Source organism: Streptomyces chryseus, from assembly GCF_014650755.1.
Taxonomy (GTDB): domain Bacteria; phylum Actinomycetota; class Actinomycetes; order Streptomycetales; family Streptomycetaceae; genus Streptomyces; species Streptomyces chryseus.
In genome coordinates this window covers 1-229,987 of record NZ_BMVO01000005.1, presented here as the reverse complement: position 1 = coordinate 229,987, position 229,987 = coordinate 1, and the positions used below count along the sequence as shown (strand labels likewise).

The window sequence follows — 229,987 nt, the reverse complement described above, 5'->3', positions numbered from 1 at the left end:
GGCTACTTCGAGGTGACGGACGACGTCACCGGCTTCACCCGCGCGAACTTCCTCGGCGAGGTGGGCAAGCGCACCGAGACGTTCATCCGCTTCTCCACCGTCGCGGACAACCTCGGCGGCGCGGACGCGGTCCGCGACCCGCGCGGTTTCGCGCTGAAGTTCTACACCGAAGAGGGCAACTACGACCTCGTCGGCAACAACACCCCGGTGTTCTTCATCAAGGACCCGATCAAGTTCCCCGACTTCATCCACTCCCAGAAGCGCGACCCCTTCACGGGCAAGCAGGAGCCGGACAACGTCTGGGACTTCTGGGCGCACGCCCCCGAGGCGACGCACCAGATCACCTGGCTGATGGGCGACCGCGGCATCCCCGCGTCGTACCGCCACATGAACGGCTACGGCTCGCACACCTACCAGTGGACGAACGCCGCGGGCGAGGCCTTCTTCGTCAAGTACCACTTCAAGACGAACCAGGGCATCCGCTCGCTGTCGTCCGAGCAGGCCGCCGAGCTCGTCGGCAAGGACGCCAACTCGCACCAGACGGACCTGCTCCAGGCCATCGAGCGCGGCGTCAACCCGTCCTGGACGCTGTACGTCCAGATCATGCCGGCGGCCGAGGCCCCGGACTACCGCTTCAACCCGTTCGACCTCACCAAGGTGTGGCCGCACGCGGACTACCCGCTCCAGCGGGTCGGCCGGCTGGTCCTCGACCGGAACCCGGACAACGTCTTCGCCGAGGTCGAGCAGGCCGCGTTCTCCCCGAACAACTTCGTTCCGGGCATCGGCCCCTCGCCCGACAAGATGCTCCAGGGCCGCCTCTTCGCCTACGCGGACGCCCACCGCTACCGCCTCGGTGTCAACCACACCCAGCTGCCGGTGAACGCCCCGAAGGCGACCTCGGCCGACAACTACGGCCGGGACGGCGCCATGGCGACCCGCTACGGCTCGCGCCACGACAAGAACTACGAGCCCAACTCGTACGACGGTCCCGCGCAGACCGACGCGGCGCTCTCCGCCCCGCTGGCGCTGGCCGGCTGGACCGGAACGCACGCGGCCGCCGTCCACGTCAAGGACGACGACTTCTTCCAGGCCGGTGAGCTCTACCGCCTGATGTCGGCCGAGGAGAAGTCCCGTCTGGTCGCGAACATCGCCGGCGGCCTGTCGCAGGTCACCCGCGACGACGTGATCGAGAAGAACCTCGCCCACTTCCACGCCGCGGACGCGGACTACGGCAAGCGCGTCGAGGAAGCGGTCCGCGCCCTGCGCGAGGACTAGTCACCCAGACCGCGCGGCGGGCCCGACGGGAGGTCAGGCCGACCGCGCAGTCCGTACCACCGGCCCGGATGAGGGGTGGCCGGCGATACGGACGGAAGGTGCCGCGGCGGCGAGCGAGCCAGTGCGGTGGTCAAGGCTCAAGGAACGCCCTCCTCGACCTGAGGGGAGGACGCCCGAAAGCTCATCGCCCACCGCCGCGGAACCCCTTCCCCCGAACTCCGCCCGGCGGTGCGAACGTCCTGTCGCGCCAGCCTCGTTCCGCCGGGCGGCATCAGCTTCCCTGCCAGGGCGCGGGGTGCGTACGGACGGTCCCGTACGCACCCCGCGCCCTTCAGGTTTCCCGGCCGGTCAGCCGACCGGCACCGCCGCCGCCTCGGCCACGGGCGCGGCGACCGCGTGGACACCGGCCGGGGACGCGCCCACCCACCGGCCGATGGCGGTCTCGGCCGTGATGCCGGGGCCGAACCCGGCGACGAGACCGCCGGCCCCGTGCTTCACGGTTCCCTCGTCGAACAGCCGCGCCAGGGCGTCGAAGACCACCGAACTGGCGATGTTCCCGCGCTCGGTGAGCGTGGCCCGGCTGAACCGGAACATCTCCGGCGGCAGGTCGAGGTAGAAGCACAGGTCGTCGAGGATGCGCGGGCCGCCCGCGTGAACGATGAAGAAGTCCATCCGCGCGACCTCCCAGCTGTGCTGGGCGACCAGTGACTTGAGCGCCGGGGCGAGCATCTCCATGGTGCCGGGCACCCGCTTGTCGAGCATGAAGTGGAACCCGGTGTCCCGTACGGCGTAGGAGATCCAGTCCTCCGTGTTGGGCACGAGGTGCGAGCCGTTGCGCTCGATGCGCATGCCGACGCCGCCCTCGCCGCGGACGACGGCCGCCGAGATCGCGTCGCCGAACAGCCCGTTGGAGAGCAGCGAGCCCACTCCCAGGTCGGTCGGCTGGTAGCACAGCGAGCAGAACTCGCAGGACACGATCAGCACGTTGGCCTTCGGATACGCCGTGCAGAAGTCGTGCGCCCGATTGATCGCCGCACCACCGGCGGCGCAGCCGAGCTGGGCGATGGGCAGCTGTCTGGTCTCCGGCCGGAAGCCCATGGAGTTGATCAGCCAGGCCGTCAGGGACGGCATCATGAAGCCGGTGCAGGAGACGTAGACGATCAGGTCGATCTCGCCGGGCTCCACCTCGGCGTGGGCGAGCGCCTGGCGTACGACGCCGGGGACGCGCTCCTTGGCCTCGGCCTCGTACAACCGGTTGCGGGCCTCGAAACCGGGGTGGCGCAGGGTGTCCTCGATCGGCTGGACGAGGTGGCGGGTGCGGACACCCGTGTTCTCGATGAGGCGCAGGACGAGGCCGCGCTGCGGATGGTCCGCGTGCGTCTCGCGGGCCAGTTCCAGCGTCTGCTCCATGCTGATGACGTGGTCGGGTACGGCGACGGACGGTCGGCACAGTGTGGCCATGGTTCTTCCTTGTCTCATGCCGGGCAGCGGTACGGCCGGGCTCTCGTCACCACGGGCGGTCGTCACCACGGGCGGTCGTCACACAAGCGGTCGTCGCACGGGCGGTTCTCGCGCGGGCGGTGCTCACCACGCGACGGGCAGGCCGAGCGGGTGGCGCCAGATGGATGTCGTGTTCCACCGCACGTCCGACGGCTCGCCCGCGAGCCGCAACCCGGGAAAGCGGTCGAGGAGCGTGGCGAAGACGACTTCGAGCTCCATCGCCGCGAGAGGCGCGCCGAGGCAGTGGTGCGCCCCCCAGCCGAAGGTCATGTGGGGCACGGTGGGCCGGTTGACGTCCAGCTCGTCGGGCCGGTCGAACTTCCGCTCGTCCCGGTTCGCGGTGAGGTACGAGACATGGACGACGTCCCCGGCCCGGATCAGCACCCCGCCCAGCTCCACGTCCTCGGTGGCGATCCGCGGGATGCCGACGCCCTTGCGGAAGGGGATGAAGCGCAGCAGCTCCTCGATCGCCGCCGGGAGCGCGGAGGGACGCGCACGCAGCGCGCCGAGCACGTCGGGGCGGGTGAGCAGGGTGTACGCGATGTTCCCGATCTCGTACGTCGTGGTGTCCTGGCCCGTGATGAGGAGCACCATCGACATGACCGCGAGCTCGTCGTCGTCGAGCAGCTCCGCGCCCTCGCGGGCGGTGGCCAGCGTACTGATCAGGTCGTCGCCGGGCGACCGGCGCCGCTCGGAGCTGAGCTCGGCGAAGTAGCCGCGCAGGGCCGCCTTGGCGCGGACGGCGGCCTCCCGGTTGCCGGCGCTCACGTTCATCATGGTGAGGGCGTGCGCGCGCAGCCGGGGCCGGTCGTCCTCCGGGATGGCGAGGACCTCGCAGATGGTCATGAGCGGCAGCGGCGCCGCGACGTGTTCGACGAGGTCGGCGGGCGAGCCGAGGTCGGCCATCCGGTCGAGCATCAGGTCGACGACGCTCTGGGTGCGCTGCCGCATCCGCTCGACGTGGCGCGGCGCGAAGCTCTTGGCGACCAGGCTGCGCAGCCGGCTGCTGGCCGGCGGGTCCATGAGGTTGATCGACTCCGACTGCACGATCGGCTCGGGCGTCATCCGGGGGAAGTCGCGGCCCTTGACCGCGCTGCGGCTGAACCGCCGGTCGGTGGTCACCGTCCGCACGTCCTCGTAGCGTGTGACGAGCCAGGCCTCCCCTTCGCCGTACGGCATGCGGATACGGGCCACGGGGTCGGCCTCCAGCATCCGCCGGAGCTGGGGGTCGAACTCGAGGGCCTCCGCGTAGTCGAAGGGGCAGCTCCATACGGTGCCGGTGCTCTCGGTCTCCACGTTGCTCCAGACGGTGTGCGGTCGATGTCCGACACACTTCCCCAATCGGGGGGACGGTCATGTCCTCAAGCGGGTTGTTCAACCGATTAGAGGGAAATTCGGACTTCAGCGCGGGCACTTCGGCAGCGCCGCCCGGGACAGCGGCGGCGTGTGTGCCGGGCGGGCCGGGCGGGACATCGGCGGGCCGGACGTCCGCAGCGGCTGGAAGTAGTGGCCGAGCGCCCAGTCCCCGATGCGGTTGCCGGCGTGGCAGCCTGCGAGGTCCGCGCTGCGGAAGTGGATGCCGCCCCACACCCGCGCGTCGACCATGTCCTGGTTGAACCGGTCGGCGTGCGCGTAGTGCCGGGTCGTGGAGGTGGCCTCGGAGCGGACGTACAGGTCGAGGCGCGCGGTGCCGAGGACACCGGCGGCGGTCCGCAGCACGGCCGCGGCGACCGCGGCGTGGCCGCTGACGTAGTCGGGGTGCGGGGGCGTCACGAGCAGCGGCTGCCACCCCGGGACGGCATCGGTGGCGGGGTTGCCGTCCGTGTCGGCCAGCTGGACGGCGCTGATGGGCCGCCAGAAACCGTAGTGGAGCTTGGAGTCCCAGGAGGCGATCACCGCGTCGGCCGCCGAGGTGTTCACCGCGGCGAACAGCCGCGCCGTGTCGGCGATGCCGAGACGGTGCCGGGCGGCGTGGTCCCGGAAGGCCGTCTGGAACTGCACCAGCAGGTTGCCGCCGAAGAAGAGGGCGGTCTCGGTCTGGTGCGCGGTCCTGCCCGAACCGCCCTTCACGCCCATGGTCTTCACCTCGTTGACGTCCCGGGCGTAGCGGGCCGAGGTCAGGGCCGGCGGCGGGCCGGGGCGGACCTGGTCCGGGGACGTGAGCAGCAGCGGGCGCACGGTGCCGAGCCAGACGTCGAGGTACGGCTGGTGGGCGGGCGGCGTCGGCCGCCAGACGCCGGGCTCGGGCGCGGCGGTGTACTCGACCGGCTCGAACCGGCCGTCTCCTTCCCGGAGCCTGACGATGTGTTCGGCGGCCCGCTCCCCGTAGGCGATGCCCTGGCGCTCGGCCGCGCCGTCGGGGATCCGGGCCAGGGAGGCGGTGTACTCGGCGTCGAGCCGGGTCTGGGACGCGGGGAACCAGGCCACCAGCGTGCGGTGCGCGGCGGTCACCGCGGCGGCCTCGGGCGACGCGGTGGCGGGGCCCCTGGCCTTCCACTTGTAGAGGGCGTACCGCCCCTCGATGCCGGCCACGGCGTTGTGCACGGCGGCGGAGACGAGGCCGTGCCAGAGCGCCACCTGTCCCGAGGGGTGCATGGCGCCGAGGCTCGCGCTGATCGTCTGCGTGGCGACGGCGTTCCAGTGGCGGACCGCCGAGGCGTCGGCGGCGGGCGCCCGGCGGTCGTCGGCGACGGCGGTGGGTCCGGCCGCGGCGGGTACGGCGACGAGTGCGAGCGTCGCGAGGATGCCGACGGCGGCTCGTGCCCCCGGACGGGACAAGCGGGACGGCACAGGACGGTTGAGGCGCACTGGTGGCACTCCCTCGAAGCGGTGGGGCCGGACGGGCACCGGATGCGGGTGCCGGTTCAAGAGCAGCCGCTGTGTCCGGACCGCGCAAGCCGGAGGACTCCATGGGGTGTACGGGGTACGCCGGACGGCCCGAGGCCCGGACTGCGGAAGCAGTCCGGGCCTCGGGACGGGCGGGGCGGGGCGGGAGCGGGGTCCGTCAGACGAGCGGACGGATCGCCGTGGGGGCGTGGCCCGGCTCGGTGGCCAGCTCTTCCCACTCGTTGACGCCGTCGATCTGGACACCCATGGAGATGTTGGTGACGCGCTCCAGGATCGCCTCGACGACGACCGGGACCCGGTACTCGGCGGCGAGCTTCTTCGCCTCCTCGAAGGCCGGCAGCAGCTGGTCCGGCTCGGTGACACGGATGGCCTTGCAGCCGAGGCCCTCGGCGACCTTGACGTGGTCCACGCCGTAGACGCCCAGCTCGGGGGAGTTGATGTTCTCGAACTCCAGGTTGACCTGGAAGTTGATGTCGAGGTTGCGCTGGGCCTGGCGGATCAGGCCGAGGTACGCGTTGTTCACCAGGACGTGGACGTACGGGATGTTGTGCTGCGCGCCGACGGCCAGCTCTTCGAGCATGAACTGGAAGTCGTAGTCGCCGGAGAGCGCGACGACCGGGGTCTCGGGGTCGGCGGTGGCGACGCCGAGCGCGGCCGGGATCGTCCAGCCGAGCGGGCCCGCCTGGCCGCAGTTGATCCAGTGGCGCGGCCGGTAGACGTGCAGCATCTGCGCGCCGGCGATCTGCGAGAGGCCGATGGTGGTGACGTACCGGGTCTCGGGGCCGAAGGCGCGGTTCATCTCCTCGTACACGCGCTGCGGCTTCATCGGCACGTTGTCGAAGTGGGTGCGCCGCTGGAGGGTCGCCTTGCGCTCCTGCGCGGAGGCGGCCCACGCGGAGCGGTCCGGCAGCTCGCCGGCGGCCTTGAGCTCCTTGGCCACCTCGACGAAGAGCTCCAGCGCGGCCTTGGCGTCGGACGCGATCGCGTAGTCCGGGGCGAAGATCTTGCCGAGCTGGGTGGGCTCGATGTCGACGTGGACGAACGTGCGGCCCTTGGTGTAGACGTCCAGGCCGCCGGTGTGGCGGTTGGCCCAGCGGTTGCCGATGCCGAGGACGAAGTCCGACTCCAGGAACGTGGCGTTGCCATAGCGGTGCGAGGTCTGGAGGCCGACCATGCCGGCGTTCAGCTCGTGGTCGTCGGCGAGGATGCCCCAGCCCATCAGGGTCGGGACGACCGGGACGCCGGTCACCTCGGCGAACTCGACCAGCAGCTCGGACGCGTCGGCGTTGATGATGCCGCCGCCCGCGACGATGAGGGGGCGCTCGGACGCGACGAGCATCCGGACGGCCTTCTCGACCTGCTTGCGGGTGGCCGCGGGCTTGTAGACCGGCAGCGGCTCGTAGGTCTCGGGGTCGAACTCGATCTCGGTGAGCTGGACGTCGATCGGCAGGTCGATGAGGACCGGGCCCGGCCGGCCGGAGCGCATCAGGTGGAACGCCTGCTGGAACACGCCGGGGACCTGCGCGGCCTCCAGGACGGTGGTCGCCCACTTGGTGACCGGCTTGGCGATCGACGCGATGTCGACGGCCTGGAAGTCCTCCTTGTGGATCACCGCGGTCGGCGCCTGGCCGGTGATGCACAGGATCGGGATGGAGTCACCGATCGCGGAGTACAGGCCGGTGATCATGTCGGTGCCGGCGGGGCCGGACGTACCGATGCAGACACCGATGTTGCCCGCCTTGGTGCGGGTGTAGCCCTCGGCCATGTGGGACGCGCCCTCGACGTGGCGGGCGAGCGTGTGGTCGATGCCACCGCCCGCCTGGAGGGCCTTGTAGAACGGGTTGATCGCCGCGCCCGGCACACCGAACGCGTTCGTGACGCCTTCGCGCTTGAGGATCTCAACTGCGGCTCGGGCTGCGGTCATTCGAGGCATCGCGTACTCCTGCTCGGCCAGTCGGAGTGGCCCACCGCTGCGGGCCGGTGAGCGCCACTCCATAGTTTCCATAATGCGGAATAATGATTCTGCTATACGGAAGCAATCTAGGGTGAGGTCCGTCGCGCGTCAAGAGCGGCATTGGTTGAAGTCCCTCCCCAACCGGTCCCTCTTGGTGGACGATGGGCGGCATACCGCGGTCATGGGCGAACGGCCGCCCGTGCCGCGGTCACCCCACGCACATCCGCACACGCCGACGGTCCGAGGGGGACGGTCATGGGAGAGAACGTGCCGGTGCGCTGCCCGGCATGCCGTCGCCAGCACACCTTCACGCCGCCGGTCTTCCCGTGCGCGTGCGGGGAGCCGGTGGCGCCGCCGCTCTTACGGGGCGCGGCCCCGGAGCGGATCACACACCGCACCTGGACCGACGCGTGGGTGACCGTCCGGTGCGGCTCGTGCGGCCGGCAGGGCCAGTGGCCGCAGCCGGAGCTGGGATGCGCCTGCGGAGTGGTGCTGCGCATTCCGGTACGTCCCGTTCCGCGGCCCGCGCCCGGGACCCGGCCGTCGACGGGCACCCGCGCCGGACGGCCGCCCGCCTCCGCCGCCGGCCACCCGACCCACATCCCGCTGCCGCCGACCGCGGCTCCCCCGCGACCGAAGTTCCGCCCGATGACGATCAGGACCGCGCGGGACGCGGTGACCGCGGCGGCGCTCTACCTCAAGTGGCTCGGGTTCCGCGACATCATGCAGTCCCCCGAGCGGCCGGCCTCGGGCATAGACCTGCGGGCGCCGGGCATGGTCGCCCAGGTCGACCCGACGACCCGCCCCGCCGGACTGCGCGACGTCGAGTGCCTGTGGCTGCACGGCCTCAGCGCGTCGGCGGTGGGCGTGTTCTTCTCCCTCGCCGGGTACGCCGACGACGCCCGCGCCCGCGCGGACACCCTCGGGGTCCCGCTCTTCGTCATGGACCTCACGGGGACACCGCAACCGGTCAACCGCCCGGCCGACGAGCTGATCAGCACCGGCGCGTAAGCGAGACCGGCCCCGTGCCCACTCCCCCGCCGATGCCGTCGCCCCCGCGCATACGGCTCGCCACGCCTGGGGAGCTCCCGCCCTCCAGGCCGTCGAGCGCGCCGCCGGCGAACCCTTCCGCGCCTGGGCATGGCCGCGATCGCCGACGACGAGCCACCCGCCGTCGCGCTGCTGGCCGGCTACCGGCGGGCGGGCCGCGCCTGGGTCGCGGCCGACGCCGCCGACCACCCCGCCGCGTACCTGATCTGGGACGTCGTGGACGGGGCGGCGCACATCGAGCAGGTGTCGGTCCACCCCCGCGCGTCCCGGCAAGGTGTCGGGCGTGCGCTGATCACGCACCTCGCGCACGTGGCCGCCGTGCAGGAGGGCCTCGCCGCCCTCACGCTCACCACCTTCGCCGACGTCCCCTGGAACGCGCCGTACCACGCGCGCACCGGCTTCCGGCCCCTCTCCGAGGCCGAACTGACGGACGGGCTGCGGCGGATCAGACGCGAGGAGGCCGCGCACGGCCTCGACCGCCGGCCGCGCGTGTGCATGCGGCGCGAACTGTGACGGGGCGCCCGCCCTGGTCCCGGTAGCTCTCCCTCAGCCCGACCTTCCTGACCTTGCCGCTGACCGTCATCGGGAAGGAGTCCATGATCCGCAGCCGGCGGGGGATCTTGTAGTGGGCGAGCCGGTCGCGGCAGTACGCCGCCACCTCGTCCAGCGTCGGGGCGTCCCGGAGGTCGCGCGGGACGACGCAGGCTGTCCCTTCCTACGCCGAGACCGTCCCGAACCGTACGTCGCGGGTGGTCGCGCGGGTCGTCGTGGCGAGTACGTACTCGCCCTCCGCCACCAGCGCCGCCCGCTGCTCCCGGCCGAGCGGGCCGAACGGTTGCGCCGTCAGGGTGGCGGTGGATTCCCGGTCGGACTCCTCCAGCCGCCAGATGCCCGCCAGGAAGCCGTCCACCAGGAAGGTGCGGTGGCTCTGGTTGCCCTTCCAGGTCCGCTCCTTGTACTCCGCCGGGACCACCCGCGTGCGGTCCGCGTGGGACAGCAGCAGGTTGTCGAACTCCGGCAGGAAGCGCGGCGGTGCGGGCGTGTCCTCGTCGGGCCGGGGGGCGTCCGGGAGATCGAAGAGTTCGACGCCGCGCACGTCCTGGAAGGTGACCAGACGGGGCCGGAGCCGTTCGAACGCCTCGCGCAGCCGCGTCAGCCCGCACCACGTCTGCATGTCCTTGACCGAGGCCGGGCCGAACGCCGCGAGGTAGCGCAGTACGGTCGCGTCGGGCGCCGGGACCGGCTCGGCCGCCCGTCCGAACCACTGCTCGGCGGTGGTCAGCGCCACCTGCCCGCTCTGCCCCCACAGCCCGCGCGGGGTGACCTGCACCAGCGGCAGCAGGCAGCGCGCCGCGACGCCCAGTGCGAGCGGCTCCGCCTCGGGCCACTCCTTGAGCAGCAGTTCCCGGATCTCCTTCGGCGTCCGGGGGCTCTCCTCCACGAACGCGCGGGCGGTCCGGGCCAGCCGCTCCAGGTCGACGCCCGTGAGCCCCTTGCGGAACAACCCGAGCTCGCGGTCGCGCGCGCCCTGCACGAGGAGGCGCAGGGTGAGGCAGTCGTCCGCGGTGTGCGTGTGGATGGTGGAGCGCAGGGTGACGATGCGGGCGACCTCGCGGGAGGCCATCAGCCCCGACAGCTCCTCCGGGTCGAAGCCGTCGAGGCGCGCGGCGAGCTGGTAGTACGGCGGCTTGGTGTTCTGCGCCTGGAGGCCCACGAGATGCCCGACGGCGTCCTTCGCGGCCATGGCGGTACGCCGGAACAGGAGCTGGCGCGACAGAGTGGCGCGGTTGAGGGCGCGGGGGCTGAGCACGGCCGGCGACGCCGGTCCCTGGTTCGTCTTCTGCGAGGCCATGCTCCGCACGCTATCCGGCATCGCGGACAGGTCCGGTCCGCGATGACAGAACGATGCCGGTGACATATAGGACGTATATCCTGCCCGTGCCCGACGGCGCGCCCGGCCCGCGCGTCCGACCCGACGCGGGAGGTGAGATCCGCGATGACAGAGCGACGCGTCCGTCCCGCGCTGTCCCCGATGAAGCACGCCTGGCGCAGGCAGTCCCCGCCACCGGCCGGTCCTCCCGCCGGACCACCGACGCCCGGCGGCCCGGCCGCGTCCGACGGCGTACCGCGCGACGGCGCCAGTGTCGTGCACGCCGCGCTCTACCGCGACGGGCGCCGCGTCTCCACGCCCGACTCGCTCGCCGAGACGTTCCGCCAGCTGCGCGAGTACCCGTCCGGCATGGCCTGGATCGGACTGCACCGGCCGTCCGAGGGCGAGATCCACTCGCTGGCCGCCGAGTTCGACCTGCACCCGCTCGCCGTGGAGGACGCGCTGGAGGCGCATCAGCGTCCGAAGCTGGAGCGGTACGGCGAGACGCTCTTCGTCGTGCTGCGCGCGGCGCGCTACCTCGACGCCGCGGAGGAGGTCGACTTCGGCGAGCTGCACGTCTTCGTCGGCCAGGACTTCGTGATCACCGTCCGCCACGGCGCCGCGCCCGACCTCTCCGCCGTCCGCCGGCGCATGGAGGCCGCTCCCGAACTGCTGGCGCTGGGGCCGGAGGCGGTGCTGTACGCGATCCTCGACGCCGTGGTCGACGGGTACGCGCCGGTCGTGGAGGGCGTGCAGAACGACATCGACGAGATCGAGACCGAGGTCTTCCGCGGCGACCCCGAGGTGTCGCGCCGCATCTACGAACTCTCCCGCGAGATGGTCGAGTTCCAGCGCGCCACCCGGCCGCTGGTGGGCATGCTGCACGGCCTGATGGCGGGCTTCGCGAAGTACCGCACGGACGAGGAACTCCAGCGCTACCTGCGCGACGTGGCCGACCACGTCACCCACACCAGTGAGCGCGTCGACGGCTTCCGGCAGGCCCTTGCGGACATCCTCACGGTCAACTCGACGCTGGTGACGCAGCAGCAGAACGCGGAGATGCGGGCGCTGGCGGAGGCGGGGTTCGAACAGAACGAGGAGATCAAGAAGATCTCCGCGTGGGCCGCCATCCTGTTCGCTCCGACGCTGGTGGGAACCATCTACGGCATGAACTTCGAGGAGATGCCGGAGCTGCGATGGGCCCTCGGATACCCCTTCGCGGTGGCGCTGATGGGTGCTGTGTGCCTGAGCCTGTATCTGATCTTCAAGCGGCGGAACTGGCTCTAGGGCGGCCGCCTGCGGGGGCCGGGCGCCCTCCCGGTGTGCGATCAACGGCAGCACGCGGGACCGTGGAAGAGCGGGTGCGCCGAAGGGCAGCGTGCGCGTGCCGGTCCGGTGGTGGCGGGCCGCCGAGGCGCCGGCGCCCGTACCAGGCAGTCGCCGAAACGAGGACCGACAAGTCGACCACCCAGAGGGGCAACAAGCACAGGGACGCCTTCGCCGGCGTGCGGCCGGCGGGCGTGCCCCGCGCGTCGTACGGGCCGAGCAGCGCCGACCGGGAGAGGTGACCGTCGATGTGCCGGTGGCTGGCCTACTCGGGGACGCCGCTGCTCCTGGAAACCATCCTGTACAGGCCCGCGCACTCGCTGATCGACCAGAGTCTGCACTCCCGTCTGGGCGTGGAGACGACGAACGGGGACGGCTTCGGCATCGGCTGGTACGCGCGGGAGTCGGACATCACCACTCCCGCCGTCGTCCGCGACGTCGGACCGGCGTGGAACAACCGCAATCTGCGGGAGATCGCCGGGCACGTCAGGTCGCAGCTGTTCTTCGCCCACATCCGCGCGTCGACGGGGACGGCCGTGCAGCAGACGAACAGTCACCCCTTCCGGCACGACCGCTGGATGTGGATGCACAACGGGGCCATCGCCGACTTCCACCTGCTGCGCAGGGAGCTCTGCGTGGCGGTGGATCCCTCCCTGTTCGCCGACATCGAGGGGTCCACGGACTCGGAGGTGATGTTCTACCTCGCCCTCACCTTCGGCCTGGAGGACGATCCCCCCGGCGCGGTCGCCCGGATGGCGGCGACGGTCGAACGCGTGGGCCGCGCGCACGGCATCGACGCCCCGCTCCAGATGACGATCGCGACGACCGACGGCACGGACACGTGGGCGTTCCGCTACGCCAGCGCGGGCACGGCCCGTTCGCTGTTCTACAGCAGCCGGGTGGACTCGCTCAGGGCGCTGCACCCCGACATGTCGTTTCTGCGGGAGCTGTCCGAGGAGACGCGCCTCGTCGTGTCCGAGCCCCTGGGCGACCTGCCGGGGGCCTGGCACGAAGTGCCGGAGCACACGTACGGCGTGGTGCGGGCCGACGGGGCGGACGCACTGCGCCCCTTCGCGCCGGCTTCGTGAGCGGCCCGTTCCCACCTCCACGCACGGCCCGATGAGCGGCCCGTTCCCGCCCCCGTGGCGCTGGCCACGGCCCGGCGGGCGGCGGCGTACGTGCGCGCCGACGTCCCCGTACGGACCGTCCTGTGCGCGCTGGGCGCCGCTGTCTGCGCCGCCGTCTACGCGCTGGTCACCGACCGTTCGCCCGCCGACGTCGCCTCGTCCGGCCAGGCCACGCTGAGCGAGCTGGCCGCCCACCCGCACGCCTGGGGCGTCGGCGCGCTGCTCGCCGTCCTGGTGTGCAAGGGCGTCGCGTACGCACTGTGCCTGGGCAGCCTGCGAGGCGGCCCGATCTTCCCGGCCCTCTTCCTGGGAGCCGCCGCCGGCGTGCTGCTCGCTCCCCTGCCGGGCCTCGGAGTCGTACCCGGGATGGCGGCGGGCATGGCGGCGGCCGCCGGGGCCACGCTGGGCTTCCGGTGAGCAGTGTGGTGCTGGTGGTGCTGCTGCTGGGCAGCTCGGACATGATCCCGGTCGTGATCCTGGCGGCCGTGGTCGCGTTCGTGACCGCCGAACTGCTGCCTGTCCGGCCCGCCCCGGCCGCCCCGGCCGGCACCGACGCCGGCCGGTGACCCGGCGCCGCATCAGCGGCGCCGGGGGGTCACGCGTGGGGCCCGGACGCCTCGCTGCGCTCACCGTCCGCTTCCGGTACGTACGCCGCGCACTCGGGGTTGCGGCACGGAGCCGGGTGCCAGACGGGTACGAAGACCCCGAGGGACTTGTGCCGTTCCATCTCGGACACGACGGGATGCTTGCAGGCCGGACAGACGTGTCGGGCCCGCGTTTCGGTCTCATGCTCGTCGCTGCCCATGTCTCCACGTTGTGCCCGCTTCCGCTAAACCTAGGGGTGCTGCGGGGCGGGAGCCCCGGGATCCTTCCCCAGCAGGCGCGTCACCCAGTCGTGGAACGCCCCGATGTGGTGCTCCGCCGGGACGAGCACCCCGCCCCGCGCGTACGCCCGGGAGGCCATGGCCGGCTGCGTCCGCTCGCAGGCGTCGAAGTCCTGGACGTTCACGCGGTGGAACAGCTCGACGGACTTGTCCAGGTCCGCTCCCGACGCCACGACTCCCGGCGCGTACAGCCAGTCGCACTCCACCACCGTGCGGTCCTCGGCGAGCGGGAACACGCGGTGGACGATCACGTGGTCCGGCACCAGGTTGAGGAAGACCTGCGGCCTGACGGTGACCGCGAAGTAGCGGCGGTCCTGCGCGTCGGTGACGCCCGGCAGCCGCCCGAAGCCGGCGCTGCCGTCGACGGTGAAGCCCTGCGCCTCCTCGGCGAACCCCGCGCCGTGCCCCACGTAGTACTGCGCCGCCAGGCCGTCCGCGAACTCCGGCAGCACGTCGGTGAGCTCGGGATGGATCGTGGCGCAGTGGTAGCACTCCATGAAGTTCTCGACGATCAGCTTCCAGTTGGCCGCGACGTCGTAGCTCACACGCCGCCCCAGGGCCAGCTCCTCGGTCGCGTACCGCTCGATCGCCGCACTGTCGCCGAGCCGCTCCACGACGGCGCCGACGACGGTGTCCTCGAAGGACGGCGGCTCGTCGGCGAGGCAGATCCAGGCGTAGCCGAGCCATTCCCGCAGGGCGACCCGCAGCAGTCCGTACTCCGTACGGTCGACGTCGGGCATCTGCCGGAGGTTGGGGGCGGCGACGAGCGTGCCGTCCAGGCCGTACGTCCAGGCGTGGTACGGGCACTGCAGGGTGCGCCGCACCTGTCCCGCGCTCTCGGTGCACAGCCGCGCGCCGCGGTGGCGGCAGACGTTGAGGAAGGCGCGCAGCTCGCCGGTGCGGGTGCGGGTGACGATGACGTTCTCCCGGCCGGCCTGGACCGTGCGGAAGGCCCCGGGGCGGTCGAGGTCCGCGCTGCGGACGGCGCAGTACCAGAGCGACTCGAAGATCCGCTCCTGCTCGGCGCGGAAGATCGCGGGGTCGGTGTAGAAGTGGCCGGGCAGAGTGGCCAGCAGGCTCGCGGTGGTGGTCATGGCGGTGGCTGCCTCTCGGCTCAGGCGGGGGGCGCGGCGACGGGGGCGGCTGTGGGAGCGGCGGTGAGCCGGCGGGGGTCGAAGAGCTCGATGGGGTGCCCGGTGTCGCCGGTGAGGGCGAGGTCGGCGACGATCTCGCCGACGACGGGCACGAACTTGAAGCCGTGGCCGGAGAACCCGCAGGCGACGGTGACGGAGCCGGGGTGCGCCGGGTGGCGGGCGATCACGAAGTGCTCGTCGGGGGTGTTGGAGTACATGCAGGTCGCGGCCTTGAGGAAGGTGCCGGGCAGCGCCGGGATGTGGCGGGACATGTGGCCGGCCATCGCGGCCACCTCGTCCTCGCGCACGGTGCGCTCGATCGTCTCGGGCGTGCACACGGTTCCCTTGCGGAAGAACGCCACCTTGGCGCCGAGCGACGGTCCGTCGATCGCGGGAAAGCCGTAGACCTGGACGCCCTCGGCGTCCTCCCAGATGTAGATCGGGTGCTTCTCGGGGAGGAAGGGCCGGACGCCGCCGGTGGGCTGGAACCAGTACATGACCTGCCGCTCGACGGTGAACGGCACGCCGAGGTCGGTGAGCAGCCGGGGTGCCCACGCGCCGGGGCAGACGACGAGGTGCCCGGCCGTGTACGTGTCCTCGGCGGTGTGCACCCGCACGCCCCGGCCGCCGCCGAGCGCCTCCCAGCGGGTCATCGGTTCCTCGAAGTGCAGGTCGGCGCCGCCCTGGGTGGCGAGCTGCACGTGCGCGGCGACGGTCTTCTCGGGGCGGACCAGTCCGGCCCGTTCCTCGTGGAGGGCGACTTCGTCGTCGCGGGGGGTGAGGGTGGGGAAGCGCCGGCGGATCTCGGCGGCGTCGAGCACCTCGTGGGGCAGGTCCCACTGCCGGGCGGAGAGCAGCGAGCCCGCGACGGTGCGCGATGCGGGGCGGCCGACCATGAGGCCGCCGCAGAGGGTGACGACGTCGCGGCCGGTGTCGCGTTCGAGCTGTTCGTAGAGTTCGTACGAGCGCAGCAGGAGCGGTACGTACGCCGGGTCCTCGAAGTAGGACTGGCGGGTGATGCGCGAACCGCCGTGGCTGGAGCCCTTGCTGTGGACCGGGCCGAACTTCTCCAGGCCCAGCACCCGGGCGCCGCGCGCGGCGAGATGGTGGGCGGCGGCGCTGCCCATGCCGCCGAGGCCGACGACGATCACGTCATGGGTGGGTGGCATCTGCCGGGACCTCGCTCACTTGAGGATGTGGGTCATCTGCGGGTCGAAGAGCGGCTCTTCGGCGACGGTCGCGGCCGCCTTCTCACCGAACCAGGCGATGTGCACGGGCGTGCCGGGAGCGAGCGGCGGCAGCCAGGCGTAGGCGACGCAGCGGCCCAGGGTGTATCCGTAGCCGGCGCTGGTGACGTAGCCGGCCGGGCGGCCCCCGACGTACACCGGCTCCTTGCCGAGGACCACGGCGGCGGGGTCGTCGAGGGTGAGCGCGGTGAGCCTGCGGACCGGCTCCCCGCGCGCCGCGAGGGCCAGCAGGGCCTCACGGCCGGTGAAGTCGCCCTTGTCCATACGGACGGCGAAGCCGAGGCCCGCTTCGTACGGGGTGTGTTCGGACGTCATGTCGTCGCCCCAGGCCCGGTAGCCCTTCTCCAGGCGCAGGCTGTTGAAGGCGGAGCGGCCGGCCGCGACCACGCCGTGCCGCTGCCCGGCCTCCCAGAGGGTGTCCCAGAGCCGGAGCCCCAGGTCGGCGGTGGTGTAGAGCTCCCAGCCGAGTTCGCCGACGTAACTGAGGCGCATCGCGGTGACCGGGACCTCGCCGATGTGGGTCCGCCGGGCCCTGAAGTAGCCGAGGCCCTGGTGCGAGAGGTCGTCGCGGGTCAGCGGCTGGACGAGGTCGCGGGCGAGCGGGCCCCAGACTCCGACGCAGCAGGTGCCGGCGGTGATGTCGCGGATCCGTACGTCGTCGGGGGCCGCGCGCAGCAGCACGTCGAGGTCGGCGGGCGAGTTCGCGCCGATCTGGAAGTGCTGGTCGGCGAGGCGGGCGACGGTCAGGTCGGAGAGGATGCCCCCGGCCTCGTCGAGGAGGAGGGTGTAGGTGACCGCGCCGGGCTTCTTGGCCACGTTGTTGGTGGTCGTGCGCTGGAGGAGGCCGAGGGCTCCGGGGCCGGTGACTTCGAGGCGCCGCAGCGGTGTCATGTCGTACAGGGCGACCCTCTCGCGGGTCGCCCTCGCCTCGGCGGCGGCGACCGGGGACCAGTGCGCGGCGGACCAGGCGTCGCGCGGGGGCAGGGTGAGGGCGGCGGCGAGCGGGGCGTTGGCCTCGTACCAGTGGGGGCGTTCCCAGCCGCCGCCCTCCAGGAAGTGGGCGCCGAGCTGCGACTGGCGGGCGTGGAAGGGGCTGACGCGCAGCGGGCGGGGCCGCTCGGGGGGCTGGAGCGGGTGGACGATGTCGTACACCTCGACGAACTGCTGGGCCGACCGCTGCTCGACGTAAGCCGGTGAGCGCTGCGCGGCCTCGAAGCGCGTCAGGTCGCACGCGTGTACGTCGAGGGAGGGCCGGCCCTCGGTCATCCACTCGGCGAGCGCCTTGGCGACGCCGGCGGAGTGGGTGACCCAGACGGCTTCGGCGAGCCAGAAGCCGCGCGTCTCGCGGGTCTCGCCGAGCAGGGGCATGCCGTCGGGGGTGAAGGAGAAGACGCCGTTGAAGCCCTCGTCGACGCGCGCGGCCGCGAGGGCGGGCAGGAGCGCCTTGGCATCCGCCCAGCTGGGGGCGAAGTCGTCGGCGGTGAAGGGGTACGAGGACGGCATGACCGGGGCGTCGTCGTAGCGCGGGACGGTGAACGGGTCGACGGGCAGCGGCCGGTGGGCGTACGAGCCGATGCCGATCCGGTCGGCGTGCTCGCGGAAGTACAGGTCGCGGTCCTGGTGACGCAGGATGGGCCGGGTGGCCTCCCGTACGGCGCCCGCGAGGGCGTCGAGCGGGGTGGTGCGCGCGTACTGGTGGGCGAGCGGCAGCAGCGGGACGTCCACGCCGGCCATGCGCCCGATCACCGGCCCCCAGAAGCCTGCGGCGGACACCACGTGGTCGGCGGGGAAGGCGCCCCGGTCGGTGAGGACGCCGGTGACCCGCCCGCCCCGCTGCGTGATGCCGGTGACGGTCGTACGGTCGAGGAACCGCGCGCCGCGCGCGGCGGCCGACTCCCGCTGCGCGCGTGAGGCGGGCAGGGCGCGGGCCAGGCCGTCGCCCGGGGTGTGGAAACCGCCGAGTACGCGCTCACGGTCGAGGAACGGCCACAGTTCGACGCACTTCCCGGGGCCCACGACCTCGCCCTCGATGCCCCAGGAGGCGGCGAGCCCGGCCCGGCAGTGGAGGTCGGCGAGACGGGCGGGGGTGGTGGCGACCTCCAGTCCGCCGACGGCATCGAAGCAGGGCTGCCCGTCGGGCGTGCGCAGTGCGCCGAACTTCTCGACGGTGTAACGGGCCATCTCGGTCAGGCACTTGGCCGGATTGGTGCGGAAGACGAGGCCCGGCGCGTGCGAGGTGGAGCCGCCGGGGGCGGGCAGCGGGCCCTGTTCGAGGACGGTCACGTCGGTCCAGCCCCGGGCGGTGAGTTCGTCGGCGAGCGAGCAGCCGACGATGCCGGCGCCGACGACGACCACGCGGGGGGACGCGCCCCGGCCGCGTACCGCCGTCATCAGAGCACCACCACCGAGCGGAGCACCTCGCCGCGCCGCATCCTGGCGAAGGCCTCCTCGACGTCGTCCAGGCCGATCGTCTCGCTGACGAACGCGCCGAGGTCGAGCTTGCGGCCGAGGTACTGGTCGATGAGGATCGGGAAGTCCCGGCTGGGCAGGCAGTCGCCGTACCAGGACGACTTGAGGGCGCCGCCGCGCGAGAACAGGTCGATCAGCGGGATGTCGAGCCGCGTGTCCGGCTCCGGTACGCCGACCTGGACGAGTACGCCGGCGTGGTCGCGCATGGAGAAGGCCTGGCGGTACGTCTCGGGGCGGCCCACCGCGTCGATCGCGACGTCGACGCCGAAGCCGCCGGTGAGTTCGCGTACGGCCTCGACGGCGTCCGTGCCACGCGAGTTGACGGTGTGGGTGGCGCCGAAGCGGGCGGCGGCGTCGAGTTTGGCGTCGTCGATGTCGACGGCGATGACGCGGCGGGCCCCGGCGAGCGCGGCTCCGGCGACGGCGGCGCACCCGACGCCCCCGCAGCCGATGACGGCGACGGTGTCGCCGCGGCCGACGCCCCCGGTGTTGACGGCGGCTCCGTACCCGGCCATGACGCCGCAGCCGATGAGGGCGGCGGCCTCGGGGCGGGCGGCGGGGCTGACCTTCACGGCCTGGCCGGCGGCGACGAGGGTCTTCTCGGCGAAGGCGCCGATGCCGAGGGCGGGGGTGAGCGGGGTGCCGTCGAGCAGCGTCATGGGGCGGGTCGCGTTGCGGCTGTCGAAGCAGTACCAGGGGCGGCCCCGGCGGCAGGAGCGGCAGTCGCCGCACGGCGCGCGCCAGGCGAGGACGACGTAGTCGCCGGGGGCCAGGTCGGCCACGCCCGCGCCGACGGCTTCGACGGTTCCGGCGGCCTCGTGGCCGAGCAGGAACGGGAAGTCGTCGTTGATCGCGCCCTCCCGGTAGTGCAGGTCGGTGTGGCAGACCCCGCAGGCCTGGACGCCGACCAGGACCTCGCCCGGTCCCGGATCGGGGACGGTGATCGTCTGCAGCTCGACGGGTGCGCCCCTCTTGGTGGCGACGACCGCACGGACCTCATGAGGCACGATCCGACCCCTCTCTTGTTGCGCATTGCACGACTGGTTGCGCGATGAGAGACATACTGGGAATGCGATCGGCGGGCCGTCAAGGGGGCGACGAGGCCCGGCACACCGCCCGCCGGCCCGGACGCGGAACGGGCCGGACACCGCCGTCGTACGGCGGCGTCCGGCCCGTCCACGCGGTGACGGCCGGAACGCGTACGTCCGGCCGGATCGCGCTCTGCGGCCGACGCCCACCCGGTTCCGGCCAGAACGCGACAGCGCGTCAGGTGCGGAAGCCCATGCGGTACGACAGCTCCCCCGCCGCGTCGACCGCCAGTTTCGCCAGCTCCTCCAGGCGCACCTCGTCCATCCGGTAGACCGGTCCCGACACGCTCACCGCGCCGATGACCTGCCCGTCGTGCGACCGCACCGGAGCCGCCACCGCGCTCAGCCCGACCTCCATCTCCTCGGCCACCACGGCGTACCCCTCGGCCGCGATCTCCGTGAGCTGCGCTCGCAGTTCGGCCGCCGACGTCACGGTGTGCTCGGTGAAGCGCGGCAGCCGGCGGGCCAGGAAAGCCTCCCGCGTCGCCGCCGGCAACCCCGCGAGCAGCACCTTGCCGCTGGAGGTGGCGTGCAGCGGCGTGCGCCGCCCGAGCCAGTTCTGCGCGGTGACGGACGCCGCCCCGCGCGCCTGCATGACGTTGACGGCGGCGTCGTCGTCGAGGACGGCGATGTTGACCGTCTCCCCCGCCTCGTCGGCCAGTTCGCGCACCACCGGCGCGCTCTCCTGCGAGATGTCCAGCCGTCCGGCGGCTGCCCCCGCGAGTCTGAGGACCCCGGCGCCCAGGTAGTACTTCCCCCGGTCCTTCGACTGGCCCACCAGACCCCGGTTCTCCAGCACACCGAGCAGCCGGAAGGCGGTCGACTTGTGCACGTCCAGCTCGTCGGCGATCTCGGTGACCCCCGCCTCACCGACTCTCGCCAGAATCTCCAGCACGCTCACCGCGCGGTCCACCGACTGCACGGAACTCGCGCCTCCCTTGGCCCGATTCGCCTCGTCCGGCTCCTCCGTGATGGCCTTGTTGCTCTTGCTCGCCATGTGTCCGCTCTCACCACCTGGCGGCCGGTTGACGGCCGTCTTTCCATGGGGGCCCTTGACGCAGCGGCTCCCGATCCGGATTCTGTTCCGCATCTGTTGCGCACCACGCGCCTCGATGCGCCATCTGGAACAGCATGTTACCGAAGAGCGACACTCTGGGGGCTCTGGTGATTCCTGTCTGCCACCTCGACGACCTGCCCGAGGGCGAGTCCGTACGGCTGTCCACCGAGCCGCCGATCGCCGTGTTCCGCACCGAGGGCGCGCTGTACGCGATCGACGACACCTGCACCCACCAGGACGCCTCGGAGGGCTGGCTGGAGGGCTGCTTCGTCGAATGCCCCCTGCACACCGCCCTGTTCGACCTGCGCACCGGACAGCCCGCCTGCCCGCCCGCCCGCCGCCCGGTCCGCACCCACCGCGTCTCGGTGGACGACAGCGGCTTCGTCCACGTCCAGGTGGCGGCCGACGCCGAAGCGGCCAGGGAAGGCAGCGCCGCGTGAGGACCGTCGCCGTGGTGGGCGCCTCACTGGCCGGACTGTACGCCGCACGTGCCCTGCGCGCGCAGGGGTACGACGGCCGACTGGTGATCGTCGGCGTGGTCGTCGTGGGGATCGGCGCCGTCCCGGCCACCCGCTGGCTGGAGGGCTCCGCGCTCGCCCTCGACGACGGCGTGCTGTGCGACGACGGCGGTGTCACCGCGCTTCCGCAGGTGGTGGCGGCCGTCACGGTGAAGCTCCGCCGGCCGCCGCCCCTCCTCCCGCACTTGCCGGGGGGAGGGGCGGCGGCCTGTACGCACGGGCGGCCTGCGGCTACACGTCGCGCCCGCGTCCGGGCACCCGGTTCTCCGGCGGCATGATCGCCGGGTTGGCGAGCCGGACCAGTTCGAGGGCCTGGGCCGGGAACCAGACGCCGGCCTTCGGGTCGACCCTGCCACGCTCGGGGTCCTGGGGGCCCATGGTGCCGCGCAGGCACTCGCCGTCCGACTCCCCCGGGGTCTTGATCCACAGGTTGGCGTCGTTGAGCGGATCGCCGGTACGGGTGGTGGGACGGGCGCCGAGGCCGCGGGCCGGCGGGTTGCACCAGTCCTGCGCGTCGCGGTACTTGCCGTCGGGCGGGGTCCACGGGCCCTGTCCGTTGCGGCTGGTGTCGGTGACGAAGTGCTTCATCCGGCCCGGGTCGAGGGGCACGTGGCGGTCGAGCCAGCGCCGGGCGTCGGCGCGCCGCCACTTCTGGGTGGGGCAGGCGGACGCCTTGCCGCCCTTGTCGACGTACGCGAGGCAGGACGAGACGAGCCTGCCGTACCAGGCGTTGGCGTCGTCGGTGCTGTAGTTGGAGACGTTCACGGAGAAGCCCGTGGCGTGGGCGACGCCGCCCTTGACCAGCCGGGGCACGATGCTGTCCACGGTGTGCCAGGCCGGGTGCCCGGCGTCGACGTACACCTTCGTGCGGGGCAGCGTGCCGAGGGTGGCGACGGCTTCGCTGACCTGGGTGTAGCGCGCGGCGGTCCTGGTGGCCTTGACGCGCTCGGTGTCCTTGGCGTCCTTGGCGTCCTTGGCGTCCTTGGTGTCCTTCGCGCCGCCGGGGCAGTCGGCCGGCACCAGCGCCAGCGCGTCCGGTTCGACGACGACGACCGCGCGGCCGGCGCCGATGCCCTCCGCCACCGCGCCGACCCAGGCCCGGTACTCGGTGGTGTCCCGCAGGCCGCCGGCCGAGTACAAGGAGCAGTCGCGGCCGGGGACGTTGTAGAGCACCAGGGTGGGCGTCGCCCTGCGGCGGGCGGCGTCGCGCACGACGGCGCGTGTCTCCTTGCGGACCTCGTCCGGCGTGCGGCCCGCCAGCCAGACGGCGTGCGGGGTACGCGCCATGGCCCGCAGCCCGGCGGCCTCGCGCGAGCGCTTCGCGCCCTCCAGCTCGTCGGCCTGGCGGTACGCCTGAGGGTTGGCCTTCGGGGCGTAGAGGCTGGTGGTGAGGGCGTCGACCGGGTCTTCGGTGGCGAGCGCGGGCGGCGAGCCGAGCAGCAGCGCCGACGTCAGGCCGGTGGTCAGGGCGAGGGGGAGGGCGGTACGGAGGATCGGTCGGGTGGTGCGCACAGTTCACTCCTGGATCGCGGGCGGCGGCGACCGGGCGGAGCGGGAGCGCCTTGGGAGCGCTCCTCAGCGGTCCGGGGCGCGGCCTCGTCGAGTGCGAGGGTCCGAACGGGTGGGAGGAACGGGCTCGGTGGGCCGGGCGCGCTGCCCGGGATCCGGCCCGGAGGCGTCCGGGCAGGGCCGCGTCGTCACGCGTGGCGCGGGCCGCCCGGCCGGGGAACCACGGTGCGTATGAGCAGGAAGAGGCCCGCCCCGGCGGCGTACCAGAGCAGATCCGGCGCGTTGAAGGTCGAGCCGAGCACCAGCCGGGCGAGGACGCTGCGTTCGGCGAGGGCGGCGGGTACGCCGGTGAGCTGGGCGCATTCGACCGCCCAGCTCAGGACCAGCGCGACCGCGCCGGCCACCGGCGGCCTGGTCGCGGGCGCGACGAGCACGACGAGCGTGCACAGGAGGACGGTGTAGAGCGCGTCCCCCGCGTATTTCGCCACCTCGCCGTCCGCGACGCTCCGCACGCCCAGCCCCGCGCACAGGGTCAGACCCGCGGCCAGAGCCGCCAGGAGGCGCGTACGGCGAAGATCGCTCACGGCGGACACTGTACGTCCGCACCGCCGTCAGGCGACGGAACCTATCCGGCCGGCCGGGGCCTGAGGACCCTCGTGGTGGATCGGGGTGTGCGCGCCGGTGAGCGACACGCCGCTGCCGCCGCGCCGGGCGGCGACGATCTCCGCGGCGATGGACAGCGCGGTCTCCTCGGGCGTACGGGCGCCGAGGTCGAGGCCGATGGGGCTGCGCAGCCGGGCCAGTTCCATCTCGGTGACGCCGACGTCCCGCAGCCGCCGGTTGCGGTCCTCGTGGGTGCGGCGGGAGCCCATCGCGCCGACGTACGCGACCGGCAGCCGCAGGGCCCGCTCCAGCAGGGGTACGTCGAACTTCGCGTCGTGGGTGAGGACGCAGAGCACGGTCCGGCCGTCGACCCCGGTCGACTCCAGGTAGCGGTGCGGCCAGTCGACGACGATCTCGTCGGCCTCGGGGAAACGTGCGGCGGTGGCGAAGACGGGCCGCGCGTCGCACACGGTCACGTGGTAGTTCAGGAATTTGCCCACGCGCACCAGCGCGGAGGCGAAGTCGATGGCGCCGAAGACGATCATGCGAGGGGCGGGGACGCTCGACTCGACGAGGAGCGTCAGCGGCCGGCCGCAGCGTGAGCCGTCCTCGCCGATGAGAACGGTGCCGGTCCGTCCGGCGTCGAGCATGGCACGGGCCTCGCCCGCCGCCGTGCGGTCCAGCTCGGGGTGCCCGCCGAGGGCGCCCTCGTACGAACCGTCGGGGCGGACGAGGAGGGCGCGGCCCATGACGTCGGCCGGCCCGTCGGTGATCCGCGCGACCGCCGCCGCATCCCCACATGCGGCGGTGGCCAGCGCTGCCGCGAACACCTCCCCGCCGGGAGAGTCCGCGCGTACCGGGGTGACGAGGATGTCGATCACGCCGCCGCAGGTCAGGCCCACGGCGAACGCGTCCTCGTCGCTGTAGCCGAAGCTCTCCAGGACGGTTTCGCCGTCCTGGAGGGCCTGCTGGCACAGGTCGTACACCGCGCCCTCCACACACCCGCCGGAGACGGAGCCGATCGCCGTGCCTTCGGAGTCGACCGCGAGGGCCGCTCCGGGCTGCCGGGGCGAGCTGCCGTGCGTCGCCACGACCGTGGCCACGGCGAACTCACGTCCCTGCTCGACCCACCGGTTGAGCTCTTCGGCGATGTCCAGCATGACTGTCTCCTTACGGGGTGGGGAGGGCTCGGGGCGGTCTAGCCGACGCCCAGCCAGGACTCGATGGGGTGGATCGCGAAGTACACGATGAAGATCGCCGTCAGGCCCCACATGAAGGCGCCCACCTCGCGCGCCTTGCCCTGCGCCACCTTGATGACGACGTAGGAGATGACACCGGCGGCCACACCCGTGGTGATGGTGTAGGTGAAGGGCATCAGGACCACGGTCAGGAACACCGGGATGGCGACGGCGCGGTCGCTCCAGTCCACGTGCCTGGCGTTCTGCATCATCATCGCGCCGATGACCACCAGGGCGGCGGCGGCGACTTCCTGGGGCACGATCGCGGTGAGCGGGGTGAAGAAGAGGCAGGCCGCGAAGAACGCGCCGGTGACCACCGAGGCGAGGCCCGTACGGGCGCCCTCGCCGACGCCGGTCGCGGACTCGACGAAGACGGTCTGGCCGGAGCCGCCGCCCACGCCGCCGATGACACCGCCGGCGCCGTCGATGAACAGCGCCTTGGACAGGCCCGGCATGCGGCCCTTGTCGTCGGCGAGCTTGGCCTCGCTGCCCACACCGATGATGGTGGCCATGGCGTCGAAGAAGCCGGCCAGCACCAGGGTGAAGACGATCATGGTGACGGTGATGTAGCCGACTTCTCCGAAGCCGCTGAACGACACCTCGCCGAACAGCGAGAAGTCGGGCGCCGAGACGGCGCTGCCTTCCAGCTCCGGCGCGCCGGAGAACCAGGCCTTGCCCGGGATGTCGGCGATCGCGTTGAGGATCGCCGCGACGACGGTGCCGGCCACGATGCCGATCAGGATCGCGCCGGGGACGTTGCGCGCCTGGAGGGCGAAGATCAGCAGCAGGGTGACGGCGAAGATCAGGACGGGCCAGCCGGCCAGTTCACCGGCCGGGCCGAGGGACACGGGGCCGCCGCCGAGGGAGGGGTTCTCGTGCACGAAGCCGGCCTTGACCAGGCCGATCAGCGCGATGAACAGGCCGATGCCCATCGTGATGCCGTGCTTGAGGGCGAGCGGGATCGCGTTCATGATCAGCTCGCGCAGACCGGTGACCACCAGGAGGCAGATCACGGCGCCGTAGGCCACGCACATGGCCATGGCCTGCGGCCAGGTCATGACCTGGATGACCTGCGAGGCGAGTACGCCCGACACGCTCAGACCGGCGGCCAGGGCGAGCGGGACCTTGCCCCAGAAGCCCATGAGCAGGGTCGTCGCGGCAGCGGCGAGAGCAGTCGCGGTGATCAGGGCGGGCTGGCTGAGGACATTGCCCGCCACGTCCTTGCCGCCGAGGATCAGCGGGTTGAGCAGGAGGATGTACGCCATCGCCATGAAGGTGGTGATGCCGCCGCGGACCTCCGTCGCAACGGTGGATCCTCTGTCGGTTATGTGGAAGTACCGGTCGAGCCAGGACCGGCCGGCGGGCTGGCGCGTTCCCGCGCCGGCGTCCTCCGCCGTGGTCGTCGGCTCTGTGGACTGCTGGGTCATGATGCCTGTCTCCCAAGGTTCAAAGGGGCACCCGCATGGAGATTGGAAACGCGGGATTTGGGATGCTGCGAGGGCTGCACGACCCGGGGGACGGCCCGAGACGAACGGGGTGGTGACGCTGTGAGCGGATTCTGCGGTTGTTGCCAGGACCGCGAGCGGTGCGGTACTTGGAGACCCCGGGCGGTGGCGGGCGGGGAAGTGTGACGTTCCTTGGAGGCACGGCACCGCCCGGGGAGCTTTCGGCGGAACTCGGGGATCAGGTACCGGTGAGGTGCTCGGGGCGCACCGGCGTCCGGTTGAGTTCCAGACCCGTCGCGTTCCGGATCGCCGCGAGGACGGCCGGGGTCGACGAGAGAGTGGGGGCCTCACCGATGCCACGCAGACCGTAGGGCGCGTGCTCGTCGGCGAGTTCGAGCACGTCGACGGGGATGGTCGGCGTGTCGAGGATGGTGGGGATCAGGTAGTCCGTGAAGGAGGGGTTGCGCACCTTCGCGGTCTTCGGGTCGACGATGATCTCCTCCATGACCGCGACGCCCAGGCCCTGGGTGGTTCCACCCTGGATCTGGCCGACGACGGACAGCGGGTTGAGCGCCTTGCCGACGTCCTGCGCGCAGGCCAGCTCGATGACCTTGACCAGGCCGAGCTCGGTGTCCACCTCGACGACCGCGCGGTGCGCGGCGAACGAGTACTGGACGTGGCCGTTGCCCTGTCCGGTCCGCAGGTCGAACGCCTCGGTGGGCCGGTGGCGCCACTCCAGCTCCAGGTCGACCGACTCGCCTTCGAGTACGTCGACCAGGTCGGCCAGTACCTCGCCGCCGTCGGTGACGACCTTGCCGCCTTCGAGCAGCAGCTCCGCCGTCGCCCAGGCCGGGTGGTACGAGCCGAACTTGGCCCGCCCGATCTCCAGGACCTTCTCGCGGACGTTCTCGCAGGTGTTCTTGACCGCGCCGCCCGTGACGTAGGTCTGGCGGGACGCGGACGTGGAGCCCGCCGAGCCGACCTGGGTGTCCGCCGGGTTGATCGTCACCTGCGTGACGCCGAGCTCGGTGCGGGCGATCTGCGCGTGGACGGTGACACCGCCCTGGCCGACCTCCGCCATCGCGGTGTGCACGGTCGCGACCGGCTCGCCGTTGATGACCTCCATCCGCACGCGGGCGGTGGAGTAGTCGTCGAAGCCCTCGGAGAAGCCGACGTTCTTGATGCCGACCGCGTAGCCGACGCCGCGTACGACGCCTTCGCCGTGCGTGGTGTTCGACAGACCGCCGGGCAGGGCGCGTACGTCGGCCTGCTCGCCGGCCGCCAGCCACTGCTGCTCGGGCGGCAGCGGCATGGCCTTGACGCGGCGCAGCAGCTCGGCGACGGGCGCCGGGGAGTCGCACGGCTGGCCGGTCGGCAGGAGCGTGCCCTGCTCCATGGCGTTGAGCCGGCGGAACTCCACCGGGTCCATGTCGAGCTTCGCCGCGAGCTTGTCCATCTGCGCCTCGTACGCGAAGCACGCCTGGACCGCGCCGAAGCCGCGCATGGCGCCGCAGGGCGGGTTGTTCGTGTAGAGCGCGATCGCCTCGATGTCGACGTCCTCGATGACGTACGGGCCGGCGCTCAGCGACGAGGCGTTGCCGACGACCGCCGGGGAGGCCGACGCGTACGCGCCGCCGTCCAGCACGATCCGGCACTTCATGTGCGTGAGCTTGCCGTCCTTGGTCGCGCCGTGCTCGTACCAGAGCTTCGCCGGGTGGCGGTGCACGTGGCCGAAGAAGGACTCGAACCGGTTGTAGACGATCTTGACCGGCTTGCCGGTGCGCAGGGCGAGCAGGCACGCGTGGATCTGCATCGAGATGTCCTCGCGGCCGCCGAAGGCACCGCCGACGCCGGAGAGCGTCATGCGGACCTTCTCCTCGGGCAGGCCGAGGACGGGGGCGATCTGCTTGAGGTCCGAGTGCAGCCACTGGGTGGCGACGTACAGGTCGACGCCGCCGTCCTCGCCGGGTACGGCCATGCCGGACTCGGGGCCGAGGAACGCCTGGTCCTGCATGCCGAAGACGTACTCGCCGGAGACGATGACGTCGGCGCGCTTGGCGGCCTCGTCGGCGTTGCCGCGGACGATCGGCTGGCGGTGCACGATGTTCGGGTGCGGGACGTGACCGATGTGGTGGTCGTCGCGGCCCTCGTGGATCAGCAGCGCGTCGGGCGCGGTGGCCGACGCCTCGTCGGTGATGACGGGCAGCTCGGCGTAGTCGACCTTGATCTTGGCGGCGGCGCGGCGCGCCGTCTCCGGGTGGTCGGCGGCGACGATGGCGACCGGCTCGCCGTGGTGGCGGACCTTGCCGTGGGCGAGAACCGGGGTGTCCTGGATCTCCAGGCCGTAGTTCTTGACCTCGGTGGGAAGGTCGTCGTACGTGAGCACGGCGTACACGCCGGGCATGGCCAGCGCCTCGGACGTGTCGATCGACCGGATCTCGGCGTGCGCGGTGGTGGACCGGAGCGTGTAGCCCCAGAGCATGTCCTCGTGCCACATGTCCGAGGAGTACGCGAACTCGCCGGTGACCTTCAGGGTGCCGTCGGGGCGGAGCGTGGACTCGCCGATGCCGCCCTTGGTCTTCGAACCCTGCTTGATGCTGGTGGGGGTACCTGTGACGCCCATGGATCAGACCCCGCTTTCCTGGCGGTCCTGGCGAGCGGCCGCGAGGCGCACCGCGTCCAGGATCTTCTCGTAACCGGTGCAGCGGCACAGGTTGCCCGAGAGCGCCTCGCGGATGTCCGCGTCGGACGGCTCGGCGTTGCGCTCGAGGAGCTCGTCGGCCGCGACCAGCAGACCCGGCGTGCAGAAACCGCACTGCACGGCGCCGGCGTCGATGAACGCCTGCTGGATCGGGGCGAGCTCCTCGCCCTCACCGGTCTGCGAGTCCGTTCCCTTGGCCTGCCACTGCTGGGCCGCCTGGAGCGACGTACCGCCGCCACCGCAGGCGCCGGTCGCGCAGCCCTCTTCGCGCTGCTTGGCGAAGTCGGCGAGGCCCTCGACGGTGACGACCTCGCGGCCCTCGACCTGGCCGGCGGCGACCAGACACGCACAGACGGGGACACCGTCGAGGCGGACCGTACAGGAGCCGCACTCGCCCTGCTCGCACGCGTTCTTGGAGCCCGGCAGGCCCATGCGCTCGCGCAGGACGTAGAGCAGGCTCTCGCCCTCCCAGACGTCGTCCGCTTCCTGCTTACGGCCGTTGACCGTGAAATTCACGCGCATTGCTATGCAGCTCCTTCAAGCGTGCGGCCGTTGCCGCGGTACTGCTCCCAGGTCCAGCCCAGCGTGCGGCGGGCCATGATCCCGACCGCGTGGCGGCGGTACTTCGCGGTGCCGCGCACGTCGTCGATCGGGTTGCAGGCGCCGGAGGCGAGCTCCGCGAACTGCTTGGCGATCGAGGGGGTGATGATTTTCCCGCTCTCCCAGAATCCGCCTTCTTCGAGCGCGGCGTTCAGGAAGTCCTCGGCGGCGCGGGCCCGCAGCGGAGTCGGGGCGGCGGAACCGATGCCGGTCTTGACCGTGCGGGTCTCGGGGTGCAGCGCGATACCGAACGCGCAGACCGCGATGACCATGGCGTTACGGGTGCCCACCTTGGAGAACTGCTGCGGCCCGTCGGCCTTCTTGATGTGGACGCGCTTGATCAGCTCGTCCGGCTCCAGCGCGTTGCGCTTCACGCCGGTGTAGAACTCCTCGACCGGGATGAGGCGCGTTCCGCGCACCGACTCGGCCTCGACCTCGGCGCCCGCGGACAGCAGGGCCGGGTGCGAGTCACCGGCCGGCGAAGCGGCGCCGAGGTTTCCGCCGACGGAGCCGCGGTTGCGGATCTGGGGCGATCCGACGGTGTGGGCGGCGAGCGCGAGGCCCGGCAGTTCCGCCCGCAGGTGGTCCATGATCTGGGTGTACGGGACGGAGGCACCGAGCTGTACGGTCTCCTCGCCCACCTCCCACTCGCGCAGTTCGCCGATGCGGTTCAGGTCCAGGAGGTACTCGGGGCGGCGGTGGTCGAAGTTGATCTCGACCATGACATCTGTGCCGCCCGCGATGGGCACAGCCGTGGGGTGCTCGGCCTTGGCGGCGAGCGCCTCCTCCCAGCTGGCGGGGCGAAGGAAGTCCATGAGGCTCTCTTCTTCTCAATCGGGTGGTTCGCGTATCGCTGGGGCTGGAGACGGCCAACCGCCGGCTGTCGACCTGGTCGTTCTAAGCCGTTCGGGTCGCTCTGAGGCGTTCATCTGCTGTTCACGTGGCTTGGCCCAAGTACACCGCCGGGGCTCCGCCTGGTGCAGTCACCGAAACCATGAAGGAGTTGGCTGGTGGCTGCTTACGTCTTGTAGATTCGAACGAAAGGCGAAGCTCGGTGGACCCACCGCTTTCCTCCGGAAACGACGAGCACGCCTTTCCGGACAACATCAAGCACTACTGCTTGAAACCGCGCCCACCCTCCATTCACACCAAGAAACAGATCGGCGGCGACACCCATGCGGCTGCGCGCACTGCTTGAGACCGACGCGCTGGGCCTGCGGCTGCTCGGCGGCGAGGAAGAACTGGACCGCACCGTGCGCGGTGTGATGACCACCGACCTGCGGGACCCCAGCCGGTATCTGTCCGGCGGCGAGCTGGTGCTCACCGGTCTGGCGTGGCGGCGTGACGCGGAGGACTCCGAGCCCTTCGTACGCATCCTGGCGAGCGCGGGCGTCGTCGGGCTCGCGGCGGGCGAGGCGGAGCTCGGCGCGATCCCGGGCGACCTCGTCGAGGCGTGCGTACGCCACCGGCTGCCGCTCTTCGCGGTCAGCGAGGCGGTCGCGTTCGCGACGATCACCGAGCACGTGGTGCGCCAGGTCTCCGGCGAGCGGGCCGGCGACCTGGCGGCGGTCGTCGACCGGCACCGCAGGCTGATGACGTCGGGCCCGACCGGCGGCGGCCCCGAGGTGGTGCTGGACCTGCTGACGTCCGACCTGGACCTGCGGGCCTGGGTGCTCTCGCCCACCGGCCGCCAGATCGCGGGCGCCGGTGACCCGCTGCCGCCGGCCGTGGGGCCCGTACTGGCCGGCGAGCACCTGGCCGCGAGCCGCACGGGGCGCCGGGCGCCGCACCGGGCCGCCGTGCACGGCACGACGTACTCGCTGTTCCCGATCCGCAGCGGCGGCCGCGCCGCGGTGGCCGCTTCCCGCGACGTGCGGGAGAGCGTGCTGTCGGACTGGCTGCTGGCCGTGGAGGCGGACGCGGGCGACTGGCCCGCCGCCCGTCTGGACCTGCTGCAGGGGGTGACGCAGCTGATCGCCGTGGAACGTGACCGGCGTGACGCGGCCCGTACGGTACGCCGCCGGCTCGCCCAGGAAGTCCTGGAGCTGGTGCAGACGGGCGCGGCCCCCGCCGAGATCGCGGCCCGCCTGCGGGTGGCCGCGCCGGTGCTGCTGCCCGGCCTCGGCTCGGCGCCGCACTGGCAGGTGGTCGTGGCCCGGGTCGACTGGCTGGAAGGGGGGCCGGGCGGGGCCGGCGGCCCCGTCGGCTCCGCCGCCGCGATCCAGGCCGGGCCCGTGGCGCAGACGCTGCTGGAGGAGATACTGGTCGACCCGGCGGTGGCCGGTTCCGACTCCTCGGACCGGATCGCGGTGGCGCACGCCGGCGACGAGGCCATCGCGCTCGTCCCCCTGCCGGCGGTGGCGCCGGACGGCGACGGGGCCGGGGAGAGCGACGAGGCGGGCGAGGGCGCGGCGCCTCCGGCCGCCCGTGCGGGCCTGCACGCCGACGTGCTCCTGGAGGCGGTGCGCGAGCCCCTCTCCGGCGGCCTCGCCGACGACGGACGGCTGACACTGGGTGTCAGCGCGGCCGTGCACTCGGCCGAGGGGCTGCGCGGGGCGCTGGAGGAGGCCCGGCACGCCCGCCGGGTGGCGGCGGCGCGCCCCGGCCGGGTCTGCGCGGCCGGTCACCACGAGCTGGCGTCGCACGTGCTGCTGCTGCCGTTCGTGCCGGACGACGTGCGCCGGGCGTTCACCGCGCGGCTGCTGGATCCGCTGCGGGACTACGACCGGCGCCACCGGGCGGAACTCATTCCCACCCTTGAGGCGTTCCTCGACTGCGACGGTTCGTGGACGCGCTGCGCGGCCCGGCTGCATCTGCACGTCAACACCCTGCGCTACCGGGTGGGCAGGATCGAGCAACTGACGGGTCGTGATCTGTCGCGTCTCGAGGACAAGCTGGACTTCTTCCTCGCGCTGAGGATGAGCTGAGGGGGGCCGCCAAGGTCACCCACACGCATGACCGGTCGCGGGCGCCGTTCCCCCGACGGGTGGTCCGCCCGCCCGCGCTTCCCCGGCGGGCGGGCCCGGCCACAGCAGCCGTTACCGGCCGAACGGGCGCCCTGACCGGGTCGATTGTGAATTCGTTCACCTGAACTCTTGGCCCGGGGTGCCATTCCGTGCTGAGATTCGCCCACTGGGCACGAGCGACAATCACCTTTCACCTACTGATCGTTTTCACGGCTCCATCACTCACAGCTCAATGACGTGCTGCTCGGGGAGGGCAATGTGGCGCATACCGCCATGTCTGGTTCCGGAACGACCGCAGGGGACGGAAGCCCACTCCAGACCGCGGTATGGCGGCTGCGCTCGCGCGGCTGCTGGACCGATGCCGCGGCCCTGCTCGAACCACATGGGGGCGACGGCCCGGCGCCCGCGGCCGCACTCCAGCGGGCCTCGCTGCTCGTGGAGCGGTGCCTGTTCACGGAGCGCGGCTGGGCGGAGGCGGAGGACGCCCTGCGCACGGCGGAGGCGGTGGCCAGGACCGACGACGAGCGGGGCGCGGCGGCGTGCGAGCGCGGCCAGCTGGCGTACGCGTCGACCGTGCTCGGCGCCCGCGACCGCGCCGACGAGGCGCGCTCCGCGCTCGGCCGGGCGGCCGCGTTGCTCGCCCCCGACGCGCCGGGCCGCCCGCTCCTGGACTTCCGGCGGGGCCTGGTCGCCGAGCACATCGCCGACTCCCCGCAGTCGGCGCGCGCCGCCTACCGCCGCGCGCACGCGGGCGCGACGGCGCACGGCGAGACGCTGCTGCTGTCGTTCACCTGGCGCCATCTGGCCGGACTGTCCCTGCGCGAGGGCGAGTTGGCGGACGCGCGGCACGGCTTCGCCGAGTCGCTGCGGATACGGGAGGAACTCGGCTACCTGGTCGGCACGGCCCCGGCCCTCGCGGCCCTGGCCGACGCCGAACCGGAACCGGAGGCGACCCGCCTGCGGGCGGAGGCGGGCCGGCTGTTCCGCCTGCTGGACGGCGTACCGACCTGGCTGGCGGCCCAGCTGTCCCCCGACGCGGCGGCGTAGCGGACCGGCGAACGCGCTCGCCGTCCCCCGCGCTCAGCGGTCCGCGCCCGCGAAGTGCTCGCTGACCAGGGACTGCACCACCGTCAGGTCCCGCGCCGCCAGGGCGTCCAGCAGGGCGAGGTGTTCGGCCGCGTCCGCCAGGAGGTCCGCCCGGCGGCCGAGGCGGTCCCCGGTGAGCAGGGGCCACTGGGAGCGGCGGTGCAGGTCGTCGGCGACGGCGACCAGTTGGTGGTTGCCGGCCAGGGAGAGGACCGCGCGGTGGAACGCGCGGTCCGATTCGGCGTACGCCGCCCGGTTGCCCGTCGCCGCGGCGGTCGTGGTGGCTTCCGCCAGCGGCCGCAGCTCGCACCAGCGGGCGGCCGGAACCGTACGGGCCAGCCGGAGCATGACCGGGACCTCGATCAGGGAGCGCACTTCCGCGAGCTCGGCCAGTTCCGTCGCGCTGCGGACCGTGACGCGAAAGCCCCGGTTCGGCACGACCTCCACCGCGCCCTCCAGCGCGAGCTGCTGCATGGCCTCGCGGACCGGGGTCGCGGAGACGCCGAAGCGGGCGCCGAGGCCGGGACCGGAGTAGACCTCGCCGGGCACCAGCTCGCCGCTGACCAGGGCGGCGCGCAGCGCGTCGAGGATCTGGCCGCGGACGGAGTGGCGCTGGACGGGGCGGGGGGCCGGGGGCTCGCTGTGGGTGTGCTCGCCGCGCACCTGCTCCGGGACGCGCGGGGAGGGCGGCGCCTGGGCGGCGGCGGGCACGTGCCCGTACGCCGCTTCGCGCGGTCTGCCCTGCTGCTCCATGCGTTCCTCCGGTGCCGTGTCCCATATGCACGATAGGCGGGTGGGGTCACAGTTCAAACATCGGATTGATCGGGTAAGGTAAGGCTTACCTGCAAACGATCGCGATTCGGTGGTCCCCTGCATGACCGTCCCCGCTCTTCTCCCCGGCGTCGCCGCCTCCCCCGTCTCGGCCTCCTACATCCGCCTCACCGAGGTCTTCGCCGGTCTGCGCGTGGCCGAGCTGGCGGACGGTGAGCAGGCGCCGCACGGAGGCGGCTGGGTCGGGGCCGCGGAGCTCGCGGCCGGCGGAGCCGCCCTCGACGCCTTCCTGGCCTGGGACAACGCCCAGGTCCTGCGGGACTACGGTCAGCAGGCCCGCCCCGACGTCGTCGCGAGTTTCGGTCTCCACCGGTACGCCTGGCCCGCCTGCCTGCTGGTCACCGTGCCGTGGTTCCTGCAGCGGCGGGTGCCGCGCGTGCCCGTCGAGGACGTCGCCTTCCAGCGGACGCTGGGCCGGATGGCCGTGCGCGTGCGGGAGTTCGCCTGCCTGCCGGGCGACCCGGCCGCCCGCCTGCCCGGCGCCCGCGTCGTACCGGACGAGGAGGCCCTGCGCGGCGAGGTGCGGGACGCCGTCGCCGAGCACCTCGGGCCCGTGCTCGACGGCTTCGGCCCGCGCATGCGGCGCGGGAAGCGCGCCCTGTGGGGGATGGCGACGGACGAGATCGTGGAAGGGCTCTGGTACGTCGCGCACCTGCTCGGCGAGGAGCGGCGCGCCATGCGGGAGCTGGAGGAACTGCTGCCGGGCACGGTCAAGCCGTACGCCGGTACGGCCGGCTTCCGCGAGCTGCGCGGCCCGAACGGCGAGACGCTGCCGACCCGCGACCGGGCGAGCTGCTGCCTCTTCTACACGCTGCGCCCCGAGGACACCTGCGTCACGTGTCCCCGTACGTGCGACGCCGAGCGCGTACGGAAGCTGAGCGAGGAAGCCGCCGCCGCGGCCTCGGTCGCCGGCGCCTGACGGCACGCCACCCGATCAGGTGGCATCAATCGAACTCAACACCCCTCATCCGTACGGTGGTTCGACCAGATCGCACCTATTCGCGTGCCCTGGCACTCCCTTGGCGTCCTCTTGCCCCGAAAGCCTCTTCGGGCCACTTGCCTTCCGCCAATATGGCGCCCGAACGCCTACCGCGATGCAAGGGACACCGCAATGAGACTGACCGACATATCGCTGGACTGGCTGCTTCCGGGCGGCGTGATGCTCGCGGGGGTCCTGGCGGCGGTTGCGGTGCTCGCGCGCGGCAAGCGCGCCGGTGGCAAGCCCGCATCCGACGACTCCTGGGAACGCACGGAGGAGCGCCGCAGGCGCAAGGAAGCGATCTACGGGACCGCTTCGTACGTTCTGCTCTTCTGCTGCGCGGCGGTCGCCGCCGCGCTCTCCTTCCACGGCCTGGTCGGCTTCGGCCGGCAAAACCTCAGCCTCTCCGGCGGCTGGGAGTACCTCGTCCCGTTCGGCCTCGACGGCGCCGCCATGTTCTGCTCGGTGCTCGCGGTGCGCGAGGCCAGCCACGGCGACGCGGCGCTCGGATCACGTCTGCTGGTGTGGACGTTCGCGGGAGCCGCCGCCTGGTTCAACTGGGTGCACGCGCCCCGGGGCCTCGGCCACGACGGCGCCCCGCAGTTCTTCGCCGGCATGTCGCTCTCCGCCGCGGTGCTGTTCGACCGGGCGCTGAAGCAGACCCGCAGGGCGGCGCTGCGCGAGCAGGGGCTGGTGCCCCGGCCGCTGCCGCAGATCCGGATCGTACGGTGGCTGAGGGCCCCGCGGGAGACCTTCGGCGCGTGGTCGCTGATGCTCCTGGAGGGCGTGCGCACGCTGGACGAGGCGGTCGAGGAAGTACGGGAGGACAGGCGCGAGAAGGAGCAGAACCGTATCCGCCGACGCGACCACCAGAAGCTGGAACGCGCCCAGTTGAAGGCCATCAACCGGCAGCACCGGGCCTGGGGCCGCGGTCGTGGCGGCCGGCAGGTCGTCGAGGTGTCGGCGCTCGCTCCCGGTTCGGGCTCCGCACCGCCGCAGGCGGTCGCGGAGCCCGCCATAGCGGAACCCGGACAGCTGCCGCATCGACAAAGGCCATCCCTTCAGGCCGTGAGAGGCTCTGAGGCCGTGACGACCGTCGACCTCACCGCCGAGGACGACACCCAGGCCCTGCCACGACTCGACTCGCTCGAACGCAAACTCAAGGATCTTGAGCAGCAGTTCGGCTGAGCGGCGGGGTCGTACGGGCGGCGGCGGACCGGGGAGTCACTCCGGTCCGCCGCCGTCCACGTCGAGTTCGAACCAGACCGATTTCCCTACGCCCTGAGCTCGGACGCCCCAGGCGTCCGCGAGTGCCTGCACCAGCACGAGGCCCCTGCCGTGCGTACCGTCGTCGGCGACCGGTAAGCGCAGCTGCGGGTGGTCGGCGGCGAAGTCCCGTACCTCCACGCGGAGCCTGGAGGCGCCCACGGTGGCCGTGATCTCGGCGTCGTGATCGGTGTGCACGAGGGCATTGGTCACCAACTCGGTGGTCAGCAGCTCGGCGACGTCCGTGCAGGTCTGTTCCGCCCGGTGCCGCAGGAGTTCGCGCAGAGCGCGCCGTATCTCCGGGACCGCTGTGAGATCCGCGTGCCCCAGTCTGCGCCGCAGCTGAATGAATGCCCCCTCGTCGCTCGTCTCCCCCTCCCCCGCCGTTCCCGCCGCCGCCCCGGACGGCCCTCGCGCGGCCGTGCCTCGCCCGCCCGCCTGTTGCCCTGTCATCGCCCCCACCCGCACGCTGAATCGGCCCTTCCTCTCGAACTGGTTCACGGGATGCATGCCCCGAACGCGCAATGGCACTCATGTCCATTAGTCAATTAACCGGTGTTGGGGGAATATCCGGATCTGAGCGGATGCCCGCCGACCGGCCGGGGTCGGCCGGTCCGAGGAGTGCCGGCTGCCGGATCCGCCGTACGCGACGTCCCCCCGCCCGTCCCGGCCTACCGGGCGGGGCGGGGCTCCAGACCCAGTTCGTCGTCCAGGCCGAGCGCGCGGGCGAGGTCGACGTCCAGGTCCGCGCCGGCCTCGAACGTCGCGCCGACGCCGGTCGCGCCGCCCGTACCGGCACCGCCGAACACCGGTGCTCCGAGTCCCGCGTCGATCCGCTCCCCCGCCGCCCCGTCGAACACGAGCCGCCCGCCGATCGCGATGTTCGCGTCCTTCTGCGTGGCGCGCGGCAGGAGCCGGGTCGTGGTGTCGCGCAGTACGCCGAGCCGCGTGCCGGGCCTGCCCCCGCCGACCGTGGCGGTGACGACGTGCGTCCGCAGGTCGACGGTGAAGTCCTTGACGATGACGACGGACCGGTCGCCCTTCGACAGCCGTACGCCGCCGTCGAGGACCACCTTGCCGCCCAGCGGCTTCCCGCCGCCGTGCACGAAGCGGCTGCCCTTACGGGCCGTGAGGGCGACCACGCCCGGGGCCGGCTGGGCCGCGCCGGTGACGGGCGCCACGGCGACGCCGTGCCCCGTCGGCGCGAGCGCCGCGCCGAGTTCCAGCCTCAGCAACCCCGCCCTGACCGGGGTGCCGGGCGCCGGTGCGCCCGCCTCGGCCCGGGGGGCCTTCCCGGCCTCCGGGCCGCCGGTGGCGCCCAGCACCGAGGTGACCGCGTCCGGCAGGCCGGCGATCGCGGCGGGCGTGGCGATGACGACGACGGCCGCGACGGCGGCGGAGATACGGCCGCGGCGGACGCGGCGTGGGAAAGACAAGCGCGGGAACATGCGCGTCACAGGCCCTTTCGGTGGCTGGGGTGATAGCAGTCGCTTGTCGTGAGACCTTCCGCGACACGCCGCGTCCGGCCCGCCCCGGCTCCGCATTCCACTCGTACGGAGCTACGGCCTCGGCACGTTGCGCAGGTTCGAGCGGGCCATCTGGAGCATCCGCCCCACGCCGCCGTCCAGCACGATCCTGCTCGCCGACAGGGCGAAGCCGCTGACCATCTCGGCGCGGATCTTCGGCGGGATCGACAGGGCGTTCGGGTCGGTGACGACGTCCACGAGGGCCGGGCCCTTGCGCTTGAACGCGTCCTTGAGGGCCCCGGCCAGCTGCTTCGGCTTCTCCACCCGTACGCCGTACGCCCCGCAGGCGCGGGCGACCGCCGCGAAGTCCGGGTTCTTGTTCGCCGTACCGAACGACGGCAGGCCGTCCACCAGCATCTCCAGCTCCACCATGCCGAGGGAGGAGTTGTTGAAGACGACGACCTTCACCGGCAGGCCGTGCTGCACGAGGGTGAGGAAGTCGCCCATCAGCATGCTGAAGCCGCCGTCGCCGGACATCGCGATCACCTGGCGGTCCCGGTCGGTGAACTGGGCGCCGATCGCCTGCGGCATGGCGTTGGCCATCGAGCCGTGGGTGAAGGAGCCGATGATGCTGCGGCGCCCGTTGGGGGTGATGTAGCGGGCGGCCCAGACGTTGTTCATGCCGGTGTCGACCGTGAACACGGCGTCGTCGTCGGCCAGTTCGTCCAGGACGGAGGCGACGTACTCGGGGTGGATCGGCACTCGCTTCTCGACCTTGCGGGTGTAGGCCTTCACCACTCCTTCGAGCGCGTCGGCGTGCTTCTTCAGCATCCGGTCGAGGAACTTGCGGTCCGACTTGGCCTTCACGCGCGGCGTCAGACACGTCAGGGTCTCACGTACGTCGCCCCAGACGGCGAGGTCCAGCTTGGAGCGGCGGCCGAGGCGTTCGGGCCGCACGTCGACCTGCACGATCTTCACGTCGCCGTCGTGGGGCAGGAAGTCGTAGTACGGGAAGTCGGTGCCGAGCAGGATCAGCAGGTCGCACTCGTGGGTGGCCTCGTACGCCGCGCCGTAGCCGAGCAGTCCGCTCATCCCGACGTCGTACTGGTTGTCGTACTGGATCCACTGCTTGCCGCGCAGCGCGTGCCCGACGGGGGACTTCACGCGCTCCGCGAACTGCATCACCTGCGCGTGGGCGCCCGCCGTGCCGCTGCCGCAGAAGAGCGTGACGCGCTTGGCCTCGTCGACCATGCGGGCGAGCTTCTCCAGCTCCGCCTCCCCGGGGCGTACGACGGGGCGCGACGCGACGAGCGCGTGCTCGCCCGCGCGTTCCGACACCGTCTCGGACGCGATGTCGCCGGGCAGGGCCACCACGCTGACGCCGCTGCGGCCGACGGCGTTCTGGATGGCGGTCTGGAGCACGCGCGGCATCTGCCGGGGGCTGGAGATCAGCTCGCAGTAGTGGCTGCACTCGCGGAACAGCTGGTCGGGGTGGGTCTCCTGGAAGTATCCGAGGCCGATCTCGCCGGACGGGATGTGCGAGGCGAGGGCGAGGACCGGAGCCATGGAGCGGTGCGCGTCGTACAGGCCGTTGATGAGGTGCAGGTTGCCGGGGCCGCAGGAGCCCGCGCAGGCGGCGAGGCTGCCGGTGATCTGCGCTTCCGCGCCGGCGGCGAAGGCGGCGACCTCCTCGTGCCGGACCTGGATCCAGTCGATGCCGGGGGTGCGGCGGATCGCGTGGACGACGGGGTTGAGGCTGTCGCCGACGACACCGTAGAGGCGTTGCACCCCGGCCTTCACGAGCATGTCGACGAACTGCTCCGCCACCTTCTGCTTGGCCATGGGATGCGCACGCCTTTCGGGAGACGGTCGGCCGGTCGCGCACGGTGCCGCGCCGTGCGGTGCCGAGTCCATCAACCCACGCGGTGCACCGTTACGCCTCCCAGACCGCCACCGCCGTACGGTCGTCGGCGTACCCCTTCACCCTCAGGCAGGTGTCCGCGAGGTACTCGGCGAGGCCGGGCGGTTCGGCTCCGGCCCAGCGTCCGGCCAGTTCCTCGGCGAGCGCGGGCTCGCCGCGCAGCGGATCGGCGAGGCCGCCGCCGCACAGGAGCAGGGTGTCACCCGGGCGGGCGACGGACGCCCGGAAGCGGAAGGGCTCGGCGGGCGGCGGGGCGCTCGCGACGTACGGGGACGGCGGGGTCGGGATGCCGAGGTCCATGGTGAGGCGGTCGCCCTCGGGGGTCTCGGACGGGACCGATCCCAAGCCGCCGGCCGGGTGGGCCGGGGGCGAGCCGAACCCGACGACGGGCGCGCCGGTGACGGCCGCGGGCTCGGGCACGGCGGGCTCGATGTCCTGCCAGACGCCGCCGCGCAGCCGGAACAGGCCGCCGCCGCCGATGCCGAAGAAGACCCGGGTACGGCACTGGGGGTCGGCGGGCAGGAGCAGGCAGCGCAGACTCACCGTGTACTCCTCGGGGTTGAGGCCGAGTTCGGACGCGCGGGCGCGCAGCCTGCCGTAGCCGCGGTCGGTGAGGCGGTGCAGACCGGACTTGAGGTCGCCCCGGCGACCCGCCCTTATGTCGTCGGCGAGGCGTGCCTGGCTGCGGCCGACGGCTTCGCCGATCCATCGGCAGGCGTCGGCGGCGGCCAGGTGCGCGCTCCCGGCGGCGCGGGCCCCGCCGGCCACCGCGACCAGGACGAGCGCGTCCTCGCCGCGGCCGAAGCGGGCGGTGAGCAGGGAGTCGCGGCGGGGTTCGCCGCGGTAGCGGGCGGAGTCGCCGCGCACGGAGGCGGCGCGCAGGGTGTACGTGCCGTACCGGGCGCCGTCGAGCACGGTGTCGGCGACGAGCGCGCCGAGCTCGTGCGGGTCGGCGGCGGGCAGGGCCGTGGGCTCGGCGTCGTAGGTGGGCGGCCGGTCTCCGACGAATCCGACACGCGGCGCCGGCCGGCCACCACGGCCCTCGTCGCCGCCGCTGTCGCCGTCCGCCGTCCTGCCGGTGGACGCGGGGGGCGTGGGGTGCGAGGGCTGGGCCGGCACGGAGCCGGTGGTCCGGGCGCCGCGCCAGGGCGCCCGGGGGAGCTTCGGCCGCCGGGCGGCGGGCGACGCGGGCTCGGACTCGTCCCGGGGCGGCGGCACTTGGGACATGTCGGGAGCCTCCCAGGGGGCACGGTGCGGGGCTTCGGCCGTCGGCCGCACGGGCGGTGGCGGAGGCCGCACGGGCGCGGGCGGAGGCGGCACGGGCGCGGGCGGCGGCGGCACGGGCGCGGGCGGCGGCGGCTCCGGAGCGGTTGCCGGGGATGCGGGGGCGGCGGAGGCGGAAGGTGCCGGGGCGGCGCTCGTGGGCCGGGAATCGGCCGGCCCCGTGGGGGGTTCAGCGGGCGGCGGTGGAGCGTGCCGCGGGGGCTTCGGTGCTGTGGCGGGCAGGTGCGTCACCCACCACGGCGGCGCGTCGGCGGGACCGGGACCGGAGCCCCGGGGTTTCGGTGGGGTGGATGGCGCGGGCGGTGCGGCGCGATCGTCCACCGGGGGCGGGGCGGCCGGCGCCTCCGGGCCCGGCGGCGCGGGGGCCGCGTCGCGCTCGTCCGCCGAGGAGGGAACGGCCGGCGCCGGCGCCGATGCGACCGCTGCCGACTCGAAACGGGCGTCCAGGGTGTCACCGGCGTCGGCGGTGTCGTCTCTCTCGTCGCTGTCGGCCCCCCGCGCGGGGGCCGGTTCCGGGACGGGTTCGTCGTCGTACAGCCGGTTCCACCACTCGTCCTCGCTGGTGGCGCGCCTCTCCCCCTGCTGGCTCATGCCCCTATTGTCCACCCCAAGTGCCGTACGAAAACGGGGCATCGGGAAAAACAAGTCCGCCGGGCGGCCCCACCCCCCACGGGAGGGACGCCCGGCGGACAGTCCGTGGAGGTCGCCGCCCCGACGCCGTGCGCGATCTCGGACGTACCGGCACGGTCCCGAGGAGTACGGCGCAAAAGCCCTTTCCTCGGGAGCTGTTGATACTGCTGTGGCGCCACATTGGCAGAGTGACCCGTGGTGCGGGGATGATGCGTACGGCGGATTTACGCCGTGGCCGCTTCCCGCCACGAGCCAGTGGGCAAGATCGGGGTGCGGATACGGGATCGAAGCGTCCGGGGAGGGGTGTGGAGGGTGCTGGGAGCCGTAGGCCTCGACGAGGCCCAGGAGTCGACGTACCGCGCGCTCGTCGCGCTCGGCGCGGCGGAGGTCCCCGACCTCGCGCACCGCCTGACGCTGCCGGAGGCCGACACCGAACGGGCGCTGCGCCGCCTGGAACAGCAGGGGCTCGCGGCCCAGTCGTCGGCGCGTACGGGGCGCTGGGTGGCCGCGCCGCCGGGGGTCGCGCTCGGTGCGCTGCTGACCCAGCAGCGGCACGAGCTGGAGCAGGCGGAGCTGACGGCTGCGCTGCTGGCGCGGGAGTACCGGGCGGAGGCGGCCGAGCCCGCCGTGCACGACCTGGTCGAGGTGGTGACGGGGGTCAGCGCGGTGGCGCACCGCTTCGCGCAGCTCCAGCTCGGCGCCACGAAGGAGGTGTGCGCGCTGGTCACGGGGCATCCGATCGCGATCAGCGGCATGGACAACGAGGCCGAGGAGCGGGCGGCGACGCGTGGCGTGGCGTACCGGGTGGTGCTCGAACGCGAGGTGCTCACCGCGCCCACGGGACTCGTCGAGCTGTCGGCGGCGCTGGGGCGCGACGAGCAGGTCCGGGTGGCGGAGAGGGTGCCGACCAAGCTCGTGATCGCGGACCGGAGCATGGCGATGGTGCCGCTGACGGCCCGGGGCGCGGAACCGGCGGCCCTCGTCGTGCACGCGAGCGGCCTGCTGGAGTCGCTGACGGGCCTGTTCGAGGCGGTGTGGCGGGACGCGCTCCCGCTGCGGCTCGCGGCGGACGGCACGGTGTCCGAGGAGGGCCTGCCGGGCCCGGACGCCACGGACATCCAGGTGCTGTCGCTGCTGCTGGCCGGGATGACGGACGCGAGCGTGGCGAAGCAGCTGGAGCTGGGTCTGCGGACGGTGCAGCGGCGGGTGAAGGGCCTGATGGAGCTGGCGGGCGTGACGACGCGGCTCCAGCTCGGCTGGCACGCGTACGAACGCGGCTGGGTGTCCAGACGCTGACCGGCGCACACGACAACCGCCTGCCCCCCTGCCCCACGGCGAGGGGCGGCCCACCGGCGCACACCACAACCGCCTGCCCCCGCCCACGGCGAGCGCACCGCCCCCAGCGCCGCGACCCCGCTCGACGCGCCCCCCAGCACGGGAAACGCGGCCGGCACGGCACCACGACGCCACCCGGGCGCGACGCTGCGCCCGTCGGCCTCCGACCTGCGGCCGCAGCGTGAGGCGCGCACCCTGGACAGATGGGCGTGTGGCAGCTCCTTCTGGTCGGCCTCGTCATGCTGCTCGGCCTGCTCGGCGTACTCGTGCCGGGTGTACCGGGGCAGGCGATCGTCTGGGCGGCCGTGCTGTGGTGGGCGCTGGAGGACAAGACGGTGCTCGCCTGGGGTGTCCTGATCGGCGCGACCGGCCTGCTGCTGCTCGACCAAGCGCTCAAACCCCTGCTGCCGGCCCGCCGCCCCCAGGAGTCCGGCGCGCCGCAGCGGACGCTCATGGTGGGCGGGATCGCCGGGATCGCCGGCTTCTTCCTGCTGCCGGTGGTGGGCGCGGTTCTGGGATTCGTCGGGGGCATCTACGGCGTGGAGCGGGCCCGGCTCGGCAGCCACGGCGGTGGCTGGGCCTCCACCCGTACGGTCATGCGCGCCGTCGGCTACCCGGTGCTGGTGCAGCTGTTCGCCTCTCTGCTGGTGACCGGCACCTGGGTGGGCGTGGTGATCTGGGGCTGACGGGGGCTGACGGAGCCGACGCACGGCTCCGGGTCCGGCGGAAGTCCTAGGCCCCCGTACCGATGTGCGGGGAGGGCCGCGCGTGTGAGGGTGGGCGTCATGACCGCATTCAGCGACGCCGAGCGCGCCTACCTCAGGACGCAGCGCCTGGGACGGATGGCGACCGTCGACCCCAAGGGCCGGCCGCAGGCGAACCCGGTCGGCTTCTTCCCGCAGGACGACGGGACGATACTGATCGGCGGATTCGCCCTGGGCACGACGAAGAAGTGGCGCAACCTCCAGACGAACCCGAAGGTCGCCCTGGTCGTCGACGACATCGTGAGCCTGAAGCCGTGGGCGGTGCGCGGGGTGGACATCCGGGGCGAGGCCGAGCTGCTGACCGGGCCGCACGACCTGGGACCGCACTTCAGCGAGGAGCTGATCCGGATCCACCCGCAGAAGATCCACAGCTGGGGTCTGGACGGCGGCTGACCCACAGGGGCGGCGGTCAGCCCGGCGAGACCCGGTCGTACGCCGTCCACAGATGCCGCACGGCGTACGACCTCCAGGGCCGCCACCGCGCCGCGCCGACGGTCTCCTCCTCGCCGCCCGGCGCGACGTCCGGGTCCCCGAGCGCCCGCATCCGGATCAGGGCCGCCGTCCGCGCGGTGACCCCCGGCAGCGCGCGCAGCGCCCGCTCCGTCTCGTCGCGGTCGGCGCCGGGGCCGAGGTGTACGACGCCGTCGGCGAGCGCGACCGCCAGCGCCCGCAGCGCCGGGTCCTCGGCCCCGGTGAGGGCGCCCGGCTCGGGAAAGACGTGCGTCAGCGCGCCGCACGGCTGGTCGAGCAGCTTCCCGTACGCCTCGACGAGCCCGGCCGCCGCCGGGCCGGTCAGGGCCCGTACGGCGAACTCCTCGGGGTCGGCGGCGCCCGGCGAGCGCAGCCCCGGCCGGGCGGCGACCAGGGGCGCCAGCGCCGGATCGGCGGCGAGCCGTTCGTCGACGGCGTACGGGTCGGCGTCCAGGTCGAAGAGCCGGCGCAACCGCTGCACGGCGGTGGTGAGGTCGCGCAGGTCGGTGAGGTGGATGCGGGCGTCGAGCCAGCCGGGGTGCGGCGTCTCGTCGACGGCGGCGATGCCTGTTCCGTACGGCAGACGCAGGGTGCGCCGGTACGTGCGGGCGCCGCGCTCGCCGGCCACCTCCTCGACGCGCGGCACGGCCTCGTCCGCGAGGAGGTCGAAGACCTCGGCGGCGGCGTACGCGCCGCGATGAGCGAGCCGCAGCGGGATGCCGGCGGCGAGGGCGGGCCCCGTACGCGTACGGACCTTCCCGGCCTCGGCGCGCAGGAGGGTGGGGGTGCGGGCGTAGATCCGGCGGATGGTGTCGTTGAACTGCCGCACGCTCGCGAAGCCCGAGGCGAACGCGATCTCGGTCACCGGCAGCCCGGTGGTCTGGAGCAGTACACGGGCGGTGTGGGCGCGCTGGGCGCGGGCGAGGGCGACGGGGCCCGCACCGAGCTCACCGGTGAGCTGGCGCTGGACCTGCCGGGTGCTGTACCCGAGCCGGCCCGCGAGGCCCGGCACGCCTTCGCGGTCGACGATTCCGTCGCCGATCATCCGCATCGCGCGGCCGACGACGTCGGCGCGCGCGTTCCAGTCGGCGGATCCGGGTACGGCGTCGGGGCGGCAGCGGCGGCAGGCCCGGAACCCGTTGCCCTGGGCGGCGGCCGCGGTCGGGTAGAACCGCACGTTCTCCCGCTTGGGGGTGACGGCGGGGCAGCTCGGCCGGCAGTAGATGCCGGTGGTGACCACGGCGAAGAAGAACTCTCCGTCGAAGCGCGCGTCACGGCTGGTCACCGCCTCGTACTTGCTCTCTTCCTCCATCACGCCCCCAGTGTGCGCCGCCCCAGGCACACCCCACTGGCGGCTTTCGGACATGGAGTGGCGCGGCGATCGCGAAGCCCCGGCACGGCACCGACCCCCCGCAGCCCCCGCACTACGGCCAGAACCGATCCCGCCGCGCACCGCCCCCCGGCGGCGACGACCCGGGGCCCCGAGCAGCCGGGGCCCCGGGCAGGCGGAGTGCTATCGGCGCCTGCCGCCGCCCCCGCGCTTGGCCTCCATACTGGCCCGGCCCTGCGCACTGCGCAGCCGCCACTCGCGCCCGATCTCCGCGCGGAGCCTGGCGTCGGTCTTGGCGACGATGCGGCGGTTCTCCCGCAGCAGCTTGCGGTAGCTCTCCAGCCGGCGCTCCGGCAATGCGCCCTCCTCCAGGGCGGCCAGCACGGCGCAGCCCGGTTCCGCCTCGTGGGCGCAGTCGTGGAACCGGCACTGGACCGCCAGCTCCTCGATCTCGGAGAAGACCTGGCCGACACCGGCCTCGGCGTCCCACAGCCCCACGCCCCGCAGCCCGGGTGTGTCGATGAGGACTCCCCCGCCGGGCAGCGCGAGGAGGTTGCGGGTGGTGGTCGTGTGCCGGCCCTTGCCGTCGACGTCACGGATGGCCTGCACCGCCATGACGTCCGCGCCGAGCAGCGCGTTGGCCAGCGTGGACTTTCCCGCACCGGAGACGCCGAGCAGCACGCTCGTACCGCCCGACACGACAGCGGCGAGTACGTCGACGCCGTCCCCCGTCGCGGAGCTGACGGGCAGCACCTGCACGCCGGGCGCCGTGGTCTCCACGTCGTCGACGAGGTAAGAGAGCCCGGTGGCGTCCGGCACGAGGTCGGCCTTGGTGAGGACGACCAACGGCTGCGCGCCCGACTCCCAGGCCAGCGCCAGGAAGCGCTCGATGCGCCCGAGGTCCAGCTCGACGGCGAGCGAGACCGCGATGATCGCGTGGTCCACGTTGGCCGCGAGGATCTGCCCCTCGGACCGGCTGGAGGAGGTGGAGCGTACGAACGCGGTGCGGCGCGGCAGGTACGCCCGTACGAACTGCGGGTCCCCGGCAGGGTCGACGGCGGCCCAGTCACCGGTGCAGACGACCCGCAGCGGATCGTGCGGCGTCACATAGGCGGTGTCGGCGCGTACGACGCCGTCGGCGGTGAGGACGTCGCACTGGCCGCGGTCGACCCGTACGACACGGCCGGGCAGCAGCCCCTGCGCGGCGTACGGAGCGAACTCGGCTTCCCATGCCTCGTCCCAGCCGTAGGGGGCGAGGGGGTGCCGGGCATCAGAAGTGGTGGAAGAGGAGGTGTGGAGCGAAGCGTGGGACAAGGGAAACCCTTCGAAGGGCGGCCCCGGCGGCGCGCAGTGCGCGCGGAAGTACGAGTGGGTGTCAGCCGGAGGCCACAGGGGTGGAAACGATGATGAACTCCTGAATGCGGGCAGCGCCCGTCACCGTGACAGTCATCAATGTCCTCACCTCCTGCTTCTCAACGAACCGACACGTTCCCCGCGGCGGCGCACGGCCGCGTCCGGTGAACGGTCAGAACCATAACTCCACCCCGGAACGCGGCGCCAGCTATTTGTTGCCAACGCCCGCGGCCGGACCGGACATCGTGAACTGGGCTGCAACGGAGCACAGTTGAGACTCGTCCCGGAGCACACTCAGCCGTCCCCGTCCGCGGGGAAGGACTGCTCGGTCCAGATGGTCTTGCCGGAGCGGGTGTAGCGCGTGCCCCAGCGCTGGACGAGCTGGGCGACGATGAACAGGCCCCGGCCGCCCTCGTCGTCATCGCGGCTGTGGCGCAGGTGCGGTGACGTGTGGCCGGTGTCCGCGACCTCGCACAGGAGCGTGCGGTCGCGGATGAGGCGCAGGTGCAGGGGCCCGGCGGCGTACCGCACCGCGTTGGTGACCAGCTCGCTGACGACCAGCTCCGTCGAGAACGACAGGTCCTCCAGCCCCCAGTCCCGCAGTTGCCTGGTGGCGAGCTCACGGGCGTGGCCCGGTGCGACGGGTTCGGCGGGCAGTTCCCATTCGGCGACCTGCGTGGTGCCCAGTTCGCGGGTGCGGACGAGGAGCAGGGCCGTGTCGTCTGCGGTCGTGCCGTCCGGCAGGAGACGCGCCACCGCCCGGTCGCAGAGTTCTTCCAGCGACGCGTCCCGGTCGGCCAGTACCTCCCCGAGCGTCTGGAGGCCGTGGTCGATGTCGCGGTCGCGGGCTTCGACCAGGCCGTCGGTGAACAGGGCCAGCAGGCTGCCCACCGGGAGTTCGATCTCCATGGACTCGAACGGCAGGCCGCCGAGGCCCAGCGGCGGCCCGGCCGGAAGGTCCGGGTAGGTCAGGGCGCCGTCCGGGTGGACGATCGCGGGCGGCAGGTGTCCGGCGCGGGCCATGACGCACCGTCGGGAGACCGGGTCGTACACCGCGTACAGGCAGGTCGCGCCGGTGGTCACGTCCTCGAACGGGCCGCCGGGCGAGCCGAGCTCGCCCCACTGCTCCTCCGCCGACTGCCCCACCAGGTCGTCGAGCCGGGTCAGCAGCTCGTCGGGCGCCAGGTCCATCTGTGCGAACGCGCGTACGGTCGTGCGCAGGCGTCCCATGGTGGCGGCCGCCTGCAGGCCGTGGCCGACCACGTCACCGACGACGAGTCCGACCCGGGTGCCCGACAGCGGGATGACGTCGAACCAGTCTCCGCCGACCCCGGACAGGTCGTCCGTGGGCAGGTAGCGGTGGGCCAGCTCGACCGCCGACTGCTGCGGCACGTGCTGCGGCAGCAGCTGGCGCTGGAGGGCGAGGGCCGCTGTGCGTTCGCGGGTGAAGCGGCGGGCGTTGTCGACGGACACGGCCGTACGGGCGACCAGCTCGTCGGCCAGCGCGATCTCGTCGTCGTCGAAGGCGGCGGCGCCGGGATCCCTGGCGAAGGTGACGAGGCCCAGGGTGCTGTTCCCGGCCCGCAACGGCACGACGAGGGTGGTGTCGTCGCGCACGCGCCCGCCCGAGGCGAGGCTGCGCTCCTGCGGGGACCCCGGCGGGTAGGCCACGGCGGCAGGCGGCCGCGGGCCCTGCGGCCGCGCCCCGTCGGCGGGGCCCGCCGGGTCGCGCTGCCCGGACGCCCCGGCCGACCGGTGGGCGGCGCGTACGAGCTCGGTCGGGGCCGGGCCGCCGGTGGGCGGCGCCTCGCCGTCCAGGACCGCAGTCGCGAGGTCGACCGTGACGGCGCAGGCGAACTCCGGGACCGCCACCTCGGTGATCTTCTCGGCGGTGACCAGCACGTCGAGGGTGGTGCCGATGCCGCGGCCGGCCTCGACGAGCAGGGCAAGCCGCCGCTGGGCCTTGTGGCGTTCGGTGATGTCGAAGGCGTCCTCGCACACCCCGATCACGTGTCCGTCGGCGTCCTGGAGCCGGTAGTAGGAGCAGGACCAGAGGTGCTCCTGCTCCGGGTCGCTCGGAGGCCGGCCGAGGAAGTGCAGGTCGAGGATGGGCTCGCCGGTGTCCAGGACGTGGTGCATGACCGCGTCGAGGGTGCGCGGGTAGCCACGGGTGACGAAGCGTCCCTCGGAGTACAGCTCGTCGGCCCGCATCCCGCCGAAGTCGGCGTACGGCCGCCCGATCTCGCGTTCGTACGCCGTGTTGCACCAGGTCAGACGCAGGTTGGTGTCGTAGATGGCCAGGCCGACGGGGGACTGGGTGGCCAGTCCGTGCAGCAGCGCCAGCCGGGACTCCCACACCCGGAGGTCCTTCAGCTTCGTCGCCACGACGACGCGTTCCGCCGCGCCGGGCCCCGGCAGGTGGCACACCGCCGTGGCGACCAGCAGCTCGTGCCCGTCCCGGTGCCGGGCGACGCGGATCTCGTTGCTCCGGAACGGGTCGCCAAGGGCCGGCGCGGCATCGTCCGGGGCGAGGGGCGGGGAGGGGTTCGGGCGCGGGGGCAGGAAGACCGACAGCGGCTGTCCCACGATCTCGTGCGGCCGGTAGCCGAGGAGTTCCTCGGCCGCGAGGCTCCAGCCGATGACCGTGTCCTGGGCGTCGACGACCGCCGTGGCCGCCCCGGTGACGTCGAGGGGACCACGGAAGTCGGCACTCTGCGCCGCGTTCCACGTACTCATGGCGCCACACCAGCCCGGTTCATCCCCTACAGAATCCGTCGTGCCGGGGGCGGGCACAACCTCGGTGCGCCCGCGCGACAGCCGCGCGACCGCCGGAGGGCGGGCACCGTGCACGGCCGTACGGCGCCTTCTCAGCCCGTACGGCCCACGATCAGCCACTGAGCGGGCAGTTCTATGCGGGTGCCGTCGGCCCGGAACTCCGTCTGCGGAAGCGTCGTACGGCCGTACGCCAGGACGGTGAGCCCGCACGCGCGCAGCAGCTCGGGGACTTCGCCGTCGTCGGACTCCGCCGGTCTGAGTCCGTGCGCGAAGACCCGCGCCAGCTTCGGCGGCGGCCCGCCGGGCTCGCCCATCAGCTCCCGCAGTACGGTCTTCGCCCCGGCGGTCAGCTCCGCCACGAAGGCACGCCCCCGCTCGCCCACCAGCTCCGCGACGGCCGCGGCGACCAGGGGCCGGTCCGGCGGGTCGCTCTGGTGGATGACGGCCCGCATGTACACGTTGCTGTCACCGAGCCGCTCGTGCAGCTCCCGTACGGCACCCGCGTCGGCGGCGTCGAGCTGCCGGAACTCGACCGTCCGCCCGGTGTCCGCCCGGCGCGCGTGGGCTATCCCCGCGTGGGCGACGTCGACGCCCACCGCCCGGGCGAAGTGGCGGGCCAGGTAGCGGGTCTGCGTGCCGTTCCCGCAGCCGATGTCGACCACGGGCCGGGCCCGGTCGGCGTACGGCGCGAACAGCTCCAGGTGGGGCTCGGCGGCCAGCGACGGGTCGCTGTCCCAGATCGCCGCGCCCGGGGCGCCCGGAGTGTCGCCCCAGTAGCTCTCCCAGGCGTGCACGTAACGGCCGGTCGGACTCATCGCATGCCCCCGGTGCGGACGGAAAGACGGAAAGACGGAAGGAAGGGAGGACTTCCGGACGGTGTACGACGCTCCGGAAGACTGAGCGGCGCCGCTGCGCCTCGCACCCGGTTCCCTACCCCGGTACCCCCCTCCCGGACACCCCGGGAAGCGGTCGGCCGCTCCCGGCGCCGCAGTGCGCCCGGGCCGGCAGCGCCTGCTCGAACCAGACCACCTTGCCCGGCCCGGAGTGGCTCGCTCCCCACCGGTGCGCGAGCGTGCTCACCAGCCGCAGCCCGCGCCCCGACTCCTCCTCCGGCCCCGCGTCCCGCATCGCCGGCAGCGTGTGGTCGGCGTCCGACACCTCGCACAGGAGCGTGTCCGCGCGGGCCAGGCGCAGTTCCACGGGCCGCCCGCCGGCGTGCCGTACCGCGTTGGTGACGACCTCGCTGACCAGCAGCCGGGTGGTGTCGGCCAGCTCGGGCAGCCCCCAGCGTGCCAGTTGACCGTCCACCAGCTTCCGCGCCCGGGACACGTCGGCCGCCGTGGGTTCCAGCCGCCACGTCGTCGTGTCCCCGGCCGGCATTCCGTTCAGCCGCGCCATCAGCAGGGCGATGTCGTCGTTGCGGCCGCCGGACCGCTCGGCCGTCGCCCCGGCGAGCGCCCGGACGACGGCGTCGCACGCCTCGTCCAGGGAGGCGGCCGGCTGCGCCGCCGACGCGCAGAGCGCCGCCAGGCCGGTCCCGATGTCCTCGCCGGGCACCTCGACCAGCCCGTCCGTGCACAGCACCAGCCGGTCGCCCGGCGACACCCGGACCCGGGCGGTGGCGAACGGCACGCCCCCGAGGCCGATCAGCGCGCCGCCCGGTACGTCGATCAGCTCGCCGCGCCCGGTCCCGGCCCGTACGAGCACGGGAGGCAGGTGCCCGGCGCTGGAGATCAGCAGCTCGCCGGCGACCGGGTCGTAGACCGCGTACAGGCAGGTGGCGAGATAGTGGTCGCCGAACTCGTGCGCCAGGTCGTCGAGACTGCGCAGCAGTTGCGCCGGAGGGATGTCCAGCGCGGCCATCGTGTGCACCGCCGTGCGGAGCTGGCCCATCATGGCGGCGGCGTTCACCCCGTGCCCCACCACGTCCCCGACGACCAGCGCCGTACGGGAGCCGGGCAGCCGGACGGTGTCGAACCAGTCGCCGCCGACGCGGCCCAGCGCGGTGCCCGGCAGGTAGCGGGTGGCGATGTCGCAGCCGGCCATCCGGGGCTCGACCTGCGGCAGCATGCTCTCCTGCAGTGTCTCGGCCACCTGCTGCTGATGGGTGTACATGCGGGCGTTGTCCAGGACGAGGCCGGCCCGGGCGGCGAGCTCGGCGCCGGTTCTGCGGTCCATGTCGGTGAACGGCTCGCGTCCCGGGCGGCGCATGAGCACCATGAATCCCAGCACCACCGTGCGCGCGGTGAGCGGTACGACCAGCAGCGACCGGCCGCCGATCAGGGGCCGCAGGTCCCGTTCCTCGAACCGGGCGGCGATGCGCTCGCTCAGGGCCGTGTCGATGTGCGGGAGGAGCACCGGCTCGCCGGTCACCATGCACTGGAAGAAGGGGGTCTGCTCGGGGAAGGTCAGCTCCTCCCCCACGGGGACGGTGTCGTCCCAGCGGCCCGGCTCGTCGTTGTGCTCCACCCAGACCCGGCGCCACGCGGTGTTCACGTCCGGCGGGCCGTCGGGGAAGCCCTCGCCGGAGAGCATCCGCACCCGCAGGTGGGTGCCCGCGAAGTCCGCGAAGCGGGGGACGGCGGCGCTGGTGACCTCGCGGATCGTACGGGCCAGGTCGAGCGAGCTGCCGATGCGGCCGCTCACCTCGTTGAGGAACTCCAGCCGCTCACGGACGGCGGCGTGTTCGAGGTCGTCGGCGCGTTCGACGTCAGCGGCCCGGTCGAGGTCAGCGGCGTGTCCGGGGGCAGCGGCCCTGTCGCCCGCCGGCGCCCGCTCCCGGCCGGCGTCCGCGTCCGGCGTCGGCGGTCCTTCGGCCGCCTCGCGGCGCCGGCGGTGTCTCGGCACGCCCCAGTCCGGCGTGACCGGGACGCGCGCGTAGGTGCTCATCTCCAGTACGGGGTAACCGAGTTCGAGCACCTGCGCCACGATCCGGCTCGCCGTGGCCGGACCCATGTGCGGCAGGATGTCAGGCAGCCGGTCGGCGAGGCGGCCCGCTTCCGGGAACTCGGTGTGCAGCGCGAAACCGGGCGCGACCCGCTCGTACGGGCCGCTTTCCTCGCCCAGCCGCGAGGCGTCGGCGGCCAGCACCAGCAGCCGCTCCGGGCCCGGTACGGCCAGCGGGTACGCCCACCACAGCACGTCCAGCGAACCGCGGTCGCCGGGCGGGTACGGGCCGCCTTCCGGCCGGGGGCACTTGGCGCGCCCGGAGGTGAGCTGCCCGGCGAACCCGTCACCGGGCGGCCTGTCGGCACCCGGGGCGAGGACGTCGTACTCGTCGGGCGGGTTCAGGGCGCCCGAGACGGGCAGCAGGTCGGCGGCGACGGCGCCCACGGCGTCCTCCCTGCGGTGGCCGAAGAGCCGCTGCGCACCGGAGCTCCAGTGCGAGACCAGGCCGTCGCCGCCCACCACGACGACCGCGAGCGGAATCCGCCCGGACACGGCTCGCTGCCGTGGAACCACAGCTTCCATGGGGTCGCGTTCCCTTCCGGCGGCAAGATCCTCCGACACGGCCCTCACCGTACGGGCGAGTAGCCACGGGTGCGACGCGTACGCGGGGAAATGCCTCCATCGGGTTGCGCGGCGGGCCGGTCCCGCCCTGCACCGGCCGCCTCCCTATGATCACGGGGAAGGTGCGCGAGGACGACGGAGGGCCGAACGACCATGACGCAACAGCGAGTTGTCATCGTCACAGGGGGCGGTACGGGCATCGGCGCGGCGACGGCCCGGCTGCTGCGGGACGCCGGGCACCAGGTGGTCGTCTCGGGGCGCAGGCCCGAACCGCTGCGGCGGGTCGCCGAGGAGACCGGGGCGCTGGCCCATCCGTCCGACGCCACCGACCCCGATGCCGTCCGGGGGCTCGTGGACCGTACCGTGGCCGCCTACGGGCGGGTGGACGGGCTCGTGCTGAACGCCGGGATCGGACGCCCGGGGTCCGTCGGCGACCTGACGGTCGAGGACTGGGAAGCCGTCATGCGCACCAACCTCACTGGCCCCTTCCTGCTGCTGCGGGCCGCGTTGCCGCATCTGCTGGAGACGCGCGGCGCGGTCGTCGCGGTCGCCTCGGTGTCGGCGCTGCGCAACGGTGTGGGCAACGCCGCGTACGCCACGTCCAAGGCGGCGCTGCTCCAGCTCTGCCGTTCCCTCGCCGTCGACTACGGGCAGTACGGGCTGCGCGCCAACACCGTCTGCCCGAGCTGGGTGCGCACCGAGATGGCCGACCGGCGGATGGCGCGGTTCGCCGAGGAGGCGGGGCTGGGGGACGGCGGCGTGGAAGCGGCGTACGAGGAGGCGACCCGGCTGCTTCCGGGGCGGCGGCCGGGCGAGCCGCGCGAGGTCGCGGAGGCGATCGCGTGGCTGCTGTCGCCCGCCGCGTCGTACGTCAACGGCGCGGTGCTCACGGTCGACGGCGGGGTGACGGCGCTGGACCCGGGGACGGCGGCGTTCGACTTCCGTATCGAGCCGCGCGCACGGGGCTGAGCACCGGCCGTCACAGCCGGGGCGGCGCCGTCGTGGCCGGGTCCGGCACGAGGTGGGGGTGGAAGGCCGCGAGCCCGGCGCCCGCGAGCCACCAGCCCCGGTACACCAGGGCCCGGCACAGGCCCGGGTCGAGGCGGTCGAAGACGGTCGGCACGAGCGCGAGGTCCCGGCCGCCGAACGCGCGGTGCTCGGGGAACGCCTCGCGCCAGCGGCGCAGCGGCGCGGAGCCGTCCGCGGGGAAGTCGGTGGAGAGCCCGACGAGTACGCCGCGCCGGGCACCGGGCGGCACTTCGCCGTCCCCGTCGAAGCCGTGGCCCCGCTGGAAGCGTTCCACGATCGCGCGGGTCCGCAGGGCCGTGCTCTGCCGGTAGAGCAGGGAGTTGGCCCGCGCGAGGTCCCGGAGCACGGGGACGCGGCCGTACACGCCGGGCCGCAGGAGCCCTCCGGCGTTGAGGACGAGCGTGAAGGCGTGCCGGTAGCGTTCGCTGTCGATGGCCTCCAGACCCGTGTTGTCGTACGTTCCGCCGTCCAGCAGGGCCGGTGGGTGTGCGGCGCAGGGGAAGTGCTCCCGGTCCAGCACGACCGGCGGGAAGGCGCCGGGGACGGCGGCGGAGGCGGCCGCGGCGAGGCTCAGTCGCAGCCCGGTGCCCGACGTGGGGGCGAGTCCGGTGGTGTAGTCGCCGAACACGTCGCGCTCGAAGGTGAACCGGGCGCCGGTGGTGAGGTTCGCCGCGTTGAGGATCCAGCGCACCTGCGGGTCCAGGTCCGTCAGCTCGATCCCGTCGAAGAACCACTCGTCCAGCCGCCGTGCCATGAGTTCGGTGCGGGTCGTCGGCCCGATCGTCCGCCACAGGCCCCGCAGGAGGGACCGCTTGAACGACCGGGTGGAGACGCGGGCGACGACCGGGTCGACGACCAGTTCGTCGACCGCCCCGGTGGTGAAGCCGCGCTCCCTGAGGGCGGGCCAGGCCGTCGCGAGGAACCCGTTGGCGATCGAGCCGCCGGACACGGACGAGGCGTACCGCAGGCCGGACAGCAGTCCCGCGTCGGCCAGCAGGCGGACGAAACCCAGGGCGCACAGCGTGGCCCGGAAGCCGCCGCCGGAGAGGGTGACGGCGACCGGGCGCGCCGCGGCGGGCGGTTCGGCGGGGCGCAGCGTGTCGCCGCAGGGCCGGGCCTGAAGGCCCGTGCCCACGGCGGGAGAGTCCACGATCCAGGGATCGGCGGCAGCGTGCCGGGCGGTTGTGCTCATCGCTGATCACCGACTTCCACGACGAGCGCCGGGTCCGTGGGCGGCCGCACGTCGATGTCGAAACTGCGTCTTCTGCGCAGGGTTTTGAGCGCGTCGGTCGCGAAGTCGATCTCGTTGGTGAGGTGGACGACGTACTCGTCGTCCGCGTCCCGGGACTCCACGAGCCAGCGCAGGGTGTCCTCGTGGGGGTGGTGGTGCCGGATGCCGTCGGCGGACACCACGTAGTGGTCGGCGTGCACGCTCTCGAAGAAGTCGGGCTCCACGTTGCGTTCGCTGCCGTGGTGCGGCAGCTTCAGCAGGTCGACGTGGAGCGGGTCCGCGTCGGTGAGCAGGCCGCCGGCCCGCAGCCCGGTGAGGATGCGGTCGCCTCTGGCGTCCCCCGTGAGCAGGGCGGTGCGGCCGTCGTGGCGCAGCAGCAGGACGATGCTGGACAGGTTCGGGACCGAGCCGTCCGTGTACGCGGCCGAGATCACGTCGGGGTCGCCCCGCTGCTTCGCCTGGCGCCACCGCTTCTCCAGTTGCGCGAGGGCCACGTCGTCGGGGGCGACGACCGTGACGTGCAGGTCGTCGAGGGTCGTTTCGGCGCCCTCGGTCAGGGGCCCGTCGAAGAGGGGGTTGCCGGCCAGGCCCAGCGCCGCCGCCTCGTCGCGGATGGCCCTCCCCTGTCCGTAACTCGCCTTGACGGCCCCGCTGTCGGTCAGTGCCCGCTCGACGAGCGGCTGGACGGACGCGCTCAGGCCCGGGGCCCGCCGGTCGACGAGTTCCTCCACCGCGTTGAACCACAGGCGGGTCACCGCGAAGGGCTCGGGCAGCTCCTCCCGCCGTGCGCGCCGTATCTCGGCGAGGAGTCTGAGCAGCCCCGCGGCGTGGTCGTCGTCGACGTGGGACAGGCAGACGACGTCGATCACCGGAACGCCGTCGCCGCCCGGCTCCAGCCGCGTCAACCGGTCGCGCAGCGAGGCCTCGTAGACACCGCCGGGGCCGCCGTCGACGAGCATGACGCGCTCGTCGCGGGGCCCCCAGCGGACGAGGAAGGAGTCGCCGTGCCGGGCGTCGAGGAAATCGAAGGTGAGCATCGTCGCCGCCTTCCTCCTTGCTGCCTGTTCCGGGGGTCTGTTCCGGCCGCCTGTTCCGGTCCTGTCGTGTCAGACGGACTGCATGGCCCGCAGGACGTCGACCAGGCCGTGTCCTTGGAAGTCCCGTTCGCGGGCGAGGTCCGTCGCCGTGGAGCACAGGATCTGCTTCACCCGCTCGGGGCGCCCGAGCAGTTCCCGGTTGCGGGCCAGCAGCATCGCCGCGGCTCCGCTGACGTGGGCGGCCGCCTGGCTCGTCCCGTGCATCGCGGAGATGCCCGCGCCGGGGATGGGGCCGTCGATGTCCTCCCCGGGCGCGAGGAGGTCGGGTTTGGGCCTGCCGTCGCCCGTGGGGCCGCGGCTGGAGAAGTAACTCACGCCGTGCCGGTGCGGGTTGCTGCGGTGGGTCGAGCCGACGGTGATGACCGACTCGGCGTTGCCCGGGTCGGAGATGCTGATGCTGTGGTAGTCGGTGCCCAGCGTGCGCATCGCGCCGCTGAACCCGGCGTTGCCGGCCGCCGCGACGACCACGACGCCCGAGCGCGCCAGGTGGTCGCACTCGATGCAGACGGGCGTCCACCCGGTGGAGTGGGTCGCCACGTCGTGCGGCACGGAGAGGCTGATGTTGACCCCGGCGATGACGAACCGGCCGGCCTGCTCGTTGATGTGCCGGATCGCCTGGAGCGCGGTGACGATGGAGAACTCGTCGCCCTCGCCCCGGTCGTCGAGGACCCGGAAGTCGTACAGCCTGATCCGTGGGCAGATGCCGCGGAACGCGCGGTCGGGCCACGAGGCACCGAGGATGCCGGCGACGTGGGTGCCGTGGTGGTCGCCCGGGGTCGTGTAGGGCATGTCGGTGCGCGTCGCGCGGTTCTGCGGCGCGGGGAGTTCCATCTCGACGTACGGCAGGGCGCGGGACCAGTCGATCAGGCCGTTCTCCAGCGCGTCGGCCGACAGGGTCCCCCGTACGCCGACGAAGTTGAACGCCCGGGCGACCCGCGAGGCGAGCTGCTTCGCCGGGGTGGCGGAGGTGTCCCAGTCGTAGAACGCCGGGTGCCGGGCGTCGATGCCGCTGTCGACGACGGCCCAGCCGATCGAGCCGCAGTCGACGGAGAAGACCTGCTCGGCGGCGTCGGCCTTGATGGTCGACCTGGAGCGGACGACCGCCGGGGCGGCCTGGCGGTTCGTGGTCACCGAGGTGACCGGGTGGCGCTGCCTGCGGTCGATGACGCCTCGGGGCGGTGGGTCCGCCGGCCGGGTCAGGGGCGATTCGAGGGCGACGGCGGCGAGCATGCGGGTCATCAGCCCGGTCGTTCCCGGGGCGTCGGCCGGTGGGCCGCCGGGGTGCGCCTGCGAGGCGGCGATGACCCCGTGCAACAGGTTCAGGAACCATTCGAGGTGTTTGCCGCGCTCCTGGCGCCGTTCGATGTTGTCGTGGACGTCGCTGGTCGGCGGGCTCTTGAAGTGCCCCCGCAGGGCGGCCTCGATGCCCGGCTGCCCCATCTGCTGCGCGACCTCCTTGGCGAGGCGCACGAGGCTGAGCAGGTTGGTCATGGGAAGCACCGCTCGTACGACCTCGCCGAGCGTCAGCCGCGCCGCCACGAAGCTGCCCGCCGCGACCGGCTGGCACTCGGTCATGTCCAGGGCCCCGAAGTGCTGGAGCACGCGCAGTGCGCCGTGCTCCTCGTTGATCGCGAGGATCACGTCCTCGCGGTGCTCCGGCGGGGCCGGCTGGGCGAGTGCCAGCCAGGCGTCGAAACGCACCGGACAGTTGGTGGCCCACGGAACGGGAAACGGCCCCTGCCCGTAGAACGCCGCCTCGAGTTCGTCGCGGTCCATGAGAGCTCCCGGATCCCTGTGCAGCCCGTACGAACGGCTGGGTGTGAAGGGAGGGACGTCGGCGCAACCGGTGGTGCGGGGATGGTCACGGGTGGTGCTTCCCATTGTCCGTCCGCCGCGGGGGCGCCGCAACAACAGGCGCTCAGCGCACGCCCTGTGGGCGGAACTGCACGCTGATGCGCGGCCCGACGGCACGTGACGTCTTGGGGATCGCGTGTTCCCAGGTGCGTTGGCAGCTGCCGCCCATGACGATGAGATCGCCGTGCCCGAGCGGCTTGTGCACGGTGGCCGCGTCGCGCCGGCGCGGCCGCAGCGCCAGTTGCCGGGGCGCGCCCAGCGACATGATGGCGACCATGGTGTCCTCGCTGCTTCCCCGGCCGATGGTGTCCCCGTGCCAGGCGACGCTGTCCCGGCCGTCGCGGTAGAGGCACAGTCCGGCCGTCACGAACGGCTCGCCGAGCTCGGCCGCGTAGTGCGCGTTCAGCGCGGTGCGGGCCTCTTCGAGGCTCGGGTGCGGCAGCGGGTCGTCCACGCCGAAGAAGGACAGCAGGCGCGGGACCTCGACGACCCGCTCGTACATGACGCGCTGCTCGGCGCGCCACTCGACGTCGTGGGCGAGTACGTCGAAGAGCGTGTCGGCCCCGGCGACCCATTGCGGCAGCACGTCGATCCAGGCGCCGTGCCCCAGTTCCGTACGGCGCAGTCCGTCCAGCGGTCCCAGGGCGATCTCGTCCCCCTGGTCGAAGAGCGAGCCCTGGAGGTGTACGGCCATGCCCCCAGAATACCGCCACTCAAACGTATGTGCGAATTACAGCCCGAGCGGTGCGACGTCGCCGCCGAGCGGTGCGAAGAAGCCCTCCACCCGCGCTTCCGTGACCTCCGCGAGGGTGGCCGGGGACCAGCGCGGGGAGCGGTCCTTGTCGATCACCTGGGCGCGGATGCCCTCGACCAGGTCGGGTGAGGACAGCGCCGCGCACGAGACGCGGTACTCCTGCTCCAGCACCCGCGCCAGGGTGGTGAGCTCCGCCGCCCGGCGCATCGCGGCCAGGGTCACCTTGAGGGCGACGGGCGACTTGGCGAGGATCGTCCCGGCCGCCTCCTTCGCGGCCGGTTCGCCGCTGTCGAGGAGCCGGTCGAGGATCTCCTCGACGGTGCCCGCGGCGTAGCAGTGGTCGATCCACGCGCGGTGGGCGGCGAGTTCCCCCTCGGGAGCGGGGCGCTCGTACCGGGGCAGCACGTCCGCCGCCTGCTCCGTCGCGAGGTCCGCGAGCAGGGCGGGCAGCCGCTGCGACGGTACGAAGTGGTCGGCCAGCCCGCACAGCAGCGCGTCGGCCGCGCCGACCGCCGCGCCGGTGAGCGCCAGGTGCGCGCCGAGCTCGCCGGGGGCCCGCGACAGGAGCCAGGTGCCGCCGACGTCGGGTACGAAACCGATGCCCGTCTCCGGCATGGCCACCCGGGAGCGTTCCGTGACGACGCGGACGCTGCCGTGCGCGGAGATCCCGACGCCGCCGCCCATCACGATGCCGTCCATGACGGCGACGTACGGCTTGGAGAAGCGGGCGATGTGCGCGTTCAGCCGGTACTCGTCGCGCCAGAACGCGACCGAGGCGCCGGCGCCGGCCCGGGCGTCCGCGTGGATCGACCGGATGTCCCCGCCGGCGCACAGTCCGCGCTCCCCGGCACCGGTGATCACCACGGTCCTGACCGCCGGGTCGTGCTCCCAGGCCGCGAGGGCGGCGGCGACGCGGTTCACCATGGCGTGGTCGAGGGCGTTGATCGCACGGGGGCGGTTGAGCGTGAGGTGGGCGGCGTGGCCGTCGGTGCGCAGGAGCACGGAGGGGTCGTCGGTCATCGGGCCAGCGTAGGGACGGTGCGTCCGATCGGGTGCACCCGGGCCGCGCGTGAAGCTCCGCTGTTGGCCCGGTTAAGAAATCCTCGATGGACCGCGCGCCGCCGGCGCGACAGATTGGGACACGTTCGCGATCTCCCCCGCCCCCCGCCTGGAGCCGAAGCCATGAAGGCACTTGTCAAGCAGTACGCCGAGCCCGGGCTGTGGCTGATGGACGTGCCGGAGCCGGAGACGGGCCCCGGCGACGTGCTGATCAAGGTGCTCCGTACCGGCATCTGCGGCACGGACCTGCACATCCGGTCCTGGGACGGCTGGGCGCAGCAGGCCGTCTCCACGCCGCTCGTCCTCGGCCACGAGTTCGTGGGCGAGGTCGCGGCCGTCGGCGGCGACGTCCAGGACATCGCGGTCGGGGACCTGGTGAGCGGCGAGGGCCACCTGGTCTGCGGGAAGTGCCGCAACTGTCTGGCGGGACGCCGCCACCTGTGCCGGTCCACCATCGGCCTCGGGGTCGGCCGCGACGGCGCCTTCGCCGAGTACGTGGCGCTGCCGGCCTCCAACGTGTGGGTGCACCGCGCGAAGGTGGACCTGGACGTGGCCGCGATCTTCGACCCGTTCGGCAACGCCGTGCACACCGCGCTCTCCTTCCCGCTGGTCGGCGAGGACGTGCTGATCACCGGCGCGGGCCCTATCGGCATCATGGCGGCGGCCGTCGCCCGGCACGCCGGCGCGCGCAACGTCGTGATCACCGACGTGAGCGAGTCGCGTCTGGAGATCGCCCGCAAGGCCGGTGCGACGCTCGCCCTCAACGTGGCGGAGTCGGACATCGCGGACGCGCAGCGCCAACTCGGCCTCAAGGAGGGCTTCGACATCGGTCTGGAGATGTCGGGCCGGCCGGAGGCGATGCGGGACATGGTCGCGAACATGACGCACGGCGGGCGGATCGCGATGCTCGGTCTGCCGGCGGAGGAGTTCGCGGTCGACTGGTCGAAGATCGTGACGTCGATGATCACCGTCAAGGGGATCTACGGCCGGGAGATGTTCGAGACGTGGTACGCGATGACGGTGCTGCTGGAGGGCGGCCTGGACCTCAGCCCGGTCATCACGGGCAGCTACGCGCACCAGGACTTCGACGCGGCCTTCGACGAGGCGGCGACCGCCCGCAGCGGCAAGATCATCCTCGACTGGACCACGTAACCCCCGGCGGGGACCGGCCACGACCGCAGCCGCACCACCACCCCATGACCGCACCACCGCCAGGAGAGGCCCACCGCATGTTCACCTCCGTCCGCGACGACCTCCGCGCCACCCTCGACGAGATCCGCGCCGCCGGCCTCTACAAGCCCGAGCGCGTCATCGCCACCCCGCAGAGCGCCTCCGTCTCCGTCCCCTCCGGCGACGTACTGAACTTCTGCGCCAACAACTACCTCGGTCTCGCCGACCACCCGGAGGTCGTCGCCGCCGCGAAGGACGCCCTCGACCGCTGGGGCTACGGCATGGCCTCGGTCCGCTTCATCTGCGGCACCCAGGAGATCCACAAGGAGCTGGAGCAGCGCCTCTCCGCCTTCCTCGGCCAGGAGGACACGATCCTGTACTCCTCCTGCTTCGACGCCAACGGCGGCGTCTTCGAGACACTCCTCGGCCCCGAGGACGCGGTCATCTCCGACGCCCTCAACCACGCGTCGATCATCGACGGCATCCGCCTGTCCAAGGCCCGCCGCCACCGCTACGCCAACCGCGACCTCGCCGACCTGGAGCAGCAGCTCAAGGACACACAGGACGCCCGCCGCCGCCTGATCGTCACCGACGGCGTGTTCTCCATGGACGGTTACGTCGCCCCGCTCGCGGAGATCTGCGACCTGGCCGACCGGTACGACGCCATGGTCATGGTCGACGACTCGCACGCCGTCGGCTTCGTCGGCCCCGAGGGCCGCGGCACCCCCGAGCTGCACGGCGTGATGGACCGCGTCGACATCATCACCGGCACGCTCGGCAAGGCGCTCGGCGGCGCGTCCGGCGGTTACGTCGCGGCCCGCGCGGAGATCGTCGAGCTGCTGCGCCAGCGTTCGCGCCCGTACCTCTTCTCCAACTCCCTCGCCCCGGTGATCGCCGCCGCGTCGATCAAGGTCCTCGACCTGCTGGAGTCGGCGGGCGAGCTGCGCGAGCGCCTGACCGCCAACACGAAGCTGTTCCGTACGAAGATGACCGAGGCGGGCTTCGAGATCCTGCCCGGCGACCACGCCATCGCGCCGGTCATGATCGGCGACGCGGCGGAGGCGGGCCGGATGGCCGAGCTGCTGCTGGAGCGGGGCGTGTACGTGATCGGGTTCTCGTACCCGGTGGTCCCGATGGGCGCGGCCCGCATCCGGGTCCAGCTCTCCGCTGCGCACTCGACGGCCGACGTGGAGCGCGCTGTGGCGGCCTTCGTCGACGCGCGAGCGACAATGGCTGGGTGATCGACCCCAGACGACTGCGCATCCTGCGGGCCGTGGCGGACCACCGGACGGTGACCGCCGCGGCGGCCGCGCTGTACCTGACCCCGTCCGCCGTGTCCCAGCAGCTCGCCGCGCTGGAGCAGGAGACGGGCCACACGCTGCTGACCCGCAGCGGCAGAGGGGTACGGCTGACGGCGGCCGGCGACATCCTGCTGGCCCACGCCAACGCGGTGCTGGCGCAGCTGGAGCGGGCGGAGGCCGAGCTGGAGGCGTACGCGGGCGGGGCGGCGGGCGAGGTGCGGGTGGTGGCCTTCGCGACGGGCATCGCGGAGGTGCTGGCCCCGGCGATCAGCCGTCTCGCCGACGGCCACCCGGAGATCCGGGTACGGGTCCGGGACGCCGAGGGCGACGAGAGCCTGCCGCTGGTGCTCGACGGCGAGGCGGACGTGGCCCTGGCGGTCGAGTACCGGGGCGCGCCACGCGAGGACGACCGGCGCCTGGCGCGCGTGCCGCTCTACGCGGAGCCCTTCGACGCTGTGCTGCACGCGTCGCACCCGCTGGGCCAGGGCCCGGCGGTCTCGCTGGCCGAACTGGCCGACAGCGACTGGATCGGCCCGTATCCCGGCAATCCCTGCCACGACGTGATGCTGCTGGCCTGCGAACTCGCCGGCTTCCAGCCGCGCCTCGTGCACTCCTCTGACGACTTCCGCGCGGTGGTGGCGCTGGCCGGGGCGGGCGCGGGGGTGGCGCTGGTGCCGCGTTCGGCGCTGCGCGGGATGGAACTGAAGGACACGGTGGTACGCCCGGTCTCGGGCCCGGCGGCGACCCGGCGGGTGTTCGCGGCGGTGCGCCGGGGCGCGGAGCACCATCCGTTGATCCGGCCGGTGCTGGACGCCCTGGCCGCGTCGGCGGCCGGGCTCTCCACCTCCGGCTGACGACGGCCCGACCGGGGGGCGATGGGCCCATGTCGGCGCGCCGGTACGGCAGTTGGCGGAAGCGTCCAGCGTGTCCGTACGCGGCAGCACCGGCTGCGGGCGAAGGCGGTTGCCGCCGTACCGCTCCGACGATCTCAGTACGGCCTCAGGACCGGGTGACGCCTCCCGCCCGGCCGCCGGCCGCCGGCGGCTGTCCGGGCGCCGGGCCCGGCGCATCGTCCGCGAGTGGCAGCGGCGGTTCGAAGGTCGGCGCCTCTGGGGCCTGCGCTTCGGGGGGTTGCGCCACGGCGGCCCGCGTCTCCGGGGATTTCGGCCCGTCCGGGGTCCGTTCCCCCTCCTGCCCGGGCGGTGGCCCCTGCTGCTGCGCCGCCCGCTCCAGGAACCGCAGCAGTTCCACGGGGAACGGCAGGACCAGGGTCGAGTTCTTCTCGGCCGCCACCGCCACCACGGTCTGGAGCAGGCGCAGTTGCAGCGCCGCCGGCTGGTCGGACATGACGCCCGCCGCCTCCGCCAGCTTCTTCGACGCCTGGAGCTCCGCGTCGGCGTTGATGACCCGCGCCCGCCGCTCACGGTCGGCCTCGGCCTGGCGGGCCATGGACCGCTTCATCGTCTCGGGCAGCGACACGTCCTTGATCTCGACCCGGTCGATCGACACGCCCCACCCGACGGCCGGACTGTCGAGCATCAGCTCCAGCCCCTGGTTGAGCTTCTCCCGGTTCGACAGCAGGTCGTCGAGATCGCTCTTGCCGATGATCGAGCGCAGTGACGTCTGCGCCATCTGCGAGACCGCGAACCGGTAGTCCTCCACCCGCACGACGGCGTCGGCGGCGTCCATCACCTTGAAGTAGATGACCGCGTCCACCCGGACCGTGACGTTGTCGCGGGTGATGCCGTCCTGCGCGGGCACCGGCATCGTCACGATCTGCATGTTCACTTTCCGCAGCTTGTCCACGCCAGGAACGATCATGGTGAACCCGGGGCCCCGGATGTCCTCGCGCAGCCGCCCGAGGCGGAACACCACGCCTCGTTCGTACTGCCGTACCACGCGCGCCGCAGCCGCCACGTACACCACGGCGGCCGCTCCCGTGGCCGCCCCGACTGCCAGAAGCTCGTCGAGCATCACGACCCCCAATGGGTCCGAGCCGCATCTTGATTGTCACGATACGCCCGGCTTCACACCCCGGTCGAGAACCGGGCGGGCGGCGGACCGGGACCGGACCGGGGTGCAAATTGAATATGGGATCCATTTCCATGTAGCGTTCCCGTGTCCGCACCCCGGACCACATCCCAGGAGGACCACCATGGCCGTACCCAAGCGGAAGATGTCCCGCAGCAACACCCGCCACCGGCGCGCACAGTGGAAGGCCACCACGCCGCAGCTCGTCCCCGTCACCGTCGACGGCTCGGTGTACCGCGTGCCGCAGCGGCTGGCCAAGGCGTACGAGCGCGGTCTCCTGCGCCCCGAGGGCTGACCGGCATGAGCGACCCGACCTCCCCCGGCCGGCTGCCCGTCACCGTGCTCTCCGGGTTCCTCGGAGCCGGCAAGACGACCCTGCTCAACCACGTCCTGGGCAACCGGGACGGCCTGCGCGTCGCCGTGATCGTCAACGACATGAGCGAGATCAACATCGACGCCGCGCTCGTACGGGGCGGCGCGGCCGCGCTCTCGCGCACCGAGGAGCGTCTGGTCGAGATGACCAACGGGTGCATCTGCTGCACCCTGCGCGACGATCTGCTCGAAGAGGTCGACCGGCTGGCCAGGGAGGGCCGCTTCGACTACCTGCTGATCGAGTCGAGCGGCATCTCCGAACCCATGCCGGTCGCCGCCACGTTCGCGTTCCCCCGCGACGACGGGGCGACGCTGGGCGACCTGGCCCGCCTCGACACCATGGTCACCGTCGTGGACGCCGCGGGCTTCCTGCCCGAGCTGACCGGCGGGGACGGTCTCGCCGAACGCGGTCTCGACCAGTACGAGGACGACGACCGCACCGTCAGCGATCTGCTGATGGACCAGATCGAGTTCGCCGACGTCATCGTGCTCAACAAGCTCGACCTCGTAGACACCGCGACCGCCCACCGGTTGCGGGCGGCCCTCTCCCGCCTCAACCCGGCGGCCCGGATTCTCACCGCCACCCACGGCCGGGTCTCCCCCGCCGACGTCCTGGGCACCGGACTGTTCGACCTGGAGCGCGCCCAGGAGGCGCCGGGGTGGGTGCGGGAGCTGAACGGCGACCATGTGCCGGAGACCGAGGAGTACGGCATCTCCAGCACGGTGTTCCGCGCCGACCGCCCCTTCCACGCCGGGCGCCTGTGGGACTTCGTCACCGACGGACTCGACAGCGGCGCGTACGGGCAGATCCTGCGGTCGAAGGGCTTCTTCCGGCTGGCCACCCGGCCCCGGGTGACGGGCCTGTGGTCGCAGGCCGGCGCGGTGGCCCGCTTCGAGCCCTCGGGGGTGACCGGCGCGGACACCGCGCAGGGGCAGGAGCTCGTCTTCATCGGTACGGGGCTGCGGGCCGAAGCGCTGCACAGCGCGCTGACGGCCTGCCTCGGATCGGACGGCGAGGACGCCCTGGCGGACGACCCGTTCCCCGCCTGGGAGACGTCCGGCATCGACGACGCGTGCGCGCACGAGCCCGCGCCGACGGGAGTGTGACGGGAAGCGGCCCCGCAGAGCGGTTTCCGTACGCGGGCGGCCGGTGTCCGATTCCTTCAAGATCGGGGGCCGGCAGCCCTCCTACGGTGAACGCATGACTCCACGACTCGACGCCCTGGGCATCGTGGCCGCCGACATGGCCGCCTCGCTCGCCTTCTACCGACTGCTCGGCCTGGCCGTGCCCGCCGAGGCCGACACGGCCCCGCACGCCGAGACGACGCTGCCCGGCGGGCTGCGCGTCCTGTTCGACACCGAGGAGACCGTGCGCTCCTTCGACCCGGACTGGACCGGGCCCCAGGGCGGCGACCGGGTCGGGCTCGCCTTCCGCTGCGACAGCCCGGCCGAGGTCGACGCGGTGTACGACACGCTGATCGCCGCCGGACACCGTGGACACCTCGAACCCTGGGACGCGTTCTGGGGGCAGCGCTACGCGGTGGTGCTGGACCCCGACGGCTGCGGCGTCTCGCTGTTCGCCGACAGGGACGCCGTGTAGGCGCCCAGCGTCGTACCGGCCAGGCCGCGCACCTCGCGCGAGAGGTGCGCCTGGTCGGCGCAGCCGGCGGCGAGGGCCGCCTCGGCGTACGGCACCCCGTCGCGCACCAGCGCCAGCGCGCGCTGCAGCCGCAGGATCCTGGCCAGCGTCTTGGGTCCGTACCCGAAGGCGGCCAGGGAACGGCGGTGCAGGTGCCGGGCGCTGAGCCCGGCCGCCTCGGCGGCCGCCGCGACGGTAGCGCCCGCGTCCAGCCGGCGGGCGACGGCCCGCAGCACCGGGTCGGGCTGCGGCGCGTCCGCCGCGTGCCGCAGCGCCAGGTCCTCCAGGGCGGCGGCCGGATCGGGTGCGCCCCCGACCAGGCCGGCCAGGGCGCGGACCCTGGCGGCGGGCCACAGATCGGCCAGCTCCACGCGCCGGTCGCGCAGCTCGTGCGCGGGTACGCCGAGGAGGGCGGGAGCCGCGCCGGGGGCGAACCGCACTCCGTCGTAGCGGGCGTCCGCGCCGGCGGGCGTCTCGCCGGGCGGGTGGGCGCGGGTGTCGGGGCCGGCGACGTACAGCGTGCCGTCGGTCCACAGCAGGTCCATGCAGCCGTCGGGGAGCACCGGGCGGGCGGGGCCGGGCGCGGTGGGCACGGTGCGGGTCCACACGACGGCGCCGTCGAGCCGGGATGCGCGTTCCGCGTACATGCTCCCCAGGGTAGGGAGCGCCCCGGCCGCGCGAGTCACCGCACAGGCGGCGGGCCCGGGCATCCTCCTACGGGTGCGGCTCCCGGGCCTCGCTCGCGTCCCGCGGCGCCTCCTTGGGCTCCTTCTCGCGGCTCGTGTGCAGGCGGGACTTCACGTCGTCCGGTGGCAGGAAGCGCGACCACCGCTCGGGGAACTCGGACGGCATGTCCGGGTCGGAGTCCTCCCCGTCCTCCCCGTCGCGCGCCGCCGCGCGCGCCGCTTCCGCCCGCGCGATGACCGCCGCCGCCTGGGCCGTGCGTACGCGGTCGTTCGCCTCGCGGGCGGCGGCCGTGGCGACGGAGGGCCAGACCCGGTCGATCGCCGCGTTGACCGCCGCGCCCACCAGGACCGCGAAGGCGCAGATGCAGATCCACAGCAGGACGGCGATGGGGGCGGCCAGGGAGCCGTAGATCGTGGGGCCCTCGACGGTACTGGTGAGGTAGATCCGGAGCAGGAAGCTGCCCAGCACGCACATCGCGAGCGCCATCAGTGCCCCGGGCACGTCCTCGACCCACGGCGAACGCACGGGCACGGACACGTGGTACAGCGTCGTGAGGAAGACGATCGACAGCACCATGACCACGGGCCAGTACAGGACGCTGACGACCTCCGTCCCGAACGGGACGAGGTCCACCACCCGGTCGGGGCCGACCACCATCAGCGGCAGCACCACCGCGCCGATGACCAGCGCGACGACGTACAGCAGGAAGGCGAGCAGCCGGGTCTTCACGATGCCGCGGTGGCCGTCGAGGCCGTACATGACGGTGATCGTGTCGATGAATACGTTGACCGCGCGCGAACCCGACCAGAGCGCGATGGCGAAGCCGATGGAGATGATGTCCGGGCGGGCCCCCTGGGTGACGTCGGCGATGAGCGGCTTCGCGAAGTCGTTGACGCCCCGGTCGGACAGGACCGTCTCAGCGGCGGTCAGGATGTTGCGCTCGATGGACGCGACCGTGTCGGTGTCGGTCCAGGCGTCGACATGACCGAGCAGACCGATCATGCCGAGCAGGAGGGGCGGCAGGGACAGCAGGGTGAAGAACGCCGCCTCGGCGGCGAGACCGAGGATGCGGTACTCGATGCACGAGTTGACGGTGTCCTTCAGCAGCAACCAGACCAACTTGCGCTTGGAAACGTTGCGATAGAGGACTCTCGCCCGGTGGAGCCGGCCCTCGGGCCGTTCGGGTGTTTCTTTTGCTGCCTGCACCTCCTTACCGTAGCGGCATGGCAGCCACCACACACACAGTGACCAACCAGGCTCCGCCCCTGGTGGAGTACGACGTATTCACCGCCGACAGGGCCCTGTCCGAGGGTGTGGAGCGGCACGTCGCGCCCGAACTCGCCGACGAGGTACGGGAGGAACTGGCGGGCCTCGGCCGCTCCGCCGGATCCGCGCAGGCCCAGGAATGGGGCGTGCAGGCCAACGAGAATCCGCCGAAACTGCGGACGCACGACCGCTACGGCCACCGGATCGACGAGGTCGAGTTCCATCCGGCCTGGCACCGGCTGCTGGGCAAGGCCGTCGCGGCGGGGCTCACCGACGCCTGGGGGCGGCCCGCCGGGCACGTGCGCCGGGCCGCCGGGTTCCTGGTGTGGACGCAGGCCGAGGCGGGGCACGGCTGCCCGGTGTCCATGACGCACGCCGCCGTCCCGGCGCTGCGCACCGACCCGGCGCTGGCCGCCGAGTGGGAGCCGCGGCTCACCTCCCATGTGTACGACGAGGGGCTGTCGACGCCGTCGCTGAAGGCCGGCGCGCTCTTCGGGATGGGCATGACCGAGAAGCAGGGCGGCAGCGACGTACGCGCGAACACGACGAACGCCGAGCCGCTCGCCGGGGAGGGCGAGTACCTGCTCACCGGGCACAAGTGGTTCTGCTCGGCGCCGATGTCCGACGGCTTCCTGGTGCTGGCGCAGGCGCCCGGCGGGCTGAGCTGCTTCCTTGTGCCGCGGATCCTGGCGGACGGGACCCGCAACGTGTTCCGGATCCAGCGCCTGAAGGACAAGCTCGGCAACCGCTCGAACGCGTCGAGCGAGGTCGAGTTCGACGGGACGTGGGCGCGGCTGGTCGGTGAGGAGGGGCGCGGGGTGCGCACCATCATCGAGATGGTGGCCGCCACGCGGCTGGACTGTGTGATCGGGTCGGCGGCGCTGATGCGCCAGTCCGTGGCCCAGGCGACGCACCACGCGGCGTACCGCAGTGCCTTCGGCGGCAAGCTGATCGACAAGCCGCTGATGCGCAACGTGCTGGCCGACCTGGCGCTGGAGTCGGAGGCGGCGACGACGCTCGCGCTGCGGCTGGCGGCGGCGTACGACAGCGACTCCGAGCAGGACCGCGCCTTCCTGCGGCTCGCGGTGCCCGCCGCCAAGTACTGGGTGACGAAGCGGTGCACACCGGTCGCGGCGGAGGCGCTGGAGTGCCTGGGCGGCAACGGGTACGTCGAGGAGTCCGGCCTGCCGCGGCTGCTGCGCGAGTCGCCGCTCAACTCGATCTGGGAGGGCTCGGGGAACGTACAGGCGCTCGACGTCCTGCGGGCGCTCCAGCGCGAACCGCTGGCGCTGAACGCCTTCCTCACCGAGATCGGACAGGCGCGCGGCGCCGATCACCGCCTCGACGGGGCGATCAAGGACCTGCTGACCGAGCTCGCCGACCTGGAGGGCATGGAGGGGCGGGCCCGCCGCGTCGTCGAGCGGATGGCGCTCGTGCTCCAGGGCTCGCTGCTGGTGCGGTGGGCGCCGCCGGAGGTCGCGGACGCGTTCTGCGCGTCGCGGCTCGGCGGCGACTGGGGCGCGGCGTTCGGCACCCTGCCGCACAGTCTCGACCTGGCGTCGGTGGTGGAGCGGGCGCGGGCGGAGGTCTGAGCGGCCCTGCCGCCGCCCGACCCGGTCCGCCGCGCCGCCCGGTCCGCCGGGCATGCCGGCGGACCCGGCGGGCCGCCGGGGGAACGACCCGCCGGGAGACGGGAGCCGCCGGGGTGATGCTGCGCCGACACGGCACCACCCCGGCTGAACCCCTCCAGCTTCGTACAGTCGCGCCCCGGCGCGCGAGAGTTGCAGACCGTTGCAATGTTTGTCCCGACTCCTGGGCGCGCCCGCCCCGGGCGGTGCACGATGAGCGAGGAACACCTCACAGCAAGTGACTTTCACGTGAGTTACGGGGGTACGCCCAGTGCAGATCGAACCTCTCGACCCCCACGGCCTTTCCCGCCTGAGCGCCCTGCACAGCGCCGACGCGGCCCGTGTGCTGGCCCGGGTGCGGGACGCCGCCCTCGCCGGCGGGACGCCGCACGTCGCGCCGAGGCCCGTCATCGACGCGTCCTGGCGGCGCGTGATGCGGATCGGGATCGACCCGGACCGGAGCACCAGCAGCGAACTCCTGCCCGCGGGCGAGCTGGAGCACCGGCGCCGGGCGACGGCGCTCGGTGAGCTGCTGCCGTCGGTCAGCCAGGGGCTGATCACGGTCGTGCAGGCGTCGCAGCAGATCATGGTGGTGACCGACGAGGAGGGCCGCGTGCTGTGGCGCGACGGCGACCGCGGGGTGATGCGCAAGGCCGACGGCATCTGTCTGGAGGCGGGCGCGGCGTGGAGCGAGGAGACGACGGGAACGAACGGCATCGGCACCGCGCTGGAGCTGCGCCGGCCCGTCCAGGTGCACTCGGCCGAGCACTTCGTCCGGACGCTCCACGACTGGACGTGCGCGGCGGCGCCCGTGCACGACCCCCGGAACGGGCGGCTCCTCGGCGTCATCGACGTGAGCGGGGCCGAGTCCACGTTCCACCCGGCGACGCTCGCCCTCGTCGAGTCCGTGGCCCGGCTCGCCGAGGCCGAACTGCGCGACCGGCACGTGAGGTCCGTCGAGCGCCTGCGGTCGGTGGCCTCGCCGATTCTGTGCCGGGTCGGCGGCCGGGCACTCGCGGTCGACTCGCACGGCTGGCCGGCGGCGGTGACCGGAATGCCGCCGGTCGACCGGCTGCCGCTGCCCAAGTCCTTCGGGGCGGGGCGCAGATGGCTGCCGTCGCTGGGGATGTGCGCGGTGGAGCCGCTGCCGGGCGGGTGGCTGGTGCGGGTGGAGGAGGCGTCGGGGCCGGGCGAGGGCGCGGTGAGCCGGGTCGTGCTCGACCTGAGCGGCCGGCGGCGTACGTCGGTGACCGTGTCGGGAGCGGCCGGGCAGTGGACGCACGAGCTCAGTCCGCGGCACGCGGAGCTGCTGTACGTGCTGAGCGTGCACCGGGAGGGCCGCAGCGCCGCCGAGCTGGCTGCGGACCTGTTCGGAGACCGGACGCGCACGGTGACGGTACGGGCGGAAGTCTCCCGGCTGCGGCGGCACTTGGCCCAGGTGCTGGCGCACCGCCCGTACCGCTTCGCGGACGAGGTGGAGGTGGAGGTGGTCCCGCCGCCCCACCCGGCGGACCTGCTCCCCCACTCCACGGCTCCGGCGATCACGGCCGCGCGCCGCCTGCCGGCGTAGGCGGTGCACTCCTGGCGGGGCCGTGCCTTTCCGCCGGCACGGCCGTGGCTCGCGGTCAGGCCGGATCAGCGGTCCACGGCCACGAGGCCCCGAGGCCGGCCTCGACGAGGCCGGCCATGCGGAACGCCGCGTCCGTGAGGCCGCCGAAGGTGTGCCGGTGGGGGCCCGTGGGGCCGTGGGCGGGCCGGTACCCCGCCAGGTTCCACGTATGGACCGGGATGTCGGCCGGGACCGGTTCGGTCGGCCCGCCGGGATCGTAGGAGGCGGTCTGCTCGTCGGTGACGATCAGGACCCGGTCGTGTTCCCGGTAGTGCTTGCGCACCGCCTTCGCGGTGTAGGTGCCCCCCAGGCTGCGGAACCGTTTCATCACCTCGAGCACCGGCTCGCCCGGCTCGAACGGCACCTCGGCGCTGCCCCAGCCGAACTCCACCAGATCCGCCTGCTCGGCCCGCATGGCCAGCGCGGTGCCGAACACGGCCGCCGCGTCCGCCCGGGTCAGCCGGGACCGCTCGGAGACGGTGTCCCAGAACATGGAGTCGGACCGGTCCACCAGGATCAGGGTCCGGCCGGGCAGCGCCGGTACGTTGGCCAGGGAGTGGCCCAGGGCCCGTTCCAGCGCGGCCGCCCAGCGCGGCGACGGCGCGTGCTGGTGAGCGGCCAGGTAGCGGAAGGGGAACTGCCGGGAGCGGGCGACCTCGGAGGCGTCCGAGAGCCGAGCCGCGACCCGGGCCGCGACGTCGTCCGAGACCCCCGCCTCGTCGAAGTTCCGCAGGTTCCGCAGGAGCGCCATCGGCGCCATAGTGGGGATCACGGCTTCCCAGACGGCGGCGTCCATCGGTCCGTGGAGCCAGCCCGCCACTGCCTCCCACGTCATGCCCGCCGCGGCCAGCCGCTCGGAGCCGCCCGGCCCGGTCACCACTGCCCGCCGCTCGTCCGCGGGCGTCTCCATCAGCGTCCGGTGGGCGGTCAGCAGGGGGTCGCCGGCCGGCGCCACCGCCCGCTCCGGGTGGTGGCGCCGGTCCAGGGCGTACCGGAAGAGCGCGCCCTGCCAGGGTTTGGCCGGGTCGGGGGAGGCGTGCACCAGGTTGAGCACGTCACCGAAGCGGAAGCCGTGGGAGGCGGTGTCGTACTTGAGCAGGGACCGGGACGTGTACAGCCGGCGTACGCCGTCGGCAACGCCGCGCTTCACGGGCTGCGGCACGTTCCGTCCGTGCACCGAGATCCAGTGGGCGAGCAGCTCGCCGGGCTCGTCGGCGCGCTGGAGCACGGAGTCGATCACGGACCGGTTGGACGGACCTGCGGACACCCCGGCCTTGAGCCGGGCCCGCACGTACGCGGCGGCGCCCACCAGGGACGCCGTGCGCATGTTGCCCTCGCCGCGCAGCCAGCGCAGCAGGCCGGCCGTCCACTCGGGGTCCTGGACGGCGAGTTCACCGACGAGACGGACGTACCGGTCGTCCCGCTCCTGGCCGCTCTCGTAGAAGGTCCGCTGGGAGACGAGGTTGCCGACCGCCAGGAGGTAGAGCTCCTCGCGGGGCTCCCGGACGAAGGCCGGCCCGCCGGCGTGGGTGCGGACATCGGGTGCGCCGGGCCGGTGGCGTACGCCCGGCACGGCGGCGTGGGGGAGCCGTGGCGGGGGCAGGGAGCGGGCAGCGGCCGAGACGTGCGGGGCCACGAGCATCTCGGACCACATCTTGGAGACGCGTGGGGTGTGACGAGGCAGCGAATCCCCCGGATTCAAAGGATGGGCGGCCCGGCCGAGACATCCGACGGGGCGAAACACGCCCGCGCCTGCCGAGATCAAAGGGGCGGCGGCGTCACTTGGTTTCGAAGGAAGTAGCCGCAGCCGGGCGCATCGGAGGCGCGGTCGCGAGGTCAACCTACAAGGCCGCCGGGGCGTACACCAGTGAATAAAGCGGCCCCTTCCGGTCAGGGGCCGGGACGGGCCCGGCCGGGACCAGAAGCCGTCCGGCGCGGCCGGTGCGCGTCGGCCTCCCCCGCCGGCGGGAGGCCGGCGGGGAAAGCGGGTGTGTCAGACGCCCGGGATCTCGCGGGCCCGGAAGGCGTCCCGTACCGCCGTCTCGGCCGCAGCGCCGTACATCGCGCGGGCCGTCGCGATCGTGGTGCGGGCCGCGTCCGAGAAGCTGGTGTCCGGGGCGAAGCCGAACTGGGCGTTCACGATGACGCGGTCCGCCGTGCGCGCGCCGAGCCGCGAGCGGATGTCGAAGAGCGCCCGGGACCAGATCTGGCCGTCGGCGTGCACCTGGCCGACCCGGTCGTCGTACACCTTGTCCCCGTCGACGCGGCGCAGGCAGTGCGGCGCGGCCGAGGAGTAGGAGACCGCGTCCCAGTCCGCGACGCACGCCAGGTCCGCCTTCAGCGGCCAGCCGTACTTCGCCGCCGCGTGCGCGCCGACCGTCACGGCGAGGTAGTCGCCGAACGCCTCACCGATCGCGCCCGCCTCGACCGACGTACCGAAGCCGGGGACCTGCGCGTGGTGCACGGCGTGGCCGTACTCGTGCATGACGACCTCGGCGTCCTCGGCGTCGTCGACGCCGCCCTTGCCGAAGCGGATCTCCGCCTTCTTGTCGGTGAAGAAGGAGTTGTCGGATCCCCACTGGTTGATACGGACCGGCTGCGCCCGGTCGTTGGCTCCGGGCAGTTCGCTGCCGAAGCCGAGGCCCTGGAGGTACTCCTGCGACTCGTTGACCCAGAAGTACGCCATGACCTGCTCGAACTGGTCGTCGTGACGGTCGTACGTCCCGGCGTCCGCGATCTTCGCGGAGGAGCCGGTGTCCGATCTCACGGAGGCCCACCTGCCGGACAGCCCGCCGCTCGCGTCGAGGTTGCGCAGGGCGGCGGTGGCGTAGGCGGACGAGGGGACGGCGGCCGCCGAGTCCTTCGCGTCGGTCAGCGACTGGTCGTTCGAGGACTGGACGGGGTTGACCATGAACAGCCGGGCCTGCGGACCGGCCGAGGCTCCGGCGGGCACGGTCAGAGCCGCCAGGGAGGCGAGGGCCGCGGTGAGGGTGGCCGCGGCGAGCAGGCCGCGGTGTGTGCGACGGGACATGAACATCCTTCTGCCAAGGGATGCGGGGGGTGGCGTGGCGCGGCGAGATCATCCCGTACGCGCCCGGCTTTGGCCAGGGCCCGGGCGCGTGGTTCGCTTGCCGCATGAGCACCGTGACCGTGACCACCTGGTCCCTGGAACAGACCTCCCCCGACGATCTGCGGCCGGCCGCCGAGCCGCCGGGTGACCTCCGGATCGTCCGGGCGGAGGTCCCCTCCCCCGAGTTCAGCCGCTTCCTCTACACGGCGGTGGGCGGCGACATCCGGTGGACCGACCGGCTCGGGCTCACGTACGAGCAGTGGCAGGCGGCCCTGGACCGGCCCGGTGTCGAGACCTGGGTCGCGTACGAGAACGGCACTCCCGCCGGGTACGTCGAGCTGGACCCGCAGGACGAGGGCGTCGTGGAGATCATGTACTTCGGTCTGATCCCGGCGTTCCGGGGGCGGCGGATCGGCGGCCACCTGCTGTCCTACGGGGTCGCGCGGGCGTGGGACCTCGCCGAGCGGTGGCCGCAGCGGCCGCAGACGAAGCGGGTGTGGCTGCACACGTGCAGCAAGGACGGGCCGCACGCCATGGACAACTACCTGCGCCGGGGCTTCCGGCTCTTCGAGACGAAGACCGCCGAGGAGGCGGACGTGGCGAGCCCGGGGCCGTGGCCCGGGGCGCACGCCTGAGTGGCCGGCGAGCCGCGGCCCGGGGCCCGGGGCCCGCGTCCGAGCGGCCGGCCCGGGACCGCGCAGGACCGGCCCGGGACCGTCCTGAGGCCGGCGGGCGGCCCCGGGGAGAGTGACCGGTGACACACCGTCTCGCCATTCGGGACATTGTTGTCCACATTGTGGGCGGTGGTGGACTGGCCGGAGATCCCCGTGACACGCTTCCGTCATGTCTTCAGCTGGAGTTGCCTTGGTGAGTCGGCGGCACGTCGACCTCGGCCGCATGTCCAGCGCCATCTGTCCGGTGGGCTGACAGCACAGCACCGCCGCACTCACTAGCCGTCCCCGCCGTCGCGGACGAGCCGGCCACCCCGATACGCGCGTGATCCCCGCCCACCCGGCGGGGCACTCCGGTCTGCCGTGTCCGACCGTCTTTTCGCTGGTCATGGGGACGGTCGGCGCGATCCGCCACCCCTTGAGCCGCCAGAGAAGGACGAACAACCATGGCCGCCACGCCGGATAAGCCCGCTACCGTCACGCCCCGCCGCAAGGCCGGACGCCACCGTGGCGAGGGTCAGTGGGCCGTAGGTCACTTCACCCCCCTCAATGGCAACGAGCAGTTCAAGAAGGACGACGACGGTCTCAATGTGCGGACACGCATTGAGACGATCTACTCCAAGCGGGGATTCGACTCCATCGACCCCAACGACCTGCGCGGACGCATGCGCTGGTGGGGTCTCTACACCCAGCGCAAGCCCGGGATCGACGGCGGCAAGACCGCGATCCTGGAGCCGGAGGAGCTGGACGACGAGTACTTCATGCTCCGCGTGCGCATCGACGGTGGCCGGCTGACCACCGAGCAGCTGCGCGTCATCGGTGAGATCTCGCAGGAGTTCGCGCGCGGGACGGCCGACCTCACCGACCGGCAGAACGTCCAGTACCACTGGATCCGGATCGAGGACGTACCGGAGATCTGGCGGCGGCTCGAGGAGGTCGGGCTCTCGACGACCGAGGCATGCGGCGACACCCCGCGCGTCATCCTCGGCTCGCCCGTCGCGGGCATCGCCGAGAACGAGATCATCGACGGCACCCCCGCCATCGACGAGATCCAGCGCCGCTTCATCGGCAACCCGGACTTCTCGAACCTGCCCCGCAAGTTCAAGTCCGCGGTGTCCGGATCGCCGCAGCTCGATGTCGCACACGAGATCAACGACATCGCTTTCGTGGGCGTCGACCACCCCGAGCACGGGCCCGGCTTCGACCTGTGGGTCGGCGGCGGCCTGTCCACCAACCCCAAGCTCGGTGTCCGGCTGGGCGCCTGGGTGCCGCTCGACGAGGTCCCGGACGTCTACGGCGGCGTCATCGGCATCTTCCGCGACTACGGCTACCGGCGCCTGCGCACCCGCGCCCGCCTGAAGTTCCTCGTCGCCGACTGGGGTCCGGAGAAGTTCCGCCAGATCCTGGAGGACGAGTACCTCAAGTACAAGCTCGTCGACGGTCCGGCGCCCGAGCAGCCCACCGGCACCTGGCGCGACCACCTCGGCGTGCACCAGCAGAAGGACGGCCGTTTCTACGTCGGCTTCGCCCCGCGCGTCGGCCGCGTGGACGGCGCCACGCTGACGAAGATCGCCGACCTGGCCGGCGCGCACGGCTCGGGCCGGCTGCGGACCACCGCCGAGCAGAAGATGATCGTGCTCGACGTCGAGGAGGCGCAGGTCGAGTCGCTGGTCGCCGGCCTGGAGGCGATGGACCTGCGGGTCACGCCGTCGCCGTTCCGGCGCGGCACGATGGCCTGCACCGGCATCGAGTTCTGCAAGCTGGCGATCGTCGAGACTAAGGCGCGCGGCGCGTCGCTCATCGACGAGCTGGAGCGGCGCATCCCGGAGTTCGACGAGCCCATCACCATCAACATCAACGGCTGCCCCAACGCCTGCGCCCGTATCCAGGTGGCGGACATCGGTCTCAAGGGGCAGCTCGTCCTGGACGACAACGGCGACCAGGTCGAGGGCTTCCAGGTGCACCTGGGCGGCGCGCTGGGTCTTGAGGCCGGTTTCGGCCGCAAGGTCCGCGGGCTGAAGGTCACCTCGGCCGAGCTGCCCGACTACGTCGAGCGCGTCCTGCTGCGCTTCCAGGAGCAGCGCGAAGCCGGTGAGCGCTTCGCGACCTGGGCCGCGCGGGCGAGCGACGGAGACCTGTCATGAGCGAGCGTGCGGCGCCGTTCCACTGCCCGTACTGCGGGGACGAGGACCTGCGGCCCAACGAGACCGGTCACGGCGCGTGGGAATGCGCGGCGTGCAACCGCGCCTTCCAGCTGAAGTTCCTCGGGCTGCTCGCCCGGGGGGTTCGGCGCAACGACGGCGGAGGGGACGAGATATGACAGTGGTTCAGGAAGATCTCAAGTCACTGGCGGAACAAGCCGGGCGGGACCTCGAAGAGGCCTCCGCCCTGGACATCCTCACGTGGGCCGCCGACACCTTCGGTGACCGCTTCTGCGTGACCTCCTCCATGGAGGACGCCGTCGTCGCCCACCTCGCCTCCCGCGCCAGGCCCGGCGTGGACGTCGTGTTCCTCGACACCGGCTACCACTTCCCGGAGACCATCGGGACGCGGGACGCCGTCGAGGCCGTCATGGACGTCAACGTCATCACCCTGCTGCCCTGGCAGTCCGTCGAGGAGCAGGACGCCGAGTACGGGCCCGAGCTGCACGACCGCGACCCCGACCTGTGCTGCGCCCTGCGCAAGGTCAAGCCCCTCGAAGACGGCCTGAAGGGCTACAGCGCCTGGGCGACCGGTCTGCGCCGCGACGAGTCCCCGACCCGGGCGAACACCCCGGTCGTCGGCTGGGACGAGAAGCGGCAGAAGGTCAAGATCTCGCCGATCGCCCGCTGGACGCAGGAGGACGTGGAGGCGTACGTCGCCGAGCACGGTGTCCTCACCAACCCGCTGCTGATGGACGGATACGCGTCCGTGGGCTGTGCGCCCTGCACCCGCAGGGTCGAGGAGGGCGAGGACGCCCGCGCCGGCCGCTGGGCCGGGCGCAACAAGACGGAATGCGGGCTGCACAGCTGATGACGAGCAACGATCAGGAGAAGGACGTGACTGGGGCCACCATCTGGCTCACGGGTCTGCCGAGCGCCGGCAAGACCACCATCGCCTACGAGCTGGCCGCACGGCTGAAGGCCGAGGGCCGCCGTGTCCAGGTGCTGGACGGTGACGAGATCCGCGAGTTCCTCTCGGCGGGTCTCGGCTTCAGCCGCGAGGACCGGCACACCAACGTCCAGCGGATCGGTTACGTCGCCGAACTGCTCGCCCGCAACGGCGTGCTGGCGCTGGCGCCCGTCATCGCGCCGTACGCCGACAGCCGCGAGGCCGTCCGCAAACGCCACCAGAGCGAGGGCACCGCGTACCTGGAGGTGCACGTCGCCACGCCGGTGGACGTGTGCTCCGTACGCGATGTGAAGGGTCTGTACGCCAAGCAGGCGGCCGGCGAGATCTCCGGGCTCACCGGGGTCGACGACCCCTACGAGGCACCCGAGTCGCCCGACCTGCGGATCGAGTCGCACCAGCAGACCGTGCAGGAGTCCGCAGCGGCGCTGCACGCGCTGCTCACCGAAAGGGGCCTGGCCTGATGACGACCACCTCCGCAACCGTCAGCGAGGGTACGGACAGCCCGTACGCGCTCAGCCACCTGGACGCCCTGGAGTCCGAGGCCGTCCACATCTTCCGCGAGGTGGCGGGCGAGTTCGAGCGGCCGGTGATCCTCTTCTCCGGCGGCAAGGACTCGATCGTCATGCTGCACCTGGCGCTCAAGGCGTTCGCGCCCGCGCCGGTCCCCTTCTCGCTGCTGCACGTCGACACCGGGCACAACTTCCCGGAGGTGCTGGAGTACCGCGACCGCACGGTCGCCGAGCACGGGCTGCGGCTGCACGTCGCGTCCGTGCAGGAGTACATCGACGCCGGGAAGCTGCGGGAGCGGCCGGACGGCACGCGCAACCCGCTGCAGACCGTGCCGCTGACCGAGGCCATCCAGCAGCACCGCTTCGACGCGGTGTTCGGCGGCGGGCGGCGCGACGAGGAGAAGGCGCGCGCCAAGGAGCGGGTGTTCTCGCTGCGCGACGAGTTCTCCGCGTGGGACCCGCGCCGCCAGCGCCCCGAGCTGTGGCAGCTCTACAACGGCCGCCACGCGCCGGGCGAGCACGTGCGTGTGTTCCCGCTGTCCAACTGGACCGAGCTGGACGTGTGGCAGTACATCGCCCGCGAGAAGATCGAACTGCCGGACATCTACTACGCCCACGAGCGCGAGGTCTTCCAGCGCTCCGGCATGTGGCTGACGGCGGGCGAGTGGGGCGGCCCGAAGGAGCACGAGCAGGTCGAGACGCGGCTGATCCGCTACCGCACCGTCGGCGACATGTCCTGCACCGGCGCCGTCGACTCCGACGCCACGACGCTCGACGCCGTGATCGCCGAGATCGCCGCCTCCCGGCTCACCGAGCGGGGAGCGACCCGCGCCGACGACAAGATGTCCGAGGCCGCGATGGAAGACCGCAAGCGCGAGGGGTACTTCTAACCATGACCGCACAGCACACTCCCCTGGCTGGGCTGACCGAGCAGTTGTCGGCCACCACCCTGCTGCGTTTCGCGACGGCCGGTTCCGTCGACGACGGCAAGTCCACCCTCGTCGGGCGGCTGCTGCACGACTCCAAGTCGGTCCTCACCGACCAGCTGGAGGCCGTCGAGGCGGCATCCCTCAAGCGCGGTCAGGAGGCGCCCGACCTGGCGCTGCTGACCGACGGCCTGCGCGCCGAGCGCGAGCAGGGCATCACGATCGACGTGGCGTACCGGTACTTCGCCACCGCGCGCCGCCGGTTCATCCTGGCCGACACCCCCGGGCACGTGCAGTACACACGGAACATGGTGACGGGCGCGTCGACGGCCGAGCTGGCCGTCGTGCTGGTCGACGCCCGCAACGGCGTCGTGGAGCAGACCCGCCGGCACGCGGCGGTCGCCGCGCTGCTGCGCGTCCCGCACGTGGTGCTCGCCGTCAACAAGATGGACCTCGTCGCGTACGCCGAGCCCGTCTTCGCCGCCATCGCCGAGGAGTTCACGGCGTACGCCGCCTCGCTGGGCGTCCCGGAGATCACCGCCATCCCGATCTCGGCGCTGGCCGGTGACAACGTCGTGGAGCCCTCCGCGAACATGGACTGGTACGGCGGCCCGACCGTGCTGGAGCACCTGGAGACGGTCCCGGTCAGCCACGACCTGGCGAGCTGCAAGGCCCGCTTCCCGGTCCAGTACGTGATCCGCCCGCAGACCGCCGAGCACCCCGACTACCGGGGTTACGCCGGCCAGATCGCGTCCGGCGCGCTGCGCGTGGGCGAGGCCGTGACGGTGCTTCCGTCGGGCCGTACGTCGACGATCGCCGGCATCGACGCACTGGGCGAGGCGGTCGACATCGCGTGGGCGCCGCAGTCGGTGACGGTCACGCTCGCCGACGACCTGGACATCTCGCGCGGCGACCTGATCGCGCCGAGCGGTTCCGCGCCGCGCACCACGCAGGACGTCGAGGCGACCGTCTGCCACGTGGCGGACCAGCCGCTCACCGTGGGCCAGCGGGTGCTGCTCAAGCACACCACCCGTACGGTCAAGGCGATCGTCAAGGAGATCCCGTCGCGCCTGACGCTGGACGACCTGTCCCAGCATCCGGACCCGGGCCGGCTGGTGGCCAACGACATCGGCCGGGTGAAGGTGCGGACCGCCGAGCCGCTCGCGCTCGACGCGTACCGCGACTCGCGCCGCACCGGATCGTTCCTGCTGATCGACCCGGCGGACGGTACGACGCTGGCGGCCGGCATGGCGGGCGACTCGTTCGCCGCCGAGACGGTGCAGGCCGTGGCGGACGACGAGGGCTGGGACTTCTGATGACGCCCCTCGACATCTACGCGACGTTCGCGAAAGAGGGCGGCCGCGTCGGCAGCGGCACCCTCGGCAGCGGCCAGGGCGGGGTCGGGCGATGTGCCCGATGACGTACGCGCACCGCTTGCGCGCCCTGCCGCACCACCGTCCGCCGTACCGACGAAGACCCGCCGGATTCCCGGGCACACCCCGCTCAGAGCGAGAGGTGTGACGCCGGGCCATCGAGAGGAACGCCTCCCGTGCATGCCCCCCGTACCCCCCTTCGCCGCAGCCTCGCCGCTGCCGCCGCCCTGCCGCTGCTGATCGGCGCGCTGGGCGCCTGCGGCTACGGTTCGAAGGCCGAGAAGGACGACAAGGTCGCCCCCGTCGCCAAGGGCGAGAAGATCGGCGGCGTCGACGAAGTCCGGATCGGGTACTTCGCGAACGTCACCCACGCCACCGCCCTGGTCGGCCTCCAGAAGGGTCTGTTCCAGAAGGAGCTCGGCGGCACCGAGGTCAAGCCGCAGGTCTTCAACGCGGGTCCCTCGGAGATCGAGGCCCTCAACGCCGGGGCCATCGACATCGGCTGGATCGGCCCCTCTCCCGCGATCAACGGCTTCACGAAGTCCCAGGGCCAGAACCTCAAGATCATCTCGGGTTCGGCCTCCGGCGGCGTCTCGCTCGTCGTCAACCCGAAGAAGATCAAGTCCCTGGACGACCTCGAGGGCAAGCGCATCGCGACGCCCCAGCTCGGCAACACGCAGGACGTCGCGCTGCTGAACTACCTGTCGGAGAAGGGCCTGAAGGTCGATCCCAGCACCGGCAAGGGCGACGTCTCCGTCGTCCGTCAGGACAACAAGGAGATCCCCGCCTCCTTCGAGTCCGGCGCGCTGGACGGCGCCTGGGTCCCGGAGCCCACCGCGTCCAAGCTGGTCGCGGGCGGCGGCAAGGTGCTGCTCGACGAGAAGAAGCTGTGGAAGGACGGCAAGTTCGTCATCACGAACGTGATCGTCTCCCAGAAGTTCCTCAAGGAGCACCCGGACGTCGTCGAGGCGGTGCTGCGCGGCTCCGTGAAGAGCAACGCCTGGATCAAGGCCAACCCCGACGAGGCGAAGGCCGCCGTCAACGCCAAGCTCAAGGCGGACTCCGGCAAGGAGCTGCCCGCCGAGGTGCTCGACCCGGCCTTCAAGAACGTCGAGACGACCAACGACCCGCTCGCCTCCACGCTGCGGGAAGAGGCCGGCCACGCGGTGAAGGCCGGTCTCCTCAAGGACCCGGTGCTCGACGGCATCTACGACCTGACGCTCCTCAACAAGGTGCTGAAGGCCGAGAAGCAGCCCGCCGTCGAGGACGCCGGACTCGGCGCCAAGTAACCGTCCCTTCCCGCAACCGGAACGCCCTCAGGAGGTGAGGCTCATGGCCACCACACTCGACCTCAAGCAGTCCGCCGCGCCCGTGGACACGGCTCAGTACGCCGCACGGATCGACCACGTGTCGAAGTCGTTCGGCCGGCCCGGCGCGCAGCAGCTCGTACTGGACGACATCAGCATCGATGTGGCGCCGGGCGAGTTCGTGACCCTGCTGGGGGCTTCCGGCTGCGGCAAGTCGACCCTGCTCAACCTGGTCGCCGGGCTCGACCGGCCGTCCGCGGGCACCATCGACGTGCCCGGCGGACGGCCCGCCCTGATGTTCCAGGAGCACGCGCTCTTCCCGTGGCTGACGGCGGGCAAGAACATCGAACTGGCCCTGAAGATGCGGGGCATGGCGAAGTCCGAGCGGCGCGGCGAGGCCGAGCGGCTGCTGGAGCTCGTACGGCTGAACGGGGCGTACGGGAAGCGGGTGCACGAGCTGTCGGGCGGTATGCGCCAGCGCGTCGCCCTGGCGCGCGCGCTCGCCCAGGACAGCGACCTCCTGCTGATGGACGAGCCGTTCGCGGCGCTGGACGCCATCACCCGCGACGTACTGCACGAGGAACTGACCCGGATCTGGTCCGAGACCAGCGTGTCGGTCCTCTTCGTCACCCACAACGTCCGCGAGGCCGTCCGCCTCGCCGAGCGCGTGGTGCTGCTGTCGTCCCGTCCGGGACGCATCGCGCGCGAGTGGAAGGTCGGCATCCCGCAGCCGCGCCGGATCGAGGATTCCGCGGTCGCCGACCTGTCCGTAGAGATCACTGAGCAGCTGCGGGGGGAGATCCGCCGACATGGCCAGCACTGATACGAGGGACGCGCGTCCCAAGAACGACCTGGCGGGCCTGGAGGCCGGCCTGGACGCACTGGAGACCACGCACTCCGCTGAGCGGGTCGGCCTCGGGCGGGTCCTGCTGGCCAAGGTGGTGCCGCCGCTGGTGGCCATCGCCCTGGTCCTCACCCTGTGGCAGCTCGCCGCCGCCTCGGACCTCAAGCCGGACTACGTCCTGCCGGGCCCGCTCGACGTGTGGCGCTCCGTCGAGCAGATGTGGCTCGACGGCACGCTGCTCGGCTACATCTGGACCAGCGTCTCGCGCGGAGCCCTCGGCTTCGCGGTCTCGGTCGCCATCGGCACGCCGCTCGGCCTGCTGGTCGCGCGGGTGAAGGTGGTGCGGGCTGCGATCGGGCCGATCCTGTCCGGACTCCAGTCGCTGCCGTCGGTGGCCTGGGTGCCCGCCGCGATCATCTGGTTCGGGCTGACCGACGCGACGATCTACGCGGTGGTGCTGCTGGGCGCCGTACCGTCGATCGCCAACGGGCTCGTCGCCGGCGTCGACCAGATCCCGCCGCTGTACCTGCGGGCCGGCCGCACCATCGGGGCCACCGGGATCAACGGCATCCGGCACGTCCTGCTGCCGGCCGCGCTGCCGGGGTACCTGGCCGGCCTGAAGCAGGGCTGGGCGTTCTCGTGGCGCTCGCTGATGGCGGCCGAGCTGATCGCCAACTCGCCGGACCTCGGGACGGGTCTGGGACAGCTGATGGAGAACTTCCGCACCTACAGCGACATGTCGGGTGTGCTGGCCACCATCATCCTGATCCTGGTCGTCGGTATCGGTATCGACCTGCTGTTCTTCTCCCCGCTGGAGCGCCGCGTGCTGCGCAGCCGTGGCCTGCTGACCAAGGGCTGATGACCATGTTCCGTAGCCCGGTTCTCCTCGTCACAGCCCACGGCAGCCGCGATCCGCGGCACGCCGCGACCGTGCACGCGCTCGTGGCGCGCGTGCGGGCGCTGCGGCCCGGACTGCGCGTGGAGACCGCGTTCCTGGACTTCAACGCCCCGGCGGTGCCGCAGGTGCTGGAGGGCCTCACGGCCGAGGGCGTACGGGACGTGGTGGTCCTGCCGCTGCTGCTGACCCGCGCGTTCCACGCGAAGGCCGACATCCCCGCCGTGCTGCACGAGGCGGCGGCGCGGCTGCCTCGGCTGCGGATCCACCAGGCGGAGGTGCTCGGCCCTTCGCCGCTGCTGCTCACCGCGCTGGAGCGGCGGCTGTACGAAGCCGGGCTGACGCCCGGTGACAAGAGCTCGACCGGGGTCGTTCTGGCCTCGGCGGGCTCCTCGGACCCGGAGGCGATCGCAGTGATCGCTGAAATCGCGCGGGAGCTGCGGTACACCGGTTGGTGCGCCGTGCGGCCTGCGTTCGCCTCCGCATCTCTGCCGCGTACGCAGGACGCGGTGCGGGACCTGCGGGCGGCCCGCGGGGTACGGCGGGTCGCCGTCGCCCCGTACGTCGTCGCCCCCGGCTTCCTGCCGGACCGGATCGCGCGCGGGGCGCGGGAGTCGGGCGCGGAGGTGCTGGGCGAGGTCCTGGGCGCGTGCCCGGAGCTGGCCCGGCTGCTGCTGACGCGCTACGACGAGGCCCGGGTGCCGGTCCGCCTGGCGGCGGTCAGCGCGTAGGCGCGCGGGGTGCGCACGCGTCCCTCAGCCCGCGTCCACCAGGGTCGTCAGTCGCGCCGCTGTCAGTGATCCCGGGGCGCGCCGCTCGCGGGCGCAGGTGTTCGCGATGCGCCGCAGCGCCTCGTTCACCGGGGTCGGGACGCCGTGGAGGCGGCCCAGCAGGACGGTCTCCCCGTTCAGGTAGTCCGCCTCGATCGTGCCCGTCCCCCGGCTGAGGCTCTGCCAGGACGACCCGCCGCCCCGCTCGGTCCCGTCGAGCGGTACGAGCGTGGTGCGGCCGTCGCGCGCTTCGGCCTGTTCGGCCGGGGACGCGGCCTCGATGCCCGCCGCCGCGAGGACCGCCTGTCCCTCGGCGAGCGCGCGGCGCACGAGCGCCTTGGCCTCCGGGCTCTCGAGGGGCCCCGAGACGGCCTCGATCGCGTTGGCCAGATTGCTCAGCAGCTTGGCGTACTTCCACCGCATCACGTCCGGCACCACCGGCGCCAGGAACCGCGACTTCTCCAGGTCGGCGGCGATCCGCCGGGCGGTCTCGTCCGTACCGGACGGGTAGCGGCCGAGGTGCAGGATGCCGGACAGCGGCGTACCGGCGGCGGAGACGGAGCCCGGCTCGGTGTGGGTCGCGGGCAGCCAGACGCACAGGGCGTGGACGTGCCGAAAGCGGCGCAGCGCGAGGCGTTCGCTCTCCACGCCGTTCTGCGCGCACACCAGGGGCAGCCGCTCTCCCGCCGTGCCGCCGCCGGCCACCGGCCGCGCGCTCCAGGCGTCGAGGGCCGCCGTGCTGTCCTGGGTCTTGACCGAGAGGACCAGGACGTCGTCGGGGCGGAGCTCCGGTCCCAGGCCGTCCGGCCCTTGCACGACGGGGAGTTGATGGGCGCGCGTTCCTTCCGGGGTCGTCAGGCGCAGCCCTCCGGCGCGCAGGGCCTCGAAGTGCGCCCCGCGCGCGACGAGTACGACGTCGTGCCCCGCTTCGGCCAGCCGCCCGCCGACGGTGCCGCCGACCGCCCCCGCCCCGATGATGATGTAGCGCGTGCGTCGAGACGTCATCGCGTCATCTCCACGAGTTTGGCGACCGTGTTCCAGTTGCGGGTGGTCGCGCTGATCCCTTTGAGGAGGGCGGGCCTGGCGAGCACTTCGGCGAGCTTGGAGCGGCCGAGGCCGTCCGGTGCGTAGAGGTAGAGGGCACGGTCGCCGAGGCGGAACTCCTCGGGGAGGTACGCCGCCGGATCCACGGAGGTGAACCGGTCGGCGGTGACGGGCCGGGAGAAGTACGTGACGTGCAGCTGCTTGCCCTCCAGCTCGGCCGCCGGGAAGGGGCAGGCGTCCGCCACGGCCGCGAGGTAGGCACCGCTGCGGACCAGGCAGTCGACGCTGAATCCGAAGTGCTGCTCGACGGCCCGTTCGAGGGCGGTGGCGAGGGCGTCCTCGGAGTCCTCGGCGTCGGTGGTGAAGACGGCGTTGCCGCTCTGGAGGTACGTGCGGACGTCCCGGTGGCCCAGTGCGGCGAGCAGTTCCCGGAGCTCCGCCATGGGCACCTTCTTGTGCCCGCTCACATTGATTCCGCGCAGCAGAGCGGCGTACGTCATGGTCATGGGCCACACGATAGGCGGCCGCCGCACCCCGTGGGGGAGAGCACGACGACCGCCCGTTCGGTGCTGGGGCCGCGTCCTTACTCGACGACCTTCAGCAGCTTGTTCACGGTGCCCTCGCTCGGGTTGCCGATCCTGTCGGCGGTGGCGCCGTCGGTCAGCGCCTTGGCGACGGCGTCCGGGGCGGCGTCCTTGTGGCCGGCGAGGTAGACCGCGGCGGCGCCGACGACGTGGGGCGTCGCCATGGACGTGCCGGAGATGGTCTTGGTGCCCTCGTCGCTGTCGTTCCACGAGGAGGTGATGTCCGAGCCCGGCGCGTAGATGTCGACCACCGCACCGAAGTTGGAGAAGTCGGACTGGGCGTCGTCCTTGGTGCTGGAGGCGACGGTGATGGCCTCCTTCACCCGGGACGGCGAGCCCTGGCCGGCGTCGCTCGACTCGTTGCCCGCCGCGACGCCGTAGGTGACGCCGGAGGCGATGGACTTGCGTACCGCCTCGTCGAGGGCCTCGTCGGCGCCGCCGCCGAGGCTCATGTTGGCGACGGACGGGCCCTGGTGGTTCTTGGTGACCCAGTCGATGCCGGCGACGACGCCCTCGGTGGTGCCCGAGCCCTGGTCGTCCAGGACGCGGACGGCGACGATCTTCGCCTTCTTGGCCACGCCGTGCGCGGCGCCCGCTATGGTTCCGGCGACGTGCGTGCCGTGGCCGTTGCCGTCGTCGGCGGAGTCGTCGTTGTCCACGGCGTCGAAGCCGTGGCTCGCGCGGCCCTCGAAGTCCTTGTGCGAGATGCGGACACCGGTGTCGATGACGTACGCCGTGACACCCTCGCCCGCGCTGTCCGGGTAGCTGTACTTGCTGTCGCCGGCCGTGTCGGACTGGTCGATGCGGTCGATGCCCCAGGACGGCGGGTTGTCCTGCGTCGCGTTGATCGTGAACTTCTTGTTCTGGACGACCTTGGCGACGGACGGGTCGGCGGCGAGGCGCTTGGCCTCGGTCTCCGAAAGGCCGCTCGCGGAGAAGCCGTTGATGGCGGAGGTGTAGTTCCGCTTGAGCTTGCCGCCGTACTCCTTGGCCAGGTCCTGCTTGTCTGCCTTCTCGTCCAGCATCACGATGTAGCTGCCGGCGACGGCGCCCTTGGCGTCGGCTCCGTAGACGTGGCCCTGGGCGGCGGGCGCCGCCCCGGCGAAGGACGAGCCGAGTACGGTCACTCCGGCCGCCGCCGCTACGGCGGTGATCGCCGCGGTGAGCTTCAGGCGGCTGGAACGCTTGTGAAGTGCCATGAAGAGGGGTCTCCTCGTCAAAATGTGGGGGGATTGGCCTCCGGACCGGAAGATCTCCCGGGGCTGACTCGAAACCCTGACCGATTGACGCGCGCAGATCAAGACCTTCATACGCCTGTTACTTACTCAACAAGGTTTCGTAATAAGAAAACGGTCAGCGCGCGCCAAGTCGGACAGCCCGCCCCAACCCCCTTTGCGCGTAAGGGGCTTGCGTCCCGCCCTTCCCCCTCAGGGGGAGACGGTTCCTCCCCCCAGGGTGGAGACGCGCGGTCCACGGCTCGGCAAGCAGCAGGAGGGAACCTGACGCCCGCGCCCCTGGCTTCGTCAGTGGAGGTGGCGGCGCGGTGCCGCGACCCCTGGAGTACGACGGGGCTGGCCGGTCATGGGGAAGGCAAGGAGCGCGCCGAGGGACACCGCCGCCGGGGGAAGGCCGAACTCCCCGCCGTCCCGGTCGCGCTGGGCATTTTGCTGATCGCGTTCGGCGCGCTCGTCGCCGCGCTGCTGCCGGTCGCACTCGCCATCACCGCCATCCTGGCGGCGATGGGCCTGATGGGCGTGGTGAGCCACGTCCAGCCGATGAACGAGACGGCGAACTCGGTGATGCTGCTGGTCGGACTCGCGGTCGGCGTCGACTACTGCCTGTTCTACCTGCGGCGCGAGCGCGAGGAGCGGGAGGCCGGGCACGATCCGCAGACCGCTCTGCGGATCGCGGCGGCGACCAGCGGGCGGGCCGTCATCGTCTCCGGCGTGACGGTGTGCGTGGCGATGGCGGGGATGCTCTTCACCGGGCTCGCCGAGTTCGAGGCGATGGGCCTGGCCTCGCCGATGGTCGTCGCGGTGGCGATGGCCGGCTCGGTCACCGTACTGCGGGCCGCCTTCTCACCTCCCCGCGGCCGGGTCGCCGTCGCCGAGCGCGACCCACCAGTGACCGTCGTCCTTGACGAGCAGCAGCTCCTGTCGCTGCCCCGTCTTCTCGTACGCCAGGTGCACTTGACTGAAGTAGTCCACCAGTCCTTCGGCGACGGTGGCTTCCACGTGCCCCCGCGCCCCCGCCCCGTACTTCCGGACGAGCGTGCGCGCGTCGGCGTCCGGCCGGTCGTAGTCCGGTCCCGCGAGCCGCGCCAGCCCTTCGGCGTCCCCGGCCTCGAGCCGCTGCACGTACACCCTCAGCAGGCCGTCGACGTCCTCGGCCGTCGCCGCGACGTCGGGGTACCGGGACTTCTCCGCCTTCACCGTGACGTCGGCCGACGGCGTGCCGGCCAGGGCGTACGGCGGCCGGAACCATGTCGTCCATACGCCGGCCGCCACGGCGGTCGCCGTGAGGGCGCCCCCGCAGACCAGCGCGAACCGCTTGAGCTTCACTTTCGTACCCCCGTGCCCGACTCACGTGATCAAGGAGACGCTACCCCGGTCAGGCGACGGGCAGTTCCGCTTCGATGAGGTCGGCGGCGCGGGCGGTGCCTCCCTCGGACGCCATGCCCTCGCGGATCTCCGCGGCCCTGCGGGCCACCTCCGGGTCGTCGAGGAGGCCGAGGACGGCGGCGCGCAGGGCCTCGGCGGTCGCGTCCTCGGTGTCGATCCTGCGGGCGACGCCGAGCGAGACGAGCATGTCGGCGTTGCCGAACTGGTCGACGGCCTGCGGGACGGCCACCATCGGCGTACCGGTGGCGAGGCCCTCCTGGCTGCCGCCGGCTCCCGCGTGGGTGATGAAGGCGTCGGCCTGCTGGAGGACGGCCAGTTGGGGCACCCAGTCGCGCACCTCGACGTTGGCGGGCACCTCGCCGAGTTCCGACGCGTCGACGAACTTGCCGATCTGGAGGACGACGTGCCAGCCCGGCAGGTCACCGAAGGCCCTGACGCACTCCCGGTAGAACTCCGGCACCTTGGTGAACGTCGAACCGAGCGACACCAGCAGGACCTTGTCCGCGCCGGCCGGGCGCTGCCAGCCGCCCCGGTCCGCCCGGTCGCCCTGGCAGGCGCCGACGAAGGAGTGGACCGACTCGTCGACCCGGTCGGCGTGGGGCTGGAGGACCTTGGGGATCAGGACGATGCTGCGGGGCGGGCGGCCCGCGAAGTCGTCGGGGTCCAGCCCTTCCAGGCCGTTCTCCTCCAGCCAGGCGCGGAAGCGCGCGTAGTACGCCCGGCCCCGCTCGGACTGCTTCAGCTCGGCGAACATCGGCGCCGCGACCTCCTCCTCGTACCCCTCCCAGGCGACCAGGTTCGGGGAGAGCGAGACGGCGGGCACGCCCCAGCGGTGGGCGAGGACGCGGGCCGGATAGGAGGTGATGTCGTGGAGGACGAGGTCCGGCTCGTCCCCGTCGAACGCCGCGGCCAGTTGGGGCAGCGCCTGGATCGCGTCGTTCAGGAACGGCTCGATGTTGTCGATCAACTGCGTCCCCCAGGCCTCCGGATTGTCCTCGGTGGGGAGGGTCGAGGTGTAGCGGACCGGGTCGGCTCCCGTGACGGCGACCCGGTCGGCGAAGGACGGCGGGATCGCGTACGAGACGCGGTGGCCCCGGTCGACGAGCTCCCGGATCACTGCGATGCTCGGGTTCACGTGCCCGGGGGCGGCGATGGAGAACATGGCGATGTGGGCACGCTTGCGTGAGGTCATGCCGCCAACATAACGAGACGATACGTCTCGTGCAACCGGTCGTGCCGGCGCCCTTCAGCGCTGGTAGCGGGCGAGGACCAGGTTCCCGTCCTTCACCAGGCGTTTCTCCAGCTCCTTCGCGTCGATCGCACCGCTGTAGTACTCCTGGTAGGCGGGGGTCGCCACCTTGTCCTTCCACTCGGGGTAGCCGCGCACGGACTGCGCGGGCGCCGGGGCCAGGTGCTCGGCGAGCGCGGTGCCGGTCGCCCAGCCGTCCTTCTCCGCGCGCAGGGCGGGGTCCTTCAGGGCGGCGGCGCCGGTCGGCAGCATCCAGTCGCCCTTGGCGAGGCGCGCCATGTTGGGGGGCCGCAGAAAGAAGTCGACGAACTCCATTGCCTCCTTCTTGTACGGGCTGTCCTGGGCGATCGAGAGCGTCTGCGGGCTCACCCCCTGCGTGAGGCCGTCGGCGCCCGCCGGGGCCGGCAGCACCTTCCACGCGAAGCCCTCGGGCGCCTGCTGGACGATCTGCTGCCGGTAGGAGAAGCCGAGCGGCACCATGGCGTACTTGCCGCCGAAGAAGCCGGGCAGGGTGTCGGAGCCGCCCATGCCGAGGGTGGCGGCCGACGCGCTCCGGTCGGCGCCGACCTGGTCGTGGATCGTGCCGGGGACGACGGCGTCCCCCTCGGTGAAGCGCACCTTCACCTTGCCGTCGGCGCCCCGGTGGAAGAGCTGCCCGCCCGCCGAGAGCCCCAGGTTCAAGGTGGCCGAGACCGGGTCCTTGAGGGGCCAGGCGACACCGTACGTCGTGCCGTCGCCACCGCTCAGCTCCTTGGCGACCTGGCGGAACTCGGCCCAGGACCAGGGGTTCTCGACGGTCGGGACGCGCACTCCGGACGCCTTGAGGATCTTCTCGTTCGCGATCAGGACCCTTGGCTCCTGGAGGAACGGCACGCCGTACACCCCCTTGCCGAAGGTCGCCGTCTGCCAGCTGCGCCGCGGGATGTCGTTCTTGAGCCGGGCGGGCAGCAGCTCGCGCAGATCGGCGAGGTAGCCGCCGTACGCGAAGTCGGCGAGGTCGTCCGAGGCGTCGTGGATGATGTCCGGCGCCTCACCGCCCTCGAAGGACGTCAGCAACTGGTCGTGGACGCTGTCCCAGCTGCCCTGGACGTACTCGACGCGGACGCCGGGGTGCGCGGCGTTCCACTCGTCGACGAGTTCCCTGTTGGCGTCGACGGACTCCTTCTGCCAGGCCAGGGACTGGAAGCGCAGGGTGATCCCGCCGTCGGCGTCCTTCTCACGGCCGTCGTCCGAGCAGCCGGTGAGGAGCAGCGCGAGGGCGGCGGCCGCGGCGCCGAGGCGCGTGCGCCGCGGCGTTCTCACGCGTCCGGTGACACGTCGCATCACGCCTTCACCGCCCCGGCCGTCATCCCGCCCGTGATGCGCTTCTGGATGAGGGCGAAGACGACGAGGGAGGGCAGCGTGGCGAGGAAGGCTGCGGCGGCGAGCGGGCCGAGGTCGGCCACGCCCTCGGCGCCGAGGAAGTGGGTGAGGACGACCGGCAACGTCTGCATCGAAGGGGTCTTGAGCAGGACGAGCGCGAAGAAGAACTCGTTCCATGCGGTGATGAACGCGAACAGCGCGGTGGCGACGATGCCGGGGGCCAGCAGCGGGGCGATGACGGAGACGAGCGTCCGGAGCCTGCTCGCGCCGTCGACTGCGGCGGCCTCCTCCAGCTCGCGCGGTACGGCCCTCACGTAACCGACCAGCATCCACAGCGCGAAGGGCAGCGACCACACGACGTACACCATGACCAGGCCCACCAGGGAGTTGATGAGGTGGAGGTTCCTGAGGATCAGGAACAGCGGGATGATCACGAGGACGAAGGGGAACGCCTGGCTGACCACGACCCAGCCGGTGGCGGCGGCGGACAGCCTGGTGCGGTGCCGGGCCATGACGTACGCCATCGGGGTCGCCAGCGCGACGGCGATCAGGGCCGCCGACAGCGCGGCGACGAGGCTGTTGAGCGCCGCTTCCAGCAAGGGCTGCTCGTCGAAGGCCTGGCGGAAGTTGTCGAGGGTCGGGCTGTGCGGGATCCAGGTGGGATGCAGGGAGCCGAGCTCGCGCGGCGGCTTGAAGGCCGTCGAGACGAGCCAGAGGAAGGGGAAGGCGAGAAAGGCCAGGTAGGCGAGGAGCGCGAGGTACTGGCCGACGCGCGCGGACCTGCTGGTGCGGATCGTCACTGGTCGTCGCCTCCCTTCAGGCGGCCCACGAGGTAGAAGGCGAGCAGCACCGAGATCACCGCGACCATGACGCAGCCCATGGCGGCGGCGTAGCCGAACTGGCCGTACCGGAAGGCCTGCTCGTACGCGAAGAGCATGGGGAGGCGGGTGCGGCCGCCGGGGCCGCCGTTGGTCAGGACGTAGACCAGCGCGAAGGAGTTGAAGTTCCAGATGAAGTTGAGCGCGGTGATCGCGAGGGCGACGGGTTTGATGGCGGGCCAGGTGACGGTACGGAAGCGGCGCCACGCCCCCGCGCCGTCGAGGGCGGCCGCCTCGTGCAGCTCGGGCGGGGTGTTCTGGAGGCCGGCGAGCAGGGCGACCGTCGTCTGCGGCATGCCCGCCCAGATGCCGACGAGGATCACGGCGGGCAGGGCGGTGGCGAGGCCGGTCAGCCAGTCGCGCCCGTCGCCCAGGCCGAGGTCCCGGACGGTCTCGTTCAGGATGCCGGCGTCGGGGTTGTAGACCAGGCGCCACATGATGCCGACGACCACTTCGGGCATGGCCCACGGGATGATCGCGAGCGCCCGGGCCAGCCAGCGGAAGCGGAGGCTCTGGTTGAGCAGGAGGGCCAGGCCGAGGGCCAGCAGGAACTGCGGCACGGTCACGCCGACCGCCCACAGCAGGCCGATCCGGAACGAGTCCCAGAACAGCGTGTCGTGCAGCAGGTCCCGGAAGTTCAGCAGCCCGGTCCACTGGGTGGGGGTGGTGCGGCCCGACTGGGAGTCGGTGAAGGCGAGGGCGATGCCGTAGAGCAGCGGGCCGACGCTGAGGACCAGGATGGGGAGGAGCGCGGGCAGCACCAGGAACCAGGCGCCGTGGTCGGCGCCCCTGCGGGTACCTCTGCCGGACCGCGCCTTCGCAGTCGTGGATGTCACGGAATCGACTCCTTCGGGCGGCTCGGCCGTTCGGGACCACGGCCGCCCCGGCGGCCCCCGTCATGGTGCTGACGGGTCGTCGGTTCGTCAACCCCACCTGCGGGAATGCGAGAATCCGTGGTCATGGACGAGACACGAGCACGCGAGGTCCTGGCCGCCGCCGGGCTTCCCGCCACCGCCGACGACGCGAAGCTGCTGGCGCTGGGTGAGAACGCGGTGTTCGCGGCCGGCGCCCTGGTCGTCAAGGTCGGGCGCCGCGACCCGGAGCTGACGGCCCGCGCCGAACGCGAACTGGCCGTGGCGGCCTGGCTCGCCTCCTCGGGCGTCCCCGCCGTACGGGCCGCCGAGCCGGAGCCCCGCGTGGTGGACGGCCATCCGGTGACACTGTGGCACCGGCTGCCCGCGTCCGTACGGCCTGCCGGCGCCCGGGACCTGGCGGAGCTGCTGCGCCTGGTCCATGCCCTGCCCGCCCCTTCCTTCCCCCTCACCCGGCGGGAACTGCTGGGCGGCGTCGAACGGTGGCTGCGGCTCGCGGGAGACGCGATCGACCCGGCCGACGCGGCGTACCTGCGCGAGCGGCGTGACGGCTTCGCTGCGGCGTCGGCCGCGCTCACCCCGCGTCTGCCGCAGGGCCCGATCCACGGCGACGCGCTCCCCCGCAACGTCCACGTCGGTCCCGACGGGCCGGTCCTGGTGGACCTGGAGACCTTCGCCGCCGACTTCCGCGAGCACGACCTGGTGGTCATGGCCCTGTCGCGCGACCGGTACGGCCTGGATCCCGACGCGTACGACGCGTTCACGACGGCGTACGGCTGGGACGTACGCGAATGGTCCGGCTGCGCGGTGCTGCGCGGCGCGCGCGAGACGGCCAGCTGCGCCTGGGTGGCGCAGCACGCCCCTTCCAACCCGGCCGCCGCGGCCGAGTTCCGCAGGCGGGTGGCGTCCCTGCGCGACGGCGACCCGGAGGTCCGCTGGTATCCGTTCTGAGCGTCGGAGTCCGCGCCTCGAAGTCCCGGGCTCGGAGTCCCGGCGTCAGAGTCCGGGCGTCAGAGTCCGGGCGTCACAGGGCGACGGAGGTCAGTTCACGCAGTGGCCACCGGGGATCGATGACCGCGTCCGGGGTGCCCTTCTTGCGGAGGAACTCCTGGAAGCCGGCGGCCCAGTCGGCGTACCACTCGATCTGACGCTCGTGCAGTTCGGCGGGGGCCAGCGCGGCGATCGACGGATGACGCTCGGCTATCGCCCGGGCCACGCCGACGGCCGCCAGGGCGTCCGCCGAGGCTTCGTGGGCTCCGTCCAGCACCACGCCGTACTCGACGCAGACCGCTTCCAGGGTGCGCTTGCCCCTGCGGTAGCGGTCGACGGCGCGGTCGATCGTGTACGGGTCGATGACCGGGCCGATGCCGGCGCCGCCACGCCGCTCACCGAGCGACGGCAGCCCGTGGCGGCGCAACTCGGCGGCCAGCAGGGTCAGATCGAACGCCGCGTTGTAGGCGACGACGGGCACCCCCTGGGCCCAGTACCCCGTCAGCGTCTCGGCGATCTGGTCGGCCACCTCACGGGCCGGCCTGCCCTCCGCGCCGGCCCGCTCGCTGCTGATCCCGTGGATCGCCGACGCCTGCGCCGGAATGCGGATGCCCGGGTCGGCGAGCCACTCGCGCCGCCGGGAGACCCTGCCGTCGTTCACGCCGACGATCGCGGCCGTGACGATGCGGGACTCCAGCGGCTCCGTGCCGGTCGTCTCCAGGTCGAAGCCGACCAGCGGTTCCCCGTGCCATCCCATCGTGGGACCTCCTTCGTGATGCTCCCCCCGGAAGATCCCCGGTGGAGAACCACCCTCGCACGCACCACTGACAACGCCTTCGCGGCCCGGTCGCGGACCGCCGCGCTCCGTTCAGGACACCGGCCGGGAGTCCGCCCACACGGCTTCGAATTCCTCCCGGTACGTCTCGAAAAGGCCGCCTTCCGACTCATGGTTGTCCCGGCCGTCCTGTACGTGCCTGACCACCCCGCGCCCGGCGCCCCGCAGCACCAGGACCGGCGCCTCCATGCCGCGCGCCTTGCGCAGATACGTCTGGACGACGGCGAGCCCGTCGGCGCCGTCCCCGTCCACGAGGTACGCCGTGAAGCGCGGCGTCTCGTCGAACACGTGGATCTCGAACGCCCCCGGGTCCCGGAGCTTCGAGCGCACCCGCCGCATGTGGAGGATGTTCATCTCCACCGAGCGGCTCAGTTCGCCCTTCTTCAGGCCGAGTTCGCGCTCACGCCGCTTGACCGCGCTGCTCGCCGGATTGAGGAACAGCAGGCGTGTGCGGCAGCCTGACTCGGCCAGCCGCACCAGCCGCCTGCCCGAGAAGTTCTGGACGAGGAGGTTCAGCCCTATGCCGATCGCGTCGAGCCGCCGCGCACCGCCGAACAGGTCCTCGGCGGGCAGCTGGCGCTGGAGGCGCACCCGGTCCGGGTGAACGCTGACCACATCGGCGTACCGGTCCCCCACCAGCTCCTCGACGGCGTCCACCCTGAGCCGGCCGGAGGAGTGCGCGCCGGTCCCGCTGCCCAGGATCTCCAGGAGCCGCGCGGACGCCCGTTCCGCCTGGGCGAGCACGGCCTCGGACAGCGCCCGGTTGCGTGAGACGACGTTACGGGTGACCTCCAGCTCGTCCAGGGCCAGTTCGACGTCGCGGCGGTCGTCGAAGTACGGCTCGAAGCACGGCCAGTGCTGGACCATGAGCTCGCGCAGCTGGGGCAGGGTGAGGAAGCTGATGACGTTGTCGTCGGCCGGGTCGAGCAGGTAGCCCTTCCGGCGCGAGACCTCCCGCACCGCGACCGCGCGCTGCACCCACTCCTGGCCCGCAGGCCCGGCGGCCGCCACCACCCAGTCGTCCTCACCGTGCACCGGTTCGTAGATGGGCCGCAGGACGGCGGCGACGACGGCGCGCAGGCGCTGCTCCACGAGGTTCAGCCAGATGTAGGCCCGGCCGGCCCGCTGCGCGCGCGTCCGCACCTCGCTCCAGGCGTCCGCGCCCCAGTCCAGTTCCGCCCCGATCTCCATCGGCCGCGCAAGCGAGACCGCTCCCGGCGGGACGCCTGCGGAACCCCCCTCGTGACCTGCGTCACCGGGGGGCAGTTCCAGCCCTCCCGAGCTCACCCACGCACCGCCTTCAGCTCCTGGAAGCCCCGTCTCCAACGATCAAGGAAGGGTACTCCGGGAGCGGGAGGCGGTGCAGCCGGATCGGCAGGCTCCTTTCCCAACTCCCTTATTCGTAATGCCCGTTCTGTCCAGCGAGATCGGCCGGAGTGAGCGGATTCATAGCGGTTACGTCCCTCGGTGCGAGCTGGAATCCCTGCCAGTGGACCGGCATCGGCTGCTGGTCCTCGTCCCGGGCGATGTGGTGGAAGCCGATGTTGACCCAGGTGATCGGGTTCTTCAGGGCCTCGCCGTTGACCCACTTGTCCACGCTGTCGGGCGCGTTCGCGCTGCCGCAGTCGCGGATGTTGTTGCTGGCGAACTGTTCGCACTTGCGGTAGTTCGTGAAGTACACGTCGTGACGGGTGAAGCTGCGGCCCGGGTGCTTGTTGGAGCTGCCGGGCACGATCTCGTACGAGCGCGGGTGGCCGTCCTTGTTCTTGCCGGTCGCGCTGACGATCCGCCACCACCGCATGCTCTTGGCGTTGCCGGCGAGTTCCTTGGTGATGGGGGTGCGGATGGTCCTGGTGGTGGGCTTGGCGTTGCCCTGCGGCGGGGTGACCTTCGAGTCGTACTGCTCGACGCGGTTCTTCGAGCTGCCGTCGAGGCCGAAGTTCAGCCGCCAGAAGACGTTGTGGCTGTGGCTGGTGGCGTAGTCGCGCGCTCCCTTGCCGATGGGCCAGCCCCGGCCGTCGGTGGCGTCGTAGTCGTCCGGCGCCAGACTGCCGGTGGCGCCGACGTTGGCGGAGACGGTGCCGTCGGAGGAGAAGCGCCACTCGGTGATGTACTCGTACCAGGAGACCTTGTTCACGGTGTAGACCAGCAGGTCCTTGCCCTGGGCCTGCCAGACCTTGGTGCTCTCGTCGCTGGCGAGGCGGTACGCGTGCCCGCGCGCACGCGTGGTCGTGCAGATGCCCTTGACGTCGCCCATGTCGGGGACCCTGACGGTGCGGATCGTGCCGCCGGGGCACTCGGCGGGCTTCAGGTCCTGCAGGCCCGTCCCGAAGCCGTAGCTCGTGAGGTCGTCGTACTCCTCCTTGCCGTTGTCGTACGGCACGTGGACCTGCGCCAGCTTGCCGCTCGTCAGGACGCGGATCGGTTTGGGTTCGCCCTTGGGCTGGTACGTCACCTTTTCCAGGACCAGGCCGGCGTCGCTGTCGTAGTTCCAGCACATGCGCCAGGTGGTGCCGCCGTCGAGCTTCTGCTCGATGCGGTACGCCGCGCTGCAGTCGGCCGGAGCCGGCGCGGCCTCGGGGGCGTTCCCGGCCGCCGCCCTGGGCGTCGCGGAGGCCGCGGAGCCGCCCGCGGCGGCCAGGCTGCCGAGCAGGGCGGCGGCGGCGAGGGTTGCCGCGGCCCGCTTGCGGGCACCAGAAGCTCTGTTGACGTGCATGAGGATGAACTCCCTCGTACGGAAGTGCGGGAAGGGACTGAAGAGGATGAGTCGGTCGAGAGGGTCAGGAGGGCCGGGAGGGTCAGCCGATTCGGCCGACCGTCCTCGCACTCAGGTCGACCACGAGATCGCGCGTGTCGATCCACGGCCCGTTCCTGACCTTGGACGTGACGCGGACACAGCGGTGCGTGCCGCACTCCGCGAGCGCCGCCGGCACGTTCTCCTCCCGGTCCGCCCGGTAGATCCCGCCGTTCACCCACAGCTGGTCCACGGAGGTCAGCGGCTTGCCCATGGCGTCCTGGTAGTCCTGCTTGAGGCCCGCGCCGAGCGGGCTCGCCAGGATCAGCTCCGCAGCCTCGCGGTTCTCCGCGCGGGTCGGCGACGGCTGTACGCCCTTGAGCACGCCGGTCCGCTCCACCTTGCCGGTGGCGAGGTTGACGGTCTTCGTCACCAGCTCGTCGCGCCTGTAGTCGTAGTACGAGACCTCCGCGCGGCGCGGCGGCGCCGCGTCGTCCACCTCGGACGGCTGGATCTCGCCGAGGTTGGTGGCCAGGTGCTGGGGGCCCCGGTCCCCGTCGACGTCCCGGCCGACGGCGAACTGCGACGGCGTCAGCGCCAGCTTCGCGACCCGCTCCAGCTCGGCGTCGGTCAGGGGGTCCCGGCCGATGCCCTGCTCGCCCTCGGCCGGGGCGGCCTCGACCACGCCCGGCTCGGGCGCCTGCCCCGCCGCCGCGCTCCCACCGGCCCGGTCCCCCTGGTCGCCGCGCTCGCCCTGGGCCGTCCCGGTGACGGCCGCGGTCCCGGTCCGCCCGCCGCGCGTGTCGTCGGCGGCGCCGGCCGGACCCGGCAGCGTCACCCCGATCATCACCGCCGTCCCGGTCACCGCTATCGCGGTCCCCGCCAGCATCTTCCCCAGATGCCGGCGCACTGTCCTGTGCACGATGCCCCCTACTCCTCCCGGAGCCCCCCGTCGCCCCGCGCGTCACGCGCGACGGCAACTGGCATACCGGGTATGCGTGGTCACCCGGTAGGACGGTCCGAAGTCCTAGGAGGTTGCCCCACTTTCGGGGAAGATCTGTGCGAAGTGCCCCGCAGCACCCGGATCAGAAGTGGAAGAGTCGATCGCATGCAGGTCTGGCCGGGAGAGGCTTACCCACTCGGCGCCACGTACGACGGCGCCGGAACCAATTTCGCTGTCTATTCGGAGGCCGCCGACCGGATCGAGTTGTGCTTGCTGCACGACGACGGTTCGGAGACGGCGGTGGAACTGCGCGAGTCCGACGCGTTCGTACGTCACGCCTTCCTGCCCGGCATCATGCCGGGCCAGCGCTACGGCTACCGGGTCCACGGCCCGTACGCCCCGCAGGAGGGCAAGCGGTGCAACTCCGCGAAGCTGCTGCTCGACCCGTACGCGCGGGCCATCAGCGGCAAGATCGACTGGGGCGAGGCGGTGTACGGCTACCACTTCGGGAAGCCGGACTCGCGCAACGACCTGGACTCGGCGCCGCACACCATGGCGTCGGTGGTGGTGAACCCGTACTTCGACTGGGGTGACGACCGTCCGCCGCGCACGGACTACCACCGCACGATCCTCTACGAGGCCCATGTGAAGGGCCTCACGATGATGCACCCGGACCTCCCCGACGAGCTCCGGGGGACGTACGCGGCGCTCGCGCATCCGGCGATCATCTCGCACCTGACGGAACTGGGAGTGACGGCTCTCGAGTTGATGCCGGTGCACCAGTTCGTCAACGACCACCGGCTGGCCGACGCCAACCTGAGCAACTACTGGGGCTACAACACCATCGGCTTCTTCGCCCCGCACAACGCGTACGCCTCCTGGGGCGACCGGGGCCAGCAGGTGCTGGAGTTCAAGTCGGCCGTACGGGCGCTGCACCGGGCGGGCATCGAGGTGATCCTCGACGTCGTCTACAACCACACGGCGGAGGGCAACCACCTGGGCCCCACGCTCTCCTTCCGGGGCCTGGACAACGCCTCGTACTACCGTCTCGCCGACGATCCCCGGTACTACATGGACACCACGGGGACCGGGAACTCCCTGCTCATGCGGTCGCCGCACGTCCTCCAGCTGATCATGGACTCGCTGCGGTACTGGGTGACCGAGATGCACGTCGACGGCTTCCGCTTCGATCTGGCGGCGACGCTGGCCAGGCAGTTCCACGAGGTGGACCGGCTGTCGTCCTTCTTCGACCTGGTACAGCAGGACCCGGTGGTCAGCCAGGTGAAGCTGATCGCCGAGCCGTGGGACGTGGGTGAGGGCGGCTACCAGGTGGGGAACTTCCCGCCGCTGTGGACCGAGTGGAACGGCAAGTACCGGGACACCGTCCGGGACCTGTGGCGGGGCGAGCCGCGGACGATCGCCGAGTTCGCCGGACGGCTGACGGGGTCGTCCGACCTCTACCAGGACGACGGGCGCAGGCCGCTCGCGTCCATCAACTTCACCACCTGCCACGACGGCTTCACCCTGGCCGACCTGGTCTCGTACAACGACAAGCACAACGAGGCCAACGGCGAGGGCAACCGGGACGGCGAGAGCCACAACCGGTCCTGGAACTGCGGGGCGGAAGGCGATACGGACGATCCCGCGATCCAGGAGCTGCGCGCCCGCCAGATGCGCAACTTCATCGCGACGCTGATGCTGTCGCAGGGCGTGCCGATGCTGTCGCACGGGGACGAGTTCGCACGGACCCAGGGCGGCAACAACAACGCGTACTGCCAGGACAACGAGCTGTCGTGGGTGCACTGGCCGGACAAGGACGAGGAGGAGGGGTCGCTCCACGCGTTCACCCGCGCGATGGTGTGGCTGCGGCGGGACCATCCGGTCTTCCGGCGCAGGCGCTTCTTCCACGGACGTCCGGTGGAGGGCACGCACGACGACCTGTCGGACATCGCGTGGTTCACGCCGGACGGCAAGGAGATGGCCCAGCGGGACTGGCAGGCGGCGCACGCGAAGGCGCTGACGGTCTTCCTCAACGGGCACGCGATCTCCGAGCCGGGGCCGCGCGGCGAGCGGATCTCCGACGACTCCTTCCTCCTGATGTTCAACGCGAGCGCACAGGAGCTCGATTTCACCATTCCGGTCAACCACGGGAAGCAGTGGCAGGTCGTGGTCGACACGGCGGAGCCCGAAGGCGTGCCGCCCGGGAGCGGTCCCAAGGTGGGAGCGGGCGAGCACGTCACGCTGATCGGGCGCAGTCTGGTGGTGTTGCAGCGGCCGGCCTAGGGGCCGCCGCGGGAGCGGGGCGGGCGGTCCACGCGAGTACGGCGCACAGCGTGGCCGCCGCCACCGCGACGGCGAAGGCGGCGGGCGCGCCGCCGCCCTCCGCGAGACGCCCGGAGACGGCCAGGGCGAGCGCCTGGCCGCCGACGACGCCGCTCGTGAGGAAGGCCATCGACTCGGCGAGTCTGTTCTCGGGAACGATCCGTGTCGTCAGGCCGAAAATGGTGATCAGGTGGGGCGCGTACGCCACCCCGAGGACGATCACGACGGCGTACAGCGCCCCCAGGGACGCCACGAAGAGCAGCGGCACGGAGAGCACGACCAGAGCGGCTGTCGCGAGGCGCCAGCGGGCCGTCAGGGTGACCTTCTGGGGTACGGCGGCCGTCGCGAGACCGGCGGCCGCGCTCATGACGCCCATGGCCGCGTACACGAGCCCGGCCTGCTCGGGGCGGCCGAGCCGCTCGGTGAGCGCCGTGATACCCGCCTGGGAGGCGCCGAACATGGCTCCCTGGAGCACCATCGCCGCACGCAGCGCGTACACCGCGCCGGGCAGGCTCGTCCTCACGGATGACGCCGCGCGGGACGCCGGGCGTATCCGGGACGCCGTCGGATGCAGGGCGAACCAGGTACCGCAGACGGCCAGCAGACCCGCCGCCGCGAGCAGGGCGGCGGCGGGGTGCGCGACGGCCACGGCGAGGCCGACGAGGGCGGGGCCGAGGACGAACGACACCTCGTCGAGCGTTCCCTCGAACGACAGGACGGCGCCGACGAGCCGTTCGTCGGCGCCGTTCCCACGAGCGATCTCGACCGATCTCGTACGCGCCATGGGACCGACCTGGGGAACGCTCGCTCCGGCGAGCGCGCCGACGAGCGCGAGCGGGAGCGTACCGACGTGGTCGAGGGACGCGAACACGAGAGCGGCGACGGCGACCGCGTTGACGAGCGCGGCGACCAGGACGACGGTGCGCTGCCCGTGACGGTCCGCCGCACGGCCGAGCAGCGGCCCGCCGGCCGTCTGGCCCGCCGCGAGGGCGCCGCCGACCAGCCCCGCCGTGGCGAGGCTGCCGCTGGTCTCGGCGACCAGCAGGAGACTGCCGAGCTGGCACATCGCGGTCGGCAGCCTGCCGAGGAACGACACGACAGGTAGCACCGGCCCGGTGAGGGCGACGACTCTGCGATAGGTGTGAAAGGTCCCGGGCATCAGGTGAACGTAATAGCGGGTCATCACACGGACGCATGGGCCGATGACACAGAAGCCCCCAATGCGGGTACGTACGTTCGCATGACGCCCACCGCCACCTATCGTCTGCAGCTCCATTCCGACTTCCCCTTCTCGGCCGCCGAGGAGGCGGTGCCCCATCTGGCCGCACTCGGGGTCTCGCACCTGCACCTGTCACCCGTGCTCGACGCCGTGCCGGGCTCGCAGCACGGGTACGACGTCGTCGACCACGCGCGCGTGCGGGCCGAATTCGGCGGCGAGGAGGGACTGCGCGCGCTGTCCCGCACGGCCCGCGCGCACGGCCTCGGTCTGATCCTGGACATCGTCCCGAACCACATGGCCGTGCCGGCGCCCGAGAGCCTGAACCGGCCCCTGTGGGAGGTGCTGAGAGAGGGGCCCGATTCTCCGTACGCCCGGTGGTTCGACATCGACTGGGAGGGCGGCGGCGGCCAGGTGCTGCTGCCCGTGCTGGCGCACCGGATCGGTGACGAGCTGGACGACCTGACGGTCGACGGCGAGACCCTTCGCTACTACGACCACGCGTTCCCGCTGCGCGCGGGCACGGCGCACCTGCCGATGCCGGAGCTCCTGGACGCCCAGTGGTACCGGCTCGCCTGGTGGCGGCTGGCGCGCACCGAGCTGAACTACCGCCGCTTCTTCACCATCTCGGAGTTGATCGGGGTGCGGGTGGAGGACCCGGAGGTCTTCGCCGCCTCGCACGCGAAGATCCTGGAGCTCGTACGGGACGGGGTCGTGGAAGGACTGCGGATCGACCACCCCGACGGTCTGGCCGACCCGGAGGCCTACCTGCGGCGCCTCCAGGAGGCCGTCGGCGGCTGCTGGACGGTCGTGGAGAAGATCCTGACCGGCCCCGAACGGCTGCCCGCCGAATGGCCGGTCTCGGGAACGACGGGGTACGACGCGCTGTACCGGATCGACGGCCTGTTCACCGATCCGTCCGGCGCCGGGGAACTGATGGCCCACTACCGCGATTTCGCGGGTCCCGCCGGGGACCGCGGCGGTTCCTGGGAAGCGACGGTACGACGGTCGGCGTACAAGGTGCTGACGCACGAGCTCGCGGCGGAGACCCGCTATCTCGTCCGTACGGCCGAGCGGATCTGCGCGGCCGATCCCGCGCTGCGCGACTACGCGCCCTGGGCGTTGCGCGAAGCCGTACGGGAACTGCTGGTGCGCGTTCCCGTGTACCGCCCGTACGTGACGGCGGGCGGGCCGTGTCCCGAGAGCGCCGCGGCGGCCGTTCCGGTGGAGGCGGCGCGACAGGTGAAGGCCGGGTTCGCGGTGCGGGAGGAGGCGGCGGTCGTCGATCTCGTGCGCGACCTGGCGCTGGGGAGGCTGGGCGACGGGCCGGACCGGGCGGCGTTCTGTGCCAGGTTCGCGCAGACGGCGTCGGCGCTGCGGGCCAAGTCGGTGGAGGACACGGCGTTCTACCGCTACACGCCGTTGATCTCGGCCAACGAGGTGGGCGGCGACCCGGGGGCCCCCGGGGTGAGCCCGGCGGAGTTCCACGCCTTCTGCACCCGGCTGGCGCGCGACTGGCCGGCCACCGGCACCGTACTGTCCACGCACGACACCAAGCGCAGCGCGGACGTGCGGGCCCGGATCGCGGTGCTGTCCGAGTGCCCCGAACGGTGGGCCCGGCTCCTCGCGGGCCTGGCCCAGGTGCCCGGCCCCGACGCCCACCTGGCGTGGACGGCCTGGCAGACGGCCCTCGGCTTCGGGGAGCCGGACGCGGAGCGGCTGACGGCCGCGCTGCTGAAGTCGGTGCGGGAGGCGGGGCTGCGCACCAGCTGGACCGAGCAGGACGAGGTGTACGAGCGGGCCGTGGCCGATTTCGTGGCGGCGGGGCCGGCCGGAGCGCCGTTCGAGACGGTGGCGAAGTTCGCGCGGGATCTGGATCCGTACGTACGGGCCAACGTGCTCGGGGCGACGCTGCTGCACCTGACGATGCCCGGCGTGCCGGACCTCTACCAGGGCACCGAGCGGGAGTTCCGCGCACTGGTCGACCCGGACAACCGGCGCCCGGTCGCCTTCGTGTCACCGGCCGCGGGCGACGACGACCTCAGCGCGCAGAAGTACGCCGTCACGGTGGCGGCGCTCGCCCTGCGGCGGGCCCACCCCGAGGTCTTCGGCGAGTCGGGAACGTACACCCCGCTCACCCCCGTGGGCCCGGCCGCCGCCCACTGCGTGGCCTTCTGCCGCTCGGGCCGTGCGGTCACCGCCGTCACGCGCCTGTCGCTGCGCCTCGCGGACGCGGGCGGCTGGCGCGACACACGGCTGCCGCTGCCGGAGGGGCGCTGGACGGACACCCTCTCCCCGTCCCGCACCTTCACGGGTTCGGTACCCCTTGCCGACCTCTTCGGCGACCGCCCGGTGTCGCTGCTCACGCGCGGCCCTGAGGAGACGTAGGAGCACGACGGCGGGCCGGCGATCGCGCGTGGTCTCCCCCGCCGTCGGAGGTCTCACGGCTCGGAAGGGGGCTGCGACCGCGCCGTGACCCTGGCCTCGTGGCCAGGGGCATGGCGGGTGGTCAGGGCGGCGTGGTGAAGGACGGCGCCGTGGCGGTGATCCTCATCCTCGTCGCGGGAGGGCCGGGGCGACGGTGAGCGGGTGGGGCGGCTCGCCGCCGGGCGGTGTCGCCCGGGCGGGCGCGGCGGTCCGGTCGCGGCCCCAGCAGCGGTCGCCGAGGAGCGCCATCGCCGAGGGCAGGATCAGCGCCCGCAGCACGATCGCGTCGAACAGCACCGCCACCGTGAGGCCCACGGCGATCTGCTTCATCTCGATGCGGTCGATGAAGAGGAAGCTGGCGAAGACGGACACCATGATGACCGCGGCGCTGGTGACCACACTCGCGGAGCCGGTGATGCCGTCCACCACGGCCTCCCGGGTCGGCGCGCCGCGCCGCACGGCCTCCCTGATCCGGCTGACCACGAAGATCTGGTAGTCGGTGGAGAGCCCCACCAGGATGGCGAAGACCAGCAACGGGGTGCGGGAGCCGACGAACCCGGTGGATTCGAAGCCGAGGAGCCCCTCGGCCCAGGTGCCCTGGAAGACGAGGGTCAGTACGCCCCAGGAGACCAGCACCGCCGCGAGGTTGAGCAGCACGCTGAGCACGGCCATGACGATCGAGCGGAACGCCGTGTACATGATCGCCAGGGTCGCCAGCGAGACGAAGAGGATCACCCAGGGGAGCCGCTGCTCCTGGTGCGCGGCGTAGTCCGCGCCGTAGGCGATCTCGCCGCTGACGGCGGTCTGCGTGCCCGCGACCTTGCCGACGGTCGCCGGAACGAGCTCGTCGCGCAGCAGCGCCAGGGAGCGGCCCGCCGCTTCGTCGTTCTCGCCGTACGGCACGGGGAGGGCGAGGATCGCCGCGCGGCCGTCCGCGGAGGTGCGCGGTCGCGCCCCGCCGGCGTCCTGGGCGAAGAGCGCGTCGCCCCTGGTCCGCTCGGCGAGCCGGCGCAGGGCTGCCTGCGCCTCGTCGGCGTGGGCGGCGTCCGACCGTACGAGCACGAGGTGCGCGATCCCCTCGGCCGGATAGGCGGCCGTCAGCCGGTCGTACGCCGCCATCGCCGCCACGCTGTCGGGGAACGTGTCCTTGCCCTCGGTGCCGAGCTTCATGCCGAGCGTGGGCAGGGCGAGAGCCGCCGTCGCGGTGAGTCCGGCCAGCAGGGTCACCAGCGGCCTGCGCATGACCGGCCGCAGCAGCGCGGACCACATGCGGCTGTGCTCAGCGCCGCCGGCGGGACGGCCCAGGGCGGCGCGGCGGCGCCCCCTGCGGCCGTCTGTGCGGTCCCCCAGCTTGGCGAGCAGCGCGGGAAGTACGGTCCGCGAGCCGGCCACCGCGACGAGGGTGACCAGGATGGCGCCGGTGGCGATCGACGAGAAGATCACGTCGTCCATCAGGTACAGGCCGCCGAGCGCGAGGGCGACCGCCAGCCCCGAGTCGACGACGGCGCGTCCCGAGGTGGCCGCGGCGAGTTCCACGGCGGCGGCGTGGCTGATCGTGCCGCCCGTGCGCTCGCGCTCCTCCCTGGCCCGCTTGAGGTAGAAGAGCGAGTAGTCGACGCCGACCGCCATGCCCAGCATGAAGATGACGCTCAGCGCCGCACCGCCCGCGTCGGGGGTGATCCAGGAGGCGAGACCGTAGAGGCCCACCGCTCCGGCGAAGGCGAAGAGCGCCAGCAGGACCGGGATGCCGGCGGCGAGGACGGCCCCGAAGACGAAGAACAGGATGACGAAGGTGACCGGCAGGCTGATCGCCTCGGTGCGCTGGAGGTCTTCACGGCGGAGCCGTCCGCGGCGGCCTTCGGCCCGGCCGTCGAGACGACGGCGGGCAGGTCCTCCATCCGCTGCCGTACGTCGCGGGCGGCGTCCCGGGCGGCAGCGGCGTCGAGCTTCCCGCGCTCCGCCGTGATCAGCACCCGCTCGACGGGCGGCGGGGTGAGCCCGCCGTCGGCGGCGATGGACTCGGCGCGGCCGGCCTCACCGATCCAGAAGTCGGAGAACTGCCCCTTGTTCATGCCCGCCGTGCTGCCCGCGCCCACGCACAGGGCGAGGAACAGCAGCCACCCGACTATGGCTCGCCATGGATGTGCCGCACACCCACGCGCGATTCTCACCGTGATCGGCTGACTGCTGCCGGCCATCGTGTTTCCCTCCCGAGGACGCTTTCCGCTTGTTGATCAGCGTCCCGGTCCGGGTCCCTGGAGGTCACTGGTACCAGCGGGCGGACTCCCCTGCGGTTAACCCCACCCCGGCCCCGGCGGGCGGCGTCAGGCCGACGCGGGAAAGACGGGCGGCTTCCTGAGGTAGTCCCGTCAGCGCGCGAGAACTCCGGAGGTGTCCGAGGGTCAGCGGGCGGAGAGCCGGAAGCTCATCCGTCCGAAGCTCACCTGGTCCCCGTCCCGTACCAGGACGGACCCCGTGACCCGCCGCCCGTTCACGGACGTGCCGTTGGTCGATCCGAGGTCGCGCAGGATCCACCCGCCGCCCTGCGCGGACAGCTCGGCGTGCACCCGCGAGACCGTCTCGTGGCTGAGCCGCAGTCCGTTCGCGGGATCGCGCCCGATCCGCAGGGGGTACGGGCCGGGCTCGGGGAAGAGCAGCTTCGGCAGCCGCTCCGACTGCCACGCCCTGCGCAGCCGTACGGAGAACGCGGAAGCCCGCTGCACCGCGCCGAACAACCCCCGCGCCCAGCGGCTCTCGCTCTCCAGGTCGGAGGTGAGGACGGCCAGTTCGTCGGGCCGGCGGGCGACGAGGGCGAGTTCCATCCGGCGCACGAAGGTGTCGTGCGACAGCTTCCCCTGGGCCGCGCCCTCCCTGAGCACTCCGAGCACACGGTCGCGCTCGGCGTCGGACAGCCGGGCGGGATACGTGTGGAACTCGAAGGACGACGTCACAGAGCCGATTGTCGGGCCGACCGGGCGCGGGTGTCCAGAAGAACGGTTCATCCCGTACGACCTGACCTGCGCAGACCGACCACAGGCCCGTTCGGGACACCGTTGTTACTGTCTGCGGACACACACGTCGCAGGGGGACGGCTTGACCGCCATACCGCAGCACCCGGACCTGACCCTACGGCCGCTCGCGGGACCGGAGGAGCTCGCGCTCTTCTGCCGGCTCTCGTACGTCCTCGACCACGAGCTGGCGGACGACCTCGCCACCGGCCGCCGCCGTCCCGAGTGGATGTGGGTGGCGCTGCGCGGCGACCGGGTACTGGCCCGCCTCTCCTGGTGGACGTCACGCGCCGGCGAACCGCCGCAGGCGCTCGACTTCTTCGACCTGGACGACACGCTGGCGCGGCCGGAGCGCGGCGAGATCGGGCTGCGTCTCCTGGAGACGGCGTCGGCCGCTGTCCTCCCGGCCGGTGCGCCCCGTCCCGAGTACGGCCGTTTCATCCCGCCGGACTGGCGCGACGACGCGGTGGTCCGCGACGTGGTCGAGGCCCGCACAGAGGCCCTGGAGCGGACCGGCGCGCGGCTGCTCGTCGAGCGCCTGCGGCTCGAATGGCGCCCCGGCACGCCGGTGGCCGCGCCGACCGGCCGGCTGACGTTTCGTCCGCCGAACGACGAGGAGGAGATCGTCTCGCTGATGACGCTCGTCCTCGAGGGCACACTCGACGCGCACAGCCAGGCCGATCTGGCGACCGGGCTCACGCCGCGCGAGGCCGCCGAGCTCCAGTTCGAGGAGGAGTTCGCGGCATACTCCTCACCGCGTGCGTGGTGGCGGGTCGCGGCACTGCCGGACGGCGGCGGACCGGTCGGGTTCGTGATCCCCGCGCGCAACAACTACCACCACACCATCGCGTACATCGGCGTGGTGCCCGCCCACCGCGGCCAGGGACACATCGACGACATCCTCGCCGAGGGCACGCGCGTCCTGGCCGCTCAGAACGTGCCCCGCATCCGTGCGGCGACGGACCTCGCCAACGTCCCGATGGCCAAGTCCTTCGCGCGCGCCGGGTACGTCAACTTCGAACGCGCGGTCAATATGACGTGGAGCTGACGAATTACCGGCGGATCATGTCCGCCTGACGCACCATGGGTGGCGGCATCGTCGACGAGAGGGGCCGCCAGTGCTGTTCGAGGTGTGGGCACCGAAGGCCGGTCAGGCAGAGCTCCGGCTGGACGGCACAACGCACGCCATGGAACGCGATCCGGCGCGGGACGGGTGGTGGACGGCGGACGCCGAGGCGGGCGAGGGGGCGCGGTACGGCTTCTCGCTGGACGGCGGCCCCGTCCTGCCCGACCCGCGCTCGCGCCGCCAGCCGGACGGCCCGGACGGTCCCAGTGCCGTCGTGGACCACAACGTCCATCAGTGGCGGACGCCTTGGGCCGGCGGCGTCCCGCTGGCGGGCGCGGTCCTCTACGAGCTGCACATCGGTACGTACACCCCCGAGGGCACCTTCGACGCCGCCGCCGCCCGGCTCGGCCATCTGGCGGAGCTGGGCGTCACCCATGTCGAGGTGATGCCCGTCTGCCCGTTCCCGGGAACGCACGGCTGGGGGTACGAGGGTGTGTCGCTGTGGGCCGTGCACGAACCGTACGGCGGCCCGGAAGGGCTCAAGCGCTTCGTCGACGCGGCGCACGCCCTCGGTCTCGGTGTGGTGCTCGACGTCGTCCACAACCACCTCGGCCCCTCCGGCAACTACCTGCCGATGTTCGGCCCGTACTTCACGGACACGCACCACACGCCCTGGGGATCGGCCGTCAACCTCGACGCCCCCGGTTCCGACGAGGTACGCGCGTACCTGCTCGGCAGCGCGCTCGCCTGGCTGCGCGACTACCGCGTCGACGGACTGCGGCTCGACGCGGTCCACGCCCTCGCCGACACCCGCGCGCTGACGTTCCTGGAGGAACTGTCGGCGGCCGTCGACACGCTCTCCGGCGAGGTGGGCAGGGCGCTCTTCCTGATCGCTGAGTCCGACCAGGGGGACCCGCGCACGACCGCTCCGCGCGAGTCGTGGGGGCTGGGTCTGCACGCGCAGTGGAACGACGATTTCCACCACGCCCTGCACACCGCCCTCACCGGCGAGTCCCAGGGGTACTACGCCGACTTCGCCCGCGCCCCGCTCGGCGCGCTCGCCAAGACGCTCACCCAGGTGTTCTTCCACGACGGTACGTTCTCGACGTTCCGGGGACGCGTTCACGGCCGTTCCGTGGACCGCACGAAAACCGCCGCGCACCGCTTCCTCGGTTACTCCCAGACGCACGACCAGGTCGGCAACAGAGCCCTGGGGGACCGGCTTTCCGCCACCCTCTCCCCCGGCCTGCTCGCGTGCGCCGCCACACTCGTCCTCACCGGCCCGTACGTCCCCATGCTGTTCATGGGCGAGGAGTGGGCGGCCCGCACCCCGTGGCAGTTCTTCACCGACCACACCGATCCGGAGCTGGCCCAGGCCGTACGCGAGGGCAGGCGGCGGGAGTTCGCGGCGCACGGATGGGCGGCGGAGGACATCCCGGACCCGCAGGACCCACGCACGAGGGAGCGTTCCTGCCTGGACTGGTCCGAGCCGGCGAACGAGCCGCACGCGCGCGTGCTGGCCTGGTACCGCGAGCTGATCGCCCTGCGCCGCGAACGGCCCGACCTCGCCGATCCGGACCTCGCGGCGGTCAAGGTCGCGTACGACGAGGGCGCGCGCTGGCTGGCGTACCGACGCGGCGACATCCGGGTCGCGGTGAACCTGTCGAAGGGACCCGTCACCATCGGCCTCGGCCGCAACGGCCTCAGCCGGGTCCTCGCGGCCTGGGAGCCGGTCGACGCGCCGGGCACCGACGGGCTGCTGCGCCTCCCGCCGGAGTCCGGCGTCGTACTCGGCCCGGTGGGCTGAACGACCCCGGCCCGGGGGCCGTCGGCCGCAACCGGCGGCCCCCGGGGCGCCTGCAGCGGCGAGGGAGCGGCGGTCAGTCGACGACGGCCAGCTCGCGGGGCGTCGTGTTGAGGCGTCGGCCGCCGTCCTCCGTGACGGTCACGATGTCCTCGATGCGCACGCCGAAGCGCCCCGGCAGGTAGATCCCCGGCTCGACGGAGAAGCACATGCCGGGTACGAGCGGCTGCCGCTCGCCCTCGATCATGTACGGCGGCTCGTGCGTGGTGACGCCGATGCCGTGCCCGGTGCGGTGGATGAAGTACTCGCCGTACCCGGCCTCGGTGATCACCGCGCGCGCCACCCGGTCCACCTCCTGGCAGGCGATCCCGGGCCGCACCGCCTCGAACGCCGCCTGCTGCGCCTCCCGTACGACGTCGTGGACGCGCTGTTCCTCGGCGGTCGGGTCGCCGACGTGGACGGTGCGGGAGGTGTCGGAGCCGTAGCCGTGCTTGAGGCCGCCGAAGTCGAGTACGACCATGTCGCCCCGCTCGATGACGCGCTCGCCCGCCTCGTGGTGCGGGTTGGCGCCGTTCGGGCCGCTGCCGACGACGGTGAAGTCGACCTGCTCGTGGCCGAACCGGGTGAGCAGACGGGCGAGTTCCGCCGCCACCTCGTTCTCCCGCCGCCCGGAGAAGCGGACGTTCAGAATCTCCTCGTACGTGGCGTCCGCCGCCGCGCCGGCCGCCTCCAGGCGCGCCAGTTCGGCCGCGTCCTTCACCGCCCGGAGCATGGGCAGGGCCGATGTCAGCGACACGTACGAGGTGCTCGGCAGGGTCTGCTGGAGGCCGAGCAGATGCAGCGCCCAGGTGTTGTCGCTGACCGCGAAGCGGCCGGCCACGTCGAGGAGCGGCGCGGCGACGGCGTACGGGTCCTTGCCGTCCGTCCAGTCCCGCAGCGTCAGTGCCGGGGCGCCGGGGGCGTGCTCGGCGTCCGGCGCCTCCAGGGTGGGCACGACGAGCACGGGCTCCTGGTCGGCGGACAGCACCAGCAGCGTGAGGCGTTCGGTGGCCGCCGGGGGCTGGTAGCCGGTGAGGTGGACCAGGTCGGGGCCCGGTGCGACGAGTACGCCGTCCAGACCGGCGTCGGCGGCGGCCCGGGCCGCCCGGTCCATCCGGGCGCGGTAGTCCTCGGCGGTGAAGGGCGCGGGGGCGGACGCGGGAGGCGCGGACGCGGGGACCGGCCCTGAGGGCTGCGGGGCGGGGGGCCGGGGGCCGGACGGCTGAGGACCGGAGGGCTGAGCGGCGGGAGGACGAGAGGCGGAGGACATGGCCTCATCCTGCCCGGGGCCCGGTGTCCTCGCGAGCCGGTTTCGAGGCGGTTATCGGGCGAGTGCGACGACGAGGTCGGCGCGGTGCCGTCCGGCCGCGACCAGGCGGGCGTTGGCCTCGTCCGACCGGTGCACGAAACGCTCGGCGGCCGCGCGGGGCTTGCCGAACCGTTCGTGCCGGTCGACGAGACGGCGTACCCGCTCGTCCTGGTCGAGCTCCAGGTACCAGGCCTCGTCGAGCAGGTCCCGTACGCCCGCCCAGGGCCCCTCGTCGAGCAGCAGGTAGTTGCCCTCGGTGACCACGAGGGGTACGTCCGCCGGGCCCGGCACCGCGATGCTGCCGGCCACGGGCTCCTCGATCGCCCGGTCGAAGGCGGGCGCGTAGACGGCGGCGCCCGGCGGCTGCGGGGTGCGCAGCCTGGTCAGCAGGGCGGCGTAGCCGGCCGCGTCGAAGGTGTCGGGGGCGCCCTTGCGCTCCGTACGCCCGAGGCGCTCCAGCTCGGCTCCGGCGAGGTGGAAGCCGTCCATGGGGACGAGTACGGCGAGTCCGTCGAGGCGGTCGACGAGTTGCGCGGCGAGGGTGGACTTGCCCGCCCCGGGCGGCCCCGCGATGCCGAGCACGCGGCGGCGGCCGGGGACGACGAGGCGGCGGGCGCGGTCGACGAGGCGGTGCGGTTCCATGAGGGCATTGTGGCCTCGGGAGACCCGGGTCGGGCGGCGTGCGGTAGGAAGAGGCCATGCAGCACATCACTCTCGTCACCCTCGTCGTCCGTGACTACGACGAAGCCGTCGCCTTCTACACCGGCGCGCTCGGCTTCGACCTGGCCGAGGACTCCGACCGGGGCGACGGCTCCCGCTGGGTCGTCGTCCGCCCGCCCGGCTCCGCCGACGGCACGGGGCTGCTGCTGGCGCGCGCGAAGGACGACGAGCAGCTCGCGCGGGTCGGCGGCCAGACGGGCGGGCGGGTCGGCTTCTTCCTGCACACCGACGACTTCGCGCGCGACCACGCCCGGATGACGGCGGCGGGCGTCCGCTTCCTGGAGGAGCCGCGCCACGAGCCGTACGGCTCGGTCGCGGTCTTCGAGGACCTGTACGGCAACCGCTGGGACCTTCTCCAGCCCGCCTGAGGTTCTGCCCGGCCCGGACGGGCAACAGGGGGCACGGACGCCGGACAGCCGGCCGCGCTGGGTATCACCGAGGTGACCGGCCCGTACGACGTCCGCCGCTTCCACCACCGGAGCCGCCTCATGCATGACGACCGAAGCATCGTCGAACACCGCCTGCGCCGCGTCCTCGCCGAGCGCCTCAAGCCCGCCGTCCGTTCCCGGTCGTTGCCGCTGACCGTCGGGATGTGGGAGGTCCCGGGCGAGCCCGTGCCGGTCGCCGAGGGCCTGTCCGCCGTGTACGGGCCGGCCGCCCCGGGGCAGCCGTGGGGCCCGGCGTGGGGCACCACGTGGTTCCGGGTCGCGGGCCGGGTGCCGGACGAGTGGCGGGGGCGCGCCGTCGAGGCCGTCGTCGACCTGGGTTTCGACCGGCGGATGCCGGGCTTCCAGTGCGAGGGGCTGGTCTACCTCCCGGACGGACAGGCCGTGAAAGGCCTGAACCCGTTCAACGACTGGGTGCCGGTCGCCGACCCGGCCCGGGGCGGCGAGGAGGTGCTGCTGTACGTCGAGGCCGCCGCCAATCCGGTGCTGGCCGGCCAGACGCCGACGTACGAGGGAGACCGGCTGACCTCGTCCGCCGAACCGCTGTACCGCGTCGGGCGGACGGACCTGGTGGTCGTCGAGACCGAGGTCTGGGAGCTGGTGCAGGACCTGGAGGTGTTGGGGTCGCTGATGCCCGAGCTGGCGGAGGGCGACGCGCGGCGCTGGGAGATCCTGCGCGCGGTCGAACGCGCGCTGGACGCCGTCGACCTGGCCGACGTCGCCGGTACGGCCGCCCGCGCCCGCGCGGAGCTGACCGGCGTCCTCGCCTCGCCCGCGAACGCGTCCGCGCATCGCGTCAGCGCGGTCGGGCACGCGCACATCGACTCGGCGTGGCTGTGGCCGCTGCGCGAGACGGTACGGAAGGTGGCCCGTACCTGCTCCAACGTGGTGGCCCTGATGGACACCCACCCGGAGTTCGTCTTCGCGATGTCGCAGGCGCAGCAGCTCGCCTGGATCAAGGATCAGCGGCCCGATGTCTTCGCGAAGGTGAAGAAGAAGGTCGAGGACGGCCAGTTCGTTCCGGTCGGCGGCATGTGGGTGGAGTCGGACACCAACATGGTGGGCGGGGAGGCGATGGCCCGTCAGTTCCTGTACGGGAAGAAGTTCTTCCTGGACGAGTTCGGCGTGGAGACCGAGGAGGTCTGGCTGCCGGACTCCTTCGGCTACACGGCGGCGATGCCGCAGCTCGTCAGGTTGTCGGGCATGAAGTGGTTCCTGACGCAGAAGATCTCGTGGAGCCAGTCCAACACCTTCCCGCACCACACCTTCTGGTGGGAGGGCATCGACGGGACGCGGGTCTTCACTCACTTCCCTCCCGTCGACACGTACAACAGCGATCTCGGCGGCGCGCAGATCGCGCACGCGGCCCGCAACTACCGGGAGAAGGGCCGGGCCTCGCGCTCGCTGGTGCCCTTCGGGTGGGGCGACGGCGGCGGGGGCCCCACGCGCGAGATGCTCGCGCGGGCCGAGCGGCTGCGGGACCTGGAGGGCTCCGCGAGGGTGGTGGTCGAGAAGCCGTCCGCCTTCTTCGCGAAAGCACAGGCCGAGTACCCGGACGCGCCGGTGTGGGCGGGCGAGCCGTACCTGGAGCTGCACCGGGGCACCTACACCTCGCAGGCCAGGACCAAGCAGGGCAACCGGCACAGCGAGTCGCTGCTGCGGGAGGCGGAGCTGTGGTCGGCGACGGCGGCGGTGCGGGTGGCCGGCCACGCCTATCCGTACGAGGACCTGGAGCGGATCTGGAAGACGGTCCTGCTGCACCAGTTCCACGACATCCTGCCGGGCTCGTCGATCGCGTGGGTGCACCGGGAGGCGCGGGAGACGTACGCGCGGGTGCGGGCGGAGCTGGAGGAGCTCATCTCGGCCGCGCAGGAGGCGCTGGCGGGCGCGGGGTCGTCGGAGCTGACCTTCAACGCGGCGCCGCACGAACGCCGCACGGTTCCGGCGGGCGGAGCGGCGGTCGTCCCGCCCCGTACGTCGCCCCCGGTCACGGCGGTGAGCCGCGAGGCCGGCGGGTACGTCCTCACCAACGGCCTGCTGCGGATCGTCGTCGACGCGCGCGGGCTGGTGGTCTCGGCGTACGACATCGGGGCGGGCCGGGAGGCGGTGGCGCCCGGCGGGGCGGCCAACCTGCTCCAGATCCATCCCGACTTCCCGAACAGGTGGGACGCGTGGGACATCGACGCGTTCTACCGCCACACCGTGACCGACCTGGTGGACGCCGACCGTGTCACCCTCACCGAGTCGGGGGACGAGCGGGCGGTGGTGACGGTGGAGCGCTCCTTCGGCGCCTCGACCGCCGTACAGCGCCTCGTCCTGCGGTCGGGCGCGAAGGTGCTGGACATCGAGACGGACATCGACTGGCACGAGACCGAGAAGCTCCTGAAGGCGGCGTTCCCGCTCGACGTGAAGGCCGACAGGTCGGCCGCCGAGACACAGTTCGGGCACGTGTTCCGGGCCACGCACACCAACACGTCGTGGGAGGCGGCCAAGTTCGAGATCTGCGCGCACCGGTGGATCCAGGTGGAGGAGCCGGGGTGGGGGGCGGCGCTCGTCAACGACTCGACGTACGGCCACGACGTGACCCGTACCGTGCGGGAGGACGGCGGCCAGACCACGACCGTCCGCCTCTCCCTCCTGCGCGCACCGCGCTACCCGGATCCGGCCACCGACCAGGGTGCCCACCGGCTGCGGTTCGCGCTGGCGCCGGGGGCGACGGTGGTCGACGCGGTGCGCGAGGGGCACTGGGCCAACCTGCCGGAGCGTACGGTCGCGGGCTCCGGCGCCCCGGTCGAGCCGCTGGTCGTGTCGGGTGACGAGCGGGTGGTCGTGGAGGCGGTGAAGCTGGCGGAGGACCGTGGCGGTGACGTGGTCGTGCGCCTCTACGAGGCGTCCGGCGGGCGCGCGTCGACCACGCTCGCGCTCGGCTTCCCGGTCGCTTCCGTCACGGCGACGGACCTGCTGGAGCGCCCCCTGGCGGACGCGCCGGCGTACGAACCGGGGCCGGACGGCACCCTGGGGCTGACGCTGCGCCCGTTCCAGATCCTGACGCTGCGGATGGTCCGGGGCGTGTAGGGAGCGGCGGGCCGGGGGCGGGCCGGGGCCGGCGGAGCTCCCGGTCCTGCCGTGGCGCCGCCACGGGCCCGCGTCACCCCTGAGCCCCGTCCAGGGCCCCCGTCAGCCGACCCAGGAGCTGCTGGAGGCCGAGGATCTCCTCGACCGAGAGGCCGGTCGCGGCGAGGATCCGGCGGGGCACGGGCAGGGCCCGCTCGCGCAGCTCCGCCCCCTCGTCGGTGAGGTGGACCGTCACCGAGCGTTCGTCCTCGGGGCTGCGCTCGCGTCGCACCAGGCCGGCCGCCTCCAGCCGCTTGAGCAGCGGGGAGAGCGTTCCGGAGTCGAGCCGCAGCTGCTCGCCGATCGCCTTGACAGGCTGCGGGCCGTGCTCCCAGAGCACCAGCATGGCCAGGTACTGGGGGTACGTGAGCCCGAGGTCCTTGAGCGCGTCGCGGTAGACGCCGCCGAAGGCGCGGGAGGCCGCGTGCAGCGAGAAGCAGACCTGGTGGTCGAGGCGGAGCAGCTCCGCGTCGGACACGGAGGGACTGACCGGGCCGGTGGTGGGCGGGGGCGTGGGCGTCATGGGTCCAGCGTACCGCTCGCCCCCTATTCAGTTGTGCACAACTTGATTGTGTGCCACTCTTAGGGCCTCAGTCGAGAGAGAGGCACCCCATGAACGCGCTGTACACCGCTGTCGCCACCGCCAACGGCCGCGAGGGCCGCACCGTCAGCTCCGACGGCCAGATCGACCTCGCCCTCGCCATGCCCCCGGCCCTCGGTGGCAACGGTCAGGGCACCAACCCCGAGCAGCTCTTCGCCGCCGGGTACGCCGCCTGCTTCGCCAGCGCGATGGGCCAGGTCGCCCGCCAGATGAAGGTCGACACCAAGGACGTGTCGGTCACCGCCGAGGTCTCCATCGGCAAGGACGACACCGGTTTCGGCCTCGCCGTCGTGATGCGCGTGGAGCTGCCGGACACCCTGGCGGGCGAGACGGGCCGGCAGCTCGTCGAGGCGACCCACGCCTACTGCCCGTACTCCAAGGCCACCAAGGGCAACATCGAGGTCGAGCTCGTCGTCGAGTAAGGCCTCACCTGATCCGCCCGTGCGCGTACGCTGCGTCAGCGTACGCGCACGTTTTGTGTGCACGGCTCGTGACCGACTGTAATCCTGGACGGGTTGGAGTGCGGTACGGGGCGGGTGCGCGAGAGGCAGGCGAACGTGGTGGACGGCACGGGCGTTGGCGAGGGTACGGGCGGCGGGGAGCCGGAGTGCTCGGACAGCATGAAGACCTTCGGGGCGGTGGTGCAGGCCCTGCGTGAGCACGCGGGGCTCAGCCGGGACGAGTTCGCTCCGCTGGTGCGGTTCTCCAAGCACACGGTGGCGTCGATCGAACTCGGGCGTCGCATGCCGGACCAGGCGTTCGTGGAGCGGGCGGAGGAGGCCCTGGGGAACACCGGTGCGCTGCGGCGGTCCGCGCGGCATCTGTCGCGGCAGCCGGGGCTGGCGGCTTGGTTCCGGCAGTGGGCGCGGCTGGAGGCGGAGGCGATCAGCCTCTACACGTACGAATGCCGGTTGATCCCGGGGCTGCTGCAGACGGAGGCGTACGCGCGGACGTTGTTCGTCAACCAGCTTCCGCCACTCGGTGACGAGCAGATCGAGGCGCAGTTGGCAGCACGAACAGAACGTCAGCGGCTACTGCGGGAGCGGCCGAACACTTCGTACAGCTTCATCCTCGAAGAGCACCTGTTCCTGCGCCGCACCGGTGGGACGGCGGTCACTCTTGAGCTCATCGACCACGTCCTCGACCTTGCCGAGCTGAGGAACATCGAGATCCAGATCATGCCGCAGGTGCGGGAAAGCCACGCGGGTCTGCACGGTCCCATGCGACTGCTGGAGACACCGGACAACAGGTGGTTCGGCTATTCCGAGGGGCAGGAAAGTGGCCAGTTCATCTCCGACGCGAAAGTGGTCAGCACGCTCAAGATGCGGTATGCCAGGATGCGTTCACAGGCTCTCTCCCTGGAGGACTCTCTGAGCCTGTTGCGGCGGACGCGAGGAGCAGCAGCATGAGCACCACTGAACTGGTCTGGTTCAAGAGCAGCTACAGCAGCGGATCCGGCGACGACTGCGTCGAAGTCGCCGCCTGCCCCGGCACCGTCCACGTCCGGGACTCCAAGGACAAGCAGGGCCCCCAGCTCGCCCTCTCCCCCGCCGCCTGGACCGGTTTCGTCTCGTACGCCGCCCAGGACGCCTGGGACGCCTGACCGTTACGCCGACGCCTTCCTTCACGCCGGGCGGGTCAGTCCTCGTCGGGGGTCAGCCTCAGCGAGATCGAGTTGATGCAGTAGCGCTGGTCCGTCGGGGTCGGGTACCCCTCGCCCTCGAAGACGTGGCCGAGGTGCGAGCCGCACCGGGCGCAGCGGACCTCCGTGCGGACCATGCCGTGGGAACTGTCCGCGATCAGCTCGACGGCGTCCGTGTCCTTCGGGTCGTAGAACGACGGCCAGCCGCAGTGCGACTCGAACTTCGTGTCGGAGCGGAACAGTTCCGCCCCGCAGGCACGGCAGGAGTAGACCCCGGTCGTCCTGGTGTCCGTGTACTCACCGACGAAGGCCGGTTCCGTGCCGGCCTGGCGCAGGACGGCGTACTCCGCGGGGGTCAGTTCCGCGCGCCACTGCTCGTCGGGCTTCTCGACGTCGTACGACATGGGGGCTCCCTCAGTTCGACAGGCGGGCCAGGATCTGCGGACCGAGGTCCGTCACGTCGCCCGCGCCCATCGTGAGAACGAGATCACCCTGCTTGGCCATTCCCGCGATCACTTCGGGGACCGTCGCCTTGTCGGCGACCGGCGTCACGTCGGCGCCGGCCGTGCGGGCCGCGTCGATGATCAGGGCGCTGGTGATGCCGGGGATCGGGTCCTCGCGGGCCGGGTAGATGTCGAGGACCACCGAGGCGTCCGCGAGGGCCAGGGCCTGGCCCATCTCGGCGCCCAGCTCCTGCGTGCGGGAGAAGAGGTGCGGCTGGAAGACGACGAGCAGGCGCGCGTCCGCGGCCGCGCCGCGCATCGCTGCGAGGTCGGCGGTCATCTCGGTCGGGTGGTGGGCGTACGAGTCGATGACCTGGACGCCGTTCACCTCGCCCTTGAGCTGGAGGCGGCGCTTGACGCCGGTGTACTTGCCGAGGGCCGACGCGAGGTTGTGCGCCGGGATGCCGAGGGCCACGCCCGCGGCCAGCGCCGCGACGGCGTTGTGGGCGTAGTGGCTGCCGGGGACGGAGACGGTGAAGGTCAGGTAGCGGCCGTCGAGGAGGACGGTGACCTCGCTGGTCAGGCCGCGCGGGGTGATCTTGTGGACGCGTACGTCGGCCGTGGGGGAGTCGCCGTACGTGACGATCTTGAGGGTGGAGAGGTCGCGCAGGCGGGACGTCAGTTCTACGGCGCCGGCCTGGTCCGCGGAGATGACGAGGGTGCCGCCGGGGACGACCTTGCCGACGAACGTCTCGAAGGAGTCGTAGATCTCGTCCATCGAGGCGTAGTTCGCGTGGTGGTCCAGCTCGACGTTGAGGACGATGGCGACCTCGGGGTCGTACTTCTGGAAGCTGCGGTCGCTCTCGTCCGCCTCGGCGACGAAGATGTCCCCCTCGCCGTGGCGGGCGTTCGTGCCCGGGCCCTCCAGGTCGCCGCCGATGGCGTACGACGGGTCGAGGCCGAGCTCGGTCAGGGCCACGGCCAGCATCGAGGTGGTGGTCGTCTTGCCGTGCGTGCCGGCGACGGCGATGGCCCGCAGGCCGCCCATCAGCGAGGCGAGGGCGTCGGAGCGGTGCACGACGGGGACGCCCAGCTCGGCGGCGCGGACCAGCTCGGGGTTGTCGTCGCGGATGGCGCTGGAGACGACGACGCAGGTCGAGTCGTCGGCCAGGTGTGCGGCGGCGTGGCCGATGTGGACCGTGGCGCCCAGCGCGCGCAGGGACTCGGCGGTCGCGGACTCGCGCGAGTCGCTGCCCGCGACCCGCGCGCCGCGCTGGGCGAGGATCTTCGCGATCCCCGACATTCCGGCGCCGCCGATGCCGATGAAGTGCGGTCGGTCCATGGCGGTGGGAAGGCCGGGTGCCATGCGTTGTCTCCCAAGGTGTGACGTCTGAGCGGTGTCCCAGCCTATTCGTTGTGGGCGAAGAGCTTGAGCACCGGTACGCCGACCTTGTGGCGGGCGCGGGACGCCCAGTCCCGGTGGAAGAACTCCTCGACGTAGTGCGGCGCGGTCAGGACGATCACTTCGTCGGCGCCCGTCTCGGACACGACGGACGTGAGGAGGTCCAGCGGGTGGTCCTCGATGACCTGGCCGACGGCCTCGCTGCCGCGCGCCCGCAGCGCCTCCAGGGTCACCTCCAGGCCGCGCTGCGCCAGCGGCTTCGCCTCCTCGCCGCGGGGCTCCTCGCCCTCCCGTACGGCTTCGTCGACCTGGCCGAGCGCCACGTCGTCGATGGCGCGCAGGAGTACGTCCGCCTGGTCGCCGCGGGGCTGCATCAGGACGACGAAGGAGACGCCCTCGTCACCGTGAAGGGTGCTGACGAACTCCACGTCGACGGACGACAGGGGCTTCTCGATCATCAATACGCTCGTGAACACGACGGGCGCCCTTCTCTTCTTCCGTGGGCCGGCGCTTCTGCGTGGCGCCGGCCCCTGCGGAAACCATCCTTCCCCGTGCCCGCACGGGGTCTGCGTGAGACACGTGTGCCCCGCGAAAGCTAAGCGGAACAGTGAATTCCGCTGCCGGTCAGATCCGACGGTACTGGGTGAAAAGGAACCCGGCCTCCTCCAGCACGGACGCCAGTGCGAATTTTTCCGGGACCGTCACGCCGGGCCCGTCGGCGATCCGCTGGGCGCGGCCCGCGGTGAGCACGGGCGACACGGTCAGGCACAGCTCGTCCAGCGCGCCGGCCGTGATGAACTGCGCGAGCAGCCGCGGCCCGCCCTCGGTCAGCAACCGGGTGAGCCCCCGCTCCGCCAGCGCCGCCACCGCCCGCGACGGCTCCACCGCGGCCCCGTCCCCGACGACCAGCACCTGCGCCCCGGCCTCCCGGGCCGCCCGGACGCGCTCGACGGGCGCCGCGGCGCCGGTCAGGACGAGGGTCGGGACGAGGGGCGAGGCAAAGAGCGGAAGAGAGAAGTCCAGGTTCAGGCTCGCGCTGACCACGGCGATCGCCGGGGCCGGGCCCTGGCCCGCCGCCGCCCTGCGCTCCGCGAAGGCCTCGCGCGCGCGGGCCGGACGGTAGCCCTCCAGCCGTACCGTTTCCGCGCCGACGATCACCACGTCGGCCAGCGCCCGCAGCGTGCCGAAGATCCGCATGTCGGTGTCGGAGGAGATCGGCTGCGAGCGGCCCTCGTGCTGGGCGGCCCCGTCGAGGGAGGAGACCATGTTGGCCCGCAGCCACGCTCCCGACGCCCCGCGCTCCTTCGGGTACGCGTAGGCCTCGGCCAGCGCGTCGAGCTCCCACTCGCCGTCGGCGGCGGAGAGTGTTTCTTCGGTCACAGGGAACAGGCGTCGCATGTCGAGCAGTGTGGCACGGCGCCTAGACTTGAGCCCCGTGTCGTCCTCCACCGCCGCTCATGGGTCCGCGCCCATAACCGAAGCGGCCCCCCTGTCCCTGTGCGCACGCGAGCCGCACGTTCCCGCCGACCGTCTGGTCGCCGAGATGGTGCCGCCGCCGCGCTTCGACGCGGTGCGCTTCGATACGTACGTACCGGACCCGAACCAGCCGAGCCAGAGCGAGGCGGTCCGCGTGCTGAGCACCTTCGCGGCCGGTCTCGGCGGGGCGTCGGCGGCCGGCGGGGGCAAGCGGCGCTGGTTCGACTTCGGGAAGAAGCCGGCCGCGCCCGCCGCGCCGCTCGGCGTGTACCTCGACGGCGGGTACGGCGTGGGCAAGACGCACCTGCTCGCGTCCCTCTGGCACGCCACCCCGGCCCCCCGTGAGCTCAAGGCCTTCGGCACCTTCGTGGAGCTGACGAACCTGGTCGGCGCGCTGGGCTTCCAGCAGACCGTGCAGACGCTGAGCGGGCACCGCCTGCTGTGCATCGACGAGTTCGAGCTCGACGACCCGGGCGACACCGTGCTGGTGTCCTCGCTGCTGCGCAGGCTCGTCGAGGCGGGCGTCGCCCTCGCCGCCACCTCCAACACGCTGCCCGGCAAGCTCGGCGAGGGCCGCTTCGCCGCCGTCGACTTCCTGCGCGAGATCCAGGGCCTGTCGGCCCACTTCCGGCCGCTGCGCATCGACGGCGAAGACTACCGCCACCGGGGGCTGCCCGAGGCCCCCGCGCCGTACTCCGACGAGCAGGTCACCAAGGCGGCGTACGCCACCGGTGGCGCCAGCCTCGACGACTTCCCCCACCTGCTCGACCACCTCGCCAAGGTCCACCCGAGCCGCTACGGCGCGCTCACGGACGGGGTCCGGGCCGTCTGCCTCACCGATGTGCGCCCGGTGCCCGACCAGTCGACGGCGCTGCGGCTCGTCGTCCTCGCCGACCGGCTGTACGACCGGGAGGTGCCGGTGCTGGCCTCCGGACTGCCGTTCGACCGGCTGTTCAGTGACGACATGCTGAACGGCGGCTACCGGAAGAAGTACTTCCGGGCGATCTCCCGGCTGACGGCGCTGGCGCGCGACGCGAAGGGGCTTGTCGCGCAGTAGGTTGGCCCTGGATCACCGTCCGCGAGAAGGGCTTCAGACATGGCTGCAACGCGTCAGGCACACACCGTCTGGGAAGGCGACCTGTTCAAGGGCACGGGCACCGTGACCTTCGACTCGTCCGGCATCGGCGAGTACGCCGTCTCCTGGCCGGCCCGTACGGAGGAGGCGAACGGGAAGACCAGCCCGGAGGAGCTGATCGCCGCCGCCCAGTCGAGCTGCTACAACATGGCGTTCTCCAACGTCCTCGCCAAGGCCGGCACCCCTCCGACCCGCCTGAACACCAAGGCCGAGGTCACGTTCGTGCCGGGCGAGGGCATCACCCGGATCCACCTCACCGTGCAGGGCGAGGTGGACGGCATGGACGAGGCGGCGTTCGTCAAGGCGGCCGAGGAGGGCAAGGCGAACTGCCCGGTCAGTCAGGCCCTGGCGGGTACGACGATCACGCTGAGCGCGTCCCTCGTCTGACCTGGGGCGTACGCGTCGGGCTGACGCGCCGCACGAGGTGGTGTGGCCCGCATGGTTCACGTGAGATCACTTGCGTGCTACACACGTGCGGGTCACGTTTCCTGTCCGCCAGCAGGGAGAAACCTCATGTCTGAAACAGCCTCGTCGTCCGCGTCGCGCCGTCAGGTCCTGGCCCGCGCGGGCGCCCTGGGCGTCGGTGTCGCGTTCGCCGGCTCGGTGTCGGAGATCTTCGCCGGAACGGCCGCCGCCCAGGGACTGGGCCGCCGCGGTTACGGCCCGCTCGTGCCCGACCCGGACGGCCTCCTCGATCTGCCCGAGGGCTTCCACTACACGGTCCTCTCCCGGGAGGGCGCCCCCCTGCGCTCGGGCGAGGGAAACGTTCCTTCCAACCCCGATGGCATGGGCGCCTTCCGAGGCCGGCACGGCAGCGTCCACCTCGTCCGCAACCACGAGAACCGCCACAACGCGAAGCGGGGCGTGCCGACGGTGCAGGGCCTGACGTACGACCCGGCCGCGAAGGGCGGCTGTACGGCCATCGCCCTGGACGGGCGCGACAACGTCCTCGGCGAGCGCGTCGCCATCGCCGGTACGGCCGTCAACTGCGCGGGCGGGCCCACCCCGTGGAACACCTGGCTCACCTGCGAGGAGAACGAGGACAGGGCCGGCACCAACGGCTACACCAAGGACCACGGCTTCATCTTCGAGGTCGACCCCGTCGACCCGCGCCGCACGGGCGCCGTCCCGCTCACCGCGATGGGCCGCTTCCAGCACGAGGCGATCGCCGTGGACCCGCGCAGCGGCATCGTGTACGAGACGGAGGACGCGTTCCAAAAGCCCTTCGGCCTCTTCTACCGTTTCCTCCCCGAGAAGCCGCTGGGCGGCACCGGTTCGCTGCGCGCGGGCGGCGCGCTGGAGGCGATGCGGGTGCCGGGCCTGCCCGACCTCTCGGCGGTCCAGGAGACCGGCGCGAGCTTCGGCGGCGTCGAGTGGGTGCCCGTACCCGACCCGCTGGCCCAGGAGACGCCCGTCCGGCTCCAGGACTTCGGCCCCAAGGGCATCACGCACGCGCAGAAGCTGGAGGGCTGCTACTGGGGCGACCGGGCCGTGTACTTCGTCTCCAGCTTCGCCCGCAGCGCGGAGGGCTCGGCGGCCGACCACTTCGGGCAGGTGTGGAAGTACGAGCCGCACCGGCGGCGTCTGACACTGGTCGTCGTCTTCGGCCCGAGCACGGACATCCAGCTGCCGGGCGAGTCGCCCGACAACATCTGCCTGGCCCCGCGCGGTGGCCTGATGGTGTGCGAGGACGGCAACGGCGCGCAGCACGTGTACGGGCTGACGAAGCACGGCGAGGTGTACGCGATGGCGCGCGGCCGGCAGAACATCGGCACACCGGACGCACCGGAGTGGGGCGAGTTCGCGGGCGTCACCTTCTCCCCGGACTGCGGGACGATGTACGTGAACTGCTACACGCCGGGCACGACCTTCGCGGTGAGGGGCCCGTTCCACCGCTGAGTCGCGTACCGGGGGGCGGGCCGCACGGGCCCGCTCCCTGTGCCGGCGCGGGCTACCGGGCGACCGCCCCCGGTCCCAGGATCTGCCGGGTGGAGCCGGAATCGACGACCCGGCCCGCGGACAGGACGAGCAGGTTCTCGGTGCGGCTCGCGACCAGGCGCAGGTCGTGGCTGATGAGGACCAGGGACAGACCGCGGCTCTCCCGCAGGTCTTCGAGCAGGTCCATGACCGCGTCGGCGGTCCGGTCGTCGAGCGCCGAGGTCACCTCGTCGCAGACCAGCACGTCGGGGTCGGCCGCCAGCGCGCGGGCGATGGACGCGCGCTGGCGCTGGCCGCCGGAGAGTTCGTGCGGGTAGCGGTCCGCGAAGCCGGCGGGCAGGCCGACCTGTTCCAGGAGTTCCAGGACGCGCGCGGGGGCCTCGCGGCGGCCGGCGCGCCGGTGCAGGCGCAGCGGGCGGCCGAGCGTCTCGCCCACGGTGCGGCTGGGGTTGAGCGTGCCCAGCGGGTCCTGCGGGACGAGCTGGAGGCGGCGGCGCTGCTCACGGGTGCGGCCGTGGGCGGCGGGGGCCAGGCGTACGCCGTCGAGGGTGACCGCGCCGCCGGTGGGGCGGTGGAGACCGACGACGGCGCGCACGAGGGTGGTCTTGCCCGATCCGGAGGCGCCGACGATGCCGGTACTGGCTCCGGCGGCGACGGTGAGGCCGATGTCGTGGAGGACCGGGACGGCGCGCCCGCGCCGCGCGAACGCCGCGTGCAGGCCGGACACCGTAAGCCTCGGTTCGCCTACGGGCAGCTCGCGGGGCCCGGCCGCGCGGGGGGCGGCCAGGAGCGCGGCGGCCGGTGGCGCGGCCGGGGCCCGGGACAGGTCGGTGACGTCGTCCGCCAGCCGGGCCACCAGGTCCGTGTCGTGGCACGACAGGGCGACGGCCAGCCGGTGGTGGGCGGCCAGGTGCCGCAGCAGTTCGGCGATCTCGTCGCGCAGTCGCGGGTCGAGTCCGGCGGTCGGCTCGTCGAGGAGCAGTACGGCGGGCCGCCTGGCCAGCGCCCTGGCCAGGGCGACGCGGCGCTGCTGACCTCCGGAGAGCTCCGTGGCCCGGCGCCCCATGAACCCGTCGTCCGTGGGCAGTTGTACTTCGGCGAGCAGTGCGCGCACCGCGTCGGGGCTCCGGTCGACGGCGACTTCGGCGAGCAGCCGGCGCACCTTCATGCGCGGGTTGAGGCCGGAGCCGGGGTCCTGGCCGAGGTAGGCGACGCGGTGGCGGCGCAGGGCGCGCAGCGGGGCCGGGGCGAGGGACAGGACGTCCTGCCCGAGGAGCTCCACCCGGCCGCCGGTGCGCCGCGCGCCCGGTGGCAGTACGCCGGCCACGGCCCGCAGCAGCGTCGTCTTGCCGCAGCCGGACGGGCCGGTGAGGGCGGTGACGCGGCCGGGGCGTATCTCCAGGCTGCCGCCGTCCAGGAGCAGACGGCCGTCCGGTGCGGCGACGGTCAGGCCGGTCACCCGCACCGCCTGCCCGGAGCCGGGGACCTGCCCCTCGGGGTACCACTGGGGCATGTGGTTCACAGTGCGGTCACCGCTTTCCTGCCGGGCTGCGGAACGAGCGCCGAGGCCGCGAGGTTGACGCTCATGGCGAGGAGGCCGATGGCGATGCTGGGGGCCAGGACCGCCCAGGGGTTGAGGACGATCCCGCCGGCGTTCTCACGGATCATCAGCGCCCAGTCGGCGGCGGGCGGCTGGGGGCCGACCTGGAGGAATCCCGCGGTGGCGACGATGTAGACGGCGGCGACGAAGCGCAGTCCGAAGAGCGCGAGCAGGGTGGCGCGCAGGTTGGGCAGGACTTCGCGTACGACGAGATGCCACAGCCGTTCGCCGCCGACGGCGGCGGCCTCGACGTAGCCGGAGGCGGCGACGGGGGCCGCCGCGCCGGACACCAGCCGTACCGCGTACGGCACGCCCATGACCACGGCCGCGGCGATCACCGCGTACCGGCCGCCGCCGGGCCAGGACAGCGCGATGAGGAGGATGCCGAGCACGGCGGGCAGCAGCATGAGGACGTCGGCGGCGCGTTCGACCACGCGGCCGACGGCCGGGCGCAGGGCGCCGACCGTGCCGAGCAGCGCGGCGGCGGCGGTGACGAGTACGGCGACGAGGAGCGAGGTCGCGATGAGTTCACGCCCGCCCGCGAGGAGGCGGCTGAGCACGTCGCGGCCGAGCTGGTCGCCGCCCAGCGGGGCCCCGCCGCCCGGTTCGGCGTACGGAGCGGTCACCGGGGCGTCGATGGCGTGCGGGGCGAGCCACGGCCCGACGGCGGCGAGGGCGACGAGCAGCAGCGCGGGCAGGACGCGCGGGACGACCCCCTCGCGGGGCCGCCACCGGGCGGACGCCGCGAGGCGCACGGGCGCCGCTTCGGGCGCCGGGCGGCCGCTGGCAGCGTCGTGAGCCCCCTCTCCCGAGGGGGTGCGGCCGGTCGTGGCCGGTGGTTCGTGGGCGGTCATGTGCGGCCTCCGGACGCCCGGGCGCGTACGAGATCGGCGAGCAGCAGTACCCCGGTGATGACGGCTCCCGTGACGGCGACGACCCCGGCGATGACGGGGCTGTCCCGGTCGGTGACCGCGCCGGCCAGCACCGAGCCGATGCCGGGGTAGTTGAAGATGGTCTCCACCACGACGGCGCCGCCCAAGAGCATGCCGGTCGAGGTGGCGATGCCGGCGGCGATGGTGGGCAGGGCGCCGGGCAGCAGGTGGTGGGTGAAGACGCGGTGGCGGGGCAGTCCGTCGATGACGGCGGTCTCCACGTGCGGGGCCTTGGCCTCGTCGGCCAGGGCGGCGCGCACGATGCGGGTGTTCCAGCCGATCTGCGGGATCGCCAGGGCCAGTACCGGCAGGACGAGCATCTGCCAGGAGGCGGGCGATCCGTCGGCGTCGGTGAGGGTGACGGCGGGCAGCCAGCCGGTCCACAGGGCGAAGACCAGGACGAGCGCCACCGCGACGACGAACTCGGGGAGCGCGAGGACGCCGGTGGCCGTCGCGGAGACCGCCCGGTCCACGCCGCCGCCCGGCTTCAGGGCCGCCCAGCAGCCCAGGGCGACCGAGACGGCGAGGGTGACGAGCAGGGCGAGTCCGCCGAGGAGCAGGGTGTTGGGGAACGGCCGGGAGAGCAGGTCCGCGACGGACTCGCCGCGGGCGGACGTGCCGAGGTCGCCGGAGGGCAGACCGGTCATCCAGTCGGCGAACCGGCCGGCGACCGGGCGGTCCAGGCCCAGCAGTTCGCGCCGCCGCGCCAGGTCGGCCGCGCTCTCCCCGCGCTCGGACGTCGCGTTGGCGGCGTCGCCCGGCAGCAGTTCGACGGCGGCGAAGACGGCGGCGAGCAGTACGGCGAGCAGCAGCGCCCGGCGGGCGAGCAGCGCCAGCAGCCCGCCCAGCCGCCGCGCCCCGGCCGGCACGGCCCGGGCAGGCCGGGGCGGTTTCGCCTCCGGGCCGGCCGCGGGCCGCCGCGTCGCCGTACCGCTCAACGGGCCAGCCATGCCCGCTCGAGCTGTACGCGTCCGTAGCCGGGCAGGGTCGGCAGGCCGCGCACCGGGGCCGCGGCGAGGTCGATGCCGTCGGCCACGCCCCACAGCAGGTATCCGGAGGCGTCGTGCTCGATCCGCTGGAGGTCGCCCAGCGCCTCGGCCCGCGCGGCGGCGTCCTTGGTGGCGGTGACCTTCCGGTACGCCGCGTCGAACTCGGCGTTGTCCCAGGCGGCCTCGTTCTGGGCGGAGTCGGAGACCATCGTCTTGCTGGCGAGGAAGACGACGGAGTCGTTGGTGCCCCAGTACGTCGTGTAGAGGTCGCCCTTGAGCCAGGTCTTGTCCCAGAAGGTGGCGGACTCCTGCTTGACGACCTCGATCCGTACTCCGGCCTCGCGGACCTGGGTGGCGAAGAGCGTGGCGGACTCGGCGAGGCCGGAGATGTCCTCGGTGGTCAGCAGCTTGTACGTCGTGGAGGTGTCGAAGCCGGCCTCCTTCAGCAGCTTCCTGGCCCTGGCCAGATCGCGCTCGCGCTGCGGGATGTCCTTCGCGTAGGCGGGGTCGCCGGTGCCGAGGATGTCGTTGCCGACCTTGCCGTAGCCGGACAGCACCTGCTCGACCATGGCTTCGCGGTCCACGGCCAGCTTCAGCGCCTCGCGCACCTTGGGGTCGGCGAAGGGGCCGGACTCCGTGCGCATGACGATGGGCATCGCCATGTCGTCGGGGCGGCGCACGATCTGGATGTCCTCGCGCTTCTCGGCCGTACGGGCGGCGACCGCGCCGACGTTGGAGGCGACGTCGATCTGCCCGGCGAGCAGGGCGTTGGACATGGCCTGCGGGGACTCGAAGATCTTGACCTCGACGGCGTCGAGGAGGACTTCGCCGCCGTGCCAGTCGCCGTTGCGCACGAGCCGGGCGTTGCCGGAGCGGAACCAGTCCAGCTTGAACGGGCCGGTGCCCGGGGCCTTCGCGATGTCCTTGTCCTTCGTGCCCTTGGGGAGGACGAAGGTGGTCAGGCGCAGGAGCAGGGGCAGTTCGGCGTTGGCGTAGTCGGAGACCAGGACGACGGTGCGGTCGCCCTCGGCCTTGATGCCGGCGGCCTTGATGCCGGGCAGCCGGGAGGGGCCGGACGGGGTGGCGCGCAGCCGGCGCAGCGACCAGACGACGTCCTCGGCGGTGACCGGGGTGCCGTCGTGGAAGGTGGCGCCCTCGGCGAGCGTGAAGCGCCAGGTCTTCAGGTCGTCCGACGCCTTCCAGCCGGTGGCCAGGCGCGGGGCGGTGTTGTCCTTGGCGCCGGGGGCCGTCAGCGTGTCGTGGACGAGCGAGATGACGAGGTAGTCGCTCTCGTTGGCCTGGGTGCCGTGCGGGTCGCGGGTGATGGCCCCGGCCCGGCCGAGGGCGCCGACCCTGAGCGTGCCGCCCTTTCTGGGCTTGGCGTCCGCTCCGGCGGAATCGGTGGACGTACCGCCGGTCCCCGAGCAGGCGGCGAGGAGTGCCGTCGTGACTGTCGCTCCCCCGGCCAACAGCACTTGGCGCCTGTTCATTTCCACGTACGTCCTCGATCCACTCAGACATGAAATGCTCTTAGGCTTGCCTACCCTAATGAGCCATGCCGCCGCAACCCCACCCACCCGCTCAACTGCCTTGTTGGTCACGGGACTTGCAAACTCGATCAGATTGAGCCATGACCGAAAGTAAGGTTTGCCTTACCTTACTTAAGTGCTACGTTCGGGCCGTCCCTGACTCCCACGGAAACGGACGACTTCGTCATGAGCACGGCAGCCGCACCTGTCCGCCAGCTCGACGCCCACTCGGTGGGCGAACTCCACCGGGCCGCGGCGAAAGTCCTCGCCGAATGCGGCACCTCCGCCACCTCCGGCCCCCTGCTGCGGCTGGTGGCCCAGCAGGCCGCCGCGTTCAGCGACACCCTGCGCCACCACTGCCGCCCCGTCGACACCGCCGACGGCCTGTTCGTCCTGCGCGGTCTCGAAGTCGACGACGCGGCGATCGGCCCCACCCCCGCCGACTGGTCGAGCGCCGACGGCAGCGGCGCCCTGCACGACATCGAACTGCTGCTGCTCGCCGCCGTGATGGGCCGCCCCCTCGCCTGGGAGGGCCAGCAGGAGGGCCGGTTCGTCCACAACATCGTGCCCTCCCCCGGCCACGAGACCGAGCAGACCGGCGCCAGCAGCACGGTGCTCCTCAGCCCGCACACCGAGGACGCCTTCCATCCCGGCCGCGCCCACCTGCTGATGCTCGGCTGCATGCGCAACCACGACCGCATCGCCACCACCGCCGCGAGCGTCCGCAGGATCCGCCTGTCCGACGCGGACGTCGACGTCCTGACCCGGCCCGCGCTGCCGATCCTCCCCGACGACGCCTACACCGACGCCCAGGGCTACGCCGCCGAGGCGCCCCCGCCCGTACCGGCCCTCTACGCCTGCGACGAGGGGATGACGCTGCGCTTCGACCCGGCGTACACGCCGCTGGAGAACGCCGACGCCGAGTACCGGGCGGCGTACGGCCGGCTGGAGGAGGAGCTGGCCCGCGTCTCGGTCGCCGTCAGCCTCGCGCCGGGCGAGGTCCTGGTCGTCGACAACGACCTGGTCGTGCACGGCCGCGTGCCGTTCGTGCCCCGCTACGACGGCGCCGACCGGTGGCTCAAGCGCGCCTCCGTCCGCGTCCCGGGCCGCCGCACGCGCCCGCCGGCCGAGGCCCGCGAGCACGGCTACGGACAGGCCGCCGTCGAAGCGCCCGCCGCCTGAACACCCGCCCACGGACCCGAGGGACCACCACCATGACCGGCATACCGACCGTCCCCGACGACAAGCACCTGCGGATCCTGTCCACCAGCGACCTCGCCGGGATCGACATATCCCTGGCCGACGTCGTCGACACGGTGCAGGGCGCCTATCGCACCCTGCACGCCGGGGAGTCCGACAATCCGCGCAAGCTCACCGTCAAGCCGCGCGACGGGCACTCGGTGTCGTACGCGATGCTCGGCCGGGACGGCTCGCGCGACGTCGTCGCCATCAAGACCTCGTACAAGCACGGCCTCGACAAGGACCGCGACGCGCAGCACTACTACACGGCGCTCACCCTGTACGACGACGTCACCGGCCTCCCGCTGGCGATGATGGACTGCTCCCGCATCGGCTCGCTGCGCACCCCGGCCGTCTCCGCCCTGCTGGCACGCGAACTCGCCGCTCCCGGCGCCCGCAGCGCCCTCGTCATCGGTACGGGCACCCAGGGGCGCCTCGCCCTGCCGTTCCTGCTCACCACGCTCCCGGACCTGGACCGGCTGATGCTGTCCGGCACCCACCCCGAGGGCATCGCCGCCGTACGCGAGCGATTGCGCGCCCACTTCCCGGACCGTGACGTGGAGGTCGTCACCGACGTGCGCTCCGCCGCCGCCGAGGCGGACGTCGTCGTCGCCACCGCAGGCCCGCACACGCCGGTGGCGGTCGAGGCCGAGTGGCTGCGGCCCGGCGCGCTGTCCGTGCTCGTCGGGCACGGCCTCGCCCCGTCGACGCTGCACCGGGCCGACCGGGTGATCGCGACGAGCGAGGCGCAGATGAACGTCACCGGTACGGACATGGCCGACGACGACGGCAAACTCCCGCCGGTGGACGCGGAGTTCCCGCCGGTCGTCGCGGGCGCCGCCGTCGGGCGCCGGTCCCCCGGCGAGCGGATCTTCGCGTACAACAGCGGTCTCGTCGTCACCGACATCGCCCTCGGCCACCGCTTCGCGCAGCTCGCCATCGCCCAGGGGCTGGGCACCGAGGTGCCGCTGTGGCAGTGAGCACCACCGACTGGCCCACGCTGCCCGCCCTGCCCGATCCGGCCACGGCGGCGGTGCTCGGCAGCGGTCTCCTGGAGGAACTCTCGTACGCCTTCTCAGGGCCGTTCCACTTTCTGCTGCCCGACGCGTTCGACGCCAATCTGCGGGCGCTGCGGGCGGCGTTCGACGAGACGGGCGTGGACGGGACCGTCTACTTCGCGAAGAAGGCCAACAAGGCCGCGCTGTGGATCGAGCGCTGCGCGCTCACCGGCGCGGGCGTCGACGTCGCCTCGGCGGGAGAGCTGCGCGAGGCGCTGGGCCACGGCGTACGCGGGGAGGACCTCGTCGTCACGGGCCCGGCGAAGGACCCGGGCCTGCTGGGCCTGGCGGTGCGGCACGGCGCGCTGGTCGCCGTCGACGCGCTCGACGAACTCGACGCGCTCGTCGCCACCGTACCGAGCGGCGCCCGGCGCCCGGCCAGGCTGCTGCTGCGCTGCCTGCCGCCGGACCAGCCGCACAGCCGCTTCGGCATGAACGAAGCGGAGCTGGCCGCGGCGACCGACCGGTGCCTGCGGGCGGGCGACGCCGTACGCATGGAGGGCTTCAGCTTCCATCTGTCCGGGTACGCGATCCAGCCGCGCGCCGACCTCGCCGCGCACCTCGTCGGCCTGTGCCTCAAGGCGCGCGTCCAGGGCCTGGAGGCCGGGCGGATCAGCATCGGCGGCGGCCTGCCGGTGAGTTACACCGACGCGGACAGCTGGCACACCTTCCTCAGTGAGCAGAACAGCGGTCACTACCACGCGGGCAAGTCCTTCGGCAGCGGAGACTTCTACCCGTACTTCGCCCCGGCGGCCGGAGCCGACGCGCTGCGCGCCCTGCTGGCCGCCCGCCCCGAAGGGCACGACGGGAGCTTCGCGGGGCTGCTGAAAGAGGCGGGGGTCGCGCTGCTGACGGAGCCCGGGCGCGCGCTGCTGGACCGCGCGGGCGCGACGGTGTTCCGGGTGCAGGGGGTCAAGGAACGGGACGGCTACCGGCTGCTGACCGTCGACGGCAGCAGCCTGAGCCTGTCGGAGCAGTGGTTCAACAGCGAGTACCTGCCCGACCCGTACCTGCTCTCGTACGCCGCGGACGCGCCCGCCGGCACGTGGCCCGCCTGCGTCGGAGCCGCGACCTGCCTGGAATCGGACATGGTCAGCTGGCGGAAGATCCCCTTCCGTCGCCGTCCCGGCATCGGTGACCTGCTGGTCTACCCCAACACGGCCGGCTACCAGATGGACTCCAACGAGTCGCCCTTCCACGATCTGGCCCTCCCGCCGAAGGTCGTCGTCGACCGCACCGAACGCCCGCGCCCGCGCTGGCGGCTGGACCGACACTTCACCTGACAGGAGCTTTCGATGTCCGGAGCACTTCAGCGTCCCGCCGTGGTCTCCCGCGTGTCCGACCTGATCGGCCGCACCCCCCTGCTGGAACTGGCCGCCACCGAGACCGGCAGCCGACTGCTGCTGAAACTGGAGATGTTCAATCCCACCGGTACGGCGAAGATCCGGATGGCGCGGCAGATGGTCCTCGACGCCGAGCGGCGCGGTGAACTGCGGCCCGGCGGCCGGATCGTCGAGTCGACCTCCGGCAACACCGGCCTCGGGCTCGCCGTCGTCGCCGCCGAACGCGGCTACACCTTCACGGCCGTCGTCGACAGCCACGCCTGCGCCGACAAACTGCGCGCGATGAAGGCGCTGGGCACGGAGCTCGTGTACGTCGACGAGGACGGCGCCGGGGAGCTGGCGACGGCGGCGCGCGAGGAGCTCGCCGAGGAGCTGGCCCGGGGCAAGGACAACACCCTCTTCACCGAACAGCACAACAACCCCAGCAACGGCGTCGGCTACCACCCCGTCGCCCACGAGCTCCACGAGGCGCTCGACGGCCGGCTCGACGTCCTGATCGGCGCGGTCGGCACCGGCGGCGCCCTGTGCGGCACCGCACGGGAGCTGCGCGGGCTCATACCCGGCTTCACCACCGTCGGCGTCGAGCCGAAGGGGTCGATCGCGTTCGGCGGCCCCGCCCACGACTACTACCAGTCGGGCACCGGGACCCCCGAAGGGGCGGAGATCGGCGCGCTGGTCGACTTCGACCTGATCGACGAGGGCGTGAAGGTCGGCGATGTCGAGGCGTTCGCCGCCTGCCGTGCCGTCGCCCGTACGGGCCTGCTGATCGGCGGCTCGGCCGGCGGCGTCGTGCACGAGGCCCTGACCCGGCTGCCCGGCCTGCCGCCCGGCACGACTATGGTCGCGCTCGTCAACGACGGCGGGGAGAAGTACATGGACAGCGTCTACGACGACGCGTGGATGCGGGAGCGGGGCCTGCTCGACCCGGCGGCCGAGCGCGAGATCGACGAACTCCTCACCAAACTCCGCGGGAACCGATAACCCTGATGCTCACCACTTTGCTGCGCGACAGCCGCGCGCTCGCCGCCCTCGCCGTCCCGCTCGTCCTCACCCAGCTCGCGCAGGTCGCGCTGACCACCACCGACACGGTGATGATGGGCCTGCTCGGCACGCGGGAACTGGCGGCGGGCGGTCTGGCCCTCGTCATCTTCAACCAGCTGCGCACCATGGGCGTCGGGCTCGTGACCTCCGTCGGCAACCAGATCGCCGCGGCGGCGGCCCGCGCCGAACAGGCGGCGGCGGACGCCGGGGCCGGGGGCGTGCCGGACGCCGCGGTGGAGGGGCGGCGCGAGGACGTGCGGGCCGTCGTGCGCGCGAGCATGGCCGTGGCGACGCTCGCGGGCGTCGCCGGCGCCGTCCTGATGATCCTGATCGGGCAGGTGCTCGTCACACTCGGCCAGGACGCCGCCGTCGTCGAGCTGACCCAGACCATGCTGCTGGCCCTGGCGCCCGGTCTGCTGCCGTGCCTGTGGTTCCAGGCCGTGCGACAGTTCACGGTCGGCATGCGGCGGCCGCAGGCGCTGCTGCGCATCACCCTCGCGTCCATCGCCGTCAACGCGGGCCTGAACTGGGTGCTCATCCACGGCACCTGGGGCCTGCCCCAGCTCGGCCTCACCGGCATCGGCGTCGCCACCTCCACCGTCCACCTGCTGTCCTTCGTCGCCCTGTACGGGTCGGCGAAGCGGGACAGCGAGCTGTCGCCCCTGCTCACACTCAACGCGGCCAAGGCGGATCCGGCCACCGTCAAGCGGCTCGTCGGCCTCGGGGTGCCGATCGCGGCGACGTACGGCTCGGAAGCCGGGTTCTTCTCCGTCACCGCGCTGATGGCGGGAGCCTTCGGGCCCGCCGCCCTCGCCGCGCACACCGCCGTCAACCAGCTCGTCTACATCGTCTTCCAGGTGGCCGTCGGGCTCTCGCACGCCGCGTCGATCAACGTCAGCCGGGAACTCGCCCTCGGCCGTACGGAGGACGCGCGCCGTATCAGGAACACCGCCCTGGCCTGCGCGGCGGCCGTCATGGCGGTGGTCGGCGTCGCCTATCTGAGCGTACCCGGACTCGTCCTGCGCCCCTTCCTGGACTCGGGCTCCGACCAGGCGCTCACGATCGCCACGCAACTGCTCGTCGTCACCGCCTTCCTCCAGTTCTTCGACTGCGCGCAGAACATCGGGGTCGGACTGCTGCGCGGCCTCGACGACACGAAGAGCGGCTTTCGCATCACCCTGATCGGCTACTGGGCGGTCGGGCTCCCGGCGGCCTGGCTGCTCGCCCGGCCGCTGGGGCTCGACACGCTCGGGATCTGGCTCGGGCTGCTCACGGGGCTGGCCACCACCGCCGTACTGCTCCTGCGCCGGTACTCCAGCTCGCTCGCCGCTCGCTCCGACACCCGTTCGGCAGTAGCGCCCGCGTAGCAGCCGGAAGCTTGGCGAATGATCATATAGTTTCCGTCAGTGACCACTTTCGTACGAAGATTGACGACAGTGGCGGTGTTCGGCGCGGCTCTCGCAGGGTGCGGCAGCGGCGGTGGCGAACCACGGGGTTCGCTCGCCGCCCCACCGCCGGCGTCGGCCTCCGTCTCCGCCTCGGCCTCCGCCTCCGCTTCCGCTGCCGGGCAGCCCGCCGCCGCACCCACCCTCGCGGCGGGCCCCGGCGGGCTCACCCCGGTCTTCGAACGCGCCCCCGCCACCCGCGCCAAGACCGTCGCACTGACCTTCGACGCCGACATGACGGCGGACCAGGGCCCGCGCGCAGCGCGCGGCGAGCGCTTCGACAACCCCGCCCTGATCGCGTCGCTGCGCAGGCTGAAGGTCCCGGCGACGGTCTTCATGACGGGCCGCTGGGCCGAGGAGTACCCGGACCAGGCCCGCTCCATCGGCCGTGACCCGCTCTTCGAGATCGCCAACCACTCGTACAGCCACCACGCCTTCACGTCCCCCTGCTACGGCCTGCCGGCCGTCGACCGGCAGGCCATGCGCACCGACGTGGAGCGCGCCTTCACGGCGTTCCGCAAGGCCGGGGCGCGCAACGTCGTGCCGTACTTCCGCTTCCCCGGCGGCTGTTACGACGACGAGGCCCTGCGCGCACTGGCCCCGGCCAAGGTGACGGCGGTCCAGTGGGACGTGGTGAGCGGGGACGCCTTCGCGCGCGACGGGGACGCGGTGGCCGACCAGGTACTGGCCGGGGTGCGGCCGGGGTCGCTGGTGGTCATGCACTGCACGCGCAGCGCGGCGCCGGTGACCGAGCAGGCGGTCCGGCGGATCGTGCCCGAACTGCGCGAGCGCGGCTACCGCTTCGTGAAGGTCTCGGAGCTTCTGAAGAGCTGAGTCTCGTACAGCGTCTCCATGCCGTCCACTTCGTCCCACAGTTCGCCGACCTCGGTGAAGCCGAAGCCGGCGATCGTGGCCAGGGACGCCGCGTTGTCGGGCCGGACCGACGCCCGGACGGTGCTCACGGCGGGCTCGGCGGCGGCCCGGCGCAGCAGCTCGACGAGGGTGGCCCGCGCGTAGCCCCGTCGGCGGAAGGCGGGGTCGACGGCGTAACCGAGCTCGACCATGCCCCGGTCGTCGGGCGGGCCGTGGAACCCGCCGTGCCCGACGACCGCGCCGCCGGGCGCGCACACCGCGATCCGGTGGCACCAGCGCGCGCCCGCCGGGTCGTCGGCGATCTGGCCGAGGCGGTAGCGCCACAGCCACAGCGCGCTGTCGGTCAGGAAGAAGTCGGTCAGGGCGACCCCGGCTCTCGCGCTCGCCCCCGCCCGGTCACCGTCCAGCAGGGCGGCCATGACCGCCCCGTCCAGCTCCACGCAAGTGATCGGCTGCCGCTCGTCTCGTGTCGTCACCGTGCGGATGATCCCGAGCGCCCGGCGGGCTGTCCACCGGATTTCATCCGGAGCAGGCCGTGCGCTGCGCCTCCTGCCACTCGCAGACGGGGCAGTACACGGCGCCCTTGACCGACTCCGGGTGCTCGGTCGGCTTGCGGCACAGCACGCACTCGGCGTACGGCGGGCTCGTCTCGTCCATGCGTACGAGCCTACGCGGGCCCTCCCGGACCCGAGGGGCACGGACCGGGCGGATCAGCTGCTCGCCGCCTTCTCGGGCTTCAGCTCGCTCGGCCGCACGATGACGAAGCCGTCGCCCTGGAGCATCAGCTGCACCGCCTCGCCCGAGCCGCCCCGGATCATGGAACCGACCGACTGGGAGCGGTGCAGCGACGTGTTGAGCTGGGCGCTCCAGCCCACCACCGCGTCGGTGTCGACGTACACCGGCTGCTGCTGCGTCACGGGGATCACGATCGGGTTGCCCTCGCAGATCACGGCGAGCTTGCCGTATCCGGTGAACAGGCTGTTGAAGAGGCCGCCGCCGGTCATACCGGCGCCCTTCACCGTCTTGATCTCGTACGAGAGGGTCGCGTCGAAGCACAGCACGTTGCGGCCGTTGACGGTGAGCGCGTCCCCCTGCTCTATGTCGACGATGAAGACGTTCTGCGCCTCGTGCGCGAACCATGCCTCGCCCTGACCGCGCACGGCCATCAGCGCCAGGCCCTCGCCGGTCACGGCGCGCTTGAGCATGCCGCCGATGCCCTGCCCCTTGCGCTCGAACTGCAGGTTGCCGCGGAAGGCGATCATCGAGCCCTGGCGCGCGTGCATCTCGCCATTGACCGCGTACTTCACCGACTTGGCGTTCTGGAGGGTCATTCCGGGCACAGTGGCCTGCTGCGCCATGTTCTCTGAGGCAAAAAGATCGCTCTTCATGCGGAGCATCCTCGCCCGGAGCCATCGGTTCCGCCAAGCTGCCCGGGGAGGAGGTGAGCGGTGGCCCGGCTGGCAGACTGGGCCGGGTGAGCGACAACGACATCCCCGACAGCCCCGGCAGTCCCTTCCGGCACGAGCGGACGGCGCGCGACGAGGCCCCGCAGTTCGTGCTGCCCCTCGTCGTCCGCATCGAGAAGGACGATCCGCCCGCCCGTACGGACGCCCTGGAGACCGCGGCCCGCGCGGTCCTGGTGATGCTCGCGGACGAGCGGTCGCTGGGCGACGGCGAGTGGGCCGAGGTGATGCGCCTGTGGCAGGACGCCCGGATCCGCAAGGTGGTGCGGCGGGGGCGCGGCGGCGAGTGGCGCAAGGCGTCGGCGCTGCCCGGCATCACGGTGACCGGAGAGGCCGCCGAGGTACGGGTGTTCCCGCCGGTGCCGCTGGACGGCTGGCCCAAGGAGCTGGCCAAGCTCCAGGTCTCGGGCACGGACCTGGACGATCCGCGGCCGCCCGCCCCGGCCCCCGCCGACGGCCCGGTGCTGTGGCTGAGTCCGGATCTCGGCATGTCGGCCGGCAAGGCGATGGCGCAGGCCGGCCACGGGGCCCACCTCGCCTGGTGGGACCTGCCGGAGGGGGAGCGCAAGGCGTGGCAGGCCGCCGGATTCCCGCTCTCGGTCCGTACCGCCGGGGCCGGTCGGTGGCGGGAGCTCACCGCGAGCGGACTGCCGATAGTGCGGGACGCCGGATTCACCGAGATCGCACCCGGCTCGTGCACGGTGGTCGCGGACCACCCGGCGCTGCGCCGCTGAACCGGATTCGCTCCGCGCGCCGCTGAACGCGTCGGCTGCGTCACACGTACCTCTCAATACTTGCAAGTAGGTTGTCCGGCCGCTCGCCAGGCGGTTGGTTCGACGGTGTAACGCATCGGCTCGGGAGACATCTTGTTGCGACGCATCAACGGAACAGCACTCATCATCGCGGCACTTGTCGCCACTATCGGCGCGCTCGCCTTCCCCGTGTGGTCCTACGCGGACCGCTCCGGCACCGGCCAGGCCAATCTGAACGCCGCAACGGTCGCCACCCAGTGGGGCCCGCTCTCCGCCACGGACCGGGACTTCCTGGTCAAGGTGCGGCTGGCCGGCCTGTGGGAGCTTCCCGCCGGCCAGCAGGCGCTCGAACGCGCCCCCAGCGAGGCGATCAAGGAGACCGGCGACCACCTGGTCGTCGGCCACACCGACCTCGACAAGCGGGCCCGCAAGGTGGCCGCTCAGCTCAACGTGCCACTGCCCAACCAGCCCAACGAGCAGCAGCAGGGCTGGCTGCGGGAGCTGTCGGCGGCGAGCGGTCCGGAGTACGAGCGGAAGTTCGCCAACCTGCTGCGCAACGCGCACGGCAAGGTCTTCGCGCTCGTCGCGCAGGTGCGCCACACCACCCGCAACACCCTGATACGGCAGCTCGCCAGCGACGCGAACCAGACCGTGCTCGACCACATCACCATGCTGGAGTCCACCGGCCTGGTCGATTTCGACGCCATGGCGAACGAGGCGGCGGGCAACGCGACCGCGAGCCCCTCGGGGCCGCCGCCGCCCGACAACTCGGTGACGGTGCCTTCCCCGCCGGCCGTCGTGCCCACCGGTGACCAGACCTTCACCTCGCAGCCGTCCGCGCAGCCGGAGGGCGAGATCGGCAGTCCGGCGGTGAACACGAACCGCCCGGAGCCCTCGCCGTAACCTCAAATCAACCTCTGAAGGTCCCCTCCTCTGGATTCACCGGCGCGCGCCGGGGCCATCACCCCTGCACGAAGCAGAGGAGGGGGACTCATGGAACGTCTCGCACGTCTCGGTACGGGGATCGGCTGGCGGCCGGAGATCGCCGAAGCGGTGGAGGCGCTGCCCGGTGTCGACTGGGTGGAGGCGGTGGCGGAGAACCTCTGCCCCGGCCACCTCCCCGAGTCCCTCCTGCGGCTGCGCGCCCGTGGCACGCGGGTGATCCCGCACGGCGTCTCGCTGGGACTGGGCGGCGCGGACCGCCCGGACGCGGGGCGCCTCGCGGACCTGGCGGCGACGGCCGAGGCGCTGGGCTCCCCGCTGGTCACGGAGCACATCGCGTTCGTACGGGCGGGCGGCCCCCTCACGGCGAGTCCGCGCCTGGAGGCCGGGCACCTGCTGCCGGTGCCCCGCACCTGGGACGCGCTCGACGTGCTGTGCGAGAACGTCCGCATCGCGCAGGACTCGCTGCCGGTGCCGCTGGCGCTGGAGAACATCGCCGCGCTGATCAACTGGCCGGACGAGGACATGACGGAGGGCCAGTTCCTGGCGGAGCTGGTGTCCCGGACCGGCGTCCGGCTCCTGATCGACGTGGCCAACCTGCACACGAACCACGTGAACCGGGGCGAGGACCCCTCGGTGGCGCTCGACGAGCTGCCGGTGGAGGCGATCGCGTACGTCCATGTGGCCGGCGGCATCGAGAGGGACGGCGTCTGGCACGACACCCACGCCCACCCCGTGACCCGGCCCGTCCTCGACATCCTGACCGACCTCCGCTCCCGCACGGACCCCCCGGGGGTCCTGCTGGAGCGGGACGACGACTTCCCGCCGCCGCAGACGCTGGCCGCGGAGCTGGACGAGATCCGTGCCGCACTGCACCGCACGCCCCCCGCACCGCGCGGTGCGGCCCGGGCCCCGCGGCCGGCCGCGGCAGCGGGGCCGAAGGGCCCGTCCGGGGAGGGCGCGGGCCCGGGGAACGACGCCCGTACCCGCGTCGCGCTCGCGCAGACCGCGCTGCTCTCGGCGCTCGTCGCCGGGACGCCCGCCCCCGCAGGCTTCGACTCAGCGCGGCTGCGCGTCCAGAGCCGTGCGCTCGCCGGGAAACGGGCCGACGTCGTGGCCAAGGTCGCGCCCGAGCTGCCGGACATCCTGGGGGCCGACTACCGCCGCGCCTTCCTGGCGTACGCGAAGTCCCGCCCCATGACGGCGGGTTACCGGCGCGACGCCCTCGACTTCGCCGAGCACGTGCTGGTCGGCGGTCATCCCGGGGACGAGGCCGCCCGCAGGCGGCTGACCCACTGGTGGCAGGACCGCGCGGCTGCGCGCCCTCCCCGCCGTACGACCCGATTCGTCCGTGCGGCGCGTGCCGCACTCGTCCGGAAGTGACGCACCATGACCGTTCTCGCTGTGCTGATCACGCTCGCCGTGGCCGCGTCCTGCGTCGCTCTGACCCGGGGTGTGTCCGCCCTCCACCGGGGCGCGGGCGGTGGAGACACCGGGGCCCTCGACCTCATGGAGGTCGCGTTCCTGAACGGCGGCCCCTCCCGCGCCGTGGACACCGCGCTCACCACGATGTACTCCGACGGCCGCCTCGCCATCGGCGGTCCCGGCATCGCCTCCGCGCGCAGCGCGGTCGCCCACGACCCGGTGGAGCGAGCCGTGCTCGCCGAACTCGCCGCCGCCCCCAACGGCGCGCTGCACACCCTGCGGCACGCCGTGATGGGCAACGCGGCGGTGCAGGAGATCGGCGACGGCCTGGCGTTCCGCGGCCTGATGGTCCCGCCCGCGGCCGGCCGCAGGTGGCGGGCGGGCGGCACCGTCCTGGCGGTCGTCTGCGTCATCGGGCTGCCGGCCTCCGTCGTGGCGGCGGTCGCCGCGGGCGTCGCCGGGGCGTCCGTCGGCGTGTTCCTCGCCCTGGTGCTGCCCACCCTCATCACGGGGCTGGTGTTCGGCGCCGTCAACGCGGGCAGGGCGGGTGCCCGTGTCACCCCGGCGGGCAGGGCGGCCGCGGCGGCGTACGCCTTCGCGCACCCCGACCGGACCGGCCCGGCCCACCTCGTCGCGGTGCACGGCCTGCGGGCGCTGCCCGACCCCGTGCTCCAGGACCAGCTGCGCACGGCGGCCCGGCTGACACCGGGCCGGCCGCGCCCGTCGTCGCCGAGCGGGGCGAACGACAGCACCTACCTGGCCGGGGCGCTGGTCTGGTGCGCCGGCTCCGCCTCCGGCCACGCGAGCTGCGGCGGCTCGGGCGGCGCGGACTCCGGGTCGGGCGGGTCGGGCGGCTCGGGCTGCGGCAGCGGTGGCGGCGGCGGGTCCAGTTGCAGCAGCAGCAGCGGATCGAGCTGCGGATCGAGCTCCGGTTCCAGCTGCGGCAGCAGCTCCTGACCGGCGGCCACCCCACGCCGCGCGGCCTCACGGAACGGGCCGTCAACCCGGCGCACAGCGGCGGCCGTTGACGGCCACGACCCTACGTTCCGTCACCGCGCCACCGGCCTCCCGCCCGCACGCGCTGTCGACGGTCCGCACCCGCGTGCCGCCCGCGCGACTCGTCGGGGGTCAATGAGCCGACACCGCCCACCGGTGCTTTACTTCGCCAACTCCCCCGCCAAGTATCCCTTTTGTCCTACACCTGTACGAAGGGAACGCGATGAGAGCACTGGCGATGTACGGGACCCTGGCATCCGTCGGCTCCCTGGTCCTGACCGCTCTCGTCGCCGCCCCCGCGGGCAGCGCCGCTCCCCCCGCCTCCGCCGAGGCGCGCGGCACCGCGCTCGCCGCCCAGCGCGCGGCCGCCGCCGGCATCGCCTTCGGCGCCTGTCCCAAGGCGGAGGGCCTGCCCCCGCACGTGAAGTGCGGCACGGTCGAGGTCCCCCTCGACTACGCCGACCCCACCGGCCGCCGGATCTCCCTGACCGTCAGCCGCGCCCGCGCCACCGGGAAGCCGGCCGCCCGCCAGGGCGCGCTGGTCTACAACCCCGGCGGCCCCGGCGCCTCCAGCATGTTCTTCCCCATGGCGGGTGTCCTGCCCGAGTGGAAGAAGACCGGAGCGGCGTACGACCTCGTCGGCTACGCCCCGCGCGGCGTGGGCCGCTCCGCCCCGCTGTCGTGCCAGAAGCCGTCGGAGCTCGTCCAGGCCCCCAGCGAGGCCCCGACGTACCCCTCGTACGCGTACAAGCAGGAGCGGATCGCCCGCGCCAAGGCGTACGCCGACGGCTGCGCCCGCAGGGCGGGCAGCGCGCTGCGCCACTACACGTCGCTCAACAACGCCCGCGACCTGGACGTGCTGCGGGCGGCGCTCGGTGAGAAGAAGCTGACCTTCATGGGCGCGTCGTACGGCACCTACTTCGGCGCGCTGTACGCGACGCTCTTCCCCTCCCACGTCCGCCGCATGGTGTTCGACTCGGCGGTCAACCCGGCCCCCGGGCAGATCTGGTACCGCAACAACCTCGACCAGTCGCTCGCCTTCGAGGGGCGCTGGAAGGACTTCCGCACCTGGATCGCCAAGCACGAGCGGACGTACCACCTGGGCAGCACGCCCGACGAGGTCCTCGCCCGCTACGAGAAAGTGCGGGCCGCACTGGCCCGCGAGCCGGCGGGCGGCAAGGTGGGACCGGGCGAGCTCCAGTCGGCGCTGCTGAGCGCCGGCTACTACGACGACTACTGGGCGATGCGCGCCACAGCGCTGTCGGAGTACCTCAAGGGCAACCCGAAGCCGCTGATCGAGCAGGCGTCACCCAGGCCCGGGTCGGCGCGCGACGACGAGAACAGCAAGGCCGTCTACACCGCCGTCGAGTGCAACGACGCGCCCTGGCCGACCGAGTGGTGGGTGTGGGACCGCGACAACAGCCTGCTCGCGGCGCGCGCGCCCTTCGAGACGTGGGACAACGCGTGGATGAACCTGCCGTGCGCGTACTGGAGCGCTCCGCGCCAGGAACCCCTGGACGTCGGTACGCAGCCGGGTGAGCTGCCCCCGACGCTGATCCTGGCCGCCGAGCGGGACGCGGCGACGCCGTACCCGGGCGCGCTGGAGCTGCGGCGGCGGCTGGCGGGTTCCGTGCTGGTCACCGAACGGGACGCCGGCACGCACGGGATCGGCGGCGGGGCGAACGCGTGCGTCAACGGTCATCTGGAGAGGTACCTCCTGACCGGTCGGACGCCGGTGCGGCGCGCGGACTGCGCGCCGCACCGGGAGCCGAACCCGGTGTCGCTGGACGAGCGGGCCGTGGCGAAGGAGCCGGCGCCCACTGTCTGATCTTCCGGGTCTGGGGTGGCGGGCCGCCGCTCGGGCGGGCCCGCCACCAGGTCTGCGGCCGGCTCGCGCCGGCCGGTGCCGGGGCTCCCGGGGTGCCCCCCCGGGCCCGGCCGAGGGGCGTCAGGCGAGGCCGGCGACCAGGTCCGCGACCGACTTGCGGCGGCCGGTGTAGAACGGCACCTCTTCGCGCACGTGCATGCGGGCCTCGGAGGCGCGCAGGTGACGCATGAGGTCGACGATGCGGTAGAGCTCGTCGGCCTCGAACGCCAGCAGCCACTCGTAGTCGCCGAGCGAGAACGAGGCGACGGTGTTGGCGCGCACGTCCGGGTAGCCGCGCGCCATCTTGCCGTGGTCGGCGAGCATGCGGCGACGGTCCTCGTCGGGCAGCAGGTACCAGTCGTACGAGCGCACGAAGGGGTAGACCGAGACGTAGTTGCGCGGCGTCTCGTCGGCGAGGAACGCCGGGATGTGCGACTTGTTGAACTCGGCGGGGCGGTGCAGCGCCATGTTCGACCAGACCGGCTCCAGCGCGCGGCCCAGCTTCGTGCGGCGGAAGAGGTTGTACGCCTCCTGGAGCTGGTCCGCGGTCTCCGCGTGCCACCAGATCATGACGTCGGCGTCGGCGCGCAGCCCCGACACGTCGTACGTGCCGCGCACGGTGACGTCCTTGGCGGCGAGCTGGTCGAACAGCTCCTGGACCTCGTCGGCGAAGCCGGCACGGTCCTCGGGCAGGACGTCGCGCAGCTTGAAGACGGACCACAGGGTGTAGCGGATGACGTCGTTGAGGTCCTTCGCCTTCTTGCCGGCGTTGGCGCCTCGGGGGGATGTCACAGTCTCCGGAGCATCAGTCATGTCCCTATTCTCCCGCCTCGTGATCCGTGCCTCGCGCCGGGTCCCGGGTGAGCATGATCTCTTCGGCGGCGCGCTGTCCGCTCGCGACGCACGCGGGGATGCCGACCCCGTCGTACGCCGCCCCGCACACCCGCAGCCCGGGCAGCTTCGCCACCTCGGCCCGCACCCGGGCGACCCGGTCGGGGTGGCCGACGGGGTACTGCGGCAGTCCGCCGATCCAGCGGGTGACCTCGGTGGCGACGGGCCGGGCGGCGAGACCGGTGGCGGCCCCGAGGTCGCGCAGGGACACGTCCACCAATTCGTGGTCCTCGCGGTGCAGGTGGTCCTCCTCGCCGTAGCGGCCGATGGAGGTGCGCAGGACGAACAGGTCGGGGGCGGCGGCGTCCACCCACCCCCACTTGCGGGTCGAGAAGGTCGACGCCTTGATCGTCCGCCCGTCCACGGGCGGCACCAGGAACCCCGATCCCGCCGGCAGCGCCGCCACGTCGCTGCGGCGGAACGCCATGGTCACCAGCGCCATCGACGCGTACTCGACGGCGGACAGCTCGGCGGCCGCGGCCGGTGACTCGGCGGACAGGAGCGCGGAGGCCGCCCAGGCGGGGGCCGCGAGGACGACGGAGTCCGCCTCGATCACCCGCTCGTCGGTACGCACCTGCCAGCCGCCCGCGCCACGCGTCAGCCCGATCACCGGGGTGCGGAGCAGGACCTCGCCGCCCCCGGCGCGCACGGCGTCCGCGACGGCGTCGGGGAGCGTGCCGATGCCGCCCTCGATGCCCATGAAGACGGGCCCGGCCGGCTGCTTCGCGGCGGCCCCGCGCTGGATGTCCCGCACCCCGTCGAGGAGCGAGTCGTACGTCCGCGCCGCCTCGAAGAGCTGCGGCACGGAGGCGCGCATCGAGGTGCGGTACACGTCACCGGCGTACACGCCGCCCAGCAGCGGTTCCACCAGCCGGTCGACGACCTCCCGGCCGAGGCGGGCCGCGACGTACGCGCCGAGCGCGATGTCGTCGCCCACCTCGGTGCGCGGGAGCTCGCGCTCGCGCCGCATCCGCGCGAGGCCCTCGGCGGAGAGGATGCCGCCGAGCACCTCCGGGTCGCCGGGCACGCCCATCACGTGCCCCTTGGGCATCGGGGTCAGCGCGCCCCGGTTCCACAGCGACGCGGTGGCGGTGGCGGGCGGCTGAAGGCGGTCCGCGAGCCCCACCGCGCGGGCCAGGGCGACCGCCTCGGGCCGCCGGGCCAGCATCGACTCGGCGCCCAGGTCGACGGGCACGCCCGCGATCTCGCCCGCGAGGAGCTTGCCGCCGAGCTGGTCCGTCGCCTCCAGCAGCGTGACGCGCGCGCCGGCGCCGACCAGCCGGTGGGCGGCGGCCAGTCCGGAGATGCCGCCACCGATGACGACGACACGGCCCGTACGAGATTCCACGTTCATGGGTCCACTCTCTCAAACCGCAAACGAGTCCTGACCGTGACCACTTCGGGACCGGAAAGGGGAAACCCCCTCCCCCGCCCCGCACGTCGAACCGGCAACAGCCACCACGACGTTCCGGGGGGAACCGACATGCGCGCAGCACAGGTGTCCGGGCACCGCTCTTCCAAGGCCCTGGCGGCCGCTCTGCTCACCGCCTCACTCGCGGTCGCCGGCTGCGGGGCGGGTGACAGCGGGGGCGACAGCGCCCACAAGGGCGTCAGCGCGGCCGACGACAAGGGCGGGCAGGCGCAGCGGGCGCCCGGCGGCGGGGCGGACGCCGCTTCGGCGGCCGAGGCGCAGAAGCCCTCCGAGCAGGCCGGGACGAAGAAGCCACCGCTGGCGAGGAACCACGTCATCCGTACCGCGACGCTCTCCGTCGAGGTCCCCAGCGCCACGAAGGCGCTCGCCACGGCCCGTACGGCGGCCGAGAACGCCGGGGGTGTCGTCGGCAACGAGAGCACCGAGCGGATCGACGACAGCCACGTCTACTCCCGCATCGTGCTGCGCATCCCGCAGGAGGAGTACGACGCGGTGCTCAAGGAGCTCGCGGGCACCGGCAGACTGCTCGACCGCAAGGCCGAGGCCAAGGACGTCACCGATCAGGTGGTGGACGTCGAGAGCCGCATCAAGTCGCAGCGCACCAGCGTCGCGCGGGTGCGGGACATGATGGAGCGGGCCACCCGGATCAGCGATGTGGTCATGCTGGAGGGCGAGCTGAACACCCGTCAGACAGAGCTGGAGGCGCTGCTCGCACGGCAGGCGTCGCTGAAGGACCGTACGACGATGGCGACCATCACCCTCGAACTCTCCGAGCCCGAAGCCGCGGAGGCCGGCGACAAGGACGACGACCCGGGCTTCGTGGACGCGCTCGCCGGCGGCTGGGACGCGTTCGTCACGACCTTGAAGTGGGTCGCGATGGCGCTCGGCGCGGTGGCCCCGTTCGCGGCGACGCTCGCCCTGCTGTACATGCTGTGGCGGCTGGTGCGCGGCCGGCTCCCGCAGCGGCGGACGGCCGTGCCCGCGCCCGCCACCGGCATGGGCGCCGTGGCCGCCCCGTTCCCGGCGGCCGGGGCCGGGGAGCCGGCGCAGAAGCCGGGTCCGCGGGAGTAGCCCTTAGCGTGTCCTGCGGAGCACTGATCTACCGAGGGGACACGCATGGCAGCGGCGGCGGAACGACTGGTGGTCATCGGCGGCGACGCGGCGGGCATGTCCGCCGCGTCGCAGGCCCGCAGGCTGAGGGGCCCGGACGAGCTGGAGATCGTCGCCTTCGAACGCGGCCGTTTCACGTCGTACTCGGCCTGCGGCATCCCGTACTGGGTCGGCGGAGCGGTCCCGGACCGGGACGACCTGATCGCACGTACGCCCGAGGAGCACCGCGCGCGCGACATCGGCCTGCGCGTCCGCACGGAGGTCACCGAGATCGACCCGGCGGGCGGCCGGGTCCGCTCCCGGGACCTGGAGACGGGCGCCGCGTCGTGGACCGGCTACGACAAGCTGGTCGTGGCGACCGGCGCCCGGCCCGTGCGCCCGGCCCTGCCCGGCATCGACGCGCCGGGCGTGCACGGGGTGCAGACCCTGGGCGACGGCCAGGCGCTGATCGACACGCTGGAGCGGACGACGGGGCGGCACGCGGTCGTCGTCGGGGCGGGGTACATCGGCGTGGAGATGGCGGAGGCGCTGGTCGGCCGCGGGTTCGAGGTGACCGTGCTGAACCGGGGCGAGCGGCCGATGTCCACCCTGGACCCGGACATGGGCCGGCTCGTCCACGACGCGATGAACGGCATGGGGATCACCACGGTCTCGGGCGCCGAGGTCACCGAGATCCTCACCGGCGACGACGGCCGCGTCCGGGCGGTCGCCGCGGACGGGGAGACCTACCCGGCGGACGTGGTGGTCCTGGGCATCGGCGTGGAGCCCGAGACGGCCCTCGCGCGGGACGCGGGGCTGCCGGTCGGGTCGTACGGCGGGCTGGTCACCGACCTGTCGATGCGCGTGACCGGCCACGAGAACATCTGGGCGGGCGGCGACTGCGTCGAGGTGCTCGACCTCGTCTCGGGCCGGCGGCGCCACATCGCGCTCGGCACGCACGCGAACAAGCACGGCCAGGTGATCGGTTCGAACGTGGGCGGCGGTTACGCGACGTTCCCGGGGGTCGTCGGCACGGCGGTCAGCAAGGTGTGCGACCTGGAGATCGCGCGGACCGGGCTGCGCGAGAAGGACGCGCGGGCCGAGGGGCTCCGGTTCGTGACGGCGACGATCGAGTCCACGAGCCGCGCGGGGTACTACCCCGGCGCGTCGCCGATGACGGTCAAGATGCTCGCGGAGCGGCGTACGGGCCGGCTGCTGGGCGTCCAGATCGTCGGCCGGGAGGGCGCGGGCAAGCGGGTCGACATCGCGGCGGTCGCCCTCACGGCCCGCATGACGGTGGAGCAGATGACGGCCCTGGACCTGGGGTACGCGCCGCCGTTCTCCCCGGTGTGGGACCCGGTCCTGGTCGCGGCCCGCAAGGCGGTGGCGGCGGTACGGGAGGCGGGCGCGTAGGCCACGGCCCCGCGGGGGATCACCCCGCGGGGCGGCCGGGCCGCGCTCAGCGCGCCGTGCGCGTGTGGACGTACTCGGTGAGGCGGGTCAGCGCGTCGGGGTCGGTCGTCGGCAGGACACCGTGGCCCAGGTTGAAGATGTGCCCCTCCAGCCCCGCCGCAGCGTCCAGCACCTCGTCCGTCTTCGCCATGACGGCGTCCGGCGTCGAGAAGAGCACGGCGGGGTCGAGGTTGCCCTGGAGCGCCTTGCCGGGGCCGACGCGCCGCGCCGCCTCGTCGAGCGGGACGCGCCAGTCGACGCCGACGACGTCCGCGCCGGCCTCGCCCATGAGGCCGAGCAGTTCGCCCGTGCCGACGCCGAAGTGGATGCGCGGCACGCCGTACGACGCCACCGCGTCGAAGACCTTCGCCGAGGCGGGCATCACCGAGCGCGTGTAGTCGGCGGGGGCGATCGCGCCGACCCAGGAGTCGAAGAGCTGCACGGCGGACGCGCCGGCCTCGATCTGGACCTTGAGGAACGCGCCGGTGATCTCGGCGAGCCGGTCGAGGAGATCCGCCCACAGCTGCGGGTCGCCGTACATCAGGGCCTTGGTGTGCTCGTGGTTGCGCGAGGGACCGCCCTCCACGAGGTAACTCGCGAGAGTGAAAGGCGCGCCCGCGAATCCGATGAGCGGAGTGGACCCGAGCTCACGCGTGAGCATTCCGATCGCCTCGGTGACGTAGGTGACGTCGTCCGGCGTGAGGTCCCGCAGACGGGCGAGATCGGCGCGGGTGCGGATCGGCTCGGCGATCACCGGACCGACGCCGGGCTTGATGTCGAGGTCGATGCCGATGGCCTTCAGCGGCACCACGATGTCGCTGAAGAAGATGGCCGCGTCGACGCCGTGACGGCGCACGGGCTGCAGCGTGATCTCGGTGACCAGCTCGGGCCGCATGCACGAGTCGAGCATCGGGATGCCCTCGCGCACCTTCAGGTACTCGGGCAGCGAGCGCCCCGCCTGTCGCATGAACCAGACCGGCGTGTGCGGCACCGCCTCGCGCCTGCACGCCTTGAGGAAGGCCGAGTCGTACGTCTGGCTCTGCGGGCTGCCCACGGGGCGGCGGTCATTGGCACTCACGCCCAAATCTTCGCACGCGGGCCGAAGCGGTTGTCGCGGGGCGGGTGTCCTTCCCTGCGCGAAGCCCGCGTTCCGCCTACTCTTCCCCGCATGGCTCCGGCTCAGGGACGACTTTCGGATGATGCTGACGACAGGGGCGGCGCGGAGGGCGACTCCGCCCCGCCCGCGTTCCGTCAGGCGGTCGAAGCCCTGCGCTCGGCGCGCCTGCGCCCCGAGGTGGAGGTGGACCCGACCCGCCCGCCGCAGAGACTGGCGCCGTACGCGTACGCGCTGGAGGCGGCGGTGGTGCACGGCGACGAGGACCTCGCGGACGGGCGGCTGGTGCTGCTGCACGATCCGGCGGGGCACGACGCCTGGCACGGGACGTTCCGGCTGGTGACGCTCGTACGGGCGGAGCTGGAGCCGGAGATGGCCGCCGACCCGCTGCTTCCCGACGTGAGCTGGTCGTGGCTGACCGGCGCGCTGGAGGCGCGCGGTCTGTCGTACGCGGAGGCGAGCGGCACCGTGACGCGCGCCGGTTCGCACTACTTCGGAGGGCTCGCCGAACGCAGGCCCGCGACGCAGATCGAGATCAGGGCGTCGTGGACGCCCCGCGAGGGGCGCGGCGGGGTGCCGGACACGGCGGCGCACCTGGCGGCCTGGTGCGATCTGCTGGCGCAGATCGCCGGGCTGCCGCCGGTGAACGGCCACGGGGCCGGTCCGGTGGACGCCGGTGTGGTGTCGCTGCCTCAGCGGCGGGGTCCGCAGGCGCCGTAGCAGGTGGCACGGAGGGCGCGCCCGTGAGGCGCGCCCTCTTTCGTGTTCTCCGACCGCCTATTCATCACATGATCGAGCGCGCGTCCGAATTGCCCGAATTGTTACTCACCAAATCGTGATCTTTCCCTAAAGGCGAGCGCCACTGCTGCCGAAGAGGTTGATGACCCTTCAGCACGGTTCCCCCCCGGCTTCACCCCGAGCCGGCGAGTTCCGCCACTCCCCCAGGAGGCCTGGTGTCCGTTCTCCTCGAGCAGCCCGCAAGCCTGGTCGCCTACCGCCCTAACAAGCCGACGGCCATGGTCGTCGTGGCCGACCCGCGCGTCCGCTCCACCGTCACCCGCCATCTGTGGGCCCTTGGAGTACGTGACGTCATCGAAGCGTCGTCCATCGCGGAGGCACGCCCCCGCGTCGGCAGTCCGCGCGACATCTGCGTTGCCGACGTCCACCTGCCCGACGGTTCCGGGCTGACCCTGCTGTCCGAAACCCGCGCGGCGGGCTGGCCCAACGGGCTCGCCCTCTCCGCCGCCGACGACATCGGCGCCGTACGCAATGCCCTCGCGGGCGGCGTCAAGGGCTACGTCGTCACCGGTACGCGCAACAACATCGGGCACCCCACCCGCCCCGGCGCCGCCCCCATCGGCGCCGCGGCCGCACGCATGCACCGCCGCCCCCCGGGCGCCCCGAGCCACCCGGGCGGTTACCGCGAGCTCTCCGGCCGCGAGGTCGAGGTGCTCAGACTGGTCGCCGAAGGCCAGTCGAACAAGGCGATCGGCGTCTCGATGGGCCTCTCCGCCCTGACGGTCAAGAGCCACCTCGCCCGCATCGCGCGCAAGCTCGGCACGGGCGACCGTGCCGGGATGGTCGCGGTAGCCCTGCGGACCGGAATCATCCACTGACCTGTTCTTCCCCCTCCCGCGCCCGCCGACGGAACGTTCCCTCGGCGGGCGCGCTCCATTGCGGCGCCCGGAAAGGCCGCATTCGGGCGGCATCGCGGCGGGACTGGTTCTCGCAGGTCACCCGTACCTTCGCGGACGAGTGCAGGTCAGGCGTTCGCTCGTGCGGATACCCTTTACACGTGACCGACGCCCAAGAGACCGCAGCAGAGCCAGACCTGCGAAACCCCGGGGGCGCTCCCCCGGTCGACGTCGAGACGGCGCCGATTCCCTTGCTGGAGCCTCGTGAAGGCATTCCTCCGGTGGCCGCCACCCAGGAGGCGCTCGACGAAGTCGTCGCGGCCTTCGCGCGCGGCACCGGGCCCGTGGCCGTCGACGCCGAGCGGGCGTCCGGCTACCGCTACGGCCAGCGCGCCTACCTCGTGCAGCTGCGCCGCGAGGGCGCGGGCAGCGCGCTGATCGACCCGGTCGGCTGTCCCGACCTCTCCGGCCTGGGGGAAGCCCTCGCCGGCAGCGAGTGGATCCTGCACGCCGCCACGCAGGACCTCCCGTGCCTGCGCGAAATAGGCATGGTGCCCAGCCGGCTCTTCGACACCGAGCTGGCGGGCCGGCTCGCCGGGTTCCCGCGCGTCGGCCTGGGCGCGATGGTCGAGTCCGTCCTCGGGTACGCCCTGGAGAAGGGGCACTCGGCGGTCGACTGGTCGACCCGCCCGCTGCCCGAGCCCTGGCTGCGCTACGCCGCGCTCGACGTGGAGCTGCTCGTCGACCTGCGGGACGCGCTGGAGAAGGAGCTCGACCGGCAGGGGAAGCTGGAGTGGGCCCGCCAGGAGTTCGACGCCATCGCGTCGGCCCCGCCCGCGCCGCCGCGCAAGGACCCGTGGCGCCGTACGTCGGGCATGCACAAGGTGCGCCGCCGGCGGCAGATGGCGATCGTGCGGGAGCTGTGGAACGCCCGGGACCGCATCGCCCAGCGGCGTGACGTGTCGCCCGGCAAGGTGCTGAGCGACACCGCGATCGTCGAGGCGGCCCTGGCCGTGCCGCTGAACGTACAGGCGCTGTCCGCGCTGCCCGGGTTCGGCCACCGCATGGGGCGCCGGCAGCTGGAGCAGTGGCAGGGAGTCGTCGACAATGCCAGGGCACTGCCGGACTCCGAGCTTCCGCAGCCCGGAGCGGCCGTGACCGGCCCGCCCCCGCCGCGTTCCTGGGCCGACAAGGACCCGGCGGCGGCGGCTCGTCTGTCGGCCGCGCGGGCGGCCGTCTCCGCGCTCGCGGAGGAGCTGAACATGCCCCAGGAGAACCTGATCACCCCGGACACGGTGCGCCGGGTCTGCTGGGAGCCGCCGCAGGACGCGACCACGGAGGCCGTGGCGGCCGCCCTGGCGTCGTACGGCGCACGCCAGTGGCAGGTGGAGCTGGTGTCGCCGCTGCTCACCCAGGCGCTGACCGCCACGGCGGCGACCTGACCGCCCCCGCGCCACGCCCCCGGCCGTCGGCGAATTCCAGGGGTTGTCGCAACACGTGATCACTGACGTGTGGCGGCGAGCAGTTTAGACAGGCGCTCGGCTGGGGTCTCCCAGCCGAGCGTTTTGCGTGGTCGGCCGTTGAGCTCGGCGGCGACCGCGTTCAGCCGCTCGCTGCTGTGGGCGGACAGGTCAGTGCCCTTGGGGAAGTACTGCCGCAGCAGGCCGTTGGTGTTCTCGTTGGAACCCCGCTGCCACGGGCTGGCAGGGTTGCAGAAGTAGACCGGGATGTCGGTGGCGATGGTGAATGCCTGGTGAGAGGCCATCTCCGAGCCCTGGTCCCAGGTCAGGGAACGCCGTAGATGGGGCGGGAGCGTCTTCACGCTCTCCACCAGCGCGTCGCGGGTGCTGGCCGCATTGTGGTCGGTGGGAAGGTGGGCGAGCATCACGTAGCGGGTGGTGCGTTCGACGAGCGTGCCGATCGCTGACCTGCCGTCCTTGCCGATGATGAGGTCTCCTTCCCAGTGGCCCGGCACCGCCCTGTCGGCGGCTTCGGCGGGCCGGTCGCTGATCATCACCATGTTCGGGATGCTGCGGGGCTGGCGCTTGTAGGACTGGCGGTGTAGCCGGCGCCGGGCTCGGCCGGTCCGCAGGGCCTTGGTGAGTTCGCGGCGGAGCTCTCCGCGGCCCTGGACGTAGAGGGCCTGGTAGATCGTCTCGTGGACCACGTGCATCTCCGGCCGGTCGGGGAATCGTGCCCGCAGAGCGTGGCAGATCTGTTCCGGACTCCAGCGGAGCGTCAGGCTGTGCTGGATGAACTCGCGCAGTTCAGGGTTCTGCCCGATCTTGCCAGCCTTGGGGCGGGGCCGTCGCTGTTCGGCACGGCGCTGTGCGGCATGAGGCCGGTAGGCCCAGCGGTTGTGGTCGCCGCGCAGGGGCATGCCGTTGCGGCGTATCTCGCGGCTGATGGTGGACGGGCTGCGGCCCAGCTCGGCGGCGATCGTGCGAATGGACGCCTTCTCCCGCAGCCGGTCGGCTATGTAGATGCGGTCCTCTTCGCGGAGGTACCTGGACAGGCCGGAAGCCGAAGCCTCCACATAGATCGGAGGCTTCGGCTTCCCCGTGGGCGGCGAGTGCCAGCCATTGCGCCATCTCTTGCCGGTCCGCAGGTTGATACCAACGACCCGGCAGGCTTCCCTGCTGCTGTAGCCCTGACGCATGAGCTGGAAGTATGCCTCCCGCTCACGCGTCAGACGGCGCCCCTTCCCGTTCCGGTCCTCTCGGATCTTGAAGTCCATCGCATCCCCCGAGCTGGGGTGTTGCAACGACCACTAGAACTCAAGGTCCTCGGCCGGGGGCTTCTTCGTGTGACGTTCGCCGCTCCCGCCGTGGGGGGTGGGCAGCTTGGTTACCCGCAAGTAGCATGGCGGTACGCAGCACGCCCACGCGGCGTGCCACGGACACCCCGAAGTGCAGCAGTGCCACCCGCACCCTGGAGGAGAGCCAATCGTGCCTCGTACCGTCAGGGATGTCGTCTTCGTCGACGGCGTCCGCACCCCGTTCGGCAAGGCGGGCCCGAAGGGCATCTACCACGAGACCCGCGCCGACGATCTCGTCGTGAAGGCCATCCGGGAGCTGCTGCGCCGCAACCCCGGCCTCGACCCCGCGAAGATCGACGAGGTCGCGATCGCCGCGACCACGCAGATCGGTGACCAGGGCCTGACCCTCGGCCGTACGGCGGGCATCCTCGCCGGTCTGCCGCAGTCCGTCCCGGGCTACTCCATCGACCGCATGTGCGCCGGCGCGCTGACGTCCGTGACCTCGCTGGCCGGTTCGATCGCCTTCGGCGCGTACGACGCCGTCATCGCCGGTGGTGTCGAGCACATGGGCCGCCACCCCATGGGCGAGGGCGTCGACCCGAACCCGCGCTTCGTGTCGGAGAAGCTCGTCGACGAGTCCGCCCTGTTCATGGGCATGACCGCCGAGAACCTGCACGACCGCTACCCGAGCATCACGAAGCGGCGCACCGACGAGTACGCCGTGCGCTCGCAGGAGAAGGCCGCCAAGGCGTACGCCGACGGCAAGATCCAGAAGGACCTGGTGCCGGTCTCCGTACGCCGCACCAACGCCGAGGCCGGCGAGACCGGCTGGGGCCTGGTCACGGCCGACGAGCCGATGCGTCCGGGCACCACCCTGGAGTCGCTGGCGAACCTGAAGACGCCGTTCCGCGTCCACGGCAACGTCACCGCGGGCAACGCGGCCGGTCTCAACGACGGCGCCACCGCCTCGATCATCGCCTCCGAGGACTTCGCCCGCGAGCACGACCTCCCGGTGAAGATGCGCCTGGTCTCCTACGCCTTCGCCGGTGTGGAGCCCGAGGTCATGGGCTACGGCCCGATCCCGGCGACCGAGAAGGCGCTGGCCAAGGCCGGTCTGTCGATCGAGGACATCAACCTCTTCGAGATCAACGAGGCCTTCGCCGTCCAGGTCCTCGCGTTCCTGGAGCACTACGGCATCGCCGACGACGACGCCCGCGTCAACCAGTACGGCGGCGCGATCGCCTACGGCCACCCGCTGGCCTCCTCCGGCGTGCGTCTGATGACGCAGCTGGCGCGCCAGTTCGAGGAGCAGCCGGAGGTCCGCTACGGCCTCACCACGATGTGCGTCGGCTTCGGCATGGGCGCCACCGTGATCTGGGAGAACCCGAACCACAAGGACGCCGGAGGCAGCAAGTGAGCACCACCGTTGAGCTTTTGAAGGGTGCGGCCGAGCTGTTCCCGGACGAGGTCGTCACCAGCGCCCACGTACGGCACTTCGAGCTGCCGTCGGGCGCGGGCCGGTTCGCGCTGATCACGCTGGACAACGGCTTCGACCACACCAAGCCGACCACCTTCGGCCCGCAGTCGCTCGCCAACCTGAACACGGCGATCGACCAGGTCGAGAAGGAGGCCGCCGAGGGCTCCATCGTCGGTGTCGGCCTCACCGGCAAGCCGTTCATCTTCGCGGTCGGCGCCGACCTCAAGGGCGTCGAGCTGCTGAAGCGGCACGAGGACGCGCTGGCGATCGGCAAGGGCGGTCACGACGTCTTCCGCCGCCTGTCGGGCCTCGCGGTCCCCACGTTCGCGTACTACAACGGCGCGGCGATGGGCGGCGGCGTCGAGGTCGGCCTGCACTGCACCTACCGCACGGTCTCGGCCGCGCTCCCCGCGTTCTCGCTGCCCGAGGTCTTCCTCGGCCTGGTTCCGGGCTGGGGCGGCTGCGCCCTGCTGCCGAACCTGATCGGCGCGGACCGGGCGGTCTCGGTCATCATCGAGAACTCGCTGAACCAGAACAAGCAGCTCAAGGGCAAGCAGGTCTACGAGCTCGGGATCGCCGACGCGCTCTTCGAGGGCGCGGACTTCCTGGAGCAGTCGCTGATCTGGACGGCGTCCGTGCTGCGCGGCGAGCTCCAGGTCGTACGGCCGGAGATCGACCGCGGTGAGGCCTGGGACCAGGCCGTGGCGCGCGGCAAGGCGATCGCGGACTCCAAGGTGCACGGCGCCGCCCCCGCGGCGTACCGCGCGCTGGAGATCATCGCGGCGGCGAAGGACGGCGACCTGGGCGCCGGCTTCGACGCCGAGGACACCGCGCTGGCCGACCTCATCATGGGCGGCGAGCTGCGCAGCGGCATCTACGCCTTCAACCTGGTCCAGAAGCGCGCGAAGCGTCCCGCCGGTGCGCCGGACAAGTCGCTGGCGCGTCCGGTCACCAAGGTGGGCGTCGTCGGCGCCGGCCTGATGGCCTCGCAGCTCGCGCTGCTGTTCCTGCGCCGCCTTGAGGTGCCGGTCGTCCTGACCGACATCGACCAGGAGCGCGTCGACAAGGGCGTGGGCTACGTCCACGCCGAGATCGACAAGCTGCTCGCCAAGGGCCGCGTCAACCAGGACAAGGCCAACCGCCTCAAGGGCCTGGTCTCCGGTGTGCTGGACAAGGCCGAGGGCTTCTCCGACGCCGACTTCATCATCGAGGCCGTCTTCGAGGAGATGGGCGTCAAGCAGCAGGTGTTCGCGGAGGTCGAGGCGGTCGCCCCGGCGCACGCGATCCTCGCCACCAACACCTCCTCGCTGTCGGTCTCCGAGATGGCGTCGAAGCTGAAGCACCCCGAGCGGGTCGTCGGCTTCCACTTCTTCAACCCGGTCGCGATCCTCCCGCTCCTGGAGATCGTGCGCGGCGAGCAGACCGACGACGCCTCGCTGGCCACGGCCTTCGGCGTCGCGCGCAAGCTCAAGAAGACCGCCGTGCTCTGCAAGGACGCCCCGGCGTTCGTGGTGAACCGCATCCTCACCCGCTTCATGGGCGAGATCCAGAACACCATCGACGAGGGCACCCCGGTCGAGGTCGCCGAGAAGGCCGTCGAGCCGCTCGGTCTGCCGATGTCCCCGCTGGTGCTGCTGGAGCTGGTCGGCCCGGCCATCGGTCTGCACGTCTCGGAGACCCTGAACCGCGCCTTCCCGGAGCGCTTCACCGTGTCCCCGAACCTGGCGGCGGTCGTCAAGGCCGGCAAGCGCGGCTTCTACGTCTACTCCGCCGGGAATGCAGCCAAGCCCGAGCTGGACCCCGAGGTCGCCGCTCTCCTCAAGCAGGGCGACAGCGTCCTGACGGAGGAGCAGGTCCGTACCCGCGTCATGGAGGCCGTGGCGCAGGAGATCGGGCTCATGCTGCAGGAGGGTGTCGTCGCCGAGGCGCAGGACATCGACCTCTGCCTGATCACCGGCGCCGGCTGGCCCTTCCACCTGGGCGGCATCACGCCGTACCTGGACCGTGAGGGCTACTCGGAGCGCGTGAACGGCAAGAAGTTCCTGGCGCAGGGCATCGCGAGCGTCCCCGCGTAACCTCCGCCGCAGGCACGAGTGCCCGGCACACCACCTGGTGTGCCGGGCACTCTTGTGTGTGCGCGGGCTCTCAGACGCGGGTCCAGGCCGCCAGGGCCAGGCCGTCCTCCTCCGGCTTCTGGCGGGCCACGTGCAGGGCCCCGTCCCGGCCGATCACCGCCAGGACCACGCGGCCCGTCGCGTCGACCGCCAGCGCGGGCGCCCCGAGACACTCCTCGCCCGTGGCGGTCCACCACACGCCGTCGCCCTCGGCGTGCGTCACGCACGCCGCGAGCACGGGCCGGCCGTCGCCGCCCCGGTGGGCCAGGACCGTGCAGTCGTGGCCGCCTATCGCGGCGCGCAGCGCGGCGAGGGGGCTGTCCCCGGGCGTGCCGGCGAGGGAGACGGGTTCCTCGCCGGGGCGCAGGGCGGTGATGCCCTTGGCGTCGGCGTCGTTCCCGTAGTACGTGACGCGGTCGTCGGCGGTCTCCAGGCCGGTGACCGTGCCGACCACCGGGACGAGCGGGACGTCCTCGGCCGGTGCGAGATCGCCGCCGGGCTTCTCCTGCGTCCAGCGCAGGGTCCTGCCCTCCGCCGGAACCAGCAGCTCCACCGTGCCGGACGCCGTGGCGACCGCCGTGGGGCCGTCGTGGGTCTTGCTGCCCTTCAGGTCCTTCCAGCCCTCCCACTTGCCGTTGGCGGCCTGGCGGCGCATCTGGATGCCGCGTCCCGCGTTGCGTACGAAGACGTGCACCGAGCCGGCGGCGTTGACGGTGGCGGCCGGGACGCCGACCTTGAGGCCGCGCTCGGCCGTCTTGTAAGGGTTGCCGAGGGAGTGCCAGGCGGTCAGCGGGCGGCCCGTCTGGTACTGGATCGCGTGCACGAGGTCGACGGTGTCGCCCTTGCGGCGGCGGCCGACGAAGTGCACGTATCCGTCGGGTCCCTGGGCGAGGACCAGGTGCTCGATGCCGGGGGCCGGGAAGAACTGGGGGCCCGTCCACCCGGGACCGCCGGGGGCGGTCTCCGTCCAGCGCAGCAGCCCGCCCTCGGTGGGGGCGTAGGCGGTGAGCCGGTCGTCCTTGCCGCGCAGGAGCCAGCGGCTGGTCCCGGGGCCGGTCGCGGGCGGGGGGCCCGACGGGGACGGGGGAATTCGCTCGGTCCTGCGCGTGCTCCGCGGCCTCATGGCGTCAGGGCAACCTTCTGTGCATCGGCTTCTCAGGTCTCCGGAATATCGAACAAGCATAGCGTTTTGGCTGGTGGCGACCGTCCGGCCCCATACGCTCGCGCTAGGAGGATGGTATGAGAACTCTGGTCGTCGTGGACGCCGCCAATGTCGTCGGATCCGTACCCGACGGCTGGTGGCGCGACCGTCGCGGAGCCGCCGAGCGCCTTCGCGACCACCTGCGGACGTACGCCGACGAGGGCCTTCCCGGCCACCCCGGCCCCCTCCGTGTCCTCCTCGTCGTGGAGGGCGCCGCCCGCGGCGTCGCCTCCGTGCCCGGCGTAGAAGTCGACTCCGCACCCGGCAGCGGCGACGACCGTATCGTCGAGCTGGTCGCGGGGGCGACGGGCGGGGGCGCCGCCGTGCTCGTCGTCACCGCCGACCGGGAGCTCAGGCGCCGTGTGGAGGCGTACGGAGCGCGGTGCGCGGGGCCTCGGACCGTACGGCCTCAGCGCGGCGGCTCCGGGGCCGCCGAGGGGGAACGCACGTAGAGCACCGCCCCGTCGACCGTCGTCAGCTCCTCGTACCCGCCCGCCAGCAGCCTGCGCAGCGTCGGCACCCGCTCAGGGGCGAAGGGCTTGCCCCGCGAGTCGTCGACGATCAGGGCCGGGGGCCGCGCCGCCATCTCCGCGCGGAAGACGGGCCAGGCGCCCGCCATCGCGTACTTCTCGCCGACCTGGGGGCCGTTGCGGCCGCCGCTGTAGTTGGTGAGCAGGCCGGCCGTGAGGTACCGGCTGGCGGGGGTCCGGTCCGCCAGCCAGTACGCCTCGGGGTGCATCCCCCAGACCAGGACCCGGTCCCGGGGCTCCGTCCGCGTCTTCACCTCCTGCGCCACCTTCCGTACGTGCGCGAGTTCGGGCCGGGGCGCCAGCAGGCCCCAGGCCAGGAACACCGTGCAGGTGAGCGCCGAGGTGAGGAACGCCCGGGACCTCCACCGCCACGGCAGGACGTGCAGCGCGGCCGTGGCCAGCAGGACGATCGGCGGCACGAGCTGGAGGTAGTAGTGGCCGAAGAAGTGGAAGCCGAGGACCACCGCGCCCGCCGCGCCGAGGAGCCACAGCCACAGATCGGCCGCGCCGGTCCTGGCGACGTGCAGGACCCGCAGGACCGGGGGGATGAGACCGGCGCAGGCGAAGGACAGGATCAGGGTGTTCGCCAGGCCCCGGAAGAGCACGTGGAGTTCGGAGCCGGTGAAGGAGGCGTACGACCCCGAACCGGTGACCGTCCAGAAGAGGAAGCGGTGCGGACCGGTGAGCAGGGCGGCGTACAGCACGGGCAGGCAGAAGCCGAAGGCCGTACGGAACAGGGGGCCGCGGAGCGGTCCGTGTCGCCACAGCAGGAACAGGACCGGGGCGAGGACCGCGCCGCCCGTCTGCTTCGTCAGGAACGCCGCCGCGACCGCGACACCCGCGCCGCACCACCGGCCCCGGTCGGCGCACCACACGGCGGCCACCGTGAACGGCAGTATGAAGACCTCGAACGTCGCCGCCTGGGCGTCCTCCGGGTTGAGCCCGATGGAGACGAACAGGTGGAGGACGCCTGCCGTGCGGCCCGCCGCGTCGCCCCAGCGGCGGCGGGCGATCGAGGCGAGCAGGGCGGCCGTGAGCAGCTGGGCGGCCGCCGCGCAGAGCTGGAGCGGCAGCAGCGACTGGTCGCCGAAGAGCGCGAAGGCCGTTTCGTAGAGCCAGGGCAGCAGGGGCGGCTTGCGGTCCACGACCGTGTCGTAGAGCACCCCTCCGTCGGCCAGTATCCGTGCCTGTACGGCGAGATAGCCCTCGTCCGGGTTCCACAGGGGAAGCCGGAAGGAGGGCAGGCGGGTGACGAGGGCCAGCAGTGCCAGGGCGGGCAGCAGGCTCCGCCAGAAAGGGGGCGCGGCGGGCCGGGCGCCGGCGGGCCGCCTCGGGCGGGGCAGTACCGGCGCGGACACGGGCGAGGGGGGCATCGGCGGCCGCGTGAGCATGCGTGCCAAGCTATCCGGCTCCGCAGTCCGCATCGAAACGGGACATACGGAGCCGGGGCCGTGCCGGAGAAACGACGCCGCCCGGAAGTGGCTTGATGGCGCCTAGTACTTGGCGTTGTCGCCCGTCCGGCCGAGGCGGCTGCGGCCGCGGCTGTACGCGAAGTACACCACGTAGCCCATCGCCATCCAGATGCCGAACCGCAGCCAGGTCTCGGCCGGCAGGTTGAGCATCAGCCAGAACGAGGCGGCCACCGAGAGGATCGGGACCACCGGCACCCACGGGGTGCGGAAGGCGCGGTGCAGGTCGGGCCGGGTCCGGCGCAGGACGATCACGCCGAGAGCGACGACGACGAACGCGAAGAGCGTGCCGATGTTCACCAGCGTCGCGAGCTCCTCGAGGCTGGTGAAGCCGGCGATGATCGCGATCAGCACGCCGAGCAGGATAGTCGGGCGGTACGGGGTGCGGAACTTCGGGTGGGTGACGGAGAAGAAGCGCGGGAGCAGCCCGTCGCGGCTCATCGCGAAGAACACCCGGGTCTGTCCGAGCAGCAGGATCATGCACACCGTGGTGAGGCCGACGGCTGCGCCGAAACTGATGGTGCCGGCGTAGAAGGGGTGTCCGGTGGCCTTGAAGGCGTCGGCGAGCGGGGCGCTCACCGAGAGCTCGCTGTAGTGCTGCATGCCGGTGACCACGAGCGACACGGCGACGTACAGCACGGTGCAGATGAGGAGCGAGCCGAGGATGCCCCGCGGCATGTCCCGCTGCGGGAGCTTGGTCTCCTCGGCGGCGGTGGCGACGACGTCGAAGCCGATGAAGGCGAAGAAGACGACCGAGGCGGCGGTGAAGATGCCCATGACGCCGAAGTTGGTGGGCTCGTAACCGAACATCAGCTGCACCAGGGGCGCGTCCCAGCCCGATCCGGCGGGCGGTGTCACGGCGTCGGGGATGAAGGGCGAGTAGTTGTCGGCCTTGATGAAGAAGGAGCCCGCGATGATGACGATCAGGACGACGGTCACCTTGATCGCGACCACGATCGCGGTGACGCGCGCGGACAGCTTCACGCCGACCACCAGGATGGCCGTCAGGAGCAGCACCAGGACGAACGCCAGCAGGTCGAACCCGAAGCCGTCCGATGCCTCCGGGCCGGACAGCGCTTCGGGCATGTTCCACCCGATGTTGTCCATCAGCGAGCGGACGTAGCCCGACCAGCCGACCGCCACCACCGCCGTGCCCAGCGCGAATTCGAGGACCAGGTCCCAGCCGATGGTCCAGGCGACCACCTCGCCGAGCGAGGCGTACGAGAAGGTGTACGCCGAACCGGCCACCGGGACGGTGGAGGCGAACTCGGCGTAGCAGAGCGCGGCGAGCGCGCAGACGACGCCGGCGGCGACGAAGGCGAGGGCGGTCGCGGGGCCTGCCGTCTCCTTGGCCACCTTGCCCGTGAGGACGAAGATGCCGGTGCCGATGATGACACCGACGCCGAAGACCGTCAGGTCGAGCGCGGAGAGGGACTTCTTGAGCTCGTGCTCCGGCTCCTCGGTGTCACGGATCGACTGTTCGACGGTCTTCGTCCGGAACATGCCCTCTTTGGCTGGTCCTGGATCGTGCTGCGTACTCACCGGCGTACCTCCGACTGTCGGCTGTCGCCCAACCTTGAAGTGAGCGAGTTTCAGTCATGATCGTGAGTGAACCGGTCGGTTCCCACGAGGACCGCCGCCCGGTTTCACCCGATGGGAGGCACGGACCGGTATGCGTACCGGCCCTGCGAGTTGACCCTTTCGGGGGATCGAAACCAAAGGGCCCGCCCGGAGCGTGCTCCGGGCGGGCCCTTTGGGCCGGTGTGGCGGGCCGTCAGTCGCGCGCGGCCTCGGCCGGCGTGTCCTCCAGACGGCCGTCCAGCTTGGCGACCAGCCCCGTCACCTGACGGGCGATGTCCGGCGCCGTCAGCCCGATCTCGGCCATGACCTCCTTGCGGGAGGCGTGGTCGAGGAAGCGCGGCGGGATGCCGAAGTCGCGCAGCGGTACGTCGACGCCCGCGTCCCGCAGCGCCTGGGCGACCGCGGAGCCGACGCCGCCGGCGCGACTGTTGTCCTCGACGGTGACGACGACCCGGTGCTGCTCGGCGAGCGGCGCGAGCGCCTCGTCGACCGGCTTGACCCAGCGCGGGTCGACGACGGTCGTGGTGATGCCCTGCTTGTCGAGGAGGTCGGCGATCTCCAGGCACATCGGCGCGAGCGCGCCGACCGAGACGAGCAGGACGTCCGCCGAGCCCTCGGCCGGCCTGCGCAGGACGTCCATGCCGCCGACCTTGCCCACGGCCCTGACCGCGGGACCGACCGCGCCCTTGGAGAAACGGACGACGGTGGGCGCGTCGTCGACCTCGACGGCCTCGCGCAGCTGGGCGCGGACCTGGTCGGCGTCGCGCGGGGCGGCGATCCGCAGGTTCGGGACGCACTGGAGGATCGACATGTCCCACATGCCGTTGTGCGAGGCGCCGTCGGTGCCGGTGACACCCGCGCGGTCCAGCACGAAGGTGACGCCGCAGTCGTGCAGGGCGACGTCCATCAGGACCTGGTCGAAGGCCCGGTTGAGGAAGGTCGCGTACACGGCGAACACGGGGTGCAGGCCGCCGGTCGCCAGGCCCGCCGCGGAGACCGCGCCGTGCTGCTCGGCGATCCCGACGTCGTACACCCGGTCGGGGAACGCCTTCGCGAACCTGTCGAGGCCGACCGGCTGGAGCATGGCGGCGGTGATCGCGACGATGTCCTCGCGCTCCTTGCCGAGCTTGACCATCTCCTCGCCGAACACCGAGGTCCAGTCGACGCCCGAGGAGGCGATCGGCAGGCCGGTGTCGGGGTGGATCTTGCCGACGGCGTGGAAGCGGTCCGCCTCGTCGGCGAGGGCCGGCTGGTAGCCGCGGCCCTTCTCGGTGAGGCAGTGGACGATGACGGGGCCGCCGAAGCGCTTGGCGCGCTGGAGCGCGGACTCCAGGGCCTCGATGTCGTGTCCGTCGATCGGGCCGACGTACTTCAGGCCGAGGTCCTCGAACATGCCCTGCGGGGCGATGAAGTCCTTGAGGCCCTTCTTCGCGCCGTGCAGCGTCCCGTAGAGCGGCTTCCCGACGACGGGGGTGCGCTCCAGGAGGTCCTTGCCGCGCGCGAGAAACCGCTCGTAACCGTCGGTGGTGCGCAGCGTGGCGAGGTGGTTCGCGAGGCCGCCGATGGTAGGGGCGTACGAACGCTCGTTGTCGTTGACGACGATGACGAGCGGACGGTCCTTGGCCACGGCGATGTTGTTCAGCGCCTCCCAGGCCATGCCGCCCGTGAGGGCCCCGTCACCGATGACGGCGACGACGTGGTGGTCCTCCTTCTTGAGGACCTCGTTGGCCTTGGCGAGGCCGTCGGCCCAGCCGAGGACGGTCGAGGCGTGCGAGTTCTCGATGACGTCGTGCTCGGACTCGGCGCGCGAGGGGTAGCCGGACAGGCCGCCCTTCATCTTCAGCTTCGAGAAGTCCTGGCGGCCGGTGAGCAGCTTGTGCACATAGCTCTGGTGTCCGGTGTCGAAGAGGACCTTGTCCTTCGGCGACTCGAAGACCCTGTGCAGAGCGATCGTCAGCTCGACGACACCGAGGTTGGGCCCCAGGTGTCCGCCGGTCTTGGAGACCTCGTCCACGAGAAACGTCCGGATCTCGGCGGCCAGCCGGTCCAGCTGCTCCGGGGTGAGCCCGTCCAGATCGCGCGGTCCCGTAATGCGGGTCAGCAGCGCCACCCGTGCCTCCTTGCAGTTGAACTGTCTGCTTGCCGGTCTGTCGAGTCTAATGTTCCGCCCGCGGCGTTGGTCATCGGGCGGTGCGTTCTGCGTCACGCGTCGGTTACGGCCGGGCGCGCGCACAGCCGTGCCCGGCACCGGGATCCGGTGCCGGGCACGGCTGGCGAGGTGCGGTCAGGCGCGGCCCGCGGTCTTCTGCGTCTTCCGGGTGACGGAGTCGATCACCACGGTCGCCAGCAGGACACCACCGGTGATCATGTACTGGATCGGCGTGGCGATGCCTTCGAGGGCCAGGCCGTACTGGATCGAGACGATCACCATGACGCCGAGCAGCGCGTTCCAGGTCCGGCCGCGGCCGCCGAACAGGCTGGTGCCGCCGATGACGGCCGCCGCGATGACGTTCATCAGCAGGTCGCCGGCGCCGGCGCTCTGGTTGGCGGCGGCGATCTTGGAGGCCCAGAACAGACCGCCGACGGCGGCGAACGTACCCGCGATCGCGAAGACCGAGATGCGGATCGCGGTGACGTTGATGCCGGCCCGGCGGGACGCCTCGACGCTGCCGCCGAGGGCGAAGATCTTGCGCCCGTATGCCGTGCGGCGGAGCACGAAGTCCGTCACGACCAGGACGACCAGGAAGAGGACGAGTGCCAGCGGCAGGCCCTTGTACTGGTTGAACATGATCGCTGCGGCGAAGGCGACCACGGCGAGCAGCACCGTGCGCAGCACCGTGTCGACGAGCGGCCGGGACGGGATGCCTGCGGCCTCGCGGCGGCGGTTGTCCAGGAAGGACGAGAGGAAGAAGCCCACCACGGCGAGCGCGGCCAGACCGTAGGCGGCGGCCACGTCGGAGAAGTAGTACGTGGTCAGCCGGCCGACCACGCCGTCGCCGTCCAGGTTGATGGTGCCCTGGTCGCCGAGGAGCTGGAGCATGAAGCCGAGCCAGAAGAGCAGGCCGGCCAGGGTGACGGCGAACGCGGGCGCGCCGACCCGGGCGAAGAAGAAGCCGTGCAGCGCGCCCATGGCGGCGCCGCTGACGATCGCGACGAGTACCGCGAGCCACTCGTTCATGCCGTGGGTGACGCTCAGCACGGCGACGATGGCGCCGGACACACCGCTGACCGAGCCGACCGACAGGTCGATCTCGCCGAGCAGCAGCACGAAGATGATGCCGACGGCCATCATGCCGGTGGCGACCATCGTGACGGCGATGTTGCTGAGGTTCTGCGCGGACAGGAAGTTCGAGTTCAGACCCTGGAAGATCACGCAGATCAGGATCAGGCCGATGACGACGGGGATGGACCCCAGGTCACCCGCGTGCAGCTTGCGCTTGAACTCGGACACGTAGCCCGCGAAGCCGCGCTCGCGGACGAGCAGCCGGGGGTCGACGACGGTGACCGCGTCGTGGGCCGCCTCGGGGTTCTCGACGACGGGGCCGCCGCCGGGGGTGGAGGACTTGTCGATGCTCACTTCTGAGCCTCCCCGTTGCGCGCCGCACGGCGGGTCACGGCGTTGTCCGTGGCACCGGTGATGGCGGAGATGATCTCTTCTTGCGAGGTGGTCTTCACGTCGAAGACGCCGTTGTTCCGGCCGAGCCGGAGCACGGCCACCTTGTCCGCGACGGCCTTGACGTCCGCCATGTTGTGGCTGATGAGGATCACGGCGTGGCCGCGCTCGCGCAGCCGCTCGACGAGGTCGAGGACCTGGGCGGTCTGCTCGACGCCGAGGGCGGCGGTGGGCTCGTCGAGGATGACCAGCTTCGGCTCACCGAGCATCGATCGGGCGATGGCCACGGTCTGGCGCTGGCCGCCGGAGAGCGAGGCGATCGGGATGCGCACGCTGGGGATGCGGATCGACAGCGTGGTGAGCAGTTCGAGCGCGCGGCGCTCCATCTCGACCTCGTTGAGGACACCGCGCTTGCGGATCTCCCGGCCGAGGTAGAGGTTGCCGACGACGTCGATGTTGTCGCACAGCGCGAGGTCCTGATAGACGGTCGCGATGCCCAGGTTCTGGGCGTCGTGCGGCCGGTTGATCCGGACGGTGCTGCCTTCCCACTCGATGACACCGTCATCGATGGGGTGCACGCCGGCGATCGTCTTGACCAGCGTGGACTTTCCGGCGCCGTTGTCGCCCACCAGGGCGACCACTTCACCGGCGTGGACCTCAAGCTCTACGTCGGTGAGCGCCTGAACGGCACCGAACCGCTTGGAGACCCCGCGCAACGCCAGCACGGGCGTAGCGGACACGTGAACCATCTCCTTCGCCGCCTGACCGGCGGGATGACGCGCCGGGAGGGGGCGCGACGGTTGAGCAGAAGCGAACAGAGGGGAAGAAGCGTTTCTGTACGGCGCTCCGCCCGATAGCGGGGGCAGAGAGGGGGCGGAGCGCCGTACAGGCTTCAGGAGGCGCGGGCCGTGGGCCCGGGAGCCCTACTTCAGGCCGAGCTTGTCGCAGGCGGCCTTGTACTTCGGGGTGCAGATCTCGGCGACCGTGTAGACGCCGTCCTTGACGACGGTGTCCTTGATGTTGTCCTTGGTCAGCGAGACGACCGGGACCAGCACGGACGGGATGCCCTTGTTCGTCGGGCTGTCCGTCTTCTCCTTGGCGATGGAGTCGAGCTTCTCGCCACGGGCGAGCGCCACGGCCATCTCGGCGGCGGCCGAGGCCTCCGGCGCGTACGGCTTGTAGACGCTCATGAACTGCTCACCCGCGACGATGCGCTGCACACCCGCGAGCTCGGCGTCCTGGCCGGTGACCGGCGGGAGCTTGCTGAAGCCGCCCGACTTGAGGGCGGTGATGATGCCGCCCGCCATGCCGTCGTTGGCGGAGTAGACGCCGATGATCTTGTCCTTGCCGAGGGCCGAGATCGCGGCCTCCATGTTGGCGTTGGCGTTCTCCGGCTTCCACTCCTTGGTGTCGTACGACTTGCCGATGTTCACCTTGCCGTCGAGCTCGGCGAGAGCGCCCTTCTTGAACAGGGCGGCGTTCGGGTCGGTGATCGCGCCGTTCATCATCACGATCTGGCCGTCCTTGGCCTTGTCGCCGAGGGCCTCGAGGAGGGCCTTGCCCTGGACGTGACCGACTTCCTCGTTGTCGAAGGAGGTGTAGGCGTCGATCGGGCCCTCGGCGAGGCGGTCGAAGGCCACGACCGGGATGCCCTGGTCCTTGGCCTTCTTCACGCCGCCGGCGATGGCCTTGGAGTCCACGGCGTCCACGATGAGCGCGTCCACCTTGTTGGTGATCATCGTGTCGATCTGCTGCGTCTGGGTGGTGGCGTCCTGCTTGGCGTTGGCGTAGACGAGCTCCGCCTTGCCGTTGGTCAGCTCGCTGATCTTCTTCTCGATCAGCGGCTTGTCGAACTTCTCGTAGCGCGCGGTCTGGTTCTCCGGCAGGAGCAGGCCGATCTTGAGATCGTCGCCCTTCTTGGCGCCGGTCTCCTTGGCGGAGTCGGCCTCTTCGGCACTGCCACAGGCGGCGAGCGAGACGGCCATTGCGGTGGCGGCCACGGCCACGGCGGCACGACGCATACGCGTGTTCATTTCTTGGAACCTCCCTGACGAGGCCGCGACATTGCGGCCGAGGTGGCTGGAAGTCAACTCGGCCCCGCTGGCAGCGTCAAGGAGTAAATCCTTAACGAGATGACAACGGTGCCATTCGTTATCTAATTGAAGACGGCGCCCGCTCGGGCACCGCACTGTCCAGAAGGGTCGAATCTCCCATTTCGCTCAGCGCGAGGGCGAGTGCGCCCAGGACCTCGGCCCTTCCGCCGAGCGCTCCGGGAGCCACCGCGAGCTGTCTGGCGGCGCTGGGGATGGCGTACCGCGAGACGGACTCACGGATGGGTCCGAGTACTAGCTCTCCAGCCTCCGCCAGGTCGCCGCCCAGCACCACTCGACTGGGGTTGAGGAGGTTGCACAGGCTCGCCACTCCGCTGCCGATGTGGCGGCCGACGTCGCCGATCACCCGACGGCAGCCCGGATCGCCCTCGCGCGCGAGCTGCACGACGCGCTCCATGGTCAGATCGGGGCCGTGGCTGGGCTGGAGCAGGGGCAGGACGTACCGGGCGGCCGTGAAGGTCTCCAGGCAGCCGCGGTTGCCGCAGCGGCAGACCGGGCCGGACTCGTCGAGCGTGATGTGCCCGATCTCGCCCGCCGTGCCGCCGGGCCCCCGGTAGATCTGGCCGCTGATGACGAGGCCGGCGCCGACACCGCTCGCGACCTTGATGTACGCCAGGTCCTTGACCCCGCGCCCGCTGCCCCAGACCAGCTCGCCGAGCGCGCCGAGGTTGGCGTCGTTGTCGACGTACACGGGCACGCCCAGGCGCCCGGAGAGCTCCTCGCTCGGGTTGATGCCCTTCCAGCCCGGCAGGATGGACGTCGAGCCGAGCGTTCCGGACTCCACGTCGATCGGCCCGGGCACGCCGAGGCCGACGCCGATCACCTTGTCCTGGCTGATGCCGCTCGCCGCGACCAGGCGTTTGACCAGCTGTTCCGCCCGGTCGAAGCCCTCGGCGGCGGAGCCGTCCACGTCCAGCGGCTCGGCCTCTTCGGCGAGCACCTGGTGGGCGAGGTTGCCGACGGCGACCCGCAGGTGCGTATGCCCGAAATCGACCCCGATGACGATGCCGGCGTCACCGCTCAGCGAGACGCTGCGCGCCCGGCGGCCGCCCGCGGAGGTCGGGGTGACCTCGACGGTCCCGCCGTCCTTGAGCTCGCGCACGATATTGGAGACCGTGGCTGCCGAGAGCCCTGTGGCCCTGGCGATCTCTGCCTGGGTGAGCGAGCCCGCCATCCGGACGGCCCGTACGACTCGCTCAAGATTGGCCCGGTGCAGTGACGTCTGCGACCCCGGAGTCTCCATTGACTCTCCTCTTTCTCCAACATGTGAACTCTAAGATGAGCCTTTCGGGTTGCCCCCCGTCAAGACCTTGAGCCTGGCGGCAGGGGCTGGAGGAACGCCGAACCGCCCGCCGGCAAGGCGCCGGCGGGCGGTTCGTACGGGCGGGCACGGGCCCTGGGGCGCTACTTCACGGCGCCCGCGGTGAGGCCCTGGACGACCTGGCGCTGGAAGACGATGTACGCCGCGAGGACGGGCAGCATGGCCATCACCAGGCCGGCGAAGAGCCCCGACCAGTCGCCCTTGTAGCCCTGGCTGGTCGCGAGCTCGACCAGGCCCTGGGAGAGCACCCGGTTCTCCGGGTCGTTGTTCAGCACGGTCGGCAGCATGTACTGGTTCCACTGCCCGAGGAAGTTGAAGATGCCGACGCTGATGAGGCCGGGCTTGGCCATCGGCAGCATCACCTGGAAGAAGGTGCGGGTGTGCGAGGCGCCGTCGATCATCGCCGCCTCCGCCACCGAGCTGGGCAGCGTACGGAAGAAGGAGGTGAGGAAGAAGACGGTGAAGGGCAGCGAGTACGCGATGTAGACGAGGATCAGGCCCGGGAGCGTCTCCAGCATCCCCATGTTCTTCAGTACGTAGAACAGCGGCACCAGGGCCAGCATGATCGGGAAGCTCATTCCTCCGACGAAGAGGAAGTAGATGAGGCGGTTCCCGGGGAAGTCGAAGCGCGCGAGGACGTACGCCGCCATGGAGCCCAGCAGCAGCGTGCCGGCGAGCGAGCAACCGACCACGACGACGGTGTTGAAGAAGTAGTCGCTCATGTGCGCCTCGGACCAGGCGCGCGACCAGTTCTCGAAGTGCAGCCGGTCCGGCAGCGAGAACGGCGACTCGAAGATCGACGCGTCGTCCTTGAACGACGTCATCACCGCCCAGAGCAGCGGCATCACGACCATGAAGGCCCACAGGATCAGGATGCCGTGCGAGAAGACGTTGAGCGTGCTGCCGCTGACGTCCTTCTTCGGCTTCGCGGGGGCCTGCGCGCCGGACGTCCTGGTGACGGGCGGGCGGTCCTCGGCGACGCCGGCGGGCGGGGTGTCAGTGGTCTTCATCAGAACTCCAGCCGCTCACGCCGGCCCACGCGCATCACCAGGGCCGCGAGGGCCAGGGTGATGACGAGCAGGGCCACACCGATCGTTGTCGCATAGCCTGCCTGGCCGTCCCGGAACGCCGTCTGGTAGACGTACAGCACCAGGACGGTGGTCGAGTAGTCGGGGCCGCCGGGGCCCACGGTCATGATCTGCACGACCGCGAAGGACTCCGCGCCGAGCGCGAGGATCCCCATGTAGACCCAGCCCGACTGCACGGTGTCCCAGAGCAGCGGGATGGTGATCCTGAAGAACGTGGTGAACCGGCTCGCGCCGTCCAGCAGGGCGGCCTCGTAGAAGTCCTTGGGAATGGACGCCATGCCCGCCGAGAAGAGCACCACGAAGAACCCCACGGTGCTCCAGACGAGCACCGCCATGACGGCCCACAGGGCGGTGTCCGGGTCGCCCAGCCATTGCGGCTGGACGCTGTCGAGACCGATGGCCCTCAGCAGGCCGTTGATGGCGCCCTCGTTCGGGTTGTACGCGAAGGCGAAGAGCACCGCGACGATGGCGATCGAGAGCACCTGGGGGAAGAAGTACGCGATTTTGTAGAAGCCCGAGCCTCGGACTCCCGCGATCGCCGCGCCCTTCCGGCGCCGTCCGCCGACATTGAGCATGAAGGCGAAGAAGAGCGCGAGGCCGAGCGTCACCAGCGGCAGCAGCAGCGCGAAGATCAGGCTGTGCCCCAACGAATCCCAGAAGATCTGGTCTTCCAGCATCCTGCTGTAGTTGTCGAAGCCGACCATCTTGAAGTCCGGGCTCAGGCCGGTCCAGTCCGTGAACGAGTAGTAGATGGACTGGATGAACGGCCAGATGACGAAGATTGCGTACAACGCCAATGGGGCCGCCAAAAAACCCACAATGAACCGGTACTTGCCGTGTTGCATGGTTACCGACCCCGATCTTCCGGCGTGTGCCGCCGCTGGTGACGCTTGCTCACTGGTGCTTGTAGTGCTTGATGGACTGGTCCTTGGCCGCCGCGTCGGCGAAGCCCTGGATCTTCTTGATGGTCTCCGCCGGGGTCGCTCGGCCGGCCATCATCTCGCCCAGACCGGCGACGCCGATCTGCTCCTTCTGGAGCTTCACGTACCAGTCCTGCAGGCGCGGGTTGACCACGTTGTCGCCGGCCTTCTCCAGCGCGGCGGTGGCGGACCTGAGGCCCGGGGTCAGCTCGATGCCGTCGGTGCCGCCGTTGAGGGCGGTCAGGGACTTCACGCTCTGGGTGAAGTTCTTCGACGACGCCTCGCTGAGCATGATGCGCAGCTGCTCCATGCCGCCGTCGGGGTTCTTCGCCGACTTCGGGACGATGAACGGCTCACCGCCGGAGGCCCAGATGGTGCCGAACGGCATCTTGTCCGAGCTGTCGAGGCCGGACGGCGCGCCCACGGCGAGCTTGAAGTCGGCCGGCATCGTCTTGGCGGCCTCGTTCTCCACCCACGAACCGTTCGGGATGAAGAGCGCCTTGCCCTGGGTCCAGGCGGTCTGCGACTGGATGTGGTCGATGCCCGGGGTGCCCTTGAGGATGTAGCCCTTCTTGAAGAGCTCGTAGTACGCCTCGAACGCGGCCTTCACGGCCGGGTCGGACCAGGCGTTGGGCTCCAGATTGTCGATCTTGTCGAGGACCTCACGGCCACCGATCTTGGCGATGAACGGGTAGAGCGAGAACGGCAGGTAGTACGGGTGTTTGCCCGCGTACGTCCAGCCCGCGACGCCCTTCTTCTTCGCCTTGGCGCACAGGGCGAGCATGTCGTCCCAGTTCTCCGGGTACGTCGCGTCCAGCTTCTCCAGCGCCGTCTCGGAGTACCAGACGCCGTAGACCGTGTACGCGTAGTACATGATCCAGACGGGGTCGCCGTCGAACTGGCCCATCTCGACGATGCCGGGCCGCAGCGTGTCGCGGACCTTCCTGCTCGGGTCGTCGATGGACGGGGAGTCCAGCAGCGGGGTGAGGTCGGTGAGCTGCTTCTTGCCGACCAGGACGCCCATGTCCATCTGCTCGGCGCCCGAGTTGTCGATGAGGTCCGGGGGTGTTCCGCCGTTGAACCTCGGCTGGAGCTGCGACCTGATCTTCTGCGTCGACGAAAACTTGATCTTCGCCTTGGGGTACGTCTTCTCGTAGACGGCCTTGGCGTCCTCGGCGTACTTCGTGCCGAAACCACCGTCGAAAATCACGATTTCGAGCGGCGCGCCCTCATTGACACCCAGCGGGTTCTTCTCGGTCTTCTTGCCCTTGTCGACCTTCTCGTCGCCGCCGCTGTCGCCGCTCGCGCAGGCCGACAGGAAGCTCATCGTCGGAACAGCGATCAGGCCGAGTGCGGCCGAACGCTTGATCAGATCGCGACGGCCAAGGCCCTCATTGTTGTGGGCGGAGGTGGATCCCATGCTCAAGTCCTCGCCTTCTCCAGGACTCAGGCGGTGTACCGGTCGCCCGTACTTATCGCCTAGGCGAAGGGCCCCGCCACCGCAGTCAAATGACGCTGGGTCGTGCTGAGTTGCAGTAAGTACGTCGGACACAGCTTTCGGCAGCCGTCACGCGGCTTCCCCCACTGCTCCCCGTCCCCCTGGTCCGCTTCCGCAAAGCTGCGTTGCGGACGCCGACAGGTATAGTCCACTTCCGGTCAACTGAGCAAGATCGAAAGCAAGGTTGGACGGCAAGCTTTCCCGAGTTGAGACCTCGCGGATATCTGGAACGCGCACGTAGTCGTCCGTTCGGCTCCGTAAACACGGCGCGTCCCCTTCGCCTCCCCCGCCCCGTACAACACCCTTGACAGCATCGGCGACTTGGCTCCCTACTGGACCCCGTTGCACCGCTCATGACAACGTTGTCCAAGGGGAGGAAAGCCCGGGATGCAGTACAGACCTCGGTACGCGCAAGGCCCCACCGCGGCCGCCGTCGCGGCGACCGCCCTCCTGCTGGTGGTGACGGCCCCCTCGGCGGCCGTCGCGCGACCCGACCGGCCGGCGCCGCCGGAGCAGACCTTCAGCTCCTCCTTCGAGGCGGACGAACCCCAGCCAGACTGGCGCAATACGGTGGAAGTCACCCCCGGCGGCGAGAAGCGCGCCTCGGGCGTGGACGGCGGGTTCAGCTCCGGGATCCCGGGCAATGTGACCGACCAGGTCGTCGAGCTGCGCGCCAGCGGCGAGAACACCGGCGGCGGCGAGACCAAGGAGAACCTCGTCGACGTCCAGCCCGCCACCAAGTGGCTGGCCTTCGAACCGTCGGCATGGATCGAGTTCGACCTGGACGAACCGGCCAAGCTGGTGACATACGCCCTCACTTCCGCCAACGACCACGCCGAGCGCGACCCGAAGGACTGGATCCTGAAGGGGTCGGCCGACGGCAAGGAGTGGCAGGTCCTCGACTCCCGCGCGGGTCAGACCTTCGCCAAGCGGTTCGAGACGAAGAGCTACGGCTTCACGAACACGACGGCGTACGCGCACTACCGGCTGGAGATCACCCGGAACAACGGCGCGTCCGACGCCACCCAACTGGCGGACGTTCAGTTCTCGAACGGTGACACCGCCACGCCCGCGCCCCAGGACATGCGCAGCCAGGTCGACCGCGGGCCCTCCGGCTCCCCCACCGCGAAGGCGGGCGCGGGGTTCACGGGGAAGCGCGCGCTGCGGTACGCCGGTACGCACAAGGCCGACGGCCGGGCGTACTCGTACAACAAGGTCTTCGACGTCGACACGCGGATCACGCGGGACACCGAGCTGTCGTACCGGGTCTTCCCGTCCCTCCCGGAGACCGACCTCGCGTACCCGGCCACCCACGTGTCGGTGGACCTGGCCTTCACGGACGGCACCTATCTGAGTGACCTGCGCGCCGTCGACCAGCACGGCGCGGTCCTGTCCCCGCAGGGCCAGGGGGCGTCCAAGACGCTGTACGTCAACCAGTGGAACCACAAGGCGTCGCGGATCGGCGCGGTCGCGGCCGGCAAGACCGTCGACCGGGTGCTGGTGGCGTACGACTCGCCCAAGGGGCCCGCGAAGTTCAGCGGCTGGGTGGACGACGTCACCCTTGCCCCCAAGGCCCCGGAGAAGCGCCTGGCGCACTTCTCCGACTACGTCTCGACCACGCGCGGCACCCACTCCAGCGGCGCCTTCTCGCGCGGCAACAACATTCCCGCGACCGCCGTTCCGCACGGGTTCAACTTCTGGACGCCGGTGACGAACGCCGCCTCCACCAGCTGGCTGTACGACTACGCCCGCGGCAACAACAGCGACAACCTGCCCACCCTCCAGGCGTTCAGCGCGAGCCACGAGCCGAGCCCCTGGATGGGCGACCGGCAGACGTTCCAGCTGATGCCGTCCGCCGTGGCGGGCACCCCGGACGCCGGCCGCAAGGCGCGCGCCCTGCCGTTCCGCCACGAGAACGAGACGGCCAAGCCGCACGAGTACGGGGTCACCTTCGAGAACGGCCTCAAGGCCGAGATGACCCCGACCGACCACGCGGCGATGATGCGGTTCACCTATCCGGGCGAGGACGCGAGCGTGATGTTCGACAACGTGTCGAACGACGGCGGTCTCACCCTCGACCCGGCCACCCGCTCCTTCACGGGCTTCTCGGACGTCAAGAGCGGCCTGTCCACCGGCGCCACCAGGCTCTTCGTGTACGGCGTCTTCGACGCGCCGGTCACCGGGAGCGGCAAGCTCAGCGGCGGCGGGGGCGACGACGTCACCGGCTATCTGCGCTTCGAGCCGGGCGCCGACCGTCAGGTGACCCTGCGGCTGGCGACCTCACTCATCAGTGTGGACCAGGCGAAGAAGAACCTCGCCGACGAGATCCCAGCGGGCACCTCATTCGAGCGCGTCAGGGACCGGGCGCGGGACGCCTGGGACGACCTGCTCGGGCGCGTCGAGGTCGAGGGCGCGAGCCGCGACCAGCTGACGACCCTCTACTCCAGCCTCTACCGGCTGTACCTGTATCCGAACTCGGGCTTCGAGAACACCGGCACCAGGGCCCGCCCGAAGCAGCAGTACGCGAGCCCCTTCTCCAAGCAGCCGGGCCCCGACACCCCCACCCACACCGGCGCGAAGATCGTCGACGGCGAGGTGTACGTCAACAACGGCTTCTGGGACACCTACCGGACGACCTGGCCGGCGTACTCCTTCCTCACCCCGAAGAAGGCCGGCAAGCTCGTCGACGGCTTCGTCCAGCAGTACAAGGACGGCGGCTGGATCTCCCGCTGGTCCTCGCCCGGTTACGCCGACCTGATGACCGGCACCAGCTCCGACGTGGCCTTCGCCGACGCGTACGTCAAGGGCGTCGGGTTCGACGCCGAGGCGGCGTACGAGGCGGCGCTCAAGAACGCCACCGTCGTGCCGCCCTCGTCCGGTGTGGGCCGCAAGGGCATGAAGACGTCCCCGTTCCTCGGGTACGCCTCCACCGAGACCCACGAGGGCCTCTCCTGGTCACTGGAGGGCTACCTCAACGACTACGGCCTCGCGAAGATGGGCGAGGCGCTCCACCAGAAGACGAAGAAGGCGCGCTACAAGGAGGAGGCGGCATACTTCCTCAACCGCGCCCGCAACTACGTCAAGCTCTTCGACGACAAGGCCGGCTTCTTCCAGGGCCGCGACCTCAAGGGCGGCTGGCGCGTCCCCTCCGAGAAGTACGACCCGCGCGTCTGGGGATACGACTACACGGAGACCAACGGCTGGGGCTACGCCTTCACCGCGCCCCAGGACTCCCGCGGCCTCGCCAACCTCTACGGCGGCCGGGCCGGCCTCGGCGACAAGCTCGACCGGTACTTCTCCACCCCGGAGACGGCCGCCCCCGAGTTCGCCGGCTCGTACGGCGGCGTCATCCACGAGATGACGGAGGCGCGCGACGTACGGATGGGCATGTACGGGCACAGCAACCAGGTGGCCCACCACGCGACGTACATGTACAACGCGGCGGGCAAGCCCTGGAAGACGCAGGAGAAGGTCCGCGAGGTCCTCTCCCGCCTCTACACCGGCAGTGAGATCGGCCAGGGCTACCACGGCGACGAGGACAACGGCGAGCAGTCCGCCTGGTACCTCTTCTCCGCGCTCGGCTTCTACCCGCTGGTCATGGGCAGCGGCGAGTACGCGATCGGCTCACCGCTCTTCACCAAGGCGACCGTCCACCTGGAGAACGGCCGCGACCTGGTGGTCAGGGCGCCGGAGAACAGCGCGAAGAACATCTACGTCCAGGGCCTGAAGGTCAACGGCAAGCCGTGGAAGTCCACCGCGCTGCCGCACAGCGTGCTCGCGCGCGGCGGGACGCTGGAGTTCGACATGGGCCCCGAGCCGTCGTCGTGGGGCACGGGCAGGAAGGCCGCGCCCGTCTCGATCACCCAGGACGACAAGGTGCCGTCGCCGCGCGCGGACGCGATCACGGCCTCAGGTCCGCTGTCCGACAACTCGTCGGCCACGGACGGGCAGTTCGAGAGTCTCGACCTGCCGGTGAAGCCGGACACCCGCGCCCTCCAGTACACCCTCACGTCCTCGGACCGCGCCAAGGCCCCTCGGGGCTGGGTGCTCCAGGGCTCGCGGGACGGTGAGACGTGGAGGGACCTCGACAGGCGTACGGGAGAGTCCTTCGCCTGGGACCACCAGACCCGCGTCTTCACCGTCGCCGGCGCCCACAGGTACGAGAAGTACCGGCTGGTACCGGACGGACCGGCGACCCTCGCCGAGGTGGAACTCCTGGGGTGACCCGGGCACGGGGAGGACCGGTCCGGCGGCCGGTCCTCCCTGCCCCGCATCCACCACGGCGTTGTAATCGTTCGTGTGCGCAGTGTCACTGCGGGCGGCTACGCTCGGTGTGCGCGGAAGGAGCGTTGCCCATGCCTCAGCCCAAGGACCTCGATCCGTACACCGACCCGAGGTCGTTCTACGGCTCGGAACTGCGCCGCCTGCGCGAAGCCGGTGGCCACTCACAGGAGCAGCTCGGGGAGCAGGTCTTCTGCTCCGGTGCGTACATCGGCCAGTTGGAGGGCGCGACGCGGCGGCCTCAGTTCGATCTGTCGAAGATGCTCGACGGTGTGCTGGGCAGTGGTGAGCACCTTCAGCGCCTGTGCCGCCTCGCACGCAAGTCGAAGGTCGCCGAGTACTTCGCCGACGCGGCGGACTTGCAGCAGCGGGCGACAGCGATCAGCCAGTTCGGGTCCATGCTGGTTCCGGGGCTGTTGCAGACGGAGGGCTACGCGCGGGCACTGACCCGTGGCGCCCACCCGTTCGCCGCGCAGTCGGTGATCGAGGGGCACGTCGGCACCAGGATGGAACGGGCGGAGCTGCTCGACTCGCCCACGGCGCCGGTGTTCTGGGTGATCACCCACGAGGCCATGCTGCGCGTGCCGGTCGGCGGTCCCGCTGTCATGCACGGCCAGCTCATGCACCTGCTCAAGGCGGCGCACACCCGGCCCCATGTCGTGCTCCAGGTCATGCCCTTCAGCGCCGGACCCCATCCGTTCCTCAATACCAACGTGTCGCTGATGGACTTCACCGACGAGCCGCCCGTCGTCTACACCGAAGGCTCCTATACAGACCAGCTCGTCGAAGAACCCGCCCTGGTCGCCCAGTTCCGATCCGCCTACGATCTGGCCAGGGCCGCCGCGCTGTCGCCGGAGGCGTCCCTGGCCCTGATCGAGTCGGCGGCGAAGGACTACACGACACATGATCACCACACCTGACCTGAGCACAGCCGCGTGGCGCAAGTCCTCGTACAGCAACGGCGACGGGGGCGATTGCGTCGAGGTCGCCGACGACTGCCCCGGTGGCTTCATACCTGTCCGCGACAGCAAGACCGCACCCGGGGGCCCCGCGCTCGTGTTCCGGGCCGCGGGCTGGGCGCACTTCGTCACCGCCGTCAGGAACGGCGCGCTCTGACCGCACGGGGATCGCCGAAGGGCCGCACCCCGTCGCTGGGATGCGGCCCCTCGGTCGTCAGGCGGTGACGACTAGTTGCGGATCAGCGACCGCAGCACGTACTGCAGGATGCCGCCGTTGCGGTAGTAGTCGGCCTCGCCCGGCGTGTCGATGCGCAGCTTCGCGTCGAACTCCACCGTCTCGCCGCCGTCCTTGACGGCCTTGACCTTCAGCGTGTCCGGGATGCCGCCGTCGTTCAGGCCGGTGACGCCGGTGATCTCGAAGGTCTCCTCGCCCGTCAGGCCCAGCGAGTCCGCCGAGGCGCCCTCCGGGTACTGGAGCGGAAGGACGCCCATGCCGATGAGGTTCGAGCGGTGGATGCGCTCGTACGACTCGGCGATGACGGCCTTGACGCCGAGCAGTGCGGTGCCCTTGGCGGCCCAGTCGCGCGACGAGCCCGAGCCGTACTCCTTGCCCGCCAGGATGACCAGCGGGGTGCCGGCGGCCTGGTAGTTCTGCGAGGCGTCGTAGATGTAGGACACCGGGGCGTCGGGCTGGGTGAAGTCGCGGGTGAAGCCGCCTTCCGTACCCGGCGCGATCTGGTTGCGCAGACGGATGTTGGCGAACGTGCCGCGGATCATGACCTCGTGGTTGCCACGGCGCGAGCCGTAGGAGTTGAAGTCGCGGCGCTCGACGCCGTGCTCCGTGAGGTACTTGCCGGCCGGGGTGTCGGCCTTGATGGCGCCGGCCGGGGAGATGTGGTCGGTGGTGACCGAGTCGCCCAGCTTGGCCAGCACGCGCGCGCCGGAGATGTCGGCGACCGGGGTCGTCTCCATCGTCATGCCCTCGAAGTACGGGGGCTTGCGCACGTACGTCGACTCGTTGTCCCACTCGAACGTGTTGCCGGTGGGGATCTCCAGCGCCTGCCACTGGGCGTCGCCCGCGAAGACGTCGGCGTAGGACTTGTTGAACATGTCCTCGCCGATGGAGTTGGCGACGACGTCGTTGACCTCGGCCTCGGTGGGCCAGATGTCCGCGAGGTAGACCGGCTTGCCGTCCTGGTCGGTGCCCAGGGCGTCCTTGGTGATGTCCACCTTCATGGAGCCCGCGATGGCGTACGCGACGACCAGCGGCGGGGAGGCCAGGTAGTTCATCTTGACGTCGGGGTTGATGCGGCCCTCGAAGTTGCGGTTGCCCGAGAGGACGGACGTGACCGCGAGGTCGTTGTCGTTGACGGCCTTCGAGACCTCCTCGGGCAGCGGGCCCGAGTTGCCGATGCAGGTGGTGCAGCCGTAGCCGACGAGGTTGAAGCCGACCTTGTCGAGGTAGGGGGTGAGACCCGCCTTGTCGAAGTAGTCGGTGACGACCTTCGAGCCGGGGGCGAGGGTGGTCTTGACCCACGGCTTGCGGGTCAGGCCCTTCTCGACCGCCTTCTTGGCCACGAGCGCGGCGGCGACCATGACGTACGGGTTCGAGGTGTTGGTGCAGGAGGTGATCGCGGCGACGGTGACAGCGCCGTGGTCGATCTCGTACGTCGAGCCGTCGGGTGCGGTCACGGTGACCGGGTTGGACGGGACGGCGGCACCGGTGCCCTCGGCGTGCTGCGGGGCGCCCGCGCCGTTCTCCTGGCTGCCGTAGGCCGGGGCGTCGGAGGCCGGGAAGGACTCGTCGCTCGCCTCGTCCACCGGGGAGGCGGCGGTGCCGGCCCCCACGGTCGGTACCTCGACGTAGTTGAGGACGTCCTTGGCGAACTGCTCGGCGGCGTTGGCGAGGACGATACGGTCCTGCGGACGCTTCGGGCCGGCGATCGACGGGACGACCGTCGACAGGTCGAGCTCCAGCTTCTCGGAGAAGTCGGGCTCGGCGGCCGGGTCGAGCCAGAGGCCCTGCTCCTTGGCGTACGCCTCGACGAGCGCGACCTGCTGCGCGTCGCGGCCGGTCAGGCGCAGGTACTTCAGCGTCTCGTCGTCGATCGGGAAGATCGCGGCGGTGGAGCCGAACTCCGGCGACATGTTGCCGATGGTGGCGCGGTTCGCGAGCGAGGTGGCGGCGACGCCCTCACCGTAGAACTCGACGAACTTGCCGACGACGCCGTGCTTGCGCAGCATCTCGGTGATCGTGAGGACCAGGTCGGTGGCGGTGGTGCCGGCCGGCAGCTCGCCGGTCAGCTTGAAGCCGACGACGCGCGGGATGAGCATGGAGACCGGCTGGCCGAGCATCGCGGCCTCGGCCTCGATGCCGCCGACGCCCCAGCCCAGCACGCCGAGGCCGTTGACCATGGTGGTGTGCGAGTCGGTGCCGACGAGGGTGTCGGGGTACGCCTGGCCACCCCGGACCATGACGGTGCGGGCCAGGTGCTCGATGTTGACCTGGTGGACGATGCCGGTGCCCGGGGGGACGACCTTGAACTCGTCGAAGGCGGTCTGGCCCCAGCGCAGGAACTGGTAGCGCTCCTTGTTGCGGCCGTACTCCAGCTCGACGTTCTGCTGGAAGGCGCCGGCGGTGCCGAACTTGTCGGCGATGACGGAGTGGTCGATGACCAGCTCGGCCGGGGCCAGCGGGTTGATCTTCGCCGGGTCGCCGCCGAGCTCCTTGACGGCCTCACGCATGGTGGCGAGGTCGACGACACAGGGCACGCCGGTGAAGTCCTGCATGATCACGCGCGCGGGCGTGAACTGGATCTCCTGGCTGGGCTGGGCCTGCGAGTCCCAGCCGCCGATCGCCCGGATGTGGTCGGCGGTGATGTTCGCGCCGTCCTCGGTGCGGAGCAGGTTCTCCAGCAGCACCTTCAGGCTGTAAGGGAGGCGAGCGGAGCCCTCGACCTTGTCCAGCTTGAAGATCTCGTACGACTCGTCGCCCACGCGCAGCGTGCTGCGGGCGTCGAAGCTGTTCGCCGACACGACAGTCTCCTTCTTCAATGTGCGCGTTTCTTACCGCATCCTGCCGCCACGACCCCCTGGCCATCCGCTAAGGTAAGACTTAGTTAGGTCACCCTTACCGGTCGGCGGCTGCGGTACGCCTTCGGCAGATATCTCGATGTCGAGATAACTCTAGTACATGACCGCGATTCGGTCATGCCCGGACCTCCGCTGACCGCTGTCATCCAATCGAGGCGTTTGACAGCGAACTCAGTCGTTCCGGCTTCCTTGCCAGCGAACCTAGTCGTACGAGGGGACGTACTGGGGGTGCTGGGTGGCCGTACCGGTCGGGGTGGATCTTGCGGAGCCGTACGTCGAGCTGTCGTACGTGGATGCTGTACGGGAGTGTCGGCGGCGTCCGCTGCTGGACTGTGTGACGGCCCGGTTCGAGGACGTGGCTGCCGTACGACCGTTTCGCTGGTCTCGCGGTGAGCGTCACTTCTCCGGCTGGTACTGGGCGGCGACGACCGGCCAGCACGTCGGTTTCGAGTCGTGGCTGGAGCGGGACCGGCTTTTACTGATGGACTTCGATCCCGAGGTGACGGGGATCGCCTCGCAACCGTTCTGGCTGCACTGGCACGACGGCAAGCGGGAGCGTCGGCACGCTCCGGACTACTTCGTACGCCGCACGGACGGCTCGGCGGTGGTTGTCGACGTCCGCGCCGATGAACGGATCGAGCCGAAGGACGCCGAGGCGTTCGAGGTCACCCGCCTGGCCTGCGGCCAGGCGGGATGGGCCTTCGAGCGGGTCGGGGTGCCGGAGGCGGTGCTACTGGCGAATGTGCGGTGGCTGTCGCGCTACCGGCATCCGCGGTGCCTGCATGGACCGGTTGCGGACCGGCTCCGGGCAACGCTCTCGGCTCCGGTCCCACTGATGGTCGGGGCTGATGCTGCCGGCGACCGGCTTGAGACGCTGCCTGCCTTGTTCCATCTCCTCTGGCTCCAGGAAGTGGCCGCCGCGGGACTGTCGGTCGAGTTGCTGGGGCCGTCCACCATCGTGCGCCTGGCGGACGGAGGTGGACGGTGACGGGGAATGGGCGACGGGTGCCTCCGACGGGCAGGATCGCGGAATTCCCGGAGAGCGCCGCTGATCAGGCCCGCTGGTGGGAGAGGCACATTCTGGAGGTTCTGGACGGCTTGCCGCCGGATGCGCCTGCGGGGACGGCGCCACGGCCGGAGTTCGATCCGGCTCGGAACTCGCTGGCTCAGCGGGAGCGGGCCAAGGCTGCCGAGCTGACGGCGGCCGGGCACGCGATGACGGCCAGCGGCGTCAAGCAGCGGCGCCAGCGCTACCAGCGCGACGGGCTGGTCGGGCTGGCCGATGGCCGGTCGGCGAAACAAATGCCGTCGTTCGGCCGGGTCGACCCGGCGGTGGTCGAGGCGATGCGAGAGGCGATCGAGGAAACCGCCGAGGCGTCGTCGAAGACGATCGGCTTCGTGGTCTGGCGGGCGACACAGATCCTGAACGCACGCGAGGACGCGGAAGGTGTCGAGGTGCCGTCCGAGCGCACGCTCTATCGGCTGTTCGACAGGTTGGCGACCGGCACTCACGCGACGGGCTCGGCGACCACGCGCCGTTCGGTGAACGCGCGTCCGGCCGGTCCGTTCGGGGAGGTGCCCGCCTGCGCGCCGGGCGAATGGATGCAGATCGACTCCACACCGCTGGATGTCCTGGTGCGGCTGGACGACGGTATTGCCGAGAAGGTCGAGTTGACGGCCATGATCGACCTGGCGACCAGGTCGCTGGCCGCTGTGGTGCTGCGGCCGACGACGAAGGCTGCCGACGCTTCTGCTCTCCTGGCCCGGAGCATCACCCCGGAGGAAATGCGTCCTGGCTGGTCGGAGGCCCTTCGGATGTCGAGGTCGGCGATGCCACACCGGCGGCTGCTGGCTTTGGACGAAAGGCTGGAGCACGCGGCTGCTAGGCCGGTGATCGTGCCGGACACGATCGTCTGCGACCACGGGAAGGTCTTCATCTCGAACAACTTCCGCGCCTCTTGCCGCTACCTGGGCATCAGTCTTCAGCCGACTCACAAGGCGTCGCCCTTCGAGAAGGGCGCGATCGAGAAGACGCTGGGGTCGGTGGCGACGCTGTTCGCGCAGTTCGTCGCGGGCTACACCGGCCGGTCGGTGGACCGCCGGGGCCGGGGGCTGGAGAACGGGCCGCTGTGGTCCTTGCCCGAGTTGCAGAGTTTGCTGGAGGAGTGGACCGCCGCCGTCTGGCAGAACCGTCCGCACGATGCACTGCGGGACCCGGACTCTCCGAAGCGGGCCTTCTCGCCGAACGAGAAGTACGCGACGCTGCTGGAGTCGTGCGGTTACGTTCCGGCCCCGCTCAGCGGAGAGGACTACATCGAGTTGCTGCCCGAACGGTGGCAGGCGATCAACGCCTACGGCATCCGGATCAACCACCGCACTTATGACGCTCGCGAGTTGACCCCCATGCGCCGCCAGCACTCCGGGGTGGCGGAGAAGAAGGGGCTATGGGAGATCCACTACGACCCCTACGACGTTTCCCGCATCTGGGTACGCGACCGCCGCAGCGAGCCGGCCCGGTGGATCACGGTGTTCTGGAAGCACCTGCACCGCGTCGGCGTCCCGTTCGGTGAGATGGCCTGGGACCACGCCCGTGAACAGGTGCCCGGCGGGAGCGAGGAACAGATCGCCGATGCTGCCGCTGCCCTTCTACAGCGAGCCCACGACGGCCCCGCAGAGGAGAACGCCCGTCCGGCCAAGACCTCTCGGCGAGACCGCCGCGTCGCTGCCCGCACCCGGGCCACCAGGACCGACCGGTCGAATCCTGACCCGCCGGTCACCGAGGCGACGCCGGAGGGCGATACGGACTCCGGCCTGGCCAAGGTCATCCCGCTGGGCTTGTTCGACCCGCTCGCCAATCCCTGGAGGCGTTCGTGACCACCCCTGAACTAGCGGCCCGACACACCGCGTTGCTGGAGGTCGACGCCGATGCCAACCGACAGCTCACCACGTTGGACGGATGGCGGAGGTTCATCGACAGATCCCCCGCGCCCCCGGTCCTCTTGTCTCCCGGCGACCTGAAGCAGCTCTCTCCCACCGGCCGGGACCTTTACGACGACGATCGGCTCGGCCATCACGCCCGCATGCTCACGGTCGCCACCTCGTTCGTCGAGAAGACGGTGATCTGTGGTCGCAGGTTGGTCCTGCTCAACCGGCACGCGATCAGTGCCCGCCGCGGCCTGATGGTCTCCGGGCTTCCCGGCACGGGCAAGACCAGCGCCATCACCCAGCTCGGACGGTCCCACGAACTCCTCGACCGGGCCCGGCACCCGAACATCGCCGACCGCATCCCGGTTCTCTACATCACCGTCCCGCCTGCGGCCACCGCCCGCATGGTCGCCGCTGAGTTCGCCCGCTTCCTCGGCCTTCCCGTCCGAGGCCGCTCGAACATGACGGACATCATCGAGGCAGTGGTCGGCGTCTGCACCGACACTCGCACCGGCCTCGTGCTCGTCGACGAAATCCACAATGTCTCGCAGGTCACGCGGGCCGGCGGCGAGGTCTCCGACACTCTGAAGTACTTCTCGGAGCGCATCCCCGCAACGTTCGTTTACGCCGGCATCGGCCTGGAGACCAGCGAACTGCTGGCCGGCACGCGGGGCGCCCAGATCGCGGGCCGGTTCACCCTCGTTCCCACCCGGCCTTTTCCTTACGGAGACGAATGGAAGAGGCTGGTCGCAACCTTGGAAGAGACATTGCTCCTGCACGAACACCCGCCGGGAAGCCTGGTCAAGATGGATCGCTATCTCCACAACCGGGCCGACGGCATGATCGGAGCGTTGTCTCACGCGATCCGCGGCGCCGCGATCGACGCAATCCTCAACGGCACCGAGCGTGTGACCAAAGAAGCGATCGACGCGATCCCTCTGGACCACGCCGCGGAAACCGCGACGACGTCCCCGTCCAAGAAGACGGCCCGAAGGTAACCCGCGTGCACACTGACCGCCCTGCCCTGCTTCCCATCCAGGTTCCGCCACGGCTCGGGGAGACAACCGACTCCTACATCCGACGCCTGGCTCGCGCCAACCACCTCAAGCCCAGCTACCTGCACCGTTTCCTCTGCGGCCCACCGTTCTGGTTCGGCAAACCCAGTCTCTCCCGCCTCGCAGCAGTCTCCGGCCGCCCCAGACACTCGCTCGAACGGGCCCTGGCCGACGTCGCATCGCCACGACGACGCAACAAGCCGAACGTCCGCTACCCCAGCACCGTCCCCTTGGCCGACCGCCCGGACCTGGCCCTCCACATCCGCGAGACTGCCCAGTCCGGGACTGCGACCATCCGTGACCTGTCCAGACGCCACCAGCTGCCCTCCCAGACCATCCGCACCATCCTGGAAATGCCAGCGCCGAGCACCTACAGGACCAGGAGAGGTCCCACGACGGGCCAGCCAGCCAGACGGCCGGCCCCCGCGATCAACGACTCAACACGAACCCTGATTGACGCCATGCTCGCCCAACGCCTCGATCTCCGAGAGATCTGGAACCGGCTGATGGACGACCACGACGTTTCCGTGTCCTACTCCTCCATCAACGTCTACTTCCGGTCCCGTCCGCATGTGGAACGTCACGCAATTCCCCATCAGCAGCGTCAGCTTCCCCGCGCAAGCGTTGGCCCCTGAGTCTCTCTCGCGCGCATAGTGACTGAAGCGGCCCTCAGCAACCTCCGTATCTTGGTGCCATGACGGACGAGGATGAACCAAGGCTCTACGTGAACCGCTGGGGCGACACATCAGATCCAGCCCCGGAGTGGCAGGGACCCCGCCAGGACGCGTGCTCGTGCTTCGACCAGTCCAGGCCGCAACCGCGAGCCCGCGTCGGGTTCCACACCGAACGGCAGGACACCTCCGCCCCGGGCTGGCAGCACCTGCTGGAGCTGGTCGATGAGGCGATCGCCGACGGGCGCGAAGAGTTCCGTCCCCTCACCGATCTGAGCCCAGAAGAGCGGCGGCAGGTCATCACCCTGCCCCCGAGCATCGCCAGACTGACGGCGGTCAAACACCTGGTGCTCTACGGCAGCAACTTGGTCCGCATCCCGCCCGAGATCGGATCCATGACCAGCCTGGAGGAGTTCACCCCATACACCTCCTACCGGCTGCACTGGTTCCCCTACGAGATCACCCGATGCCCGAAGCTGACCCGCAGCACAGCGAGCACGCGCGCGTTGTTCGGCAACGAGAAGCTGCGGCCGCCCTTCCCGAGGCTTCAGCCTGCCCAGGGCTCCGTCGCGGACCTCGATCTGGAGAACCTGGATCCCCGGCGATGGGGCGTCACCGTCATCCATCGCTGCAGTGTCTGCAATCATCCGATCGCACAGGGCGGACTCCATCAGGTGTGGATCTCGCTACGCGTGGCCACCGACGTGCTTCCTCTGCTGGTCAGCGCCTGCTCGTCGGCGTGTGTCGCCGACCTCCCCGACGGTGCGAAGGGCTACATCCCCACACCACACACAGGCGGCCGAGTCGATCAGCCGGCGTCCGACTGGGACTGACCAGCCGACGTGACCGCCAACGCCGCGATCGGTCTCACGTGATCGTTTGCCAACCAACTTAGTCGTGGCAGGTCAGCGCGACCCAGGCGACTAACTTCAGTGTCAAAGGACATCCGCCGCCCCCGACGTTTCCCCGCGACCGCACCGGCGCATGCCCCGCGCCACGACTGCCACACCCGTCCCTCGGAATGCGGCATCTCATATCTGAGATAACCTGCCGCCATGGCAGACGACTACCTCGTACGCATCGGCAAGCTCATCCGTGACGCCCGGCAGCACCGGGGCTGGACACAGACACAGCTCGCTGAAGCGCTGGGCACCAGCCAAAGCGCCGTCAACCGCATCGAGCGCGGCAACCAGAACATCAGCCTTGAGATGATCGCGCGGATCGGCGAGGCCCTCGACAGTGAAATCGTCTCGCTGGGGTACGCGGGACCGATGCATCTACGTGTCGTCGGCGGCCGCCGTCTCTCCGGTTCGATCGACGTGAAGACGAGCAAGAACGCCTGCGTGGCGCTGCTCTGCGCCTCACTCCTCAACAAGGGCCGCACCGTCCTGCGGCGCGTCGCGCGCATCGAGGAGGTCTACCGCCTGCTGGAGGTGCTCAACTCCATCGGCGTGCGCACCCGTTGGATCAACGAAGGCAAGGACCTGGAGATCGTCCCGCCGGCCGAGCTGGACATGGACTCCATGGACGCGGAGGCGGCGCGCCGGACCCGGAGCATCATCATGTTCCTCGGCCCGCTGCTGCACCGCATGGACCACTTCAAGCTCCCCTACGCCGGCGGCTGCGACCTCGGCACGCGCACCATCGAGCCGCACATGATCGCGCTGCGCCGCTTCGGCCTCGACATCACCGCGACCGAGGGCATCTACCACGCGGTGGTGGAGCCGTCGGCCGGGCCCGGCCGGCCGATCGTGCTGACCGAGCGCGGCGACACGGTGACGGAGAACGCGCTGCTCGCGGCGGCCCGCCACGACGGCGTGAGCGTCATCCGCAACGCCTCGTCCAACTACATGGTCCAGGACCTGTGCTTCTTCCTGGAGGCGCTCGGCGTACGGGTCGAGGGGGTCGGCACCACCACGCTGACCGTGCACGGCGTACCGAACATCGACGTGGACGTGGACTACTCGCCGTCCGAGGACCCGGTCGAGGCGATGAGCCTGCTCGCGGCAGCCGTGGTGACGGGCTCGGAGCTGACGATCCGCCGGGTGCCGATCGAGTTCCTGGAGATCGAGCTCGCGGTGCTGGAGGAGATGGGCCTCGACCACGACCGCAGCGGCGAGTACGAGGCGGACAACGGGCGTACCCGGCTGGTGGACCTGACCGTACGGCCCTCCAAGCTGGAGGCGCCGATCGACAAGATCCACCCGATGCCGTTCCCCGGGCTGAACATCGACAACGTGCCGTTCTTCGCGGCGATCGCGGCGGTGGCCCAGGGCCAGACCCTGATCCACGACTGGGTGTACGACAACCGGGCGATCTACCTCACGGACCTCAACCGCCTCGGCGGCCGCCTGCAGCTGCTCGACCCGCACCGCGTGCTGGTCGAGGGCCCGACCCGCTGGCGCGCCGCCGAGATGATGTGCCCGCCGGCCCTGCGCCCCGCCGTGGTCGTGCTGCTGGCGATGATGGCGGCCGAGGGCACGTCCGTACTGCGCAACGTCTACGTCATCAACCGTGGTTACGAGGAGCTGGCGGAGCGGCTCAACTCGGTCGGCGCGCAGATCGAGATCTTCCGGGACATCTAGCGCGCGATGGCGGTGAGGGGAGCGGCCGGATCGCGGCCGCTCCCCTCACCTGTGTCAGGGCCCTCCGTCAGGCCGGGTCGTAAGGGCGCAGGCGGGTGCGGGCGTCCTCGTGGCCGCTCGCGCCGGCGCGGATGTGCTGGGCGCGGTCCATCGCGGACCAGCCCGTTCCCTCGTCGGCGTTCACCTGCTCCCGTACGTCCCTGATGCCGTAGTGCGCGAACAGCGTCCGCTCGTCGACCACGGTCAGGACGTCGTCGCCCCCGGTACCGGGGGCCGCCGCGATCGCGGCCGCCGTGAAGGCGACCTCCACGTGGTCGCCGGCCAGGACGGCTTCCCGCAGCGGCACGAAGGCGTCACCGGGGCCGGACGGGCCGCCGCGCACCAGAGCCCACTCGGGGCGGCCGGTGGTGTCGTCGAGCAGGAGGCGTTCCACGTGGCCGATGTCGAGCCCGTCCGCGTCGTGGACGGGACGGCCGGTCAGCCTGCCGAGCTGCTCCTGGGTGATCACTGCTGCTCCTCAATGTCCTGCCGCCGCCTGTCCCCTGCCGTCTTGCCCGTCGTCCCGACGGCAAACGGGCGCGGGCCGGGCGCGGCGGCGGGCTCATAGGCCGGGCATTGTCCCGCCCTTGAGGCGTTCCAGGTCGGACGGGCGTACCTGGATGGCGACGAGCGCGATGATCGCGGCGACGACCGTGAAGGCGGCGGCCACGATGAACGCGGCGGAGACGCCCGAGGTGAGGACCTCGTCGGCCCAGGGCGGCGGGAGCTGACCGGTACGTTCGAAGGCCAGCCGCTGCGCCGGGGTGGCCTGCGCCAGGAAGCCCGGGACCTGGTCCTTCGCCTCGTTGCGGCTCGCCGTGCCGAACACCGTCACCAGGATGGACAGTCCCAGCGAGCCGCCCACCTGCTGCGTGACGTTGAGCAGCCCCGAGGCCGCGCCCGTCTCCTGCGGGGACACCCCCGAAACGGCCATCAGCGTCAGGGCGACGAAGTTCATGCCCATGCCGAGGCTGAAGACCAGCATCGGCCCGAGGATGCTGCCCAGATACGTGGAGTCGATGTCCGTCAGGGTCAGCCACGACAGGCCGGCCGCCGCCAGGATGGACCCCACCACCATGAAGGGTTTCGGCCCGTACTTCGGCAGGAGCTGGGAGGCGAGTCCCGCGCCCACCGCGATGACGGCGCTGACCGGCAGGAAGGCGAGACCGGCGGTGAGCGGGCTGAAGTCCAGGACGCCCTGGACGAACAGCGTGAGGAAGAAGAACATGCCGAAGATCGCGGCGGCGAGGCTGAGCATGATGCCGTACGTGCCCGCCCGGTTGCGGTCGGCGAACATGTGCAACGGCGTGATGGGTTGCTTCGAGCGCCGCTCCACCAGGACGAACGCGCCGAGCAGCACCACCGCGGCGCCGAACGAAGCCAGTGTCAGGCCGTCGGTCCAGCCCTCCTGCGCCGCGCGGATGAAGCCGTAGACCAGACACACCATGCCGAGGGTGGAGGTCAGCGCGCCGGTGACGTCGAAGTGGCCGGGGTGGCGCTCGGACTCCCTGATGACGCGGGGGGTGGCGACGGCGATGAGCACTCCGATCGGCACGTTGACGAAGAACACCCAGCGCCAGTCCAGCCATTCGACGAGCATGCCGCCGGCCAGCAGCCCGATCGCGCCGCCGCCCGCCGAGACCGCGGCGAAGACCCCGAAGGCCCGGTTGCGGGCGGGGCCTTCGGTGAAGGTGGTGGCGATCAGCGCGAGCGACGTCGGCGAGGCGATGGCGCCGCCGACACCCTGCAGGGCGCGGGCGGCGAGGAGTTGGCCGGCGTTCTGCGCGAGCCCGCCGAGCAGGGAGGCCAGTACGAACAGCAGGACGCCGAAGATGAAGACCCGGCGGCGGCCGAGGATGTCACCGGCCCGGCCGCCGAGGAGGAGCAGCCCTCCGAACGTCAGCGTGTAGGCGTTGACCACCCAGGACAGACTCGTCGTGGAGAACTCGAGGTCGCGCTGGATCTGCGGCAGGGCGATGTTCACGATGGTGATGTCGAGGACCACCATCAGCTGGCACGAGGCGATGACCAGCAGGGCGAGGCCGTTCCGCCCTTCCGGTCCCGGAGCGGCGCCCGCTTTCGCCGGTGCCGGTTGTGGAGTCGTCATGGCGTATGGCCCTCACGGAAGGGGCAGTGGGCGGTTTCACCCACCATTCGACCGTAAGCCCCCACTATGGGGGCCACCACTCGATCAGCGGCGTCGCCTCAGGGGCGCGTGAGGCGGCTGGTCAGCGCGTCGCGGGCGGCGGTCCACTCGTCGGCGAGCATCGAGTGGACGACCGTGTCGCGCATGGTTCCGTCCGGCCGGATCCGGTGACCGCGCAGGACACCTTCGCGCCGCGCGCCGAGGCGCTCGACTGCCCGCTGCGAGCACTCGTTGCGGTGGTCGTTGATTCCGGTGCGCTGGAAGCGGCTGCCGAGCCGGGTCGAGCCGAAGTTCCCGGCCACATACCTGGCCGAACAAGGAGGTACCGCCCATCGCGCTTGCGTTCGAGGGCGGTTCACATGGTGGGATGAGCCGATGCCACCCCCCACACGCACAGCCTCACATCCCCCCAATCCCTATGACGAACTGGCCCTCCTGGCCACGCCGGACCCCGATGAAGCCGACCCGCCGGGCCCCGGCGGTGACGACGACCCGCTCGGTCTCGGGCTCGCGCCTCACGGGTCCGGCGCCGACGGCCGTGACGACGACGAGTGGCAGCCGCCCAACCACCGCGGCAAGAGCCGGCTGGCCGCCGTCCCCCTCGTACTGAAGCTGGCCGTCACCGGCCTCGTCTGCGCCTCCCTCCTGCTGGCCTGCGACCGCTTCGCCGTGCTGTACGCACAGGACAAGGCCGAGGAGAAGCTCCAGCAGTCGCTGGGGCTGGCCACCGCGCCCGAAATCGACATCCGCGGCTTCCCCTTCCTCACCCAGGTCGCGCAGCGGCGGCTCGACGAGGTCGAGGTGTCCGTTCCCGACGTGGCCGCCGACCGGGTCTCCCTCGCCGAGGTGCGGGCCACCGCCCGGGACATCCGCGTCGTCGGCAGCCTCCCCACGTCGATCCGGGGCGCGGTCGTCGGCCGTGTGGACGGCGACGTCCTGCTGTCCTTCGACGACCTGGGCCGCGAACTCGGCGCCTCACAGGCGAAATTCACCAAGGACGGCGAGAACCGGGTGCGGGTGGCGGGCTCCCTGCCCGTCGCCGGGCACGAAGTGCGCGTACGGGCCGAGGCGCACATACGCCGCGACGGCGACCGGGCGGTGTCCACGACCGTCGACCACATGCGGCTCGACATCCCGGGCCTCGTCACCTACCGCCCCGGAAAGGACCGCGCGCACTCCGGTCTGCGCCTGCACCCGCGGGCCGCCGCCCGGATCAGCCGGGAAGCGGCCCATGTGAAGGCGCTGCTGGCGGTTCCGGCGGTGGTCGACCGGCTCGGCGTACCGAGGGAGTGGGTCGAGCGGGCGCTGCGGAGCGAGAAGTCCCTGCACGAACTCACCGGGTCGCCCCGTTTCGCCCAGCGGTTGATGAAGCTGAACCTCGTCGACGTGGTCGTGGACCACCCCTGGCTGCTGGAGAAGGCCGGCATCGACCCCGAGCTGGTCGGCGCGCTGCTCAGCCTGCGGCCGCCGGAGCTCTCGGAGCGACTCTCGCTGAACTTCCGGCTGCCCGGCGCCGCCGGGGGGCTACGGCTGCGCGACATCAGCGTGGAGCACGAGGGCGTCCGGGCGGACCTGGCCGGTACGGGCCTGACCTTCGGCGAGGCGGCCGACGGCGACGCGTAGCGCCCGGCGCCCGCCTCCGGCGGCCGGTCCTCACCGGTCCGGCCGCCGGAGGCGGGACCTCACCGCGTCTCGGCGATGAAACCGCGCAGGACCGCCGACAGCTCCTCAGGCCGGTCCTCGGCGATCAGCGTGCAGCTGTCCTCGATCTCGACGAGCCGCCCCTGCGGCAGTACGTCGGCCAGCCTGCGCCCGTGCGCGCGGCATCATCCGGTCCTCCGTCGCCCACACCACGAGCGCCGGCTTGTCGAACTTCCGCAGGCCGTCCACCGCTTCGAGCAGCTCGGTCCTGCGTACGCCCCGGTTGTCCCGGCGGAAGTCGGCACGGATCGCGGGTTCGGTCAGGAGCGGCCGCAGCCAGCCGTCGAGGATCTCGTCGGGTACGGGCCGCTTGGCGACGGAGTCCGGGGTGAGCGGCACGTCCGGGCGCATGGGGATGCGGTGCGCGCCGTACGGCAGGGTCGGAGCGAGGACCCGGTGGTCCGCGCGCAGGTCGGCGACCACCTTGCGCCACACCGTCGCGTCGTGGACCAGACCGTGGAGCAGGACGACGACGGGACCCGGCCCGCCGGTGTCCTCGTACGCGACGGTCCCGGCGGTGAGTTGGATCTCGGGCATGGCCGTGCCTCCCTCTCGGCACGAGGGAGGCTATCGGCACACGGTCGCCCCCGGCGCCGGGTCACGGCAGTACGGCCACCCCGTCGAGTTCGACCAGCGCCCGCTCGTCCCACAGGCGGACCGCGCCGATCACCGCCATGGCGGGGTAGTCGCGGCCCGCCAGCCTGCTCCAGACGCGGCCCAGTTCGGGGGCGTGCGCGCGGTAGTCGGCGACGTCGGTGGCGTAGACGGTGACGCGGGCGAGGTCGGCGGGGGCTCCGCCCGCCGCGTGCAGCGCGGTGAGGAGGTTGCCGAGCGCCTTCTCGAACTGGGCCGGGAGCGTGTCCCCGACGACCTTGCCCTCCGTGTCGAGCGCGGTCTGCCCCGCCAGGAAGACCAGTTGGGACCCGGTGGCGGTGACGGCGTGCGAGAAGCCGGAGGGCGGCGAGAGCTCGGCCGGGTTGACGCGCTGGAGCTGGTGCGGGCGGTGCGAGTGGTGAGGGTGGTGCGTGGTCATCGGTACAGCTCCTTCGCGATGATCGTGCGCTGGACCTCGGTCGCGCCTTCGTAGATACGCGGGGCGCGCACCTCCCGGTAGAGGTGTTCGAGCAGGTGGCCGCGCTGGAGCGCGCGGGCCCCGTGCAACTGGACGGCCGCGTCGACGACGTACTGGGCGGTCTCGGTGGCGAAGAGCTTGGCCATCGCGGCGCTCCGGGGGACGCCGGGGGCGCCCGCGTCGTACGCGGCGGCGGCGGCGTACACGAGCAGCCGCGCGGCCTCCGTGCGGGTCGCCATCTCGGCGACCTGGTGGGCCACCGACTGGAGGTCCTTGAGGAGGCCGCCGAAGGCGGTCCGGTTCGCGGTGTGCGCGAGGGTCGCGTCGAGGGCGGCCTGGGCCATGCCGACGGCGAAGGCGCCGACGCTGGGGCGGAAGAGGTTGAGGGTGTCCATCGCGACGCGGAAGCCTCGGTCCACCTCGCCGATCACATCGGCGCGGGTGACGGGCACGCCCTCGAAGGCCAGCGCGCCGATGGGGTGCGGCGAGAGCATGTCGAGCGCCGTGCCGGTCAGGCCGGGGCGGCCGGCGGGGACCAGGAACGCGGTGACGCCGCGGGCCCCCGCGCCCTCGGTGGTCAGCGCGAACACGGTGTAGAAGTCGGCCTCCGGCGCGTTGGAGATCCAGAGCTTCTCACCGAACAGGCGCCATCCGTCACCCTCCGGTACGGTCTTGAGCGAGAGCGCCGCGGCGTCCGATCCCGCGCCCGGCTCGCTGAGCGCGAAGGCGGCGATCGCCCGCCCCGCGGTCACTTCGGGCAGCCAGCGCGCCCGCTGGGCGTCCGTGCCCGCCCTGGCCACGGGACTGGCGCCGAGCCCCTGGAGGGCGAGGGCGGTCTCGGCCTCGGTGCACGCGCGGGCGAGGGATTCCCGCATCAGGCACAGGTCCAGCGCCCCCGAGTCGAACAGCCGCGCCAGCAGGCCGTGTTCGCCGAGTGCGGCGACCAACGGGCGGTTCACCCGGCCCGGTTCCCCCTTCTCGGCGAGAGGGCGCAGATGGTTCGCAGCCAGGGCGCGAAGCCGCTCGCACCACTCCTGCTGCTGAGGTTCCAGCGCGAATCCCGGCATGTCCTCGCCTCACTCTTATCGCGAACCGTTGACTGTCGTCACCCAAACGATACGCTCAAGAGGCGACAAGGGGGCGATCCCGTCATGGAGCTGAAGACCTCAGCGCACATCGATACCTTTCCCCGCGACCAGCTTCCGCCCGCGCATCAGTGGCCGCAGCTGCTCTTCGACCGTCCGGAGCTGCTCTATCCCGACCGGCTCAACTGCGGGGCGGAGCTCCTGGACCGTACGGTCGAGCGCTTCGGCCCGGACCGGCCGGTCTTCCGCACCGCCGCGGGCGAGGTCTGGACGTACGGTGAACTGCTCGGCCGCGTCGACCGGATCGCGCACGTCCTCACCACCGACCTGGGCGTCGTGCCCGGCAACCGCGTGCTGCTGCGCGGCCCCACCACACCGTGGCTGGCGGCCTGCTGGCTCGCGGTGATGAAGGCGGGCGCGGTGGCGGTGACGGTGCTGGCGCAGCAGCGGGCGTCCGAGCTGGCGATCATGTGCGAGATCGCGCGCGTCGGCCACACCCTGTGCGACGTACGGGCCGTCGACGACCTGGTGAAGGCCGAGGTGCCGGGCCTGCGCGTCACGGCGTACGGCGGTGACGCGCCCGACGACCTGCTGCGGGCGGCGGCCGGCAAGCCGTCGCGGTACGCCGCCGTGGAGACGTCCGCCGACGACGTGGCGCTGATCGCCTTCACCTCGGGTACGACGGGGCGGCCGAAGGGCTGCATGCACTTCCACCGGGACGTGCTGGCCGTCGCCGACGCCTTCTCGCGCCATGTCCTGCGGCCCCGGCCCGACGACGTCTTCGCGGGCAGTCCGCCGCTCGGTTTCACCTTCGGACTCGGTGGTCTGGTGATCTTCCCGATGCGGGCGGGCGCGTCGGCGCTGCTGCTGGAACAGGCGGGGCCGAAGCAGTTGCTGCCCGCCCTGGCCGAGCACCGGGTGTCGGTGCTGTTCACCGCCCCGACGGCGTACCGCTCGATGCTGGAGGGTCTCGACGGGCACGACCTGAGCGCCCTGCGCCGCTGTGTGTCGGCCGGCGAGAACCTGCCCGCCGCGACCTGGCGGGCCTGGCACGAGCGCACCGGGGTGCGCATCATCAACGGCATCGGCGCGACCGAGCTGCTGCACATCTTCATCTCGGCGGCGGACGAGGCGGCCCGGCCGGGGACCACGGGCGTGCCCGTGCCGGGCTGGGAGGCGCGGGTGGTCGACGCGACGGGCACGCCGGTGCCCGACGGCGAGCCCGGCCTGCTGGCGGTGCGCGGGCCGGTGGGCTGCCGCTACCTGGGGGACGACCGCCAGACGGAGTACGCGAGGAACGGCTGGAACGTCACCGGCGACACGTACGTGCGCGAGCCCGACGGCTACTTCCGGTACGTCGCCCGGGCCGACGACATGATCATCTCCGCCGGGTACAACATCGCGGGCCCCGAGGTCGAGGACGCGCTGCTGCGCCATCCGGACGTGGTCGAGGCGGCCGTGGTGGGCCGCGGCGACGAGCGGCGCGGCCAGGTGGTGGTGGCGTACGCCGTGCTGCGCGACGGGGTGGCGCGCGACGGGGCGACCGTGGCGCGGCTGCGCGACTTCGTGAAGGCCGAGCTGGCGCCGTACAAGTGCCCGCGCGGCATCGTCTTCCTGGACGCCCTTCCCCGTACGCCGACCGGCAAGCTCCAGCGCTTCCGGCTGCGGGCGGCCGTAGAGTGATCACGTGGCCGAGCAGCACACCCCTCGTTCCCTGATCGTCTCCCTCTACGGCGCGTACGGACGCACTCCCGGCGGAGGCGGGGCGCCCATGCCGGTCGCCGAGCTGATCCGCCTGCTGGCGGCGGTCGGGGTCGACGCGCCGTCGGTGCGCTCGTCGGTCTCCCGGCTCAAGCGCCGCGGGCTGCTCGTGGCCGCCCGTACGCCGCGGGGCGCGGCCGGGTACGCGCTGTCCGAGGACGCCCACCAGCTCCTGGACGACGGCGACCGGCGCATCTACGACCGCCCCGCGCCGAAGCTCGCCGAGGGCTGGGTGCTGGCGGTCTTCTCGGTGCCGGAGTCGGAGCGGGCCAAACGCCACGTCCTGCGCTCCCGCCTCGCCCGTCTCGGCTTCGGTTCGGCGGCGCCGGGGGTCTGGATCGCCCCGGCGCGGCTGTACGAGGAGACCCGGCACACGATGGAGCGCCTCCAGCTGTCCCCGTACGTAGACCTGTTCCGCGGCGAGCACCTCGGCTTCGCGGCGACGGAGGAGGCGGTGGCGCGCTGGTGGGACCTGGCGGCGATCGCCAAGCAGCACGAACAGTTCCTGGACCTGCACGAGCCGGTGCTGCGGGCCTGGGTGGCGCGGGACAGGCGGCAGGCGGATCCGGAGGCAGGAGGCGGCACCGCCGGCGGCTCGCTGTCCGCCGACCCGGAGCACGCCTACCGGGACTACCTCCTGGCGCTCGACTCCTGGCGCCGCCTGCCGTACGCCGACCCGGGCCTGCCGGCCGAGCTGCTGCCGGCCAACTGGCCGGGGGCGCGCTCGGCGGCGGTCTTCGCGCAGCTGCACGCGCGGTTGCGGGACGCGGGGGCGGAGTTCGTGCGCGGGGGCGGGGACCCGGACGGCGACGGCGGAGGGTGAGAGCGCGGCCGCCGAAAAGCGCGTGACGGTGGTCCGCGCGGCCGGGCACGATGGGGCATGCCCTGGACCTTCACGGACGACCTCGACACCTACCTGGCCACCGCGGGCTCCGTCGTCGCCGCGCGGCCCGTGCGGAACACCCTGCTGCTGACCGTGGCCGACGCACTGCGGCGGCGCGGGAGCGACGCGTACGGCGAAGGCACCCCGCGCTTCGGCTGGTGGCGCGGCGCGGACAGCCGCGTGGCCGGGGCGCTGCTGTGGACGCCACCGCACGCGGTGCTGGTGGGGACCGTGCCGCCGGAGGCGGTGGCGCCGCTGGCCGAGGCGTGCGCGGAGCTCGGCGGCCCCGCGGTCAACGCGGAGCGGGGCACGGCCGAGGCGCTGGCGGCGCGGTGGCGGCGTACCGGCGCGGGAGTCGCGACCGTACAGGAGCAACGCCTCTACCGACTGGGTGAGTTGACCCCGCCGGACCCGGCGCCGCCGGGCCGGGCCCGGGTGGCGACGGCGGCCGACCGGGCGCTGCTGGTCGCGTGGGTGAACGCCTTCCGCCGGGAGGTCGGTCACCCGGTGGCCGGGGCGGGGCGGGCCGTGGACGACCGGATCGCGTACGGCGGCCTGACCGTGTGGGAGCACGACGGCGTGCCGGTGTCGATTGCGGGCGTCACCCGCCCGGCGGCGGGCACGGTGCGAGTGGCGCCGGTCTACACGCCGCCGCGGCGGCGGGGACGGGGGTACGCGGCAGCGGTCACGGCGTCGGTGAGCGGGGCGGCGCGGGCGGCCGGGGCGGGCGAGGTCCTGCTGTTCACCGACCTCGCGAACCCGACGAGCAACAAGGTGTACCAGCGCGTCGGCTACCGCGCGGTGGCGGACCGGGTGGAGATCGCTCCGACGGCCTGACCGCCCGCGGGGCGCGCCCCGCCGCGCTGGGCCGGTCGCCCGCCGCGGCCCCGGCTCAGCCCAGGCTCAGCCGGGGCTTCGGCGCGTCGGTCCGGCCCGTCGCAGGGGCGCGGCTGCCCGCCCGGTACGGCAGGGGCCAGGGCGCGCCCGGTCCCGCGTACCCCTGCTCCGCCGCCGCGTGCAGCGTCCACTGCGGGTCGTAGAGGTGCGGCCGCGCCAGCGCACACAGGTCCGCGCGCCCCGCGAGCAGCAGTGAGTTCACGTCGTCCCAGGAGGAGATCGCCCCGACGGCGACGACCGGCACCCCCAGCGCGTTGCGGATGCGGTCCGCGTACGGCGCCTGGTAGGAACGCCCGTACTCGGGCGCCTCGTCCGCCACGACCTGCCCGGTCGACACATCGATCGCGTCGGCCCCGCGCGCGGCGAATGCCCGCGCGATCTCCACGGCGTCCTCCATCGTCGTACCGCCCTCCACCCAGTCCGTGGCGGAGATGCGGACCGTCATCGGCCGGGACCGCGGCCACGCCTCGCGCACCGCGTCGAAGACCTCCAGCGGGAACCGCAGGCGTCCGGCGAGGGAACCGCCGTAGGCGTCGGTCCGTCGGTTGGTGAGAGGGGAAAGGAAGCCGGACAGCAGGTAGCCGTGCGCGCAGTGCAGTTCGAGGAGGTCGAAGCCGCAGTCGGCCGCCCGCCGCGCCGCCGACACGAACTGCTCGCGGACGCGCGCGAGCCCGTCCGCGTCGAGCGCGCGCGGGACCTGGTTGACTCCCGCCCGGTACGGCAGCGCGGACGCCGCCGCGACCGGCCAGTTGCCGTCGTCCAGCGGCTGGTCGATGCCCTCCCACATCAGCCGGGTCGAGCCCTTGCGCCCGGAGTGGCCGAGCTGGACACCGACCGCCGTACCGGGCGACTGCGCGTGGACGAAATCGGTGATCCGGCGCCAGGCGGCGGCCTGTTCGGCCGTGTAGAGACCGGCGCAGCCCGGCGTGATGCGGCCTTCCGGGCTGACGCACACCATCTCGGTCATCACCAGCCCCGCGCCCCCGAGCGCCCGCGCGCCCAGATGGACGAGGTGGAAGTCGCCGGGGACGCCGTCGACCGCCGAGTACATGTCCATGGGGGACACGACGACCCGGTTGCGCAGGGTCAGGCCGCGCAGCCTGAAGGGCGTGAACATCGGCGGCGTACCGGAAGGGCAGCCGAAGTCCTCTTCCACGGCGCCGGTGAAGCCGGGGTCGCGCAGCCGCAGGTTGTCGTGCGTGACGCGGCGGCTGCGGGTGAGCAGGTTGAAGGCGAACTGCCGTGGCGGCTGGTCGAGGTACGTCGCGAGGTCCTCGAACCAGCGCAGGCTGGCGGCGGCCGCGCGCTGCGTGGACGCGACGACCGGACGCCGCTCGGCCTCGTACGCGGCCAACGCGGCCGGCAGATCGGGCTGCTCCTCGACGCACGCGGCCAGCGCCAGCGCGTCCTCGACGGCGAGCTTGGTGCCCGATCCGATGGAGAAGTGGGCGGTGTGGGCGGCGTCGCCGAGCAGGACCGTGTTGCCGTGGCTCCAGCGGTCGTTGACGACGGTGCGAAAGGCGGTCCACGACGAGTTGTTGCCGCGCAGCGCCCTGCCGCCGAGCGCGTCGGCGAAGTACTTGGCGCAGCGCTCGGTGGACTGCGCCGCGTCGCAGCGGTCGAGGCCGGCGGCCCGCCAGACCTCCTCGCGCATCTCGACGATGACGGTCGACGCGTCCTTGGCGTAGGGGTAGCCGTGCAGCTGCATGACGCCGTGTTCCGTCTCGGCGATCTCGAAGCGGAACGCGTCGAACGCGAAGTCGGCGGCGAGCCAGATGTAGCGGCAGCGGTGAGTGGTGACGCGAGGGGCGAAGACATCGGCGTACGCCGCCCGGGTGAGGCTGTGCACGCCGTCCGCCGCGACGACCAGGTCGTACGCCGCGGAGAGCTCGGCGGCCGGCGGCGCCTCCTCGCGGACGCGCAGGCGGACGCCGAGGGAGCGGCAGCGCGCGTGCAGGATCTCCAGGAGCCGGCGGCGGCCGAGGGCGGCGAACCCGTGGCCGCCGGAGGTCAGGGTGCGGCCGCGGTGGACGATGTCGATGTCGTCCCACCGTACGAACTCGTCCTGGAGCGCGCGGTGGACGACGGGGTCGGCGTGCTGGATGCCGCCGAGGGTCTCGTCGGAGAGGACGACCCCGAACCCGAAGGTGTCGTCGGGGGCGCCGCGCTCCCAGACGGTGACGTCCCGCGCGGGGTCGAGCCGCTTGAGCAGGGCCGCCGCGTACAGCCCTCCGGGCCCCCCGCCCACGACGGCCACCCGCAACGCGCGGCGCATCGTCAGCGCCCCCGCCACTTCGGGGGGCGCTTCTCGGTGAAGGCCGCGTGGAACTCGGCGTAGTCGTCGCCGTTCATCAGCAGCGCCTGGGTCGCCGCGTCCATCTCGACGGCGGCGGCGAGCGGCATGTCCAGCTCGGCGGTGAGCAGTGCTTTCGTCTGCGCGTACGCCAGGGCCGGGCCGTCGGCGAGGCGGCGGGCCAGCTCGGCGGCGCGGGCGTCGGCCTGCCCCTCGTCCGTCATCTCGCTGATCAGACCGATCCGCTCCGCCTCGGGGGCGCGCACCGGCTCCCCCAGCATCAGCAGGCGCGTCGCGTGCCCGAGCCCGACCACGCGCGGCAGCAGGTACGCCGCGCCCATGTCGCCGCCCGAGAGGCCGACCTTGGTGAAGAGGAACGCGAAGCGGGCGGAGGGGTCAGCGACCCGGAAGTCGGCGGCCAGGGCGAGCACGGCGCCGGCGCCCGCCGCCACCCCGTGCACGGCCGCGATCACCGGGAAGGGGCATTCCCGCAGCGCCCGCACGACCTGCCCGGTCATCCGGTTGAAGTCGAGGAGCTGTGCGGTGTCCATGGCGAGCGTGGCGCCGATGATCTCGTCGACATCGCCGCCGGAGCAGAAGCCGCGCCCCTCGCCGCCGAGGACCAGGGCGCGCACGGAGCGCTCGCGGGCCAGCTCGGCGAGGAGGTCGCGCAGGTCGGCGTACGCCCCGAAGGTGAGCGCGTTGAGTTTCTCGGGCCGGGCGAGGGTGACGGTCGCGACGCCGTCCTCTACGGTCACCCGCAGGTGGTGCCACTGCGGGGTGCGCGATGCGGAGCTGGGAAAGGGGCTCATCGGGGCGGGGCCTCCTTCAGCCGTGCGGCTGTCGTCTGCCTCTCGAAGGTATCACCCTTGTGTGACTGTCGTCAGGATGGCGCGATAAAGGGCGAAGGTCACCGCGCGGTGTGGCGTACGTCCCGCACCGGACCGCCGGGCGGCACTTCGCGTGATCTCGTTGAAGTTCGTACGGTTGACAGGACGACCGCCCGCCAGCTCCCCGGAAGGGGCATCACGCCGTGCAGGAAACGGAGAACCCCGACCGCTCCTCCTGGCGCGTCGCACTGCCGCACACCACCGCCGCGGTGCCGGTCGCGCGCGTCCCGTCGAGCTGGCGGTGGAGCTGACCGCGACCGGCTGCCAGGTCGAGGTGCACGACCACGACCCGGCCGCGCCGGGCGGCCTGGACCCAGGCGCGGGCCACGAGCCGCCCGACCCCTGGCAGGAGCACGGCCGCGGGCTGCTGCTCGTGCGTACGCTCAGCTCCGCCTGCGGACACCGCCGCACCGAGCGCGGCCAGGCCGTCTGGTTCACGCCGCGCCCCGCACGGCCCCCGCACCCTGCCGAGCGCGGGGGCCGTGCGGGGCGCGGCGGGCCGGGCTACGCGGCGGCGGCCGGCCCGGCCAGCGTGGCGACCAGCACCGCCTTGATCGTGTGCATACGGTTCTCGGCCTCGTCGAAGACGACCGAGTGCGCCGATTCGAAGACCTCGTCGGTGACCTCCAGCTCGGTGAGGCCGTACTGCGCGTGGATCTCGCGGCCGACCTTGGTGCCCAGGTCGTGGAAGGCCGGCAGGCAGTGCAGGAACTTCACGTCCGGGTTCCCGGTGGCGCGCAGTACGTCCATGGTCACGGCGTACGGACCGAGCAGCTCGATGCGCTCGGCCCAGACCTCCTTGGGCTCCCCCATCGACACCCAGACGTCGGTGGCGACGAAGTCGGCGCCCAGGACGCCCTCGGAGACGTCCTCGGTGAGGGTGATGCGCGCGCCGCTCACCTCGGCCGCCTTGCGGGCCCGCGCGACGACCTCCTCGGCCGGCCAGTACGCCCGGGGCGCGACGATCCGTACGTCCATGCCGAGCAGCGCGCCGGTGACCAGGTAGCTGTTGCCCATGTTGAAGCGCGCGTCGCCCAGGTAGGCGAACGCGATCCGATCCAGCGGCTTGGCGCAGTGCTCGGTCATGGTCAGCACGTCGGCGAGCATCTGCGTGGGGTGCCAGTCGTCGGTCAGCCCGTTGAAGACGGGGACGCCGGCGTACGCCGCCAGCTCCTCGACGGCGGCCTGGCTGTCCCCGCGGTACTCGATGCCGTCGAACATCCGGCCCAGGACACGCGCCGTGTCCTTCACCGACTCCTTGTGCCCCATCTGGGATCCGGAGGGGTCGAGGTACGTCGTCGACGCCCCCTGGTCGGCGGCGGCGACCTCGAACGAGCAGCGCGTGCGGGTCGACGTCTTCTCGAAGATCAGCGCGATGTTCCGGCCGCGCAGCCGCGGCGTCTCCCTGCCGGCCTTCTTGGCGGCCTTGAGCTCGGCGGCCAGGTCGATCAGGCTCCGGAACTCCTCGGCGGTGAAGTCCAGCTCCTTGAGGAAGTGGCGGCCTGCGAGATCTGTCGCCATGGTGGCTGCTCCTGGGTCGGTCGCGGAAGCGGGGTCGATGAAACTATATACAGACGAGCGCATCACTATACAGCCTCGCGTTCGACCGGACAGCTCATGCACCGGGGGCCTCCCCGCCCCCTGCCCAGCTCGCTGCCCCGGATCTCGATGACCTCGATGCCTTCCTTGCGCAGGTGGGTGTTGGTGGTGACGTTGCGCTCGTACGCCACCACGACGCCGGGCTCGACCGCCAGCACGTTGCAGCCGTCGTCCCACTGCTCCCGCTGCGCCGCGTGCACGTCCTGGACGGCGGTCAGCACCCGGATGCCGTCGAGGCCGAGCGCGGCCGCGATGGCCTTGTGCATGTGCTCGGGCGGATGATCGGTCACCTTCAACTCACGTTCCCCGACGCCCGGTTCGATGGTGTACGAGCGGAGCATGCCGAGCCCGGCGTACTGCGTGAAGGTGTCGCCGTCGACCATGGTCATCACGGTGTCGAGGTGCATGAACGCCCGGTGCTTGGGCATGTCGAGCGCCACGATGGTGGTGGCCGAGCCCGCCGCGAAGAGCCCGCGGGCGAGCATTTCCACGGCCTGCGGGGTGGTGCGCTCGCTCATCCCGATCAGTACGGCGCCGTTCCCGATGACCAGGACGTCGCCGCCCTCGATCGTGGAGGGATAGTCGGGCTGGCCCTCCGACCAGTGGTGGAACGCGCCGGCCTCCGGACTGCTGAAGAGCGGATGGTGCTTGTAGATCGCCTCGAAGTGGACGGTCTCGCGCTGGCGGGCCGGCCAGCGCATCGCGTTGATGGACACGCCGTCGTAGATCCACGCCGAGGTGTCGCGGGTGAACAGGTGGTTCGGCAGCGGCTCGATCAGGAAGTCGTCCAGGTCCATGACGTGGAAGCGGACCGAGGTCGGCTCGGGGTGCTCCACCAGGAACTCGCGCTTCGTCATGCCCCCGACGAGCGCCTCGACCAGATCGGCCACGGGCAGGTCGTCGAAGGCCTGGCGCAGGTGCCCGGTGGCCAGCGGCCCGTACTCCTTCTCGTCGAAGACCCGGTCCAGGACGAGGTTCCTGGCCGCCGGGATCTCCAGCGACTCGCGCAGCAGATCACCGAAGAGGTGCACCTCGACGCCCCGGTCGCGCAGGACGTCGGCGAATCCGTCGTGCTCCTGGCGCGCGCGCCGCACCCACAGCACGTCGTCGAAGAGCAGCGCGTCCTTGTTGCCGGGGGTGAGGCGTCTCAGCTCAAGGTCCGGCCGGTGGAGGATGACGCGGCGCAGACGCCCGGTCTCGGAATCGACATGGAATCCCATGGCTCCATCCTGGCCGAGCGCGGGCGCACGCGCGTCCGTATGGCGCCCCCGGTTCGAAGCGATCACGATTTCTCACCGGGGGCGTGGCCGCCGACGGGTCGGCGGCCAACTCCGGGGCCGCACCGCATCACAGCCGGGGGTCGACCGGCTCCGACTCCAGCGCCAGGACGGCGAACACGGCCTCGTGGATCCGCCACAGCGGCTCCCCCTCGGCCAGCCGGTCCAGCGCCTCCAGGCCCAGCGCGTACTCGCGCAGGGCGAGCGAGCGCTTGTGGCCGAGGAAACGGTTGCGCAGCTTCTCCAGCTGCTCCGGGCGCGTGTACTCGGGACCGTAGATGATCCGCAGGTACTCGCGGCCGCGCACCTTGATGCCCGGCTGCACGAGCCGGTTCTTCCCGTCCCGGACCAGTGCCTGGACCGGCTTGACGACCATGCCCTCGCCGCCCCGGCTGGTCATCTCCAGCCACCAGTCGATGCCGGCCCGGACGGACTCCGGGTCGCCGGTGTTGACGATCAGCCTCCGGGTGGTCTGCAGGAGTGCGGTCGGGTCGTGCTCGACCAGCCGGTCCAGCCAGGCCAGCTGCTCGTCGTGCGGCACGCCCGCGAGCGAACGCCCTTCGACGGCGAGCAGCTGGAACGGCGCCAGCCGCACGCCCTCCAGGCCCTCGGTCGGCCAGCAGTAGCGCCGGTAGGCGTCCGTGAACGCGGCCGCGTCGCGGGCCCGTTCGCGCTGCGTCGCCAGCAGCCCCTGGACGTCGACCCCGCGCGCGGCCGCCCCTTCGAGGGCCGCGACCGCTCCGGGGAAGACGGCACGCGCCGCCGCCCCGACGGCGGCGTACTGGTGGCGCAGCAGCCCGGACGCCTTGAGCGACCAGGGCATCAGCTCCGCGTCGAGCAGCAGCCAGTCGGTCCGCAGCTCCTCCCACAGACCGGCCTCTGTCACGGCGGTGCGCAGCCGGCCGAGGATCAGCTCGGTGGTCGTCCCGTCGTCGAAGAACGGGCGGCCGGTGCGGGTGTGGACGACCCCGGTGGGACCGTCCGCACCGAACCGCTCGCGCGCCACGTCCGCGTCCCGGCAGACCAGCGCCACCGCACGCGAGCCCATGTGCTTCTCCTCGCACACGACCCTGCCGACACCGTCGGCCCTGTACGTCGCGAAGGCCTCGGCGGGGTGCTCCAGGTAGCCCTCGACGTGCGAGGTGCCGGTCGGGGACATCGTCGGCGGCAGGTAGGTGAGCAGGCGCGGGTCCACGGCGAAGCGGCTCATCACTTCGAGCGCCGCCGCCGCGTTCTCCTCGCGTACCGCGACCCGCCCCATCTGCCGGGTCTCGACGACCCGTCGGCCGTGCACGTCGGCGAGGTCCAGCGGACGGCCGTCGTGCCCGCCGGGCGCCTCCGTGGTGAGCGGCTTGGCCGGTTCGTACCAGACCTTCTCGGCCGGTACGTCGACCAGCTCGCGCTCCGGCCAGCGCAGGGCGGTCATCTTCCCGCCGAACACCGCGCCGGTGTCGAGGCAGATGGTGTTGTTGATCCAGGAGGTGTTGGGGACGGGGGTGTGGCCGTAGACGACGGCGGCACGGCCCCGGTAGTCCTCGGCCCACGGGTAGCGCACGGGCAGGCCGAACTCGTCGGTCTCGCCGGTCGTGTCGCCGTACAGCGCGTGCGAACGGACGCGGCCGGACGTGCGGCCGTGGTACTTCTCCGGCAGGCCGGCGTGGCACACGACGAGGTTGCCGCCGTCGAGGACGTAGTGGCTGACGAGGCCGTCGATGAAGTCGCGCACCTGCTCCTTGAAGGAGTCGTCCTCCTTCTCCAGCTGCTCGACGGTCTCCGCGAGTCCGTGGGTGTGCTGGACGTTCCTGCCCTTGAGATAACGGCCGAGCTTGTTCTCGTGGTTGCCCGGCACGCACAGCGCGTCGCCGGAGGCGACCATGCCCATCACGCGGCGCAGCACGCCGGGGCTGTCCGGGCCCCGGTCCACGAGGTCGCCGACGAAGACGGCCGTACGCCCCTCGGGGTGCGACCCGTCGACGTAACCGAGCTTGCCGAGCAGGGTCTCCAGCTCGGAACGGCAGCCGTGGATGTCGCCGATGATGTCGAAGGGGCCGGTGAGGTGGGTGAGGTCGTTGTAACGGCGCTCCAGCACGACTTCGGCGGCGTCGACCTCCTCCACGCTGCGCAGGACGTGCACCTTGCGGAAGCCCTCGCGCTCCAGGCTCCGCAGCGAACGGCGCAGCTCGCGCCGGTGCCGCTGGATGACGTGGCGGGGCATGCCCGCCCGGTCGGGTCGTACGGCGTTGCGCTCGGCGCAGACCTCCTCCGGCAGGTCGAGGACGATCGCGATCGGCAGCACGTCGTACTTCCTGGCCAGCTGGACGAGCTGCTTCCTGCTCTCCGGCTGCACGTTGGTCGCGTCGACGACGGTGAGCCGTCCGGCCTCCAGGCGCTTGCCCGCGATGTAGTGCAGGACGTCGAAGGCGTCACGGCTCGCGCTCTGGTCGTTCTCGTCGTCGGCGACCAGGCCGCGGCAGAAGTCGGAGGAGACGACCTCGGTGGGCTTGAAGTGACGCCGGGCGAAGGTGGACTTGCCCGATCCGGTGGCGCCGACGAGGACCACGAGGGACAGGTCGGTGACGGGAAGCGTGCGGGGTGCGGTGCTCATGCGGCTTTCGCCTCCTTCTCGTCCTGCGGGGTGGTCTGCTCGCTCCGGCCGTCCCGGCGGCCCTGCTTGTCGCGTCCGTCACCCGGCTTGTCCTGGGTGGTCCTGGTGAACACGGCCATCTGGGTCGGCGGGCCCACCTCGGGGTCGTCCGGCCCGACGGGGACGAACTCCACGCCGTACCCGTGCCGTGCGGCCACCCGCTCGGCCCAGGCCCGGAACTCCGCGCGCGTCCACTCGAAGCGGTGGTCGCCGTGCCGTACGTGCCCGGCGGGCAGGCTCTCCCAGCGCACGTTGTACTCGACGTTCGGCGTCGTCACGAGCACGGTACGCGGCCGCGCCGAGCCGAACACGGCGTACTCCAGGGCCGGCAGCCGCGGCAGGTCGAGGTGCTCGACGACCTCGCTGAGCACGGCCGCGTCGTACCCCGTGAGCCGCTTGTCGGTGTACGTGAGCGAGCCCTGCATCAGCTTCACGCGCTCGGCCTGCCGCTCGCCCAGCCGGTCGATCTTCAGCCGCCGCGAGGCGATGGTGAGCGCGCGCATGGACACGTCCACGCCGACGATCTCGGTGAACTTCACGTTCTTGAGCAGCGCCTGCACCAGCTGGCCCTGTCCGCAGCCAAGGTCGAGCACCCGGCTCGCCCCGGCCGCGTCCAGCGCCCGGAGGATGGCGTCCCGGCGCTGCACGGCGAGCGGCACGGGTCGCTCGTCGGTGTCCGTCGTCTCGTCGACGGCGTTGTCGATCTCCTCGACCTCCAGGTCGTCGGCCTCGGCCAGCCGCACCAGTTCGAGACGCTCCATGGCCTGCCGGGTCAGGCTCCAGCGGCGCGCCAGGTAGCGGCTGGTGATCAGCTTCTGCTCGGGGTGCTCGGCCAGCCAGCCCTCACCGGCCCGCAGCAGCTTGTCCACCTCGTCGGGCGCGACCCAGTAGTGCTTCGAGTCGTCCAGGACCGGCAGCAGGACGTACAGCTGCCGCAGCGCGTCGGCGAGCCGCAGCTCGCCCTCCAGCACGAGCTGTACGTACCGCGAGTCGCCCCACTGCGGGAACTGCTCGTCCAGCGGCACCGGCTGGGCCGACACCGTCGTCCAGCCCAGTGGCGCGAACAGCTTCGCCACCAGCTCGGCGCCGCCCCGGGCGGGCAGCGCGGGCACCTCGACGCGCAGCGGCAGCGGGGCCGCGGCTCGCTCGGGCCGCGCGGAGCACACGCCCTGGAGGGCGGTCTTGAAGACCGTGCTCAGGGCGACGGCGAGCAGCGACGACGCGGCGTACGGCCGGTCGTTGACGTACTGCGCGAGCGCGGAGTCGGGCGAGCCGCCGCGCCCCTTGCCCTTGCCGCGCCGCACGAGCGCCACAGGGTCCACCTCCAGCAGGAGCGCGGCCGTGCACCGCTCGACGGACGCCTCGGGGTAGAGGACGTGCGCCGTGCCGTGAGAAGTGGAGAACGTCTGCGCCTTGTCGGGGTGCTTGTGCAGCAGAAAACCGAGGTCGGTCGCGGGACGCTCCTGGTTGCCGGTAGTACTGATCGTCAGGAACACGCGTCCGAGTATCGTCGCCCCGGCCCGTCCCCGACCAGGGGTTTAAGCCACCGTTCCGGCCAGCCGCGCCAGCTCCGCGATCTCGGCGGGCCCGACCCGGCAGCAGCCGCCCACCAGCCGGGCCCCGGCGGCCCGCCACTCGCGCACCCGCCCCGGGTCGTACGTGGCCCCGCCGCGCCACCTCCTCCCCTCCGCGTCCCACCGCTCCCCGCTGTTCGGGTAGACGACGACCGGCTTCCCGGTCACCGAGGCCGCCGGCTCCACGGCGGCGTCCACGTCGCGCGGCTCGCAGCAGTTGACCCCGACGGCGATCACCTGGTTGTTGCCCGCCGCCAGGGCGAAGGCGGCGTCCAGCGGCTGGCCGGCCCGGGTCCGCCCGCCCGCGACGGTGTAGGAGAGCCAGACCGGCGTCCCGGCTCCCTCGACGGCCCGCAGCAGCGCCTCGGCCTCGTCGGTGTCCGGCACCGTCTCCAGCGCCAGCACATCGGGGGCCGCCGCGACGAGCGCCTCCACCCGCGGCCGGTGGAACCGCTCCAGCTCCCGCACCGACAGCCCGTACCTGCCCCGGTACTCGCTGCCGTCGGCCAGCATCGCCCCGTACGGCCCGACCGAGGCCGCCACCCAGACCTCCTGGCCCACGGACTCCCCCGCCGCACGCGCCAGTTCGACGCTCCGCCCCAGCAGCGCCGCCGCCTCGCTCCGGCCCGTCCCCCGCCGCGCGAAGCCCTCGAACGTCGCCTGGTAGCTGGCGGTGATCAGCACCTGGGCACCGGCCCGTACGTAGGCCGCGTGCGCCGCCTCGATCTGGTGCGGCCCGTCGGCGAGCAGCCGCGCCGACCACAGCGCGTCGGACAGGTCGCAGCCCTGCGCCTTCAGCTGGTTGGACAGACCGCCGTCGAGTACGACGGCCCCCGGGGCATCGGCTCCGAGCACGGCGGCGAGCGGACGGTCGGGCTTCACGGCGGCACTCCTTCACTCGTCGGGCGCCGGCGCTGGAACGCCCGGCGTCCGGCACTCGGCGTTTTCCGGTCCGGCGGCATCCGGCCGGCTGCCCCTGGTCGGCTGCGTGGTCGGCTGCCCCTGCTCAGCGGCCACTGGTCAACTGCGACTGGACCTGCGAGGAGATCAGCTCCAGGTGTTCGAGGTCGTCCAGGTCCAGCATCTGGAGGTAGATCCGCGACGCGCCGATCGCGGCGTACTGGCCGATCTTGTCGACCACCTCGGCGGGCGAACCGGCCAGCCCGTTCGCCTTGAGCTCCTCCACGTCCCGCCCGATGGCCGCGGCCCGGCGCGCCACCTCCGCGTCGTCCTTGCCGACGCACGCCACCAGCGCGTTGGAGTACACCAGGTCGTCCGCCTTGCGTCCGGCCTGCTCCGCAGCCGCTCGGACCCGCCCGAACTGCCGCTCGCTGTCCTCCAGCGAAGCGAACGGGATGTTGAACTCGTCGGCGTACCGCGCGGCCAGCCGCGGCGTACGGACCGCGCCGTGCCCGCCGATCAGCACGGGCACCTTCGCCTGGGCGGGCTTGGGCAGCGCGGGCGAGTCGGTCAGCTGGTAGTACGTCCCGTCGTAGCTGAACGTCCGGCCGGTCTCGGTCGCCCACAGGCCGGTGACGATCGCGAGCTGCTCCTCCAGCCGGCCGAACTTCTCCTTGGGGAACGGGATGCCGTACGCCCGGTGCTCCTCCTCGAACCAGCCGGCTCCCAGGCCCAGTTCGACCCGGCCGCCCGACATCTGGTCGACCTGCGCGACCTGGATGGCCAACACACCCGGCAGCCGGAAGGTGCCCGCGGTCATCAGGGTGCCGAGCCTGATCCGCTTGGTCTCGCGGGCGAGCCCGGCCAACGTGATCCAGGCGTCGGTCGGCCCGGGCAGGCCGTCGCCCGATCCCATGCGCAGGTAGTGGTCGGAACGGTAGAAGGCGTCGAAGCCGAGGTCCTCGGTCGCCTTGGCGACGGTGAGCAGGGTGTCGTAGCTCGCCCCTTGCTGGGGCTCCGTGAAGATTCGAAGATCCATGCCTCCATCCTGCACCGTGACACCGCCGTCAACCCCACCTCCCGTATCCGGCCCGAGCCTGCCCGGTCGGGTGAACTTGCGCCGGCCGGCGGCCCGCGCACGGCCTCGCCAGTGACCGCCGCGCGGAGCGGTCGTTGGCTCGGGCGGAGCCGGACCGCCCGGCCCTCGCGCCGGCGGCCGCTGCCGGCGCGCCGTACGCAGCGCCGCTCTCCCCCCGCGGGGAGGGCCAGGGCCGAGGAGGCCGCCATGTCCCAGGAAGCCGAACCAGAACAGGCCGACCGAACCGAGACGCCAGTACCGCGACAGCCGACGCGGCAGGGAACGGGAGCGGCCACGGGCCTGCTCCAGCAGATGGAGGAACTGATGGCGGCGCTGAACGCCGACCTCTCGCAGCTCGACGCCGACCTCCAGGCCACCGCCGGCCGCCCGCCGGCCCCCGCGACCGGCGGCGCGGACGGCTGACGGCGTCATGACGGCTCCGCCGCCGAGTCCCAAGCAGCACTGCGCCGTCTGTCCTGCTCCCGCACCGTGAACCGGCGTAACAGACCGCGCACCCGGTCACTGGACTCGTCGGCCGCGTCGATGCCCTCGATGCACTGCCAGTAGAGAGCCTCCTCGTCGGTGGCGCACGCGACCCCGACCAGCGCGATGCCCACCTCGCCGAGCAGCGCGCCCAGACCGGTCAACGCGGTCCGCGCGTCCGTCACCTGCGTCATCTGCGCCGCCCGCGGCCGGGCGTCCCGAGGCGGTCCCCCGGCGCCGTCCATGCCCTCGGCCCAGAGCGCGGGGATGTCGAACGCCCCGCACCCCCGGCCGCCCGTCTCGCTCAGCCCGCGCGCCTCGCCTCTCAGCTCGGCCGGACCGGTCAGCGCCAAGTGCCCGCCGATCGCCTGGGTCAGGGCCTGCGCCTGCCAGGCCTCCACCAGAATGTCCCGCGCCGCCCGGCTCCGCGCGAGTGCGTGCCGGCTCTGCCCGATGAGCCTCACCGCGTCCATGCGCCGCCCCCGTCCTCACCATGGCCCGCTCTTTCGCGTACCGTCACCCGTCCACTACCCAGAGTGAGGGCATGGGGCCCGGAAAGCCAGGGCTATGGCGAAATCTGTGGACAGAAAAGCAGTTTTGGATAATTTCATCACTCCGGAGAGTAACGACCCTTGTTCTCCGGCACCGGAAAGCGCAGTTCGTTCCGGTCGATCTTGGCCGCCAGCACCTCCAGCACGTCGATCCCCAGCACCTCACTGAACTGCAGCAAGTACGCCAGGACGTCCGCGACCTCGTCCGCCACCCGGTGCGCGGACCGTGGATCCTCCATCACCCCGGCCGATTGTTCGGGCGTCAGCCACTGGAAGATCTCCACCAGTTCGGACGCCTCCACGCTCAGCGCCACGGCGAGGTTCTTCGGCGTGTGGTACGGCTCCCACCCCCGGGCCGCCGCGAATTCGGCCAGTCGCCGCTGCAATTGCGCCAGATCCAGTTCAGTCACGGCCCAGGTCTACCACCGCCACCCCGTCCACTCCACGCGCGTACGCCGCCGAGGTGTCCGTGACCGTCCCCACCAGCCTCATGTGCCCCTCGGCGCAGACGGACGCCGCCAGTGCGACCAGTTCCCGCGTCTGCCGCCCGTCCAGGCACCGGTCGAAGCCGTCCGCGAGGACCGTCAGCGCCTGCAGGGCGGCGGGCACTTCGGCGGCGGGGTCCACGGCCAGTACGCCCGGCCCGGTCAGCAGCACCAGCGCGAGCGCCAGATACCGCAGCTCGCCGTCCCCCAGCCGTTCCACCGGCGTGGCCCACGGGCCGCCCCGGCCCACCAGCGCCCGCACCCTGCCGTCCGCCAACTCCTCCACCGTCAGCGCCTCCACCGGACCCGGGCACCCCGACCGGACCGTCGCCGCCAGTCGCGCGTGGCGCTTCGCGCACTGGCGGTGCGTACGCCACAGCACCTCGGCCAGGTTGTCGCAGCCGCGCCGCAGCCGGGCGTCGCCCACCGCCACCGGCTCCCGCATGCCCGACGGCTGCGGATCGCACGCGAACACCGAACGCAGCGCCAGAACCACTTGTTCCGCCGCCGCCAGCACCCGTAACTGCCCCGCCGTCTTCCCCGCCACCCGCAGCGGAAGCAGCGCCGTACCGAGCACGTCGTCGGGCAGCGGCGCCTTGGTCACCGGCGCGGCGCCGGCCGTGTACCAGGCCGCCTGGACCGTACTGCGCCCCGGATCGCGCAGCGCGGTGGTCAGCAGCGTCTGCCCGTCGCAGGTCAGCCGCTCGCCGACGACGCGCAGTTCGGGTTCGGCCTGGACGGCCAGATCGAGGCGGACCCGACCGGCGGGCCCCTCGACGGTGCAGCCGATCCTGAACCCCCGCCGCCCCTGGGCATCCGGCTCCGCCCGCTCCGGGACGCATCCCGCGGGGTCCCGGAACACCTCGCCCAGCCCGGCGCCCCCACCGAGCCGGGCCAGCGCCTCGTACGCCTCCAGCACGCTCGACTTGCCGCTGCCCGCCGCCCCCGCGAACAGCGTCACCGGGCCGACCGGGAAGACGGCGCCGCGGTGCGACCGGAAGGCCGAGAGCCGCAGTTCGGTGACCGCGGGCACGCCGCGGCCGTCGCTCCACGGCGCCGGCGGTACGGGAACGGCGGGCGGCACGGGAACGGCGGGCGGCACCGCGGATGCGGGAAGTACGGATGCTGCTGCGGATGCTGGGGGTCCCGGGGTCGCCCTCGGGGAATCGGCGGTCATGGCCCGGACGGTACGCAGCACTTCGCCGGGCGAACCGTTACGCCTGAATTACCTTCCTACGATTGGGGGACGGCGGCCGCCTCGGCCCCCTCGACCTCCATACCGGACGGCGACAGCAGGAAGACGTTCCGGTCGACCCGGTGCATGCCGCTGCCGAGGCCGAAGACGACACCGCTGCTGAAGTCCAGGATGCGTTTGGCCACATCGGCGTCCGCCGCCGTCAGGTCCAGGAGTACCGGCACCCGCGCGATCAGGTACTCCGCGACCTCACGGGCGTCGGAGAACACCTGCACGCGCAGCACGATCATCCGCCGCTGGTCGGCGGCCGCCTCCTCCTGCGGCATCGTCCGGTGATCGACCATCGAGGGCCACTCGTTCCCGCTGCGCAGCGGCACGACCTGAGCGAGCCCGGCCCACTGTTCGTCGGTGACGTCGTACCTGCTCACCGGACCACTCCGCTCACGTGCTGTGTCTGCATCGGGCCATCTTCCCGCGCCTCACCCGTTCGGCCCAACAACGACACGGCCGGGATGGGCCGCGAAATGTCCCCGTTGCCCCGCAGGAAGCCCGCCGGCCCGTCAGCCCCGCTCGGTGTCGAGCCGGATCTCGGTCACCTCGCTCCCGTTCAGCCCTATCCGCACGTACGCGTGGCAGGTCCACTGCGCGGTGGCCGGCTCGTCGCTCAGGACGAGCGGCAGGCCGCGGTCGCGGCCGTCCGGGAGGAAGGCCACGGCGTCCGGGCAGGCGAGCAGCGCCACGGTGACCACCCCCCGCTCGCCGTGCCCCAGCCGGACCGGGGTACGGAACCCGATCGTCGTCGTCGGGGCCTGCTTCCATCCGGTCCGCCACGCCTGGAGCCGGGCGGTGGGCGCGTGCCAGAAGGCTTCGAACCGCGGGGCCATGGCTCACACGCTCCGCTTCTCGGAGTCCTCCACGTGCAGCAGGTGGGTCGCCCGCAGGCGCCCTTGCCGGTCCGAGGACCGGGCCATGCTCCAGAGGTACTGCACCGGACCGATGTTGCGGGTGAGGGACCAGACGAGGATGCCGGCGGGCAGCAGGACCAGCTCGGCCGGGCGCAGCGCCGGCAGCGGGCGGCCCAGCAGCCGCGCCGCCCGGCGGACGAGCCAGGCGGACAGCGCGGCGTTGAGGAAGGGCAGGACCGCGAGCACCGGCCGGCCGAGGGCGACGGCCGCTCCCAGCAGGATCCAGTACGGAACGGGCCCGAGCAGGAAGCAGCCCGCGCTCCGGTACACGGAGGCCAGGCGGCTCAGTTCGAACCGCCACGGCTGGGCCGCGCGGTCCTCCGGCAGGAGCCAGTGGAACTGCAGGACATCGATCATCCCGGAGTACCAGTACCGCTTCTGAGCGGTCACGGCGGTGGCGGTCGTGGGGTGCTCGGTGTCCTCCAGTACCGGCACGACCTGGACGGGGACACGGCGCAGCGCGAGACGGAAGCCCAGTTCGAGGTCCTCGCAGGGGGTCGCCGTGCTGAACCCGCCGGCGTCCAGGGCCGTGTCCAGTCGCAGGGCCAGTCCGTGGCCCTTCAGGTGGTACGAGTGGCCGAGCGGGCCGCGTCTGCGCGACGCGCTGTTGCGCCGGTGGAGGTCGTACTCGAAGCCGAACGCCCAGCGTGTCTGGTAGTACGCGGCTCCGACGGCGTACCAGCGGCCCGGGCCCGTCATCTCGTCCATGGTGCGCAGGGAGAGGAAGTTGATCTGGGCGACGGCCGGGAGCGAGCGCGCCACCAGGGTGTCGCCGAGGGCCTGGACGGAGTCCGGCGCAGCGGTGGAGCCGGCGTTGCAGACGACGACGTACGTCTCCTCGGGGCGGCCGGCCACCGACCCGGCGACCGTGCGCATGCCCGTGTTGAACGCGGCCGCCATGCCGGGCACGTCGCTGCGGTCCATGACGCACGCGGCGCCCGCGAAGCGCGCGCAGAGCGCCTCGGCCACCGTGTGGGCGGCCGTACCCCTGCCTGCCTCACCCCGATCGCCTGGACATGAACGCGTTCAACCCGGCATGGTCGCGGTAGGCGCACCGGTCGCCCGTCCGCGCGGCGGCGAAGTACCGTGTGGGTATGGCTTCGACAGGCCGAAGACGGGGGTCGCAACGATGACGAACGGAGTCCGGGCGCAGCAGCGGGAGGAGACGCGTCGCACCTTGCTGCGGGAGAGCCGGCGCCTCTTCTCGACCCTGGGTTACGCCTCTGTGGGCCTGTCGGAGATCGTCCGGGCCGCCGGGGTGACCAAGGGCGCTCTGTACCACCACTTCGGCAGCAAGGCCGAGCTGTTCCGGGCCGTGCTGGAGCAGGTGCAGCAGGAGGTCGCCGCGCACATCGCGGCCACGGCGGACGCGCGGGAAGACGCGTGGGACCAGCTCACCTCCGGCTGCCAGGCGTTCCTGAGCGCCTCCACCGACCCCGCGCTCCAGCGCATCATGCTCGTCGACGGGCCGGCGGTGCTCGGCTGGCGGGACTGGCGGGCCATGAACGAGGCCACGTCCGGCCGCCATCTGGCCGAGGCGCTCACCGTCCTGATCCGGGAGGGCACCATCCCCGCGCAGCCGGTCGCGCCGCTCACGCACCTGCTGTCGGGGGCGATGAACGAAGCGGCGCTGTGGCTGGCGGCGTCGCAGAGCTCCGCCGATCTGGCGGACACCCGGCAGGCGCTGGCACGGATGCTGGAAGCACTGCGCGCGAAGTGACCGCGAGCGAGGGCCCGGTCGGCACCTCACGAGGCTGAGCTCCTGGGGCGGACCGCCGCCGACGACACGCAGGCCAGGCAACCCCCCTGCCCGCGACGTATGTTGTTGAGTGTCGGCGCGCAGAGGTGACCGCACCGTACGCACCGGCACTTCCACGGGTCGCGCACGCGGCCGGGGAACGGCACCAGCGGCCGCAGGCCGGCCGCCCGCATGTCCGCCTCCGCCACCGCCGGGTCCACCGGGGCCCGTCCGGCACAGGCCAGGCAGCCACTGCCGGCCCGTATCCGGAACAGCCGCGGGTGGACGACGCTCCCGCAGGCCAGATGGCGGCAGCGCCATCTGGCTCTCGCGCCCGGATAGGGCTCCAGGGGCTCGAAGCCCGCGGCGCGCAGGTCCGCCTCGGCCCGCTCGCGGCCCACGGCGAGTCGCCGCGCGTCGGCGGCGGCCCGGCCGCACCGGCGGCACCCCGAGGTGGCGCCGGAGCGGACCGAGCCGAAGGTGGGCGCGACCCGGTGCGCGCAGTTCAGACAGCGGCAGTTCCAGGCGGCGTTCGACCCGGGGTAGGGCTCCAGCGGTTCGAGGCCGACCGCGTGCATGATCGCGGCCGCCAGGGCGGCGTCCATCCTTCTGGGCACGGCGCGACTTCCCCCTTCGGCCGGGCAGTCCCTGCGGTCCGCGGCCGGTCAGGCCGGTGCGACGACGTCGATCCGGACGCCGTTGGGATCCGTGACCACGAGGTGCCTCTGATCCGGGCGGCCCACCGCCCCCAGGGCGACGAGGCGCTCCCAGTCCTCCTGCGGGCCGTCCACCGTGAGGGTGATCCGCACCGCGCGCACCGGCCGGCCGAGGGCCTCGGGCAGTGCGGGATGGGAGTGGTCGAGGAGGGCGAGCTCGTGCTGCGGCCGCCCGGGCCGGCTGAGGGCGGCGTACCACGGGGTCGTGTGCGTGGCGTCGAAGCCGAACAGTCTGCTGTAGAAGGTGCGCGACTCCCCCAGCCGTGAGGTGCAGATCACCGGACAGAAGCTGGTCAGCATGGAATGCCATCTCCGCTCACGTACCAACGGTATGCGAGATGAACCTAATGACATACCGTTGGCATGTCAACATGGCCCCTTCTGCTCAACGATCCGCCGCCGCCCAGGACATGGCCGTACGCCGCCGGTTCAGTTCGGTCGGTCCGGCGGGCAGCGTCCCCGCGGGAACGGCCGGCGCGGCGGCATGCGGGCCTCCCGAGCAGCTCGTCCCGCTCGGTCCTCTCCGGCGCATCGAGCAGGGTGGGCAACAGCCCTTCCGGCCACGGGGTCCGCCGCACCGCCATACCCGGGCTTCGCCCTCCGGGTGGACCACCGCTGTCACGTCAGCCTGCCCCGGGTCCGGCGGATGTGACGCGGGGGCGGGTGCCTCGTTGAGACGGGATGACCGTACTTCCGCCTCAGAACGGTGTTGTGATGACGTCCCCTGCCGTGACCAGCTTCTACCCTGTGCTCTGCACCGAGCGGCTTCGTGAATCCGTGGCGTTCTACACCACGCTGTTCGGCTTCGAGACGACCTACACGAGCGACTGGTACGTCAGCCTGCGGCGGCCCGAGCCGCCGTACTACGAACTGGCCCTGGTGGACGCCGGGCACGCGACCGTACCGGAGGCGTTCCGGCGAACGGCCCAGGGTCTGCTCCTGAACTTCGAGGTGGCCGACGTCGACGCCGAGTACGCGCGCCTCGTGACGGGCGCCGGACTGAAGCCCGAACTCGACCTGCGCAGCGAGGCGTTCGGCCAGCGCCACTTCATCGTGGCCGACCCCGACGGCGTACTGATCGACGTCATCACCCCCATCGCCCCCACGGCCGGCTACGCCGCCGCCTACCAGGACGGGTCCGGAGCCGGGATGTGAGCGGTGCGGCCCGCGTCGTACGACGCGGGCCGCACCGGCGGTCTGCCTGCCCCGGCAGGGATGGCTCGACCTGCTATGCCTCCACATTGACGGCAGGCACGGTGCCGTCGGCCGAACCGCCGGAACCGTCAGCACCGTCGGAGTCACCGCCGGCTCCCGTGGCCGGAAGCTTGATGACCACCGCCACCAGCACCGCGGAGGCGAGCGCCACGACCGCCCCGATCGCGCCGATGACATTCATGCCGTCGGTGAACGCGTCCCGGGCGGAGGCGAGCAGGGCCGTCGCGACCTCCGCTGACATGCCCTGCGCCGCCTCGGCCGCCCCCGCGAGCGTGTCACCGGCGGCCTCCGGAGCCCCGGAGGGGAGCTCGACCCCGCTGCGGTACACGGCGGCGCCGAGGCTGCCGAGCAGCGCCACACCCAGCGCCATGCCGAGTTCGGTGCTGGTCTCCGAGATGGCCGCGGCGGACCCGGCCTGTTCGGGCTGGGCCGACCCGACGACGATGTCCGTCCCCAGGGCGATGAGCGGGCCGCCGCCGGCGTACACGAACGCGAAGCCCGTCACCACCTGCGCGATGCCCGACGAGCTGTCGGCCAGGCTCAGCATCACGTGGCCGACGCCCGACACCGCCAGACCCGCGGCGACGACGTACGCCGGACGGATCTTGGCGGCGGCCATCGGGGACACGACGGCCGTCACGATCAGCGCGAAGGCCGCCGGCAGCAGGTACAGACCGGCCTTCATCGGGGACAGGCCGCCGACGAGCTGGAGGAACTGCGTCACCGTCAGGTACGTGCCACCGGCCACCAGCATGCTGAGCAGCAGCGTGAGCAGCGCGGCGCGGAACGTGGGGTTGCCGAAGAGCTTGAGGTCCAGCAGCGGGCTCTCCAGCGTGCGCTGACGGCGGACGAACAGCACGCCGACGGCCAGGCCCACGACGAGCGACAGGACCGGGACGGGGCCGAACCCGTCGTTGGCGATCTCCTTGAGTCCGTAGATCACCGGCAGGATCGCGGCGAGCGACAGCACCGCACTGGTCAGGTCGAGCCGGCCGGCCTCCTCGTCACGGTACTCCGGCAGCAGCAGCGGGCCGGCGACCAGCAGCACGCCCATGATGGGCACGCCGAGCAGGAAGACCGAACCCCACCAGAAGTACTCCAGCATGGCGCCGCCGACGACCGGGCCGAGCGCGATGCCCACGGAGAACATGGTGACCCAGACGGCGATCGCCACACCGCGCTGCCGCGCGTCGCGGAACATGTTGATGATCAGGGCGAGGGTCGAGGGCATCAGCGTGGCTCCGGCGATGCCCATCGCCGCCCGCGCCGCTATCAGCATGGCCGGGCTGTCGGCGTACACGGCGGCCAGCGAGGCGAGGCCGAACGCGGCGGCGCCGATCAGCAGCAGCTTCCGGCGGCCGATGCGGTCGCCCAGGGTGCCCATGGCGACCAGGAAGCCCGCGATCAGGAAGCCGTAGATGTCGATGATCCACAGCATCTGGGCGGCGGAGGGGTCCAGGCCCTCGCTGATGTGCGGTACGGCCAGGTGCAGCACGCTCACATCGATGGACAGCAGCAGTGTGGGCAGCGCCAGTACGGCGAGGCCCAACCACTCACGGGGTCCGGCCTGCGAGGAGGCCTCGGCAGTGGTACTCACGGTGGTTCCTTTCGGGGGGTGGTGCTCATCGGTGCCCGACACGGTCATCGGGCCAGGGGGGACGGGAGCGGTGCCGCGGACGACCGGGGGGTGTCGAGGCCGGGCACCAGGCGGGCGGCGACCGCCGCCGCGTTGGCGGGGGTGTAGAGGTAGAAGTGGCCGCCGGTGAACGCCTGGCGGCTGAAGCCGCCCGAGGTCTCCAGCGACCACAGGTGCATCCGGTCGTGGACGACGACCGGATCGTCGACCGCGCTGAGCGCGAGGATGGGGACGCGGGTGCCGGACAGCGGTCGCCGGTAGGTCTCCATGGCCTCCAGGTCGGCCCGGATCGCGCGGAGCGACGGCTGGACCAGGTCGGGGCGGTCCATCAGGACGGGAGACATCCCGCCGATGTCCGTCAGGTGCTCCAGCAGCTCCGTGTCGCTCCTGAGGTGCGCGAACGGCGGCTCGCTGGGGAAGCACGGCGGCTGGCGCGCGGACACGGCGAGCAGGGCGGGCGGCAGCCCCTTCTGCTCCATCGCCCGGGCGAGTTCGTATCCGAGCACGCTGCCGAAGCTGTGCCCGATGATCGCGTACGGCAGCGGCTCCAGCTCCGCCAGGCCCCGGCCGAGGGCGTCGACCAGCGGCTCGACGCGGGTCAGCAGCGGCTCGTTGATGCGCACGCCGCGTCCGGGCAACTGGGCGACGACGCACTCGACGTCGTCGGGCAGCACCTGCCACCAGGAGCGGAACGCGGAGGGCCACCCGCCGGCGTGCGGGAGCGCCACGACCCGGTACCGGGGACGGGGCACGGGCTCCCGTCCGGCGCCGGTCCGCCTGCGCGCGCCGGCCCCGACCGCCATCCACCAGCCGCTCATCGCGGACCTCCGTCCTCGGGCGCGGGCGCCGGGCCGGCCAGCAGCGGGTGGTGCTCCTCCAAGTGCTTGACGACCCGCTCCTGGTGGCGCTGGAGGCGCTGGCCCGGCAGGTGTTCGAGCGCGTGCAGGAAGGGGTCCTGAGGGGCCGGCAGACCGGCGATCGCGCTCGCCGTGCCCAGCACCAGCGTCGGCTGGTACCACGCCGAGTAGCCGCCCTCGTGGGCGAAGACGATCCTGCCCCCGGTCAGTTCGTCCGCGAGCCGGCACATCGCCGACGTCATGGCGTGGAAGGTCCGGCTGGTGCAGAGCATCCGGCCCATCGGATCGTGACCGCTCGCGTCGACGCCCGCCGCCACCAGGATCAGATCCGGCCCGAAGGCGCGGGCCGCCGGCGCCACGATGCGGTCCATCACCGCGAGGTAGGCGCCGTGGCCCGAGCCGGCGGGCAGCGGCACGTTGAGGGTGCTGCCCGTGCCCGCGCCCGCGCCGGTCTCCAGCACGAGACCGGACGCCGCCGGGAACAGTCCTTCCTGGTGCACCGAGACGTACAGCACGTCGGGGTCCTCGTAGAAGGTCCTCTGAATGCCGTTGCCGTGGTGCACGTCCCAGTCCAGGACCAGCACCCGGCGCGCCCCGCGGCGCTGCGCCGCACGGGCGGCCACAGCCAGGTTGTTGTACAGGCACAGCGCCATCGCCCGGTCCGGCTCCGCATGGTGGCCGGGCGGGCGCACCAGGCAGTACGCCCGGTCGAAGCGGCCGTCCAGGACGTCCTGGACGGCCTGCACGCAGGCCCCGACGGCAAGCCTCGCGGCCTGCGCGCTGTGGTAGTTGACGTGCGCGTACACACCGGCGTCGCCCGCTCCGGCCGCCGACGCCGCCTCGACCCGCTCGATGTGCTCGGGTACGTGCACGAGGAGCAGGTCCTCGTCGGAGGCCGGCGCCGGGGTGAGGCAGGTGAACCGGTCCATCACGCCGGACGCCTTGACCAGGCCCTCGGCGCGCCGGAGGTCCGGGTCGACCGCGAACTGGCGCAGCGGCTCGACGCCCGGCCCGACGGGGACGTACCCCGATCCGGGGCCCGGGTCGTGCCAGAAGCAGATCTCGTGGCTGTACCACGCGAGACGCGGCGTACTCACCAGCCGGACACACTCAGCGAGGCCCGGCTGATCCCGGCGACCTTCTCGATGTACTGGAGGTAGTACTCGCGCTCCTCGTCCGGGGTGCGCTTGGTGCGCAGCGTCGTCTCCAGCAGGCCGAGCACCTGCTCGGCCTCGGCGGAGGACAGCGGGCGGTCGCCGACCTCCTTCTCGGACTCACGGATCCGCCGGGCCGGCTCCAGCACGCCGGAGTCGTACTCGCGCTGGTCGGTGCTGTGGTTGCGGGTCGAGGCGATGGTCTTCAGAACCGCTCCGAAGAACGCCGCGGTGTCGATACCGGTCATGTTCGTTTCCCCCTCGGTTGGCGTGTGTACGGACGGTGCGCGGTGATGCGGTCAGGTCGGGCGCTCCGTCCGACGGCTTCTCAGCGAATGAGGCCGCAGGCGCGGCCGGCCTTCTCCAGCGTCACGACGGCCGCGTCCAGGTCGGCGTCGGAGTGACTGAGGTTGACGATGGTCCGCAGCCGGGGCAGTGTCCGCGGCACTGCCGGGTAGACGATCGGCTGGACGAAGAGTCCGTCGAGCTGGCACAGCCGGGCCATCGACCCCGCCTGTTCCGCGCTGGTGCAGATGATCGGCACCACCGGCGTCTCACTGGCCAGCGTGTCGAAGCCCAGGGCGCGCAGCTGCTCCCTGTACCGGTCCGTCCTGACCCGCAGCTCGCGGGTGAGGGACGGGGCGGCCGCCATCACCTCGACCGCGGCCTTGGCCGCCGCCACCTGGGCGGGTGTCGCGGCCGCCGAGAACATCCAGCCCCGCGCGTTGTTCTTGAGCGCGAAGACCAGATCGCGGGACCCGGCGACGTAACCGCCCGCGCTCGGCACCGTCTTGGAGAGCGTGCCCATCTTGACGTCGACCCGCGCCGGGTCGATGCCGAAGTGCTCGGTGATGCCGCGCCCGGTGTCGCCGAGCACGCCCAGGCTGTGCGCCTCGTCGACCATCAGCGGGGCGTCGTACCGCTCGCACAGCTCCACGATGCCGGGCAGGTCGGCCACATCGCCGTCCATGCTGAACACCGCGTCGGTGACCACCAGGCGGCCCGCGTCACCGACCTTGCGCAGGGCGCGTTCCAGGTCGGCGAGGTCGTTGTGGGCGTAGGTGATGACGGTGGCCCCGGACAGCCGGTAGCCGTCCAGGATGCTGGCGTGGTTGTAGACGTCGCCGATGACGAAGTCGCCGGGGCCGACGAGAGCGCCGACCGTCGCCACGTTCGCCATGTATCCGCTGGAGAAGACGATGGCGTCCTCGGTGCCCAGGAAGCGGGCCAGCGCCAGTTCCAGCTCCCGGTGCAGGTGCAGGGTGCCGGCCAGCAGCCGTACCCCGTGGGCGCCGGTCCCGTGCCGCTCCACGGCGCGCAGGGCCTGGTCGTCGATGTAGTCGTGCCCGATCAGCCCGAGGTAGCTGTACGAGGCGAAGTTGAGGAACCAGCGGCCGTCGAACTTGATCCGGGACCCCGTGGCCTCCTCGATGACGGGCTCGTAGAAGTACTCGTCCTTGGCGACGATCAGGCGGTCCTCCGTCGACAGGGCGTCGATGCGCCGGTCGAGGAACGTGCCGTGCGGGGCGTCGGCCAGTCGGCCCGGCAGCGTCCGCCGCGGTGTCCGGCCGGTGGCCGGGGGCGGGGATCCGGCGGGGGATCCGGCCGGGTACGGAGCGGGGGCCGGGGCGGCGGGGGTGGGCACGGCCGCCGGGGCCGCCGGGGTGGGCGACACCACGGCCGGGGCCGCCGGGGCGGGGGTCACGTCCCGGAAGCGATCCCAGTCGGGGACGAAGGGCGCGGCCGTGGCCGGAGCCGCAGGGGCCGCCGGCCCGTCCACGGCCGTCGCCGGCCGCTGCTGCGGCGCCGAGACCTGCGCCGCGCGCACCGGACGTGCCGCGGGCTCCGCACGGGCCGGGGCCGGGGCGGGCGGGGCGTCGGGAGCGCTGCGCGGCAGCGAGTCGAGGTGGGCGAGGAGCGCCCCGACGTTGCTGTGTTCGAAGAACACCATCGGGTCGATGTCGAGCCCGTCGACGCTCAGCGAGGCGGCCAGCTCGACCGCCATCATCGAGTCGAGCCCCAGCTCCAGCAGATCGTCCTGCGACGACACGTCGTCGACGAGCAGGACCTTCTTGAGCGCGTGGGCGAGCGGCAGCCAGAGCCCGGTTTCCGGCGTGACAGCAGTCATAGGTGCATCCTTCGCTTTCGCGGCGGCGGACAGGACGTAATGCGCGGGAGGATGGCTCAAAACCGTGCGGAGCAGGCTGATGCCGTCCTGCGCGGTGAGGGCGGGGATGCCGTGCGCGGCGGCCTTCGGGGCGATGGACTCGCCCATGCCGACGGTCCACAGGCCCCAGCCGAGGCTGTACCAGGGCCGGCCTTCGGCGCGCTGTCGGGCTGCGTAGCCGTCCAGGTAGGCGTTGGCCGCGGCGTAGGCGCTCTGGCCGAGGTTCGCCCGTACCGCCGCGACCGAGGAGAACAGGGCGACGAAACCGGGCCGGTCGTGCCCGGACACCAGGTCGGCCAGCGCGTGTACGCCACCGATCTTGGGCCCGAGTACGGCGTCCACCTGCTCCGGCGTCAGGCTGCGCGCCAGTCCGTCGCGCAACACCCCCGCGGCGTGGAACACGCCGTCGTAGCGTGCCGCGCCGGCCAGCTCCTCGCGCAGCGAGCGGACGTCCGCCGCGACGATCGCGAGGTCACAGCGCGCCCCGAGCCGGTCGAGGCGTTCGCGGGCGTCTCCCTGTTCCGGCACGGTCCGCCCGACCAGGGTCAGATGGGCGCAGCCCGCCTCCGCGAGGAACTCCGCGACCCGCAGGCCGATGCCGCCCATGCCGCCGGTGACCAGGAAGCGACCGCCGTCGTACCGCACCGCGCCGGGCGTGCTCGCCGGCAGCGCCTGGACCGAGGGCTCGTACCAGGCGCCGTCACGCCGGGCGAGTTCCGGCCGGTCCTGGCCCAGCGCCTCCCACACGGCAGTGGCACGGCCGCGCTCCGGGCCGGCCGGCTCCTCGACGCCGAGGTCGAGCAGGCGGATCCTGGTACGGGGATGCTCGACGCGCAGCGTGCGCCCGAGGCCCCACAGGGCGGTCATGAACGGGTCGACGGCGTCCCGCGCGGCCACCTGGTGCGCGGCGGTCGTGACGATCAGCAGGTCGGGCATCGGCGGGCGTGCCGCGATCCGGCGCACCAGCGCGAAGACGTCCTGCAGGGCCCGCGTCACCCGCGCTTCACCGGCCACCCCGCGCGGTGCGACGTACACCACCTCCCGGAAACGGGTGTCGGCCGACAGCGTGTCGAGTCCCTCGCCGGACAGTTGTGCGGGCGTCAGGTGCACGACGTCCCGGCCTGCCGGCGGACGGAGTTCGTGCTCGGAAACGACGAGCACGGGCCCCTCGGCCGCCGCAGGGTGCGTGGCAGCCGGTTCCGCCTCCCGCCAGACGACGGTCTCGATCAACGGGACCGCCGGCAGCGCCGGTTCCGGCTCGGCCGGCGCGGCGGCGACCGCGGTGGCGGTCGCCGCCGCGGGCGCTGGGGGCTCGGGGGACGCCACGGGCCCGGCGGCTTTGAGGGTGACGCGGTCCAGCTCCAGGAGGACCTCCCCCTGCTGGTTGCAGACCGTGGCCCGTCCGCGTACGGCACCGCCCCGGCCCCCGGCGTCGGCCGGTTCGTCCCGCTCGACCACCGCGATCACCGTGCCGGAGATCCTGCGGCGGGCCACCAGCCGGCCGACGTACCAGGGCAGACACGCCCCGGCCGCGCCGTCGTCGAGCATGCCGAGCGCCTGGAAGACGCTGTCGAGCAGCGCCGGCGGTACGAAGGGGGGCACCGACGCCGCGTCCGCGTCGTCGGCCGCCCGGAGCATCAGCAGCATCCGGCCGGGGCCCCGGTGCGCCGACCGGATCACCTGGTACGCCGGGCCGTACGCGATCCCGCTCGCCTCGCGCCACGCGGCCACGTCCGACAACGGCACCTGCTCGGTGCAGCCGGCCCGCAGCGCGGCCACATCGACGTAGCCGGGCGGCGGCAGCGGACTGCCGGACACCCGGGCGGTGCTGTGCTCGACGGGTAAGCCGTCCGCCGGACGCGCGGAACGGACCGCGCACCGGCCGTCCTCGTCCGTATGGACCTCCAGCTCCGCCTGGGGCCCCGCCACGAGCAGGGGCACCCTGAAGGCGACCTGCTCCAGCGTCCACCGGCAGTCGGGGCGCCGGGCATCGCAGGCGGACAGCATGGCGTCGATCTGGGCGGCGGCGGGCACGACCGGGATGCCGCCGATCCGGTGGTCGGAGACGAGCGGATCGGCGGCGTCGAGAACTGACCGGAAGCCGCTCATGTGTGGAGGTCGAATCGCTCGGTGGCCTGGACGAGACCGTTCACCTGGATGTCGACGGTGTGCGCACCCGAGTAGTACCGGCGGGTCTGCACCTCCTTGATCGTGTGGGTCTTCTCCAGGGACCGCCGCTCGCCGGGGCCGAGTTCGAGGGTGGTGAGCTTGAAGACCTTGGGGATGCTGCGCCCGTTCTTGCGTACGTGGTGCACCACGTAGTCGATCGCGATGCTGTGCGACCGGGCGTCGGTGTTCTCGATGTCGAAACTGATGACGAGCGTGTCCCCGATGGTCACCGACCGGGGGGTGATCTCCAGCCTGGGCACCTTGACGTGCTCGCCGCCCGTGGCCCCGAGGATGGCCAGGGCCTGCTGATCGCCCTTCTTCACCAGGGTGCGCAGCCCGTGCTTGACGATCCAGCTGGTCTCGGGCGTGGGGCTCTCCTCCCTCCACCGCAGCACGGTCGCGAGCGCGAGGTCGGGGGCGTCCTTGGAGATGTCGTTGAGGTTGTTGGCGACGGACTTGCGCACGTACTCCGAGGAGTCGCTGCGCAGCGGCTCCAGGATCTCCAGGACCGGCTGGGGGTCCTTGACGAACATGGTCAGCGTCCGGGCCCAGGGCAGGCGGGAGCGGATTCCCTCACTCGCCAGGCGCCGCACATTGTGGCTGGGGCTGCGGGCCCAGTCGGCGACGCGCTCCATCGTCAGCGCGTAGTGCTGTTCGACGTACGGCCGGATCGCGTACTCACCCGTGTGCCGCTTGGTGATCTCCTCGATGGCGTCCAGTGACAGCTCCGGGTGGTCGAGGCCGTACTCCTCCACGAATCGGGCGACCGGCATGAGGAACCAACTGTGGTTGAACATGCCCTCCCCCTCGGCGAGTTCGTCGCCGAGGACGGCCAGGAGGATCGGCACGGCGTCGGCGTAGTCCGCGGGCAGGCGGGTGCGCAGTCCCTCGGCCAGGACGAGGACGCGATCCTTCAGCTCCTTGCCGGGAATGCGCTCCTCGACCTCGGTCGCGTAGCCCTCCACGTCGAACTCGGGGTGGACGGCGCGAATCCTGCCGCCGATCAGGTGTGCCGCTTCTCCGTTGAAGTACCGCTTGAGTCCGTATTCGCTAGCCATGACGCTGGGGCCTTCTCATCTCGTTCGTGTGGTTCATCGTGGTGCCGGGCGGGTCCGCGGAGACCCAGTACCGCTGCCGGTTGAAGGGGTAGGTGGGGATGGTCACGGTCTGCCGGCCCTTGCCCTGGTGCAGCGCGGGCCAGTCGAGGTCGCCGGAGGTCTGGTTGACGTAGGTGGCCAGCGCTGTGTGCACCTCGGCCTGGTCGGTGCGCTCGCGCCGCAGCGTGCTCAGCCACACCGGGTGCGCACCTGCCCATGAGGCCCGGGCCAGGGAGGTCAGCTGCGGATGCGGTCCGATCTCCCACACCGATCCGGCACCCACCTCCTCAAGCGTGGCCACGGCCTGGGAGAAGCGCACCGGCTCGCGAATGGCCCGGCCCCAGTACCCGGGGTCGGTCACCGACTCGGCCGTGTGCCATCCTCCCGTCACCGACGACGCGAACGCCACCTCGGGCGGCGACAACGGCGTGCCGGCCACGGCCTCGACGAAGGGTGCCACCGCCCCCTGCATCGCGGCGGAGTGGAACGCGTGACTGACCACCAGCGGCCGGCACCGCAGCCCCGACTCCCGGCTGAAGCGCTCCACCGCGCCGGCCGGGCCGGTCACGGTCACCACCCGGGGTGCGTTGAACGCGGCGATCTCCACCCCCGCGAACCCGGCCAGGGCCGACGACACCGTCCCGGCGTCCGCGTGAACGACCGCCATCGCGCCCGCACCGGGCTGGGATTCCATCAGCCCGCCCCGCACGACCGTCAACCGCAGCAGGTCCTCCAGGCCCAGCACACCGGCGGCCCACGCGGCCGTCAGCTCACCCAGACTGTGGCCGACCACCGCGTCCGGACGCACCCCTGCCGACTCCAGCCAGCGCACCAGAGCCACCTGCACGGACACGATGCCCACCTGTGCGTACCGGGTCCGGTCGAGCCGATCCGTCGCCCCACCGAACAGCAGGTCCGGCAACGGCACATCGAGGTACGGGGCCAACAACCCGGCACATTCGTCCAACGCGGCCCGGAACACCGGCTCCGCCGCGTACAGACCACGGCCCATACCCGCGTACTGCGAACCCTGACCGGTGAACATGAACGCGACCGGCGCGGCCGCGCCGCCCCTGCGCGACACCGGGAGGCCACCCGTGGCCACTTCCCTCAGGCCGGCGGCCACCTCACGCCCGTCAGCACCCCGTACGACCGCACGGAAACGATGCCCCGCGCGCCCGGCGTTCGCCGTGAACGCGACATCGCCCAGCTCCTCACCGGAGATCCCGGCCACCCGCTCCGCGTACGCGCCGGCCAGGGCCCGCAGCGTCGGCTCGTCCGCAGCGCTCACCCGCAACAGGTGCGAGTCCTGCGCCAACACACCCCGCACCACCGGCGCGGGCGGCTCCTCCACGATCACATGGGCGTTCACCCCGCCCATCCCGAACGCGCTCACCGCCGCCCGACGAGGCTCCTCACCCCTGGGCCACGCCATCACACGATCCGCCAGAAAGAACGGCGACTCCTCGAACCGGATGTGATCATTCGGCCGCACCACATGCAAAGACGGCGGAACCAACCCATGCTCCATCG

The 229,987-nt window shown here is 72.2% G+C and carries 193 protein-coding genes and 7 pseudogenes (1 of these 200 cut by a window edge); 87 read left to right on the top strand and 113 right to left on the bottom strand.

Annotated elements, in window-relative coordinates; genetic code table 11:
* Positions 1–1,275, top strand: the 3' portion of a protein-coding gene (locus tag IE185_RS11680; RefSeq protein ID WP_138897809.1) for a catalase. Its footprint begins 183 nt before the window's first position; 1,275 of the gene's 1,458 nt are visible here — the last part of the coding sequence; the start codon falls outside the window, past its left edge; it ends in the stop codon at positions 1,273–1,275.
* Positions 1,276–1,623: 348 nt separating this feature from the next.
* Here IE185_RS11680 and IE185_RS11675 read toward each other — a convergent pair whose 3' ends face one another.
* The 4 genes from IE185_RS11675 to gcl form a co-directional block, all read right to left on the bottom strand.
* Positions 1,624–2,736 (bottom strand): type III polyketide synthase, encoded by a 1,113-nt coding sequence (locus tag IE185_RS11675; protein ID WP_138897808.1) that lies wholly within the window; start codon positions 2,734–2,736, stop codon positions 1,624–1,626.
* 123 nt (positions 2,737–2,859) lie between these two features.
* Positions 2,860–4,071 carry a cytochrome P450 gene (locus tag IE185_RS11670; protein WP_229843448.1) on the bottom strand — a complete coding sequence of 404 codons (1,212 nt, stop codon included), beginning with the start codon at positions 4,069–4,071 and terminating at the stop codon, positions 2,860–2,862.
* 105 nt (positions 4,072–4,176) lie between these two features.
* A complete protein-coding gene (locus tag IE185_RS11665) occupies positions 4,177–5,583 on the bottom strand; it encodes a vanadium-dependent haloperoxidase (protein ID WP_229843447.1) in 1,407 nt (468 codons plus the stop codon).
* Between the two features lie 196 nt (positions 5,584–5,779).
* Positions 5,780–7,555, bottom strand: coding sequence for a glyoxylate carboligase (gene gcl, locus IE185_RS11660; RefSeq protein ID WP_189715107.1), 1,776 nt, complete (start codon positions 7,553–7,555; stop codon positions 5,780–5,782).
* A 276-nt stretch (positions 7,556–7,831) separates the two neighbouring features.
* Here gcl and IE185_RS11655 point away from each other — a divergent pair, with 276 nt between their 5' ends.
* Together IE185_RS11655 and IE185_RS11650 are read left to right on the top strand one after the other, a co-directional pair.
* Entirely contained in the window at positions 7,832–8,587 is a 756-nt protein-coding gene (locus IE185_RS11655; protein WP_138896930.1) for a hypothetical protein, read from the top strand.
* Positions 8,588–8,619: 32 nt separating this feature from the next.
* Positions 8,620–9,139 (top strand): annotated as a pseudogene (locus IE185_RS11650) (GNAT family N-acetyltransferase).
* On the opposite strand, the pseudogene IE185_RS11645 reads toward IE185_RS11650, so the two are convergent.
* A pseudogene (locus tag IE185_RS11645) lies at positions 9,072–9,332 on the bottom strand (AMP-binding enzyme); the annotation flags it as partial. The pseudogenes IE185_RS11650 and IE185_RS11645 overlap by 68 nt on opposite strands.
* A gap of 9 nt (positions 9,333–9,341) precedes the next feature.
* The gene (locus IE185_RS11640; protein WP_138896932.1) at positions 9,342–10,478 is read right to left on the bottom strand and encodes a winged helix DNA-binding domain-containing protein; all 1,137 of its coding nucleotides are present in this window, start codon (positions 10,476–10,478) and stop codon (positions 9,342–9,344) included.
* Between the two features lie 144 nt (positions 10,479–10,622).
* Here IE185_RS11640 and IE185_RS11635 point away from each other — a divergent pair, with 144 nt between their 5' ends.
* From IE185_RS11635 to IE185_RS33970, 4 genes are all read left to right on the top strand, one after another.
* On the top strand, positions 10,623–11,783 hold the full coding sequence (locus IE185_RS11635) for a magnesium and cobalt transport protein CorA (protein ID WP_138896933.1): 1,161 nt from the start codon (positions 10,623–10,625) through the stop codon (positions 11,781–11,783).
* Between the two features lie 287 nt (positions 11,784–12,070).
* Positions 12,071–12,910 (top strand): class II glutamine amidotransferase, encoded by an 840-nt coding sequence (locus tag IE185_RS11630; RefSeq protein ID WP_138896934.1) that lies wholly within the window; start codon positions 12,071–12,073, stop codon positions 12,908–12,910.
* A gap of 54 nt (positions 12,911–12,964) precedes the next feature.
* Complete coding sequence (locus IE185_RS33975) at positions 12,965–13,366, top strand: chloride channel protein (RefSeq protein ID WP_373303712.1); 402 nt, start codon at positions 12,965–12,967, stop codon at positions 13,364–13,366.
* Complete coding sequence (locus IE185_RS33970) at positions 13,363–13,515, top strand: hypothetical protein (protein ID WP_373303711.1); 153 nt, start codon at positions 13,363–13,365, stop codon at positions 13,513–13,515. The genes IE185_RS33975 and IE185_RS33970 overlap by 4 nt, the downstream gene beginning before the upstream one ends.
* A 29-nt stretch (positions 13,516–13,544) precedes the next feature.
* On the opposite strand, the gene IE185_RS11620 is transcribed toward IE185_RS33970, so the two are convergent.
* The 6 genes from IE185_RS11620 to IE185_RS11595 all read right to left on the bottom strand — a co-directional run bounded on the left by IE185_RS11620 (position 13,545) and on the right by IE185_RS11595 (position 20,767).
* Positions 13,545–13,685: a hypothetical protein gene (locus tag IE185_RS11620; RefSeq protein WP_308432753.1), complete on the bottom strand. Its 141-nt coding sequence runs from the start codon at positions 13,683–13,685 to the stop codon at positions 13,545–13,547.
* Positions 13,686–13,784: 99 nt separating this feature from the next.
* A complete protein-coding gene (locus IE185_RS11615) occupies positions 13,785–14,927 on the bottom strand; it encodes an aromatic ring-hydroxylating oxygenase subunit alpha (RefSeq protein ID WP_138896936.1) in 1,143 nt (380 codons plus the stop codon).
* Between the two features lie 20 nt (positions 14,928–14,947).
* A complete protein-coding gene (gene solA / locus IE185_RS11610) occupies positions 14,948–16,135 on the bottom strand; it encodes an N-methyl-L-tryptophan oxidase (protein WP_189715105.1) in 1,188 nt (395 codons plus the stop codon).
* A 15-nt stretch (positions 16,136–16,150) separates the two neighbouring features.
* Positions 16,151–18,604 (bottom strand): GcvT family protein, encoded by a 2,454-nt coding sequence (locus IE185_RS11605; RefSeq protein ID WP_189715103.1) that lies wholly within the window; start codon positions 18,602–18,604, stop codon positions 16,151–16,153.
* Positions 18,604–19,689 (bottom strand): S-(hydroxymethyl)mycothiol dehydrogenase, encoded by a 1,086-nt coding sequence (locus tag IE185_RS11600; protein WP_138909674.1) that lies wholly within the window; start codon positions 19,687–19,689, stop codon positions 18,604–18,606. Before IE185_RS11600 ends, IE185_RS11605 begins: the two co-directional genes overlap by 1 nt.
* Before the next feature lie 259 nt (positions 19,690–19,948).
* Positions 19,949–20,767: an IclR family transcriptional regulator gene (locus IE185_RS11595; RefSeq protein WP_189715101.1), complete on the bottom strand. Its 819-nt coding sequence runs from the start codon at positions 20,765–20,767 to the stop codon at positions 19,949–19,951.
* A gap of 167 nt (positions 20,768–20,934) precedes the next feature.
* Between IE185_RS11595 and IE185_RS11590 the strand changes: the two genes are divergently transcribed.
* Positions 20,935–21,267: a bifunctional 3-phenylpropionate/cinnamic acid dioxygenase ferredoxin subunit gene (locus tag IE185_RS11590; RefSeq protein WP_189715136.1), complete on the top strand. Its 333-nt coding sequence runs from the start codon at positions 20,935–20,937 to the stop codon at positions 21,265–21,267.
* Entirely contained in the window at positions 21,264–21,623 is a 360-nt protein-coding gene (locus IE185_RS33965; protein WP_373303716.1) for a hypothetical protein, read from the top strand. The genes IE185_RS11590 and IE185_RS33965 overlap by 4 nt, the downstream gene beginning before the upstream one ends.
* Here IE185_RS33965 and IE185_RS11580 read toward each other — a convergent pair.
* The 7 genes from IE185_RS11580 to IE185_RS11550 form a co-directional block, all read right to left on the bottom strand.
* Positions 21,577–22,857: a glycoside hydrolase family 6 protein gene (locus IE185_RS11580; RefSeq protein WP_138895924.1), complete on the bottom strand. Its 1,281-nt coding sequence runs from the start codon at positions 22,855–22,857 to the stop codon at positions 21,577–21,579. The genes IE185_RS33965 and IE185_RS11580 overlap by 47 nt on opposite strands.
* Positions 22,858–23,042: 185 nt before the next feature.
* On the bottom strand, positions 23,043–23,438 hold the full coding sequence (locus tag IE185_RS11575; RefSeq protein ID WP_229843446.1) for a ribosomal maturation YjgA family protein: 396 nt from the start codon (positions 23,436–23,438) through the stop codon (positions 23,043–23,045).
* A gap of 27 nt (positions 23,439–23,465) precedes the next feature.
* Positions 23,466–24,617, bottom strand: coding sequence for an XdhC family protein (locus IE185_RS11570; protein ID WP_138895925.1), 1,152 nt, complete (start codon positions 24,615–24,617; stop codon positions 23,466–23,468).
* 38 nt (positions 24,618–24,655) lie between these two features.
* Positions 24,656–26,122 (bottom strand): NCS2 family permease, encoded by a 1,467-nt coding sequence (locus IE185_RS11565; RefSeq protein ID WP_138895926.1) that lies wholly within the window; start codon positions 26,120–26,122, stop codon positions 24,656–24,658.
* Positions 26,123–26,378: 256 nt separating this feature from the next.
* Positions 26,379–28,763 carry a xanthine dehydrogenase family protein molybdopterin-binding subunit gene (locus IE185_RS11560; RefSeq protein ID WP_138895927.1) on the bottom strand — a complete coding sequence of 795 codons (2,385 nt, stop codon included), beginning with the start codon at positions 28,761–28,763 and terminating at the stop codon, positions 26,379–26,381.
* Positions 28,764–28,766: 3 nt separating this feature from the next.
* Complete coding sequence (locus tag IE185_RS11555; RefSeq protein WP_138895928.1) at positions 28,767–29,363, bottom strand: (2Fe-2S)-binding protein; 597 nt, start codon at positions 29,361–29,363, stop codon at positions 28,767–28,769.
* Positions 29,364–29,365: 2 nt separating this feature from the next.
* Positions 29,366–30,256, bottom strand: coding sequence for an FAD binding domain-containing protein (locus IE185_RS11550; RefSeq protein ID WP_138895929.1), 891 nt, complete (start codon positions 30,254–30,256; stop codon positions 29,366–29,368).
* Between the two features lie 360 nt (positions 30,257–30,616).
* Here IE185_RS11550 and IE185_RS11545 point away from each other — a divergent pair, with 360 nt between their 5' ends.
* Complete coding sequence (locus IE185_RS11545; RefSeq protein WP_138895930.1) at positions 30,617–32,368, top strand: PucR family transcriptional regulator; 1,752 nt, start codon at positions 30,617–30,619, stop codon at positions 32,366–32,368.
* 312 nt (positions 32,369–32,680) lie between these two features.
* Positions 32,681–33,454, top strand: a complete 774-nt coding sequence (locus tag IE185_RS11540; protein ID WP_189715099.1) for a hypothetical protein — start codon at positions 32,681–32,683, stop codon at positions 33,452–33,454.
* A 33-nt stretch (positions 33,455–33,487) separates the two neighbouring features.
* On the opposite strand, the gene IE185_RS11535 is transcribed toward IE185_RS11540, so the two are convergent.
* Positions 33,488–34,246, bottom strand: a complete 759-nt coding sequence (locus IE185_RS11535; RefSeq protein WP_189715097.1) for a GntR family transcriptional regulator — start codon at positions 34,244–34,246, stop codon at positions 33,488–33,490.
* A 121-nt stretch (positions 34,247–34,367) separates the two neighbouring features.
* Here IE185_RS11535 and IE185_RS11530 point away from each other — a divergent pair, with 121 nt between their 5' ends.
* A complete protein-coding gene (locus tag IE185_RS11530) occupies positions 34,368–35,243 on the top strand; it encodes a (2Fe-2S)-binding protein (protein WP_138899151.1) in 876 nt (291 codons plus the stop codon).
* 192 nt (positions 35,244–35,435) lie between these two features.
* On the top strand, positions 35,436–36,491 hold the full coding sequence (locus IE185_RS11525; protein WP_138899150.1) for a DUF2637 domain-containing protein: 1,056 nt from the start codon (positions 35,436–35,438) through the stop codon (positions 36,489–36,491).
* 36 nt (positions 36,492–36,527) lie between these two features.
* Here the strand turns inward: IE185_RS11525 and IE185_RS11520 are convergent, their stop codons facing one another.
* From IE185_RS11520 to IE185_RS11505, 4 genes are all read right to left on the bottom strand, one after another.
* Entirely contained in the window at positions 36,528–37,022 is a 495-nt protein-coding gene (locus IE185_RS11520) for an ATP-binding protein (protein WP_189715095.1), read from the bottom strand.
* Between the two features lie 218 nt (positions 37,023–37,240).
* Complete coding sequence (locus tag IE185_RS11515) at positions 37,241–38,005, bottom strand: hypothetical protein (RefSeq protein WP_138898962.1); 765 nt, start codon at positions 38,003–38,005, stop codon at positions 37,241–37,243.
* Positions 38,006–38,128: 123 nt separating this feature from the next.
* Positions 38,129–39,877 carry a pyruvate dehydrogenase gene (locus IE185_RS11510; protein WP_138898961.1) on the bottom strand — a complete coding sequence of 583 codons (1,749 nt, stop codon included), beginning with the start codon at positions 39,875–39,877 and terminating at the stop codon, positions 38,129–38,131.
* A gap of 91 nt (positions 39,878–39,968) precedes the next feature.
* Positions 39,969–41,873 carry a protein phosphatase 2C domain-containing protein gene (locus IE185_RS11505; protein ID WP_444545111.1) on the bottom strand — a complete coding sequence of 635 codons (1,905 nt, stop codon included), beginning with the start codon at positions 41,871–41,873 and terminating at the stop codon, positions 39,969–39,971.
* Positions 41,874–42,182: 309 nt separating this feature from the next.
* Here IE185_RS11505 and IE185_RS11500 point away from each other — a divergent pair, with 309 nt between their 5' ends.
* The 3 genes from IE185_RS11500 to IE185_RS11490 all read left to right on the top strand — a co-directional run bounded on the left by IE185_RS11500 (position 42,183) and on the right by IE185_RS11490 (position 44,362).
* Positions 42,183–43,166: a helix-turn-helix domain-containing protein gene (locus tag IE185_RS11500; protein ID WP_138899507.1), complete on the top strand. Its 984-nt coding sequence runs from the start codon at positions 42,183–42,185 to the stop codon at positions 43,164–43,166.
* A 242-nt stretch (positions 43,167–43,408) separates the two neighbouring features.
* Entirely contained in the window at positions 43,409–43,891 is a 483-nt protein-coding gene (locus tag IE185_RS11495) for a DUF456 domain-containing protein (RefSeq protein ID WP_138909839.1), read from the top strand.
* Positions 43,892–43,990: 99 nt separating this feature from the next.
* On the top strand, positions 43,991–44,362 hold the full coding sequence (locus IE185_RS11490; protein ID WP_138899435.1) for a PPOX class F420-dependent oxidoreductase: 372 nt from the start codon (positions 43,991–43,993) through the stop codon (positions 44,360–44,362).
* A 16-nt stretch (positions 44,363–44,378) separates the two neighbouring features.
* Here IE185_RS11490 and IE185_RS11485 read toward each other — a convergent pair whose 3' ends face one another.
* The 5 genes from IE185_RS11485 to IE185_RS11465 form a co-directional block, all read right to left on the bottom strand.
* Positions 44,379–45,752 carry a DNA-3-methyladenine glycosylase 2 family protein gene (locus IE185_RS11485; RefSeq protein WP_138909840.1) on the bottom strand — a complete coding sequence of 458 codons (1,374 nt, stop codon included), beginning with the start codon at positions 45,750–45,752 and terminating at the stop codon, positions 44,379–44,381.
* Positions 45,753–45,953: 201 nt separating this feature from the next.
* The gene (rsgA, locus tag IE185_RS11480) at positions 45,954–47,084 is read right to left on the bottom strand and encodes a ribosome small subunit-dependent GTPase A (protein WP_138909679.1); all 1,131 of its coding nucleotides are present in this window, start codon (positions 47,082–47,084) and stop codon (positions 45,954–45,956) included.
* A 333-nt stretch (positions 47,085–47,417) separates the two neighbouring features.
* On the bottom strand, positions 47,418–49,859 hold the full coding sequence (locus IE185_RS11475; RefSeq protein WP_189715091.1) for a SpoIIE family protein phosphatase: 2,442 nt from the start codon (positions 49,857–49,859) through the stop codon (positions 47,418–47,420).
* Positions 49,860–49,990: 131 nt separating this feature from the next.
* Complete coding sequence (locus tag IE185_RS11470) at positions 49,991–50,713, bottom strand: class I SAM-dependent methyltransferase (protein WP_138898489.1); 723 nt, start codon at positions 50,711–50,713, stop codon at positions 49,991–49,993.
* 115 nt (positions 50,714–50,828) lie between these two features.
* Complete coding sequence (locus IE185_RS11465) at positions 50,829–53,369, bottom strand: ATP-binding SpoIIE family protein phosphatase (protein ID WP_138898491.1); 2,541 nt, start codon at positions 53,367–53,369, stop codon at positions 50,829–50,831.
* Positions 53,370–53,561: 192 nt separating this feature from the next.
* On the opposite strand from IE185_RS11465, the gene IE185_RS11460 reads away from it, so the two are divergent.
* Positions 53,562–54,377, top strand: coding sequence for an SDR family NAD(P)-dependent oxidoreductase (locus IE185_RS11460; protein WP_138907894.1), 816 nt, complete (start codon positions 53,562–53,564; stop codon positions 54,375–54,377).
* Positions 54,378–54,387: 10 nt separating this feature from the next.
* Here the strand turns inward: IE185_RS11460 and IE185_RS11455 are convergent, their stop codons facing one another.
* The 5 genes from IE185_RS11455 to IE185_RS11435 all read right to left on the bottom strand — a co-directional run bounded on the left by IE185_RS11455 (position 54,388) and on the right by IE185_RS11435 (position 60,393).
* Entirely contained in the window at positions 54,388–55,629 is a 1,242-nt protein-coding gene (locus IE185_RS11455) for a patatin-like phospholipase family protein (protein ID WP_189715089.1), read from the bottom strand.
* Positions 55,626–56,705, bottom strand: a complete 1,080-nt coding sequence (locus IE185_RS11450; RefSeq protein ID WP_138897515.1) for a ComEC/Rec2 family competence protein — start codon at positions 56,703–56,705, stop codon at positions 55,626–55,628. Before IE185_RS11450 ends, IE185_RS11455 begins: the two co-directional genes overlap by 4 nt.
* Positions 56,706–56,774: 69 nt before the next feature.
* Positions 56,775–58,541, bottom strand: a complete 1,767-nt coding sequence (locus tag IE185_RS11445; RefSeq protein WP_138897514.1) for a S8 family serine peptidase — start codon at positions 58,539–58,541, stop codon at positions 56,775–56,777.
* Between the two features lie 142 nt (positions 58,542–58,683).
* Entirely contained in the window at positions 58,684–59,313 is a 630-nt protein-coding gene (locus IE185_RS11440) for an alpha-ketoglutarate-dependent dioxygenase AlkB (RefSeq protein WP_138897513.1), read from the bottom strand.
* A gap of 36 nt (positions 59,314–59,349) precedes the next feature.
* Positions 59,350–60,393, bottom strand: coding sequence for an enoyl-CoA hydratase/isomerase family protein (locus tag IE185_RS11435; protein ID WP_138897512.1), 1,044 nt, complete (start codon positions 60,391–60,393; stop codon positions 59,350–59,352).
* A gap of 162 nt (positions 60,394–60,555) precedes the next feature.
* Between IE185_RS11435 and tdh the strand changes: the two genes are divergently transcribed.
* The 3 genes from tdh to IE185_RS11420 all read left to right on the top strand — a co-directional run bounded on the left by tdh (position 60,556) and on the right by IE185_RS11420 (position 63,757).
* Positions 60,556–61,584 (top strand): L-threonine 3-dehydrogenase, encoded by a 1,029-nt coding sequence (tdh, locus tag IE185_RS11430; RefSeq protein WP_138897511.1) that lies wholly within the window; start codon positions 60,556–60,558, stop codon positions 61,582–61,584.
* 77 nt (positions 61,585–61,661) lie between these two features.
* A complete protein-coding gene (locus IE185_RS11425) occupies positions 61,662–62,843 on the top strand; it encodes a glycine C-acetyltransferase (protein ID WP_138907890.1) in 1,182 nt (393 codons plus the stop codon).
* Positions 62,840–63,757 carry a LysR family transcriptional regulator gene (locus IE185_RS11420; RefSeq protein WP_138898094.1) on the top strand — a complete coding sequence of 306 codons (918 nt, stop codon included), beginning with the start codon at positions 62,840–62,842 and terminating at the stop codon, positions 63,755–63,757. The genes IE185_RS11425 and IE185_RS11420 overlap by 4 nt, the downstream gene beginning before the upstream one ends.
* A gap of 145 nt (positions 63,758–63,902) precedes the next feature.
* On the opposite strand, the gene IE185_RS11415 is transcribed toward IE185_RS11420, so the two are convergent.
* Complete coding sequence (locus IE185_RS11415) at positions 63,903–64,877, bottom strand: slipin family protein (RefSeq protein WP_138898093.1); 975 nt, start codon at positions 64,875–64,877, stop codon at positions 63,903–63,905.
* Positions 64,878–65,058: 181 nt separating this feature from the next.
* Between IE185_RS11415 and rpmF the strand changes: the two genes are divergently transcribed.
* From rpmF to IE185_RS11400, 3 genes are all read left to right on the top strand, one after another.
* Entirely contained in the window at positions 65,059–65,229 is a 171-nt protein-coding gene (rpmF, locus tag IE185_RS11410; protein WP_028814853.1) for a 50S ribosomal protein L32, read from the top strand.
* Between the two features lie 5 nt (positions 65,230–65,234).
* Positions 65,235–66,413: a GTP-binding protein gene (locus IE185_RS11405; RefSeq protein ID WP_138898092.1), complete on the top strand. Its 1,179-nt coding sequence runs from the start codon at positions 65,235–65,237 to the stop codon at positions 66,411–66,413.
* Positions 66,414–66,507: 94 nt separating this feature from the next.
* Positions 66,508–66,906, top strand: a complete 399-nt coding sequence (locus IE185_RS11400; protein ID WP_138898091.1) for a VOC family protein — start codon at positions 66,508–66,510, stop codon at positions 66,904–66,906.
* Here IE185_RS11400 and IE185_RS11395 read toward each other — a convergent pair.
* Both IE185_RS11395 and IE185_RS11390 read right to left on the bottom strand, forming a co-directional pair.
* Complete coding sequence (locus IE185_RS11395) at positions 66,840–67,592, bottom strand: helix-turn-helix domain-containing protein (RefSeq protein ID WP_189715087.1); 753 nt, start codon at positions 67,590–67,592, stop codon at positions 66,840–66,842. The genes IE185_RS11400 and IE185_RS11395 overlap by 67 nt on opposite strands.
* A gap of 67 nt (positions 67,593–67,659) precedes the next feature.
* A complete protein-coding gene (locus IE185_RS11390) occupies positions 67,660–68,838 on the bottom strand; it encodes a YihY/virulence factor BrkB family protein (protein ID WP_138898680.1) in 1,179 nt (392 codons plus the stop codon).
* Between the two features lie 17 nt (positions 68,839–68,855).
* Here IE185_RS11390 and IE185_RS11385 point away from each other — a divergent pair, with 17 nt between their 5' ends.
* Positions 68,856–70,490 (top strand): acyl-CoA dehydrogenase family protein, encoded by a 1,635-nt coding sequence (locus tag IE185_RS11385; protein WP_138898681.1) that lies wholly within the window; start codon positions 68,856–68,858, stop codon positions 70,488–70,490.
* Positions 70,491–70,803: 313 nt separating this feature from the next.
* Positions 70,804–72,096: a GAF domain-containing protein gene (locus tag IE185_RS11380; RefSeq protein WP_229843457.1), complete on the top strand. Its 1,293-nt coding sequence runs from the start codon at positions 70,804–70,806 to the stop codon at positions 72,094–72,096.
* Between the two features lie 55 nt (positions 72,097–72,151).
* Here IE185_RS11380 and IE185_RS11375 read toward each other — a convergent pair whose 3' ends face one another.
* Both IE185_RS11375 and IE185_RS11370 read right to left on the bottom strand, forming a co-directional pair.
* On the bottom strand, positions 72,152–73,777 hold the full coding sequence (locus IE185_RS11375; protein WP_189715083.1) for a TROVE domain-containing protein: 1,626 nt from the start codon (positions 73,775–73,777) through the stop codon (positions 72,152–72,154).
* Positions 73,778–74,128: 351 nt separating this feature from the next.
* The gene (locus IE185_RS11370) at positions 74,129–75,166 is read right to left on the bottom strand and encodes a M4 family metallopeptidase (RefSeq protein WP_138896708.1); all 1,038 of its coding nucleotides are present in this window, start codon (positions 75,164–75,166) and stop codon (positions 74,129–74,131) included.
* Positions 75,167–75,270: 104 nt separating this feature from the next.
* Between IE185_RS11370 and IE185_RS11365 the strand changes: the two genes are divergently transcribed.
* From IE185_RS11365 to IE185_RS11315, 12 genes are all read left to right on the top strand, one after another.
* Positions 75,271–75,840, top strand: a complete 570-nt coding sequence (locus IE185_RS11365; RefSeq protein ID WP_138896707.1) for a GNAT family N-acetyltransferase — start codon at positions 75,271–75,273, stop codon at positions 75,838–75,840.
* A gap of 208 nt (positions 75,841–76,048) precedes the next feature.
* Positions 76,049–76,132: a putative leader peptide gene (locus IE185_RS33960; RefSeq protein ID WP_355250053.1), complete on the top strand. Its 84-nt coding sequence runs from the start codon at positions 76,049–76,051 to the stop codon at positions 76,130–76,132.
* 190 nt (positions 76,133–76,322) lie between these two features.
* Positions 76,323–78,020 carry a nitrite/sulfite reductase gene (locus IE185_RS11360; RefSeq protein WP_138896706.1) on the top strand — a complete coding sequence of 566 codons (1,698 nt, stop codon included), beginning with the start codon at positions 76,323–76,325 and terminating at the stop codon, positions 78,018–78,020.
* A complete protein-coding gene (locus IE185_RS11355) occupies positions 78,017–78,196 on the top strand; it encodes a hypothetical protein (RefSeq protein WP_069926331.1) in 180 nt (59 codons plus the stop codon). Before IE185_RS11360 ends, IE185_RS11355 begins: the two co-directional genes overlap by 4 nt.
* On the top strand, positions 78,193–78,888 hold the full coding sequence (locus IE185_RS11350; protein ID WP_138896705.1) for a phosphoadenylyl-sulfate reductase: 696 nt from the start codon (positions 78,193–78,195) through the stop codon (positions 78,886–78,888). The genes IE185_RS11355 and IE185_RS11350 overlap by 4 nt, the downstream gene beginning before the upstream one ends.
* Positions 78,870–79,448: an adenylyl-sulfate kinase gene (gene cysC, locus IE185_RS11345; RefSeq protein WP_189715081.1), complete on the top strand. Its 579-nt coding sequence runs from the start codon at positions 78,870–78,872 to the stop codon at positions 79,446–79,448. The genes IE185_RS11350 and cysC overlap by 19 nt, the downstream gene beginning before the upstream one ends.
* Positions 79,448–80,386, top strand: a complete 939-nt coding sequence (gene cysD / locus IE185_RS11340) for a sulfate adenylyltransferase subunit CysD (protein ID WP_138896703.1) — start codon at positions 79,448–79,450, stop codon at positions 80,384–80,386. Before cysC ends, cysD begins: the two co-directional genes overlap by 1 nt.
* A 2-nt stretch (positions 80,387–80,388) precedes the next feature.
* Positions 80,389–81,738 (top strand): sulfate adenylyltransferase subunit 1, encoded by a 1,350-nt coding sequence (locus IE185_RS11335; protein WP_138896702.1) that lies wholly within the window; start codon positions 80,389–80,391, stop codon positions 81,736–81,738.
* 233 nt (positions 81,739–81,971) lie between these two features.
* Positions 81,972–83,084 (top strand): aliphatic sulfonate ABC transporter substrate-binding protein, encoded by a 1,113-nt coding sequence (locus tag IE185_RS11330; protein WP_138897633.1) that lies wholly within the window; start codon positions 81,972–81,974, stop codon positions 83,082–83,084.
* Positions 83,085–83,127: 43 nt separating this feature from the next.
* Positions 83,128–83,925 carry an ABC transporter ATP-binding protein gene (locus tag IE185_RS11325; protein WP_138897634.1) on the top strand — a complete coding sequence of 266 codons (798 nt, stop codon included), beginning with the start codon at positions 83,128–83,130 and terminating at the stop codon, positions 83,923–83,925.
* On the top strand, positions 83,912–84,805 hold the full coding sequence (locus IE185_RS11320; RefSeq protein ID WP_138897635.1) for an ABC transporter permease: 894 nt from the start codon (positions 83,912–83,914) through the stop codon (positions 84,803–84,805). Before IE185_RS11325 ends, IE185_RS11320 begins: the two co-directional genes overlap by 14 nt.
* 5 nt (positions 84,806–84,810) lie before the next feature.
* The gene (locus IE185_RS11315) at positions 84,811–85,572 is read left to right on the top strand and encodes a sirohydrochlorin chelatase (RefSeq protein ID WP_170198369.1); all 762 of its coding nucleotides are present in this window, start codon (positions 84,811–84,813) and stop codon (positions 85,570–85,572) included.
* Positions 85,573–85,596: 24 nt separating this feature from the next.
* Here the strand turns inward: IE185_RS11315 and IE185_RS11310 are convergent, their stop codons facing one another.
* The 3 genes from IE185_RS11310 to IE185_RS11300 form a co-directional block, all read right to left on the bottom strand.
* Positions 85,597–86,616, bottom strand: coding sequence for a ketopantoate reductase family protein (locus tag IE185_RS11310; RefSeq protein ID WP_138897637.1), 1,020 nt, complete (start codon positions 86,614–86,616; stop codon positions 85,597–85,599).
* Positions 86,613–87,161 (bottom strand): DUF1697 domain-containing protein, encoded by a 549-nt coding sequence (locus tag IE185_RS11305; RefSeq protein WP_138897638.1) that lies wholly within the window; start codon positions 87,159–87,161, stop codon positions 86,613–86,615. Before IE185_RS11305 ends, IE185_RS11310 begins: the two co-directional genes overlap by 4 nt.
* Before the next feature lie 77 nt (positions 87,162–87,238).
* Positions 87,239–88,438, bottom strand: a complete 1,200-nt coding sequence (locus IE185_RS11300) for a S8 family peptidase (RefSeq protein ID WP_138897639.1) — start codon at positions 88,436–88,438, stop codon at positions 87,239–87,241.
* 426 nt (positions 88,439–88,864) lie between these two features.
* Here IE185_RS11300 and IE185_RS11295 point away from each other — a divergent pair.
* Positions 88,865–89,320: pseudogene (locus IE185_RS11295) on the top strand (MMPL family transporter); the annotation flags it as partial.
* Here IE185_RS11295 and IE185_RS11290 read toward each other — a convergent pair.
* The 5 genes and pseudogenes from IE185_RS11290 to IE185_RS11270 all read right to left on the bottom strand — a co-directional run bounded on the left by IE185_RS11290 (position 89,318) and on the right by IE185_RS11270 (position 94,185).
* On the bottom strand, positions 89,318–89,800 hold the full coding sequence (locus IE185_RS11290; protein ID WP_229843445.1) for a hypothetical protein: 483 nt from the start codon (positions 89,798–89,800) through the stop codon (positions 89,318–89,320). The pseudogene IE185_RS11295 and the gene IE185_RS11290 sit on opposite strands and share 3 nt — an antisense overlap.
* Before the next feature lie 49 nt (positions 89,801–89,849).
* A pseudogene (gene mgt / locus IE185_RS11285) lies at positions 89,850–91,087 on the bottom strand (macrolide-inactivating glycosyltransferase).
* A 19-nt stretch (positions 91,088–91,106) separates the two neighbouring features.
* On the bottom strand, positions 91,107–92,432 hold the full coding sequence (locus IE185_RS11280) for an ABC transporter substrate-binding protein (RefSeq protein ID WP_138894571.1): 1,326 nt from the start codon (positions 92,430–92,432) through the stop codon (positions 91,107–91,109).
* Positions 92,432–93,271: a carbohydrate ABC transporter permease gene (locus tag IE185_RS11275; protein ID WP_138894570.1), complete on the bottom strand. Its 840-nt coding sequence runs from the start codon at positions 93,269–93,271 to the stop codon at positions 92,432–92,434. Before IE185_RS11275 ends, IE185_RS11280 begins: the two co-directional genes overlap by 1 nt.
* Positions 93,268–94,185, bottom strand: coding sequence for a carbohydrate ABC transporter permease (locus IE185_RS11270; protein ID WP_138894569.1), 918 nt, complete (start codon positions 94,183–94,185; stop codon positions 93,268–93,270). Before IE185_RS11270 ends, IE185_RS11275 begins: the two co-directional genes overlap by 4 nt.
* A gap of 123 nt (positions 94,186–94,308) precedes the next feature.
* On the opposite strand from IE185_RS11270, the gene IE185_RS11265 reads away from it, so the two are divergent.
* Positions 94,309–95,172 (top strand): phosphotransferase enzyme family protein, encoded by an 864-nt coding sequence (locus tag IE185_RS11265; RefSeq protein WP_138894568.1) that lies wholly within the window; start codon positions 94,309–94,311, stop codon positions 95,170–95,172.
* 73 nt (positions 95,173–95,245) lie between these two features.
* On the opposite strand, the gene IE185_RS11260 is transcribed toward IE185_RS11265, so the two are convergent.
* The 4 genes from IE185_RS11260 to IE185_RS11245 form a co-directional block, all read right to left on the bottom strand.
* Positions 95,246–95,968: a 3'-5' exonuclease gene (locus tag IE185_RS11260; protein WP_138894567.1), complete on the bottom strand. Its 723-nt coding sequence runs from the start codon at positions 95,966–95,968 to the stop codon at positions 95,246–95,248.
* Positions 95,969–96,079: 111 nt separating this feature from the next.
* Positions 96,080–97,333, bottom strand: a complete 1,254-nt coding sequence (locus tag IE185_RS11255; protein WP_138894566.1) for a DUF5919 domain-containing protein — start codon at positions 97,331–97,333, stop codon at positions 96,080–96,082.
* Positions 97,334–97,442: 109 nt separating this feature from the next.
* On the bottom strand, positions 97,443–98,762 hold the full coding sequence (locus tag IE185_RS11250) for a copper amine oxidase (protein WP_138894565.1): 1,320 nt from the start codon (positions 98,760–98,762) through the stop codon (positions 97,443–97,445).
* An 82-nt stretch (positions 98,763–98,844) separates the two neighbouring features.
* The gene (locus tag IE185_RS11245; protein WP_138894564.1) at positions 98,845–99,702 is read right to left on the bottom strand and encodes a Tat pathway signal sequence domain protein; all 858 of its coding nucleotides are present in this window, start codon (positions 99,700–99,702) and stop codon (positions 98,845–98,847) included.
* A 186-nt stretch (positions 99,703–99,888) separates the two neighbouring features.
* Between IE185_RS11245 and glgX the strand changes: the two genes are divergently transcribed.
* Positions 99,889–102,006, top strand: coding sequence for a glycogen debranching protein GlgX (gene glgX, locus IE185_RS11240; RefSeq protein ID WP_138894563.1), 2,118 nt, complete (start codon positions 99,889–99,891; stop codon positions 102,004–102,006).
* Here the strand turns inward: glgX and IE185_RS11235 are convergent.
* Positions 101,960–103,204, bottom strand: a complete 1,245-nt coding sequence (locus IE185_RS11235) for an MFS transporter (RefSeq protein ID WP_138894562.1) — start codon at positions 103,202–103,204, stop codon at positions 101,960–101,962. The genes glgX and IE185_RS11235 overlap by 47 nt on opposite strands.
* 81 nt (positions 103,205–103,285) lie before the next feature.
* Between IE185_RS11235 and treY the strand changes: the two genes are divergently transcribed.
* The gene (gene treY, locus IE185_RS11230; RefSeq protein WP_138894561.1) at positions 103,286–105,649 is read left to right on the top strand and encodes a malto-oligosyltrehalose synthase; all 2,364 of its coding nucleotides are present in this window, start codon (positions 103,286–103,288) and stop codon (positions 105,647–105,649) included.
* Between the two features lie 162 nt (positions 105,650–105,811).
* Here the strand turns inward: treY and IE185_RS11225 are convergent, their stop codons facing one another.
* Together IE185_RS11225 and IE185_RS11220 are read right to left on the bottom strand one after the other, a co-directional pair.
* On the bottom strand, positions 105,812–107,470 hold the full coding sequence (locus IE185_RS11225) for an MMPL family transporter (protein WP_229843456.1): 1,659 nt from the start codon (positions 107,468–107,470) through the stop codon (positions 105,812–105,814).
* 620 nt (positions 107,471–108,090) lie between these two features.
* A complete protein-coding gene (locus IE185_RS11220; RefSeq protein WP_138894560.1) occupies positions 108,091–108,639 on the bottom strand; it encodes an FHA domain-containing protein in 549 nt (182 codons plus the stop codon).
* Between the two features lie 151 nt (positions 108,640–108,790).
* On the opposite strand from IE185_RS11220, the gene IE185_RS11215 reads away from it, so the two are divergent.
* Positions 108,791–109,744 carry a GNAT family N-acetyltransferase gene (locus IE185_RS11215; RefSeq protein WP_138894573.1) on the top strand — a complete coding sequence of 318 codons (954 nt, stop codon included), beginning with the start codon at positions 108,791–108,793 and terminating at the stop codon, positions 109,742–109,744.
* 70 nt (positions 109,745–109,814) lie between these two features.
* Positions 109,815–111,569, top strand: a complete 1,755-nt coding sequence (gene treZ / locus IE185_RS11210; protein ID WP_138894559.1) for a malto-oligosyltrehalose trehalohydrolase — start codon at positions 109,815–109,817, stop codon at positions 111,567–111,569.
* A gap of 73 nt (positions 111,570–111,642) precedes the next feature.
* On the opposite strand, the gene IE185_RS11205 is transcribed toward treZ, so the two are convergent.
* Together IE185_RS11205 and IE185_RS11200 are read right to left on the bottom strand one after the other, a co-directional pair.
* Positions 111,643–112,719 (bottom strand): aminopeptidase P family protein, encoded by a 1,077-nt coding sequence (locus tag IE185_RS11205; protein WP_229843455.1) that lies wholly within the window; start codon positions 112,717–112,719, stop codon positions 111,643–111,645.
* Positions 112,720–112,926: 207 nt separating this feature from the next.
* Positions 112,927–113,556 (bottom strand): nucleoside/nucleotide kinase family protein, encoded by a 630-nt coding sequence (locus IE185_RS11200; RefSeq protein WP_138898548.1) that lies wholly within the window; start codon positions 113,554–113,556, stop codon positions 112,927–112,929.
* A gap of 56 nt (positions 113,557–113,612) precedes the next feature.
* Here IE185_RS11200 and IE185_RS11195 point away from each other — a divergent pair, with 56 nt between their 5' ends.
* Positions 113,613–114,002, top strand: a complete 390-nt coding sequence (locus IE185_RS11195) for a VOC family protein (RefSeq protein WP_138898549.1) — start codon at positions 113,613–113,615, stop codon at positions 114,000–114,002.
* 120 nt (positions 114,003–114,122) lie between these two features.
* Positions 114,123–117,155, top strand: coding sequence for an alpha-mannosidase (locus IE185_RS11190; protein ID WP_138898550.1), 3,033 nt, complete (start codon positions 114,123–114,125; stop codon positions 117,153–117,155).
* A 73-nt stretch (positions 117,156–117,228) separates the two neighbouring features.
* Here IE185_RS11190 and IE185_RS11185 read toward each other — a convergent pair whose 3' ends face one another.
* The gene (locus IE185_RS11185; protein WP_138906596.1) at positions 117,229–117,717 is read right to left on the bottom strand and encodes a MarR family winged helix-turn-helix transcriptional regulator; all 489 of its coding nucleotides are present in this window, start codon (positions 117,715–117,717) and stop codon (positions 117,229–117,231) included.
* Positions 117,718–117,806: 89 nt separating this feature from the next.
* Here IE185_RS11185 and IE185_RS11180 point away from each other — a divergent pair, with 89 nt between their 5' ends.
* The 3 genes from IE185_RS11180 (at position 117,807) to IE185_RS11170 (ending at position 119,398) form a co-directional block, all read left to right on the top strand.
* Entirely contained in the window at positions 117,807–118,217 is a 411-nt protein-coding gene (locus IE185_RS11180; RefSeq protein ID WP_138895330.1) for an organic hydroperoxide resistance protein, read from the top strand.
* A gap of 198 nt (positions 118,218–118,415) precedes the next feature.
* On the top strand, positions 118,416–119,204 hold the full coding sequence (locus IE185_RS11175; protein ID WP_138895333.1) for a helix-turn-helix domain-containing protein: 789 nt from the start codon (positions 118,416–118,418) through the stop codon (positions 119,202–119,204).
* Complete coding sequence (locus IE185_RS11170) at positions 119,201–119,398, top strand: DUF397 domain-containing protein (protein ID WP_138895329.1); 198 nt, start codon at positions 119,201–119,203, stop codon at positions 119,396–119,398. Before IE185_RS11175 ends, IE185_RS11170 begins: the two co-directional genes overlap by 4 nt.
* Positions 119,399–119,433: 35 nt before the next feature.
* Here the strand turns inward: IE185_RS11170 and msrB are convergent, their stop codons facing one another.
* The 4 genes from msrB to IE185_RS11150 all read right to left on the bottom strand — a co-directional run bounded on the left by msrB (position 119,434) and on the right by IE185_RS11150 (position 122,680).
* Positions 119,434–119,841, bottom strand: coding sequence for a peptide-methionine (R)-S-oxide reductase MsrB (gene msrB, locus IE185_RS11165; protein WP_138895328.1), 408 nt, complete (start codon positions 119,839–119,841; stop codon positions 119,434–119,436).
* A 10-nt stretch (positions 119,842–119,851) separates the two neighbouring features.
* On the bottom strand, positions 119,852–121,246 hold the full coding sequence (murC, locus tag IE185_RS11160; RefSeq protein WP_138895327.1) for a UDP-N-acetylmuramate--L-alanine ligase: 1,395 nt from the start codon (positions 121,244–121,246) through the stop codon (positions 119,852–119,854).
* Between the two features lie 41 nt (positions 121,247–121,287).
* Positions 121,288–121,740, bottom strand: coding sequence for an indole-3-glycerol phosphate synthase (locus IE185_RS11155; protein WP_189715077.1), 453 nt, complete (start codon positions 121,738–121,740; stop codon positions 121,288–121,290).
* Positions 121,741–121,906: 166 nt separating this feature from the next.
* Positions 121,907–122,680 carry a pyrimidine reductase family protein gene (locus IE185_RS11150; RefSeq protein ID WP_138895325.1) on the bottom strand — a complete coding sequence of 258 codons (774 nt, stop codon included), beginning with the start codon at positions 122,678–122,680 and terminating at the stop codon, positions 121,907–121,909.
* A 37-nt stretch (positions 122,681–122,717) separates the two neighbouring features.
* On the opposite strand from IE185_RS11150, the gene zapE reads away from it, so the two are divergent.
* The 3 genes from zapE (at position 122,718) to IE185_RS11135 (ending at position 125,792) form a co-directional block, all read left to right on the top strand.
* Positions 122,718–123,815, top strand: coding sequence for a cell division protein ZapE (gene zapE / locus IE185_RS11145; RefSeq protein ID WP_138895324.1), 1,098 nt, complete (start codon positions 122,718–122,720; stop codon positions 123,813–123,815).
* Positions 123,816–123,854: 39 nt separating this feature from the next.
* On the top strand, positions 123,855–124,280 hold the full coding sequence (locus tag IE185_RS11140; RefSeq protein ID WP_138895323.1) for an OsmC family protein: 426 nt from the start codon (positions 123,855–123,857) through the stop codon (positions 124,278–124,280).
* Between the two features lie 126 nt (positions 124,281–124,406).
* The gene (locus IE185_RS11135) at positions 124,407–125,792 is read left to right on the top strand and encodes an alkaline phosphatase PhoX (protein ID WP_138895322.1); all 1,386 of its coding nucleotides are present in this window, start codon (positions 124,407–124,409) and stop codon (positions 125,790–125,792) included.
* 52 nt (positions 125,793–125,844) lie between these two features.
* Here IE185_RS11135 and IE185_RS11130 read toward each other — a convergent pair whose 3' ends face one another.
* From IE185_RS11130 to IE185_RS11115, 4 genes are read right to left on the bottom strand one after another with little or no spacing between them, the layout of a single operon-like run.
* The gene (locus tag IE185_RS11130) at positions 125,845–127,344 is read right to left on the bottom strand and encodes an ABC transporter ATP-binding protein (protein ID WP_308432747.1); all 1,500 of its coding nucleotides are present in this window, start codon (positions 127,342–127,344) and stop codon (positions 125,845–125,847) included.
* A 5-nt stretch (positions 127,345–127,349) separates the two neighbouring features.
* A complete protein-coding gene (locus IE185_RS11125; RefSeq protein ID WP_229843444.1) occupies positions 127,350–128,285 on the bottom strand; it encodes an ABC transporter permease in 936 nt (311 codons plus the stop codon).
* Positions 128,282–129,313, bottom strand: a complete 1,032-nt coding sequence (locus IE185_RS11120) for an ABC transporter permease (protein WP_138895320.1) — start codon at positions 129,311–129,313, stop codon at positions 128,282–128,284. The genes IE185_RS11125 and IE185_RS11120 overlap by 4 nt, the downstream gene beginning before the upstream one ends.
* The gene (locus IE185_RS11115; RefSeq protein ID WP_138895319.1) at positions 129,298–130,842 is read right to left on the bottom strand and encodes an ABC transporter substrate-binding protein; all 1,545 of its coding nucleotides are present in this window, start codon (positions 130,840–130,842) and stop codon (positions 129,298–129,300) included. Before IE185_RS11115 ends, IE185_RS11120 begins: the two co-directional genes overlap by 16 nt.
* Before the next feature lie 225 nt (positions 130,843–131,067).
* On the opposite strand from IE185_RS11115, the gene IE185_RS11110 reads away from it, so the two are divergent.
* Genes IE185_RS11110 through IE185_RS11085 form a run of 6 tightly spaced genes read left to right on the top strand, consistent with a single transcriptional unit; the run spans position 131,068 to position 137,841 of the window.
* Complete coding sequence (locus IE185_RS11110; protein WP_138895318.1) at positions 131,068–132,063, top strand: TauD/TfdA family dioxygenase; 996 nt, start codon at positions 131,068–131,070, stop codon at positions 132,061–132,063.
* 32 nt (positions 132,064–132,095) lie between these two features.
* Positions 132,096–133,100, top strand: coding sequence for an ornithine cyclodeaminase family protein (locus tag IE185_RS11105; RefSeq protein ID WP_138895317.1), 1,005 nt, complete (start codon positions 132,096–132,098; stop codon positions 133,098–133,100).
* Complete coding sequence (locus IE185_RS11100) at positions 133,091–134,461, top strand: alanine racemase (protein WP_189715075.1); 1,371 nt, start codon at positions 133,091–133,093, stop codon at positions 134,459–134,461. Before IE185_RS11105 ends, IE185_RS11100 begins: the two co-directional genes overlap by 10 nt.
* 12 nt (positions 134,462–134,473) lie before the next feature.
* A complete protein-coding gene (locus tag IE185_RS11095) occupies positions 134,474–135,502 on the top strand; it encodes a cysteine synthase family protein (RefSeq protein WP_138896973.1) in 1,029 nt (342 codons plus the stop codon).
* Between the two features lie 5 nt (positions 135,503–135,507).
* On the top strand, positions 135,508–136,929 hold the full coding sequence (locus IE185_RS11090) for an MATE family efflux transporter (protein ID WP_138896972.1): 1,422 nt from the start codon (positions 135,508–135,510) through the stop codon (positions 136,927–136,929).
* A 39-nt stretch (positions 136,930–136,968) separates the two neighbouring features.
* Positions 136,969–137,841 carry a polysaccharide deacetylase family protein gene (locus tag IE185_RS11085; RefSeq protein WP_138896971.1) on the top strand — a complete coding sequence of 291 codons (873 nt, stop codon included), beginning with the start codon at positions 136,969–136,971 and terminating at the stop codon, positions 137,839–137,841.
* Here the strand turns inward: IE185_RS11085 and IE185_RS11080 are convergent.
* Genes IE185_RS11080 through IE185_RS11070 form a run of 3 tightly spaced genes read right to left on the bottom strand, consistent with a single transcriptional unit; the run spans position 137,802 to position 139,268 of the window.
* A complete protein-coding gene (locus IE185_RS11080; RefSeq protein WP_308432746.1) occupies positions 137,802–138,356 on the bottom strand; it encodes a GNAT family N-acetyltransferase in 555 nt (184 codons plus the stop codon). The genes IE185_RS11085 and IE185_RS11080 overlap by 40 nt on opposite strands.
* 43 nt (positions 138,357–138,399) lie before the next feature.
* Complete coding sequence (locus IE185_RS11075) at positions 138,400–138,537, bottom strand: hypothetical protein (RefSeq protein ID WP_167518874.1); 138 nt, start codon at positions 138,535–138,537, stop codon at positions 138,400–138,402.
* Between the two features lie 53 nt (positions 138,538–138,590).
* A complete protein-coding gene (locus IE185_RS11070; RefSeq protein ID WP_138896970.1) occupies positions 138,591–139,268 on the bottom strand; it encodes an AIM24 family protein in 678 nt (225 codons plus the stop codon).
* A gap of 86 nt (positions 139,269–139,354) precedes the next feature.
* Here IE185_RS11070 and IE185_RS11065 point away from each other — a divergent pair, with 86 nt between their 5' ends.
* The 5 genes from IE185_RS11065 to IE185_RS11045 all read left to right on the top strand — a co-directional run bounded on the left by IE185_RS11065 (position 139,355) and on the right by IE185_RS11045 (position 145,286).
* Positions 139,355–140,077, top strand: coding sequence for a peptidyl-tRNA hydrolase (locus IE185_RS11065; protein ID WP_138896969.1), 723 nt, complete (start codon positions 139,355–139,357; stop codon positions 140,075–140,077).
* Positions 140,078–140,212: 135 nt separating this feature from the next.
* The gene (locus tag IE185_RS11060) at positions 140,213–140,998 is read left to right on the top strand and encodes a DUF4142 domain-containing protein (protein WP_189715135.1); all 786 of its coding nucleotides are present in this window, start codon (positions 140,213–140,215) and stop codon (positions 140,996–140,998) included.
* 90 nt (positions 140,999–141,088) lie between these two features.
* Complete coding sequence (locus IE185_RS11055) at positions 141,089–142,420, top strand: MbnB/TglH/ChrH family RiPP precursor modification enzyme (protein WP_138896967.1); 1,332 nt, start codon at positions 141,089–141,091, stop codon at positions 142,418–142,420.
* A 6-nt stretch (positions 142,421–142,426) separates the two neighbouring features.
* Complete coding sequence (locus IE185_RS11050) at positions 142,427–143,419, top strand: TIGR04222 domain-containing membrane protein (RefSeq protein WP_189715073.1); 993 nt, start codon at positions 142,427–142,429, stop codon at positions 143,417–143,419.
* A 262-nt stretch (positions 143,420–143,681) separates the two neighbouring features.
* On the top strand, positions 143,682–145,286 hold the full coding sequence (locus tag IE185_RS11045; protein WP_138897014.1) for an alpha/beta hydrolase: 1,605 nt from the start codon (positions 143,682–143,684) through the stop codon (positions 145,284–145,286).
* Positions 145,287–145,406: 120 nt separating this feature from the next.
* Here the strand turns inward: IE185_RS11045 and hemQ are convergent, their stop codons facing one another.
* Both hemQ and hemG read right to left on the bottom strand, forming a co-directional pair.
* On the bottom strand, positions 145,407–146,138 hold the full coding sequence (gene hemQ / locus IE185_RS11040; protein ID WP_138897013.1) for a hydrogen peroxide-dependent heme synthase: 732 nt from the start codon (positions 146,136–146,138) through the stop codon (positions 145,407–145,409).
* A 4-nt stretch (positions 146,139–146,142) separates the two neighbouring features.
* Complete coding sequence (hemG, locus tag IE185_RS11035) at positions 146,143–147,570, bottom strand: protoporphyrinogen oxidase (protein ID WP_138897012.1); 1,428 nt, start codon at positions 147,568–147,570, stop codon at positions 146,143–146,145.
* Between the two features lie 129 nt (positions 147,571–147,699).
* Here hemG and IE185_RS11030 point away from each other — a divergent pair, with 129 nt between their 5' ends.
* Both IE185_RS11030 and IE185_RS11025 read left to right on the top strand, forming a co-directional pair.
* Positions 147,700–148,719, top strand: coding sequence for a DUF4349 domain-containing protein (locus tag IE185_RS11030; RefSeq protein ID WP_138897011.1), 1,020 nt, complete (start codon positions 147,700–147,702; stop codon positions 148,717–148,719).
* A 45-nt stretch (positions 148,720–148,764) separates the two neighbouring features.
* Positions 148,765–150,150, top strand: coding sequence for an FAD-dependent oxidoreductase (locus IE185_RS11025; protein WP_138897010.1), 1,386 nt, complete (start codon positions 148,765–148,767; stop codon positions 150,148–150,150).
* A 46-nt stretch (positions 150,151–150,196) separates the two neighbouring features.
* On the opposite strand, the gene hemE is transcribed toward IE185_RS11025, so the two are convergent.
* Positions 150,197–151,267, bottom strand: a complete 1,071-nt coding sequence (hemE, locus tag IE185_RS11020; protein ID WP_138897009.1) for a uroporphyrinogen decarboxylase — start codon at positions 151,265–151,267, stop codon at positions 150,197–150,199.
* 90 nt (positions 151,268–151,357) lie between these two features.
* Here hemE and IE185_RS11015 point away from each other — a divergent pair, with 90 nt between their 5' ends.
* From IE185_RS11015 to IE185_RS11005, 3 genes are all read left to right on the top strand, one after another.
* A complete protein-coding gene (locus tag IE185_RS11015; RefSeq protein WP_138897008.1) occupies positions 151,358–152,023 on the top strand; it encodes a DUF3000 domain-containing protein in 666 nt (221 codons plus the stop codon).
* Positions 152,024–152,256: 233 nt separating this feature from the next.
* Entirely contained in the window at positions 152,257–152,919 is a 663-nt protein-coding gene (locus IE185_RS11010; protein WP_028813689.1) for a helix-turn-helix transcriptional regulator, read from the top strand.
* A 179-nt stretch (positions 152,920–153,098) separates the two neighbouring features.
* Positions 153,099–154,379 carry a ribonuclease D gene (locus tag IE185_RS11005; protein WP_138897403.1) on the top strand — a complete coding sequence of 427 codons (1,281 nt, stop codon included), beginning with the start codon at positions 153,099–153,101 and terminating at the stop codon, positions 154,377–154,379.
* Positions 154,380–154,438: 59 nt separating this feature from the next.
* Here the strand turns inward: IE185_RS11005 and IE185_RS11000 are convergent, their stop codons facing one another.
* Entirely contained in the window at positions 154,439–155,674 is a 1,236-nt protein-coding gene (locus tag IE185_RS11000; RefSeq protein WP_138897402.1) for an IS30 family transposase, read from the bottom strand.
* Positions 155,675–155,885: 211 nt separating this feature from the next.
* Between IE185_RS11000 and IE185_RS10995 the strand changes: the two genes are divergently transcribed.
* Both IE185_RS10995 and IE185_RS10990 read left to right on the top strand, forming a co-directional pair.
* The gene (locus tag IE185_RS10995) at positions 155,886–157,112 is read left to right on the top strand and encodes a thiolase family protein (RefSeq protein ID WP_138897401.1); all 1,227 of its coding nucleotides are present in this window, start codon (positions 155,886–155,888) and stop codon (positions 157,110–157,112) included.
* Positions 157,109–159,247 (top strand): 3-hydroxyacyl-CoA dehydrogenase NAD-binding domain-containing protein, encoded by a 2,139-nt coding sequence (locus tag IE185_RS10990; RefSeq protein ID WP_138897400.1) that lies wholly within the window; start codon positions 157,109–157,111, stop codon positions 159,245–159,247. The genes IE185_RS10995 and IE185_RS10990 overlap by 4 nt, the downstream gene beginning before the upstream one ends.
* A 70-nt stretch (positions 159,248–159,317) precedes the next feature.
* Here IE185_RS10990 and IE185_RS10985 read toward each other — a convergent pair whose 3' ends face one another.
* Positions 159,318–160,409: a PLL family lectin gene (locus tag IE185_RS10985; protein ID WP_189715071.1), complete on the bottom strand. Its 1,092-nt coding sequence runs from the start codon at positions 160,407–160,409 to the stop codon at positions 159,318–159,320.
* A 116-nt stretch (positions 160,410–160,525) separates the two neighbouring features.
* On the opposite strand from IE185_RS10985, the gene IE185_RS10980 reads away from it, so the two are divergent.
* A complete protein-coding gene (locus tag IE185_RS10980) occupies positions 160,526–160,939 on the top strand; it encodes a PIN domain-containing protein (RefSeq protein ID WP_138899496.1) in 414 nt (137 codons plus the stop codon).
* On the opposite strand, the gene IE185_RS10975 is transcribed toward IE185_RS10980, so the two are convergent.
* The 10 genes from IE185_RS10975 to ngcE form a co-directional block, all read right to left on the bottom strand.
* Positions 160,897–162,408 (bottom strand): glycosyltransferase family 39 protein, encoded by a 1,512-nt coding sequence (locus IE185_RS10975; protein ID WP_189715069.1) that lies wholly within the window; start codon positions 162,406–162,408, stop codon positions 160,897–160,899. The genes IE185_RS10980 and IE185_RS10975 overlap by 43 nt on opposite strands.
* A gap of 102 nt (positions 162,409–162,510) precedes the next feature.
* Entirely contained in the window at positions 162,511–163,989 is a 1,479-nt protein-coding gene (locus IE185_RS10970; RefSeq protein WP_189715134.1) for an amino acid permease, read from the bottom strand.
* Positions 163,990–164,260: 271 nt separating this feature from the next.
* A complete protein-coding gene (gene dxs / locus IE185_RS10965) occupies positions 164,261–166,177 on the bottom strand; it encodes a 1-deoxy-D-xylulose-5-phosphate synthase (protein ID WP_138893945.1) in 1,917 nt (638 codons plus the stop codon).
* A gap of 174 nt (positions 166,178–166,351) precedes the next feature.
* Positions 166,352–167,644, bottom strand: a complete 1,293-nt coding sequence (locus tag IE185_RS10960) for a sugar ABC transporter permease (protein WP_138893946.1) — start codon at positions 167,642–167,644, stop codon at positions 166,352–166,354.
* On the bottom strand, positions 167,641–168,429 hold the full coding sequence (locus IE185_RS10955) for an ATP-binding cassette domain-containing protein (RefSeq protein ID WP_138893947.1): 789 nt from the start codon (positions 168,427–168,429) through the stop codon (positions 167,641–167,643). Before IE185_RS10955 ends, IE185_RS10960 begins: the two co-directional genes overlap by 4 nt.
* Positions 168,430–168,603: 174 nt before the next feature.
* Positions 168,604–169,713, bottom strand: coding sequence for a sugar ABC transporter substrate-binding protein (locus IE185_RS10950; RefSeq protein WP_138893948.1), 1,110 nt, complete (start codon positions 169,711–169,713; stop codon positions 168,604–168,606).
* Between the two features lie 118 nt (positions 169,714–169,831).
* Entirely contained in the window at positions 169,832–171,034 is a 1,203-nt protein-coding gene (locus IE185_RS10945) for an ROK family transcriptional regulator (RefSeq protein ID WP_138893949.1), read from the bottom strand.
* Between the two features lie 161 nt (positions 171,035–171,195).
* Positions 171,196–172,122: a carbohydrate ABC transporter permease gene (locus IE185_RS10940; protein ID WP_138893950.1), complete on the bottom strand. Its 927-nt coding sequence runs from the start codon at positions 172,120–172,122 to the stop codon at positions 171,196–171,198.
* Positions 172,122–173,045: a carbohydrate ABC transporter permease gene (locus tag IE185_RS10935; protein ID WP_138893951.1), complete on the bottom strand. Its 924-nt coding sequence runs from the start codon at positions 173,043–173,045 to the stop codon at positions 172,122–172,124. The genes IE185_RS10940 and IE185_RS10935 overlap by 1 nt, the downstream gene beginning before the upstream one ends.
* A 49-nt stretch (positions 173,046–173,094) precedes the next feature.
* Positions 173,095–174,540, bottom strand: a complete 1,446-nt coding sequence (ngcE, locus tag IE185_RS10930) for an N-acetylglucosamine/diacetylchitobiose ABC transporter substrate-binding protein (RefSeq protein WP_138893952.1) — start codon at positions 174,538–174,540, stop codon at positions 173,095–173,097.
* A 465-nt stretch (positions 174,541–175,005) separates the two neighbouring features.
* On the opposite strand from ngcE, the gene IE185_RS10925 reads away from it, so the two are divergent.
* From IE185_RS10925 to IE185_RS10915, 3 genes are all read left to right on the top strand, one after another.
* Complete coding sequence (locus IE185_RS10925) at positions 175,006–178,842, top strand: GH92 family glycosyl hydrolase (protein ID WP_138893953.1); 3,837 nt, start codon at positions 175,006–175,008, stop codon at positions 178,840–178,842.
* A 131-nt stretch (positions 178,843–178,973) separates the two neighbouring features.
* Positions 178,974–179,819, top strand: coding sequence for a helix-turn-helix domain-containing protein (locus IE185_RS10920; protein ID WP_138893954.1), 846 nt, complete (start codon positions 178,974–178,976; stop codon positions 179,817–179,819).
* Positions 179,803–180,015: a DUF397 domain-containing protein gene (locus IE185_RS10915; protein WP_138893955.1), complete on the top strand. Its 213-nt coding sequence runs from the start codon at positions 179,803–179,805 to the stop codon at positions 180,013–180,015. Before IE185_RS10920 ends, IE185_RS10915 begins: the two co-directional genes overlap by 17 nt.
* 71 nt (positions 180,016–180,086) lie before the next feature.
* On the opposite strand, the gene IE185_RS10910 is transcribed toward IE185_RS10915, so the two are convergent.
* On the bottom strand, positions 180,087–182,894 hold the full coding sequence (locus IE185_RS10910) for an aconitate hydratase (RefSeq protein WP_138893956.1): 2,808 nt from the start codon (positions 182,892–182,894) through the stop codon (positions 180,087–180,089).
* Between the two features lie 292 nt (positions 182,895–183,186).
* On the opposite strand from IE185_RS10910, the gene IE185_RS10905 reads away from it, so the two are divergent.
* The 6 genes from IE185_RS10905 to IE185_RS10880 all read left to right on the top strand — a co-directional run bounded on the left by IE185_RS10905 (position 183,187) and on the right by IE185_RS10880 (position 190,187).
* Entirely contained in the window at positions 183,187–183,939 is a 753-nt protein-coding gene (locus IE185_RS10905; RefSeq protein WP_138893957.1) for a TnsA-like heteromeric transposase endonuclease subunit, read from the top strand.
* A 17-nt stretch (positions 183,940–183,956) separates the two neighbouring features.
* On the top strand, positions 183,957–185,825 hold the full coding sequence (locus IE185_RS10900) for a Mu transposase C-terminal domain-containing protein (RefSeq protein WP_500809311.1): 1,869 nt from the start codon (positions 183,957–183,959) through the stop codon (positions 185,823–185,825).
* On the top strand, positions 185,822–186,874 hold the full coding sequence (locus IE185_RS10895; protein ID WP_373303710.1) for an ATP-binding protein: 1,053 nt from the start codon (positions 185,822–185,824) through the stop codon (positions 186,872–186,874). Before IE185_RS10900 ends, IE185_RS10895 begins: the two co-directional genes overlap by 4 nt.
* A 5-nt stretch (positions 186,875–186,879) precedes the next feature.
* Positions 186,880–187,566 (top strand): TniQ family protein, encoded by a 687-nt coding sequence (locus IE185_RS10890; RefSeq protein WP_138893959.1) that lies wholly within the window; start codon positions 186,880–186,882, stop codon positions 187,564–187,566.
* Positions 187,567–187,625: 59 nt separating this feature from the next.
* Complete coding sequence (locus tag IE185_RS10885) at positions 187,626–188,435, top strand: leucine-rich repeat domain-containing protein (protein WP_138893960.1); 810 nt, start codon at positions 187,626–187,628, stop codon at positions 188,433–188,435.
* Between the two features lie 222 nt (positions 188,436–188,657).
* Entirely contained in the window at positions 188,658–190,187 is a 1,530-nt protein-coding gene (locus IE185_RS10880) for a helix-turn-helix domain-containing protein (protein WP_138893961.1), read from the top strand.
* A 67-nt stretch (positions 190,188–190,254) separates the two neighbouring features.
* On the opposite strand, the gene IE185_RS10875 is transcribed toward IE185_RS10880, so the two are convergent.
* From IE185_RS10875 to IE185_RS10865, 3 genes and pseudogenes are all read right to left on the bottom strand, one after another.
* The gene (locus tag IE185_RS10875) at positions 190,255–190,695 is read right to left on the bottom strand and encodes a PRC-barrel domain-containing protein (protein ID WP_138893962.1); all 441 of its coding nucleotides are present in this window, start codon (positions 190,693–190,695) and stop codon (positions 190,255–190,257) included.
* 93 nt (positions 190,696–190,788) lie between these two features.
* Positions 190,789–192,333 carry an MFS transporter gene (locus IE185_RS10870; protein ID WP_138893963.1) on the bottom strand — a complete coding sequence of 515 codons (1,545 nt, stop codon included), beginning with the start codon at positions 192,331–192,333 and terminating at the stop codon, positions 190,789–190,791.
* Between the two features lie 98 nt (positions 192,334–192,431).
* A pseudogene (locus IE185_RS10865) lies at positions 192,432–192,614 on the bottom strand (GNAT family N-acetyltransferase); the annotation flags it as partial.
* Positions 192,615–192,747: 133 nt separating this feature from the next.
* Here IE185_RS10865 and IE185_RS10860 point away from each other — a divergent pair.
* Complete coding sequence (locus IE185_RS10860) at positions 192,748–193,995, top strand: LmeA family phospholipid-binding protein (RefSeq protein WP_138893964.1); 1,248 nt, start codon at positions 192,748–192,750, stop codon at positions 193,993–193,995.
* 59 nt (positions 193,996–194,054) lie between these two features.
* Here IE185_RS10860 and IE185_RS10855 read toward each other — a convergent pair.
* The 3 genes and pseudogenes from IE185_RS10855 to IE185_RS10845 all read right to left on the bottom strand — a co-directional run bounded on the left by IE185_RS10855 (position 194,055) and on the right by IE185_RS10845 (position 196,212).
* Positions 194,055–194,610, bottom strand: a pseudogene (locus IE185_RS10855) (alpha/beta fold hydrolase).
* A gap of 61 nt (positions 194,611–194,671) precedes the next feature.
* Complete coding sequence (locus IE185_RS10850; RefSeq protein ID WP_138893965.1) at positions 194,672–195,106, bottom strand: RidA family protein; 435 nt, start codon at positions 195,104–195,106, stop codon at positions 194,672–194,674.
* A complete protein-coding gene (locus tag IE185_RS10845; RefSeq protein ID WP_138893966.1) occupies positions 195,103–196,212 on the bottom strand; it encodes an acyl-CoA dehydrogenase family protein in 1,110 nt (369 codons plus the stop codon). Before IE185_RS10845 ends, IE185_RS10850 begins: the two co-directional genes overlap by 4 nt.
* Positions 196,213–196,296: 84 nt before the next feature.
* On the opposite strand from IE185_RS10845, the gene IE185_RS10840 reads away from it, so the two are divergent.
* From IE185_RS10840 to IE185_RS10830, 3 genes are read left to right on the top strand one after another with little or no spacing between them, the layout of a single operon-like run.
* Positions 196,297–197,913 (top strand): AMP-binding protein, encoded by a 1,617-nt coding sequence (locus tag IE185_RS10840; protein ID WP_138893967.1) that lies wholly within the window; start codon positions 196,297–196,299, stop codon positions 197,911–197,913.
* A gap of 4 nt (positions 197,914–197,917) precedes the next feature.
* Positions 197,918–198,814, top strand: a complete 897-nt coding sequence (locus IE185_RS10835) for a PaaX family transcriptional regulator (protein ID WP_189715066.1) — start codon at positions 197,918–197,920, stop codon at positions 198,812–198,814.
* A 57-nt stretch (positions 198,815–198,871) separates the two neighbouring features.
* Complete coding sequence (locus IE185_RS10830) at positions 198,872–199,711, top strand: GNAT family N-acetyltransferase (protein ID WP_189715064.1); 840 nt, start codon at positions 198,872–198,874, stop codon at positions 199,709–199,711.
* A 55-nt stretch (positions 199,712–199,766) separates the two neighbouring features.
* Here IE185_RS10830 and IE185_RS10825 read toward each other — a convergent pair whose 3' ends face one another.
* Together IE185_RS10825 and IE185_RS10820 are read right to left on the bottom strand one after the other, a co-directional pair.
* The gene (locus IE185_RS10825; protein WP_138896483.1) at positions 199,767–202,046 is read right to left on the bottom strand and encodes a bifunctional salicylyl-CoA 5-hydroxylase/oxidoreductase; all 2,280 of its coding nucleotides are present in this window, start codon (positions 202,044–202,046) and stop codon (positions 199,767–199,769) included.
* 2 nt (positions 202,047–202,048) lie between these two features.
* Entirely contained in the window at positions 202,049–202,876 is an 828-nt protein-coding gene (locus IE185_RS10820; protein ID WP_138896482.1) for an enoyl-CoA hydratase family protein, read from the bottom strand.
* Positions 202,877–203,097: 221 nt separating this feature from the next.
* On the opposite strand from IE185_RS10820, the pseudogene IE185_RS10815 reads away from it, so the two are divergent.
* A pseudogene (locus tag IE185_RS10815) lies at positions 203,098–203,420 on the top strand (ATP-binding protein); the annotation flags it as partial.
* A 38-nt stretch (positions 203,421–203,458) separates the two neighbouring features.
* Here the strand turns inward: IE185_RS10815 and argF are convergent.
* From argF to IE185_RS10785, 6 genes are all read right to left on the bottom strand, one after another.
* Positions 203,459–204,475, bottom strand: coding sequence for an ornithine carbamoyltransferase (argF, locus tag IE185_RS10810; protein WP_138896481.1), 1,017 nt, complete (start codon positions 204,473–204,475; stop codon positions 203,459–203,461).
* Between the two features lie 65 nt (positions 204,476–204,540).
* A complete protein-coding gene (locus IE185_RS10805) occupies positions 204,541–205,773 on the bottom strand; it encodes an arginine deiminase (RefSeq protein WP_138896480.1) in 1,233 nt (410 codons plus the stop codon).
* A gap of 127 nt (positions 205,774–205,900) precedes the next feature.
* Positions 205,901–208,435 (bottom strand): polynucleotide kinase-phosphatase, encoded by a 2,535-nt coding sequence (locus IE185_RS10800; protein ID WP_138896479.1) that lies wholly within the window; start codon positions 208,433–208,435, stop codon positions 205,901–205,903.
* On the bottom strand, positions 208,432–209,970 hold the full coding sequence (locus IE185_RS10795) for a 3' terminal RNA ribose 2'-O-methyltransferase Hen1 (protein ID WP_138896478.1): 1,539 nt from the start codon (positions 209,968–209,970) through the stop codon (positions 208,432–208,434). The genes IE185_RS10800 and IE185_RS10795 overlap by 4 nt, the downstream gene beginning before the upstream one ends.
* 42 nt (positions 209,971–210,012) lie before the next feature.
* Entirely contained in the window at positions 210,013–210,930 is a 918-nt protein-coding gene (gene mmuM / locus IE185_RS10790) for a homocysteine S-methyltransferase (protein ID WP_189715062.1), read from the bottom strand.
* 124 nt (positions 210,931–211,054) lie between these two features.
* Positions 211,055–211,987 (bottom strand): LLM class F420-dependent oxidoreductase, encoded by a 933-nt coding sequence (locus tag IE185_RS10785; RefSeq protein ID WP_138898765.1) that lies wholly within the window; start codon positions 211,985–211,987, stop codon positions 211,055–211,057.
* 246 nt (positions 211,988–212,233) lie between these two features.
* Between IE185_RS10785 and IE185_RS10780 the strand changes: the two genes are divergently transcribed.
* The gene (locus tag IE185_RS10780) at positions 212,234–212,449 is read left to right on the top strand and encodes a hypothetical protein (RefSeq protein WP_138898764.1); all 216 of its coding nucleotides are present in this window, start codon (positions 212,234–212,236) and stop codon (positions 212,447–212,449) included.
* Positions 212,450–212,454: 5 nt separating this feature from the next.
* Here the strand turns inward: IE185_RS10780 and IE185_RS10775 are convergent, their stop codons facing one another.
* From IE185_RS10775 to IE185_RS10750, 6 genes are all read right to left on the bottom strand, one after another.
* A complete protein-coding gene (locus IE185_RS10775; protein WP_138898763.1) occupies positions 212,455–212,982 on the bottom strand; it encodes a DUF6099 family protein in 528 nt (175 codons plus the stop codon).
* 137 nt (positions 212,983–213,119) lie between these two features.
* A complete protein-coding gene (locus tag IE185_RS10770; RefSeq protein WP_138898762.1) occupies positions 213,120–213,470 on the bottom strand; it encodes a nucleotide pyrophosphohydrolase in 351 nt (116 codons plus the stop codon).
* Positions 213,463–214,722, bottom strand: coding sequence for an AAA family ATPase (locus tag IE185_RS10765; protein ID WP_189715060.1), 1,260 nt, complete (start codon positions 214,720–214,722; stop codon positions 213,463–213,465). The genes IE185_RS10770 and IE185_RS10765 overlap by 8 nt, the downstream gene beginning before the upstream one ends.
* 56 nt (positions 214,723–214,778) lie before the next feature.
* The gene (locus tag IE185_RS10760; protein WP_138908536.1) at positions 214,779–215,168 is read right to left on the bottom strand and encodes a cell division protein SepF; all 390 of its coding nucleotides are present in this window, start codon (positions 215,166–215,168) and stop codon (positions 214,779–214,781) included.
* A 132-nt stretch (positions 215,169–215,300) separates the two neighbouring features.
* Entirely contained in the window at positions 215,301–215,624 is a 324-nt protein-coding gene (locus IE185_RS10755; RefSeq protein WP_138896747.1) for a hypothetical protein, read from the bottom strand.
* A 3-nt stretch (positions 215,625–215,627) separates the two neighbouring features.
* Positions 215,628–216,674: a glycosyltransferase family 2 protein gene (locus IE185_RS10750; protein WP_138896746.1), complete on the bottom strand. Its 1,047-nt coding sequence runs from the start codon at positions 216,672–216,674 to the stop codon at positions 215,628–215,630.
* Between the two features lie 160 nt (positions 216,675–216,834).
* Between IE185_RS10750 and IE185_RS10745 the strand changes: the two genes are divergently transcribed.
* Entirely contained in the window at positions 216,835–217,425 is a 591-nt protein-coding gene (locus IE185_RS10745) for a TetR/AcrR family transcriptional regulator (RefSeq protein WP_138896745.1), read from the top strand.
* Positions 217,426–217,451: 26 nt separating this feature from the next.
* Here IE185_RS10745 and IE185_RS10740 read toward each other — a convergent pair whose 3' ends face one another.
* The gene (locus IE185_RS10740; protein ID WP_138896744.1) at positions 217,452–218,060 is read right to left on the bottom strand and encodes a hypothetical protein; all 609 of its coding nucleotides are present in this window, start codon (positions 218,058–218,060) and stop codon (positions 217,452–217,454) included.
* Positions 218,061–218,108: 48 nt separating this feature from the next.
* Entirely contained in the window at positions 218,109–218,459 is a 351-nt protein-coding gene (locus IE185_RS10735) for a VOC family protein (RefSeq protein ID WP_138896743.1), read from the bottom strand.
* 414 nt (positions 218,460–218,873) lie between these two features.
* On the opposite strand from IE185_RS10735, the gene IE185_RS10730 reads away from it, so the two are divergent.
* Positions 218,874–219,314 carry a VOC family protein gene (locus tag IE185_RS10730; protein WP_138896742.1) on the top strand — a complete coding sequence of 147 codons (441 nt, stop codon included), beginning with the start codon at positions 218,874–218,876 and terminating at the stop codon, positions 219,312–219,314.
* A gap of 73 nt (positions 219,315–219,387) precedes the next feature.
* Here the strand turns inward: IE185_RS10730 and IE185_RS10725 are convergent, their stop codons facing one another.
* The 7 genes from IE185_RS10725 to IE185_RS10695 form a co-directional block, all read right to left on the bottom strand.
* Positions 219,388–221,019, bottom strand: a complete 1,632-nt coding sequence (locus tag IE185_RS10725; RefSeq protein ID WP_373303709.1) for an MFS transporter — start codon at positions 221,017–221,019, stop codon at positions 219,388–219,390.
* A complete protein-coding gene (locus tag IE185_RS10720) occupies positions 221,016–221,828 on the bottom strand; it encodes a thioesterase II family protein (RefSeq protein ID WP_138896740.1) in 813 nt (270 codons plus the stop codon). Before IE185_RS10720 ends, IE185_RS10725 begins: the two co-directional genes overlap by 4 nt.
* Positions 221,825–222,964: a class II histone deacetylase gene (locus tag IE185_RS10715; protein ID WP_138896739.1), complete on the bottom strand. Its 1,140-nt coding sequence runs from the start codon at positions 222,962–222,964 to the stop codon at positions 221,825–221,827. Before IE185_RS10715 ends, IE185_RS10720 begins: the two co-directional genes overlap by 4 nt.
* Positions 222,961–223,269 carry a hypothetical protein gene (locus tag IE185_RS10710; protein WP_138896738.1) on the bottom strand — a complete coding sequence of 103 codons (309 nt, stop codon included), beginning with the start codon at positions 223,267–223,269 and terminating at the stop codon, positions 222,961–222,963. The genes IE185_RS10715 and IE185_RS10710 overlap by 4 nt, the downstream gene beginning before the upstream one ends.
* Positions 223,270–223,349: 80 nt before the next feature.
* Complete coding sequence (locus IE185_RS10705; protein WP_189715057.1) at positions 223,350–227,297, bottom strand: bifunctional SDR family oxidoreductase/pyridoxal phosphate-dependent aminotransferase family protein; 3,948 nt, start codon at positions 227,295–227,297, stop codon at positions 223,350–223,352.
* Positions 227,294–228,415 carry a DNA alkylation repair protein gene (locus tag IE185_RS10700; protein ID WP_138898236.1) on the bottom strand — a complete coding sequence of 374 codons (1,122 nt, stop codon included), beginning with the start codon at positions 228,413–228,415 and terminating at the stop codon, positions 227,294–227,296. Before IE185_RS10700 ends, IE185_RS10705 begins: the two co-directional genes overlap by 4 nt.
* Entirely contained in the window at positions 228,408–229,985 is a 1,578-nt protein-coding gene (locus IE185_RS10695; protein ID WP_189715055.1) for an acyltransferase domain-containing protein, read from the bottom strand. The genes IE185_RS10700 and IE185_RS10695 overlap by 8 nt, the downstream gene beginning before the upstream one ends.
* Positions 229,986–229,987: the final 2 nt, after the last annotated feature.

Excerpts from the sequence above, each read along its gene's own strand:
- IE185_RS10735 (WP_138896743.1), bottom strand. The coding sequence starts at position 218,459 with ATGCTGACCAGCTTCTGTCCGGTGATCTGCACCTCACGGCTGGGGGAG.
- IE185_RS11150 (WP_138895325.1), bottom strand. The coding sequence starts at position 122,680 with ATGCGACGCCTGTTCCCTGTGACCGAAGAAACACTCTCCGCCGCCGAC.
- msrB (WP_138895328.1), bottom strand. The coding sequence starts at position 119,841 with ATGTCGTACGACGTCGAGAAGCCCGACGAGCAGTGGCGCGCGGAACTG.
- IE185_RS11120 (WP_138895320.1), bottom strand. The coding sequence starts at position 129,313 with ATGGCTGGCCCGTTGAGCGGTACGGCGACGCGGCGGCCCGCGGCCGGC.
- IE185_RS10695 (WP_189715055.1), bottom strand. The coding sequence starts at position 229,985 with ATGGAGCATGGGTTGGTTCCGCCGTCTTTGCATGTGGTGCGGCCGAAT.
- IE185_RS11550 (WP_138895929.1), bottom strand. The coding sequence starts at position 30,256 with ATGGACTTCCTTCGCCCCGCCAGCTGGGAGGAGGCGCTCGCCGCCAAG.
- IE185_RS10780 (WP_138898764.1), top strand. The coding sequence starts at position 212,234 with ATGTCCCAGGAAGCCGAACCAGAACAGGCCGACCGAACCGAGACGCCA.
- IE185_RS10940 (WP_138893950.1), bottom strand. The coding sequence starts at position 172,122 with ATGAAGACCACTGACACCCCGCCCGCCGGCGTCGCCGAGGACCGCCCG.
- IE185_RS11545 (WP_138895930.1), top strand. The coding sequence starts at position 30,617 with ATGCGGCTGCGCGCACTGCTTGAGACCGACGCGCTGGGCCTGCGGCTG.
- IE185_RS10920 (WP_138893954.1), top strand. The coding sequence starts at position 178,974 with ATGCCTCAGCCCAAGGACCTCGATCCGTACACCGACCCGAGGTCGTTC.
- IE185_RS11140 (WP_138895323.1), top strand. The coding sequence starts at position 123,855 with ATGGCTGCAACGCGTCAGGCACACACCGTCTGGGAAGGCGACCTGTTC.
- IE185_RS11445 (WP_138897514.1), bottom strand. The coding sequence starts at position 58,541 with ATGGACCGCGACGAACTCGAGGCGGCGTTCTACGGGCAGGGGCCGTTT.
- IE185_RS11510 (WP_138898961.1), bottom strand. The coding sequence starts at position 39,877 with ATGGCCAAGCAGAAGGTGGCGGAGCAGTTCGTCGACATGCTCGTGAAG.
- IE185_RS11630 (WP_138896934.1), top strand. The coding sequence starts at position 12,071 with ATGTGCCGGTGGCTGGCCTACTCGGGGACGCCGCTGCTCCTGGAAACC.
- IE185_RS11485 (WP_138909840.1), bottom strand. The coding sequence starts at position 45,752 with ATGGAGGAAGAGAGCAAGTACGAGGCGGTGACCAGCCGTGACGCGCGC.
- IE185_RS11385 (WP_138898681.1), top strand. The coding sequence starts at position 68,856 with ATGGCAGCCACCACACACACAGTGACCAACCAGGCTCCGCCCCTGGTG.
- IE185_RS11490 (WP_138899435.1), top strand. The coding sequence starts at position 43,991 with ATGACCGCATTCAGCGACGCCGAGCGCGCCTACCTCAGGACGCAGCGC.
- IE185_RS11280 (WP_138894571.1), bottom strand. The coding sequence starts at position 92,432 with ATGCGACGTGTCACCGGACGCGTGAGAACGCCGCGGCGCACGCGCCTC.
- ngcE (WP_138893952.1), bottom strand. The coding sequence starts at position 174,540 with ATGGGATCCACCTCCGCCCACAACAATGAGGGCCTTGGCCGTCGCGAT.
- IE185_RS11565 (WP_138895926.1), bottom strand. The coding sequence starts at position 26,122 with ATGACCCAGCAGTCCACAGAGCCGACGACCACGGCGGAGGACGCCGGC.
- IE185_RS10725 (WP_373303709.1), bottom strand. The coding sequence starts at position 221,019 with ATGACCGTGTCGGGCACCGATGAGCACCACCCCCCGAAAGGAACCACC.
- IE185_RS11635 (WP_138896933.1), top strand. The coding sequence starts at position 10,623 with ATGACAGAGCGACGCGTCCGTCCCGCGCTGTCCCCGATGAAGCACGCC.
- IE185_RS11185 (WP_138906596.1), bottom strand. The coding sequence starts at position 117,717 with ATGACGCCCACGCCCCCGCCCACCACCGGCCCGGTCAGTCCCTCCGTG.
- IE185_RS10880 (WP_138893961.1), top strand. The coding sequence starts at position 188,658 with ATGGCAGACGACTACCTCGTACGCATCGGCAAGCTCATCCGTGACGCC.
- IE185_RS11355 (WP_069926331.1), top strand. The coding sequence starts at position 78,017 with ATGAGCGAGCGTGCGGCGCCGTTCCACTGCCCGTACTGCGGGGACGAG.
- IE185_RS11525 (WP_138899150.1), top strand. The coding sequence starts at position 35,436 with ATGAGACTGACCGACATATCGCTGGACTGGCTGCTTCCGGGCGGCGTG.
- IE185_RS11045 (WP_138897014.1), top strand. The coding sequence starts at position 143,682 with ATGAGAGCACTGGCGATGTACGGGACCCTGGCATCCGTCGGCTCCCTG.
- IE185_RS11315 (WP_170198369.1), top strand. The coding sequence starts at position 84,811 with ATGTTCCGTAGCCCGGTTCTCCTCGTCACAGCCCACGGCAGCCGCGAT.
- IE185_RS11000 (WP_138897402.1), bottom strand. The coding sequence starts at position 155,674 with ATGGACTTCAAGATCCGAGAGGACCGGAACGGGAAGGGGCGCCGTCTG.
- IE185_RS11365 (WP_138896707.1), top strand. The coding sequence starts at position 75,271 with ATGAGCACCGTGACCGTGACCACCTGGTCCCTGGAACAGACCTCCCCC.
- IE185_RS11025 (WP_138897010.1), top strand. The coding sequence starts at position 148,765 with ATGGCAGCGGCGGCGGAACGACTGGTGGTCATCGGCGGCGACGCGGCG.
- IE185_RS11675 (WP_138897808.1), bottom strand. The coding sequence starts at position 2,736 with ATGGCCACACTGTGCCGACCGTCCGTCGCCGTACCCGACCACGTCATC.
- IE185_RS11375 (WP_189715083.1), bottom strand. The coding sequence starts at position 73,777 with ATGCTCGTGGCCCCGCACGTCTCGGCCGCTGCCCGCTCCCTGCCCCCG.
- IE185_RS10985 (WP_189715071.1), bottom strand. The coding sequence starts at position 160,409 with ATGAGGCCGCGGAGCACGCGCAGGACCGAGCGAATTCCCCCGTCCCCG.
- IE185_RS11520 (WP_189715095.1), bottom strand. The coding sequence starts at position 37,022 with ATGACAGGGCAACAGGCGGGCGGGCGAGGCACGGCCGCGCGAGGGCCG.
- IE185_RS10955 (WP_138893947.1), bottom strand. The coding sequence starts at position 168,429 with ATGGTTCACGTGTCCGCTACGCCCGTGCTGGCGTTGCGCGGGGTCTCC.
- IE185_RS11350 (WP_138896705.1), top strand. The coding sequence starts at position 78,193 with ATGACAGTGGTTCAGGAAGATCTCAAGTCACTGGCGGAACAAGCCGGG.
- IE185_RS10755 (WP_138896747.1), bottom strand. The coding sequence starts at position 215,624 with ATGGCCCCGCGGTTCGAAGCCTTCTGGCACGCGCCCACCGCCCGGCTC.
- IE185_RS10830 (WP_189715064.1), top strand. The coding sequence starts at position 198,872 with ATGCCCTGGACCTTCACGGACGACCTCGACACCTACCTGGCCACCGCG.
- IE185_RS10705 (WP_189715057.1), bottom strand. The coding sequence starts at position 227,297 with ATGAGCGGCTTCCGGTCAGTTCTCGACGCCGCCGATCCGCTCGTCTCC.
- IE185_RS11640 (WP_138896932.1), bottom strand. The coding sequence starts at position 10,478 with ATGGCCTCGCAGAAGACGAACCAGGGACCGGCGTCGCCGGCCGTGCTC.
- IE185_RS11090 (WP_138896972.1), top strand. The coding sequence starts at position 135,508 with ATGCTCACCACTTTGCTGCGCGACAGCCGCGCGCTCGCCGCCCTCGCC.
- IE185_RS10720 (WP_138896740.1), bottom strand. The coding sequence starts at position 221,828 with ATGAGCGGCTGGTGGATGGCGGTCGGGGCCGGCGCGCGCAGGCGGACC.
- IE185_RS11195 (WP_138898549.1), top strand. The coding sequence starts at position 113,613 with ATGCAGCACATCACTCTCGTCACCCTCGTCGTCCGTGACTACGACGAA.
- rpmF (WP_028814853.1), top strand. The coding sequence starts at position 65,059 with ATGGCCGTACCCAAGCGGAAGATGTCCCGCAGCAACACCCGCCACCGG.
- IE185_RS11415 (WP_138898093.1), bottom strand. The coding sequence starts at position 64,877 with ATGCTCGACGAGCTTCTGGCAGTCGGGGCGGCCACGGGAGCGGCCGCC.
- IE185_RS11250 (WP_138894565.1), bottom strand. The coding sequence starts at position 98,762 with ATGCACGTCAACAGAGCTTCTGGTGCCCGCAAGCGGGCCGCGGCAACC.
- IE185_RS10885 (WP_138893960.1), top strand. The coding sequence starts at position 187,626 with ATGACGGACGAGGATGAACCAAGGCTCTACGTGAACCGCTGGGGCGAC.
- IE185_RS10945 (WP_138893949.1), bottom strand. The coding sequence starts at position 171,034 with ATGGAGACTCCGGGGTCGCAGACGTCACTGCACCGGGCCAATCTTGAG.
- IE185_RS11180 (WP_138895330.1), top strand. The coding sequence starts at position 117,807 with ATGAACGCGCTGTACACCGCTGTCGCCACCGCCAACGGCCGCGAGGGC.
- IE185_RS11265 (WP_138894568.1), top strand. The coding sequence starts at position 94,309 with ATGGACGAGACACGAGCACGCGAGGTCCTGGCCGCCGCCGGGCTTCCC.
- solA (WP_189715105.1), bottom strand. The coding sequence starts at position 16,135 with ATGCCACCCACCCATGACGTGATCGTCGTCGGCCTCGGCGGCATGGGC.
- IE185_RS33960 (WP_355250053.1), top strand. The coding sequence starts at position 76,049 with ATGTCTTCAGCTGGAGTTGCCTTGGTGAGTCGGCGGCACGTCGACCTC.
- IE185_RS11370 (WP_138896708.1), bottom strand. The coding sequence starts at position 75,166 with ATGTCCCGTCGCACACACCGCGGCCTGCTCGCCGCGGCCACCCTCACC.
- IE185_RS10850 (WP_138893965.1), bottom strand. The coding sequence starts at position 195,106 with ATGACCACGCACCACCCTCACCACTCGCACCGCCCGCACCAGCTCCAG.
- IE185_RS11115 (WP_138895319.1), bottom strand. The coding sequence starts at position 130,842 with ATGAACAGGCGCCAAGTGCTGTTGGCCGGGGGAGCGACAGTCACGACG.
- IE185_RS11595 (WP_189715101.1), bottom strand. The coding sequence starts at position 20,767 with ATGGCGAGCAAGAGCAACAAGGCCATCACGGAGGAGCCGGACGAGGCG.
- IE185_RS10745 (WP_138896745.1), top strand. The coding sequence starts at position 216,835 with ATGACGAACGGAGTCCGGGCGCAGCAGCGGGAGGAGACGCGTCGCACC.
- IE185_RS11450 (WP_138897515.1), bottom strand. The coding sequence starts at position 56,705 with ATGCTCACCTTCGATTTCCTCGACGCCCGGCACGGCGACTCCTTCCTC.
- IE185_RS11095 (WP_138896973.1), top strand. The coding sequence starts at position 134,474 with ATGTCCGGAGCACTTCAGCGTCCCGCCGTGGTCTCCCGCGTGTCCGAC.
- IE185_RS11530 (WP_138899151.1), top strand. The coding sequence starts at position 34,368 with ATGACCGTCCCCGCTCTTCTCCCCGGCGTCGCCGCCTCCCCCGTCTCG.
- IE185_RS11425 (WP_138907890.1), top strand. The coding sequence starts at position 61,662 with ATGTTCACCTCCGTCCGCGACGACCTCCGCGCCACCCTCGACGAGATC.
- IE185_RS11070 (WP_138896970.1), bottom strand. The coding sequence starts at position 139,268 with ATGAAGAGCGATCTTTTTGCCTCAGAGAACATGGCGCAGCAGGCCACT.
- IE185_RS11325 (WP_138897634.1), top strand. The coding sequence starts at position 83,128 with ATGGCCACCACACTCGACCTCAAGCAGTCCGCCGCGCCCGTGGACACG.
- IE185_RS11540 (WP_189715099.1), top strand. The coding sequence starts at position 32,681 with ATGTCTGGTTCCGGAACGACCGCAGGGGACGGAAGCCCACTCCAGACC.
- IE185_RS11110 (WP_138895318.1), top strand. The coding sequence starts at position 131,068 with ATGAGCACGGCAGCCGCACCTGTCCGCCAGCTCGACGCCCACTCGGTG.
- IE185_RS10700 (WP_138898236.1), bottom strand. The coding sequence starts at position 228,415 with ATGGCTAGCGAATACGGACTCAAGCGGTACTTCAACGGAGAAGCGGCA.
- IE185_RS11505 (WP_444545111.1), bottom strand. The coding sequence starts at position 41,873 with ATGCCCCGTTTTCGTACGGCACTTGGGGTGGACAATAGGGGCATGAGC.
- IE185_RS11135 (WP_138895322.1), top strand. The coding sequence starts at position 124,407 with ATGTCTGAAACAGCCTCGTCGTCCGCGTCGCGCCGTCAGGTCCTGGCC.
- IE185_RS10915 (WP_138893955.1), top strand. The coding sequence starts at position 179,803 with ATGATCACCACACCTGACCTGAGCACAGCCGCGTGGCGCAAGTCCTCG.
- IE185_RS11170 (WP_138895329.1), top strand. The coding sequence starts at position 119,201 with ATGAGCACCACTGAACTGGTCTGGTTCAAGAGCAGCTACAGCAGCGGA.
- IE185_RS11125 (WP_229843444.1), bottom strand. The coding sequence starts at position 128,285 with ATGACCGCCCACGAACCACCGGCCACGACCGGCCGCACCCCCTCGGGA.
- IE185_RS11400 (WP_138898091.1), top strand. The coding sequence starts at position 66,508 with ATGACTCCACGACTCGACGCCCTGGGCATCGTGGCCGCCGACATGGCC.
- IE185_RS11155 (WP_189715077.1), bottom strand. The coding sequence starts at position 121,740 with ATGATCGAGAAGCCCCTGTCGTCCGTCGACGTGGAGTTCGTCAGCACC.
- IE185_RS10970 (WP_189715134.1), bottom strand. The coding sequence starts at position 163,989 with ATGTTCCGGACGAAGACCGTCGAACAGTCGATCCGTGACACCGAGGAG.
- IE185_RS11310 (WP_138897637.1), bottom strand. The coding sequence starts at position 86,616 with ATGACGTCTCGACGCACGCGCTACATCATCATCGGGGCGGGGGCGGTC.
- cysC (WP_189715081.1), top strand. The coding sequence starts at position 78,870 with ATGCGGGCTGCACAGCTGATGACGAGCAACGATCAGGAGAAGGACGTG.
- IE185_RS11495 (WP_138909839.1), top strand. The coding sequence starts at position 43,409 with ATGGGCGTGTGGCAGCTCCTTCTGGTCGGCCTCGTCATGCTGCTCGGC.
- IE185_RS11320 (WP_138897635.1), top strand. The coding sequence starts at position 83,912 with ATGGCCAGCACTGATACGAGGGACGCGCGTCCCAAGAACGACCTGGCG.
- IE185_RS11130 (WP_308432747.1), bottom strand. The coding sequence starts at position 127,344 with ATGCCCCAGTGGTACCCCGAGGGGCAGGTCCCCGGCTCCGGGCAGGCG.
- IE185_RS10870 (WP_138893963.1), bottom strand. The coding sequence starts at position 192,333 with ATGACGACTCCACAACCGGCACCGGCGAAAGCGGGCGCCGCTCCGGGA.
- IE185_RS10845 (WP_138893966.1), bottom strand. The coding sequence starts at position 196,212 with ATGCCGGGATTCGCGCTGGAACCTCAGCAGCAGGAGTGGTGCGAGCGG.
- IE185_RS11360 (WP_138896706.1), top strand. The coding sequence starts at position 76,323 with ATGGCCGCCACGCCGGATAAGCCCGCTACCGTCACGCCCCGCCGCAAG.
- IE185_RS11030 (WP_138897011.1), top strand. The coding sequence starts at position 147,700 with ATGCGCGCAGCACAGGTGTCCGGGCACCGCTCTTCCAAGGCCCTGGCG.
- IE185_RS10765 (WP_189715060.1), bottom strand. The coding sequence starts at position 214,722 with ATGACCGCCGATTCCCCGAGGGCGACCCCGGGACCCCCAGCATCCGCA.
- IE185_RS11305 (WP_138897638.1), bottom strand. The coding sequence starts at position 87,161 with ATGACCATGACGTACGCCGCTCTGCTGCGCGGAATCAATGTGAGCGGG.
- IE185_RS11075 (WP_167518874.1), bottom strand. The coding sequence starts at position 138,537 with ATGGACGAGACGAGCCCGCCGTACGCCGAGTGCGTGCTGTGCCGCAAG.
- IE185_RS11235 (WP_138894562.1), bottom strand. The coding sequence starts at position 103,204 with ATGCCCGGGACCTTTCACACCTATCGCAGAGTCGTCGCCCTCACCGGG.
- IE185_RS11440 (WP_138897513.1), bottom strand. The coding sequence starts at position 59,313 with ATGGCCGTACACCTCCAGGGCTCGCTCTTCGACCAGGGGGACGAGATC.
- IE185_RS10775 (WP_138898763.1), bottom strand. The coding sequence starts at position 212,982 with ATGGACGCGGTGAGGCTCATCGGGCAGAGCCGGCACGCACTCGCGCGG.
- IE185_RS10950 (WP_138893948.1), bottom strand. The coding sequence starts at position 169,713 with ATGAACACGCGTATGCGTCGTGCCGCCGTGGCCGTGGCCGCCACCGCA.
- IE185_RS11470 (WP_138898489.1), bottom strand. The coding sequence starts at position 50,713 with ATGAGTCCGACCGGCCGTTACGTGCACGCCTGGGAGAGCTACTGGGGC.
- IE185_RS10785 (WP_138898765.1), bottom strand. The coding sequence starts at position 211,987 with ATGGATCTTCGAATCTTCACGGAGCCCCAGCAAGGGGCGAGCTACGAC.
- cysD (WP_138896703.1), top strand. The coding sequence starts at position 79,448 with ATGACGACCACCTCCGCAACCGTCAGCGAGGGTACGGACAGCCCGTAC.
- IE185_RS11050 (WP_189715073.1), top strand. The coding sequence starts at position 142,427 with ATGACCGTTCTCGCTGTGCTGATCACGCTCGCCGTGGCCGCGTCCTGC.
- IE185_RS11455 (WP_189715089.1), bottom strand. The coding sequence starts at position 55,629 with ATGAGCACAACCGCCCGGCACGCTGCCGCCGATCCCTGGATCGTGGAC.
- IE185_RS10710 (WP_138896738.1), bottom strand. The coding sequence starts at position 223,269 with ATGACCGGTATCGACACCGCGGCGTTCTTCGGAGCGGTTCTGAAGACC.
- IE185_RS11200 (WP_138898548.1), bottom strand. The coding sequence starts at position 113,556 with ATGGAACCGCACCGCCTCGTCGACCGCGCCCGCCGCCTCGTCGTCCCC.
- IE185_RS11015 (WP_138897008.1), top strand. The coding sequence starts at position 151,358 with ATGGCTCCGGCTCAGGGACGACTTTCGGATGATGCTGACGACAGGGGC.
- hemQ (WP_138897013.1), bottom strand. The coding sequence starts at position 146,138 with ATGACTGATGCTCCGGAGACTGTGACATCCCCCCGAGGCGCCAACGCC.
- IE185_RS10730 (WP_138896742.1), top strand. The coding sequence starts at position 218,874 with ATGACGTCCCCTGCCGTGACCAGCTTCTACCCTGTGCTCTGCACCGAG.
- IE185_RS11205 (WP_229843455.1), bottom strand. The coding sequence starts at position 112,719 with ATGGACCGGGCGGCCCGGGCCGCCGCCGACGCCGGTCTGGACGGCGTA.
- hemG (WP_138897012.1), bottom strand. The coding sequence starts at position 147,570 with ATGAACGTGGAATCTCGTACGGGCCGTGTCGTCGTCATCGGTGGCGGC.
- IE185_RS11395 (WP_189715087.1), bottom strand. The coding sequence starts at position 67,592 with ATGTACGCGGAACGCGCATCCCGGCTCGACGGCGCCGTCGTGTGGACC.
- murC (WP_138895327.1), bottom strand. The coding sequence starts at position 121,246 with ATGGCACCCGGCCTTCCCACCGCCATGGACCGACCGCACTTCATCGGC.
- IE185_RS11560 (WP_138895927.1), bottom strand. The coding sequence starts at position 28,763 with ATGGGCGTCACAGGTACCCCCACCAGCATCAAGCAGGGTTCGAAGACC.
- IE185_RS11655 (WP_138896930.1), top strand. The coding sequence starts at position 7,832 with ATGGGAGAGAACGTGCCGGTGCGCTGCCCGGCATGCCGTCGCCAGCAC.
- IE185_RS10800 (WP_138896479.1), bottom strand. The coding sequence starts at position 208,435 with ATGAGCACCGCACCCCGCACGCTTCCCGTCACCGACCTGTCCCTCGTG.
- argF (WP_138896481.1), bottom strand. The coding sequence starts at position 204,475 with ATGGCGACAGATCTCGCAGGCCGCCACTTCCTCAAGGAGCTGGACTTC.
- IE185_RS11435 (WP_138897512.1), bottom strand. The coding sequence starts at position 60,393 with ATGACCGACGACCCCTCCGTGCTCCTGCGCACCGACGGCCACGCCGCC.
- IE185_RS11405 (WP_138898092.1), top strand. The coding sequence starts at position 65,235 with ATGAGCGACCCGACCTCCCCCGGCCGGCTGCCCGTCACCGTGCTCTCC.
- treY (WP_138894561.1), top strand. The coding sequence starts at position 103,286 with ATGACGCCCACCGCCACCTATCGTCTGCAGCTCCATTCCGACTTCCCC.
- IE185_RS11555 (WP_138895928.1), bottom strand. The coding sequence starts at position 29,363 with ATGCGCGTGAATTTCACGGTCAACGGCCGTAAGCAGGAAGCGGACGAC.
- IE185_RS10925 (WP_138893953.1), top strand. The coding sequence starts at position 175,006 with ATGCAGTACAGACCTCGGTACGCGCAAGGCCCCACCGCGGCCGCCGTC.
- IE185_RS11335 (WP_138896702.1), top strand. The coding sequence starts at position 80,389 with ATGACCGCACAGCACACTCCCCTGGCTGGGCTGACCGAGCAGTTGTCG.
- tdh (WP_138897511.1), top strand. The coding sequence starts at position 60,556 with ATGAAGGCACTTGTCAAGCAGTACGCCGAGCCCGGGCTGTGGCTGATG.
- glgX (WP_138894563.1), top strand. The coding sequence starts at position 99,889 with ATGCAGGTCTGGCCGGGAGAGGCTTACCCACTCGGCGCCACGTACGAC.
- IE185_RS10975 (WP_189715069.1), bottom strand. The coding sequence starts at position 162,408 with ATGCTCACGCGGCCGCCGATGCCCCCCTCGCCCGTGTCCGCGCCGGTA.
- IE185_RS10935 (WP_138893951.1), bottom strand. The coding sequence starts at position 173,045 with ATGCAACACGGCAAGTACCGGTTCATTGTGGGTTTTTTGGCGGCCCCA.
- IE185_RS11535 (WP_189715097.1), bottom strand. The coding sequence starts at position 34,246 with ATGGAGCAGCAGGGCAGACCGCGCGAAGCGGCGTACGGGCACGTGCCC.
- IE185_RS11175 (WP_138895333.1), top strand. The coding sequence starts at position 118,416 with ATGAAGACCTTCGGGGCGGTGGTGCAGGCCCTGCGTGAGCACGCGGGG.
- IE185_RS10860 (WP_138893964.1), top strand. The coding sequence starts at position 192,748 with ATGCCACCCCCCACACGCACAGCCTCACATCCCCCCAATCCCTATGAC.
- IE185_RS11190 (WP_138898550.1), top strand. The coding sequence starts at position 114,123 with ATGCATGACGACCGAAGCATCGTCGAACACCGCCTGCGCCGCGTCCTC.
- IE185_RS11105 (WP_138895317.1), top strand. The coding sequence starts at position 132,096 with ATGACCGGCATACCGACCGTCCCCGACGACAAGCACCTGCGGATCCTG.
- IE185_RS10825 (WP_138896483.1), bottom strand. The coding sequence starts at position 202,046 with ATGCGCCGCGCGTTGCGGGTGGCCGTCGTGGGCGGGGGGCCCGGAGGG.
- IE185_RS11605 (WP_189715103.1), bottom strand. The coding sequence starts at position 18,604 with ATGACGGCGGTACGCGGCCGGGGCGCGTCCCCCCGCGTGGTCGTCGTC.
- IE185_RS11465 (WP_138898491.1), bottom strand. The coding sequence starts at position 53,369 with ATGGAAGCTGTGGTTCCACGGCAGCGAGCCGTGTCCGGGCGGATTCCG.
- IE185_RS11300 (WP_138897639.1), bottom strand. The coding sequence starts at position 88,438 with ATGGCACTTCACAAGCGTTCCAGCCGCCTGAAGCTCACCGCGGCGATC.
- IE185_RS11615 (WP_138896936.1), bottom strand. The coding sequence starts at position 14,927 with ATGACCACCACCGCGAGCCTGCTGGCCACTCTGCCCGGCCACTTCTAC.
- IE185_RS11260 (WP_138894567.1), bottom strand. The coding sequence starts at position 95,968 with ATGGGATGGCACGGGGAACCGCTGGTCGGCTTCGACCTGGAGACGACC.
- IE185_RS11055 (WP_138896967.1), top strand. The coding sequence starts at position 141,089 with ATGGAACGTCTCGCACGTCTCGGTACGGGGATCGGCTGGCGGCCGGAG.
- IE185_RS10840 (WP_138893967.1), top strand. The coding sequence starts at position 196,297 with ATGGAGCTGAAGACCTCAGCGCACATCGATACCTTTCCCCGCGACCAG.
- IE185_RS10820 (WP_138896482.1), bottom strand. The coding sequence starts at position 202,876 with ATGAGCCCCTTTCCCAGCTCCGCATCGCGCACCCCGCAGTGGCACCAC.
- IE185_RS11460 (WP_138907894.1), top strand. The coding sequence starts at position 53,562 with ATGACGCAACAGCGAGTTGTCATCGTCACAGGGGGCGGTACGGGCATC.
- IE185_RS10805 (WP_138896480.1), bottom strand. The coding sequence starts at position 205,773 with ATGGGATTCCATGTCGATTCCGAGACCGGGCGTCTGCGCCGCGTCATC.
- IE185_RS11570 (WP_138895925.1), bottom strand. The coding sequence starts at position 24,617 with ATGCTGGACATCGCCGAAGAGCTCAACCGGTGGGTCGAGCAGGGACGT.
- IE185_RS11475 (WP_189715091.1), bottom strand. The coding sequence starts at position 49,859 with ATGAGTACGTGGAACGCGGCGCAGAGTGCCGACTTCCGTGGTCCCCTC.
- gcl (WP_189715107.1), bottom strand. The coding sequence starts at position 7,555 with ATGCCTCGAATGACCGCAGCCCGAGCCGCAGTTGAGATCCTCAAGCGC.
- IE185_RS10980 (WP_138899496.1), top strand. The coding sequence starts at position 160,526 with ATGAGAACTCTGGTCGTCGTGGACGCCGCCAATGTCGTCGGATCCGTA.